Origin of the sequence: Ginsengibacter hankyongi, assembly GCF_008710285.1 — a bacterium.
Lineage (GTDB): Bacteria > Bacteroidota > Bacteroidia > Chitinophagales > Chitinophagaceae > Ginsengibacter > Ginsengibacter hankyongi.
In genome coordinates this window covers 1-230,686 of record NZ_VYQF01000003.1, presented here as the reverse complement: position 1 = coordinate 230,686, position 230,686 = coordinate 1, and the positions used below count along the sequence as shown (strand labels likewise).

Sequence of the window (230,686 nt, the reverse complement as noted above, 5' to 3'; positions counted from 1 at the left end):
TCTTATTCAGAAATCGCAAAATAAAGAATCGATGGCAGTGCAGCTAAAATTAAACGAGTTGGTTGCCGCCCACGAATTTGCCAGTAACCGCCTGGTAGATGTCGAAAATATGACGGAAGATGAGTTGAAAGTAATTCAGAAATATTATACAAAACTTAAACTGAAGACACAAAAAGAAGAGTCGCTGCAACGTTCTCATTCTATAGAAGAGGCTTCTCAAATGCACGATCTTAAAAAAGATATAGAAGATAGGGTTCGTAAAAAAGTAAAGAAGTAGCAATGGGCAATTATTATAAAATTATAGTTATCGTTTATGCGTTAACGTTATTGTTTGGATGCGGCGTAACTGGTACCTCAACAAAATACAATTTTTCAAGTGGCTATTATCACAGTAAATTAGAAGGTAAAGTAAATAAAAAGTATTACGTTGTTACTTCCGGGGAGGATTCGATAAAGGTTTATGCCGCCGGAGATATAAAGGCCAACAGGGATTCAGTAAAATCGATCGCTGTACTTTTCACTTCTCATGAAAAACCTGCAAATTTTAAACAATATAAATTCCGGGCTGAAGGTTTTGACCTGGATGTTTTATCTATTGTTTTTAAATACCGCCCGGCCGTCGCGCATTTTCCGGGCCAGCTCAATACAAACTTTAATGGCGCATTATATGCAGGCTATCGTATCGACAATTATTTTCTTACCTACAATAAAACACCGTTTCAATTCACCAACAGAAAAATCAGGCATCATGGCTATAGCATAGGAGGATTTGCCGGCGTGGGCGCCGCACACATTGACCAGTCTGTTACGCTAAACCGTATTAATTATGAATACGATGGTGCCGTCATTTCTACTGGTGTTGCCTCTGAATTTGGATTTAATAAAATAACTTTTGGTGTTGTATTTGGTGTTGATTTGTTAACCGATCAAAACAAGCGTTTATGGGTAAATGAAGAAAAGCCGTGGATCGGGTTAAGCATCGGGCTTAACTTGAATTAGCCCCTGAATGTTACCTGTAAAAAAAGATTTCGTTTTCTATTTCATGAAAATTATCACTAATAATTTTCTGGTTAAATTTTTGAGGCTCTATTATTCAATTTTATAAAATTAAAATAATAGCTATGCCCAAAAATACCCCCAAACAAAAAGCAACTATCGATAAAAAAATTGAAAACCTTGCGCCCCATACTGAAGATGGGACCGGGCAATTTATGACAACCGATCAGGGTTTAAAAATTAATGATGATCAAAACTCCCTGAAGGCGGGCGAGCGGGGAGGCACACTACTGGAAGATTTTATCCTTCGTGAAAAGATTACCCACTTTGATCATGAGCGTATACCGGAAAGAATTGTGCACGCACGTGGCTCTGCAGCTCACGGATATTTCCAGGTTTATGAATCTATGGCGAAATATACCAAAGCGGGTTTTTTGCAAGACCCTTCTGTAAAGACTCCCGTGTTTGTGAGGTTCTCAACTGTGGCAGGTTTCAGGGGCTCCGGCGATCTGGCAAGAGATGTCCGTGGGTTTGCTGTTAAGTTTTATACTGATGAAGGCAATTATGATTTGGTGGGTAATAACATTCCCGTTTTTTTTATACAGGATGCTATCAAATTCCCCGATCTTATTCATGCAGTAAAGCCGGAGCCGCATAATGAAATACCGCAGGCTGCTTCTGCCCACGATACGTTTTGGGATTTTGTTTCATTAATGCCAGAGTCGATGCACATGATTATGTGGGCCATGAGCGACCGGGCCATTCCCAGGAGTCTTCGTATGATGGAAGGTTTTGGTATTCACACTTTTCGTTTTATAAATGAGCAGGGAAAAGGCTGCTTTGTAAAATTTCACTGGAAGCCCTTGCTGGGCGTTCATTCGGTAACATGGGATGAAGCGTTAAAGATTAATGGGAAAGATCCTGACTTTCACCGCAGGGACTTGCACGATGCAATAGATAATGGTGATTACCCTGAATGGGAAATGGGTGTGCAGATTGTACAGGAAAAAGATGAACACAAATTTGCTTTCGATTTACTTGATCCCACCAAACTAATACCTGAAGAAGAAGTGCCGGTTATGCGTATTGGTAAGATGACGTTGAACAGGAACCCGGATAACTTTTTTGCAGAAACAGAACAGGTAGCTTTTCATCCCGGCCATTTGGTGCCTGGTATAGATTTTACCAATGATCCGTTATTGCAGGGAAGATTATTTTCTTATACAGATACACAATTATCGAGATTGGGAAGCCCTAACTTTCATGAGATTCCAATAAACCGTTCCATTAATACAGTACATAACAACCAGCGTGATGGCCATATGCGCCAGCAAATTAATAAAGGCAAAGTTGCGTATAACCCTAACTCGTTAGGCGGCGGCTGTCCCTTCCAGGCTAAGATGGCTGATGGAGGCTTTACTTCGTATGTAGAACGAATCGATGCAAAAAAAGTACGGGCTAGAAGTAAAAGTTTTTTCGACCATTTTAGCCAGGCAAGATTATTTTATATGAGCCAGAGTAAACCCGAACAAAATCACATAGTAGATGCCTTAAGTTTTGAACTGGGCCATTGCGACACAGAAGCGATAAGGGTGAGAGTGGTAGGAATGCTTACTCAAATTGACGGCGGTCTTGCTGCGAGGGTTGCCGATAATCTTGGAATAAAAGTTCCCGCAAAGCCAGAGCAACCCATGAACCTCAGCTTTGGTGCAGATGCAAAACCCAAAGATTTTCAACCCGTGTTTGTGCAGCAAGCAGTGGAAAAATCTGCAGCATTGAGTATGGCGAATACTGTGAAGAACACGATTAAGACAAGGCAGGTCGCCATTCTTGCAACTAACGGTACAGACGATTCTTTAATGAAAATGAAAACTGCATTGGAAGCTAAGGGCGCAATGGTAAAGGTTGTTTCATTGAAACTGGGCACATTTGCAACGACGGATAATAAACAAATAAAAGCTGACCAGGCATTTTTTGGATCGTCCTCTGTGTTGTTCGATGCAGTGTACGTTCCGGGTGGAGCTAAAAGTATTGATGCCTTAAAAAATGAGCCCAATGCAATACTTTTTATTAATGAGGCATACAGGCATTGTAAAGCAATTGCTGCAGTAGCTGAAGGGACGGATCTTTTATCAACCACTTATGCCGGCGAAAAAATTAATAGTTATCAGAATGATGGTAACGATCTCGCTACTCTCGGGATTATCACGGGTAAAAGTTATAAGCCTGAAATTGCTGCTGCATTTGTTGATGCAATTGCCCAACATCGCTTCTGGCAAAGAGAAGAGTTAAGTAAGATACCTGCGTAACATATATGCATTTAAATAAAAAAGTGATTGTTTGTGCAATCACTTTTTTTATTTATTAAAAATTGTTAATACGTAAAGGAAAGTTCAGCACCTTGATTAATATTTTTTCTCAAAAACCTGAGCTTTATTAAACGATATTTAAATATGTGTTTTACCTTCGGGGGCAACCTATTTATTAAAACTCAAAGTGAACACCTGTAATGGATAATTCATTCCAGTCATTAGATCATTCCTTTAAATATTTTGAAGCTTTATATAAAAATACTGTAGAAAATTGTGTGTTATTATTAAACGAAAGCGGCGTCGTCATTTCTATTAATGAAGCTTTTGAAAATTGCTTTGGCTATAACCATAATGAGGTTAGAGGGCAAAATCTTTCCATATTTTTTACAGATGAGGATATAAAAAAAGGCAAACCGGCAAATGAAATTAAAAATGTTTTAACCAAAGGCCAGTCATCTGATAATAATTACCTGGTAAAAAAAGATAAAAGTATTACCTGGGTTTCCGGAGAGTCGGTGTTGGTTAAAAATGAAAAAAACGAAAAGAGGATTTTAAAAGTTATCCAGGACATTAATGCCCAAAAAAAATCTGAAGAACAAGTTACACGGTTAGATGAGCTCAATGAAAAAATTCTTAAGTCTATTGAAGATGTTGTAATTGTTCTGGATGAGCATTTAAATATTTTAAATGCCAACGAATCTTTTAACTCGCTGTTTGAAGTAAACTTTAAAACCGGCGCCCTGTTCAGTTTTGCTGACGTTATCAAACTTCATAAGTTATCCGGAAACTTGATTGATAGTATCCGGGACACATGTATATGTAAAAAAGGCTTCTCCAATCTCACAGTCGAAATAGAATCCGCATCTAAGGAGAAGAGAATTTTTGATGTAAACTGCAATGTTATGGAGCATAACAGTAGCGGTACCAAATTGCTCATTATTATGCACGATATAACGGTTCATAAGGGCCTCGAAAGAGAAAGGGAAGATGTAATAGGTTTTGTGGCACACGAGTTAAGAAATCCTTTGGCAAATATTGTTTTATGCAATGAGTTGCTTGGAGATTTAATTAAGGAAAATAACCAGGAAGAGATTGATGATATGTTGCAGCGGAGCAAAAATAATGTGATGAGGCTTAATAAGCTCATAGGAGAATTATACGATGCGGCTAAAGTAAATTCAGGTAATTTAAAGCTTGAGCTTTCCATATTTAATTTTGAAGAGATGGTGTTTGAAGCTATTGATACCGTGAAAGTGTTGCACCCCGCATATAATATAATTGTTAGTGGCGATGGCAGAGTAGACGCCACCGGCGATCGCTACCGGCTGATACAGGTTGTAACCAATTATTTAAGTAACGGCATAAAATATTCAAATGGTAACACGGATGTTCAGTTACATATATCTTACAATAACGAATCTATAACCGTTTCGGTAAAAGACAACGGGCTGGGCATTTCGCCCAAACAACTGCCTTATATTTTTGATCGTTTTTTCAGGGCGGAAAAAACAAAGAACCTTGAAGGAATTGGGTTGGGTTTATTTTTATGCCGCCAGATAATCTATGCACACCGCGGAAAAGTTTGGGCAGAAAGTGAAGAAGGAGAGGGATCAACCTTCTATTTTTCTATACCCCGTATCTGATAATATTATGGCATAGCTGTTGACTGGTTTTTCATAAACGCCTTATGAAAAAGATACTGGTAATTAATAACGATTTTGATACAATGATTCTTTTAAAACGATGGCTCGAAAACAAAGGATACAAAGTGAAATTTACGGGTAATCGGCAGGCAGCTATTAATTTGATAAAAGAATTTGTGCCCTCTCTTATTCTTATAGATATAATGCAGGGGCCGCTGCTCCATAATATTAAATCGTACAAAAAGTTTGAGTCTATCCCCGTTTTGCTAATGACAGGATATACTTCAAAGCCGTTAGATATAAATTTAGCGATTGATGATTTAATTACAAAGCCATTTGACCTTGCGTTGCTGGAGGCGAAAATAAAAAGGCTCGTTAATAATAACGTTGAGGCTTAAACGAAGATGATTAATTACGTCTTTAGTGATTCATGCATTTCCACGGGGCCAAAAACTTTGTTGATTTTCTTCAAAACACTTTTTAAATTAATTCCCTTGCCTAATACACCTTTGAAAATATCGCCATGCTTGTGAATTCTTTCTACCGCATTAAAAATGGTAAAGTCTTTCATTTGTAACCCGGTATTCACTTCATCCCAAAGGAGCGGCATACTCACTGTGGCATCCTGCTTGGGGCGAAGAGAATAGGGGGCCGCAAGCGTAGCTTGTGGCCGGTTCTGTAAAAAGTCGAGGTATAATCTTTCTTTCCGGTTTTCAATAATACGCTCAATACTCGTAAAATCCGGAATCATGGAATGGACAATTTTTACCAGCACTCTACCGAATTCTTTGCTTTGTTCATAAGTATATTTTGCGCCAAGCGGTATATAAATATGTATGCCCGTTGCGCCTGAAGTTTTGCAATACGCCGTAACATCAATTGCATCGAGAACCTGCTTTATGGTTTGGGCTGCTGTAATCACCTGCTTAAAACTTGTTTTATCCGAAGGGTCAAGGTCAAGAATACACCAGTCAGGATGATCGGGTTTTTGAATGCGGCTGCTCCATGGATGCATCTCAAGGCCGCCCATAGACGCAATTAGGAGGAGGCTAGCCTCGTCGGTACATACTAGAAAATTGCGGTCGCCACCACGCTCGCTGCTGTAAGGAAACTGCCTAATCCATTCGGGAACTTTGCCCGTTACATCTTTTTGGTAAAATGATTTTCCATCTATACCGTTAGGATATCTTATTAATGTTTGCGGGCGGTCTTTCATGTAGGGCAACATGTAAGGTGCCACCAGGTAATAGTAATTAATAACATCCCGCTTGGTTACTTTCTTTTTTGGAAAATAAATTTTATTAAGATTATTGAAAGTAATGCTATGCCCGTTAATATTTTTTGTTTGTGATTTTTCCGTGGGATTCAACAGGGTTTTGCGTTCCGTTTTTTCTGAGGTTTTAATGAGCCTACCGGTAAGGCTCTTATCAACGGTTTTCTGGCTCTTTTTTTTCATAGTTAGCTTTTCAGTTCTCTTTTTATGTAATGATTGTTTGGGTAAATTAACCACATCCTCTGTATGTTTTTCTTTTTCCCTTACAACTTCGATAGCACTTTTATCTTCCCGCATGCCTTCGAACGATGGATGCCGCATCACACCATCAGTAGTCATTTCGGCATAGCTTACTTCGCAAATTAATTTTGGCTGAAGCCACGTTGCCGTTGCTTTCGACGGATTAGGCCTGAACCTTGAAGGCTTATTAACGTCGGGAATAAAAGTGAAAGGACTTTCTTTAATTATAAGAGGCTTAAACTGCTTCATCATTTCTTTTTGCAGTTTATCTGAAAAGCCCGTACCAATTTTGCCGGTATATTGGAGTTTTCCATTGTCGAATACGCCTACCAGTAAGGAACTAAAAAGCTTGCTGCTGTCTTCGTTATGTGTATAGCCGCCAATAATTACTTCCTGTCTTTTACTGGTTTTTATTTTGAGCCATTCTTTCGATCGCTGACCCGGGTAATATTTGCTGGCTGTTTTCTTTGCAATTATGCCTTCCAATTCCAATTTTTTTGCCACTTCAAAAAATTCCGTTGCACCGGCATTAAAGCTTTCGCTTATTCTTATATTTTCTACAGATGGTTCAATGCTTTTTAAAATCTCTCTTCTTTCAGTAAGCGGCAGTTGGGTAAGATCTTTACCATCGAGCCATAAAATATCAAACAAATAATAGATCAGTTCGCCATCTGCTTCGCTTCGCCAATTCTGGAGTTTGCTAAAGTTCGAAATGCCCTTATCATTCGAAACTATTATTTCACCATCTAATACGGCATTTATTTTCCATTGCGTAAGAGAATTGTATACGGGATAAAATTTATCGTTAAACGACTTATCGTTTCTGGATTGTAATTCTGCCCGGCCATTGTTCAAATATGCAATGGCCCGGTAGCCATCCCACTTAACTTCGTATAGCCATCCTTCTCCGTCAAATGGTTTGTCGACGAGTGTGGCCAGCATGGGCTTGATATTTTTTGGAAATGGTTTCTTGATAATCAGCGACATTTACTTTTTTAATTATATATAATCATGCCGATTCATTATCCCGGGTAATAATTTATTGAAATAAAAAAGGACCTGATACTAAAAGTATAAGATCCTTTATTTTGCCCACATACCAATAAGTTGCTAATCCCTTTCAGCAGAACTTATTACTTCGATGCTGCCTCCAGGTTTACAGAAGCTTCTGCTACTTCTGTTAACTTTTCATCAGCCTCTTTTTCTTCATCTAATGTTTGTTGCAATAAATTAGCTACTTCATCTTCACCCAGTGTTTTTGCAAACGCACACAAGGTCCCGTATGTTGCAATTTCATAATGCTCTACTTTTTGCCCGGCTGATATAATGCCTGCATCTCTTACAATCCCCTCAGGTGTGTCTTCCATAATTTCTTCGGCTTCTTTTATTAAACCATCCATAGCCTCACATTTCTTTCCTCTTGCTGCTTTACCAAGTATTTGAAAAACTTCCTCGAGGCGAGCCACTTGGCCTTTGGTTACTTCAAGATGATCTTCCAACGCCGTAGCCAATTCTTCTGTTGTTGTATTTTTAATCATTTTTGGAATAGCCTTCGTTAGCGCTTTTTCGGCCCAATAAATATCTTTTAATTCATCTTCAAATAAATCGCGAAATCCTTGTTCTGCATTTGAATTGTCGGGAGCGGCTTTGCTTCCCTGCTTTGTGTTATTTGCCTTTCCATTTTGTGTGGATTTTGTAGTTGATTTCATGTGTTCTTTTTTTTTAGGTTATACAATCAATTTTCTGTGAGTGTTACTATAGGTAATATAATTACGTGCCACATTATAAAAATTTCAGTGTTAAAATATGAACATTGAAACAAGTAAACTAGCTCCAGTTGAAAGCACCACATGGCGTTATTGCAGAAATTAAGTTGTAAAGAAATTTTTAACAGGATAATTAAAGACCGAATTCCGAAATTTCTACAAAGGCAATATGATATGAGTATTTTTTTACACGTAATATTCAAATAAAAACAGGAATAGCTAAGTAAAACATGATATCTGCGAGTGGCCTCGTTATTTGCGTAGTGGAAGCCAATAATACAAAGCCTGCGTGGCTGTTTAGAACATCCCCAAAGCCAAATATTAAAAAGGAAATAATGCTGTTCAGGGTTTCTTTTTTTATAAACTTCCAATAATACCTGCAAAAGTTCAAAATAAGTTTTAATTTAATAGAGGCAACCTTTAAGAATAAATCTCCGATCTCTTATATTAGAAATTAATGCAATTGATATCTGCAGAAGAATTAAATCTATTAATCAGGGGTTGCACTCTGAACAAGAGAGAGAGTCAAAAAAAATTATATAACTCTTTCTACAGCTATGGTATGGCCATTTGCGACCGGTACACAAAACGAAAGGAAGATTCCATAGAAATTTTTAATGATAGCTTTTTAAAGATTTTTAAAGAGATCCATCGTTATAAACCGTCTTATGTGGATGAAATGAATTCTTTCAAGGGCTGGATAAGGAAAATAATGATTTATACGGCTATCGATCATAATAGAAAATATCATAAACATGATTTTAATGGCGAGCTGGAGAAGTCAATTATCTATTTGCCGGCAGATGACGCGGATGCTTATGATATGATTTCGTACGATGAAATAATAAACGCCATCCGGGAACTTTCGCCCGCATACCGTACGGTAATAAACCTGTTTATTATTGATGGATTTAGCCACGAAGAAATTTCCGATCAGTTGGGTATAGCAGTAGGTACTTCTAAATCAAATCTTTCAAAGGCAAGGCAACAATTGCAAAAAATTTTAAAAAAAGATAATCAAATACTAAGATCGAAAAATGTGGGATGACGAAATAAATAAGAAGATTAAGGATGCAGCGGATCAATACCATCCGGCCTATGACGAAAATGCATGGGACAAGATGAAATTGTTGCTTGACGAGCATTTACCGGTAGAGAAAAAAAGAAAAAAAAGAAAATATTTTCCAATTCTTATGTTATCGCTGCTGCTTGGAGGTTCATTATTCACTGTCTATTATTATAATCAAAATAGACCGTTATCAAAAAATTCACAAAAAACCGGGTCTGCAAACAATACTACTTCAACGCAATCAGCGAAGACAAATTCGCGTATTAATGATGTAGATGCCAGTTCATCAAATATTACAGAGAAAGCAAAAAATACAACTAAGCCTTTATCTCCATTGAACCAGGAAAACATAGGTCAACATTCAAAAAATTCTATAATTGAAACAAACGGAAATGAACCTGCTAAACCGTATGTCAATACAACAAGAGCAACATCTTTGAATATCGGTGCAAAAACAAATGCAACAATCGTATCCGGCGCGGTTGGAGAAGAGACGGATGCAAAAAATAACCTAGATGAGAATCTTACGATAAACGAACAACAAAATTTGGGAAAGAAAAGTATTGTTACCGAACGACCGGTAGCGATTAATAATGATCCGGACATTAAAGAAGAAATTGCTAAAGTAAAGGAAGATTCGGTAAATGCTAAGGAAGTGGCAAAAGCGAAAAATAACAATAAATCAGCTGCCACGAAAAAGTTGACGCTTTCAAATAAAAGTTTCAAAAATAATTTTGCAATTAATATCTCAGCGGGGCCTGATGTAAGTAGTGTAGGTTTTAATAAGACCGGGAAAGTGGCTATAAATTTTGGAGCAGGTATAAGCTATGCATTATCACACCGGTTTACCTTGCGAACCGGTTTTTACAGGGCTGAAAAAATTTATTCCGCCAGTAAGGATCAATATCATGTTACATCGGGCGGTAACGTTGCATATTTGTATAATATTGACGCCAATTGCAAAGTTTATGAGATACCCGTTACCGTTAGCTATAATTTGGGTAAAGCTAAAAGTCATCAATGGTTCGCATCTGCGGGGCTTTCGTCGTACCTTATGAAAAAAGAATCTTACGATTATTATTATAAATACCCGAACGGTAATGCCTACACAAAATCGTGGTCAATATCCAATAAAAACCAACATTACTTTTCTGTGCTGGATGTATCAGCAGGTTATGAATATTCTTTCAGCAAAAGAGCTTCATTAATTGCGGAGCCCTATTTGAAAATGCCTTTAAGCGGCATTGGTGCCGGTAAAGTAAAGTTAAATAGTGCCGGTGTGCTTTTTACTTTTGCTCTAAAACCTTTTTATAAAAAATAAAGCTGCATGGATGCTGAATAAATAATTGCATTCGAGGGCTGCAAATCATTATCCCTTTGAAAATAAATAAAAGGCTTTCAATCAGAAGGCCTTTTTTATAATTTAAAAGTTGGTTTATAACTAAGTTACCCTTAGCCGCCAATTTATAAACTTATGGGCGCAGCTCATTATTATTTTCATCTTCAAAGCGTTCATTTATTTCCATGCACGGATTTTTGTAAACGGGAGTTTTAAAAACTTGCCAGTTGTTAATTTTTTTTCATCTGCATAAGAAGGAACTCCCGTTACAATTTCATTTTGTGGAATGTTTAAAGGAACTGTTTCATGTATAACGACGGATCAACACTTAATTTGAAAAAACATGATGAATTATTTTACCTGGTTAAATCTAAAGCATGATCAGGAGAAAGATCTTGTCCGTTCCACGCTTTTACTGCTGTCCACGGCATCTCAGGATCGGACCAAAAACTATCAGATGCAGTTAAGCCTAATGGTAAAAATATCTCTGAACAGAGATACAGGCTTCCTGTTGTAATATAAACGTCGGCAATGTCCGGCTGGTGTCCATTTAGTCCAATGTTCAGCCAACCCTTTTGATCGAAAGTTTCAGGGGCTCCCAATGTTTTTTTTATTACTGATGTTAAAGCACTCCTCACTTGTGCAGGATTGAGCGAAGCCGGCAGACCTTTCCTCAGGGCCATGTCGGCCAGGTGATGAAAAGCACCGCTGCGGTATACAATTGAGCGGCCCGTAACCGGAAAGCTTCCATCGGTATTGATCATTCTCTCCTGGATTTCTGCATACCTTTTTCTTATCTTATCAAACTTTAAAATAAAATAATTATAACTGTTTTTCTTTTTACTGATAGTTTCCAAAACTACCTGGAGATAGGGCTGTATTACGTAGCTATTGTAATAGTCCAAATGAAATTGCATTCCGTCAGAGAACATTCCGTCACCAACATACCAGTGCTCTGAAAATTCTCTGATTGCATAATCGATTCTCACGGCATCATAAGGAAGGTCATACGCACAAAAAAAAGTTTCGATCATTGCGGAAAACAGGAGCCAATTGGAATATGCCGGCACAGTATAACGGGTACTGATAAACGCTGTTACAACCCGCTTTTGTACTGAGGAATCAAGGTGGTGCCACACCCAGGGGCAACGGACAAGACCTAAGGCCAGGAATGAAGCATCAACCAGCGGCTGGCCGCCTTCCCAAGTCATGTAATCTTTTGATGATGGATTTACCGCGTTAGCTATGGCTTTTAAAGTCCATTCCCGGTATTGATTACGAAGCGAAATTTCCTGCTCTGATCCTCCCTCTAGATTAATCCATGGTGCTATTCCACTGAAGGTTCTTCCGAATGCCTCCAGGTAGGCCACTTTACTCCGAACCTTTGCATTATCAATATGTGGAGACATTACACCCGGCATATTCTGTTTTAAATTATCCTCTGCCAGGTTCATTATTACCGGCCTTGCAATTTTATCCATATACTGCAGCCATAGCTGGCGGTCACTGTTTTTATCCTGGCCTCTTGCAATAATCGTAATACCAAAGCATACAAAAATTGCAATGCTTTTTATAACGCTTGTATATTTTTTATTGTACATGTTGCTCATTTTATTCATAGTAATTAGTGGGTTTGCTTTTTATTCTGATTGCAGCATCACCGCTAAACGAATAGTGAATAGCTTCCGATAAATGATGATACGATGAAAATAAGATTTTTGACATAAACAATACTGATAGATAAGATTTAGTTTTTATCAAGATTATTTTTTTGATACACTCTTATATAATCCACTTCCAACTTTTTAGAGAATGTTGTTTGCGCCGGATCGCCGCCATAGTACCACCGATCGCTAATTCAGTAACATATATCCCGGTTAGTTGCACGAAAATTATTTTCGTTAGATAATACGGATTCGCCTAAAAATTATAAAAGCCCGTAAACACTGAGTTTTACGAGCTTTTGATATTGAATGAAACCAACTTGGTCGGGATGACAAGATTCGAACTTGCGACCCCACGCCCCCCAGACGTGTGCGCTACCGGGCTGCGCTACATCCCGAAAATTTTTGCAAATCTATAGCAAATTATAATGCAGATTGTTTTTGAAATTGATTCTATATTAAATCTCTTTTTTGTCTGGTTTAAATAAAAGGATTAAAAATAAATTCTTAAATGTTATGAAAATAATATCCGGAACATTAATTTAGAACCAGCTTCACTTTTTGGAACCCCACAATTTTCATTTACTTAAAACTTAAAACATGAAACGTTTATCAATTTCGGGGTACATCTTATTACTGGTGTTTTTCTCCAAAGCAAATTACGCTCAATCAGACATGTCTTATCCCTACACTGCGGGCTACTCATCCGATTTTAAAATAGGAAGTGCAGCCCAGGCGAAAATGATCTTGGAACTTTGGAAAGATTGGGATGACAATGCTTTTGATCGGCATGATTATTTTGCAGATACTGTTATAATGTTTTTTCCGGATGGGAGTGTCGTGAAAGGAAAAGATTCTTGCCTTGCAGGTGCAAAAAGATACAGGGGATCTATGTCTTCTGCAGTAAGTTCATTAGATGCATGGGTCCCTTTAAAAAGCGTTGACAGAAATGAAGACTGGGTTGCAATATGGGGAATAGAAACTGACACCTTTCCTGATGGTAAAACAAGTAAACGGGATCTTCATGAAATATGGCGAATTAACAAGGACGGCAAGATAGATTTCATGAAACAGTTTTCTTCAATGCCGGCCGCCGAACAATAAATTTAAATTCATTTTTTATAGCCGATCCCTGTTAAAACGTTGACAGGGATTTTTTATAAACACAGATAAGATTACGCTTTTTTAAAACATATAAATTACAGTTAATGTTTTACATAATTATCTTGAACCTTCTGCAACGTGATTAATTTTAAGAAGAATTTCTAATTTCTTTTGCGGTATCATTTTTGCCAGTTGTAGTTTCAATTTAAAATCAAAGTGTACTTGTATGAAATCTATCCTTTTATCCTTAACCTTTTGTGCATTTGGAGTAAACCTGCATGCGCAAAATCTGCATCTTAATTTATTCGCCGGCACATCAAATTATTCGGGAGATCTGCAAGATAAAAGATTTACGTTCTCTCAATCTCATTTAGCAGGAGGGGCGGGACTTTCATACGATATTACCAATCATTTTTCTGTACAAACAGCGGTTGCTTTTGGTACCCTATCAGCAAATGACAAATATGGACGGAATAAATTTCGAAACCTTAATTTTACCTCGGGCCTTACAGAGGTGAGCGCAGGTGTTCAATATTTTATAACTCCGCTTTCAGACCATGTGCTGACTCCCTATGTTTTCGCCGGACTGGCTCTATATCATTTCAATCCTTACACGAATGACACCTCTGGTGCGAAGAATTATTTAAAACCATTGAGCACGGAAGGTGAGGGGTTCATTGCCGGTAAGAATAGTTACAACCTCACCCAATTTGCAATTCCTTTTGGTGCAGGTGTAAAATTTTCTTTGAGTGATAATGTAAACGTTGGTTTGGAAATAGGATATCGAAAACTATTTACCGACTATATTGATGATGTAAGCAGTACTTATGTCGATCAAACTTTATTGCTTACTAACCGTGGACCAAAAGCGGTGGAACTTGCGTACCGGGGAAATCAAATCAAAAACGGCGATCCTTATCCAGCCGGAGGCACTATAAGAGGAAGTGCAACACATAAAGACTGGTATTATCTTACCGGTGTTACCGCTTCGTTTCGTTTATTCTCAGGAAACGGGCTAGGAAGCGGTCTTGGCAGACATTCAAAATACGGATGTCCCGCTAATGTTAATTAAGATCATTTATATATTTCCGAATAAAATTTCTGCCGGGCCGAGTGTATACAGATATTCATTTAAACTTTAATAAGCGGATTCTGTTTTATCTTTATGCTCACTATGGCTTTTAAAAATCTCCGCGAATTTATTAACCTGCTTGAGAAAGAAAATGAATTAGTAAGAATTAAATCTTATGTAAATCCACATCTCGAAATAGCTGAAATTACAGACAGGATCAGCAAAAATAATAATGGCGGTAAAGCTTTGTTGTTTGAAAATACAGGGTACGATTTTCCTGTTCTTATGAATGCTTACGGAAGCGAGAAAAGAATGTGCCTGGCACTTGGTGTCAACAATCTTAATGATGTGGCTCATGATATTGAAAACCTGTTCCAGCTTCTATCTTCTCCGAAAGAAAACATAATTGATAAACTTAAGTTGTTGCCAAAACTTGGGCAATTTGCAAGCTGGATGCCAAAAGTTATTAATGGAAGAGGGGAGTGTCAAGAGGTTATTATGGAAGATCCAGATATTACTAAGCTTCCGGTTATAACATGCTGGCCAAAAGACGGTGGTCCATTCGTTACGCTACCCGTTATACACACCAAAGATCCAAATAATAATGCGAGGAATGTTGGTATGTACCGTATGCAGGTATTCGGACCTAAGCTTACCGGTATGCACTGGCATAAACACAAAGTTTCTGCAAAACATTTTAATGAATATAAAAAATTAAATAGGCGTATGCCCGTAGCCGTTATACTTGGTGGCGACCCGGTTTATGCATACTCAGCAACTGCCCCGCTGCCGGAAAATGTGGATGAGTATATGCTTGCAGGCTTTTTAAGAAAGAAAAAAGTTGAACTGGTAAAATGTATTTCACAGCCGGATATAGAAGTGCCTGCTGATGCTGACTTTGTTATTGAAGGTTATGTTGATCCGAATGATGAATTAATTTGGGAAGGACCTTTTGGAGATCATACCGGTTATTATTCTTTGCCTGACTGGTATCCTAAATTTCACATAACTGCTATAACGCACAGGAAAAATCCTGTTTACCCTGCAACTATCGTAGGCATCCCGCCACAGGAAGATGCCTGGTTGGGTAAAGCAACGGAACGCATATTTTTAGCTCCCATGAAAATGACAATGGTTCCTGAAATTGTTGACATGGAAATGCCGGTAGAAGGAGTTTTTCACAACCTGGTTATTGCAAAAATTAAAAAAGAATATGCAGGACAGGGGCAAAAGGTGATGAATGCTATGTGGGGAGCCGGGCAAATGATGTTCAATAAAATATTAGTACTAACGGCGGATGTAAACGAAAAACATATTGATATTACTGATTATGAGAAATTAGCAAAAGACGTTTTTAAAAATTTAAACCCTTCTGCAGATATTTATTTTTCGCAAGGGCCGATGGATGTATTAGATCATAGCTGTAGCAAGTTAGGTTTTGGCGGCAAAATGTGCATTGACGGAACTTATAAATATGAAGAAGAACTGGACGAAAACTATTCGTCTATGCCCCCCCGTTTTACGCGGGAAAATTTGAATGACTTAACGCGGTTATTTCCTGAATTAAAAGCAATCAATTTTTCTTTAATTGATAAAGAGATTCCGGTCCTAATAATTTCTATTAAGAAGAATAAAAAAAATCATGTGGAGGAATTACATAAATCTATGATGGAATTGGATTTTATGGAAGGGATTAAAATGATTTTGTTTGTAGAGAATACCGTTGACGCAAATGATCTTACCGTTTCCCTGTGGCGCTTCTGCAATAACCTGGATCCGCGTCGTGATCACTTCATTATAAAGAAGCAATCAACTGTTGATGGAGGCAAATATTTTGCCTGCATTGGTTTTGATGGAACTATTAAAACAAAAGAGTTCGATGATTTTTACCGGGACTGGCCAAACATCATTATAGCCGATGATGAAACAATTAAATCAATTGATCAAAAATGGAACGACCTTGGACTGGGCCAATTTATCCCTTCACCTTCATTAAAATTCAAGAACCAAATGTATGGTCAGGAAGCAGTAGCTTCTGTCTAATAAAAAAAGGGAAGCGGAGCTCCCTTTTTTTATTTAAATGTACTATAATCAGTTATATTAAATATCCGTTGCTTCTCCGTAAGCCACTGCAGTAGCTTCTTTCACAGCTTCACTGATTGTTGGATGGGGATGAATTGCATTTAATATTTCGTGTGCTGTAGTCTCTAATTTGCGCGCAGCGACAACTTCAGCAATTACTTCGGTAACGTTATATCCTATCATATGGCAGCCTAGTAATTCGCCATATTTTGCATCGTAAATTATTTTTACAAACCCGCCGGTAGCGCCGGCTGCTGTAGCTTTTCCGCTTGCACTAAAAGGGAACTTGCCTACTTTCAGTTCATAACCTGCATCCTTAGCCGCTTTTTCTGTATAACCAACAGATGCTATTTCAGGAGTGCAATAAGTACATCCCGGAACATTATTATAATCTATCGGTTCGGGTTTTTTTCCTGCAAGATGTTCTGCCGCATTGATGCCTTCCTTTGTCGCTTTATGAGCCAGTGCCTGGTTGGGCGTGCAATCTCCAATTGCATAAACTCCCGGTACATTGGTTTGCTGATTGGCATCTACTACAATTCTTCCTTTATCTGTTTTAATTCCTACTTGCTCCAAACCAATATTCTCAATGTTTGCGGTTATACCCACAGCACTTAATAGCACATCAGCCTCAAGTGTTACTTCTCCATCCTGCGTTTTTACTTTTGCTTTAACCCCATTACCGCTAGTGTCAACACTGGTAACTTCGCTATTCACCATAATGGTAATTCCTTGTTTTTTAAAACTCTTTTCTAATTCTTTAGAAATGTCTTCATCTTCTACAGGTACTATCCTGGGTAAAAATTCAACTATGGTCACTTTTGTTCCAAGGCTGTTGTAGAAATATGCAAATTCGGTTCCGATAGCTCCTGAGCCAACTACTATCAATGATTTTGGTTGCTCCGGTAAACTCATAGCAGCACGGTATTCAATTATTTTTTTACCATCTAATTTTAATGCAGGTAATTCCCTGGCTCTTGCCCCTGTGGCAATTATAATATTTTTTGCCTCCAGTGTTTGTTTGCTACCATCAGCAGCTGTTACCTCAAGTTTATTAGGAGTTAATAATTTCCCGTTCCCCATTACAACGTCAATCTTATTCTTCTTCATTAAAAAGGTAACGCCTTTGGTCATTTTATCAGCCACGCCGCGGCTGCGCTTAATTACATTTCCAAAATTTTGTTTAAAATCATTTACTTCAATACCGTAGTCGGCAGCATGTTTCGCATATTCCATCACCTGCGCACTTTTCAATAATGCTTTCGTGGGAATACATCCCCAATTGAGGCAGATACCTCCCAGGCTTTCACGTTCAACTATTGCAACTTTTTTTCCCAGTTGCGAAGCTCTGATTGCTGCGGGATAACCACCGGGTCCACTTCCTAATACTATTACGTCGTATGCCATGTTCTGTTATGTTTTTAATTATAAAAAGGCTTATTTAGAGCGTTGCAAAATTACTTTAGAATATGCAAAGCGCAAAAAGGCTCGATTCTTTAGCTGGTTTCTTTTTTAATGTTATTTTTTAAGTTTGTTATAGTGGGCCTTTTGTTCCGAGATACTTTTAAGAGTATTAATGCTTAAATTAAATTCAAAGCCAATAAGCACTACAAGCGAATTAAGGAAGATCATTATCATTACGACCATTATACTTCCTATGGACCCATACAAAATATTATAGCGCCCGAAATTATTTACAAAAGCTGAAAAGCCGATTGTAGCAATAATACTCAACGTAGTAGCTATAACGGCGCCCGGAGAAACAAGTTTCCATCTTTTTTTTGTAGAAGGCGCATATTTGTAAATAAATGCGTAAGAGTAGAAAATGAGCGCTATTATAAAAGCCCATCTTCCATATAAAATAACATGTCGTATATGCCTATTCGTTATGCCAATAAGATCAAGAATATTACTTTGTACGAGCAGCAAAATAAAGCAAACCATTAATAGCCCAAATAACAAGATCGTCAATTGTATGGCGATCCATCTTTTTTTTAAACCTTTAACTTTTTTAAAACCAACGTAATCTTTATTGAACGATCGCATTAATCCCATAACGGCATTTGATGCAAAAAGTAAGGATAAGATGAAAGTAAAAGAAATCAGGCCAATCTTTGATCCGTCAATAAACCCATCCACAAATTGTATAATCCCTTTGTTATTCGCTTGTGCGGGAATTATATCGGTTATTAAAAAATGAAGCTGATGTTTTAAACTTTTTTTGGAGACAAAAGGTAAACTGGGAATTAATGTAAAAATAAAAAGACAAGTCGGCGGAATGGCCATAATAAAATTATATGAAATCGCAGCGGCTCTTTCTGTGAGATGTGGAACACTAAAATTTTTGCCATAGTATTTCAGTACTTCGTATAATGACATACCCTGGAACCCGGTTGGGGACCATTTCTTACTTTTCTCAATAAGAAAATTAACCGGGTGGAATTCTGTAAATATGCGAACAATTTTTATCAAAACTTACCGGGATGATTTTTTGTTGAAGTTAATGAGCTGCATTTATAAATCTAAAATAGGCATTAAAAAGCTATTGATTTTCCTGTTTTTCTTTCAATGAACTGTCCAGTGCATCGCGATAGGCTTTTGCGTAAGCCGAATGCTCCTGGAATGTACTTGAGAAATCCGATAAGCCGCCTGAGTTTGGACGTGCAACAAAAAATAAATAATCAGTTTCGGGAGCATCTAAAACTGCATCGATTGTTTTTATAGAAGGCGTGTTTATAGGACCTGGGGGAAGCCCTGTGTGTAAATAGGTGTTATACGGCGAAGGGTAGCTCAAATACTTAAAATAAATTCTTTTCAAACCGAAATCCTTCATCGCAAATTTTATAGTGGGATCGGCAGCAAGCCTCATTCCTTTTCGTAGCCTGTTGATATAAACACTTGCAATTTTGCCTTTATCTTCAGGTCGATTGGTTTCCTCTTCCACAATGGAAGCAATGGTATAAACTTCTTTAGGAGTCAGGTGTAATCGCTCCGCCTTTTGTAATCTATCTTCATTCCAGAACTTATGCTCTTCACTATATAATTTTTTAAACACATTGGTAACCGGTGTATTCCACGTGTACGTGTAGGTGTTAGGAATTATAATGGTCATCACGGTATTTGTATCTACATCAAATTGTAAAACGGAATCGTTGTTATTTAAAAAATTAATAACAGTGAGTGAATCAGTTTCAAAATTATCGGCAATTTTTTTTGCAAGATCCTCTTTGGTTCTAAGCTTAGTAATAATAAGATTCACGGGGCTTTGTCTTCCGTTACGCAACATTTTCACAAGGTTTACAACGCTCATGCCATCGGTTATTTTATATTTACCGGCTTTCACATTTTTATCATAATGAGAATAGGTTGCCACTTTATCAAACCAGAAGCCCGTTCCAATAATCCCATTTTTCTTAAGGCTGTCTTTTACTTGCTGGTAAGTTGCGCCGGAATGTATGTAAAAAAATTTCTTCGCAGGTGGTTGTATAGTTGGTCCAAAAAACTCCCATGCACCATAAATAAGAATAAGGAATATAGCTACGAAAAAAAATAAGATAATTCTACGGATTTTCATTTTACTTAAAATTCACAGGTGATTAAAGAGGGCAGACTTTTTTAATTGTTTGTCAAAGTAAATAAAAAAACCCTGCCTTTTTGAGACAGGGTTATTAAAAAGTGTTATAAATTATTTTGACGGATTCGCAGGCAGTGTGGATGGTTGCGTTAAAGGAACTGTGTTTTGTGGTTGAGCCGGATTTGTTGCAGGCGCATTATTAATCAGGTTGTCATTTTCGCTGCCGCCAGTTTTAGGGATAAACATTGCCGAAGTAAGACACAAAACGCCAATTATTGCAGCAAAAAGCCATGTGCCTTTTTCGAGCACGTCTGTAGTTTGTCTTACACCCATAAGCTGGTTTCCAAATCCTCCCAGGGATGAGGAAAGACCGCCGCCTTTTGGATTTTGAACTAAAATAATAAGCCCTAAAACTATAGATGCAATAATAATTAGAACTAAAAAAACGATTAACATATTAATTTGATTTTATACTTTCAATTCTGGCCGCAAAGTAAGCGCTTTTAGAGGGATTAATCAAACTTAATTTACTAAACATTTCAATTGCTTTTTCCTTTTTATCCTGTTTAATTAGCACTTCTGCCATAGCTTCAGTAAGTATTTCTGTATTAATGTTCGATTCATCCGCAGAGGTTTGAATTAATTTTTCAGTTGCTAAACTTTGTTCCTCTAATTTTCCCGGGTGTAATTTTTTCATGCTCTTAAGCCATGCGGTAAAACTTTTCATTTGGCTGCCAAGTTTATCGTTGGTGAGAAGTTCTTCAGTTATTTTAATTCCCTGCGACGCAAAATAATCAACCGTATGTAAAGGCTCAAATGCAATTATTTCTTCCTCTTTTTCTGCAATTTCATTTGAGACAGGCTCTTGTTGCTGAAAAGTATTGCTTGTTACAGTTTCATTAAAATTATCTTTTGTTTCATCGGTTTGCTGTGTACCTTCTTCTCTGGAATCCTGCGAAATTATTTTGGTTTCTGTCTCATTTGCTTCGCTGGCCATTTCCTCTATTTGCGAGACTTGCGAAAAATCAGTTTCTGCATTTTCATTTGCAATTGATTCTTGTTGACGTAAGGAATCTATTAAAGTTGGTTCCTCATAATTTTCTTTGATTTCATGCGGTTCGTTGATAAAATTTTCCAGGGGAGAAATTTTCATTTCGCCTTTACCCTCATTTGTTAATTCCTTCTCCAGCGAATTATGCCGGTCAATAATTTCATGGGTAATATTTTGTGAAACCTTATTACTTAATTGAAACTGCAACCAATGTTGATTATTGAAAAGCAACGCTGTTTTTTTTGCTAGCTTTTCAAAACCAGGATGAGCGATTTTTTTATAATGATATAAAAGAAGAAATACCGCTAACGAACTGGAAGGGTATTCTTTTGCATTTTTTTCAAGAACATCAGTTTCCTTTGATCCTTTTTGATAGAAATATTCAGAATAAGATATGCCCTCGTTCATAAAATAAATTGGTGTTAATTACCAGTTGGAAAAAATTTTATTGAAAATTGCGTCAGTTATATTCTTTACAATTTGATCGCCTAATTGTGATTCAGCCTGCGGTAGAGTTAACTGCGCCGAAAAATCATAATTGCTGGTTACGTCTGTTTCTTGATCTTTGGTATGATCAAGATTGTCTTTAAAAATCAAATGGAAGGTTACGTTCAGCCTGTTTGTATTTGCGTTCTGACCTGAGATACCGGTGGTTGTTACACTGTAATCAGATAAATAACCACTGATATCATAATGCGCATCGTCATTGTTGGTTTGCCTGAGCCTTGTTTGCCCGATAATTTTTTGTTTCAGTTTTTCTGTGATTTGCGGTGTTAACTGAGGATTTACATAGCGTGCTTTATTTTCCAGGTAATTTACCCGGAAAGTTTTCACCTCCGGTGGAATAGGAGCAGTATCTTTTGTAGAATATTTACAGGTTGCAAAGCTTAATGTAAAAAACAAGAAGCTAAGCAAGCCGACCAATTTTATATTTGAGTTGAGTTTCATTTTTTTATTACAGTAAATTTTCAGAATTACACAAAAGCCTCATCCAAATTCTCTTCGATAGATATGAGATGCTATTTATAAAAATTTATCTTGTTTCATCTTATCAACTTATTAACCAATCAACGTTTTCGATTACTCATTAATGTTATATTCTTTAAGTTTCCTGTAAAGCGTACGTTCACTGATGCCAAGGTCGCTTGATGCATCTCTTCTTTTGCCGCGATGTTTTTTCAATGCTTTAATGATCAGTTCCTTCTCGGCATCCATAATACTTAGGGATTCCTCCACTTCGTGATGCTCATCAATATTATTACTTTTGGGAGTAGTATTAAGAACCACTGGCTGACCAGTTGATAAAGCAGGACTTATTTGTTCGTTATGAAAATCGTCCAACATTTTTTCATTACGAAAATTATAATTGCCATTAATTGAAGAAGGGTTTTGCATGGCTTCAAAAAACATTCTTTTCAATTCTGTCACATCTTTCTTCACATCAAAAAACAACTTATATAATATTTCTCTTTCGTTGGCAAATTCCTTCTGGTTCACGCCGGTGCTGCCTGAAGCAAGCACGGGCAATCTCGTAAAATTGGTTTCCGGCAAAAATTTTCGCAATTCATCACCCGTAATATTTTTATCATGAGCAAGTACCGAAATCTGTTCCGCAGTATTTTTCAATTGTCTTACATTGCCGGGCCATGGAAAATTCATTAATACGTTTTGTGCGTCTTCATCCAATTGTACGGGCGGTGATTTATATCGTTCTGCAAAATCAGTTGCAAATTTTCTAAACAGTAAGTAAATATCTTCTTTACGATCTCGTAATGCCGGAACCCTTATTGGAACTGTATTTAAACGATAATAAAGATCTTCCCGAAACCTGCCGGTATGAGTATATTCCAATAAATCTTTATTGGTGGCGGCTATAACTCTCACATCAGTTTTTTGTACTTTGGAAGACCCCACGCGAATGTATTCGCCGGCTTCCAGAACACGAAGCAATCTTGCCTGAGTTCCCAGCGGCATTTCACCAATTTCATCTAAAAAAATAGTTCCTCCGTTTACCGTTTCAAAATATCCTTTGCGGCTGTCAACTGCTCCGGTGAAAGAACCTTTTTCATGTCCAAAAAGTTCGGAGTCAATAGTTCCTTCAGGAATGGCGCCGCAGTTAACTGCAATAAAAGGATTGTGCTTACGTGCAGAAAGCGAATGGATAATATGAGAAAAAACCTCTTTCCCAACGCCACTTTCGCCATTTATTAATACACTCAAATCTGTATTGGCTACCTGTGTTGCAACTTCAAGTGCATACATAAGTGCCGGAGAATTGCCTATTATTCCAAACCTGTTTTTTATTGCTTGCTGATCCATTTACTTTTATTCTATTAATTATTTTTTAATCTTCCTATTAATGTTCCTGCTGTACAACTTTCAATAACTACATCAGCATAGTCGCCTTTCTGCAAATTTTCATTTTTAGGAAACACAACCACTTTGTTATTGTCACTTCTTCCTGCCCAATGCTCATCACTTTTTTTTGAATTACCTTCTATTAAAACTTTTGCCGTTTTACCCACTTCTTTCTGCATGCTTTTTAATGAATGAATTCTATGCAAAGCAACTACTTCCTGCAACCTGCTTTTTTTTATTTCTTCAGGCACATCATCTGTAAAGCGTCTTGCAGCAAGGGTTCCGGGACGCTCTGAATAATAAAACATATAAGCCAGGTCGTATTCACAATATTCCATCAGGCTTAATGTTTCTTTGTGATCTTCGTCTGTTTCTGTACAAAAGCCGGTGATAACATCAGTTGAAATTCCACAACCGGGCAATAATTCACGTATCCTATTTACTTTTGATAAATACCATTCTCGTGTATAAGTCCGGTTCATCATTTGCAAAATCCTTGTGCTGCCACTTTGTACTGGCAAATGAATATACTTACAGATGTTTTCATATTTAGCCATTGTAAACAGTACTTCGTCTGTAATATCTTTTGGATGGGAAGTAGAAAATCTTACACGAAGTAAAGGCGATATTTGTGCAACTTTTTCAAGAAGTTTCGCAAAGGAAACCATTTCACTTTCGTCCGGATTTTGCCAGGAATAACTATCAACATTTTGACCAAGCAAAGTCACCTCACGATAACCTTCATCAAATAAACTGATACATTCGTCCAGTATGGATTGCGGATCACGGCTTCTCTCACGGCCACGGGTAAACGGAACCACACAAAAGGAACACATATTGTTGCAGCCACGCATGATGCTTACAAAAGCTGTAACCCCATTACTGTTTAGTCGTATTGGAGAGATGTCCCCGTAAGTTTCATCACGGCTTAATAAAACATTTACTCCTTTCTGGCCGCTTTCAGCTTCTTCAATTAATCCTGGCAAACTTCTATATGCATCCGGTCCTACAACAATATCAACTAATTTTTCTTCTTCAATAAATTTCGATTTAAGGCGTTCGGCCATGCAACCTAACACACCAATAAGAAGTCCCGGATTATATTTTTTTACTTTCCTGAATTCAGTGAGCCGTTTTCTTACAGTAAGTTCAGCTTTTTCCCGGATTGAACAGGTGTTCAAAAATATCATATCTGCCTCCTGGAAATGTTGTGTTGCTCCAAAACCATTTTCGTGCAGAATAGAAGCTACCACTTCACTGTCAGCAAAATTCATTTGACATCCATAGCTTTCAATATAAAATTTTCTTGCGGGTGAATTACTTAATGATGGAGCAGGAGCAAAAGCCTCTCCCTGCCTTGCTTCATCATGTTTCTTATTTATTTCTACATCCAGCATTTATTAGTTTTTAAACGGACTGCAAATATAAATAAATTAAACATGGCGACAAGATGGCAGAAAGTTAATAATATTGTTATTCATAAACCCATTACATACCAAAAGCCTGTCATGAAAATTTGTAATTCGATTTTTGTTGTTCCACTTCTATTTATCGTTTCTCCATTATTTTCTCAACAACTTTTTACGACAACAGAAGTGAAGAGTGCAATGCAAAAAGGTACTCGGACACCCAACGGAGAACCCGGAAAAAATTATTGGCAAAACAAGGGAGACTATACTATCCATGTAAATTTTGATCCTGCTTCGAATCTTCTTTCAGGAAACGAAGTAATCACTTATTATAATAACAGTCCTGATACCTTGAGGGAACTTATTATAAGACTGTACCCGGATTTGTATAAGAAAGGCGTGACAAGATTAAGTGAGATTGATGAGAAAGACTTGAATGAAGGAGTTTCGATTGATTCATTTCAAATAGGGAATGAAACCATTAACAATTTTTCTGATCCCGGTAAAGCATTTCATAAAAACACTAATCTTATTATTCATCCTGGCGAATATATTTTACCGCATTCAACGGTTAAGCTTTCCGTACGCTGGCATTATACTTTAAATACCGGTTCGCCAGTGCGTACAGGCATGGTCGATAGTGGTTCTTATTTTATTGCTTACTTTTTTCCAAGAGTTTCTGTTTACGATGATATTGACGACTGGGATACCTGGAGTTATAACGGCACGCAGGAATTTTATAATGATTTTGGAAATTTCAATGTAGATATTTCTGTTCCTAAAGATTATGTTGTTTGGGCTACGGGGGATCGTTTGAATGCTCCAGAAAATTTTAGCGATAAGATTATCAAAAAAATGAAAATCGCTGCTACGTCCACAAAAATTATCCACGTAATAGATGAGACAGATTATTCAAAGCATGATATATTTTCACCAACAGCCACGGGTACATGGAAGTTTTCAGCAAAAGATGTAACCGATTTTGCATTTGCAATAAGCAATCATTATTTATGGGATGTAAGTAGCGTTGTTGTTGATTCTTCTACAGGAAGAAGAACGTTAGCTGAAGCAGCCTATAATAAAATTCATTTGGATTATTTTGACGTGGCCAACCAGGCGCATCAATCTGTTTTTTATATGAGTCATTTTTATCCCAAATATCCCTTTCCTTTCAATCACGAAACAGTTTTTGACGGAACGGATCAAATGGAATACCCGATGATGGTGAATGACAATCCAACACAATCGCATAAAGATGCGGTACAACTTACATCACATGAAATATTTCATAGTTATTTTCCATTTTTTATGGGCATCAACGAAACTCAATATGCGTGGATGGATGAAGGATGGGCCACCATTGGCGAATCAGTAATTTCTCCATTAATGGGCGAACCGGAAGATGAAGGCATCTTCAGTAAAAAGAGGTACGAAGCAATCTCTGGAACTGATAAGGATGTACCATTAATTACAAATACAAAGTTGTACAGTGATGCCGCTTATTTGTCTAACTCTTATGGTAAAGGAGGATTATGCTATTATGTATTGCAGGATTTGTTGGGCGATAAACTATATTTTAAATCGTTGCATCAATATATGAACGACTGGAATGGAAAACATCCTGTTCCCTACGATTTCTTTTACAGTTTTAATAATGCTTCCGGCAGAAATTTAAATTGGTTTTGGCAAAAATGGTTTTTCGAATGGGCATATCCTGATCTCTCAATAAAAAATGTTGAAAAATCCGGAGCGGGTTCTAAAATTACAATTGAGAATAAAGGAGGATTGCCTTTGCCGGTGTACTTAACAATCACCTACTCCGGCAAAATAATTGTAATAAAATATACTGCTGTGGTATGGAAAGATGGAAAAACGGTGATGTCGCTGCAAACTAAATTACCTTTTTCCGTTATCGACAAGGTTAAGTTGGGCAATGAATTTATTCCGGATAAATTTGAAAAAAATAATACCTGGATTAAAAACAAATAGCTGAAATACTATTTGCTATTTAAGAATGGAACTCTTTTAGCGAGCCAGCTTTTCTTAACAGGGATAATCCATTCCTTTAATAATTCTTCTTTAGTAAGGATCGTATTATTAAAGTATAAAGTGTCTGCAGTTAAAATACCTTCTTCTAAAAAATTATTTACCTGCGACAAGGGAATAAGCTGAATTCTTTCATCGACTATAAAAGCAAGCATTTGCCTGTCGAACATGTCTACTTCAAAATCTTTCTCAATGTTTTTAATTAATCTAACCGAGCTATCGGTGCTGCATCCGCTTACACCTGAAGCAGTTTCATCTGCCATGAAAATTACAAACTGACCGAAAAATAAATTACCAAATGCTTTTACCGGTGTTCCATGGCTTTTCCAATTGCTGGCAAAGTCTTTCAAAAGCTCTTCAATTTGTATGGCTTCAGGAACGTTAAAAACTCTGTTACTTTGATAAATCCAAACATGCGAGTTGTCATTAAAGTCTTTGGGGACCGAGTCCTGAAAATCTAGATTCATTCTGTAAATTTAAACAGGATTTTTATCTTCTAAAAAAAAGGTAATAAATTTTTGTTTTTTTTAATTCGCTTGTCCCAGTTTTCTTAAGTAAGCAACATGCGAAAGAATTGCATGTCTCATCTTTGGATATTCGATGTATTTAATTCCGTAATCGTTGCAGGTGCGCTTAATAATTTTACTTATTGCAGGATAATGCACATGAGATATTCTTGGAAACAGGTGATGTTCAATTTGAAAATTTAACCCGCCTACCAGCCATGATATGAGTTTGTTTCCGGTAGAGAAATTAGCCGTGGTTGCCACCTGGTGTATGGCCCATTCGTTTTCAATTTTATTAGTAGATTCGTTGGGCATAGGAAATTCAGTATGCTCCACCGTATGCGCAAGTTGAAACACGATGCTTATTACAAAGCCGGTAACCATTGTAATAGTTAGAAAACCAACTAACCAGGTAGTAAAGCCCAAGAGCCAAATAGGCAATGCAACAAACATAAATGCATAACCCAACTTTGCAACCCAGAAAGATATATGTTCTCTAACTGTCATTTTTCTCAACGCAACGGGACCTATCTTGCCGGAAAAATATTTCTTGTAGTCTGACATAAATATCCAAACCAAATGAAGCAATGTATATAAAAACCAGAAATAATAATGCTGGAATTTATGCATCTTCATCTTTTTCTGTGTTGTGGCAAACCTAAGCCAGGGGCGTGCTTCAATGTCATCATCAATTCCATCAATATTGGTATATGTATGATGAATGATGTTATGCTTCATATTCCACATAATGGCGCTAGCTCCTAAAAAATTTAAAGAAAAACCGGCCATCTTATTCAACACTTTGTATTTACTAAAACTTCCGTGAGCCCCATCGTGCATAACGTTGAAACCGATCGCAGCGGTAAGGCCGCCAAATAAAACACATTCAGGTATCGCAGCCCAAACCATCGGCGTAAAGAAAACAAGGTGAACATAAATTAAAATATATCCAATGCAGAAAAGCACAGCCTTCATAAGTAATGCGCTGTTACCCGTCATTGGTTTTTTGCGGTCAATAAAATATTGGTTCACACGATTTTTTAATTCAATATGGAATTCGCCCTTTCCCTGTATGAATTTTGGATTTGCCATTTTGTTTAATTAATGAGTTATAGTTTGCGCTGCTAATTAACGCAGCATTCTTTTTTTAAGTACTTTTTTGAATCAATGCATCAAAGGTTTTTAATCCTATCATTTTTTTTGAAAGGAAACCTTCCGCATATTTTACTCCGATCATTTTACCAAACATTTTTGCACGGTTTATAATGCTTTCTAAAAATTCCGGAGATGAAATATAGGTTTGCGGTTCTTCGTTGCTTGCGTTTGCGTTATAAAATTGCGTGGCAAATGCTTCTATCGACTCAATTTTTTTATCAAAAACACTTGATACATCTATTACAAAATCAGGTTTAAAATATAAATCCTGTATGTAATTAAAAACATATTTCGGCCTCCATGCTTCCTGCTTTTGATTATTCTCATCAGTTGTTTCTATTTTCATCAATCCTGATAAAAATGCTGCATCATTTACCAATTGTGCTGAACGGCCATGATCCGGGTGCCTGTCGTCCGGCGCATTGCAAAGAATAATTTCCGGCCTGTATTTTCTAAGAACTGTTATAATTTTCCTTTGGTTTTCTTCATCATTTTTGAAAAAGCCATCTGCCATTTCAAGATTTTCTCTTACATCTATTCCTAAAATAGTAGCAGAGTTTTTTGCTTCTTCTTTTCTTGATTCTGATGTTCCTCTTGTGCCCAGTTCCCCTTGTGTAAGATCAACAATACCTACTTTTTTTCCATTATTTTTTTCGATAAGAAGGGTCCCAGCACAACTTAATTCTATATCATCGGGATGAACACCAAATGCTAAAAGTTCTAATTTCATTCTAATAAAATAACACTCTAAAAAGAAGGGACGAAGTAAAACGATATTTCAGGCCGTGAAGATAGGTAAAAAAGAGTAGTTTTTAGCTATACGCTTGTTATAAACAATTAACAATTTAAAAATAAATTAAAGCAGCGCTATTAAAATTAACCTGAATAGCCATACATTTTTTGAACCTCTCTTACAATAGATTCTATCTCTGCATCCTGGCCCCTAGCATCGTAAGGTTGTTTAAGATCACTGCCAAAAAAGAAGGCAACTGTTTGCCAGAATCGTGCTGTGAGGCCACCTTTTAACTCTTTCACAATATCGTAGCAATTGATGCCTTTCGTTTCCCTGTTTATCAGCTTCATCAATACCTTACCCTGGTAAACAGATAAATTGGTTAATGGTTCAGTAAATTCTTTCTTTAATTCTTTCTCGCGGCTATTTATATACTTACTTATAAATAACTTGTCATGGTTTCCTGCAATATGTTTTTCTATATCATTAAAAACTATACCTGCACGCTTTGCGTAAGGATAGGTAACGTACACAGCATTTCTTAGTCGCGTCCATCTTTGCCTTGCCGTTAAATTCCCCTTCCATAAATATACACCGGCTAAAACCTGGGCTGGTATTGTATCGCCTTCATAAACAACTGCACTAGTTATGATAGTATCATGCTGCCCATATTTTGATTGTGCCTTTATATTATTGAACGGGCTTAATATTATAATAATAAGTGAGAAGGTAACAGGGGCGCTATAGTTACGGATGATAGGCATTGCGTCTGTAAATTTATATTATTATAAGGTGGATTGCAAAAAATTCAATGGCAATAATTTGACCGTAATAATTAACTGTTGGCTACTAAAAACATATAAAACAAACCAGCCAGCACGAATAATACGGACAATGCAGTTATATAATTAGCTGCTTTAGCTCTTCGCCCGATTGAAACTACAAATCCACAAGCCATAATTAACAAGCCGGCCCACACAAGATTTATATATGGAAAAACGTAAGCTTTTAAGGTTATAAAATCGGTTGGGATATCAGATTCTTTCACACCAATTTTAAATTTCTTATCATTTGCAAGGCCAGCGAGATTTAAAAACAGGTTTTGCCTGATAAGTGTATCATCAATAAAATTAATTTGCTGATTACTGATTACGAGAGCAGGGTAGGCCTTGGTTTTTGTGCTATCCTGGCCGTAAACGGTGATGTCTGCAACCAAGGCAGTATCAGACGGAGTAAAATGAAATCTTTCGTTATTTGGATTTTTAAGAACATCATTTAAAACAAAATAACCTTTCGAATAGAACACGGTATCTTTTATGCCCACTTCATGAATTTTAAATTGAGCCGTATCCGCATCCTGGTTCTTTACAGAAATGGTAGATATATAGGTAAACACATCATGGGTTAGATAATGTCTTGTACCCGGATTAGAACTGAGGTTATTATCCTTCATGCGATAAGAATCCGGGGCTAACATAAAATCTTCTGTTGATTTACCGGTTGTACTATCAATTTTTTGAAAATGAAGTTTGTAAAAAGTCCGGTTTTTTTCAGAGGCTGCAGAATCCCTGAGATAAGTAACCGTATAGTTCCCCATTTGAGTGGGAACATTTTTTAAAAGAGTAAGATTTTCCATTGGATCTTCGGTCTGTCTGCCGGTAGGGTCTTTATCAAATGGAATAAATAAGCCCGTTTTGCGATTATCACTTATTACCTTTTTATTTCCAGATGAAATCAACATTCCTGTGATCATCAATGCAAAACCGAGGTGGGCTATTGCTGCGCCGCCAGCTTTTAAATTTCCTTTTAACACTGTTTTTAAATAAGCAGCGTTAGCAATTACTGAAAATATGGATGCGAACAAAGCGATGTAAATGGCGATTAAAAAGCCGGGCCCTTTTTTGGTGTATTCTATCGGGTAAAAAAATACGAGTAAAAATGTAAGTATAACGGCAATGCTTACAGGCAGCGCTATATTTTTTATAAGATACTTCTTTTCTGTATTTCTGTATTTTAAATATTGAGAGAATGCAGTAAGTACTCCTATTATAAAAGCAACCAAAACCAATACTTTGTTGTAGGTAAATTCCCTGTCCTGCGGGTCCGCATAATTTGTTCCGAAAACTTTATTATAAACAGGTAAAGAAGTTACGCCAATTATAAAAAGAGCAGCGAGAAAAAATATCAGTGAACCAATAAACATCCAGAATTCTCTTGATGAAATATTTTCTTCTTTTTGTATGGCAGGTATTTTCTTATAATTATAAACGAAAAGAAACAATACCGGGAGTGAAATGATAACAACATAAATCCCGATGAGCACATTCATTGCCAATCCTGCTTCGGTAAACGAGTGAACAGACGTATCGCCCAATATTCCTGTACGGGTTAAAAAGGTTGAATATAGAACGAAGAAATAAGCTAATATAATAAAGAGGTAAGAAGCTCTTAAGGCATTGCCTGTTGAATTATAAACGGCCATGCAATGCAACCCTGAAATGAGAATCATCCAGGGAACAAGCGCTGCATTTTCAACGGGATCCCAAGCCCAATAACCTCCGAACGATAATGATTCGTAAGCCCATTTTCCTCCCATCATAATACCCACACCTAATACGCAGCAACTAAACAAAGTCCAGGGGAGTGCAGGTTTTATCCAGTCTGTAAAATTTTTTGTACTAAGAGATGAATAAGCGAATCCTAACGGTACTATCGTACTCGCAAATCCTAAGAACAAAATTGGCGGATGTATAACCATCCAATAATTTCTTAATAAAACGTTTAAACCGATACCATCTTTTATAAATGATAAATAATTTGGTTGACTAAATATAGGGCCATTTATTTCGTTGCGTGTTAATACAAAAGGACTGCTGCCAATACGTGTATCGCCAATATAAATTCCAACAATCATTAACAACAAAACAAATTGAGCAAGCGTAACGATAGCAAGAATAGGAGCTTCCCTTTTTTTACTAGTGAAAATAAGTATGCTCCCCAAAACACAATGCCATAACGACCATAAAATAAAACTTCCTTCCTGGCCTTCCCAAATGCAGGCTAATAAGTATTTTGGTTCAAGCTCTTTTGACGCATGTTTGTAAGAATAGAGGTATTCAAAATAATGATGAGAGCAGATATAATAAATGGTAATGAAAACAGTAACCAAAGAAATAAACTGGATAAAGAAGGCGCCGCGGGCAAAAAATATCCATGAGCGTTTTTCCGAATCATTCTTAATTGCAGAAGCGTAAAAATAAGCGACGGATGAGACCAGAGACGCTACAAAGGCAAGTAACACAAAAAAATGCCCAACCTCTCCCGGTAATAAATGTTCACCTTCAAACTTCATGTGGCTGTTTAGTATTGAGAAACCGTTTTTTCCAATTGTTTTTTATCGTCTTTATATTTTGAAGGACACTTAAGCAAAATGTTATCGCATTCAAAAACATTTCCTTCCATTTTTCCTTTCAAAACTATGCGATCACTTTGTTCTAATTCGGATGGTTTTGTATTATGATAGATTACTTGTGTACTGCCGCCAAGGCTGTCGGTTGCATAAAATGAAAGGTAATTAGGATCTTTTATAGCATCATATTGTATTGGCTTTGATTTATCAAGCCTTGCAATAAGGTGTACATATTTGCCCGGTTTTTCTTTTGCAGAACTTATAGTATCATAGGTTGAAAAATCAACCGAGTACATTAATAATACGCCTATTGCAGCTGCAATTGCTACCAAAATAATAATGCTGGAAGTCTTCATATAATTTTAATAGCTGCAAATTTAGTTTAAAATAGGATTAGTATTTTATAAAAATTCATGATACTCGTCAGGTAGTTTTATAATCAAAATCAAATAATATGGCCAAACTACCTCCTCATTCTAAATTGCCAGTTTGTTTGCACTAAATTCCGGCAGTGATCACATTCTATAGCTCGAATGACTGATTCCTCATCCTGATTCACGACCTGGATTGATTTTCAATACTTAGAGGATTTGTATCTCAGTAAATTTACTATTATCCATAAGAGGACTTATACTCTTGTATGCCGGGTTTTTGTGAAATAATTTTACTCTTGAGAAATAATAATGATTCTAAATCGTTATTTGTTTTGGTGATGTATGAAATATCTATACCATGAAAAATTACAATGTCATTGCTGAGTATACTGCCTTTGTAATTCCGTCTCTTGGGGACAGGAAGTCGGAGATATCGACGTGTAACGATTCAGATTCATACTTTACAGATTTTCAACCCCGTTTTTTTAAAAGACTTGAATTGACTCAAAGGAGTTGTCAATGTTGTGCTTTAAACATTGCTCTTAAATTAAACCCTTTTTTATTGAGACTCGAGCCGCCTTGTTCATGCTTAACAAGGAATAATAGAAATAGCCAAATAAATCCATCTTTATGAAAAAAATTTTTTACCTAATTGCTTTTTTAACATGTTGGATTGGTGCAATTGCGCAAACAGTAACTCCGAGCCTTAAGGCTGGTTTTGGTATTGAAGGAGAGTTACGGGCTAACTTTTACAACAATTTCGCTCAGTCCGGCAATGACGACTGGTTTAATATGGGTACCCCTGGATCAGGAGCGTTTGTAATTGACACAACCGGGGCTGCCAGTATCGTGTCACGATATGCCAGCGATCCTTCATTCCGTCAATTACCGTTTTTCCGGACCATGAGGTATCCTGCCTATTCGATTGTAAATAATAAAATGTTATTGGATGCGATTTTTATACGCGATTATCATGGCACCGATTCCACAATATTTGCGTCCGGTGCCAGTAAAAATGGGGAGAGCCCGGCTGATTGGACATGCCCGGTAGCGCAATCAGTTCCGGATAAGAATGAGATTTTGGATATGATGGTACATGTGAGAAGAGCAGGGCCGAATTCCACAGATTCGCTTTGGATGTTTGGCGGTTTATCTATTGAAAATACAACAGGCGATCGTTATTTTGATTTCGAAATGTACCAGACAGATATCTATTATGATAGGGCTACCCAAAGATTTTACGGGTACGGGCCAGATGCTGGTCATACTTCTTGGAAATTTGATGCTGCCGGTAATATTACCCAGCCAGGAGATATTATTTTTTCAGCTGACTTTGGGAGTTCTACCTTATCGTCACTTGAGGCACGTATTTGGGTCAATAGCGCTTCCTTATCAACAACTCCGGTTGATTTCAACTGGAGTGGTTCCTTTGATGGCGCATCCTCAGGCTCGCAATATGGATATGCAGGTATTTTACCTAAAACCGCAGGAAATTTTTACTATGGAGTTGAAAGCCCTAATAATACATGGGCAGGGCCTTTTTCGTTAGTTCGGGGAGATAATAGTGTAGTTACCACTTATACTGCCGGCCAGTTCATGGAGATTGGTGTTAATCTTTCCAAAATAGGATTAGACCCTGTGACATTATTAGGATCAAATAGTTGCGGTATGCCCTTCAGACGTATCTTAGTAAAGTCAAGAGCGTCGACATCTTTTACATCTGCGCTTAAAGACTTTGTTGGTCCATTTGATTTCTTCCTTCCGGCCAGGGCAAATATTCAGTCCGATCAATCTGTTTTGTGTGGATTGATAGGTAACAGTACAATAAGGGTAACAAATCCTTTGTCGACTTCTACGTACACCTGGTCAACCACTGACGGACATATTTTAAGTACAAGTTCGACAGGAGATTCTATAGTAGTCGATTCTGCAGGGACCTATGTAGTAACTCAACAACTTCAGGCGGGATGTTCTACGTATGCAACAGATACCGTAGTAATTTTTTATAATAGTAATTGCTTTGTTTTAGAGAATAAGCTTTTGGGCTTTAGTGGAAATATGTCTAAGGGCGAGGCACATTTAAACTGGGCAATCTCGCAAAGCGATCAAACCGGGTATTTCAATGTTGAACGAAGTGTTGACGGAGTAAATTTCGTTTCAGTTAGTAAAGTATTTGCAAATCGAGATGAGATGTTAATTCATGAATACTCAGCTTCCGATACGCCGGATGAAACATCGTCGGGCCAAATATATTACAGGGTAAAAATAACAAATAAGGACGGTAGCGCATCTTATAGCAAAACTATCAGGTTGTTTCTTGGAGATAATGGCAAACCGGGAATAAGTATTGCGCCAAATCCGGTTAGGGGGAAATTAAACCTTAACATTTCTTCCTTAGGTGAAAATGAGATACAACTATTTATCTACGATGGATCCGGAAGGTTGATGAGAAAATTACATACGACCGTACCCAATGGAAATTCATCTTTGACTCTTACCGATTTTCAAGGATGGCCACGAGGTATTTATTCAGTGAAAGCACTTTTAGGTGAAAATTCGTACGTCGAAAAAATGGTGTTGGTGAAATAGAAATATTGCCGCTTTTTGCATTTGCCGCAATAATTGGGTTAATAACTGCGTTTTCAAGTTTTCCATATATCTATATGAAATTGGTAAATACATATTTTTTTACCCTGCTGCTATTATTAGCCTCGGTTTATGGACTGTCACAGATGCCCCAGGTCATTAATGCATCGGGTGGAACCTCGAAAACCCAGGGGTATACCTTGCAATGGAGTATTGGGGAATTATCACTCATAAACGAGATGGATGCACCCGATAGCGGTTACATACTCACCAACGGATTTATACAGCCCCCGGATACTCTCGTTTCGGCACCGAAACAGCCGGCACCCGTTTTTACCAATAGTATTCAACTTAATTCTTCAAGCATCCAACTTTTTCCAAATCCGACGCAGGATTTTGTGGTGATTCAATCTTTGCGGCGTATTGAAGGTAAGGTAAGCCTTTTATTGTATAATGACGCCGGTCGCGTCATATATCAACGTGAGATTTTACTTCATGGGTCAGCGTTATTTGAAAAAATTAACCTTAAACGGTTTCCCAATGGTATTTACATTCTTTATATAAAAACAATGAGCCCAAGTAACGACGGATACGACTTTCAATCCGGTACGTTTAAGATCATTAAAATGTAGTACAGATTATATCTTAAAATCCAATTTTATGAAAAAACTGATTCTGACTTTATTCACTATATTTTTAGCGATTTTCACCTTTGGGCAAGCACCTATGGTAATAAACTACCAGGGAATTGCACGTAACGCGAGCGGAAGTGTCCTAACAAACCAGAACATTGGATTAAGACTTTCAATACACGATGCCAGTTCAACCGGCATTGTCTTATACCAGGAAACGCGCAGCCTCAAAACTGATAGATTTGGAATGTTTGTAATTGGCATCGGGAGTGCCGGCGCAACAAGCGTTCTTAATTCTTTGGCGGGCATAAATTGGTCTATTGGCGGGGACAAATATTTACAAGTAGAATTGTCTCCAAATAATAATGGCAGTTTTATAGACATGGGAACTGCTCAACTATTAAGCGTGCCTTATGCGTTTTTAGCACAGAATGCTAATCCTATTGGGCAAGCCGGTGGAGATTTAACCGGAACTTATCCAAATCCAGTTATTGCTAATGGGGCTATTAATACAGCAAAGTTACTTGATGGGGCAGTTACTACAACCAAAATAGCTGATCACTCAATAACTGCATCTAAAATGAATATAATTCCCGCTGGTGGGGATTTAACCGGAACATACCCAAATCCAATTATTGATACCGGCGCTATCAATACTATTAAGTTGCTTGATGCAGCCGTAACCACGACTAAAATAGCAGATCATTCTATAACTGGTTCGAAGTTGGGTATAATACCTGCCGGTGGAGACCTTTACGGTATTTATCCTAATCCCATTATCGCGAATGGAGTAGTTACGACTTCGAAGCTTGCGGATTCTGCAATCACGACGGTAAAAATAAAAGACAGCTCTATCACTCTTTCTAAACTGGCGCCCGGCATAACAATCGGAGCATCTGGTTCGGCCGGCGGTGATTTAAGCGGGACATATCCAAACCCAACTATTAATACAGGTGCCATTAATACGGTCAAACTGCTTGATGCAGCCGTGACCACGCCAAAAATTGCAGATCATTCTGTGACGATGTCTAAATTCGGTATAATTCCCGCAAGTGGTGACCTGACGGGCATTTATCCATTTCCAACGATCGCAAATGGAGTGGTCTCTACTGTTAAAGTTGCTGACCTTGCGATAACTACTTCTAAACTTGCTGATTCTGCAGTAACTACAAGTAAGATAAAAGATAGCTCAATAACTCTTGCTAAATTGGCCTCTGGCATTGTGCTGGGTGGCTCAGGAGCTACAGGAGCAGCCGGCGGCGACTTAAGTGGAACTTACCCGAACCCCGTTGTAAGTAAGTTACAAGGAAATGGAATAAGTAATGCGATCCCGCTCGTGGGACAGGTGCTTAAGTTTGACGGTCTGAAATGGTCTCCATCGAAAGATAGTATCGGAGCCTTCTCCATTCCATATAGTGCTTCTCTTAATTCGCCCTCTGTTTTGTTTTCAATTACTAATCAAGGATCCGGAACAGCTATTCAAGGAATTAATTCATCTGTTAACGCTAATGCATTTGGCATATTAGGTAATATAAGTTCATTAACTCCAGGCGTTTCGTCGTCGGCAGTTAGAGGTATTAATTCAGGCACCGGGGCAGACGGCTATGGTGTCTGGGGATCTCATGATGGCAGCGGATCAGGCGTGTATGGAACTTCAGTGAATGGAAGCGGGTTAAATGGATTTTCCACGGGAGGGTTTGGAGTTTACGCAAACAGCCAGTCCGGAACAGGAGTTTTTGCAACTAGCGATAACGGTACTCCGGCTGAGTTTGACATTTCAAATGTCAATAGTTTCAGTGACGATGTATTTACATCAAATTCAGGTTACGGAAATGGGGTGACTTCGATAGCTACATTGGGAAATGGGGTTTTAGGTATTGGAAATGATGCTGCTGGAACCGGCGTGTTGGGCATCAATAATGCTGGTGGTGAAGCGGTATTGGGTTTTACAATTAGTGATTATGCCAGTGGGGTTGTTGGGCGAAATGACGGAACATATGCTGGTGTAAGAGGCTTTAATACTGCTAATAACGGTATAGGCATACTCGCAATTGCAAATTCTAACGGCGCTACCAACGGTACGGCGCTCGTAGCCGAACTTGAAGGGGCAGACGTAGGAAACACTGCCGTGTTTAAGGCAAACAGTAGCAATGTGGCACGCATAGACAATACGGGCAAAGGATTTTTTAACGGCGGAACACAAATGGGAGGCGCTGACGTAGCAGAATTTTTCGATGTAGAAGGGAGCCGCACTAAATATGAACCGGGAGATGTACTGATCATTTCTCAAGACTCGGATCGTAAAGTGGAGAAATCTTCATCAGCTTACTCGACGTTAGTTGCCGGTGTTTACGCAACAAAGCCCGGAGTATTGCTAACGGAAAAAAATGCCGAATTGGATTCCGTTGAACAAATGGTTCCTATGGGAGTGATAGGCGTTATACCAACAAAAGTTTGCCTGGAGGGAGGAGTTATTAAGAGGGGCGATCTGTTAGTGACTTCTTCAACCGCCGGTGTGGCAATGAAAGCTGATCCTAAAAAAGTTCAGATTGGGCAAGTGTTAGGAAAAGCATTACAGCCTTATAATAAAAATGAAGTTGGAAAAATTAATGTGCTTGTAAGCGTAAAATAAACTATCATGTTTTTTAGATTAAATCTGGCCGCTACATTTATTCTTTGCTGCTTATTCGGTTCGGTAGCTAAGGCCCAACTGGCAAGCAATAAATCACTTGATGAAATTTATAATAAAAAAATAATTGAAAAGTTGAATGAAAAAAATAATCCGAAAGACTTTTCTAAAGCAATGGACAACTCCAAAAATTTAGCGAGTTCAAACCCATCACTTAAAAATGTCGCGGATCAAAAAATAAAAAAACCTGAAATAATCGCTCATGCTAAGTTATCGCGATCTAATTCATCGCAATCGGATAGAGAACAAAAAAATAAATTACTTAGTAATTCTCCTAAGCTAAAACAAATGGGAAAGCCTGTTAAACCGAAAAATTATATTCAGCATAAATAAATAACAATTTCAACAATTATTTTAAATGAAAGCGTGTTCCTATATTCTAAACTATTTAAATATTTAATAACAAAAATCTCTAAAGCAAAAAACATCCGCCTATGAAAAAGATTGTAATTCTAACCATCATGTTGGCCGCCTGCAATAACATATTTGCCTTTCTTACTCAATCTAATTGGAGGTGGCGTAATGATGATGGAACAGAAACAAGTGCTACCTGGAAGGCAGCTCAAAACACACAGGCGGTAATGAATACCTCCGGCGAGGTATGGAGGTTAAGATTAGAAGTTTATAATAATTCGGGTACTACCCTTGGTCTTCTTGATACACTCCAATATGCTACATCAACTGGAGGGCCTTGGACAAATATTGATGCAACTTCAAGTTCCAATCCGTTCATTATTGAAGGTACAAGCGCATTTGTTGTTCAGGGGGAGCCAACTACGGCTCAGTTGGCAGGGGTTGCTTATACTTTTGCCCCCGGTAAGATAATGGTTGATTCCATGTTATTACAAAATGACAGCCTTGCAGACTCCAGGCGTACCGAATTTGAATGGGCCATTAAGAGTACTCCCAGTATAGTACCTAATATTATTTATTATTTTAGACAACGGGGTATAACTCAAGCCGTTGATCCTTCATACACTTACCCATCATTAATAACTGCAGGAGTGCTACGCGTAAAACTTAGCAAGTTCACTGTAAGTCGCGAAGACAAAAATGTTAGATTAGAATGGGTAACATCTTCAGAACAAAATAACACCCGCTTTGAAATACAACGCAGCGGTGATGGGAAAACATGGAAACCCATCGCCAGTATAAATGGTCAGGGTAGTACTGGGGCATCCAATACTTACAAAGTATATGATGATAGTCCTTTAAGTGGAATTAACTATTATGTAATTAAACAATATGATGTTGACGGTCACGCTTATCAATCTGATGTAAAAATTTTAAGAATGCCAGAGATAAGATCAATTGTATCTGTTTCTCCTAATCCATCACGTTCCGGAATAAATTTTAGTATTGCAAATCGTGGAGCTTCTAATGTTAATGTTACACTAGTTAGCATGAATGGTAATATCATTCATCATGAAGTTATTGGCAATGTACAGCCGAATTCAATTAATAAATTGAATATGAAACAGCAACCTGCACCAGGTTTATACATTTTAAAATTAAATGCCGAGTCTCTTTCCGAGAGTGCTAAAGTGATAATAGAATAGTATTTTCGATTTCTTTATAATTTTAAAGAAGGAAAGTCGTGTGAGCAATTGCAGACTTTCCTTTTTATTTTTAATTGTAAACTGTTATAACAAAAATCTTAAGCGATCCTCAGAATAATGCAAAAAATTATAACTAAATCCTGGACTCTTGCGGTAGTATCCGGAATACTAACGTACATGGCTATCTGCCATATAAATTTTATAGTTAGCTGGATTTGTTATATCCCTCTTTTTGTCGCTATTTATGATAAAAAGAAGAAGGAGGTTTTTAAGATTGCCATTGTTTTTGGATTTACCTTCTCCTGTCTCGCTTTTTTCTGGATGATACCAGGTGCTGAAAGATTTACTGGTTATAATATGTTGTATGGCGTTGGTGTATTCCTTGTATCCGCTGCTTTTTATAGTTTGTTTTGTGGTACCCTATCGTGGTGCTTTTCTGCATTAAAAAAAAAGGATAGTAATTTACCTTCAATTATTATTAACGGCATTTTAGCAGGTTCTCTTTTTTGTATTGCTGAAGCATTATTAATGCTGTTGTCAGTTGGACTTCCGTGGTTTGATGTTCACTCAGGAAATGGATTGGCAGAAGACCTTTATGCTGTTCAACCTGCCTCTATTTTTGGTATTCATGTTATGACTTTTATTGCAGTTGCTGTTAATTATTTAATTGCCATAATCGGAACAAAAAAATTATGGACAAAGCTTTATATACCCGCAGCACTTGTAATATTATATTTGTTTTTTGGGTTTATCTTATATCAAAACTTTAATAATAATTTGCCTGAAAATAAATCGTTTAATGTTGCCATTCTTGCTGAAAACATCACACCGGATATAACCTGGGATAATAATACCGGCAACTTTCTTGTTCAAAAATTATTAGATCTTAACCGCCTTGCAGTTACCATGAAACCTGATCTTGCTCTCTGGTCAGAATCAGCAATTCCATGGACTTACAAAAAAGATGACGACCTTGTGAAAGAGGTATTTAAGATTACGGATCGGGCCAGAATCACGCACATTATGGGCATCAATACTGCATATAAAGAAAATGAAGTTTTTAATTCAGCCTATTGCATTTTACCAGGGGGAAATGTTACAGGGCGTTATGATAAACAATATCTTTTATCATTTATTGAAAGGCCCTTAAATGGTTGGCTCATGCCTTTCTTTTCAAGCAAAGGCTATTCTGCATTAAATGATACAACGCATAGCAAGCCACTATTAACTTCATTTGGAAAGGCGGGGTTTCTTATTTGTAATGAAGCCGCGATTCCAGCCGCGGCGGCTAACCAGGTCCAAAACGGTGCACAATTCTTATTAAATATGAGTAATGACGGCTGGTTCAATGATACGTATATAGTTAAGCTGCATTTCTATTATGCCAGATTAAGAGCTGTTGAATCAAGAAAGGATTTGGCTGTAAATTGTAACAATGGATTTTCAGGTCTCATAAAAGCATCAGGTGACATCGATGTAAAAGAAAAAAGTGCTGAACCATTTGTAAAGATGGTTACTATATACCCTAACAACTATATTACCACGGCTTCATCTTATCCTGAAATATTCATTTATGCTTGCGCACTTTACATAGCAATAGTTTGTACTTCAACCCTTATTAAAAGTAAAATAATAAATAATGATAAATCGTTGCAGCGAAATATGGTCTGATTTATTTTTTACACGGGCAATAAATTTCATTTCCTGGGACCTAAAATAGAACGCTTATTTTTTTAACCTTCCTTACTGTGCAGTTTCATTCGCCCTTGCCTACAAAAATGAAACCTAATAAAAATCTAAAGAAGATCAATTCAAGCTCGATGATTCGGTATAATCCATCAATTCAACTATCTTTGCCGTCCTAAAAAATTATCGAAAAGAATGACTGACCTGTCGAAGTTTGATCCCAATTCCGTAGGAAATCCCAACAATAATATTTTTGGCCTTCCATTTACTGAAGAGGACGCTGCACTTGTTTTACTGCCTGTTCCCTGGGAGGTTACAGTAAGTTACACTGCAGGTACTGCGAGGGCTGCCGAGCATATTTGTAAAGCGAGTTTGCAGGTAGATCTAATTGATACCGATATAAAAGATGGTTGGAGGGAAGGGTTTTATATGCGTGATATTGATAAGAAAATTCTAATGAAAAGTGACTATCTCCGCAAAGAAGCTGAGCTTTTTATTAACTATATTTCGCAGGGCGAAGAAGTGATAGACAGTAAGTTCATGTGCAAAATCCTTAAAGAAGTAAATGAAGGAAGCGAGTTTTTAAACAACTGGGTGTATGAACAGACAAAGGAATTACTTGATAATAATAAACTGGTAGGCGTAATTGGGGGCGATCATAGCACACCACTAGGATTTTTTAAAGCCGTTGCCGAAAAGCATGGAGATTTTGGGATTTTGCAAATTGATGCACATTGCGACCTTCGAAAGGCCTATGAAAATTTCAAATATTCCCATGCATCTATTATGTATAATGCATTGGAAGAAATTCCGGAAATAAAAAAGCTGGTGCAGGTAGGCATTAGGGATTATTCTCCGGTCGAGGTCGACTATATAAAAAGCAGTAGTGAAAGAGTCGTCACTTATTTTGATAAAAATATTAAAGAACAAATTTTTGAAGGTGCTTCGTGGAAGCAAATCGTGGACGAAATTGTAGGTAAACTTCCACAAAAAGTGTATATTAGTTTTGATATAGATGGCCTGGATCCTAAATTATGCCCACATACCGGAACTCCTGTCCAGGGCGGCTTTGAGGCTGAACAAATTTTTTATCTCTTTAAGAAAGTCGCGGAAAGCGGAAGACAGTTTATAGGATTTGATCTTAATGAAGTTGGTATTAGCACCAATGAATGGGATGAAAATGTAGGCGCAAGAGTACTTTTCAAATTGTGTAACTTAATGGTTGGTGCAAAAATCAATAATCATGTTACAGTTTGAGATCACTCTTAAAAATTCAAAAGTAAAATCCTATCGATTCATAGCGTTGCTCATTGTTTTTTTAAATTTCGCTGTATTTATTTACCTGCTTTTTTTCGATAAATATTTTTATGATGCAGCGGCATCGCTTTTTTTGGTAGCGGTTTATTGCCTTTACAGGTTTTATATTTCAAAAAAAAATAAGACCGGTTTTTTTATGGATGAATTTTCCTTTTTCATTCTTGCAGGAAGCTGGGTCGCGTTGCAAAATTATCCCGTTGTTGCTGCATACATTTTAACAGGTATTTTATATTATGTAGCATTGCAAAAAATACAGTTTGGGTTTGATGATAATTCCATTCGAAAAATTAATTTCCCCACCGCAGAATATCAATGGAACCAGTTAAGTAATGTAGTGCTGCGCGATGATATTCTTACTTTGGACTTTAATAACAATAAATTAATTCAAAGTGAAATTGAGAATGGAAAGAATGTCAATGAAATTGAATTTAATGAATTTGCACAGCAACAGTTGGTAAAGTATTCTCAACCTGAAGAGAATTTGTTTTTAAATTAAATCTCTTTGAAACATAGCCCTTACATATTATTTTCTGACGGCAAAGGAAACATTTTTGAAGACACTTCATTACATGCCTGCGGCAGAAGTGGATGGGATGCTTTGCCCGTAGAAAAAAGTGAATGGATTGAATTACCGTCCGGTGGACAATTGTATGAATTGCCCGGCAGGCGTGGAATAGGCATTGATGTGATTACCGGTGATATGCGCCTTTGCGAAAAAGGATGGGCTGTTGCGGCTTTTATTCCACCAGCCTATACGGGAACTTATCTCGCTGCTTATGAAACATTGCCGGATGCTGAAACACTCCCGTTATTTTGTTATACGGCGGCAGGATGGTACAACGAAACATTTTATGTGCCTGCAGTACGCATCGAAAAGGACATTCGGCAGGAGAGTGCGGGTTTTGATGAAGAGAAGATAAAAGCAGGAGTAAAAGAATATTTGTCTGCGTATAAGCATAACCGTTTGGTCCAGCATTTGGCTAATAATTGTTGCCTCACCTATCATTGCCCTGCCGCACGCAATTATTTTATGGGGCGATGGGAATGCCCTGTTCCGAGTTCGCCGGCGTGCAATGCAAATTGTATCGGATGCATTTCTTTTCAGCCACAGGAAGAAACAATAATTTCCACACAGGACAGGTTAACTTTTAAACCTACCGCAGAAGAAATAATTGAATACACTGTTCCTCATTTGGAAATGGCGCCATTCCCAATTGTAAGTTTTGGCCAGGGCTGTGAGGGCGAACCCTTACTGATGTGGCAAACTATCAAAGAGGCGATTACAGAAATAAGAAAACATACTCAGAAAGGGAGTATTAATATCAATACTAACGGCAGCGACCCTAAAGCCATAAAAGCTTTGTGTGAAGCTGGTTTAAATAGTATCAGGGTAAGTACCAACTCTGCAAGGGAAAAAATTTATACGCCTTATTATCGTCCTAATAATTACGAGTTTAACGATATTATAGAAAGCCTTAAGGTAGCTACTAGCTATAACGGGTGGACGAGCATCAATTACTTTGTTTTCCCCGGAATGACCGACAGTGTTGAAGAATACGAAGCGTTACGAAAGTTGATAAAAACAACCGGATTAAAAATGATTCAATGGCGAAATTTCAATATCGATCCTGATTGGTATTTAGGCAAAATTGGTGTAACAGATACGGGAGAATGTATCGGCATCAAACAAATGATGGAATTAATACACGAAGAATTTCCTGATTTAAAATTTGGGTATTTCAACCCATCTATTGAAAGGATAAAAGGGGATTTTGAAATGGATTATGCAAAATAGTTTGATTGAACGAACAAGAATTTTTACTAGTTTCTTTAAATAGCATTTCCGGGATCGCCTGCAACTTCTTTCTCTATGTATTTATAATTTTTAACTGACACAAAATTAGTTTTTTACCAATAGCTTTTTGATCCCGGTATTATCAGGACGGCGAAGTGCGTCTTAATTTCTTTAACATCTTTATACTAAGCTTTCTTTATACTAAGCGTTTTTGTTGCTAGGATGGGAAATTGAATAAAAATTTAAATGAAGATTTGATTTTGATCCTGGTTTGTAATTTATAATTTTATAAGCTAAAATTTAAAATTATGAAACATATATTTTTAATGGCGACGGCGCTTTTTCTAACCGCTGTTTCCGCATTTTCCCAAAAGGTTCCTTACAACGTTGTATTTGATATCACGAATAATGAACCAGCCATCCAACAAAGAATGATCGTCTTGATAAAAGAAATAATCAGTGCCGATCCGGATGCTAAAGTAGAAGTAGTTTTTTATGGGAATTCTATTGCTGTTGTGGACAAAAATAAATCCGCTGTGATGGATGATATTTCAAAGCTTTCTGAAAACAAGCAGGTGCAATTCAGAGCCTGCGCAGTTGCAATGAAGAAGCATAATGTTGATCAAAGCCAGTTAGTGAGCGGGGTTCAAACAGTTCCGGACGGTATTTATGAAATTGTAAAAAAACAGGCCGCAGGGTATGGGTATATTAAGATTGTTCAATAAGAGTCAAGATTCAGAGAATAGACCAAAGGTTGCAATCATAGATGAAAGAACTCCAGCGGCGCTTATTTTTTCATGTATTTCCAATTTCGTGGTTTGCCTTCTGTTACCCATTCAATGGTTGTTGCAATTCTTTTGTTTTTTGTTTCTTCAGTTTTTGCTTCGTTGATCCATTCAACATATTCTTTTTTATGCGATGAACTGAAATTGGTGAATGCGGTGGCGACAATTTTATTTTTGTTTAATGCTTTTTGCAACCCATCCGGAATTTCAATTGTTTTTGGAGCCGCAGATTTTTTTCTTTCAGGAAGCTTCACATCATTATCATTTAATTTCATAGCTTCTTTAATCCATGCGGTAATTTGTTTATCTGAAGGTAAATCCGCCAGGCTCCTGATTTTACCCAAATGCCCCATTGCATGTTCATTTTGCCCCATCATTTGTTTTGCATCTTTCATAAGAGCACTTTTCCATAAATTGAATGCACAATGTTGTTTAAATGCTGACATACTGCACATCATTCCTTTGTAATCAAAATGGGGGAAGCCCCATTTAATGGTTTCCTCAACCTTTGGACATGACTGGTGAACCAGGCCTCTTAAATGATTTAAAATGGGCTTTGCGAAATCCGCAGATTTTAAAATATATTCATCAACTCTTTTATCTTTTTGTCTCATTCAATTAGCCTTTAAAAAATGTTAACAAAATAAATTTTCGTATAAAGAAAAGAAATTGTTTCGCTAAAGTAAAATAAGCGTCGTTTTATTTTTAGATAAAATTTGCATCGAATTCTTACGTGTAGAGTTCTAAATTTGCATTCATCTAATGGTATTAATGAAACTTCCTCCTGCATTAAGGGCTTTCCGGTACTACAATTTTCGCTTATACTTTTCAGGACAGGCCATATCGCTCATTGGTACATGGATGCAACGGATTGCGGTAAGCTGGCTGGTATACAATCTTACGCATTCTGCGTTTATGCTTGGTTTGGTAGCTTTTGCAGGACAAATTCCTATCTTACTTTTTTCTGCATATGCCGGCGCCTATGTTGACAGGCACAGCCGATATAAAACTTTACTCTTTACGCAGGTTGCTTCTATGATACAGGCAGGGTTGCTCGCAATTGTAGTATGGAATGGAAGTTATAATGTTACTATTATTATTTTGTTAAGCGTTTTGTTGGGTATTATTAACGCGTTTGATACGCCATCCCGTCAATCCTTTATGATACTGCTTGTGGAGGATAAAAAACATTTGCCCAATGCTATTGCACTTAATTCAACTATGGTTACGCTGGCCCGGCTGCTGGGGCCTGCCGTTGCGGGAATACTATTGAGTAGCTATGGTGAAGACATTTGCTTTCTTATTAATTTTTTAAGCTTTATTGCGGTAATTGTTTCCCTGCTTTTTATGAAGCTAAACATGCCGGCACGCCCCAAGAACACTGAGCCAATATGGATTGGATTGCGGGCAGGTTATACTTATATAAAAGGCGATGTTGGACTGCGCTCGGTAGTTTTTTTAACGGCGGCTATGAGCCTGCTGGTAATGCCGTACACTACGTTGCTTCCTGTATATGCCGCGTCTGTTTTTAAGGGAGATGTTACCACGTTTAGCTGGCTGAACAGTATTTCAGGACTTGGTGCTTTGTTAGGTGCGATATACATGGCTACACGCAAGGCTGGCAGTAAATACCTTAGGATAATAGCTTATTCGGTTTTAATTTTCAGCGTTGGGCTAATTGTATTTTCCTATACAAAAAATTTCACCCTTGCTTTGGTATTTTTAATGATTGCCGAAGCGGGACTGCTTACAGAAATTTCAGCAAGCAATACTTATATACAAACCCATGTAGATGAACACATGCGAGGCAGAGTGATAAGTTATTACGTTATGGCTTTTATGGGCATGCAGCCTATTGGCGGACTTCTTATTGGATCATTGGCACACTTTACGAGTACGCCATTTACTGTATTGGTCGAAGGTGTGTGCGGCGTTGCAGCGGGCTTGTTATTTATTCCTGTTCTAAAAAAAGTAAGAAAATCGCGGATTAATAAAAAAGCAGCCGTTGCTTAAAAGTATAATTTACTGTGTTTATATTAACCGTTAGCTTATAAGAATATTTTTAAATTTGTCCTAAGTATTTAACAACACGCATCTTCACAAATTTCTTTTGTAGGAAAGGGGATAGCTGAAGCCTGCACCCAACGACCTTCCTGTAGGCGGAAGTTATAAAATTTTCCTTTTGGTTTTTTTTGCATGCATATACAATCAACGTTATCAGGAAATTCCTGCGGTATAATAATTTTGGGTGCAGCTTTTTTAAGTTTAGCTTTTGCTTTTCTTTTAGCAGATTTTTTTGCTGCGGCCTTTCCCGGCACTGCTTTCTTTACCAGCGATTTTTTGGGAGCAGATTTTTTTGTTGCCATAATTATTGAGTTAAATGAATTGTATCAACGTAATGAAACTGCAGGGCATTTGCATCCTTTAATATTTTATTGATGTTAAAAACGAGTGGCTTGTAGCCACCAACTTTATTAGCATCGAGTTTCACAATTTTTTCAATCGTAAACGTGTCATCCGGTGTTGCAGGGTTTGAGGGAAAATTGGCTGGCATAAATAACAATCCCTTTACATTCTTTTTCTTTTTAATAGCTTTCAAATAAAAAGTACCATCCTTTTTGGCCAGTGTTAGCTCTGTGTCAAACGTTATTAAATTTTCATCTTCATCAACAGTGCCAAAATAGCAGGGGGCTATACCGGTTACTTTATTTTGGCCATTTCTTTTTAATGAAAAAAATACTGCTCCGATAACGGGTATGTCAATCGGTTCACCTTTTTTATTTTTTACTGAATAAGAGAATTCATACTTTACCAGGTAAAGATTTTGCGAGTAGCCGTTTACGTTCCAATAATCAACAGAAGATGTTTTACTTACATCATTCAATTCGGAATATTCCAACAGGTCATCATTTTCTATAAACTTTTCACGAAAGGAGGAAACATACACTCTCGCAGTTGTTGCTTTTTTTGTAACAGGATACTTTATATAAAGTGCATCACCAATTCCGGGAACTTCTTTAAAAAAGTTTTGATTAACATCTTTATTAAAATCAAAAAGTATTTTTTGCTCCAGGCAACCTGCAAAAGAAATTCCACCAATTGTAAGAAATAATATTTTTCTACAACTTAACATGGTTCATATTATTATAAGTGCCACCGATATAAAACCGGTTAATATCATTATTAGGATGTAACGGGTAACGCAACATGGTATGGATGATTTCCTGCAGTCCAAAAACTCTACCGGATTTGGCGCTGCGTAAAGAGCCCATCACGCCTGCATCTACAGCATACCCTCGCCCCAAAAATATTTTTAGATTATAAGCCGAGGTATTAAATGCGGGAGGCACATTTCGCTTGCTTCTTATAACATCAGAGTCATCTGCATTGTAGTTAGGCATATTAATCCCTATAAGATTTGATAATTCATACAACAAAGGCGAGTAACCGGTGAACTGATCAAAACTCAATTCAGCAATGTTATAATTTTTATGATTATGGATATAAATCCCGAAGCCTCCCGTCCACCATCGATCAAAATTATCTGCCAATGGAAGAAATGTAAAAGGCACCGCTCCATCATTATAATAATTAATACTAAAATCCGGTGCCGAAAATGAAACAGAACCCACTACCTGGTTTCGCCTGCGATTGTTTAAAATGAAGTTGGTGCTTAAATACGCAGCATATTTTTTATTGGTAGCTATATTATAGAATGAACCTGTATTTAATGTTTTAAAAAATTTTGTATAACTCAGTTCTTTTCCCCAGGTACTTCCAATGCTGAATGTATTGGTGAAATCTATTTGTATATCTCCTGTTAATGGATTTAAATTAGCGCCGAGCGTTTTTGTGTAAACCGATACAGATGGACCGTAATTAACAGAAAAATTATTTTTATAAATTCCGTTAGCAATAAATGCTGCGAATAATCGCAATCCGGGAAACGTCTGTGCCTTACCGTAAGTAAAGTTGATATTGCAACCAAAATTAAAATAGCCGTGGTAATTCCAGTTGGGTTGTGCTAATGAAGGTTTGCTAACAATAAAAGATAACAAGAGAAAAAAATATTTATAGAAACCTTTCATCTTTGGGTTATAACTCTATAAATATAATTCTTAGGGTTGAATTATAAAAACAATCAAAAAACAGTTACTGACTAGTTCCCACAAGGAAACAGGAGTACAAATTGTCTTTATGGACACTTTTTGGCCTTAGTGGCTTTGTTGAGGAATAATTCAATACCGTTTACTTGCCTGAAAACTTTTTTCTATTTCTTATTGAAGAGGAGTAAATCTCGCGGCCCAGCCTCCGCCAGGAGCCAGGTGAATTTTTATTTTATCGCCTGATGTAACTTTTATTATTTCTTTTTTATAATCCGTTGCATCTCTGTCTGCGTTTACGCCATCTTTAAAAATTTCTGCTTCATAATTTCCGTTTTCTAAAAATGATAAATTTATTTCGGCATCTCTTTCATTCCAGTTGGTCATTGCACCCACATACCAAACATTCTTTTTTCTTTTTGCTATTGCTACATACTCACCAACGTTCGCTAATAACGGTACTGTCTCATCAAAAACGGTTGGAACCTTCGCAATGAAATCAGTGCATTCCTGTTCTTTCATATAAGCAGTTGGATTATCAGACAACATTTGCAAAGGAGCTTCAAACACAACATACATCGCCATTTGATGACAACGGGTCCCCTGGCTCATAGGCATTGAATTGATTGGCCTGAAAATTTCTTTAGTAGCATTGCGCATAGCACCCGGTGTATAATCCATTGGCCCTGCAATCATGCGAATGAAGGGTATTGTAACATCATAACGGGGAACGTCATCATTAGGAGTCCATTTCACATTTTCCATTCCTTTTACTCCTTCAAAGTTTATAACGTTAGGATAAGTTCTTTGCAAACCAGTTGGCTTATACATGCCATGATAATCTATAATCATTTTATTTTCTGCTGCTTTTTTTGCAATAGCGTATAATGATGAAACCATCTTTTGATCATCACGATCCATAAAATCTATTTTAAATCCTTTTACTCCCATACTTCCATATTTTTTAAATACCGAATCCATTTTTGAATTAACTGCATACCACCCGGCCCATAAAATAACACACACATTTTTTCGTTTTCCATAATCAATTATTTCCTGCAAATTAATTTTAGGAGACACTTCCATTAAATCCAAATCATTACTCCAGCCTTCATCTAGTATTATATATTCTAATTTATTTGCAGCCGCAAAATCAATATAATATTTATAGGTTTCGGTATTGATGCCTGCTTTAAAATCAACATGGCTAATGTTCCAATCGTTCCACCAATCCCATGCAACTTTGCCGGGTTTTATCCAGGATGGATCTGCAATGCGTGAGGGAGACGCTAATTTTTGAACCATATCATTATTAAGTAACGCGGTGTCATTATTAGTTATAATTACAACACGCCATGGAAAATTCCTGGTGCCATTTACTGTAGCAATGTAGTTAGCTCTTTTAGATACCATTGTGTTTAACATTTTATAACCGCCCTGGTTTTCTTCCAGCGGATAAGGCGCATAAACTCCCATCAAACTTTTATCAGTGTTATCATTAACCTTGACAAACATGCCCGGATAATCTTCCAGGTCTGCTTCCGTTAGTACCGCTTTTTTTTGATTGCCTAAATCTATCATCATCGGTAAAAATCCAAGTGTATCTTTTGGAAATTGTGAAATATTTTTTTCGGTATATAATGCCTCGAAAGATTGGATATATTGTTCTGTGCCACGAAAATCTCTTACAAAAGGAACGAAGCATTTATAATCTTTATCAAAGTTAAAATTAGCCGCTTCGTTTACAACGATGATCTTTCCTTTCTTTTTCGTAAAAAACCTGTACGCAACTCCATCATTATATGCCCTGAATATGACGCCATAATTGCCTCTGCAATTTAATGTGAGCTGGTTGTAAATATCCGGTACGGCATCTTTAATGTAATCAATTGCTTTAAATGACCTATTTACTTTTTCGGTTTTTGCAGAAATAATTTTTACATCGCTTCCCAATACCTCCGTTTGTAATTGCATAGAAATTGCAGAAGGTTCAATTACTTCTGTTGAATTATTCATTACAGACCATTGCAGGGTTTTGCCGGCGTTAATTTTTATAATGTTTTTGCCATCCGGAGATGCCAGCTGGTAGGTTGTATTTTTTTGTGCAAATGCTCCTAATGTTATAAACACTAAACATATTGCCAGTTTAAAATGTAGAAATTTCATGATGTAGGTTTTAGATAGAATTGTATGAGTTAGCTAACCAGGACCTGTCTCGAAATAATAAAATTAATTATATCATCTAAAGAAATGCCGGCCCGGTTACAGGCATCGTTAATTTCTTCCCTTGAAACATTTGCTGCAAATGATTTTTCTTTTAATCTTTTCTTTACACCTTTCAATTCCATGCCATCATAACCTCCGGGGCGCATTAAAGAATACGCATGTATCAATCCGGATAGTTCATCAAAAGCATATAACATCTTATCCATCTTAGTTTCAGGTTCCACACCAAAATGATTGGGTCCGTGAGAAGCAATGGCATGGATTATTCCAGGATCGACATTTCTTTTTTCTAGTTCTTCAATAATTTTTTTACAATGTTGATCAGGCCATTGGTCCCAATCCGCATCATGCAGAAGGCCCGCCATTTCCCATTGCCATTGATTTTCTTCATCAAGGTTTTCTTTTTCCTTTGCCCAGCATGTCATTAAATACGCCACCTGTTTCATATGCAATTGCAAACGTGGATTGATAACCCATTCATTAAATAACGATTCTGCTTCCGCTCGTAATAAAGTATTGCCTTTATTGGCTGCGTCGCCAAAGCTTGTCCTGTTTAATTGTAATGACATGAAACTGTTTTTATATAAATTTTGATTGAATTACCAGACCGGAATTTGATTCCTATTTATTTGTACGTATCGACAAAATAAATGCTTTTTTTATATAACATAGTTTTGCATTAAATCTATTTCTTCCTTTAAGATTATTATAAAAATAATTATGCACATTGTTGCATTTATAAAAAATAATTATAAATTTTATGTTCCTGTTTTAAAGATAACCCCACAGATCTCCTCTGTAATACAAAGAAAACCTCCCGCTGTTTGGCGGAACAGGAAATTTATTAATGACCTTACTCCTTAATTTTTTCCGGTTACATTCTGATTGCTTAATCACTTTTTAAGATTAGTTGATATAAACTATTGTTTATACTTCTTAAACTTTAAAATTAACTATTATGGATTTTGCTTTTGCACCGGGTGCCACGGGATACGACAATATAATGCGAACAATGTTTACCAACAGAGCATCTACAACATTGGTAAATACCACAGGAGTTAATTCTATAAAAGATTTTTTTAATCATTTGTCAACTCATGTTAGTCCTCCACTTACCAATATTTTAATCGGCACACATGGCAACGAATCTGGCTGGATGAATGTGCAACTGGACCCGGCTTTTGATGCACATACCACTTATGAGGCGCTGGAAAAGGCATTTGCTCCTCCAACACGGTCGTGCCAGTTGGCAGATAATATTATTAATCCAAGACCAGTGGATAGTAATAATCAGCCAATTGATCCATCGGTATTTATTCGTGGCTGTCGCATTGGTGTAATGACTCCGTTTATTCAAAAGCTTAAGGACGTTATTAATGGCTTAAGTACAACTGATGTGGGTGTCGCAGCGCCTTTATTTTATCACGTTGTTTATTCTTTGGCACAGGGTGTTTTTGAAGCGTTCAATTACGACTTTCATATTTTTAAAAGCACAAGTGTTGCTAACAAAACTGACCTGGTTGCGTTGCTGGACGCGGTAGGGTATACGGATATGTATGGAACCGATATTACCACGGCTCAATGGAATATATGGGTTCCCAGCCGTATTACAAAAGCCGTTGATCCGTTGGTAAGAGTAAAATTAAATCCTTCACCTGTTACACGATTAACGACGTTAAAGGCCGGCCGTTATAAATTTCAACGATCAAATGTTGTAACGCTTAGAATGGATCCTTCTGTAGGTACTTTACCAACGACGCAGGGCACCATTGTTCCTTTTCTCAAAACACTAATGAATAACCAGGCAGCCAATGCCGGAACTGATGCTTTCTGGCTCATGTTTCAGAATACACATCCATTGCCATTTTACAAAAGGTATGAATACGATTCATTAGATGATATGGTTGATGGGCTTGAGTGGATTTTAAACTCAAAGTCGAGAGTTTATACAGGACGCAGATACGAATATTATGTGAGCCCTCCTGTGATAAATAACAATGCTAATAACGAATTGGTTTTTAATTTTTATGCATCGCCTGCCGGCGGAGCAACATCGAGTAATATGTTCGCGGATGACGAGAGTGATTATTTTAATAAGATATAATTATAGGTATGGCAGATACAGATACATTATCGATAATAGCTGAAGAAATTGCAAGCGCATTTACACCATTGAAAGACATGGTAGGAACGCCCGATGCTTTCATTTCTTCAATGAAAGAATTAGGATGGGATGCCAACCACGTAGTACAACCCGTCCAGGATCTGGTTAATCTGGTTGATCCAATTATTACAATTTTGGAAACAGGCGAAATTAATTTGGGAAACGTTACTCAATTGCTGTCTCTTATTAAAAATCTTATTACAGGTATTGAAGGACTTACTTCCAAATCAGATTCTTTATTCAGTGGAATTACCGCGACAGCTACAGAATTTAAAAATGATTTTCCTTCCGAAATAGGCCCGTATGTGTTGGTTGAGTATTTTTTAAAACAGCGTCCGAAAGTAGGGAGCCTTCTGCAGTTGCTGGGCATTATTACCACTACTTCAGTTAATGCCACAGCTACAAGGCCGGCCTATTTCCGGGAGGAAATTCATTTTGATAAGATCGGATTAATATTCAGCAATCCATTAAAATTGCTGCAAGACTTGTATGGATGGGCTACACCGGCATTTAGCCGTGAAAAGCTTTTTCAAAATCTCACGGATGTTTTGGAAGGATTTAATATTACTTCCAAGTTAAAACAAATAGAGTCACAGTTTTTACAAGTTCTTAATAATGGATTACCCGCTGGTACATTTGATAAAGATGCCCTTACATTGGTATTGGTTGATGAACAAACTTCTAACCTTGGAGCCGGAGCAGGTATTAAGTTTTATTTACTCCCGCAAAATGGTTCATTACTTCCGGGTATTGCAATCATTCCTTATGCAAGTGCAGAAATAACAGAAGAAATAAATCTTGCAGAAAACCTTACATTTAAATTTGATACAAGCCTTGATCTAAATAACGGAGTTGCCATTATAATAAGACCCGGTCAGCCTCCACAAATGATAAGTAATCTTGCTGGCGGAGGAACTAACGGTGGCGCAAACGCAAAAGTGTCTTTAGGACTCGAATACAAAAAGGCTGACGGCACACCCTTTATTGTATTTGGGTCAGCAGATGCAAGTCATTATGAATTTGAATCGTCCTCTATTGCCGCCTCAGCTAATATAACCACGGCAGGTTCCAAGGATGTAAAAATTGAGTTTGATTTAAAAGGGAGTAAAATAGTTATAAAGCCTGCACCAGGTGATACTGACGGCTTTCTTTCAAAAATTTTACCGGGCGAGGGTATCACATTAGCTTTCGAATTAGCTTTCGGCTTCGGTCTTGAAAGTGGTTTTTATTTTAAGGGAAGCAGTGGTTTAGAAATAGACCTTCCCGCTCATTTGCAATTGGGGCCAATAGAAATTGAAACAGCTAAAATTGGTATTAAGCCCGCGGGTAGCGATATACCCATTAACATAGCACTTGATATAAAAGGTGAATTGGGGCCTATAGAAGCAGTAGTGCAGGGCATGGGATTAACAGGCACTTTTAGTTTTCCTGCTGATAGAAAAGGAAATCTTGGGCCGGTCAATTTTGGCTTGAGTTTTTTACCGCCCACAGGTGTTGGATTATCTATAGATGCAGGCATTGTTAAAGGCGGCGGATTTTTATTGATCGACAGGCCAAAAGGAGAGTATGCGGGAGCGTTACAATTATCAATTGAAGATACTATACAGGTTTCGGCCATTGCAATTATTAATACCATCATGCCGGATGGTTCCAGTGGATTCTCGCTGCTCATCATTATAAGTGTTCAGTTTGAACCGGGTATTTCACTCAGCATGGGATTTTTCCTTAGCGGTCTTGGTGGTATGCTCGGTATCAACCGAACAATAAATGTGGATGCATTAAGAGATGGAGTTAAGAATGATGCCATTGAACAGATCATGTTCCCGCAAGACATCATTGCTAACATCAACACTTTATTGCCACAGATCAAAGGGATTTTTCCTGTAAAGGAAAATCAGTTTATGATTGGACTGATGGCAAAAATTACCTGGGGCGTTCCTCCATTAGTGACTATTGAATTTGGCTTATGTATTGAATTTACTAATCCTGTAAGGCTTGCCATATTAGGCGTGTTAAAAATTGTGTTGCCCACTGAAGACGCGGCAATTTTGCAATTGCAAGTAAATTTTGTTGGCATTATCGATTTTGATAATGGTTATTTATCTTTTGATGCGAGCATTTATAATTCGCACATACTTACGTTTACACTTGAGGGTGATATGGCGCTTCGGCTCAACTGGGGAAGCGAGAAAGCTTTCCTGTTATCAGTTGGCGGTTTTCATCCATCTTTCAAACCACCGGCTGCATTAAATGTTCCAAAGCTTAAAAGGCTAACGCTTACTATATTAAGTCCCAATCCAAATTTGGTATTAACTGCTTATTTCGCTGTAACATCCAATACTGTTCAGTTTGGTGCCAGGATAGATTTTAAATTTGAAGTTGCCGGCTTTAGTGTTGTTGGTTATTTAGGTTTTGATGTATTGTTCCAATTCTCGCCATTTAAATTTATTGCGAATATAACTGCAGGACTCGAAGTAAAAATGGGCAGTAGTACTTTATTCTCTATCAATCTTGATTTTGAATTATCAGGACCTACACCCTGGAATGCAAATGGAACCGCTTCTTTCTCGATATTGTTCATCAGCATTAAAGTTCATTTCAATGTTACGTGGGGTGATGCGCAACAGGTTATTTTACCAAGTATTGCCGTATTACCAAAAATCCTGGAAGCATTCAATTTGGATGCGAACTGGAGTGCAGAGCTTCCTGCCAATCGTTATAATCTTGTAACACTTGCCAGCATTGTGCCTCAGCCCGGCCAGATTATTTTGCAGGCTTTTGGAGCCGTGAAAGTGAGCCAGATAATAATGCCGTTAAAACTGGTGATAGATAAGTTTGGTAATAATACTCCTTCCGATATCAATATGGTTGATATTTCCGCATTTCGTTTAGGCGGCCTCGTTACCGGACTGAATGATGAACCAGAATCATTTGCACCCGCTGCTTTTAAAAATATGTCGGACGATGATAAACTAAAATCGCCTTCTTATACAAAAGAAAAAGGCGGCGTAAAAGTTTCAGATACCGATACTTTATTTGTCGATTATGCCTGGGATAGGGATGTGGTGTATGATGTAATAGTATCCGACTTTGATCCATTCCCGCGACCGGGAACATTCAATTTTGAATTCAAATGGTTTAAGTTGATGACGCGGGGAGGGGCTGTCGGCAGAAGCGCTCTATCTGTTCAAAATTCACAGAAAAGTTTCAGGCTGGATAATGCTGCAGTAAATATTGGCGAAGAACAATTTGTATTGATAGATAATTCAACGTTAGCACAACACAGCGTTGATGTATTCGCTGGTGGAACTCATGCACAGGCTAATGATGCGTTTGAAACAATACTTAAACAAAACCCTTCATTAAAAGGAAAAGTAAGTATAGCATCAGCGTATCAATTGAATAACTGATTCAGATAATATTTTAATATGGCAAACACATTACCATCTTACGGATTCTTACCCTGGGCAAGGCAGGGTGTTGCTTCTAAAATAAGCGAAACAGATACACTCGGCAGCAGCGATGGTACTGCTATTGCGAGGGCAGATCTTTCAGCAGAGCTTGATGTACAATATACTAACCTGGATGGAAGTGTGCAGGTGAATACTATTACCAAACAAATACAGGTGGTTGGCCCCGGAGATGTGAAAAGCATCGACACCAGGGCCATTGTGCGTACTGAACCGAGGAGAGGTGTTATGAATTATGAAGATAACGGCCTGCCATACATTGAATTTTATGAAGAAGATTTTTTATGGAGATATTCTCCTGCGACCGCGGCTAACCCTAACGGTAACCATACACGCTTACGTCCATGGCTGGCCCTTGTTGCATTACAGGATGATGAGTATATACTAAAACAAAATCCCGGCGGACTCCCTTTTATTTCTGTTGATCAGGCATCATTTGATAAAGCTTTTCATCACCAGGATGATACATGGGCCTTTGCTCATGTTCACTTTAATAATAAACTGGCCAACTTGAGCGGAGCTGCCATGCAGCCGGAAGTAAATGCAGACCTAAGCAATGATCCGGATGTCGCAGTATCACGTTTGCTTTGTCCACGAAAGCTTGCTAAAAATACTGCGTTTACGGCGTTCGTTATACCAGCATTCGAAACAGGAAGACTCGCTGGCTTAGGAATTGATAACAGCGGAATTCCTGCACAAAGAACGTCTTGGAAAAAAGGTGCCATGCCGGGCACCGGCACCAGGCCATATGATTTCCCCGTTTATTATCAATGGAATTTCAGGACAGCTAATTATGGTGATTTTGAAAGCCTTGTTTCAATGCTAAAGCCTATTATCATGGATCCTGAATCTGGCAAAATGCCTATGGATATCCAGGATCCCGGTTTTAATATGGCTGCGCAAAATGATGGAACCAAAGTAATTGGAATGGAGGCCGCATTAAAGCCACCGAATTTTGAGCCCGATCCATGGCCAACTAACGGGGGCACAAACGCAGACGATAAAAATACAGTTGATAAGTTGCGGGCATTACTTAACCTTTCTGCCGATCTTGTAGACAAGAACGCTGTAATTGCAAGCAAAAATCCATTTTTCAATACCAATATAGGAGAGGATCCCTTATTGGTGCCGCCTGTTTATGGCGTATGGCATGCCTTGGTTTCAAAACTGGGAGATGGAACGAATCCCCCATGGATAGAGGAACTAAATCTTGATTTCAGAAACAGGGGCGCTGCGGGTTTAGGAGTTAAGGTTATACAAAAACACCAGGATGATTTTATAAACCGTGCGTGGCAACAGGTTAATAAAGTGAATGACGCGAATAAGAAGATCCAGGAATCATTATTAGCACAGGCGATTACTAAATGTATTTTTAAAAAACATATCATTAATGCAGGAAACGACAAAGCAGTTATGCTTACTCATTCTGTTCAGCACTTAATAAAAAATGCCGCAAATACAAAAACTGTACAACAGGACTTTGTTGAAAGCCGCATTCCCTTCGCTTCCAAAACAGCTGCCTTCCGTAAAGTGTCCCGGCCCAACAGTAAAGTCGCTAGAGTGAGTTTTACAGCTTCAACTGGGATAGCATTATTGGTAAAATTAAATACGGTAATTAAGGATTTTAATATTACGGACGAATCCCAGGCGAATGCTGTAACTGCGGCAAAATTAAAGAGGGCTCCCATTGCGGCACTTGATACAACAAGTATTAATACAGCTATCACTAATGCAATATCAAACTATGATACCAGTAAAAATGATCTTGCTAAAGATGCATTTGTAACTATGATTGAAACGGATGTTATAACTGCGAATGCCACACTCACATTGGCGCAACTGTTAAACGCGGTTAATGCACAGAATATTTCAGATAATGCCGTTAAAACTATAGTCGTAAATATGGTGAATGGAATTGCAGCAACTAGTCTACCTGTAAAGAAAGATGTTAATGGCCAGGTAACTATTGAATTAGCTGATGCTATAATGAAGGACTTATTCGGCCCTGACATTCATGCAAAAAATTATAACGATGTTATTTTAAAAGATAGCCAGCCATTAAATCCCGCAGCCATTAAAACAATGACAACGAAAAATGATGTGCTTGCCTTGAAAAGCTCATTCACTGATTTTACTAATATTTTAGACACTTTGCCACAGGTTACTCCTGTGCCTGCTTTTGCAAATGTTGCAAATGTTTCTTCACATATCTTTTTAAAGTTAGATCCTACTGTTACGTTTGTTAATAAATTAATGGCCAACATCAGGATATTGAAAAATGGCGTATATGTTCCGTTGCCCGAATTGAAACCGGTGATGGCTTATCCGGAATTTGCCGAAGCTGTATATACTTATCTCCTGGAGCTTTCTAAAAATTTCATATTACCCAACATAGATAAGCTTCCTGATAATTCTATTACACTGCTCGAAAATAATCAATCGTTCATTGAAGCATTTATGGTTGGCATGAACCATGAAATGGCAAGAGAGCTTTTATGGAATGAATATCCTACAGACCAGCGTGGATCTTATTTCCGCCAGTTCTGGAATATTGATGACAGAATTCTTCCATTGGATGCGGATCCTGAAAAAGATAAGGAGCTTAAATTAGATATCAGGAAGATAAATACATGGAGCCATAAGTTGGGAGAAAATAATCCAAGAGGTACGGACGCTTCCAATTTAGTTCTGGTTATACGCGGACAGGTGTTTAAGAAATATCCCAATACAATGGTATTTGCACAAAAAGCAGAATATGATAATACAGATGCATCTAAACCGAGACATTTAAAAGACGGTATTGATCCAACATCCACCGATACCAAGTTTCCTTTATTTAAAGCGGAGATTGATCCGGACATAACCTTATTTGGTTTCTCACTCACAGAAGACCAGGCAAGAGGTGACCGAATCGAACAACCTCACGGTTCAACCGCTGGCAAAGATCCCGGATGGTTTTTTGTTTTGAAAGAAAGGCCCGGTCATGTTCGTTTTGGTCTTGATGACTTTACCGATGAACACGGCAATACAAATGTAATGCCTGTGGGCAATCCTAAAACATGGGATGATCTTGCATGGGAATATTTGGTGAATAGCAAAGCTGATTTGGATAGTTATCATATCACTTTTAATAAAAATATTGTAATTCAAAACCCCGCAAACCAGCCATTGTGGAATAGTAATTCTGCAGACCTAGCCGCAATTTTATTCCAGGATCCAGTATTGTTTGCCAGGCATGCTGCAGAAATGTTACCTGAAACCTAAAGTATATAACTGAACAATTATGTCAACGATTCATGCACAAGTAGAAGATCCCCGTTTAAACGATATAAGAAATAGTGTCGCTCAACATACTGATGCGATTCCTTTTTTGTTATTACCTGTGCGCACTGAGACAAGGTTCATGCAGGTATCAAAACAATCCCTGCAGGTAACCGCCACAGTTGAGTCGGTTTTGGAAGGAATGGCATTCGTACAAATTGAAGCAATCAACACCCAAGCCAATATAACGGGCGACAATATACGCACTTTAACTACCGACGCTACGGGATTAATAACTCCAGTTCAATCATTGGGTGTTATTTCAATAAAAGAAAAAGGGTGGCTGAAACAATTGTTTGGTGACATGCAGAAAGACATGTTACTCGTTGTTACTGCTTCGCAAAATACATTTGCCCCCGATAGCCAGAAACTGAATGCAGCTATAATCCAATTAGCTAATGCAATTAACGGAACAAAAATTATAGATATTAGTGCCATTGAGCCTGCCCGGGTATTGATAGATTCTTTCATCTCTATTGATACGACTCATCAAATATTAAATGGAGTTAATAAAAAAAGAACTCCTTATACTGATGTTAAAAACAAAAAGCCTTTATACAATTATATTACTAACACACTAAACGGTATAAAAAGTTTTTATCAAAGCCTTGATGAGAAAGTTAAAGCATTAAAGTATATAGAAAAAGTACAAAGAGCCCGCATACAGGAACTCCAAACAGATATACAAAACCAATTAAATACTGTAACTGCTTCCATTGATAAATTGCACGCAGATGCCGCATGGAAGAAATTTGTGCAGGATACCGTTCAACCCCTGGTAACGGAAATTATTAGTTTAAGTAATGCGTTTGCTACAACAACACTTCCTTTACTAAATAATCTTCCGGGGCCGCCAGCCATGCAAACAGGGGATGTGTATTTTAGCGGCATCAAAGCATTGGTAAAAATCAAACGATTTAATCAACAGCAAAGTCAGAAATACAATGTAATAAAAAGATATAAAACCTATCTTGAGCCACGTATAGCTTCCCTCGCAAAAGCAATACAGGCGCCTATACCGGAATCACAGCCGGGGCAAATACAAACCCTGCAAAATTTATTTGCATCTATCAATACAGAAGTACAAAAATCAGTCGACCGGATAAATAGCTATGCTGCTGCGAATAAATCCCAGTCTTCAGGCAAAACACTCATAAGTAGTTATTTTAATCAAAGTGTAATTAGCGTTATTGGTGGCTTTGCAAGTGTTGGAGATAATTTTCCGAAACCTGTTTATCTGCCCGCTCCGCCGCAGTTAATTAACCAGTTGTGGGTACGTATTTATCCTGATGATATTTTTGTGATGACTCATGAAGAAGCATTAACTGCAAATGAACAAGATGCCGGAAAGCAATTCTGGAAATTATGGTGGGCAGCAGGTGGAGATAAAGATTTGCAAATGGGTGCATGGCAAACACTGTGTGCTGCTTTAGGTACTCACCGGGCTTCATGGGTGGCAAGGGTATTAAACCCTGCAACTATTCCGCAAAATATAAACGCTCTACAAACAAATCCTTCCGCAAAAATTATTGATGCTATTAATATTCTTGATTCTATAAATAATATTTTAAAAAAACTACCCCTGAACAGTAATGGCCTGGGGATTATGAAAGTAGCCGTCGCACAGAAAACTATACCTCTAATAAATTCGAATCTTCAAAAAATTCTTACCGAACTTTCATCATTAAGCATAGAACAGGATTTTCTGATAAATAAGTTCAAGAGCTTTTTTATTAATACAGCTGGTCTTTTCAACGAGCTTATCACCAAGAGTAAAGACCTTGCCAAACTTAAACAGACGACCTATGTTGTATTTCTAAACAGCCTCCATATAGTGGCATCGCAAATGGCTAATGTTCAAAATGCTTTTAATAAGATAAAATCTGTAAGCCATAAAGATTTCGTAAATAATATACCGAATCCTTTCGTGTATCCCGCCGTTAGTTCAAAAGATGGGGACTGGACGAGTGCTCCTCATGCTAACTGTCTGCCAGAGCGCTTTGCTGTGATTACCATGAAAGGCGATCAGTTTACACGTATAGCAATAGGCAATCCGATAGATGATAAATTGCAGTTAGGATTGGATCCGCAAAAGTTTAATGATCTTTCTTTATTTACCATTGATGCCAATGGTAACATGAATATTGATGAAGGCTTAAAGTGGATGACCGATTATGATATTGCTGTTTTAAAAGGAATGGGTGTTACACTTGATATTACCGATGATGAATACAACAATGGTATCGACAGGCTGATAGTACTCGGTATAAAAAATACGGATGCAGCCAATTCAAAGCAATTGGTTGAGCAATTATTTACCAATCATATTTACGGAGTAGATGGAATGAACTTTTTAAAAGTGGGAACACCTACCAACAATACCCATGAGGCGAAATCCGGTTGGCAAAGCGATGATGATGTGCAACAGCGTTATGATATTGAGATAAATAATCTTAAGTATGATCCTTCTCAAACAAATTTATTCAACATAGCAGATGGAAAATATTTTTGTGATGCCCTTGGTATCGATAATACCGTAATGCAATTTGCAAACGATGCATCCAATCTTGAAATTGCTAATGCTTATGCCGCTAACCGGGCTTTGTGGGGTGTTTCATTAGGCCACTATATGGAAGAAATGTGGGATGATATGTTTACCTATGATAACATACGCCGCACCGAAGATTTCTTTACTAATTATTGTTTTGGAAGAGGAGTGGTTCCGTCCGTTCGGGTCGGGATGCAGCCCTATGGGATTTTAACCACTACGGCTTTTTCTCAATTACGATTGTACAGCACGTCTATACCGGCGCTTACTATCGGTGAGGCGCAAACGATTTTGCCCTGGGCTGTTAGTTCATCAGCGCTTGAAAGTAAACTGCAGCAGCGTTATGATATGCGTTTGTACCGGCTGCTGAATATGTTTAAGGACACCTGGACCGATCTTCGCAATCAGCATGTTATTTATTCAGGCAATTTAGACGAAGCCGGAAAAGATCCTCAACAGCGTTTTGTGCAAATGCTTGGCTTGAATGCGACATCGCTTGATTATTTTTATAGATATGCCATCAACATTGCGAAAGGGCCTAATGCTTCAAGCGAAGGCTTCAGCACTAATTTTAAAGCCACTGATAATTTTGGACCAAATGGCTTAACAGAAATTTTTAAGAACCAGATAATAGATGGTGTCTTTACTCCATCCTTTGATTTTATTGATGAAAAACTACAAGGCTTATTTCCGTGGCTTCTGAGGAACACGCAATATTCACGCATATTACAACAGTTTGATGCATCCAGGTTATTTGTAGCACGTCTCGTGGAGAATAATTTATCGGTAACCGGCAATTTGATAGATACAATTCCTGAATCCGACAGTCTTTTAAAAACTGATTATTTAAGCTGGCTTCTATCCGCCAATGCAAATGATATGCTGGGCGGCAATAAAGTCGGCGACCCGACCCGCATACCTTTCAACACCATGTTGTTTGTGATGCTCCGTCAATCATTATTGCAAGGTTACCAGGAAGCTGCTTTAAATATTTTGCAGTCCGAAAATGTAATTCAGGAATTAAGCAGGCGCTCAACCGGGGATACTAATCATTATCATTATAAAATTTTCCAGGATGGTGCCTACAAAAGTAAATATCTCACTAAATGGCATTTCCTGTTTAAGAATTTATCAGACCTGGTAACGGATCTTGCATTACCATCAACCACAACAGCTAATCCCTTTTATAATTTTATAAATACAAATACTCATTCAGTAGCCAATTATCTTGACAGGGTAAAAACTCAGACCCCCGCTTTATTCAATAATAATCATAAAAAATTCTTTGATAAACTTAGCAATATTCGTGATGCAGTAACGGCATTGAAACGTGTGCCCACAGAGAGCCTTGATATATTAATGGCAGAGCATATTGATTTGTGTACTTATCGCCTGGATTCATGGTTGCTTGGCTTTGTGGTAAAGCGTTTGCAGCAACAAAGAGGCAAGCATGCTAATGGTCTTTTTTTAGGCGCGTATGGATACATGGAGAATTTAAGAAGAGATAAAGGAAAAGAAGTATTTAATGATCAGCAAACACTCGGAAGCTTTAAACTGGATGCAACTAAGCCTGTTTATCATGATACAACCAATCAGGGCTTTATTCATGGCCCTTCAATCGGCCAGGCAATTGCTGCTGCGGTTTTGCGCAATGCATATATGACGAACAATACTTCTGCCGAGGATATCGCTAACAGGCTTGCTGTAAATATTTCGTCTGCCCGTGTACGTATGGCAATGCAATTAATAGAAGGTATTCGCAATGGACAGGAACTCGGTGCTATACTTGGGTTTCAGTTTGAAAGAGGACTTCATGATAAATACCAGTCGATGGAACTTGATAAATATATTCAACCGTTGCGGCAGGCATTTCCTTTACAACAAAAGGTTGATGAAACTGCTAACGGTGAGCCTACTTATGTAAGCCTGGTTGTGAATGGCTCAGCAATACTGGATACAGTACATGCCGCGGTAGATTGGCCGGGAAATCCTGCAATTAAAGATGAAACGATAGCAGACCTTTTGAAGGCAAATAATTATGCAAATTTTCCTTCCGAAATAAAAAACGTAATTAATGCAAATCTCAGTGGCGATCCGCAAAATGAAACTTATGATTTAATTATTGAAGAGATCGATCGTATGGCAGATGCCTTTGATGCATTAGGCGATCTGGCAATGTCTGAAAGCGTTTACCAGATGGTGTTAGGGAACCATGTACGTGCAAGTGCCATGTTAACTGCGCTGGCGGAAGGTCAAAATATTCCTGAGGCACAAATTATAGACACTGCAAGAAATGGTATTGTTGTAACACAACGGGTGGTGCTTAACTTTGAGGCAACTTCCGATTCAACAAAAATCCCGGCAGGGTGGGGAAGTAACAGTACCATACGTTCATTAACCGAACCCACTTTTAATAACTGGCTAGGAATTACATTAGGGCCTGCAAGTGCTATTAAATATGTTCTTACAAAAACTGATATTAATAAAGTAGTAACAAAAACAAGTTTCTCCATTAGTTCATTAAATCTCCAGCCGCTTGACTTTTTTTTAATCCCCGGTGCGGAAAATGAATTTGCGGAAATCATTATTAATTTATACAGGAAAACAAATAATGATTATCAATCCGGCCTTTCAGTAAATATAAAAGAGAAAGACGGTTCATGGAGCCTGGATGATAAATCTTTATCAGAAATATATATATTGATGAATCATATCCGTAACATGATCAGTAATGCGAAATATGCAGGGGACAGCGATTTACGTTTACCCAACGACGTTATTAACCCCGGTAATACCGGCAACTGGGATGCCGATGAATTGAACAAAAGAGTTTCCGGGGCATACAAGTCTTTACAGATATTTATTCAAAGTGTTGCTGCAGAGCCATTTCTTACCGATGTTTTAAGTGGCAAAACACATATAAGCGATGTAGTTCTTACATCATCGCAAACGGATGATGTATTCACGCATCTCAACAATGCGGTTTTCCTTGGGCTACCCAATGCACTTTCTATACCGTTCGATGTGAATGCAACAGACGCGCAGCGCGGCACAACTTTATTACAGCAACTGGTAAATATTTATAACCAGGCTGTATCACGTGAAAGTGAGGCGGCTACAGCCTTCACGGCATTGGCAACAATTGCAACTGCCAAGTTGAAGGTGCAAAAACTCACAGAGCTTGTAAAAATAATATTGGGCAAAAATGCAATCATTAATCCATTATACACACCGTTGGAAGTAACCAGTATTCAAACCGAGTTAGCGCTGATTCCTTCTCAAAAAATAGCAAGAAACGGCGGGGCGCTTGCAGTTGAAGACTGGCTGCAAAATGTGGCAAAAGTGCGGGAACGTGTTTATGATGTTTCGATGGTTATTGAAACAACTGATATTTATAATTTAGATGTTGCAACGGTTGAGCCGGTTCAGTTGCCATACACGGCAGGTGATTATTGGCTGGGAATTGAATTTCCTACCACCTTTACTCCCGCAGGCGATTCGCTCTCTTTGGTTGTGATGAATCCTCAACAGTTACAAATTGCAGGCGTCCAATCAGGATTTATTATTGATGAATGGATTGAAATTATTCCATCCAAAGAACAAACCACTGGCATTACATTTAACTATAATAATCCAAATGCGTCGCCGCCACAATCTTTGTTACTTGCTGTAACACCTCAGGTAACTAATCAGTGGGCATGGGATGATTTAGTATATACCATTATAGATACCGTTGAGCTTGCAAAGAATAGGGCGGTTGAGCCGGATCATTTTGATAATACGTACCTGAGCCAGATTCTACCCGGAGTATTTTCCGAAGTAGTGCCACCGCAGTTCAGAAATGAGGATACCAATCCTTTAGGCGTACAGGTAGTAATGGATTTTTCTGATGTTAAACTTCCTAAACAAAATTAACTATGCCAAGAATAGATACATTTTCCTGTGAGCCATTCAGAGCCTGGAACCGGTTAGAATCGAGGCCCAGGCATGCAGAGTTTGATAAAGTATTAGAGGCCGGTGTATATGATGCATTGTGGATGCTCACACGGCAATGGCAGTTTGGAGAATTGCATGGAGAAGATACCGGCTCGGCTATCTTTTCTAAAATCTATATGAAAACAACTGCCATCACCCAGGTAAAGACGGCTAACGGTAACGCACAACCGTTTGACGACAGTATTCCTTTGGAAGAGCGAATTGAGAATATGCCTTACCGTCTTGATTTTAAAAGTAAGTTAGACACTGCCTATGTTTTTCTAAGAAGTATTGATCATGCTGCAGATACGCACAGTATGTCGGCAACAAATAGCAGTAAATTTTACAGGAGTAAGTTAGTTCAATTATTCCCTTTCAGTAAAATTGATGAAGTGCGTGTGGGCGACAGCAATCAAACCATTATAAATAAAGTAAAATCATTGAGCAATGAAAAATATGTGAGCATGGTGAATGCTAGTGTGGGCAGATATTTCGACGGATTCGCACTATACCAGGCTATTCTTAATAACCAAACCAATGTTATCAATAGTCTTATATTAGGCAATGGCGATAATTCTCTAGTGTTAGATGCTATACAGGCTTATGTTAGCTGGTTTATGAGCACCTATGATTTTAATGATGTAACAAGTTCCGCATGGCTTCCTTCTAAATTAGAGTACCAGTTCGATTGTGCTTTACCGGGAGAAGATGCAAAGAACATTATACTTTCTGCAGACCAATATTATTCCGGTGATCTCGATTGGTTTTCTTTTGATTTGTATAATAAGCCTGCAGAGCCCATAGATGGTTTATCAGGAGATGCTTCTGCAAATGATATGCTTAATGTAAAAGATCAGTTGTTATCTGTAATACCTGTTGAAGCGAAGTTTGCAGGCGCACCTAATTCGCGTTGGTGGCAATTTGAAAATGGAAAAGTTGATTTGGGAAACATCAATGCGCAAACAACTGATCTGCCGAAATTAATTTTTACCGAATATGCATTGATGTATAACACTGACTGGTTGTTGGTTCCATACCGGGTACCCGTTGGTACTTTATGTGAAATAAAAGGTGTTGTAGTTACCGACGTGTTCGGCCAGCAGTTCTTTATAAAATCAGCAACCCAGGGACTCACTGATAACTGGGCGGGTTGGGGTATGTACAACTTAAGTACATTGAATCCTGATGGAATAAGAAACACGCCTACAGATACGAGGCTGTTGGTTTTGCCAAACGTGGTTAAGAATCTCGAGCGCGAACCAAATGAAGAAGTATATTTTGTGAGAGATGAAATGACCAATAGTGTCTGGGCTATTGAATCTTTCTTGCCTGATGAATTAGGAAGCTCGCTTGACGGCAATAATAATGCAAGAGCATTTAGTGATGAATTGCAACAGCTTGACACAACCCCTGTTGCTAACGACACCGACGTAAACGCAATGTTCCGCTATACATTAGCCAATACCGTTCCTGAAAACTGGATTCCGTTTATTCCTGTTCATACGGATGATAAAAACAGGCAAATTAAACTACAGCGTGCGTCAATGCCCCGGTTATTTAATAACGAATTTACACACATAAGGCCCCTAACACAGTTATTACGGGAAGGCATAGACGATGATGATATAAAAGCCAAAGCTTATTTTATTAATGAAGAAGAGGTACCCAGGGCCGGCGTGCAGCTTTCAGCCACCTTCCAGCGAACCCGCTGGTACAATGGTTCTGTGGTAAACTGGTATGGCTACAGAAAGCAGGTCGGGAGAGGAGAAGGCTCAAGCGGCTTGGCGTATGATAAAGTTGATGCGGTTAAGAAATAATAAACGCACGATTGAGTTACTCTTCGTTTGAATGAATGGCAGAACCATAATAATTCGTGTCTATAGGTGTAATGCGTGTAATAACTGTTTTTTCATAACGGCGACATCTTCTCCCTGGCCATTTAAAACCATATCAGCCTTTTTTGGTAACTGGTATTTTGCAGTATTGTCATAATAATCGAGCATTTTTTCTATAAATACTTCAAAATTCTCCGCACGCAGTAGTGCTTCCATTTCTTTTATAACTGCCACTGTTAAACGCCTTTCTAATTTATGCAAGGCAATTATAAAACTCTCCTTTCCGGCAGCCTTATATTCCTTAAGTATATTATTAATTCTTGCTTGCTTGTCAATATTCAGGTGCACGATAATTCCTTCATTTATTTTTGCATACAACCAGGCAGGGATTTTTCTTTTGCCTAAAGAAGACGGTTTTTGTTCAATAAATATGTATTTGGCAGAAGCATGGTTAAGAAAGGCCTTTTCAATTTCGTTTTCAAATTCCTTTTGTGAGGGTTGGTGTGGAAGCAATAACCCGCCAAATGCGGAACCGCGGTGTGAAGCAATCTTTTCTAAATTAATTACCGGGTAACCCGAGGCTTCGAGCTGATGGATTAGCAGGCTTTTGCCTGAGCCGGTTTTGCCGCACAAAACGATGAAGGTTGGTGAAGCAGGAAAGTGCATAAAATAAAAAACACCTTTTAAGAAGAAATATGTTCCATAACTCACGTTCGGTTTTGAAGCTCCTTCTGAGAACACAAGACAGGTAATTAACCGCAAATGAAGACAGTCAGATCAACAATTCCTACAGGCTAACATACGAAGAGACTCATTATTCAACTTTATTAAGGTGGTAATATTCTCTTTTCGGACCAAACCCGATACCGCACATGCGATCGAATATAAACAGTAACAAGATAGAAATATTTTTTATAAAATACAAGATTGAAATAACATTTTTTTGCACTAAAAACGACTGAGTAACCATTAATCTTTTAATTATACATAAACCAGAAAAAATTCTATTTACTTACCTTTGCCACACAAAACTCAAGGGGTGCCTTGTGATAATTCGTTAAAAAAAGTCATAATTATCACTGAAAGAAAGGCTGAGATTATACCCATTGAAAGAAAGCTGATTCAGATTGTCTTTTTTTTCAAATACCTGATCCGGATAATACCGGCGTAGGAATGAGAATAATACATAAGTATAAGCAGTGAGTATTATTGAAATTTAATGTAATGATGGCGATACATGAATGGTGGTATTTGATGCTTAAACAGGTAGCAGAAACTGATTGGCTACAATGGCTGGCTGTAGCATTAGGCGTGGCAGAAGTACTGCTGGCCAAAGTTAACAATATATGGTTGTATCCGGCAGGCATTGCAGCTACAGTGCTCTCTGTTTATATATTATTGTTAGCCGGCCTTTATGCTGAATCACTGCTGAACGGGTATTATATCGTTATGAGTATATATGGCTGGTGGTATTGGATTAAAAAGAAAAATTTACCACCGGTCAAGATTTCTACGTGTAGCCGAAGAGACTGGATAACGGTAGCAGGGATTATTGCGGGCAGCTTTGTAATACTTGCTTTGCTACTTAAAAATTTTACTCCATCAACAGTTCCGCTGTGGGATGCATGGGTAAGCGCTACTGCATGGGCCGGCATGTGGCTGTTGGCGAAACGCAAGATAGAAAACTGGATATTGTTGAATGTGTCTAATGCTTTTGGGGTACCATTGTTATTTTATAAGCAGTTACCATTGTTTGCTGCCCTCACAGTTATTCTTTTTGTTATAGGCGTGCAGGGTTATATTCAATGGAGAAAGATCATCAATGCGGAAAAAGCCGCTTTAATTAAAATATAATTGTGTAATGAATATAAAAGCAATACCTCATCCATCCCAATTTGTTGATGCCAAACTAACGGCGGCTATACGCAGTTTAGCGGCAGAAGCAGAAAAAACCGGGAGCCTGCACCCGGAGCAACTGGCAATTATCTATAAGCAAAAATGGTTTAATTTATTTGTTCCCGAAAAATATAATGGTTTGCAATTGACCCTTCCTGAGGCGCTTAATATTGAGGAAAGTCTTGCATGGGTTGATGGAAGTGTTGGCTGGACAGTAACACTTTGCAGCGGGGCCAATTGGTTTATTGGATTTTTACAACCAAACTTAGCAAAAATTATTTTTAATAAAGATAAGGTGTGTCTTGCCGGAAGTGGGCGTCCATCAGGCACAGCAAGAATTATTGAAGGTGGATACGAAATAACCGGATTTTGGAAATATGCAACCGGCTCTGCACATGCCACTGCTTTTACTGCTAATTGTTTTATTGAAGATAAGGGAACTATTATTCGGGATAAAGATGGCAGCGCTGTCATAAAATCGTTTTTGTTTTTAAGAGAAGAAGTAATACTGCACAATGATTGGGATTGTATGGGTATGCTGGCAACATCAAGCAATAGTTTTGAAGTTCAACGGTTAAGGATACCCGAAAACAGGTGTTTTGTGATTGACGCAGCTTTTACTTTCATTGATGAACCGCTTTATCAATACCCTTTTTTGCAATTTGCAGAAGCAACGCTTGCTGTAAACATTTGCGGTATGGCAATACATTTTATGGACGTATGCCAGCCACTATTTAACGGAAGATCTGAGAATAGAAATTACATTGATACTTCGCGCAGTTGCCTTAACAACGCAAGAGAGGAACTGAAGCACAAGAGAGAATCCTTTTACTTAGTTATTAAAAATTCATGGAATGAATGTGCAAAGAACAATGTCGTACCAGCGGAATTATTACCTGGAGTTAGTAAGCAAAGTAAAGAATTAGCCGCCACCTCCCGAAGACTTGTTGATGAATTGTATCCCTATTGCGGGCTTATTGCTGCCAACAATCATTCTGAAATAAACAGGGTATGGCGCGATTTACATACTGCAAGCCAGCATTCTTTGCTTATTTAATTGTTTTAAGGCCGGCGGCAATCTAAGGTCACTTTTGAGTACATCAGGTTAAAGTAATGTGATTCCGCTTCTATTTTCGTTTACGCTTTTATGTTAGGTGAGCTGGATTTCGTTTATTCCGCAATTCATTTATAATTCCCAATTGTTTCTCATCTAATTGCGGTTAGATGCCACGGCATTTGTTCTATACTAATTTGTTAATTATTTATTGGCGTTTTTATCGGGTAAAATGTCATAAATTTGTCTCAAGTAAATTTTGAATCTTCCGAATTTAATTGCCGATGATGGGCGTTCTAAATTATTATTCCAGTGAAAAACCACCTTAATTTTGGTTTCCGAAACCCTTGTTAACAACAATGACCTGAAGAATAAAATTAATTGCTAAATGCCCGCATCTCGTATTGCGGGTTTTTTTTGGTTAACAGGCAAACTCGGTATATTCAACAGGCTAGGGGCACATTATAAAGGGATTATTGAATTATGCTTAGTACGAGCAGGTAGATTTCTACTGGTAATATTCATAAATAGCTCCATCGTCAAATTGTTTGACAAGTTTCATTTTTTTTACTTTAGTTATAAAATTCATTCCCACAAGATCCGGGTTTTCTCCGTCGTCAAACCATATCACATAACAATGCGAATCGTTTAGAAATTCCTGCACCTTGCTTTTGTTTTCTTTATTTGGTAGAAATTTACCGGGTCTCCCTGTAAAAAAATAAACAGCATCATAAGCATTTGAATAAATCGTATATCCTTTTTTAAATGGTAATGAATCTTTTTGAATATAAAGCACTGTTGGTGAATATTTCCATTGATTTTCAGTATAACCTGGTATGCCGGCATCTTTAACACCGTCCCATGTTTCATAATCCGCAGCAAGTTGTCCATACTGGAAACATAAGAAAATAGCAGCCGCACCTATTACCATCAATTTCTTATTTACCCGCTTAATTTTTTGAGATGAAGAAATCATCCAATTGCTGCAACTCCATATTAGCGGTATAAAAGCAGGGCTTAGAAACCTGCTGTCTAAAGTTTCGAATCTTGAGATGCTGGCAATAATTATCATAAAAGATAAATAAAACAGTGCAAAACTTACAGCAATATTTTCATAAGTAACCATTTGCAGTTTGCGAAAATATTGTTTCAAAAAAATGAATGCGAGAAAACAAACTATGAATAACGTCAACCATACGGCACCGTTATAATGTCCATTAAAAAAAGGAAGCCAGTCGCAAAATACAGCGCCTGCATCGTGCATATTTTTGCTTAATGGTGTAAATGATTTTTCACGAATTCCAGTCATAGTTCCTCCAACCATATAATTTCGTAGAAGATTAATTATTAACAGGAGAGGACTTATCAATCCAAATAAAACGATATCTTTTAATTTTCGTGGGAACGCCAGTTTTGTATCGAGTAATAATAATATAATTCCTGTGCCGATGATTGTAATTCCGGCATAACGCGTAACGCATGCAAGCGATGTTATTACGGCTGCTGCAATCAAAGCCTTTCTTGAATACATTTGAAAATAGCGATGCATCATTATTATAAACAGCAACAGAAATAATATAAAAATAGTTTCTGACCACAGCATTGAGTAGACTTCCAAAAGGCCTGGGCTTAAAACAATGCAACTTAATATCGCGGCTTTATACCATTTTGATTTATGTGAGAATTGTTCTGTTATAGATCCGGATATATAAATTACAATAGAGAAAAGAAGTGCATTTAAAATAGCACCAAACACCAGCGGCTGCAGCCCGGTTACCAGCATGATCGCACTAAGAAAAAGTGGATAGAAAGCCGGGAATTCAACAAGAGCATAATGCCTGAAATCAATCAATTGGCAACGTGATAAAATGTTTTTTGCTGTGGTCGTATAGACAACACCATCGGGGCATAGCCCAATACCTCCATGCCTCGTGTATAAAAAAATGATAGAAAAACCTGCTAATGCAGCTATTAAACTGTCAATATTTTTTTTTAATGATAATAATTGAAACATGTTATTAACGCGGATTGAAAAATCAATGTAATTTCAAATAAACTAAGATTCTGCAAACCATTTGCCTTAGTTGTATAAAAAAATGATAAAAATAATGATGTGAAGTTGATTCAAATTTCAGTAACTGGCGTTTATTTGTTATAACAAGAGTGATATCAATTACGGACTTCAATTATTTTGAGGATTTTAAAAATATTTTTAAATATGTCCAATTTGAGAAATCCTGTTTGTTATTGATGTATATTTTATAACAATTAAAACTTAAGAAAATGGATGAGTATGTATTAATCATGCGACATGAAGACGGTAGCAAAATAGCTTCGCCGGAACAAATGCAAATTTGGATGAAACAGACTATGGACTGGATTGGCGGTATTTCAGCACAAAACAAATTCGTAAACGGAACAGGTTTGCCGTTTAATGATGCCAGGGTGGTGAGAAAAACCAGTTCTGGCAAAGTTGTTACCAACGGACCTTTTGGTGACATCAAAGAAACCATTGGTGGTTTCATTACTGTAAGAGCAGATTCTGTGCAAGAAGCTGTTGAATTCGCAAAAGGCTGCCCTGTTTTACAGGGAGAGGGCAATACGGTAGAAGTAAGGAAAATTGCAAAACGGGATAGTGTTCACTAAAAAATCTAAAAGCCTTTGTAAGTATTTTTACAAAAGCTTTTTATTTTATGAATCAAGAAGAATTAATACCACATTTATTCAGGACTGAATTCAGAAAAATAACGGCTGTATTATGTAAGCTATTTGGTATTGATCATATTGAAATTGCTGAAGATATTGCCAGCGCAACTTTTTTATCAGCACTTGAAACATGGACTTACAAAGGCATTCCTGAAAATCCAACCGCATGGCTTTATGCGGTTGCAAAAAATAAAGCGATAAATTATCTTAACCGCAATCATCTTTTTAATAATAAAATTATCAAAGAAGTAAAACAGGCTGCTTCAGAGGTTCAGGAAATTGATATTGACTTATCAGATGAAAATATTAAAGACAGCCAGTTGCAAATGTTATTTGCTATTTGTCATCCATCAATTTCTACAGAAGCGCAAATAGGTTTATCCCTTCGTATTCTTTGTGGTTTTGGGATTGAAGAGATCGCCAACGCTTTATTGAGCAATAAAGAAACTATTAATAAACGATTGTTCCGGGCAAAAGAAAAATTAAGACAAGAAAAAATAAAAATTGAATTTCCAAATGAAACGGAAATTAATAAACGATTGGAAACAGTATTGACCACTTTGTATTTACTTTTCAACGAAGGATATTATTCTGAAAGCAAAGACGCTGTATTACGTGAAGACCTTTGTTTGGAAGCAATGCGGTTAACAAAACTTCTTATTGAAAACGAGCAGACAAATCAGCCGGCAGTAAACGCAATGCTTTCTTTAATGTGTTTTCAGTCTTCAAGATTCGAGGCCAGGAAAAATAAAAATGGCGAAATGATTTTATATGAAGACCAGGATGAAAAACTTTGGAATGCTGAATTGATTTCTAAAGGCGTATATTTTCTTCACAAGGCTGCGCACGGAAACAGACTTTCAAAATATCATATAGAAGCAAGTATTGCGTACTGGTACACGATTAAAAATGACACGAAAGAAAAGTGGGAAAATATATTACAATTGTTTAATCAATTGCTGCAAATAGAATACTCGCCCATTGCGGCACTCAACAGAACATATGCACTTTCAAAAGCAAATGGAAAGCAGGAAGCAATTGCAGAAGCTGAAAAATTAAAACTAACAAACAATCATTTCTATTTCACTTTACTTGGTGAATTGTATCGCGATATCGACAATAACACAGCAAAAGAAAATTTTCAAAAAGCGCTGATACTTGCGAAAACCCAGACAGACAAGCAAACAATTCAAAAGAAAATAGATAATCTTTAGAACTTATTCATAACGCAATGCTTCAATAGGATCCAGCCTGGATGCATTTCTTGCCGGATAGTAACCAAAGAATACACCGGTAATTGCACAAACCATGAATGATAAAACAATAGACGATTGTGAAACAAGTGTAGGCCATGACAGAAAATAACTTACAAGGCTAGACGCAGTAATTCCAAATGCTACGCCGATAACGCCTCCTGTCAAGCTAATAAGAATTGCTTCAACAAGAAACTGTAACAATATATCAATACCTCTTGCTCCAACTGACATACGCAAACCAATTTCTTTGGTACGTTCTTTTACAGATACATACATAATGTTCATGATGCCAATACCACCAACAACCAATGATATGCCGGCAATAGCGGCTAATAATACGGTAAGCAACTGGCTTGTAGAACTGATGGTGCTTATTAATTCGGCCTGTGTCCGTACAGTGAAGTCGTCATCATCTGTTGGTTTGAGTTTATGATCTTTTCGAAGTATAGTACTGATCTCACTGGTAGCAGTATCCGAACTGTTTTCATCAACAGCGGATGCATAAATTGTTTGCACATAGGTGATAGCTAAAATTCGTTTCTGTACTGTTGTAAACGGCGCAAGAATGATGTCATCCTGGTCTTGCCCAAATGTATTTTCTCCTTTTTGAGACAATACCCCAATCACTTTAAGCGGTATTTTATTAAAGCGAATAATTTTTCCAACCGGATCTTCACCTGGCGAAAAAATATTGCTTTTCACCGTTTGACCTATTAGGCAAACTTTTGCAGATATCTTAACATCATTATCAGTAAATACAACGCCTGATTGCAGCTGCCAATCGCGAATGCTGAGGAATTCCGGATGAACACCCTGAATAGTTGTGGGCCAGTTAAGAGGCCCATTTATGACCTGGCCGTTGGCTTGCACTGCAGGGGAAACCGCAGTAACAAAATGTGCATGGTCGCGGATGGCGTTTACATCTTCGATCTTTAAAGTTTGTAATCCTGAAGCGCCAATCCTTGCGCCGCCGCCAACTGCCTGGTTGCTGCTTGGCCTTATGTTGATCATGTTGGAACCCATACCCGATAACTGGCTTCTTATACTTGCTTTAGAACCTTCGCCAATGGCCACCATTGTTATTACAGAAGCAACTCCAATGATGATGCCCAACATAGTAAGAAAGGCCCGTAGTTTATTACGGAGCAATGCTCTCCAGGCTATTCGTAAAAGGTTTAATGCATTCATTTTATGAGTTATAATCACTTACCGGCAACGCCGCCAATTCTTCTTTTGCTGATCTCACATTTTCATTCTTTGTATCCTTAATTACTTTACCATCTTTTAATGTGATGGTGCGACTGCTAAATGATGCTATATCCGGTTCATGCGTTACAAATACAATTGTTTTTTTTTGTTGTTGGTTTAGTTCCTGCAGCAGAGACATGATCTCGTAGGATGTTTTTGTATCAAGGTTGCCGGTTGCTTCATCTGCAAGGATCATTACCGGCTCATTTACCAATGCACGTGCAATGGCTAACCGTTGCTGTTGGCCGCCTGATAATTGACTGGGCAAATGATCTATCCTGTCATCAAGCCTGACTGCATGTAAAGCCTGCTTTGCTTTTTCTTCTCTCACCTTTGAAGATATTTTTGAATTGTACATCAGTGGTAATTCAACGTTTTCCAATGCAGAAGTTCTTGCTAATAAATTATACGATTGAAAAACAAATCCAATTTTATTGTTACGTAATCCTGCCAGTTCATTGCGTGATAGTAATTTTACATTCACTCCATCTAATAAATAATCACCATCTGTTGGCTTATCGAGGCAACCAATAATATTTAATAAAGTTGTTTTGCCGGATCCGCTGCTACCCATAATGGTAACAAATTCGCCTTCTTCCACTATGAACGAAATACCTTTTAATGCATGTACTATTTCGCTTCCCATTTTAAATACACGCTTCAAATTTTTTATATCTAAAATTTTATTTCCCATCCTGGTTTGTATTGTAAGATATCGTCGTTAGCATCCGAAGATTTAATTCGTTTTATCCTAACCGTTATGATATGCTTTATATTTTTTATTAGTTGCCGAAATGCTTTTATTATAAATTTTTTGATTTAATTACCGTGGTGGCGGACTTGCGCTATTTCTTCTGTTACTTCTTCCCGGCCGCTGAGGCATAAAAGGGCTTTTTTGGGTGTTGTTTTTCAGATCTGCTTTTTTCTCCTGTATATATCCCGTTACCACTTCATCATTTATATCCAGGCCTGAAATAATTTGCACTTGTGTCTCATCATCCATCCCGGTTTTTATCCGGTGCAAGACAAGACTACTGTCTTTTTTTAACCATACAAAAGCTGTTTTTGCTGAATCAGCATTTATATTGCTTCCTCCAGATGGTTCAATTTTACTGACTTGTTTCATTCTTGTTCTTTTGGCATTATTTTCTTGTAACTTCCCTTGAATTGAATAGACTTTTTGCAGTACTGAATCCGGTTGAAAATTAAGTGCTCTTGCAGAAATCAATAATACATTGTTTAATTCCTTTGTATAAATGGTGATATTAGCCGTCATTCCCGGCTTGAGTTTCATTTGGTCATTCGGCGCATCAATTATTGTCGCGTAGGTCACTACGTTAGAAGACACACTTGAACGCAATCTTATTTCTTTCACTATGCCGCCAAATGTATCTGAAGGGAAAGCATCAACTGAAAATATTGCACGCTGGCCTTTGGCTACATTACCAATATCTGCTTCGTCAACAGAAGCCTGTACCTGCATTTTGGTAAGATCTTTCGCAATGCTAAAAAGGGTAGGAGTATTAAAACTTGCGGCAACAGTTTGCCCTTCGCTGATATTACGCGATAAAACAGTTCCATCAATAGGCGAATATATTTTTGTAAACGAAAGGTTTTTTTTTGCTGACGTTAACTGGGCAGTTATTCCATTTACATTACTCACTGCACTATTGTAGCCATATAAAGCTGTTTCGAGATCTGCCTTACTGATAGCACCTACTCCATATAATTTACTTTGTCTTTCATAATTACTTTTTTGATAAACTTCATTTGCTCGTGCAGATTGCAGGTTAGCAGTAATTTGTTGCACCTGGGCTTCAAATAAAGATGGGTCAATTTGTGCAAGAAGCTGGCCTTTTTTTACGGTAGAATTAAAATCAGCGTACACACCTTTAATAGTGCCTGAAACCTGGGAGCCGACAGTAACCGTATCTACAGGCTGTATCGTACCCGTTGCAGTTACTGAATTTGAAATATTTCCATACTGTGGCTTTTCAACCTGGAGTTCTATCACAGATTCTTCTGACCTGAATTTCCAAAACCAGATCGCAAAGCCAACTGCCGCAATAATCAACAACCACCATAACCATTTAAACTTTTTCATTGTCAAACTTTATTATAGATTTCATACTTCATAATGTTACAGGAACTCCTGTATAAAACGAATAGATTTTATTATATAAAACTGCCGTGTATTTTGCCTGTGTATAAGATTGTAAAGCCTGTATATAGAGGTTCTTTTGCAATTGCAACTCCAAAATGTTAACCGCACCAAACTGAAGTTCGGCATTAGTTATGTTGTAACTTTCTTCATTTGCTCTTAATTGTTCTTTCGCTGCGGCATACTGCGCCAACACATTTTGCAGATTAATGTAAGCCTGTTCCACCTGCTGATCCAAAAAGGTTTTTGTATTAAGCAATGAAAGAGTTGCCTGTTTAATTTGAATTTTTGACCTGGCAATATTTGTTCTATTAATACGCCTGCTGTAAATAGGTATTCCTAATGTGAGCCCCAATGATTGATAAAAATTATTATTCAACTGTGGAAAATATTTGTAACTCTCATTACCGGAATAACCTGTGGCCAATCCCGCACCCACACTAACGGTTGGCTTTACGGATGCTTTTATTTTGTCAAGTTCGGTTTCAGCCAGCTGAATTCCCAACTCACCATTTTTAATTTCTGGTCTTACACTTTGTGCTGTTCTTTGCGCTTCATCCAAAGGCTCGAAGGCCTGCTGCACAATAATTGTATCAGGTACACTTATTTTAAAAGTATAAGAAGAAGGTAGTTGTAAAAGTTGTTTTAATGTTACAATATTCAGGCGGTAGTTGTTATTAGCATTTACCAGGTTAAACTGGTCAGTTGCTGCCTGGGCTTCCAGTTGCACAAGGTCTTTTCGTGAAATGCTTCCTGCATCAAAACGTTGTTGTCCTTGTTTTAATTGGGACTGCGAAGTGGCAAGCACTTCCTTTAAATAGGTAATATTTTCTCCTGCGAGAAGTATATTCAGGTAAGCCTGGGTTATGCTTAAAGTAATATCGTTTTCAGTTTCCTGCACGCTTAGATTTGAGGATTGAAGCGCGAGCTGTTTGGATTTAATATCATTTTTAAGATAGCCACCGTTATACACCGGTATAGAAGAGTTTAAACCATAGCTGCTTGAAACATTTGCATTTGTTTGAAAGCCGCCCACAACTAAATTTGAGTTTTTTCTGTTCACCAGGCTTTGAGATATGGTGCCTGAAAGATTAGGAAGTACAGCAGCTTTTGAGGCTTTCAAGTCTTCCTCTGCTGCACTTGCATTAAGGCGCAGTTTGCTTATTTGAATATTATTTTTTTTGGCATAAGCTATGCATTGCTCTAACGTCCATGTTCCTGGCATATGTTGCATTGAGCTATCCTGTGCAAATAATAATGCAGGAAAAAAAGCTGACAATAAAATGAGTATAAATTTGATTGTTTTCATGTGCAATAGGTTCTCCGTAAATAATTTATCGTAGAAAGTTCACATAACAATTAGATGCCAAAAATTAAAAATTCCTTCGCCCAAATGGGTATGCGGCTATCAGGGGAGGTTAGTGTTTGCAGATTATTTTTTCACAGGAAGAAGAGTAGAAAAGCAGGATATTTATGCCTTTTTACAGCACATTAATTACAATAAAGTTACGTCGCAAATTGAAGCACAGCAATCATTTTTGTCCATACAGTTTATTGCATGGTTAACGTGTCTTAAATCGTTTGTAATTTAATTATATTTGAGAGGCGCATGAGTTCATTAAAGGCAATTATGTTAACCTAATAATCGTTTTACCGGGAAGAATTTGACTTTTGCGAATGAAATAGATATTAAGTGGAATTAATTTTTTTTAAATTGTATATTAATTAGACTAATCTTTTGGGCACAATTTTGTGAATCTTAACCTATAAAACAATATAAAATGAAAAAAATAATTGATCTTAAAGACCTGCTGAAACACGAAATACTCGATCTGTATTCTGCAGAAGAACAAATTATCGAAGGCTTACCTGTTATGATTGCGCAAGCGAATAATCCGAAGTTGAAAGAAGCGCTTAGCAATCACCTTGAAGTGACCAAAACACATAAGGACAGGTTGGATAAAATAAAAGAATCAATAATGGCAAAAAGTGAGGAAGAAAGCAATGGCTTTTTTTCAAGCCTGTTTGGCGGCAGTCATACTGTTACATCCATTGGAGTTGAAGGTTTATTAAAAGAAGCAAAAAAACTAATGGCTGAAGAGATGACCCAGGAAGCCATGGACGCAGCCATAATTGGCGCTGCACAAAAGATAGAGCATTACGAAATTGCTGCCTATGGAACAGCTCGTGCATATGCCTCAGAATTAAATATGGATTTAGTGAGAATCGAGCTTGATAAAACACTTGGCGAAGAATACGAAGCAGACGACTCGCTCACCAAATTAGCAGTGGGCCAGGTTAATCCTGTGGCTGAGAATGCGGTTAATGCAGAAGACCAGGAAGATTCAAACGATGAAGTTTACGACAGGTTAACAAATTCCGTTTCTATAATGAGTTCCTCCGATAACGTCGATGACGAAGAATAGATCAACTGCATAATCCACTGGTTTTCTATTATATAAGTCGATAACAGATAACCTTAATGCAAAAAAAAAGTAAGTATATTCGCACACTTAATTTTTTAAAGTTTGAAGAAAGGATTTGCGTGTTACTGTTTTCTTCTATTGTTTTTATATTGCGTGCCCAAACGAAAAAGGAATACAATTCACATAATTATATTACGGGTAAGGTTGTTGATTCAACTTCAGCGCAGCCGCTTGATTATGCAACTATTTCATTATATGCGCCCGGAAGCAAAACTCCTGTAAATGGAAGCACCACAAATGCAACCGGCTTTTTTTCAGTAAAAGATGTTCATGCCGGCAATTACAAAGTAGTAATTGAATTTATCGGGTATGTACCTTATACAATTAATAACGTCATAATAGATAAGAGACATTTATCTTTCAATTTAAAAACAATTTACCTGCAAAAAAGTAGTACATTATTAAAAACAGTTACAGTTGCCAGGGATGGAAATATTATTGAAAATAAAATTGATAAGATCGTATTTAATCCTGAGAACGATCTTACTTCACAAGGCGGTGTTGCTACAGATATTTTAAAGAAAGTTCCCCAGGTTTCTGTTGATGCAGATAGTAACGTAGAACTCGCAGGTAACTCAAGCATTCGGTTTCTGATAGATGGCAAACCTTCGGCAGCATTCGGAATTAATATAGCCAATGTTTTACAAACTATTCCTGCAAGCCAGGTAAAAAGTATTGAAGTGGTTACAAATCCAGGAGCAAAATATGATGCAGAAGGGTTAGGCGGAATCATCAACATTATTCTCAAAAAAAATAACGCCCAGGGTGTTAATGGCAATCTTTCATTAACCGGAAGCACCAGGCAACAAAACGGATCCTTCAATTTTAACACAAGAAAAAATAATTTTGGATTAAATGCTTTTGTAAGTGGTGGAGTAAGGTTAAATGCAACCACTCCGGTAACGTACACCCGTATTTCAAAAAACTCCACTAACCATTCAACAGATATTTTGCAACAGGATGGGAACTCGCGTTTTAACCGCCACGGTATCGAAACCGGCATCGGACTCGACTGGAGCTATAAGACGAAAAATAATTTTTCGGGTTCTTTTATTTACAATGGTTTGGGACGTAATAACAGCGGCATAATAAACCAATCGCAACTTACCACCGATGATGTAACAGGAAATATTATAGAAAATATTGCGGCTCTCAATAAAACAAGTAGCTCGTTCCGGTTTCATGACATTGATGCCGGTGTCAATTATAAAAGAACTTTTAATAATCCAGATCGCGACCTTGAGTTTGCTATAAATACTAGTTTTGGAAACGACCATACCAATGCCAGTAACATGCAGTTTGTTTTGCCGCAAACTTCGATTGTGCATGCAAGCAATGGTAATAATCCTGGTAGTGAAAATGAGACGGAAATCAAGGTCGATTACACAGAGCCAGTTTCAAAAAATATTAATTTGGGGACAGGCGGAAAAATAAGCTTTGATGATATAAAAACCGTTTCCGATATATTGGGTTTTCATCCCAATGAAAATAAATATTTCTATGACAGCTCTTTGTCAAACAATTTTAATTATCATCAAAAAGTATATGCATTATATGCAGAACTAAGTTTTCCCGTGGGCAAATTGTTTGATGCAAAAATTGGCGGCAGGTATGAACATACAAATGTCAATTCAACCTATTCTAAGCCAGTTCGTCAAATGAACCCCATGGTGACTTCTAATAGCTCTAATGATTATAACACTTTTGTTCCTTCAATTTTTATTTTAAAAAAATTAAATGATAATGAAACCATTAAATTTAATTATTCAAAAAGAATTGAAAGGCCTGACTACAGGGATCTGAATCCTTTTATAAATACAAGTGATCCTAAAAACATGAGCAATGGAAACTTATTTCTCATCCCGGAAATTGGAAACAATTATGAATTGAGCTATGATAAAGACTTTGCGAAAAAAGGGTCATTTATGATTACTGCTTTTTACCGGGCTAATAAAAATGATGTACAAAACTATATTGTTTATTATCCTGAATTAATGATAGGGGATTCGACTTATACAAACGTTGCCGTGAGTACACCAGAAAATATTGGAATTGAAAAAAATATCGGGCTAAGTTTTTTTGGTGATATAAACATAGCTAATAAACTTAATGTAAGAACAAATGTGTTTGGTTTTTACCGGCGCACGATCAACGTAATTAATGCAGGCTATAACTCTAACAGTTTTAATTATCGTTTAAATCTCAATGCAGCTTACTAGTTTTCAAAAAGTTTTGCGGGCGAGTTTTTTGGAAATTTTAATTCGGCCAATCATGATGTACAGGGTCGCATTCCATCGTATATCCTGTACAGTCTTGCGCTACGAAAACAAATCTGGAACAAACAGGGAAGCATTGCTTTAACTACAATAAATCCTTTCAACAAATACATCAACAGGTCAACATCCATATTTGGCCCGGGTTTCAATGTGAATGAACTTCAAAGAATTCCTTACCGCTCCATAGGAATAAATTTTACCTGGAAGTTTGGAAATTTAGAATTTAAGAAATCGAATAATGAAGGCGGTATTAACTTAAGCCCGCCTGCTGCAGATTAATTAAATTTAATAATCTTAAATATTCACTGAAATATTCTAAGCTATTTATCGTACGCTTACTCTGTTTACGGTAGTAGTTTTACTAACAGCACAGTAATTTCATAAGTAGCATAATTAAGCAGTAGCACTCTTGTGCGATGCTTCAGGTAGGTATATCTTTGTACCAGAAGTTGATTGATGTTCAACAAACATTAATCAAAATATCCAAATCCATTGAAAAGAGCCGTTTACCAATCCTTGAAAACCAAAAAAATCCGATATCAGTCAACTTCTAATTTTTATCCAATACCTGTAACAACCAAATATCCAAAAGAAAACTGACCTTAAGGTCGTATCCAAAGAATCCTTTTAAAACAATTTCCCCTGGAATTAAAATTATTCCTTAAAGGCCTGCAGTAACTTGCAGGCTTTTTTAATTTAATATCATTTAGTCTATCATTTATCTTTAACGTCGCATTATTCATGTTCCTTCACCACAAAATGATATTTCCCTGAACCAATATTTACAACAATATAACCATCGGCTGGTTCTGCAACTTTTAAGTCTTTTGCCGAGTTAAGAGCAACCCCATTTTCTGTAACTGAATTTATATTTTTGGCCGGAATGAATACCGTAGCCGTAGTGTTTACAGGTATTTCAACATCCATTATTAAAGAATTGTTTTCAATATTCCAGCTATTAGCAACTATTCCATAATAAGTTTCAAGACTTGCAGATACATTTGTAAAATTGCCACCTATATGTGGTTTTATTTTTATGTGTTTATAACCTGGTCCATCTTCATAAGTGTCTATACCAGCCATTGAACGATACATCCAATCGCCAATTGCTCCATAAGAATAATGGTTGAAAGAATTCATTCCCGGAGTTTCGAAAGTGCTGTCAGGTTTAATGCCATCCCATCTTTCCCAAATAGTTGTTGCGCCCATTTTTACAGGATATAACCAGGATGGATAGGTTTGTTGCAATAATAATTTATAAGCGATGCTATCATATCCAAAACGGGTAAGCACATGGCATAAATACGGCGTACCAAGGAAACCAGTGGTTAAATGATTATCATAACTTTTTACATTATCTGCCAGGCGTGCTGCCGCCTGGGTTCTTAATGATTCAGGTAACATATCAAAATTCAGGGCGAGTACATAAGCAGTTTGCGTGCCTGAAACAAGCCGCCCGCTTGGTGTCATATATTCTTTTATAAATGCATCTTTTATTTTTTGCAACAATGAAGAATAGGTTGCAACATCATCTTCCTTACCCAGCACTTTAGCTGCATTAATCAATAGCTGGGTTGAATGAGCATAAAAGCATTGTGCAATTAAATATTTGTCAGTAACTGCGGCTCTTCCATCATTATCATCTCCCGGCCTGTAAAACAGCCAGTCACCAAAATGGAATCCTGTATTCCATAAATTATTTTTGCTTTTCGCATGTATGTATTCAACCCAGCCTTTCATACTGCTATATTGATCTTCAAGAATTTTTCTATCGCCATACGCTAAATACATATTCCATGGAATAATGGTTGCCACATCAGCCCAACCGGCAGAAGCAACAGCATTAGGACCTAATACGTTAGGCACCACAAATGGCACGGCTCCATTTAGTTGGTCAGCAGCTACATCTTTTAGCCATTTGGCAAAGAAATTATTTACATTCATATTAAATGTTGCCGTGCGTGAAAAAACCTGGGCATCTCCTGTCCAGCCAAGTCTTTCGTCCCGCTGTGGGCAGTCCGTTGGAACATCTAAAAAATTTCCTTTTTGCCCCCATTGAATATTATGTTGCAATTGATTAATAAGTGCATTGGAAGTACTAAAGTTACCAGTCGGTTGCATATCCGAATAAAGTGCAACGGCAGTAAAATTTTCGGGCTTTAATTGCCCGGCATAACCTTGCACTTTTATAAAACGGAAGCCATGCCATGTAAAATGAGGTTCAAAAGTTTCTTCTTCTTTCCCTTTTAAAATATACGTGTCCTGGGCTTTTGCGTGGCGAAGATTGGCAGTATAAAAATTTCCTTCTTTATCTAACACTTCTGCATGCGAAATAGTTATGGTATCCCCTTCATTGCCTTTTACTTTTACCTGTACCCAGCCCACCAGGTTTTGACCAAAATCAATGACAGATTCTCCTGCAGGTGTTTTAAAAATGCGAACAGGTTTAAATGTTTCATGTTTTTTTACAGGCTCGTTTTGTGTTGCCAATAATACATCTTTAGAATAATCGGCGACAGTAACGTCGCTCCAGTTTCTATCATCATAACCGGGTATTGTCCATCCGGCTTTTTCATGGCGTGCATCATCTGTTTCGCCGTTATAAATTTCATCATAACGGATTTCGCCAGTTGATGATTTCCAGCTACCATCAGATATAACATTGCCTGTTGAACCATCGCTATAGGTTATATTTATCTGTAGCAATAAAGCAATATCCTTTCCATACACATTTATATTGTTACTAAAACCTATAATTCCCCTGTACCATCCGTTTCCTAATATGGCGCCAACCGTATTGGTTCCATTCTTTATAAGATTGGTTACATTATACACCTGGTATTGCAATCGGTTTTTATAGCTCGTCCATCCCGGAGTTAAATAAGCTCGCCAATTCGTTGGCCATTTATTGTTGCTTCATATAAACCATGTGAGGTTATATAAGCTGTTGCTGAAACAATTTTTTTATTAATTGAAAATTCCTTTCTGAAAACAGGAGAGGGGCGCATAATGGAATCTTCAATAAAACCAGGACCTATCCACTTTGCTTTCCAGTCGGTTGTATTAAGTAAAGCCATTTGCCAGGATGCGGGCTGGCTCCACAAAGCGGATTTACTTTTATTATTCCATGTGCGAACCTGCCAGTAATATTTTGTGTTTGATTGTAATTCTTTCCCTTTATACAATACATAAACTGACGAATCAGATAAAACTTTGCCTGAGTTCCAAACAAGTTTTTTATTTTTTAAAAGATCCTGCAGGTTATCACTTACACGAATTTCGTATGATGTTTGTACCACGTTCCGTTTATCGGAAATAAGCTGACAACTGAATCTCGGGCTTTTTACATCAATGCCTATAGGATTTACCTTGTTTTCTACGAGAAGATTTTGCGCCGAAAGCCTTATTGATGCTCCCATACACGCGAAAACAGTAATAATAAGTAACAGTTTTGTTTTAATCATTGTATGTTTTTTAAAAAGAGATTCTTCAAAATTTATGAAATATGAGTTGGTTTCAGCAATCTGTGGAAATACGATTTGTTTAATAAAGCTAAACTGATTTATAAAGCTTTCATCGAAAGTTTCAAATCATTTTATACTTGCCGGTTTAAATTGTTAACAATTTAAATTTTAATGTTGATAATTTTTGAAGGCAAGCATGATTTTTGCATGATAGTTCCACGTAAATTTAGAACATGGAAGAGGAATACCTAACACTTCAAACTATTTTCGACATTGTAAAAAATGATGCGAATCCCCAAACTTATTTATGTAGTGCCAGGGAAATTATCTTGCGCCAGTTTAATGGCTGGGATGTTATTCAACAACACCTGCAGCTTTTGGCTGAGAAAGAATTTGTTGTTGTAAAGCAACTTGATAAAATTGCAATATCTATTACGCAAAGCGGCATCGACAGGGTTAAAGCTGCTTCCTCTCACCATGGGCCGTTATACGGGGTGGCCAATAAAATTAATTAAGCATAAGAGTTAATGAATCAACTTTTTGATTCATCACACTAACAGGATTGAAGATTAAATTACCTGTTGATGTATAAAAAGAAGAGTATTGCAAGCCCTTCTAGTAAAGTTACCAGCAGAATTCCTTTGAAAGCATCTTTTTCTTCGTTTGTCTTTTCCATTAATGTGATTTTAAAATAAGCGATGTATATTTTTGTGGTTGCGGAGCAAAGTTAATTACAGGAGTCTATATTCCCAAAAAGCAAAATGATTTCTATTTATTAATTATAGTATGGCGCTGCGGTGAAAATAAAGAAATTTATTTCTGTTGGTAAAATTGTTTTACCCATGCCACCATCTGATTTTGTGTCATCTTACTATCGGCCGTTTCAACGCGTTTAATTATGGGGAGCTGTATTGATTCGTTAAGCATATATTTTTCAAGCTCTGTTTTTATTTTCGCTGGCCCAAAAAATACTACTTCATCTGTATCCTTAATTTCATTTACCACCTTTTTGAAATAATCCTGCAGATCATGAGTTTTCCTGGTGGCTTTTTTCTTCTGAACACCTGAAAATTGAATTCCAAATCTTGAAAACAATCTTTTTCCTCCGGCATCTCTTGCTCTCCCTTCTATGGAAGAGTTCACAATTTTAATATCTGCACTGTTTTTTTTAAGAAAAATAATAACGGCTTGTTTTGTGTCTATCCAAATGCCTGCTTGCTTTTTCATATTTCATCTTTTAATAAAAATATTATAATGATCTTGCCTGGAAAATGACTTCCCTCATTTTAAGTGATGATTCTACTTGTTAGATGGCTTCTGTTATGAACAGAATCATCCATTTCATTGATGCATATCATTCATCTTTCAAATAATTGTTACAAACTTTATTTAATGAATGAACCCACCAGTAATAATCCTGGCTCACAAAAACCGCCTTCTTCCGGAACAGGATTTAAGTTGTGGTGGATTTATATTCCGGCACTCTTATTATTGTGGCTTTATCCTTTGCTTAATAATTATTCGAGTAAAGAAATTACCTGGCAGCAATTTGAAAAAGATATGCTAAGCCGGAAAGCCGTTGAAAAAATAGTAATTGTTAATAATGAAAGGGCTGATATTTATATCAAGAAGGAAATGGTAAATGATTCTATGTTTAGCAAAATCCTTAAACCTTCAGGCGGAAAGAGTATTATGCCAGGGCCTCATTATTTCATGAATATTGGTTCTGTAGAAACATTTGAAAGGAAACTCGATGAGGCTGAAAAAAATTTTCCAATCAGTGAGCAAATTCCCGTGAATTATGAGAAAAAAACAAGTTGGTTTTGGAATATCATTGCATGGGTATTGCCCTTTATCTTAATTTTTTCGCTATGGAATATTTTGCTCCGGGGCCGCGGCGGTATGGGCATGGGAGGGGGCGGCTCATCTATTTTTAACTTTGGAAAATCTACGGCAACGTTAATTGAAAAGCAAAAAAGCAATATAACTTTTAATGATGTGGCTGGCATGGAAGAAGCTGAGATGGAAGTGAAAGAAATAGTTGACTTTCTTAAAAACCCGGAAACATTTACAAGATTAGGAGCAAAAATTCCTAAAGGAATTATATTAGTTGGATTACCAGGTACAGGTAAAACGCTGCTTGCTAAGGCGGTTGCAGGTGAGGCACAGGTTCCGTTCTTTTCTATTTCGGGTTCAGAATTTGTTGAAATGTTTGTGGGAGTAGGTGCATCCAGGGTACGTGATTTATTTAAGCGGGCTAAAGAAAAAGCACCATGTATAATTTTCATCGATGAAATAGATGCTATTGGAAGGTCAAGAGGAAAAGGTGCATTCATGAGCAGTTCTAACGATGAAAGAGAAAGTACACTCAATCAATTACTCACAGAAATGGATGGCTTCGGTACTAATAATGGTGTAATTGTTTTAGCAGCAACTAACCGCGCCGATATGCTTGATCCCGCTTTGCTAAGGCCAGGTAGGTTTGACAGGCATATTTATCTGGAACTTCCTAACATGAAAGAAAGGGAAGAAATATTTAAAGTCCATCTGCGCCCGATTGTATATGACACTACAATTGATGTACAATTTTTAGCTGCCCAAACACCCGGTTTTTCAGGAGCTGATATAGCTAACATTTGTAACGAGTCTGCATTGATTGCTGCCCGTAAGAAAAAAGATAAAGTAGGGCGTTCAGATTTTCTGGAAGCCATTGACAGGATTATAGCCGGTCTTGAAAGAAAAGGGAAAATCATTTCGCCTGCAGAAAAAAAGATAATCGCTTATCATGAAGCAGGGCACGCAGTAGTAAGCTGGTTGCTAAAAAGCGTTGATCCATTGATAAAAGTTTCTATTATTCCACGCGGAAAATCTTTAGGAGCTGCCATGTATTTACCCGAAGAGAAACAATTGCATAGTGAATCTTATTTTAAAGAACACTTATGTGCTACTTTGGGTGGAAGAGCTGCCGAAGAAATTATATTTGGAGAAATATCTTCAGGAGCTTTAGATGACCTTGAAAAAGTAACAAAGGAAGCATACATGATGGTTGTCTATTTTGGATTTGATAAAAAAATAGGTAATGTAAGTTTTTATGATTCAACCGGGCAAAGAGATATGGGTATTCAAAAACCGTATAGTGAAGAAACTGGTAAACTGATAGACGAACAGGTACGCGAGTTAATAAACGATGCTTACCGGCGAGCAAAAGATATACTGGAACAAAATAAAAAATCTTTGCAAAACGTTGCTGAACTGCTACTTCAAAAAGAAATAATTTTTAAAGAAGATTTGCAAATGATTTTGGGTGAACGCACTGACAAACAGGCAAGCCTACCCGAAATGGAAGAAAAGATAATACCATCTTCCATTGCCATTAGTAGTAATTTATAAATTTATTAAAATAACACTTCTTATAATACAGATATAAAATGGATTTACATTTTCAGAAATTCCAGTAACTTATAAATTAAAATTGCAGGCCAGACAATTGCTTTAAAAAAACCAAGTACACCCATGCCGAAAGATGTTGCATGTTGTATAAAATAAATTAACGCACCAATAAAAGCCAGGCCATATATGCTTCCTGAAACACCATTCGCATTTGTATTTCTTCTTTTTTGATAATTATTTCCGGAGTCTTTATCGTAGTAGCTCATGTTATTTATTTTTTATTAATGCCCAAAACCTGGACTGGCAAACTATTTTATTTATTATGCGCAATAAACAATGGTGTTTTTAATTCTTTTATTAATACATCTGCCATGCTTTCTCTAAACCATCTTGAAACCAAACCTCTCCTGTAGGCGCCCAGCACAATGAGTATATCGCCATGATTGCCCTTGAGATAATCAGGAATTTCTATTTCGGCAAGCCCTTGCAGTACTGTAAAATTTGCTTTAGGATAATGACGTTTCATAAATTCTTTCATGAGTTTGTTATCAGGAACATGCCGATCTTTTTTCATTCCTTTTACCGTAATCACTTCGGCAGGCAAATGTTTTAGTGGCTCAAGAATATAGCTGAACATTTTAATAGCATGTACAGATGAAGGCTCGCCATCGAAAAGCAAAACAATCTTTTTGATAGGCTCATACTTTTGTGGAACCAATAATACCGGGCATTGTACCTCCGTTAGTAAGTCGCGGATAAACCTGGTAGGAATCTCTTCTTCATAATGTGTTAGGGTTTCTTTGCTATCGATTATTAACAAGTCCGCATAAATGCTTTCATGCAATAATTCCTGTAGTGAAATGGAGCGGTCGTGATGTAAAGAATAATTGGTACCTGCTTCCTGGCATGCTGTCTCAAATTTTTTTGCCGAGATGTCTCTTGTCTTTTTATCTTTTTCTTCCAATCGTTCTACCCTCGATTCCAACACTCCGTTGTCCGCAATCAGTTCATACATCTTGTAACTATGGTAAGTAACATCATCCAAAAAAATTCCAACCGGAAACGTGTTGCTTTGCTTTGCAATATCGATTGCATAGTCCTTTGTACTATTTGAAAATTTAAGACCATCAAATGCAGCAATAAACTTTTTCATGTTATAGTTATTATTAATGATGAAACATAGAACCACACAAAGAGTTCGCAACGTTTACTTGTGTGTAATAAACACCGGTAGCTTATGATCTTTAATTACATCAATCACAAAACTTTTTTTAAGCATCCGCGAAAATGATGAACGCCCGAAAGATCCACTCACGAGGATTGCAGACTCTTTTTCACTTAACCATTTATCAAAAAATTTCTTTGGATTAATATTCAGCTTTAATATTGTTAAATCAGGAAAATGTCTTTCAGTCAACTCTTCTATATTTTTCTTTTCAGGAATTTCCTCACGCCTTTTTTCATTAGTATAAACCAACAACGTTTTGTTGATTGCCAAATCAGGAAACAAGTAAGCAAATTGTTTAATAGCATAAACAGACGATGCGCTGCCATCATACGCAAGGATATTGCTTTTTGGATAGTCGTATTTTTCTGGGATTACTACCACAGGACACTCCGTAGCATGAAGTACGTCCATTAAATATTCATTTGATGAAGTGGTGGCAATATTTTCAAAAAAGCTTTCACTTCCAATAAGCACGAGGTCGGCATAGCGGGTTTCTTTTTTAAGTTCCGGTAATGCCAAATCGAAGAAGTCTTTATGAACAGAATACCGGACGTTGTTATCTACACACATCTTTTCAAACCTTTCTATATTTTTTTTAATTTGCTTTTCTTCAAACTCTTCCACGAGGGGAATATAAAAAGGCTTCTCAATTTCAACACTTGCATAACTCCATAAATTATCATAAACGACCTGCGGAATAAAAATACCTGACAGAAGAATAGGGCTGACCTTATTCATCTTACGGGCAAATTCAAATGCACCTTCGGAAAAATTAGTTCCGTCAAATGCGATCAAAATTTTTTTCATACGCTTTTATGCAAACGTATTTCTTAAACAACGCCTTAACTATGACTATCGTCAAAATAATTACTAATCTCCGTCATAAAAAATGATAACAGAAAAGATAAAATTTGTTGAATCGTTATTTAAACCAAACTAGATAATAATGGCAAAAGCAACTCCATTAAATTCTTTTTTAGACCAGGCTGGCAGCTTATCAAAGTTCTCATTTCGCTTCTTGTGGCAATGGTTTAAACCACGCTATGAAGGGTCGGAGTTTTTGAGACAGTGTTACGTTATAGGATACAATTCATTACCATTGATAGGTCTAACAGGTTTTATAATGGGTCTTGTACTCACCATGCAATTGAGGCCCTCGATGATCGAATACGGTGTGGAATCGCAGTTACCTGCCATTGTAGGAATTTCCGTTGTGAGAGAGATTGGTCCAGTAATAACCGCGTTAATTTTTGCCGGAAAAATTGGTTCAAGTATTGGCGCGGAGTTGGGCTCCATGAAGGTAACGGAGCAGATAGACGCAATGCAGGTAAGCGGCACTAATCCTTTTAAATATCTCGTGGTATCAAGAGTATTGGCTGCAACACTTATGCTTCCTATACTGGTTATATTAAGTGATGCAATTTCATTATATGGTTCTTACATTGGCGTGAACATTCGTGGAAATACAAGCTTTAATTTGTTCTGGACACAAGTGTTCGATAATCTTGCTTTTTATGATGTGCTTCCGGCATTTATAAAAACATTTTTCTTTGGATTTGCCGTTGGTATTATTGGTTGTTTCAAAGGCTATAACAGTAATAAGGGAACAGAGGGCGTCGGCAGAAGCGCCAACTCTGCGGTAGTCGTTTCTTCTATTATGATTTTTATATTGGATTTACTTGCCGTACAAATAACCGATGTATTGGGCTTTAATTAAGTTCCTTTCGTGGAATGTATAGTTTTATTTATTTCCGCTAACATGTTAATCCAAAGAAAAATAATATGCAAATTTAGTTATCACTGATTGATGATGATTACGGAAAATAAAACGATACTAAAAGATGCGGTAGTAAAAGGTGATGAACCTGTAATGATTATTCGTAACGTGTATAAGTCTTTTGAGAATAACCACGTCTTGGTTGACTTTAATTTGGATTTGTATAAAGGTGAAAATGTAGTGGTGCTTGGTAAATCCGGATCGGGTAAATCGGTATTGATAAAATGCATAGTAGGATTATTGAAGCCGGATAAAGGAACTATTGAAGTGTTTGGTAAGAATATTCCGGAACTAAATGAGGCCGAACTTGACCAGGTAATTGCGAGGGTTGGATTTTTATTTCAGAGTAATGCGCTGTACGATTCAATGACGGTAAGAGAAAACCTTGAATTTCCTTTACGGAGGCACTGGATAAAAGTAACACAGGAGGAAGTAAATACAATGGTAATGAATGCGCTTGAAGATGTGGGTCTTGAGCATACGGTTGATATGATGCCCATAGAATTATCAGGTGGTATGCGCAAGAGAATTGCATTGGCCCGAACGCTGATTTTAAAGCCCGACATAATATTATATGATGAACCGACAACGGGGTTAGATCCTATTACAGGAAAAGAAATTATAAAGTTGATGGTGGACATTCAAAAGAAATACAATACATCATCACTTATCATTTCTCACGACATGAATTGCGTTCGCATGGCAAGTGATAGAATAGTTATACTGTTAGATGGTAAATGCTATGCAAATGGAACCTATGCTGAGCTGAAAAAAAATGAGGACCCTAAAGTGAAACAATTTTTTGAGTAATATTCAAACAGGTGCTATTATGGCAAAAAGAGCGATGAATAATGTAAAACTGGGAGCTTTTGTGCTGGCAGGTTTATTTTGCCTGATATTGCTATTGTATATGATTGGTAAAAACCGTAACATGTTTGGCTCTAATTTTATTTTAAAATCAAGGTTTGAAAATGTACAGGGATTAAAACAGGGTAATAATGTCCGTTATGCTGGTATTGATGTAGGCACTGTAAAAAAAGTAACCATTATCAATGATACATTAATGGAAGTGATAATGATAATTGATAATAAAATGAAAACCGTTATTCATAAAAATGCTTTGGTTTCCATTGCCACTGACGGTTTGGTGGGAAATAAAGTGGTGAATATTTCCGCAGTAAAACAGTTGGCTCCTTTAGCGCAGAACGGCGATATACTTGCGTCTAAGAGACCGTTAGATACAGACGAAATGCTGAAAAAACTTAATAACACAAATAATGATATTGGCAGCGTTGCTGAAGAATTGAAATATACTATACAACGCATTAATAACAGCAATGCATTATGGAGTGTTTTAAATGAAAAGGGGCTGCCGCAAAACCTGAAGTTATCAGCGATCAATATTCGCCAGGCAACTGCCAGGGCCAAAGACATGGCAAATGATTTATACGCCATTGTGAATGATGTAAAAATGGGAAAAGGCTCGATTGGATCAATTCTCACCGATACTTCTTTTGCTTACAATCTAAATGAAGCTGTAGTTAAAATAAAATCTGTTGGGGATGAAGCTGATTCGCTGTCCCGTCAGATAAGTGATGCAGTCTCGGGAATTCAACGTGATGTAGATAGCGGCAAAGGAACTATACATTCATTATTGAAGGATAGTTTACTGGTTATTAAATTAAATAAAAGCCTTGATAATATTCAGCAAGGCACCGATGGTTTTAACCAGAACATGGAAGCCTTAAAACACAATTTTTTATTTCGCGGTTATTTCAGGCGACTTGAAAAACAAAAAATAGGAATTAAAAAGGATCAATAAGCACTAAGAATAAAAAACCTTATATAATAAAAATTATAAGGTTTTTTTTGTCATAGAAAACACGACGGGGAATAAATCTTATACAAGTATTGATAAAAATAAAGTCACATATACTTTGCAAAGTGTAAAGAATGCGGCAAATATGGAACCCACCGTTAGTTGCCATTAGACGAGTGAACATTTTAAAACTATTATTCCATCATAATAAAATTTTGTATAAAATAAAAGTGCAAATACTAAAAGGTTTGGCCATTGGTCGGAGACCAGACCTTCGGCTCGCACGACTGTAGATGTGGGCTTGCGAAAGAAAGGGAACACCCACACGGGCTGGAATGGACGAACTTTGGGGAAGCCTACACCTGTAAGCGCTATTATCTAGTATGGACGGTAACAGAAAAGGCTAATCGAAATTATTTCTTATCTGTATGCTGAAACAATTCTGATGGATTTTGCCTTTACCTATTTTTTTAAGTGGCAGTTGTGCATCGGTCACCCAATGTTGGGTGCAGTTTTACCATGCGTTTGTTTTCTTATTTCTTTGGAACACCACATCAATTTTAGATAAAAGTTCGTCTGACATGTTTAATAGTTCATCCTTCACATCTTCTTTTATACTTACCTCCCTTGGATTACCACCTCCTGTAAATTCAGAAACCTCTGTAACATTTTTCATCTCAAATCTCCGCAAAGCGTTATCATAATTTGTCGACAATGATCCGTTTAACTCTTGAACTTCTTCCCAAATTTTGATATTCTCAACTTCTTGACTCGATCTCCATCCAGTACCTAATTTGAATCGTCCAGTTTCTATGATGTAATGAATTAAAAGCACATCTTCATCCTTTAATTTATTATTTTCTAAGTCTGTCAATAATCTTGAGTTCCCGGAATTTGATTGTGAACTGCTTGTTACTGGTTTTACTTGTATTTTTAACTGCTGTGCTTCTGGTTCTGATTCTTTGAATGAAACAGTCTTGCTTACTAACGGCGTTAATTCTGGCGAAGAGGCAATTATTGGATTAATGTCTCTTATATTCTCAAGAAATAACCTGATCTTTTGACTTATTAAGACATGATTCGAAGAAATGCTAAAATCCGATCTTAGAGATTCTATAAATGCAATCAACTTATCGTGATTGTCAATATAAAATCCAATTTCCCTTGGATCTTTAGCCCCATTAAGAAACTCAGGGCTGGACAAGTTGAATTCGGGAGTGAAAATCATGGTATGCTTGTTTTCCACAACCCAAGCTGCTCCCATTTCATTTAAACAGGCAACACTTTGATAGTATTCAGGAGATAATAGATACAAAACATGAGGTTTTTCAGATATCCTGCTTTTTAACCAATTAAAAATACTTTGTCCTATTGGAATGCCATAAGCATCGTTACTTGTAAAAATAATTTCGTCGTCTTTAACCCCAACCCCTGTTAGTAGACTAACTAAAGCGTTACCAAGATTTTTATTTTTTGAGGAATGTGAGATAAAAATCTTCATTGTTTGGTTTTATAAATTTTGATTTAGAGTTATAAGTTTAATAGAAATTGCTATCAACATTCATAAATATACACACTCTTTTGCACCGAAAAGTATTAGTTTACAATAAAAAATGTTGCAAACAATAAAACTAAAACTGGTTAGCGAAAAACTTCATATCGGCGTGGTAAGCTGGAGGGAGATGTATATTTTTTATCCCAAAATAATTCAATTAAAGCCTGAAGTGGACACGGGCCGTTTAGTTTGCAGGTGTAAAGGTTCCAATAAATGGTTTAGCTATCGCCAAATAAAAAAAGGATTGATTAAAAAAAATTATCCGATACAGATAGATTTTCCTGAATGGTATTTTAAATAGAAATGAATTTAAACCTCCCCAGAGTCGTCCCCTAAAAATTAAAAAAGCCCTGGAAGTTGATACTAACAAGGCTTTTTAATTTATCCAGTGCCCGGAACAGGAGTAAAAAATATCTTCTCACCTTTTTCTTTATTTTGCTTACAATCCTTTGTAGTGCTGTATTCAAAGGGTTTTACGTCGTTAAGACGAATTAAAATAAATTAACTGAAATTAACATAAAACGTCCCCTGACGCGTCCCCTGATTAAATTTTAAATATATATTTACAAAAATTCTAATCATGCCCGATGCAACTTTTGTACTTAAAGAACCCACATGTAAAGAGCCTACTTTAATTTATTTATTCTTCCGCTTCAACAATCAAAGATTAAAATATTCTACGGGTGAAAAGATACATCCTAAATTTTGGAATAAGGAAAAACAAAGGGCAAAAGAAACAAAATCCTTTCCCACTTATGCAAGTCTTAATGTGACGTTGGATAATCTTACAACTAACGTAAAAGAAACCTATAGAGAGCTTGTAAATGCAAATAAAACCCCTACACCTTATAAATTAAAAGATGCTCTTGATATGTCTCTATTTAAAGAAGACTATGCGCAGAAAACCACCTTTCTAAAATTTATTAGTGAACTTATTAAGCAGCCTAATTTAAACGAGAATACTTTGAAGCAATGGAAACAGACTTTTAGAAAGCTTCAGGAATATAAAAGCTATACAAAAAAGGAAGTAGATTTTGATACTATTGACATGAACTTTTATAATGGATTTATAAACTTTCTTACAAAAGAAAATTATACAAAAAATTCTATTGGTGGTTTTATTAAGAACGTAAAAATATTTATGAACAAAGCGGTTGAAAGAAACCTTACTAAAAATCTTGAATATAGAAATAAGAGATTTAAAATGTTAGAGGAGCAGGTAGATAAAATTTATCTTTCTCAAAAGGAACTTTTAAACATTTATGAAATGAAGCTGACCGGAATTTATCAGCGATTAGATAAGGTCAGAGATTTATTTATTGTGGCATGCTATACCGGATTACGATTTTCAGATTTAATTCAGGTAAGAGCGGAAAATATTATTAATGATGGTACACAAATAAAAATCCGGACTGAAAAAACATCTGAACTTGTAATTATTCCGCTTCACAAATTTGTAAAGAATATAATCAAGAAGTATAAAGGCCATTTGCCTTCTGTTATCACGAATCAAAAGATGAATCAATATTTAAAAGAGATTGGAGAGTTAGCAGAGATTAATGAGACTATAAAGATTGCCATAACAAGAGGTGGTAAAACTGAAAATGATCTCTTTAAAAAATGGGAACTTATTACAACGCATACGGCAAGAAGGTCATTTGCTACGAATGCTTTTTTAATGGACGTTCCCACGATCTCAATAATGAAAATTACCGGTCATAGAACAGAAAAAAGTTTTATGAAATATATTCGCATCAGTCAGGAGGAAAACGCAAATAAATTATTAACCCATCCTTTTTTCAATTAGAACGTTATGCCAAATCATGAAGAATTACCAGAGCACATAAAAAAACTTGTAAAATCAAAATATAAATCTGCTGGTTTTGGTAATTACAACAAGAATCAATTTAATGAAATTTTTGCCGATATAGATGAAAGGCTCAGTGATATCGAACACAAGGTAAACCCAACCGCAAAAAAAATACTTTCGACCCGTGCGCAACAAATGCTTTTACTTCATCACCTCGGTTTTCTTGATAAACTTGGTGAGTTTGGCATCTCGAATAAAAAGAAAGCCAAAATATTATCAATACTGCTAAACGCAAGCCCGGACAATATTGGAAAGGATTTGTCTATGATCTATGATCCGGTTTCAAGAATTAAAACCTCCGGTAATTATAAGGTAATTAATGCCGCATTCAAACAAGCTGGAATTAAGACGCTCATTGATGATACAGAGATAATATTGGAAAAATTAGAGAAGCAAGAAAATAAATAGGGGATACCTCAATACCCTACCTACAGTCCATTTTGCCATCTATTTGCACTATCGTATAAAAAAAGCGATATGTAAATAAAGATGAATGAAATTTTATTAAATGGCATTAACGTCAATGAACTGTTAGATAAGATTGGTCAGTTAATTGAAAGTAAGATTGGGCAAAATAACAATCAGCCTCAGCGGCAAAATCAATCAAAATTTATTTCAAGAAAGGAAGCAGCTAAGCTTCTACAAATTTCACTTCCTACTTTAAACGAATGGACTAAAGAAGGCTTATTAAATTCTTACCAAATTGGGACAAGGGTTTTATACAAACCGCACGAAGTAGAACAATCACTCACACAAAGAAACTTCACAAAGTTCAAAAAAGGAGGTAATCATGGAGCATAAAAATGATTACTCGGTTATAGTATATTTTGAAAATACTACTCCTAAAAAATGGAAATACGTTCACACGTTGAATAGTTTTTCAAAGTTTTTGGACACCAAACATCCAACGTGGAAATATTTTAATGTCTATGAACGACGGACTGCAAAATATGTGAAGCGATTTTACAGAGGGAACATAGTCCCTGCATTTCTTTAATTTTTTTTTTAACCTTCAGTATTACCATTAATAACCTTTAATAATGGTTTTAATAATACTGCAACAATTTCGAAATTATGTTAGTAAAAAATTCCTTTGGTTGTTCCGTAATTCCTAACCCAAAAATGATAAATCCTGAATGGATTAATGAGTTTAGAGGTTCATCACTTGACAGAATAAAAGATGAAAAAATCCCGACTTCAGAAGAAGTAATAGTTGAAAAAGAAGTAAAACCAAAAAAAGAAAAGAAAGAAAAACAGCTCCGGTCATTATCGAGCCGGACTAAAAGCAAAATTAGAAGAAAGCTTTTTGCCTTCTTCGGTATTCATACACAGCTTTCCTTTCTAACGCTGACTTTCGTTAATCAGGTAAATGATGAAATGTCATTAAAAATACTTAGTGGTTTTCTTGACAACATTAAAAAGCAGGATAAGGATTTTCAATATCTATGGGTGGCAGAAAGGCAAACTAAAAATCTGACTTTTAAAGACAATATTCATTTTCATTTGATCACAAATAAAATGTGGAACATCAAAAAGCATTGGAAATATTGGCTTGATGTACAAACTAAAAATGGGGTAATCCCGAGGGATAAAAACTTCAAACCTTCCTCGGCGTTTGATGTAAAGAAAGTTAATTCAGGTAATGCAAAAGGAGTTTCTAATTACCTGACTAAATACATCACAAAAAATAATGGAAAATTTCGCTTTATGCCTTGGAACTGTTCTAAAAAAATTTCCATGTTGTATACCTCTTTTTATTCCGATCATAACATTATAAAACAGTTAGAGGAAATGGAGGCACAAAAGAAAATTTTAATAAAGAGAGTAAAAGAAGATTACTGCAATGTTCTTCTTTACCCTTATAATGAAATAACTAAGCCACTAACGAATGATATACACTTAAAAAATCATTCAATCTGGTTTGAAAAAATAAAACAAGAGGAGGCGAAATCATGAGGACAGGTAAATTTAAAAATGTGATGGAATTTCATGATAACATGCCTCGTGAATTATTCAACAAAGAACTTCTTCAATTAAAAGATGCATCGCATTTGGTTGTTATTTATAGAATGGATTACGGCGAAACTTGTGGACTCGTTAGGACATTAAATGACGAAGAATTATTAATGACCGCAACAATGTTTGCAAGGTCTACTTTATTAAATGACTTCTATACCAAAGCAATATTGACAGCAACGGAACTGAGAGAAAATTCATACTAAAAACCAAATTACGAATGAAAATTAAAAAAGATTGTTTAGTGAAATCATGTAATTGCAAAAAGACCTCTATGGAAGTTGTTAACGTTCCATCTGAATGGTTATCGAATGATTTTAAACAACTATTGATTAAAATTAATAAGACATATTACTTTGCAAAGTGTAAAGGATGCCGTAAATATGGAATTATTTTGATGCATTAGCATTACAGCGTTAATTTATTTTAAAGCAAAAAAGGGGCGCTTGCCTCTTTTTTTATTTAAACTCATATCTTCATGCTATGAGTTTATTTGCTATAAATACATACCAAAACGAAGTTGAAAAAATAATTCACTTTGGCGGGACAAAGAAAGAGACAGCTATAAGAAATGCTTTCTATCATTTACTTAATGAATATGCAAAGCAAAAAGGCTTAATGCTTGTACCCGAAGTAACCATCAAAACTCCAAAAGGAAAAAACGTAACTCCGGACGGAACTTTAAAAGATTCACTTCGCCAGGACTGGGGCTATTGGGAGAGTAAGGATGAATCGGATATAATAGACGAAGAAATAAAAAAGAAGTTTGCTAAAGACTATCCATCCGATAACATACTCTTTGAAGATAGTCAAACTGCCGTCCTATTTCAAAACGGCTTTGAGGTGCAACGCATAAAAATGAAGGATGCCGAGGCATTAGACCGGATTTTACATGACTTTATAAATTTTGAACGTCCCGAAGTAAAAAACTTTCGAAAGGCTATTGAGTTGTTTAAACAGGATATTCCAAAAGTTACCGATACTATACGTGATCTGTTGGAGGTACAGGAAAAATCTAATCCTGCGTTTGTAACAGAGAGAGACAAATTTTTGAAACTCTGTCATGATAGCATTAATCCCGAAGTAACAAAAGCGGATGTTCGGGAAATGATTATACAGCATATTCTTACCGAAGATATTTTTAATACCATTTTTGACGAAACACAATTTCACAGAGAAAATAATATAGCCCATCAATTAGAAGGTGTTATTAATACGTTCTTTACGGGCACTACTAAACGAACCGCTCTACGTTACAACATTATTCCCAAGCGATAAATGCGGCAGCTGCAGGAATAGCTGATCACCATGAGAAACAAAAATTCCTAAAAGTAGTATACGAAACATTTTATAAAAGTTACAATCCTAAAGCCGCCGACCGTTTAGGGGTAGTTTATACTCCTAATGAGATTGTAAAATTTATGATTGAAAGCACTGATTACCTCTTAAATAAACACTTCGGTAAATTTTTAGAAGATAAAGGAGTTGAAATATTGGACCCAGCTACAGGAACGGGAACGTTCATTTGTGATATTATTGATTATCTGCGCAAGGATAAACTGGAATACAAATATAAAAATGAAATGAACGCTAATGAAGTGGCAATTTTGCCTTATTATATTTCAAACTTAAATATTGAATTTACCTATACTCAAAAAATGGGAAAATATTCAGAGTTTGAAAACCTGTGCTTTGTCGATACGTTGGATAATATGGGCTTTAAATACAAAGGCAAACAATTCTCAATGTTTGAACCATTTACAGAGGAAAACTCAAAACGTATTTATAAACAGAACACAAAAAATATATCAGTTATAATTGGCAATCCTCCATATAATGCTAATCAAGCAAATGAAAACGATAATAACAAAAACCGTCAATACCCCGAAATAGATAAACGGATAAAAGACACATTCATAAAATACAGTAATGCACACAAAACAAAAGTGTATGATATGTACGCCCGCTTTTATCGTTGGGCTTTTGATAGGTTAGATAATAACGGAATTATATCATTTGTAACTAACCGGTCATTTATCGATAGCCGCACATTTGACGGGTTTAGAAAATGCATACAAGAGGAATTTGATTATGCATATATAATCGATACCAAAAGCGATGTAAGAACTAATCCAAAAATTGCCGGTACTACCCACAATATATTTGGCATACAAACTGGTGTTGCTATTATGTTTTTAGTAAAAAAATTTAAACTAAAAAAGACATTAAAAAGAGAGAACAATATTTGTCAAATACAATATTACACCTTAGACGACTTTTGGAAAAAAGAAGAAAAATTACAATGGTTCACAGAAAATTCATTACAAAAAATCGGCTTTGAACATATACAACCTGACAAAAATAATAACTGGATTAATCTTACTGATAATGATTGGCGGGAATTATTGCCCATAGTTTTGCCTAAATTAAGCGGTAAAGTAAAATCAGATAATAAATCCATTTTTGATTTAGCTTCATTTGGAACTGTTTCAAATAGGGATGAATGGGTTTATGATTTTGAAGTAAAAAACCTTACAACTAAAGTAAATTTTTATATAGATAATTATAATTCGTATAGGAAAATTGCTAAGCGGCCGCTTAATGACGATTGGTATAATAATTTTGATAAAACAATTAAATGGACACAAGATATAAGACAATACTTTGAAAAAGACATAGAACTGTTTTTTGATGTGGAATCTATAATTACATCCTTACACAGACCCTTTGTAAAAAAGAAATATTATTACTCTAAGTGGTTAAATTGGTCTTTATATAAAATGCCAAACATTTTCAAAAAAGGAAATGATAAGGAAAATGTCGTCATAGCTTTTTTAAGTATCGTATCAAATAACCCTTTAGCATGTTTGGCTTCAAATCACGTAATTGATTTATGCTTATTAAAACAAGGTAACGGCGGAACTCAAAGTTTACCACTATATAAATATGATGAAGACGGTAACCGTCTAGATAATATTACCGAATGGGGACTTAACCAATTTATAAAACGATACGGGAAAAAAGATACTACTAGAGAAACAATATTTTATTATGTATACGCTGTATTGCACAATCCGGATTATCGTAAAAAATATGAACTAAATTTAAAAAGAGAGTTCCCACGGATACCGTTTTATAAAGATTTTAAAAAGTGGAGCGATTGGGGAAAGGCTCTATTAAAATTACATCTCGACTACGAAACGATTAAACCCTTTGGTTTGACAATATCTGACGCGGTAGAAATTAAAAATCCGAAATGTAAACTTAAAACCGACAAAGAAAATAATTTAATTATTTTGGATGAGCGAACAACGCTTTCTGGTATTCCGGCAGAGGCATGGAATTATAAACTGGGTAATCGTTCAGCTTTGGAGTGGGTACTTGACCAATATAAAGAAAAAAAATATTCTGACCCTACGATAGCCGAAAAATTCAATACTTACAAATTTTCGGACTATAAAGAGCATGTAATTGATTTACTAACACGAGTTTGTACAGTGAGTGTTGAGACAATGAAAATTATAAACGAAATGAAGGCTTTAAATGAATCGTAACGTCCCCTGTCACATCCCCTATAAAATAAAAAAGCCCTGAAAGCTAATGCTGACAAGGCTTTTATTTTTAAATCCGTGCCCGGAACAGGAATCGAACCTGCACATCCTTGCGAACGGCAGATTTTGAGTCTGCTGCGTCTACCAATTCCGCCATCCGGGCTTTAAAATCGGGAGGCAATATTACGCAATCCATCTTATCCTTCCAAAATACGTTTCAATATTTCTTTAATGATATAAAATGTAAATTGCTACAATAGAAAAATATAAGAATGCTGACAATCGGATTAATAAGAGAGGGAAAAATTCCACCGGATAACCGTGTTGCGCTTACTCCTGCACAATGCAAATGGATTCAGCAAAATTTATCTGTTACCATAAAAGTGCAACAATGTGAAATAAGATGTTTTAAAGACAGAGAATATATTGAAGCAGGAATTGAAGTGAAAGAAGACATTGGTGATTGCGATGTTTTACTGGGCATTAAAGAAGTACCGGTTGGGATGTTGATACCCGGAAAAACTTATTTGTTTTTTTCCCATACAAAAAAAATGCAACCGTATAATCAAAAACTGTTGCAGAACATCATCAGTAAAAAAATTACTTTAATAGATTATGAATGCCTGGAGCATGATGACGGAACACGCATAATTGGCTTTGGCTTTTTTGCCGGAGTTGTGGGTGCGCATAATGGAATGATGGCATACGGAAACCGGACCGGCGCTTTTAAATTGGGAAGGGTTTATAAACAAAAGTCATTTCAGCAGCTGATTCATACTTATTTTGGATTACAACTTCCTCTCCTTAAAATTGCAGTAACCGGCAGTGGGAGAGTAGCCCATGGAATATTGGAAGTTATGAACCTGATGGAAATTCACGAAGCAGAGCCTGATGAATACCTTGAAAAAAAATTCGATTACCCTGTTTATGTTCATTTAAAAGGAGCAGATCTCTATGAAGATAAACTAACGTGTAAGTATAGCCGAATTGGTTTTCACGAACACCCTGAAAATTATAATTGCCTTTTCAAAAAATATATCAGCGAGACGGACATCTTGTTAAATGGCGTGTATTGGGAAGAAAAGATACCACGCCTTTTTGAAATGGTTGATATTAAGAAACCTGATTTTACAATTACAACAATAGCTGATATTTCAGATGACAGGAACGGATCGGTGCCCTGTAATATCGGTGACGCAACAATGGAAGATCCTATTTACGGAGTTGATAAATTGACAGGGAAGAAAACAATTCCTTACCTGGAAAACTCCATAGATATAATGGCTGTGGGCAATTTGCCCAATGAATTGCCACGGGATGCCTCGAGGTATTTCGGTGAGCAATTGATAAAATTTATATTGAATGATTTGATCAAAGGCGGTTCAAAAATTATAACCAATGCCACCATTGTTAAAGAAGGAAATTTAACTAATGAGTTTGGCTATCTTAAGGAATATGCAGGCTTGTAAAAATTCTTACAGGTATAAATAGTAATCCTTTAAGAGCGACTTAAATTCATCGGAATAGTTGTTCTCACTATTCTTAATGGTTAATTCAGTTTCTATTGTTTCTGATTTTGTTTTCGTTAAAATAAGCATTGTACGAAAATAATTATGTGATGTTGTTTGCTTTACTTGCATTTTTCCCTTGATAAAGAACGAATATTTTGATGCTACATCCTCAAACAACTTTGTTCTGTGCCATGGTAGCAATACTGCAAGCGTTCCATCTTTACTTAATAAATTTTTTGAAATAATGATTAATTCTTCCAAACTTAAAGCGATACTGTGTTTTGAAATATTTCTACCTTCATCTTGTGCTGTTAAATCATTTTCATAAAATGGCGGATTGGAAATAACCAGGTCATATTTAAGACCAGGATCGAAGTTTTTAATATTACTGTGAAATAATTTAATTCGTTCGTGCCAAGGAGATGCACCAACATTGTCTTTGGCTTGTTCAAATGCGTTTATATCTATTTCAACTGCGTCTATGCATGCATCTGATTTTTGCCCAAGCATCATGCTTAACAAACCTGTTCCCGTTCCAATATCTAAAATAGTTTCAGCACTAATATTCTTTTGTTCAAGTGCAGCGGCAATCCACGCTCCAAAAAGGCACGAATCAGTACAAACTTTCATGCTGCTCTTATCCTGCTGAACTTTAAATTTTTTAAATTGAAAATATTGATTAGACAAATGGCTCTTTTAAAAAAGGACAAAATTAAAAAACGGCTCTTGCAGATGGAACTACAGATAAATCTTCAAAAATTCCAGCCTTATATTTATAATAACCGGTTATAGCAATCATTGCCGCATTATCAGTGCAATATTCAAATGCTGGTATAAAAGTTTTCCATCCTTCTTCAATTCCCATTTTTTCAAATTCTCTGCGTAACCCTTTATTGGCACTTACTCCACCGGCAATACAGATATCTGTGATGCCGGTTTCCCGGGAAGCTTTTTTTAGTTTATGTAATAAAATTGAAACAATCCGGGATTGAACAGATGCACAGATATCGGCCATATTTTCTTCAACAAAATTTTCATTTTTTAATTTTTCATCTCTTATAAAATAAAGTATCGATGTTTTTAATCCACTAAAACTAAAATTTAATTCATCAATTTTTGGTTCAGGAAATTTATATTTTTCAGGATTTCCATTTTTTGCAAATTTGTCAATTAACGGGCCACCTGGGTAGGGGAGCCCCAATATTTTTGCCGACTTATCAAACGCTTCGCCTGCTGCATCATCCAGTGTTTCGCCTATCACTTTCATTTGTAAAAAATCTTCACATAATACAATCTGCGTGTGGCCACCACTAACGGTTAGGCATAAAAAAGGAAATGAAGGAGTTTCATTTTTTTTGCCGGGTGATTGAATAAGATTTGCCAATACATGCGCCTGCATGTGGTGTACGGCTATTAAAGGTTTATTGCATCCAAGTGAAAGTGATTTTGCAAATTCGGTTCCAACAAGCAGTGCGCCAATTAAACCAGGAGATTGTGTAAAAGCGAAAGCATCTATTTCGTCTAAACTTACATTTGCCTTTTTTAGCGCAGTGTCCACCACGGGGACTATCGCTTGCAAATGTGCCCTGGAAGCAAGTTCCGGAACAACGCCGCCGTATTCTTCATGAATTTTCTGGCTCGCTATAATATTACTCAGTATAAGGCCATCATTGCACACCGCCGCTGCAGTTTCATCGCATGAAGATTCAATTGCCAGGATATAAGACATAAGATTAGAATAAAAATTATTTAGAACGAATGGCTACAACCGCATCTAAACGGGAAGCCGAATAAGCAGGAATCATACCTGCAAGTATTCCTATGATAACGCATATTGAAATGGCAAGCGTAAGAATGCCTGCTGAAATAAAAACAGGGAAATTAAACACATTGGTAAGCACTAACGTAAGAATATAGACGAGAAGTAAACCCATTAGTCCTCCCATAACACAAATAGTGGCTGACTCTAATAAAAACTCCGAGAGTATGCTTCTCTTTTTTGCACCAATTGCCTTTTTTAGCCCGATGATTGGTGTTCTTTCTTTTACTGTTACAAACATAATATTTGCAATACCAAATGCGCCTACAATCAGGCTTAAGATTCCTATTGCCCAGCCGCCAAGATTTATACTCCCAAAAAGAGAACTTACATTATCACTAAAGGAGCTTATTTGATTTAAAGAAAAATTATCTTCCTGCTTAGGGCTGAGTTTTCTTATCGACCGCATTACTCCTTCAAGTTCATCTGCCAGCGCCGATGAGCTTACATTGCCTTTTCCTTTCACCATAATTTTTGGCCTGCTGTTTTCTTCATTGAATATTTCTTTTGCAAACCTGTATGAGGTGATAAAGCATTGATCATAATCCCATCCAATCATGGGTGTACCCATTTTTTTTATCACTCCTATAATAGTCGCTTTTATTCCTTTTATTTTAATTTCTTTGCCAATAGCCAGTTCGGGGCTAAAAAATAAATTTTCTGCATTGGTATATCCAATAATTGCCACCGGACTTCCGGATGCAAATTCAGCGCCGGAAATAAAACGCCCATAGGCCATTTTTACTGGCTGGATATCATCTTCTTCTTCACTAACGCCAAATACGGTAACGCCTTCCAGCGCATTATTTTCATATTCAACGGTTAGCCTTGTATCAATTTCAAAAGCAACATTACTTGTAAGCCGGCTTCTTTGCTTTATTAAATTTACTTCCTCAAATTTGGGTACCGGCCTGTTAACATACTTCCACCATGGGTAATCGGGACCGCCTTTATAATCCCACTTATCTATATAAATAGTATTGGTGCCAAGGCTTTTAATTTGATTCTGGATATTCGCTTCAAGGCTGTTAACTGTTGCCAGCACGCCAATTATGCAAAATATTCCAAATGAAATTCCAATAAGAGAAAGAGCCGTACGCAATTTGTTTACCATTAGCTCCTGCATAGTGAGGCGGAAGGAACTTGCCAATATGTTAAGCGTTTTGCGCATAGAGCAAATTTAATGTTTTTTAAGATGTGAGATAATTAAGTACTGGTAACGGAAAAGTATTAATTATCAAGTGTAATTTGCACGTCCAAAATTATTTAGTTTGCTAGGTTCAAAAGAGAATATACGACTCCAGAAGTTCATTATTATTATTATTGCAATTATATTATTCTCCATCAAGCTTGCCGCATGGTATTTAACCGGTTCCCTTGCTATTCTTACAGATGCGTTGGAAAGTATAGTAAATATTGCTTCTGGTTTCTTGGGATTGTACAGTTTATAACTTTCGGCAAAACCTAAAGATGCGGATCATCCATACGGGCATGGAAAAGTTGAATTTATTTCTGCAGCCGTTGAGGCAACCTGATAATCGTGGCGGGGATTATTATTATTTATAAATCGGTAGTAAGTTTTTTCATCCGCACGTAATTACCAAACTCGATTATGGAATTATTTTGTTAGCTACAACAGCTCTTGTAAATTATTTTGCGGGAGTAATATGTGTTGCAACGGGAGAGAAAAACAAATCTTTACTTTTAATTGCCAGCGGCAAACATTTAAAAACTGATACTTACAGCACTTAGGAATTTTTATTGGGTTGGTATTATTGTATTTTACAAAACAGGTTTGGCTTGATAGCCTGGAAGCTTCTGTTTTTGCATTGATTATTATTTTTACGGGCTATAAAATTGTTCGTACATCCGTTGCCGGTATAATGGATGAGGCTGATACAAAATTATTACATAACCTTGTTGATTTACTAAATAAAAACAGGAGAGAAAATTGGATTGATCTGCATAATCTTCGTTTTATTAAATATGGCAGTACACTGCATTGCGATTGCCATCTGACAGTGCCCTGGTACCTGAATGTATATGAAGCGCACGCTGAAATAGAGGCTTTGGCAAAATTAATCCGGGATGAATTTGGAGAAGCTGTTGAACTATTTGCGCACTCAGACGGATGCGAGCAATTTTCCTGCCGTATTTGTACAAAACAGAATTGCCTGGTTCGAAAATATGATTTTGAAAAGAAGGTTATGTGGACCATAAAAAATATTTCCAAAGATTCCAGGCATGAAGTTTTTAGCTGACGCCCTGCTTACGATAAATAGATTCTATTTAATCTAAAAAAATTATCCCCTCATAGAAATGAGGGGATTTTTCCAAAATTCAAAAACTGATTATCCATTAAGCTCTTCTATACTATAATTAATTATCCTTTTTATTATTTCTTAATCGTTTTATGGCTTATAATAAAAAATCATTAGGCCGAGAATCAATACTTTGCCTGGCTATAAAATATGCAAAGCATACATGCAAAGTGACTTTTTTGTAAGGTGATCAGGTGTAGTGAAAGTGATGTAAAATAGGGTTAGCAACGCCTTCAGGTTTATAAAACGTTGATACTCTTTAGATATTTTAGTAACGTGCAAAATTGCGTACAGTTACTTTTTTTGCAGTAGAAGCCACAAGAATTTTTACTAATGTAAAATCGTTGATTACCCGGCTTAATGAAAGTACCAAAGGATTTTTACACCGTATAGCTGCTCCGTAGAAGTCCTAATATAGGCGATAAGTAAACTATTGTATTAGCAAATCGAGAATTACAATGCTTTCCCGGCCATTAAAAGAATAGTTGACTATTTCAAAAATGGTTATCTCAAAAATCAATTCATTTTTAGTGTATGCTTAGGAGTTAGTTGCTACAATTCAGAACGCTTTTTTCGCAATTCAGTCGTCTTACGCTTGTGCCGGCCTGTTAATGAAAATAATTTTGTGCCACCTGGAGAAATCTAAACCAATTTTAAAACCCAAAGGCTGGCTTGGTTATAAGAATTATGTCTTTTCTTTTGTTGAAAAAAAACCAAACAAATATTTATTTAAATAATAGTGCAACGCCATACGCTGCACCCGCCGCAAGGGCCCCGATGAGCATAACTTTTAAGGCTCCTGATAATACAGGCACGCCGGTTATTTTACTTTTAAAATATCCAAAAACGAACAAGCAAATTAAGGTAGCAACCACTGAAAACTTTAAAGCTTCTTTAGAGTTTTCAATAAAAAAATAAGGGCTTAATGGAATAATGCCTCCAACAATGTACGAAACGCCGATATTGAGTGCGCTGTTCCTGGCTCTTTTGGGATCAGGCATATCAAGACCCAGCTCAAATTTCATCATAAAATCAACCCATTGTTTTTTATCTTTCGCAATTTCTTCGGTCGCTTTATTTTGCAGCTCTTCGCTGAGGCCTATGCTTTCAAAAAAATCTTTTACTTCCTGTTTTTCTTTTTCGGGTATGCGCTCCACTTCTTCATATTCTCTTTTCAACTCACTGTCGTAATGATCCTGTTCTGTTTTGCCAGCAAGGTATCCGCCAAGACCCATAGCTATACCGCCGGCCGCAATTTCGGCTATGCCTGCAATAACTATTATGCCACTGGTAGACACGGCACCGCTAAGCCCGGCAGCCAAAGCAAATGGAACCGTTAGTCCATCACTCATTCCTATAACTACATCTCTTAAAAGATCGGAACTTTGTAAATGTTCTTCAGTATGATGGTGACCATGATGATCGGACATTGGTTTAATTTAATGGGTAAAAAGTGTAACAATTGTTTCTCGTTTGGGCTTTATGGGTTCTTATGAGTTATCCTGTAAACAACACCTTTATAATCATCACTAACAAGCAGTGAGCCATCCTGCAAAACCTGCACGTCCACAGGGCGACCGTTAACGCTGGTTACTTTTTGCAACCAGCCTTCGGCAAAAGGAACAGGATCTCCAAGATTTCCGCTACTATCTCTTTTGGCAACTACCACCCGGTAACCTACCGGTGTAGTTCTGTTCCAACTGCCATGCTCAGCAATGAATATTGCATTTTTATAATCTTCCGGGAACATACTCCCCGTGTAAAAACGCATCCCTAATGATGCTACATGAGCACCCAGCTTTTTTACGGGTGGTGTATAGTCACCGCAATTTTTTCCTTTGCCAAATTCAGGATCTAAAATATCGCCTTCATGGCAAAAGGGGTACCCGAAATTCATTCCAGCTTCTTTGGCATTATTCAATTCGTCACTTGGTATATCGTCACCCAGTTCATCGCGACCGTTGTCGGTAAACCAAAGTTGTTTAGTTACGGGATCCCAGGCAAACCCCACACAGTCTCTAATGCCCGTTGCAAAAATTTCAAAACCGGTTCCATCCGGGTTGATGCGTGTTATTGATGCGAAAGGTTTTGGCGAATCACAAATGTTGCAGGGGGCGCCTATTGGGGCATATAATTTTCCATCGGGGCCGAAGGCTATAAATTTATTTCCATGATGGGTAAGCGTTGGATATTTATCGTATACTACAACCGGCTCTGGAGGATTACTGAGTTTTGATTCAATACTATCCATGCGGTAAATAATTGAAATGGTACCGATATAAAGGCTGCCATCTTTAAAAGCAACACCGTTAGGTGCATTTAATCCACTTGCAATTTCATACACCTTATCTGCATTGCCATCATGGTTCTCATCGGTTATCGCATACACCTTCTTTTTCTTGGTTCCAACGAACACAGTTCCGTTAGGTGAAATGCACATGCTTCTGGCATCAGGCACTTCAGCATAAACACCTATTTTAAAACCAGCGGGTAATTTTATATTATCAAGATCATATTTCTTAAAAAGCGAATCTGTGTTTTGCGAAACCGTCGTACCACCCGCATTAGTATGCTCGGTTTTATTATTATTACAGTTTGACAGCGATAGAATAAGAACTAATGTAAATGAAATGATAACAAATCTTCTTAAAAATAAAAATGAAAAATGCATACTGTTGTTTTTATCAGGTTTAAAAAAGCTATTAAGATTTTCGGTAAATATTGTTAAAAAGTGCGTTTGTTTATATGAAAATATTTACCTGTTAAATATTGGGTATCGTTGCAATTTATTTAAAATAAGAGAGAAACGCCGTGTGCATATTTATTTTCGTGGTCCAGTAACCATTTTTTTCTTGGCAACCCGCCGCCATAACCCACAAGAGTTCCGTTGCTTCCGATTACCCTATGACATGGAACAATAATGTTGAGCTTGTTGCGTCCGTTGGCTGAAGCGGCCGCCCTTATTGATTTTGCGTCGCCTAATTGTCGCGCAAGTTGCAAGTAGCTTATGGTTTTCCCGAAAGGGATTTTAATTAATTCGTTCCATACTTTTTGCTGAAAGATTGTGCCGTCCTGTTTTACAGGTAGGCTAAATATTTTTCTTTTTCCTGAAAAATATTCATCAAACTGGGTGATGCATTTTTTTAAAGCCCTGTTGTCCTCTCCAGATAATTTGGCCGTTTCAGGCAATGATTCTGCTTCTTCGTCTATATAAATAAGTTCGTTTATGTAACCGCCGGAAATTTTTATTTTAATAATACAGAGAGGGGAATGATAAAACATTGTACGGCTTTGTTTTAATCGTCTAACAATTTAGCCAAATAAAGTAGGTCATTTTTTTTATACAGGTTCGCAACGTCCGTGAAGCACTTACTATATTCTTCTAATAAATGTTGAATGATACGCTTGTTGCTCAATTGCCTGAAATAAGAAGCGGTAGGAGGAACAGAAATTCTTTTGAAATAATTTTCCACGTCTTTATGTGAATAAATCTGCCCGTTAAGCGGATCGATATAAAAATTTATTTTCTCGCTTTTTTGTCTCTCAGGATTGGGGAAATTATAATCAATATCAAAATATCCAAGAATAAATTGCTTGGGAATATTAATTGCTTTAATAGGAATATCAAGCAGCTCGCAAACAATCAGGTACAGTATACCGTTAGTAATGGCATTGCCTTTTTTTTGTTCTATAACTTTATTTATCAAAAAATCTTCGGGAAAATCATAAGCAACTTCGTTGCCTTTTAATTTATAATAACTGTAAAGGATACCCGTAATTACGTTTACCTGTTCGAGAGGAGTGAGGTAACTGTTTAACTCCAGCCAGATGTTCCTTCTAATTTTTTCCATTTCCTGCAACGTAGTGGTGGTGTTCATCTCGGGATATCGATAGCGAGCAGCGAGCAGTGCGCCCTGCAATAATTCGCATGAACCGTTTTTCCAGTTTGTAAACTCTTCAACTAAATCTCTAAAGTGGAGTTTGTGGATTATCATTTCAATTCTTTCCTGTACATTCTGATCGGGAGTTGTTTCCCATAAATTTTCCAGGTTTGGAATAATGGCCCGTCCTATCGATACTATGCGCTCGCTGACCGAGCTGAAAACTTCTTCATCGGGATCGTCTATTAAGTGAAAGAGTGCTGATATTTCCTTGTTTTCCTGCATTTAAAATAGGCGCTTAAAAAATGTTTGGTTTCTTTTGTAAAGATAGAAAAGTAATAGAAACAAGGTAAATATATACTCAATATTTACCAACATATAATTATAACATTAGTTACAAATATATTTTGACAAGAAAATTAATTATTGTAAATGAAATAATTACCGAAAAGGTGTGGTAACTATTTATAGAACTTGCATAAAAAGCTTACTTCTTCTTCACTTTTTTCTTTGCGGCTTTTTTATCAAAAGCTTTTGGATCCTGCGCAACAATCATTTTCTTTACGGCATCTAATTCTATTGCAGCTAATTCTTCGGGAGTGAATTTTCCTTTAGTACCATTTGCAGGAAGCTTCATCATTTTTTTATTAAAACGTATGAATGGTCCCCAGCGCCCGTTTTCAATGGCGATCTTTTCTTCAGGCCATTGACGTATATAACGGTTGGCTTCTTTTTCTAATTTTTTTTCAATAAGCGCATTACAATCCTGTTGCGTAAGATTATCAAAATTATATGCCCGCGGAACATTTATAAACAAATCGTTCCATTTTATAAATGGGCCAAATCTTCCTTTGCCTTTTGTTATAGGTTTTTGATCGAAAAAGCCAATAGGCGCGTCTTCAACTTTTTTTGCATGAATAATTTCAATTGCTCTTTTTAAGTCCACATCGCCCGGCTCTTCTCCTTTTGGGATAGAAATAAATTGCTCGCCCCATTTTACATACGGCCCGAAACGCCCGATGTTTACCGAAACTTCAAGGCCTTCATGTTCGCCTAACGTTAATGGTAGCTTAAATAATTCAAGCGCTTCTTCCAAAGTAATCGTTTCAATACTCTGGCTTGATTTTAATTTGGCAAACCTTGGTTTATCCTCATCATCGGGTGCGCCAATTTGCACCATCGGGCCATATTTGCCCATTCTTGCAATTATCGGTTTTCCTGTTGCTTCGTCTATGCCTAACGGTCGTTCGCCAACGGCCCGAACTGCAGTTTCCAATGTATGTTCCACGCCTGAATGAAACGGCCCGTAAAATTCACTGACCATGGTATTCCATTTCATTTTTCCTTCGGCAATTTCATCAAACTCTTCCTCAATATCTGCCGTGAAAGAATAATCCATCACTTTCGTAAAGTGCAGGTTTAAAAAATCGGTAACCACTAATCCAAGATCGGTTGGGAACAGTTTTGATTTTTCAGCTCCTGTATTTTCCTGTTCGGTCACTTTTTGAATAACATCATTCTTTAATTTTAAAATCCGGTAATCTCTTTTTATGCCTTCTTTATCTTTTTTCTCAACGTAATTTCTTTTGATAATGGTAGAAATAGTAGGGGCGTACGTACTTGGCCTGCCAATACCCAACTCTTCCAGTTTCTTTACCAAAGACGCTTCGGTATAACGGGCAGCATGTTTGGTGAATTTTTCTGTTGCGGTCATCTGGTAAAAATCCAATGCCTGCCCAACCGTTAGATTCGGTAATCGGCTTTCATCATTCTCACTTTCATCATCATCGTCAGTGCTTTCGAAATATACTTTTAAAAAGCCATCAAATTTTATTACTTCTCCGCTTGCTGTAAGTTCAGCGTTGTTCGTACTGATATTTATTTTTGCAATGGTTTTTTCTAATTCGGCATCGGCCATTTGGCTGGCAATGGTACGCTTCCAGATTAAGTCGTACAACCGGTTTAATTCAGGATCGTCTACTGAACTATTTTGCATATAAGTTGGGCGAATAGCCTCATGCGCTTCCTGTGCACTCTCATTTTTATTTTTGTATTTACGTACCTGCAAATATTTCCCTCCGTAATTTTTATTAATCTGAGCTGTAATATCATTCATGGCTGTTTCACCGAGGTTCACACTATCGGTACGCATATAGGTTATCTTACCGCTTTCGTATAATCTTTGCGCCAGCAACATTGTCTTACTTACACCATAACCTAATTTTCTGCTTGCTTCCTGTTGTAAGGTTGATGTTGTGAAAGGTGCTGCCGGTGTACGTTTGCCGGGTTTAACCTGTATATCTTTAACGGTATATTTTGCACCGATGCAGCTTTTTAAAAACTGCTCCGCATCTTCAGCTTCATTATATTTATTGCCTTCCGCCTTAAATGTTACGGTCTTATTATTAATATCGGTTGCGGATAATAAGGCTTCAATTTTAAAACTACTGACTGCTTTAAAATTATTGATTTCACGTTCTTTTTCTACGATTAATTTTACTGCAACGCTTTGAACCCTGCCTGCACTTAAGCCACCTTGCTGGCCGATTTTTCGCCAAAGCACGGGACTTAATTCAAAGCCAACAATCCTGTCGAGAACCCTGCGGGCCTGTTGTGCATCGACCAGATTCATATCAATAACTCTTGGGTTTTGCACTGCTTTTTCAATGGCAGGTTTTGTTATTTCATGAAAAACAATTCGCTTGGTTGTCTTTGGATCAAGTTTTAATACTTCGGCCAAATGCCAGCTAATACTTTCACCTTCACGGTCTTCATCCGATGCAAGCCATACTTCATCTGCTTTTTTTGCCAGGCTTTTAAGTTCGTTCACCACCTTCGTTTTTTCCGGAGGAACAACATAAGTGGGATTAAAATTGTTAGCAATATCAATTCCCATATCGTTCTTTTCCAGGTCCCGTATATGTCCATAACAACTTTTTACCTCGAAATTTTTTCCAAGAATTGCTTCTATTGTTTTTGCTTTCGCAGGAGACTCTACAATCAATAAATTTTTCGCCATAATTTTTTATTTAATCCATTTCTGCTCTATTCATATTATAAAACATAATAAGAATAAAAATATTTCGGGTTGCTGCAATATTAGTTTAAAAATTAAAAATGTAATCTTAAAAACTAAATAGGAATTTTAATCATGCATTATTATCTTCGCAATACCCCCAATGAGAATTAATCTCTATATTTCGAAAAACCGCTGTTAATTATTTTAATAACAACGTATTTTTTTAATTAAACTCGCAGGCCAAAACTATATTCAAAGCACAATTGTATTATTTAATACATCTGTGAACAAAAAATTAATATTAAATGAAGGTTGTAATCGTAGGATCAGGTAATGTCGCGACAGTTTTAAGCTCATTAATTGAAAAAGCAGGCCATGAAATTGTGCAGGTCGTAAGCCGTAATAAAGATCATGCTGTACATGTGGCTTCACGGTATAACGCTGATGCTGCTTTACTTAATGCCGTTGAGTTTGCCCGTGCAGATATTTATATTATAGTATTAAATGACGCAGCACTGGAATCGATCGAAAAAATAACTGCATTAAAAGATAAGTTTGTTGTTCACACAGCCGGCTCTGTGTCAAAAGATGTTTTTAAAAATATCTCTTCTACTTACGGCGTACTTTACCCGCTACAAACTTTATCTAAGTTAACAGAGCAAATCCCGGAAATTCCTTTTTTAGTAGAAGGCAATAATAAAGAAACTCTTCACCAGGTAATTGGATTTGCAAGAACACTTTCTGACAAAGTGATACCGGTTAGCGAAGCCGAAAGGCTCCATTATCATATTGCTGCGGTCTTTGCCGGCAATTTTACCAATCACATGTATGCCCTTGCGGAAAATTTTTGCGAAAAGGAAAAGATAGATTTTAAAAATTTACTTCCGCTTATAAATGAAGTTACTTTAAAGGTTAACAATAATTCACCACATGATGTACAGACCGGGCCGGCTATGAGAGAAGATATTTTTACCATTAACCGGCATTTGCAGGCACTTTCCTCTCATCCTGATATTAAATACCTGTATCTCAAACTTTCAGAAAGTATTTTAAAATTTCATGAAAAGCATTAATATGGTGCGTATTTTTAACGCATGAATATTCTTTCACGCCTTAGGCTAATTAAAACGTTTGTGTTCGATATTGATGGAGTGCTTACTGACGGTGGGCTTCTTATAGATGATAACGGGCAATGGTTGCGCCGTATGAATATAAAAGACGGCTATGCGTTGCAGTTAGCCATTAAATACGGGTACAATATTCTTGTGATTTCAGGAAGTGAATCGATTCCTGTTGCCGAACGCCTGGGTAAATTAGGAGTTACGGATGTATTTATGAAAGTGCTAAACAAGGAATCTCTTTTAAAAGAATATATCCTGAAAAACAATTGCGGGCCCGGCGGAGTTCTATTTATGGGAGATGATATTCCCGATTATAACTGTATGCAAATGGCTGATTTTGCTTGCTGTCCGGCTGATGCCGCAGTTGAAATTAAACAAATATCTTCTTATATTTCGCCCTTTGACGGTGGTTATGGATGCGTAAGAGATGTTATTGAAAAAGTGTTGAAGCTTAATAATAACTGGCCGCTGCAAACGTCTATTGCTGCTACCTGACATCAAATTTCCTTTAAAAAAAACCGGATGAACATTGTTTCAGCATTTTTTAAACTAACCAGGTGGCCCAACCTGGTTTTTATTGCACTTACTCAAATGCTGTTCAGGTTTTTTGTGCTCCGCTTTGTTTACCACGACGGTACGGGGGATGCAGAATACATAAAACTTCCATTGTCTTTATTTTACTGGCTTGTATTTGCATCTGTTTGTATTGCTGCTGCGGGCTATATCATCAATGACTATTTTGATGTAAATATTGATCTTATAAATAAGCCGTCAAAACTTATCATTGACCGTTATATTAAACGACGCTGGGCAATTGTGTGGCATATCGTTTTATCGTTTACAGGCTTAGTTATAAGTTGCTATATCGGTTATAAGTTGCGTAATTTTTATATACCCGTATTTAATTTTGCCGCCATTATTTTGCTTTGGTTTTACTCTACCACTTTCAAAAAAAAACTGCTGATAGGAAATATTTTAATATCGCTACTTACTGCGTGGGTTATTCTGGTGCTTACTTTTTCAGAACATCCAGTCCATGTTATTTCTTCAGATGCTTATTGGAAAAGACTTATTAAACTATCGTTTATTTATGCAGGGTTTGCCTTTATTATTTCTCTTATAAGAGAAGTTATAAAAGATATGGAAGACATGCGGGGCGATGCGAAATATGGGGGAACGACTATGCCGATTGTGTGGGGATTGCAGGTGTCAAAAGTTTTTGTTGCCGTTTGGCTGGTGGTTATTATAGCCGGGGTTGCAGGTGTTCAAATTTATGTACTTCAATTAGGCTGGTGGCTTTCGGCGGTCTATTCTTTATTCGCTATAATTATTCCACTGGCGTGGATACTACGAAAATTGTATAACGCTCAGTCTCCCAAAGATTTTCACCAGTTAAGTACGGCCGTTAAAGTAGTAATGTTTACAGGAATTTTATCAATGGTTTTCTTTTAAATAATATAAGTTGAACATCAAAAAAATAATATTAGCATCACAATCTCCCAGGAGAAGTCAATTGCTGCAATGGGCTGAGATTCCGTTTGAGGTAAGCGTGGCAAACACAGATGAAAGTTATCCTGCGCTGTTAAGCCCGGCTGAAGTGGCAACTCATATCGCGTACAATAAAGCTATTGCGGTTAAAGAAAAGGTGGCCGGTTCACTAACCAACGAGGAAGCGCAAACGATTCTTGCTGCTGATACTATTGTTGTGTTGAACGATACCATAATTGGTAAACCGTCCGGAAGGGAAGATGCCATCAAAATTCTTTCTGAGCTCTCGGGCAAGAAGCATTCTGTAATTACCGGTGTGTGTATTTTATCGGCAAAAAAGCAAATAATTTTTTCTGACGAAACACAGGTGGAATTCTATAATCTTTCGCGTTCGCAAATTGAATTTTACGTTGACAAATACAAACCTTATGATAAGGCAGGGGCTTACGCAATCCAGGAATGGATAGGCGTTACGGGTATTCGTTCCATTAACGGCGACTTTTATAACGTTATGGGATTACCGGTAAGCAGGGTGGTAAAAGAACTTGAAGCATTAGGATAAATAAAGTATTTGTTTTATTTTTTCGATAACTAACTTCCTGCGCATGAAAGAAGACTTGCTGCAATATATCTGGCAATTTCAATACTTCAATAATTCAGAACTGGTTACTTCTTCGGGCGAACCCATCCAGGTAATTAAGACGGGAAACTATAATACCAACCAGGGCGCTGATTTTATTGATGCAAAAATTAAAATTGGAAAAACAACATGGGCCGGAAATGTAGAACTTCATCTTAATTCATCCGATTGGAACGTGCACAACCATTCCGCTGATTCAAATTTTAATAACGTTATCCTTCATGTGGTTTGGAACAATAATGTCCTAATAAAAGATAAGCATGGTAATAATCTTGCTACAGTTGAATTGAAGAACCGGGTTCCGAAATTATTGCTTGAAAAATACAGAATGCTAATGGATTCTTCGCATTTTATTCCCTGCGAGAACCAGTTGCCGGAGGTTAATGAGCTTACGCTTTCCAATTGGAAACAAAGACTTGTTGCTGAAAGGCTAATTGAAAAATCAAAGAACACACTGGCCATTCTAAAAGAAACAAATTTTCATTGGGAAGAAACTTTTTGGTGGTTAATTGCTGCCAATTTTGGAATAAAGGTTAACAGCGACCTCTTTCAAAAAGTTGCAAGGTCAATACCTGTGTCAATTTTGGCAAAACATAAAAACAGCATTCCGCAGGTTGAAGCTTTATTGTTTGGAACAGCCGGTTTACTTGTGTCTGAATTTATAGAAAAATATCCTTTGATGTTGAAGAAAGAATTTTCTTTTTATCAAAAAAAATATAATTTAAAAGCTGTTGATGGTGAATTGTCTTTTTTAAGAATGCGCCCGGCAAATTTTCCGACGATAAGACTTGCCCAACTCGCCATGCTCATTCATGAGAGTGAGCATTTGTTTTCGAAAATAAAAGATGCAACTTCTTTGAAGGAAATTAAAAAAATGCTGGATGTAAGTGCCAACGATTACTGGCATTATCATTATATTTTCGATGAAACATCAGGCTACAAAGTAAAGACAATCGGCAAACAGATGATTGATAATATTATCATCAATACGATTATTCCGACATTATTCGCTTATGGGTTGAACCACAACGAAGAGGTATATAAAGACAAAGCAATAAAATGGCTTGAAGAAATTGCAGCAGAAAAAAATAATATAACCAAAGCTTTTGAAAAGTTGAATTTTTTAAATAAGAACGCTTTGGATTCCCAGGCTCTTATCCAGCTTAAAAATGAATACTGTAATAAAAAACTTTGCCCGCATTGCGCTATTGGTAATACATTACTTAAGAGAAACAAGTGATGATGGAATCAGGTTAAATTGATAAAGTTTCCTTAAATCTTAGCCAAGTAAAAAGCATCAACAATTGAATTTTATCCCCATTTATAATTTATAACAAGTTCAATATCCGGGTGAATACTTTTTATGACGGGGCAATTGTCACCAGTTTTTTCAAGCACTTTCCTGTCGCGTTCGTTTCCGTTAGGAGGTAAGGTTACCATCACTTCAATTTTACCAACCCTGCGTGGGTTGCTGAACATATGCTTTGTCACATCTGCTTTTGCATCAGTGATGTCTACCTGTAAGTCTCCAGCTTTTATTGCCATAGTTGTAAGCATACAGGTAGCTACAGAAACACATAAAAGATCGGTTGGAGAAAATTTTTCGCCTTTACCCCTATTGTCTGTGGGAGCATCAGTTTCTGTAATTGTTTTACTTTGAACGTGTTCAGCTTCACATCGCAAATTTCCTGTATATACTATTGAGGCAGTCATTATGTATTTTTGTATAAATTTACACCAGTAACCATAACCATCAATCAATTACATGCGAAAAATATTTTTTCTGATTTTTATACTGTCATTTTCTCTCGGAGCGTTTGCACAACAATCTAAAAAACAACGTCAGGCCGAGAAAAGAGCACGAATCAACAGCATGGTAAAAGAAGAGGAAGAAGGCGTAATTGCTTATAAAAAAAGTTTTCTTTTTGGGGCTAAACTAACCAGTGATGGATATGGAGTATTTTTTGAATTGGGCCGTGCAAGTTCAGTTAAAAAAGCAACCTTATACCAGCTTGAGATCACTGAACGGAAAGCTATTAAGGAAGATAAGCAAAGCAACCCTTTTATAAATTCTGTTCCTTTTGTGTATGGTAAAGAAAATTTCGTGTACCCTGTAAAGTTAGGAGTGCAGCAACAAATTTTATTGGGAAATAAATCAAACAAAAATGGGGTAAGCGTTACCGCAAATTATGGTGGCGGAATATCATTGTCCTTATTAAGACCATATTATGTACAGGTTCAAAAAGGTAACGATTACGCATACGTGAAATATAATTCGCCCGATAGTTCTTTATTTTTAAACGGACCCATTATTGGAGGGCCTTCTTTAAGTAAGGGCTGGAGCGACATGACTGTAACACCCGGCTTGTATGCCAAAACAGCTTTGCGTTTTGATTATGGGAGTTATAATGAAATAATCTCAGCAATTGAAGTGGGCGTAACGGGCGAATATTATACAAAGAAAATTCCCATCCTACTTCAGAACCAGCAACGGTCATTTTTCTTTAGTGGGTATGTTTCCATTTTGTTTGGCAAAAGAAAATAGTGGCAAGACGATGTGTTTTTAAATTTTTTAAACCACAAGGCAATATAATATTAATGAGCGAAGAAATAATTACGACTCCGGAAGTACAATCTAAAAAGCCATCGTGGCTCCGGGTAAAATTACCAATAGGCGAAGAATATAAACATGTACGCGGATTGGTAGATACCCATAAACTGCATACCATTTGCGAAAGTGGCAATTGCCCAAACATGGGCGAATGCTGGGGCGAAGGCACAGCAACATTTATGATATTAGGAAATATTTGTACAAGAAGTTGTGGTTTTTGTGCAGTGGCCACCGGGCGCCCCCTGGCAGTAGACTGGGATGAACCGCAGCGGGTAGCCGAAGCAATTCAATTAATGAAAGTGAAGCATGCCGTCATAACTTCAGTTGACAGGGATGAAATTAAAGATGGCGGTTCAATTATCTGGTACAATACCATAAAAGCAGTGTACGCGTTAAATCCAACCACCACGTTGGAAACATTAATTCCTGATTTTAAAGCAGAGCGGGAAAATATCCAAAGAATTATAGACGCAGCGCCAAACGTAGTGAGCCATAACATAGAAACTGTTGAGCGTTTAACCCGTACTGTTAGAATACAGGCAAAATACTGGCGCAGCATGGAAACCCTGCGTATTTTGAAGCAGGGCGGTATGCGTACCAAAAGTGGAATTATGCTGGGCCTTGGCGAGACCAAAGAAGAAGTGATACAAACCATGCAGGATCTTAAGGAAAGTAACGTAGATGTTATTACCATCGGGCAATATCTTCAGCCTTCTAAAAAGCATTTACCGGTGCAACGTTTTGTACATCCTGATGAATTTGCTGAATTAAGGGAAATTGGTTACCAGATTGGATTTGATTATGTTGAAAGCGGACCGCTGGTTCGTTCTTCCTACCATTCGGATAAACATGTAATAGCTGGTTATGGAAGAAATAAATGGAGAGAAGAAAAAGCATTACAGAATGCTGATAAATAAATTTTTTAATTTTGAACTATGGGCATTTCAGATAAAATGCTTCCCCATTATACTTATGATGACTGGGTTCATTGCGAAGGTAAATGGGAATTAATTGAAAGCCATCCAATTGCCATGTGTCCTACACCTGTTCCCACATCCGGATATGAGTGCGATATTTGATTAGCTTACGCATCATTTATAACATAAAAATATCGGGTATTCTATTTTCTCTTTCTCTTAATTTATAAAAGTAAAACCAGCCGTTTTGTCTAAAACACTACGGCTCTTGTGTAACCCTAAATATTTAAAATGAAAAAATTTTTGTTCTTTATTTATTTTGTCGTGATATGCCTGGTTTCAAACGCGCAGTTATCCTGGAAGAATTTAGATTCATTATATCAGCCGCTGCCGGCATCTATGCATATTTATAAATCTACTGATTTAATTGATGGCAAGCCTGAGGTGGTCTATTATGTAATAGCAGATATGAAAGATAAAAGTTTGAATTTTACAACTGATACAACCTATAAACGAAGATTTACTCCTTCCCAATTTTTTGAAAAAGATAATCATCCGCTGTTAGTAGTTAACTCCTGTTTCTTTTCTTTTGCCACCAATCAAAATCTAAATATTGTCGAGAAGAATGGAAAGCTTGTTGGGTATAATGTGCATTCAATTGCCGGAAAAAAGAAAGATACTTTGACTTATTATCATTCCTTTGATGGTGCCTTTGGAGTTACAAAAAACCGTACTGCAGATATTGCATGGATATATACTGATTCCTCAAAAAAATATCCATATGCAAGTGAATTTGCTATTCCATTCATGCACGATTCTGTGGCCAACCATTCTTTTAATGATATAGAAATAAACACTTCGCTCGTTTTAGGACACAGAGGAAAATCAGTTCCATCATTTAAAAAATGGAGAATGAAAACTGCCATTGGTGGTGGCCCTGTGTTAGTTCAAAATAGCAAAGTACAAATCTCCAATAATGAAGAGAGAAAATTTTACGGTATGGCTATTAACGACAGGCATCCAAGAACGGCAATAGGATATACAAACGGTCATGAAATAATTATCCTCGTTGCTGAGGGAAGAAGTGAAACTGCGTCGGGAATTACTTTAATACAGGAGGCGCAAATTCTTAAAGATCTTGGATGTAAAGAAGCACTGAATTTGGACGGAGGCGGAAGCAGTTGTATGCTTGTGAATGGCCGTCAAACTAATTCGCCGTCAGATAAGAAAGGCCAGCGTTCCGTGCCTTCCGTTTTTTTAATTGAGAAGAAATAAAACGCCGCGTAAGTTCGCCCGTATCATAAATACTTTTTAATGCTGGTTTAAAAATGCTGTGGCATAAAACAAAATCGTTTACGCCACAGCGTTATAATTAATTCTTAAAAATTATATTTCAAATTTAATTCACCATAATAATTTGCATTGAGTGCGGCTGGCAAATATGCATCAGGTAACTGGTTTACAAATACAAAAATGGGATATTGTGTTTGGGTAATGTTATCTATACCAAAATATACATTCAAATCAAAGTGATTGGAAAGACTATGTTGGAAACCGACTTTCGCATTTAGCAAACTATAAGATGACGTGATGTTCAACCCATCAGAGGTAATGGGAAATGCATCTTTGTAAGAATAAGTAACATTCGCATACAAGCCATATTTTAATGAAAGGTCTAAACCAACATTTGCATTGAAAGGCCCCACGCCTGCAACTTTCTTTCCGTCATAATTAATTGCTGAATCCAGGCCGGCCTTGCTTTTGGTATGAAATACATAATCAACATATTTGAAATCAGAATAAGTACAATTTGCAAACGGGCGGACAGATTGAAAGAAGTCATCTGCCGATTCATAAGCTGTACATTTTACCAGGAGTTCAATTCCTTTATCATCCTGTTTTCCGCCATTAACAACGTACGTGTACAATGTTGCAGTGCCTGCCTGGTTTAATACATTCATTGCGGTAAACTTATTTGAATAGATTGCATCGAATAATGCGAGTTGATAAGATAGCTTATTATTAAGCACTGCTCCCTTCGTTCCAACTTCAAACTGGTTGCCGGTTTCAGGTTTCAGATCTGTATTAACGGCCCCGGTACTTGGAATATAGAAATATGAACTGGTTGGAGCTTTGTAGGCTTTACTATACGAGCCATATACTGAAAATTCTTTGCTAATTACTTTGTTTATTGCAAAGTGCGGAGAATACAATCCATTGTAATTTTTTGAATACTGTGTTGGCTTTGTGCTGTTGGCAACGTACATCCTGTCGTTCAATTGAATATTCATGTTGCTTAAGCCCACCCCGGCAGTAAAAGATATATCGTGAGGCAGGGTTAAAGACCATTCAGTAAAAAGAGAAGTTGTGCCGGTTAATGTATATTGATTACTTCTCTGCGCACCAATGATATAATACCCTGAAGTGTCAGCCGCATTTTTTACCATGCCATAGCCGATAGTTTGTGCATTTTGATGTTGTGTTTCAATACCGGTAATTCCACTCAGGCTCACGCCTTTTTTTAATGAAAATTTAGTATCGAAGGTTGAACGCAGTCCAAAGTTAATTGGGTCTTTGTCTGTCCAGCCTGCAGCGGAGCTTGCATTGGTGGTGGCGCCGGAACCATAGACAGTGGTCGTATTTGAAATACGATCGTTAAAATTATACATATGGCTCAAGCCTGCACGGAAACTGGTAACTTCGGAATGGCCGTTTCTTATAATATAATCGGGGTTGCCGGAATAATCTTTATTCGCATACTGGGTTAACGTTAGCTCGCCTGCCCGTTGATCATAACTTTTGCTGTAACCGAAATAAGTATTTACAGATTCCTTTTCATTGATTTTAAAATCGGCGGCCAGGTTCACGAAATCTTTATGAGAAGCATTATGAATTAAATAACCATCTGTTTCCTGTTGGCCATAATTAATCAGCAGCGATGAATTGGAAGTTCCCATTTCAAAATGAGTTGTATAACGTTGCAATCCATAGCTCCCAATTAAAACGTCTTGTCCAATAGAAACTTTTCCTATTGCCGGTTTAATAGTTTTGATATTTACTACACCTGCAATTGCAAGCCCATACAAAGTTCCCGAAGGGCCTTTCGTAACTTCCAAGTCGCCCACAGAACCAAAATCTATATCATCCAGCACGGTAATTCCTTCAGCGTCGGTAATGGGAATTCCATTTAAATAAACTTTATATCCCTGCCCGTCGAAGTTGCTGCTGATGCGGCCTGTGCCTCCGCTTCCGCCTCCATAGCCACGGATATTAAATTGTTGTCCGCCGGAAACGGATCTTCTTTGTAAAGTTACCCCGGGCACGTTGGCGTTAATGGCATCATCAAGGTATAATCCCAATCCCCTCTTTAACTCCGGGGTACCCAGTTTAGTTATGGATGAAGGTTGATACAATAACGACTTGTTTAAATTCGACGTGGCAGTTATATCCACTTCATCCAGGTTTTTATTAACAGGAATAAGTGCAATGTTCAAAAAAGCATCACAATTTTTTATAACGTGGGTAAACGTTTTATAACCTACAAATGAAACCGTTAAGGTTGATGACTTAGAGCACCCAATCGAAAAAGCACCGTTGTTATCAGTGGCGGTTGATAAGCCTCCTAAAGAAATACTGGCGCCATAGAGTGGCTCATGGTTATAAGAATCGAAAACTTTTCCTTTTAATGTTTGGGAAAATAAAGGTGTGCTGCACATCCATGCACACAACAAAAGCAAATGCTTCATTTCATTAAATTTATTGGTTAGGATTAAATATTTTATGAGCAACGGTGCTATTAATGCGCTCAAATAACAGTTACTAAAAAATATTCATGAAAATATGCCTGCATTTCTGTGGCAGGTAAACGTAAACTGCGGTTCACTTAAATTGTTATTGAAACCTAAACCAAAGGCCACGGTGGCGGGGAAGAGATATTAAGATAGGGTGCAATTAGTTTTCCAACTGTATAATCATGGTGAGAACATGCTACAACGTTCATTGAAAATACAGTAAAGGCACTTTTAAAATTATGGGTGAAATGATCCAAACGGAATTTAAATATTGGCAACTCTTTGCCGGTGGTATTATTGCCATTATTCATAATTTGCGACATGGCAAAATCTCTTAAGTTGTCTTCCTCTGTATCCGAAATACAAGTTATATAAATATGATCGCCAACTTCCTTTCGGCTTATTACATCATACATTTGTTTATTGTATTCAAATTCGTTCGAATCGTCTTCATCAAAAATGACATCGCTGTTATTTTTTAAATCGTCCTTTGTAAAAACAAATTTTACCACCATATTTTTACTAAATGATGAATGGGAGAGTATAGCTTTCTGGGAATTTCGAATGGATTGTAAGCTCATATACCATGCAACGTAGAACCCGCTGCCACAAAGTATCATCACAAGAAATAATAATATAACGCTTATTTTTTTCAACAGGAAATTTTGGGCAAGCGCAAGATAAATAAGAATATTAATATAAGTTTTTCAAACTATAACTCAACGTGTATCTATTTCGGCTCCGGTTTAATTTCCCAAACCAGGGCACTGGCGCCCAATATAGCAGCATCCGATTCCTTTAATTCACTAAATAATAATTTTACCTTATTCTGAAAAATAGGAAGGAGATTTTTTTCCATGTGTTTTTTAACTGGATCCATCAACAGCTTTCCCGCCTTGCAAACTCCGCCAAATAAAATGATGGCTTCGGGTGAAGAAAACATAACAAAATTGGCCAGCGCTTCTCCTAATATCTGGCCGGTAAATTTAAAAACATCTTTGGCAATTTTGTCTCCTTTCATTGCAGCCTCATACACCACTTTGGAATCCATTTTTTTGTGAGGGGTCTTTCTTAAAAGACTTTTTTCTTTACTTCGTTGGTCCAATAATTCATTTGCCGTTATGGCAATTCCTGTTGCAGATGCATACGTTTCGAGTGTGCCTCTCATACCAGTGCCTGAATGGAGACGGCCTTTTGGCCTTATAACGGTATGCCCTAATTCTCCGGCAAATCCATCATGTCTTAATATTAATTGCCCGTTGGCAATAATGCCGCTGCCAACCCCCGTTCCCAATGTTATCATTATAAAGTCACGCATTCCGCGGGCTGCACCATACATCATTTCACCTACGGCTGCTGCATTGGCATCATTAGTTAACGTGCAGGGTTTATTGAATTTATCGGTAATTAGTTTTGCAAGAGGAATAACTCCCCGCCAAAGAAGGTTAGGCGCGTACTCAATCGTACCATTGTAATAATTTCCGTTGGGTGCGCCTACGCCGATGCCTTTTATTAAATCGGGGCCACCAATTTCTTTTATGGCCGGTTGAATCTCATCATACAATTCATTAATGAACCTGTTTACATCATCATGTTCATTGGTTGGCAAGTTCCCCCTGTTTGATATTTCGCCGCGGTGATTTACAATTCCAAATTTAGCGGTTGTTCCTCCAACATCTATTCCTATCGCATATTCCAATGGTGACTCCATGTTTTTATTTTATTCTTTTTAAATTTTAGTCAAAAATGTGTCAGGCTTGCAGGCCTTCAAGTGCTCCTTCGGGAGAAGTAATTTCATCTGTACCCGTTGAAGTAATTTCAAAATCTATTCCCTGTCTTTTTAAAATGCCTTTAACTACAAATGCAAATAATGCAATGTAGGCAAAACAAATAACAGGTACCCAGTAGGATTGATGGATGCCATAACCAACTATGGTGCTCTTCGATTGGAGGAAATCTGCCAACTTTCCCTGGATGGGAGGAATAATTCCGCCACCTAGGATCATCATAATTAAAAATGCGGCTCCCTGTGTAGTATATTTCCCAAGCCCGGCAATGGATAATGCAAAAATGCATGGCCACATAATAGAACAAAACAGGCCGCCACTCAGGAATGCATAGATGGCAACTGTTCCGGTGGAAAATAAACCGATGAGCATCGATATCATACCAAGGAGGCCAAATATTAATAAAGTGCGTGCAGGTTTATTATTGCCTACATAAAAGGCACCAATTTGAATTAATACGCAAATAATATAATAGTATAAAATTGTTATATCATATTTTGAAAGTGCGTTCACTGCCAGTACAATGACAAAAGCGATTAAAGGAACAACAAAGGTGAGTATTTGTTTCGTTGCAGGCTTAAGATCAAAAGCAGCAATAGAACCTACCCATCTTCCAATCATTAAACTTCCCCAGTACATTGAAACAAAAAGCGCCGCCTGGGAAGACTGAAATCCGCCAAAGTCAGGTTGTTTTAATAATTCACTCAGGTTACTCACAATCGTTACTTCTGTTCCTACATAAACGAACAAGGCGAGCATACCTAACACAAGCTGCGGGTATTTCATTGCACCCCATCCATCAGGATTTTTCCTGGCCCGCATATTCGAAAACAATAAACTTACAACAACCACAGCTAAAGCTCCAAACAGCCATTTCATGCGGTAAGTTTCCAGGTTATGTTTTTCAATATCTGATAAAACGGTTGGATTTGTTTTATAACTATTAAAAACCGGAACAAACATTATAATAAGTAGCCCTGTCATTATTAATAACGAATACAAAACTTTGTTTGCCTTTTCAGTTTTTTCGGTTGATACTCCTAACGGCACTTTTTTTGAAAAATAAAATAAAGCAGCAGCAGCTATAAAAAGTATACCTACGCAGGTATATAGTATAATCACTTTACTTAAGCCCAACGCAGCAATCTTTTCATCGGGTACAAATGCGGTGGTGCCAAATAATGCAAAGGCAACAATAAGAGGGCCTATCATAGTACCGAACGAGTTAACGCCACCGCCAAGATTTACACGGCTTGTTCCTGTTGAAGGATCGCCCAGCGAGATGGCAAATGGTTGTGCTGCTGTTTGCTGCAACGAAAATCCAAGCGCAACAATGAAAAGCCCCACCAGCATCCCGGTAAAAGTATTTGCGTTTACGGCAATGATCATAGCCACTGCACCTAACGCAGAAAACAGCAAGCCATACACGATACTTTTTTTATAACCCCACTTTGCAACGAGATCGTTACCGCCAAATGCGCCATAAGCAAACAGCCCGAGTGCACCAAGATAATAAGCAAGATAAAAAGCAAAGTCTACGAGCTGGCTTTGAAATTGATCCAGCTGAAAGTAATGTTTACAAAAGGGAATAAATACACTATTGCCCGCGGCAATAAAGCCCCAGAAGAAGAATACAACAATCAGGGTGCTCAACGCTCCGTAATTAGTTGGTACAAATTTTCCGCCGGTACTTTTTGGAGTAACAATATTCATTGTGGGTGTGGCCATCGTAATAAAAATTTAAAAATGAAAGTAGGGCAATTTTTTCAAGGTAAGAATTTTCATTAATTATTTTTTAATAAGAAAATCATTGTTACTTTGAAGAATATATTTTTAAGGTATGGAAATTATTCATGTTAGCGCCGAATGTTATCCTGTTGCTAAAGCAGGTGGTCTTGGTGATGTAGTAGGGGCGTTGCCAAAATATCAGAACAATCTCGGGCATATCGCAAAGGTAGTAATGCCGATGTACAGGACAAGATTTTTATTCGAAAATAATTTTGAGGTAGTACACAAAGGCGCATTTGGTCTTGCCAATTATTGGTTTGATTATACCATAATTAAGGAAGCAAATAATGTAACAGGATTCGATCTTTACCTTGTTGATATTTATGGAATACTCGATCGTGAAAAAATTTATGGATATGATGACGATTCCCTTCGGTTCACGGCTTTCCAGGTAGCCGTTGTAGATTGGCTTAGCAAATGGAACCACCATCCCGATATTGTTCATGTGCACGATCACCAGGCTGCGCTCATTCCTTTTATGATGCAGCATTGTTATGCTTACAGGCATTTATCACATATTAAAACAATACTTACCATTCACAATGCCGAGTACCAGGGCTGGCTGGGATGGGATAAGTCTAATTACATTCCGCATTGGGATCCATGGAAGTCGGGATTACTGGAATGGGAAAATACCATTAACCCGCTGGCCTCCGGAATTAAATGCGCTGCAAAAGTTTCTACCGTTAGTCCGGGTTATTTAGAAGAATTAAGACACAGTGCAAACGGCCTTGAGAAATTGTTCGAGTATGAAAGAGGAAAATGTTATGGCATCTTAAACGGAATAGATACCGATGTGTGGAATCCTGGAACTGATGTTTACATTGCGGAGAATTTTAATGCAGAAAATTTTAAGAAGAAAAAATTTGCCAACAAGAAAGTATTGTGCGACCAGTTTAACCTGGATGAAGACAAACCTTTAATTGTTTTTATAGGAAGGCTGGTGGGCGAAAAAGCTGCAGACCTTTTGCCTTCTGCAATAAGTGATTCAATTTACCATATGGAAGGCAAAATGAATTTTTTAATTTTGGGAAGCGGCGAGCATTGGATAGAACTTCAACTTCAGAATTTAAGAGGACATTTCCTGGGATATTATAATTCGCAGATCGGGTATAATGAAAAGCTGAGCCACCAGATGTATGCAGGCGCCGACTTTTTGTTAATGCCCAGCCGGGTAGAACCATGCGGGCTTAATCAAATGTACGCCATGCGCTATGGCACTATACCAATTGTAAGAAATACAGGTGGATTAAAAGATACGGTAAAAGACTTTGGAGGCGAAGGTGGTTATGGAATTTGTTTTGATAATGCTACTGTTTGGGATATAAGTTATTCTGTTCACCGTGCCATACAATTGTATGAACAACAGGAAAGGATAGACGAAATCAGGAAGCAAATAATGGAGATTGATAACAGTTGGGAGCGGAGCGCACAAATTTATATTAATCTTTATAATTCATAAGCTTGCTTTATGTCAATTTAATTTAATAAATTGTTGAACAGAAATACAATTTCAATTGTATTTATCTTTTTTATTATTTTAAAATACCAATTCAAAATTTCTAAAAATTAACTCTTAACTTCTAAAACTTAAACCATGTGGATCAGTAAATCGTTAGTTGCAGTAATACTCGGTGGTGGAGCAGGCACCAGGCTTTACCCGCTTACAGCCAGCAGGAGCAAACCTGCCGTACCCATCGCAGGAAAATACAGGTTAGTAGATATTCCAATTTCCAATTGTATTAATTCCAACATCAACCGGATGTTTGTGCTTACGCAATACAATTCTGCTTCACTCAACAAACATATAAAGAATACTTACCAGTTCAGTGCTTTCAGCTCGGGCTTTGTAGATATTATGGCAGCAGAACAAACGCCGGATAATCCTAAATGGTTCCAGGGAACTGCCGATGCCGTGCGTCAATCACTACGCCATATTCAAAATAATGAATTTGATCACGTGCTTATCCTTTCGGGCGACCAATTATACCAAATGGATTTTGGAAATATGTTTCGCAACCATGAAAAAAATGGCGCTGATATTACCATCGCAACTATTCCTGTTACTGAAAAAGAAGCTACCGAATTTGGTATTTTAAAATCTGATGAAGATCATAAAATAACTTCTTTTATTGAGAAGCCGGGATATGATAAACTTCCTGAATGGTTAAGCGACACCGGACAAACCATGCAAGGCCTTGGTAGAAATTATCTTGCGTCTATGGGTATCTATTTATTTAAAAGAGAAGTGTTGTTTGCGTTATTACAGGACGAGGTAAAAGAAGCGACCGATTTTGGTAAAGAAGTTATTCCACATTGCATAAAAGACCATAAAGTGTACAGCTATCAATACGATGGCTACTGGACAGATATCGGGAATATCTCTTCTTTCTTTGAGGCCAACCTGGCATTAACAAAGGATATTCCGCCTTTCAATTTCTTCGACAATGAAAAGAAAGTATACAGCCGTGCCAGGATGCTTCCACCCGCAAAGATCAGTGGCTCCACTTTAAAAAATACATTGGCTGCCGATGGATGTATCATTTTTGCGGAGCGTGTTGAAAACTGTATAATTGGTATAAGGATGAGGATCGGTTTTGGTTCTGTAATTGAAGATTGCTATCTGATGGGGAGCGATTATTATGAGACGCTTGAAGAAATGGCTTATGAAGCAGAAAGAGGAATACCAAAAATCGGCATCGGCGATAATTGCTTTATAAAGAATGCCATCGTAGATAAAAATTGTCGCATAGGCAATAACGTTAGGATAAACGGGGGAAGTCATTTAACCGATACCGACCATGCATTATATGTTGTAAAAGATGGTATTGTAGTAATAAAGAAAGGAGCCGTTGTTCCTGATGGATTCACGCTCGGATAAATAAATTTTACCGCTTCCTTAATTGTTGTAATTTTATCAATGTGTAAATATTACACAACTCTATTACTAAACGATTGCTATGTCATCTCAACTAACATTGCCTCAGCCCAGGCTCACTTTCAAGCAGATTCTAAACATGAGTTTTGGCTTTTTTGGAATACAGTTTGGATTTGCTTTACAAAATGCCAACGTATCCAGGATATTTCAAACGCTCGGGGCAAATATTGATAAAATCGGTTTTTTATGGATTGCTGCACCACTCACCGGATTGTTAGTTCAACCCATAATCGGTTATTTAAGTGACCGTACCTGGCATCCAAGATGGGGCAGAAGAAGGCCTTTCTTTTTTATAGGAGCGGTGCTTGCTTCCTTTGCACTTTTTTTGATGCCCCAGGCCACCATGCTTTGGATGGCGGCTTTATTACTATGGATATTGGATGCATCTATCAATATTTCTATGGAACCCTTCAGAGCATTTGTTGGCGATAAATTGCCTTCATCGCAAAGAACTACAGGTTTTGCAACTCAAACCTTTTTTATTGGCCTGGGCGCGGTGATTGCATCGTTGCTTCCTTACATTTTTACTAACGTTTTTCACATGAGTAATACTGCCCCTGCCGGACAAATCGGGGATTCAGTAAAATATTCCTTTTATATTGGCGCTATTGTTTTCATTGCTTCCGTATTATGGACCGTTTTAACAACAAATGAATTTCCACCTGATAATATTGAAACATGGGAGGAAGAAAAGCTCAGAACAAAAGGGTTAATGAAGGGGCTTGCGGAAATCACGAAAGGAATTTTTACAATGCCGGCAACAATGTTTCAGTTAGCAATTGTACAATTTTTCACATGGTTTGCTTTCTTTTCGATGTGGATATATACAACTCCGGCGATTGCTCAAAATGCCTGGGGAACAGTTGATACAACTTCAAAAGCATATCAGGATGCAGGTGATTGGGTAGGCGTTATGTTTTTTGTTTATAGTGCAGTGTCCGCAATTACTGCATTTTTGTTACCAGTGCTGGCCAAACGGATCGGAAGAAAATATACCCACATGCTATGCCTGGTAATTGGAGGTATTGGTTTTTTATCACTGATCTTAATAAAATCGCATAACCTTCTTTTAATTCCGATGATCGCAATAGGGCTTGCGTGGTCATCTACCTTAACGATACCTTACGCGATTTTAGCAGGGGCTTTACCTGCAAATAAAATGGGATTCTATATGGGTGTGTTTAATTTTTTTATTGTTATTCCTCAATTAGTGGCATCAGCAATCCTTGGCATTGTAATAAAAAATATTTTTCATGAACAGGGAATTTATGCCTTAGTAATAGGTGGTATATCTATGATAGTTGCAGGCTTTATGAATTTTATTGTAAAGGATAAAGATGTTCCTGTTCAGGAAATGACGCCATTGCAGATTGTTGAATAATCCGGTTAAAAAAATATTGAATTCTTACTCGTCCAAATTCTTTCCCAAATGAAAAAGCTTTCATTTTTTTTGGTTTTTTATTTAGCTTTCGTTTCTGTTCTATTTTCACAAACCGGAAATGTCAAAGTTTATCCCACCAACTGGTGGGTTGGTATGAAGTGGAATAAGATACAAATAATGGTGCATGGAGATAAAATTGCAGACCATTTTCCAATGATAAAGATGAGCGCACAGGGAGTGAAACTGGCAACAGGAGTGTATCTCACACAAATAAACCGCGTTGAAAATCCCAATTATGTTTTTCTCGATATTACAATAGATCCAAACGCAAAGCCTTGCAGGTTCTCTTTTCCATTTCTAAAAGATATACATCTTGAATATGAGTTAAAGGCACGCCGCAAGGGTAACGGTAAAGACTATTCGCAGGGAATTACTTCAAAAGATTTTATTTATTTAATAATGCCTGATCGCTTTAGTAATGGCGACCCAACAAACGATCGCATTGCAGGAATGAGAGACCAGAGCCTTGGCAGGGATTCTGTTTTTTACAGGCATGGTGGTGATTTAAAAGGTATACAGAACCACCTGGATTATTTACAGTCATTAGGAGTAACGACATTGTGGCTGAATCCGGTTATTGTAAATGATATGCCGAACCGTACGGAACATGGTTACGCATTTACTGATCACTACACTATTGACCCGAGGATTGGTGGGGAAAAAGGTTACAAAGACTTAATAACGGCCGCTCATGCGAAAAATATGAAGATCATACAGGATGCCGTGTATAACCATGTGGGATTATATCATTTTACGGTGCAGGATATGCCCATGAAAGACTGGCTGCACCAGTGGCCTTCTTATACAAATACTAACTATAAAGACCAGGTGCTTTTTGATCCTTATGCCAGTAATATCGATAAAATAAAAATGACGGATGGATGGTTTACCAGCCAGATGCCTGATCTTAACCAAAGCAATCCATACGTTGCCAGCTTTTTAATTCAACATGTCTTATGGACGGTGCAAGAATTTGGAATTGACGGATGGCGAATAGATACCTATGCCTATAACGATCTAACGTTTATGAATAGGTGCAATAAAGCATTGATGGATGAATACCCGCATATCACCATGTTTGGAGAAACGTGGGTGCACGGCGTTCCTAATCAAAGTTATTTTGTTCAAAACAATTATGATATTCCTTTTAAAAGCAACCTGCAGGCATCTACAGATTTTCAAACGTTATGGGGAATAACAGATGCAATGACTAAAGATTTTGGATGGACGGATGGCGTTAATAATTTATATACTACCCTTGCGCAGGATTTTGTGTACAAAGATCCTACACGCGAAGTGATCTTTTTGGATAATCACGATATGGCCCGTTTCTTTTCGGTGGTTGGAGAAGATGTGGTAAAATATAAATCCGCCCTTACCTGGCTACTAACGTGCAGGGGTATCCCGGAAATTTATTATGGCGACGAGTTAGGACTTACCGGTTTTACCAGCCCCAATGATGGTCATGTACGGCAGGACTTTCCCGGTGGGTGGCCTTCCGATTCATTGAATAAATTTACAGCAGCGGGCCGCAATGCACAGGAAGAAGATTTGTGGAGTTACATTGCCAGGCTGGCCAGGTTCCGTAAAACATCTGCCGCACTTACCACCGGTAAAATGATGCAGTATGTTCCTTTTGATGATGGAGTGTATGTATATTTCAGGTATAGTTCTAACCAAACCGTGATGGTAGTTATGAATACTGCCAAAGAACAAAAGAATATTTCTCCCTCCGCATTTGCTGAGAGAACCACGGGCTTCTCCAAAATGAAAAATATTATCACCGGTGAAGTAACTGCCTTAAAAGATTTTGCTGTTGCTGCAAAAGCCGCAGATGTGTGGGAATTAATGCATTAGTGATCATCTGAACCATGATAGGGGGATTATAAGATCAGCATGATTACCTGAAATTTCATCGTTTCATCTGTCACCCGTGCTCATCAAGGTTCAGACAATTGAAGAGATTAATTTCGATCCACTGCGGGCAATGTAAAATAAAATGTACTTCCACCATCATCGTTAACAGTGGCCCATATTTTTCCGCCGTGTTGTTTTACGATTTCTGAAGACACAAATAATCCAATTCCAAGGCCGCTGAATTTATTGGATTCTTCATCTACCCTGTAAAAGCGGTCAAATATTTTTTCCAGTTTCTCTTCGGGGATGCCTATTCCAAAATCCCTGAAAGACATAACGATTTCATCACAGTTTCTTACGGAGTTTACGATAATCTTTTCCTGGCCCGGCGAATACTTTGCCGCATTACCTATTATGTTGGTAATTACCTGTTCGAGCCGAAGAGGGTCCATGTGAACTTTTGCAGGGTGATTCTGCTCTAAAACTATCCGGTGCGTTTGTGTAATTTGTTGCATTGAATTAAGGACATCCGGGAGAAACTGGTCCGTATCCACTTCGGTGTGGTTGAGTATTAATCGTCCGGCGTGAATTTTTGATACGTCGAGCAATTCATTAATCAGGAAAGTTAGCTTATTACAGTACTGATCTATTTTAAAAAGATAATCCCGCATCATGTCCGGGCCCTGATGTTCACTGAAGGCAAGGGCCATACTTGCGTAAGCTTTCAATGTGGTTAATGGCGTTTTTAATTCATGACTGGCGATGGAAAGAAATTCATTTTTCTTTTCTTCCAGCAAGCGTGCCTGTAACAATTCCGCTTCTTTATGTATCAATGCGTCTTCGGTTCTTTTTCTTTCAGTAATGTCCGAAAGAAAAGCAATGAACAGCCAGTCACTCTGGATCTTCACATTAGAGATGCTCATACTCACATAAAATTCATGGCCGTTTTTATGTAGTGCCGTTACCTCGATCGTTTTATTAAGAAAGGGCCCCACACCGGTTCCCAAAAAACGGGTCATTCCTTTTTTATGTGCCTGGCGATATTGCAGGGGTATGATAGTTTCCGATAACAATTTGCCATGAACTTCCGCCTCCGTGAATCCAAAAATAACTTCTGCCTGCGGGTTCCATTCTAATATTTCTTCATCCTCATTTATAACAATTATAGCATTAGGTCCATTCCGGAAAAAAGTTTTCAACCGCTTCTCACTTTCCCTTATCGTTTTTAAGTAGGCAGCGCGGTCGAGTGAGTATCGCATGCAACGCTCCAGTTTTTCCGCATTTAATTCCGATTTAATGAGATAATCGGTGGCGCCACTTTTCATGGCTTCTATGTCAATTACTTTATTACCTTTTCCGGTTAGTAGAATAATCGGGTCTTCACATTCCAGGTTAACGGCTTCCTTCAGCAGTTCTAGGCCGGTTTCGTTTCCAAGCCGGTAGTCAACAAAATAAATATCGTATGCCTTTGCTTTGAATTTTTCAACAGCGGATTGATAACTATTACACCAATCAATAACAAATTTATTTTTATCAATTTCATTTATGTAATCTGAAATTATAAAATAATCATCTTCGTCATCGTCAACCACTAGTATCTTTATTCTCTTGGATGTTAGCATATATTAATTATGTGTCTCTGGAAAAAATAGTATGAAACTACTGCCCGAATTTTTATTGGATTTTGCATAAATGAAGCCGTGGTGTTTTTCAATAATTTTTTTACATAAAGCGAGGCCGAATCCGTTACCCTCAAAATCTGACTTACCGTGCAAACGTATGAATGGATCAAATATTTTGTCGGAGTATTGGTCGTCAAATCCAACGCCATTGTCTGTAACTACAATTTTATGGTAGCTGCTGGCTGCGTCAAAGCTAAATTTGTTCCGTTCTGCATCGCTTACCGGCATAGTGGTAATCTGTATTTTTGAACCAACGTCTTTGTGCTGAAATTTAACGGCGTTGAGTATAATATTTTCAAATAAACTTTTTAGCTCCACAGCGTTCCCGTCAATCACCGGCAATGCAGTGCACTCAATGGTTGTGTTAGCCTCTGCGAATAAAGATGCAAAGTCTGTTAAGACCTGTTGCAATATTTCGTCCAGGCTGCATTTCGCGAAACCCGGGCTTGCTTCTGAAGTGTAAGTAAGAACAGAAAGGCCGTCTATCATTTTGCGCATGCCGGCAAGCGTTGACTGAATACGCTCTACATAGTTATTAACTTCATCGCCCTTTACTTCCTGGAACTTATAAACCAATCGCTCCACAAATGTTGACAGTTTTCTCAGTGGCGCCTGCAGGTCGTGTGAAGCTATCATAATAAAATCCTCATGCGCTTTTTTGTAATAATTGATTAGGCTGCGGGCATGTACCAATTCGGTTTCTACCTGGTTAATCCTTTCCTGGTATAACATTTCCGGCGGTTTCATCTATTTTATTTTTACAGTGTTATCAATGTTATAATAAAAATATTATCAGGTTAGCATAGATTAGTAAGCCGTGTTCAGCAAAGCGACAGCATGTATTTTACCATATCTTCCAGTGCACTGATCTTCGAAGGCTTTACCAGGTAATCGGTTGCACCGTATCCGAAACACAGGCTCCGGTAAACCGGTGCATCAGAAGTGCTCCAGATTATTTTCGGGATGGCTTCAAGGCGCTTATCAAATGATAATATTTTCAAAATGTCGGCCCCGTTCAACTCGGGCATGTTGTAATCCAGTACGATAAGGCAGGGAAGATGATCACCGGGGGTTTCCAGGTGCGAGATTACCTTTCTGCCATTATTAAAAAACTGCAACTGAAGCGACGCATCTGCTTTAAGAAAAACTTCTTCGAGTATTTCCTGGTCGTCTATGTCGTCTTCACCAAGGAGTATGAATTTTGAGGGACTTGTTACCGGCGAAATCCCGGCATGTTGTTCTTTCATTAAGTTATTTTGCCCTACTAAGATATGAATTTAGTTAAGACAATTTCAAAATACCCGTTGCTTTAATTTAAACTAAAAATAAAAGTTCAGCTTTTAAAAGTCTTTTTTTGTAGGTTTGGTATACTAATAATTTACCTAAGAAATTTCTATGAAGAAGAACACTAACGGTTCAGTAAAACCTGTTGCTGCTCACCTGATATCACCCGGTAATACCCCTGGTACGACAGTTGCGTTGAAAAAAACTAACGGTAAGGCTAAACAGAGATCCGGTACTTTTCTGTTGGAAGACCACTTAGACAACCATTTGTTGCTGGAGGTTTTAAACCAGGTGAAGAATGGGGATTTTACCGTGCGCATGCCCATAGATGGCGTGGGCTTAAATGGAAAAATCTGTGATACGCTCAACGAAATAATTTCACTCAATGAAATATTATTCAGGGAACTTACCCTGGCCCGTAATACCATTGGCAAGGAGGGAAAACTCAATCATAGGGTAGAACTGCCCCGGGTTGCAAGAGGCTCATGGAGCACGGGCGTAGATTCTATTAATAACCTGATATCAGACCTTGTGCATCCTACTATTGAAATTGCACATGTAATTAGTTCCGTTGCCAAAGGAAATCTTTCGCAGGAAATGCCGCTGCAAATCGGCGACCATCTCTTACAAGGTGAGTTTGGAAGAATTGCCAAAGAAGTAAATGATATGGTGAAGCAGCTCAATTTGTTTTCTATGGAGGTAACGCGTGTGGCCAGAGAAGTAGGATCAGAAGGTATCCTTGGCGGACAGGCGAAAGTAAAAGGTGTTGCCGGTGTGTGGAAAGATCTTACGGATTCCGTAAACCAAATGGCAGGGAACCTTACCGGCCAGGTGCGTAACATTGCTGAAGTAACAACAGCGGTTGCAAAGGGTGATCTATCCAAGAAAATTACGGTAGACGTGCAGGGGGAAATTCTTGAATTAAAAGATACGATCAACACCATGGTGGATCAGTTGAATTCATTTTCATCTGAGGTAACCCGCGTGGCAAGAGAAGTGGGTACTGACGGAAAACTCGGTGGCCAGGCAGAAGTAAAAGGTGTTGCAGGAACCTGGAAAGATCTTACAGATTCTGTAAACCAGATGGCATCTAACCTTACCGGCCAGGTGCGCAACATTGCGGAAGTAACCACGGCTGTTGCAAGGGGAGACTTGTCCCGTAAAATAACCGTGGATGTAAAGGGAGAAATTCTCGAACTAAAAAATACCATCAATACCATGGTGGACCAGCTAAATTCATTTTCTGCTGAAGTTACCCGTGTGGCAAGGGAAGTGGGATCTGAAGGAAAACTTGGCGGTCAGGCAACAGTGAAAGGCGTAGGGGGTGTTTGGAAAGACTTAACGGAGTCGGTGAATCAAATGGGATCAAATCTGACGGCGCAGGTTCGTAACATTGCTGATGTAACTACTGCAGTTGCTAAAGGTGACCTGTCCAGGAAAATTACCGTGGATGTGCAGGGTGAAATTCTTGAATTAAAAAATACCATCAATACCATGGTGGATCAGTTGAACTCTTTTGCATCTGAGGTTACAAGGGTTGCTTTGGAGGTGGGTACCGAAGGTAAACTCGGCGGCCAGGCAAAAGTGCAGGGTGTCGGTGGCACGTGGAAAGACCTTACTGATTCCGTAAACCAGATGGGATCCAATCTCACGGCACAGGTAAGAAATATTGCTGAAGTAACAACGGCTGTTGCCAACGGCGACTTATCTAAAAAGATCACCGTGGATGTGGCGGGAGAAATATTGGAATTGAAGAAAACGATCAATACGATGGTGGATCAGTTAAACTCTTTTGCATCTGAGGTAACCCGTGTGGCGCTTGAAGTTGGTACGGAAGGAAAACTGGGTGGGCAGGCAAAAGTAAAAGGGGTGGGGGGCACTTGGAAAGACCTGACTGAATCAGTAAACCAGATGGGGTCCAACCTTACGGCCCAGGTAAGAAATATTGCAGAGGTTACCACCGCTGTTGCCAAGGGCGACTTATCTAGGAAAATTACTGTGGATGTAAAAGGGGAAATTCTTGAATTAAAGAATACCATCAATACCATGGTGGACCAGCTCAACTCATTCGGTTCTGAGGTGTTTCGTGTGGCAAGGGAAGTAGGCAGTGAAGGGAAGCTGGGCGGCCAGGCCGATGTGCCCGGTGTGGAAGGTCTTTGGAAAGATTTAACGGATTCGGTAAATAAGATGGCATCTAACCTTACCTCGCAGGTAAGAAATATTGCAGAAGTTACCACTGCAGTGGCCAACGGTGACCTTTCCCGTAAAATTGAAGTGGATGTAAAAGGAGAGATCCTTGAATTAAAAAATACGATCAACACCATGGTGGAACAGCTTCGCGCATTTGCTTCTGAAGTTACCCGTGTGGCAAGAGAAGTGGGCACCGAAGGTAAACTGGGCGGACAGGCAAACGTACCGGGTGTTGCAGGAACATGGAAGGATCTTACTGACTCCGTAAACCAAATGGCTGGTAACTTAACGGCACAGGTAAGGAATATCGCCGACGTTGCTATTGCAGTTGCTAATGGTGATATGTCGAGAAAAATTACGGTGGATGTTCGTGGAGAAATCTTGCAATTGAAAGAAACATTGAATACCATGGTGGATCAGTTGCGTGCATTTGCATCTGAAGTAACCCGTGTGGCGAGAGAGGTGGGTACTGATGGAAAGCTGGGCGGACAGGCATTTGTACCGGGTGTTGCGGGAACATGGAAAGACCTTACCGACTCGGTAAACCAAATGACGGGTAACCTTACATCACAGGTGCGCAATATTGCCGAAGTAACCAAGGCCGTTGCCTCCGGCGATCTTTCCAAAAAGGTAACCATCGACGTACAGGGAGAAATTTTCGATTTGAAAAATACCATCAACACCATGGTGGATCAGCTCAATTCATTTGCCTACGAGGTAACCCGCGTGGCAAGGGAAGTTGGCACGGAAGGAAAGCTGGGCGGCCAGTCAGAAGTCCAGGGGGTTGCTGGTACGTGGAAAGACCTTACAGACTCAGTGAACATGATGGCTTCCAATCTTACCAACCAGGTTCGGGGAATTGCCAAAGTGGTGACAGCCGTTGCTACCGGGAACCTGAAACAAAAATTATCTATTGTTTCACAGGGCGAGGTAGCTCAACTAACGGATACCATAAACGAAATGATTGACACGCTGGCGGTATTTGCAGACCAGGTAACCACGGTTGCCCGCGAGGTGGGAGTGGAGGGCCGTTTAGGTGGACAGGCAAGCGTGCCTGGCGCATCAGGTATCTGGAAAAATCTTACAGAAAACGTAAACCAGTTGGCGGAAAATCTGACTACACAGGTGCGTGCCATTTCGGAAGTGGCATCATCAGTAACAAAAGGAGACCTAACGCAGATGATTAGGGTGGAGGCAAAGGGAGAGGTAGAAGAGTTGAAAGATACCATCAACCAGATGATCATTAACCTGAAAAAAACCACGCTAAGAAACCAGGAACAGGACTGGCTTAAATCGAACCTTGCGAAGTTTACCCAAATGCTGCAAGGCCAGAAAGATTTGAACACGGTAACCCGCCGCATTCTTTCTGAGCTAGCCCAGGTAGTGAATGCCCAGAAAGGGATGTTTTATATACTGGAGCAAAATGAGATTACTGAACATCAAAAGCTGAAATTATTTGCTGCCTATGCTTTTGGCGATGAAGTAAAAACGGCCAAAGAATTTAAATTGGGCGAAGGCCTGGTAGGGCAGTGCGCCGTGGAAAAAGAAAGAATATTGTTAACCAATGTTCCTAAAAATTATGTGAAGATCAGCTCCGGCCTGGGTAAAGCTTCCCCGGTGAATTTAATCGTACTTCCCGTTTTATTTGAAACACAAATTAAAGCCGTTATTGAGCTGGCTTCCTTCGATACATTCAGTGAAACGCACCTGGATTTCTTAAGCCAGCTAACGGAAAGTATCGGGATTGTGCTTAATACGATTGAAGCCAACTCCCGTACTGAGGGGCTTTTGGAGCAGTCGCAATCTTTGGCTGAAGAATTGAGAAGAACCAATGAGGAACTGGAAGACAGGGCGCAATTAATGATCAAGCAAAAAGAAGAAGTGGAAGCCAAGAACAAGGAAGTGGAAGAAGCAAGAAGATCACTGGAAGATAAGGCCGAGCAGTTGCAGCTAACCTCCAAGTATAAATCCGAATTTTTGGCAAACATGTCGCATGAACTGCGCACTCCCTTAAACTCCTTATTGATACTGGCGCAGCAATTATATGAAAATCATGAAGGTAACCTAAATGAAAAGCAGGTTCGTTATGCCAAAACCATTCATAGTTGCGGCGACGACCTCATCCAGCTTATCAACGACATCCTGGATCTTTCCAAGATCGAATCCGGTTATATCTCCACTGATTTTGTAAGCCTCAGGTTCAGCGCCATTACAGCATTTGTAGAAACAACCTTCAAACATATATCTGAAAGCAAAAACCTGCGCTTTACTATTGAAATGGATGAAAGATTGCCTGCCAGCATGGAAACCGATGCCCAAAGGCTTAACCAGATCCTCAAAAACCTGCTTTCCAATTCTTTTAAATTCACCGAAAAAGGCGAGGTAAGATTAAGGATCTATGAAGCCAGCCACAACTGGAAACAAAGCAATGAAAGCCTGGACAATGCCCGTAAGGTGGTCGCATTCGAGATCAAAGATACCGGTATCGGAATCTCAAGAGACAAGCAGAATATTATTTTCGAAGCTTTCCAGCAGGCAGAAGGATCTACCAGCCGTAAGTATGGAGGAACCGGTCTCGGCTTATCCATCAGCCGCGGGCTTGCCGAACTCCTGGGCGGAACAATAGAACTGGAGAGCCAGACCGGTATAGGAAGCACCTTTACTCTCTTTTTACCTATTGAATATGACGCCGCAGTAACCCGTAAAGAAAAGCACACAAGCCTCACCGTTAGTGAATACCAGTTGGAAGAAGCTGCCGGTGAAGTAGCCATTCAATCGGTGCCCACCATTAAGGTAGCGGAGACTAAAGACCTGAATGTGCTCAATGAAATAATCAATGAAATCGGCGACGACAGAAATAATATCCTCAGCACAGACAAAGTAGTGTTGGTGGTGGAAGATGATGTGAGGTTTGCCAGGATCACCATAGAAAAGGCGCACGAGATGGACTTAAAAGTAGTGGTGGCTGCCAGTTTTGGCGATGTGTTTGAGCTGGCTAATAAGTTTACGCCAATAGCAGTTACACTCGATGTGAAATTACCGGATGCCAGCGGGTGGCGTATTCTTGATCTCTTTAAGAATGATATTAATTTCAGGCATATTCCTGTTCACCTGATCTCGGGCGAGGAAAACCGCCTGCTCGCGATGCAGCGTGGCGCAAGAAGCTTTCACCTGAAGCCATTAAAAACCGAAGAGCTTACCGTGCTCTTTGCAGATATCGTGGAGTTTAACAGCCGCAAGCCTAAGAGGCTATTATTAATTGAAGATAACGAACTGGATTCTTCGCAGGCTGCCAAAATTTTAGATAATGGCGACCTGCTGGAAATTGAAATTGTCAATTCAGGAAAAAAAGCGCTGGAGCTTATAAAAAGTAATCTATACGATTGCCTGATTGTTGATTTTATGTTGCCTGATATTTCGGGACTGGAATTAGTTACAGAAATCAGTGCGCTTAAAAAGATGGAAATGACGCCGGTAATAATTTATTCCGCTAAAGATTTTTCTGCCAAAGAACGAACAAAGCTGAAACAATATGCCAACAGGATTTTATTGAAAGATGTAAATTCTCTCGATCTTTTATTGGAAGAAACGATCATGCTGTTACACATCGATCACAAAGACCTCCTTCCCGAAAAAAGAAAAATGATTGAAGACCTGCGTTCCAAGAAAGATGTGTTAACCAATAAAAATGTATTAGTGGTAGATGATGATGTACGTAACCTGTTTGCACTTACCACCGCTTTTGAACGTTTCAACATAAATACTATTACAGCCGAAAGCGGTAAGGAAGCCATGGACATCCTTGGTGAAAATAAAGAGATAGATATTGTACTGATGGATATTATGATGCCCGAAATGGATGGTTACGAAACGACCCAAAAAATAAGAAGAGAACATAAAAACAGCTCTCTTCCCATTATTGCCGTAACGGCAAAAGCCATGAAGGGCGACCGAGAAAAATGCCTGGAAGCCGGGGCCTCTGATTATATAACTAAGCCTTTAAAAATTGATCAGCTCATGTCGCTTATGAGAGTGTGGTTATATAAAAAATAAGCAGGAATGATACCAGAAAAAGACACCTTAAAAAAAAGTGATATAAAGATCTTAGTAGTTGATGACCGGGAAGACAACCTGTTTTCTATTGAAACCGTATTGGAAAAGGACAACTATACTATAGTAAAGGCTAACTCCGGCAGGGCTGCTCTCAAAATTTTATTAAAAGAGTATGACTTTTCGCTGATTTTGATGGACGTTCAAATGCCAGACCTCAATGGCTTTGAAACCGCTACCATCATTTACGAGCGGGATAAACTGAAAGGGATACCCATCATTTTTATAACGGCTCATAACCACGAAGAAGAATATATTTTCAAGGGCTACCGCATGGGCGCGGTGGATTATATTTATAAGCCGGTAAACCAGGAGCTCCTGAGAGCGAAAGTCGGCGTATTTGTAGAACTGTATCGAAAGAACCGGCAGCTGGTGGTACACGAAAAAAAATTACTTACCGCCAACAGGTCACTGCAAAAAGAAATTGAAGAACGTAAAATATCCGAGGAAAAAATAAAGGTGCTAAACAAGCAGCTTATCGCCAATAATGCCCATTTGCTGGCCATCAATGAAGAGCTGGATCGGTTTGCTTATGTAGCCTCCCACGATTTGCAGGAACCTCTCCGGAAAATTATGGTTTTCAGCGATAAGATATTATCGAAGCAGGACAACCAGTCCGAGGTGGAGAAATACCTCAAAAAAATTGTGGGCTCCTCCCAGAGGATGCAATCACTCATCAACGACCTGCTGGAGTTTTCAAGGCATACAGTACAAACAGATGATTTTGTGAACATTAACCTGAATGAACTCGTTAAAGAAGCCATGCTGGAACTGGAAATAGAAATAGAAAAAAACAATGCACAGATAACCATTGATGACCTGCCGGTGATCTGGGCCATACCTCCCTTGATACGGCAGTTGTTTTATAACTTAATCAGTAACGCCATTAAGTTCAGGAAAAAAGATACTGTTCTTGCCATTAACATTTCAGCGGAAAAAATAAAAAACCATCTCAACGCAAATTACTACCGCCTGTCGGTTTCAGACAATGGTATCGGCTTCGACCCTGCTTATGCCGATGACATCTTTGTCATTTTCAAGCGGCTGCACAGCTATCATGAGTACCAGGGTTCGGGGGTTGGGTTATCTATTTGTAAAAAAATTGTTGATAAGCACAATGGCTTTATCAGGGCTATTGGCAAACCGGGCGAAGGTGCTACATTCATTGTCGAATTGCCCGAAGTGCAGCCATTGCCCGAAACAAGTTAGTTTAAATAGCTACTACAGCATGAACCACCACCCGTTACCATTACTCTCAAAAAGATTCTTCATTTTCCCTCGCTTTGTAATCACCTGTTACCCTGACCAAGGTCATTTATTCCCCGCTTATTAAAGCAGACATTCGCTGCAAATATTCCTAACAATTAAAACTTATAATCATGGAAACATTGGTGCGGCCGGCGGCCATTAAAAACCCTCCCGAGGCTAATCTTACCCCTAAGACAAATATCATGATGGCATTGGTGTACCATGGTCCCGGTAAAAAATCATGGGAACAAAAACCCCTGCCTGTAATTCAAAAACCAACAGATGCAGTGGTGAAAATTTTGAAAACCACTATATGCGGTACTGACCTTCATATTATGAAAGGAGATGTGCCGGAAGTAACGGACGGCAGAATCATTGGCCATGAAGGCGTAGGTATTATAGAAGAAGTGGGAACCGGAGTGAGCAATTTCAAAAAAGGGGATCATGTTTTGATATCCTGTATCACCTCCTGTGGCAAATGTGAATATTGCAAGAAAGGAATGTACTCTCATTGCGAAGATGGCGGATGGATATTGGGACACCTGATAGACGGCACCCAGGCAGAATATGTAAGAATACCCCATGCCGATAACAGCCTTTATCCCATTCCTGCTGGCTCCGATGAAGAAGCCCTTGTGATGCTAAGCGATATTTTACCCACCGGTTTTGAATGCGGCGTGTTAAACGGCCAGGTGCAACCCGGGGACACCATAGCCATAGTAGGTTCAGGCCCCATTGGCTTAGCCGCTTTGCTCACAGCGCAATTTTATTCCCCGGCTGAAATTATAATGGTAGATATGGATGACAACCGGCTGGAGGTTGCCAAAACTTTCGGCGCTACGCAAACCATCAATAGCCGTAATGTGGATGTAATTGAAAAAATTAAGAGCCTTACTAATGGTAAGGGAGTGGATACAGCTATTGAAGCAGTAGGAACACCGGATACATTTGAGTTATGCGCCGAAATAATTGCTCCCGGCGGCCGTGTAGCCAACATTGGCGTACATGGAAAAAGCGCCACCCTCCATCTCGAAACCTTGTGGGCAAAGAACATTACCATTACAACGAGACTGGTGGATACGGTTACCACGCCTATGTTGTTAAAGACGGTTCAATCTAAAAAACTGGACCCTAATAACCTCATCACACACCACTTTAAGCTGGACCAGATAATTGAAGCCTATGATACCTTTGGAAATGCCGCAAAAGAAAAAGCCCTAAAAGTTATACTCACCAACTAAGTAGTAAAGTGTGGTTTTTCAGATCAGGGTGCTGTTGGCTTAACCGCCAACAGCTTTTTTTATAATTAGCTGAACCATGATTAATAGCCTTCAATCCTTCAATCCTTTAATCATGCAAATCAAGGTTCAGGCACTTAATCCTTCAATCATACAAATTAAGATTCAGAGAATTACCCATCATTGCCTGGAGGCCGGGCAGCCCACTCTTTTGTCTTTCTTTCCATGAAGAAGGCCGGCTATCTCTTTGTACTTATCGAAAAAATAACGGACCGTGTAGGTGACCGCTACATAATAATAACCATCCTTAATATTGGGGTTGCCACGCCTGGCGCCCGCTGCGGGGTAAGGCCCGGTCTGTACTTCATTGCCCCGGTAGGCCAGCTCAACAGCCTTGGCTCCTCTTGCATTAAACAGGCTGCCTTCATCTACATAATTATTGCTAACATCGTCGAGGTAATCCGTAAATATTTTCCGGTAACCAAATTCAATTCCCAGCCGCATGTCTTCGTTGAGTGAATACTCTCCCCCAAACCCAACGGGGACGCTAAATTGCGTAAGTTTATAATTTTTCGCGCCGTTTATAAAACCTTCGCCTTCTGTGCTCAGTGGTTGCAGAAAATATTTTTTGCCGCTAGTGTCCTTCGTGTAGGGATTAAAGTGATAAACACCCACGCCGGCAAATACATAAGGCGTCCACCAACGGTCGTTAAGATTAAAAAAGCTATACTGTGCTGTCAGTTCCCAGTCGGCAATTTTTGACCGGAAATTGAGGTTCCGTTGTTGCATCGCAACTGTTCCTTTTTTATTATCAGCCTGCAGCGAGGTGAGCGTTAAATAACTCCTCGCAGTGATGTGTTCAGAGAGGTCGTATTGCGCACCCAGTGAACCCATTAATTTGGCCTGCGACAGTGAAATAGCTTTTGCTTTCAAATCGCCCTGGTAATTTGCAACGCCAAGCCGCCCGGAGAAATGAAAGTTTTGCGCTACCGTTAGCATCGGCAATAAACAAAAAGCAATAAATAATTTTTTCATTGAAAATAAAATAAGAGAATATTATAATTAAAATTAACTAACGTTTTCTTATCCTGTTTATTTCAGATCTTCGGGTACAGGGGTAGTTCGGCTGCGTTAATTAATTGTTGAAAGCAAACCTTATGTAAGAAAAATGCGTTTAACTTCCAATGCACTTTCCCTTACAAAAATGAGTTAAGTTTGTTAAGGGAAGTTTTCCCCGTTTAGCAGTAGTATTTATGAAGCGTATAAAGCAATACCATTTATTAGCACTCGCTTTCGTCTTGCCGGTACTCATGCTTCAAAACACCGGTTGCTACAAAGAATATAGTTATGAAGGCGGAGATACTGCAAGAATTGTAAGAGATACGACTGCCAATCCGGGTCCGGTTGTTGTTAAAGAATTTCCGGCGTGTCCACTGTGTAATTCCTCAACAGAGCTTTCCACCGGGCAATGGAGTTTCAAAACAGGTAATTCTTTTTTATGCGGAGGAGTTACCAATTCCGGCTTTATCGGTGGCTATTCAAAAAAGGATTTTACTTTATTCGGGCCTTCGGCCTGTTCTGTTGATACCGGCCTTGTCATATCTGCCTACCTTTCGGTACCACTGGATCAGGACAGGTTCAACCTCACCACCGCCCGCGCAGCTTTCTATTATTATGACAATCATGCTGCAAAAGATATACTTATAAGCCTACCGCCGGCTCCGTTTTCTGTAACGGTACAAAGTTTTATTTATGCTACCGGTATTGCCACGGGCACTTTCAGCGGCACGGTTTATAAAGCAAATGGCGATACAGCAGTAATTACCGCCGGCAAATTTAAAGTCAGGCTTAAGTAGAACCACGGATGTAAGCCAACACACTCTCGCCTCTGGCCGGAGTTAGAAAGTTGTGACCAACGGTTTTTGGTTATAATTCCCAATAAAAAAGCTGGCTTGCCGGGCCAGCCCCTTTTATTCCGCATGGTATTAGCTATTTACTAATTATCAACTTGCGGGATTGAATACTTTCCGTTGTTTGCAATTTCAGCATATATACGCCGGATACAAGTTTGCTGAGGTTGATGTTATTCGTGTTATTACCGCTGGTGATGTCTACCTGCCGGCGATATACCTCTTGTCCCAATTGATTGATGATCGTCACTATTGCTTTTCCTGCGGCAGCTGCATCAAAGGAAATCGTGATGTCTGACGAAGCAGGAACAGGATAGAGCCTCAGGCCTGCATTGGAAATAGTTGTGTTATCGATAATTCCTGCAACAGTAGCTGTAAAAGCGGTGTTGCCGGTTAATACCTGCAGCGAATAGCATTGTGTGGAACTGTAATCACTTGAAGTGGCGCCATATACTTTCACGTAATAGGTACCCGCTTTATTATTATTGTAGACCAGTGTTTCACCCGAGGTGCCTCCATTGGTGGAAGTTGCCAACTGATTTCCTTTACTATTGTATAATGCCAGGTTATAATTTGCCGGAAGATTGGTTAGGTTTACCTTGACATTTTTCTGACTTCCGCTTGTGGTGAAAACGTAATAATCTACATCGGTAGACGAAGCAATCTCTGCGTTTACATTTGCTCCAATAGAAATCGATTGTGCAGTGGCCAAGGTATTATTGGGCTCCAACGCGTCCGTACAGCCCGCAGCACTTGTAGTGAATTGCAAAGCATTTGTATAGGCGCTGCTTCCGGAAGAACAATTGGTTCTCACCTGCCAGTAATAAATGGCAGAGGCACTTAAGCCCGTAATATTCACTGATGTTGAAGTGGTATTCACGGTTGTCCATGGGCCAGAGCCGGAAGTGCCATATTGCATGTCATAACTTAATGCACCACTAACTGCCCCCCAGCTTACTGTTGCACCACTGCTTGTAATGGAAGTAGTATTTAAGCTTGCTGGTGCATTGCAGGTAGCCGAAGCCAAAGTTGTGAATGAAGCTGTAGTATACCCGCTGCTAGACGTGCTGCTACAGTTGGATCTAACTCTCCAATCATAAGTGGTTGAAGAATTTAAACCCGCAATGGTTACTGACGTTAAAGTGGTGGCAGATGCACCAGACGTCCATGAATTTTGACCCGACAAAGAATAATCTACATTATAACTTAATGCGCCACTAACTGCCCCCCAGCTTACTGTTGCACTGCTGCCAGTAATGGAAGACGAACTTAAATTTGAGGGGGCATTGCAGGTGCTTTGCGGCAAGGTCGTGAATTGCGCCGCAATATAATTACCGGTACCACCGGAGCAGGTTGCTTCCACGCGCCAGTCATACAGGCTGCCGGCCTGCAGACTGCTTAAGGTAACGGAAGTGGCAATAGTGGCACTGGCAGCGTTTATCCAGGTATTGGAAGAATCTAATTTAAAATCCACACTATAGCTGGTTGCATTAGAAACCGCAGTCCAGCTAACAACAGCACTGGTTGTAGTTATGCTGCCCGATTGTAACCCTGCCGGGTCCCCACAGGCAATTGTTGTATCTGCAGGATATAACTGAATAGCCGGAATCACCTGCTTCGCAATGCCTGGCCCGCTCCATTTCAGAATGCAAACGGCATCATACTGGTTTTCATAATACTCAAGCTTTATAACATTCTTGGTGCACCCGGGCAGGGGAATGCTTACACTGTCTTCAGAGGCGGATTTGTCTATCCATTTATCTATTACTAACTGGTTGTTTATCCATAATCTAAAGCCGTCATCTGAAGTAACATAGAAGGTGTAAGTACCGGTGGTAATCGTTTGTACAGTACCGGTAAATCTTGCCTTGAAAAAATCGATACTGATGCCCGGGGGCCCGCCCGTGCCCCAGTTAAAATTAATGGTCGGTTCTGTTTTTGTAACCGTAGCAGTCGCAGGGAAAGGATCTGTGGGTGCCGTGTTTGAATAATATTGGGCCAGCAGGCCGGTTCCGTTGCTGGTGCATTTTGTGGAATCCACCGGGTATAATTGAATAGCCGGGATCACCTGTTTTAATATGCCCGGCCCGCTCCATTTTAGTATACACGTGGCGTCATATAGGTTTTCATAATACTCCAGCTTTATGGAGTTTTTCGTGCACCCGGCTAAGGGAACGTTTACGCTGTCTTCCGACGGCGATTTGTCGAACCACCGGTCAAGTACCAACTGGTTATTTACCCAAAGCCTGTAACCATCGTCTGAGGTTACATAAAAGGTGTAGGTGCCTGCGTCGAGACTTTGTACAGCACCGGAAAACCTCGCTTTAAAGGAGTCAACGCTTATTCCCGGCGGGCCGCCGGTTCCCCAGCTGAAATTGATGGTGGGTTCTGTTTTTGTAACCGTAGGGGTAGCGGGAAAAGGCGCTGTAGATGCTGTGTTGGAAAAATATTCAGCTAACAGGCCTGTGCCGTTACTTATGCATTGTACCGTCGTGTCCGGTGGATATAATAGTACAGCTGGGATCACCTGCTTTATTATACCCGGCCCCTTCCATTTCAGGATACAAACGGCATCATACTGATTTTCGTAATACTCAAGCTTTATAAAATTTTTTGTGCATTTGGATAAAGTAATGGTTGCACTGTCTTCTGACGCTGATTTGTCAATCCATTTATCTATCACTAACTGGTTGTTTATCCATAATCTAAAGCCGTCATCTGAAGTAACATAGAAGGTATAGGTTCCTGCATCAATACTTTGTACAGTACCGGTAAACCTTGCTTTGAAAAAATCGGTACTGATTCCGGGCGGGCCACCGGTTCCCCAGTTAAAATTGATGGTGGGAGTTGTTGTTGTAATTGTAGCAGTAGCCGGAAAAGGATCTGTAGGAGCTGTGTTTGAAAAATATTCGGCTTTGAGGCCTGTTCCGTTATTAACGCACCTTGATGTATCCGGCGGAAGTATGCCATATACTTTTATCGCTTTGGAGAAAGTAGGCACATATACCTTCCCGTTAGCAACTGTAGGCGGGTTAAATTTTGCAAAGTACCCTATAACATCATTAGGGTTTTGATCGCTATTCCATAATTCACCTGCCGAAACATCATTCGCTTTGTATGCTGCAAAACTTCCAGGCCTCACCTGGTGGTTAGCATCTCCTGACGTAGGGAAACAAGCCCAGACAATTCCCGAAGAAGTATCCGCTCCGTTAGATGATAAAGACAACATAGCACCCGGCATCCCGTTATCAAGCGTCCTGTTTCCCTGTTTGTAAGCATTCAGGAATGTTCCAGTGTTTCTGTCATAACTAAACTGATGAAGATTAGAGCTTTCTGCCCACCCATATACAAATTCTTTCCCGTTTAACTGTGCATACACCGGTGAACCATGGACATGAATATCCCCAAATGTGTTTGGGTTCCAGATGAGTGTATCTTTTACCTGCCTGTTCAGGGAATCGAAACGACCCATGTTGTTATAGTCAATCACATAAGAAATACCTTCTTTTGATCCTGAAACCGTAGTGCTGGAATTGGGAATTATTAATACCCCGTCACTTCCATAATCCCCGTCTGTGGAGTCCAGGTAAGCATAATTCGCCGGCGTAAACCAATCAAGCTGTGTTAGTTGAGGCGAAAGTTTTATCATGCTGGAACTTCTGCTTCCTGTTATCGTATTATCAGGTGTGGTAACACCATTCCCGGTGGTTACATAAAGATTTCCATCCGGCCCAACCGTTATACCTTGTCCAGACATCCAGATGCCCCCCAATCTTGCATCAGGGGTTGTATTGTAGGCATACTTGAAATTCAGTGTGCCTGCGTCAAAGCCTAAAACCCACCCGTGATAGGGACCCCAATCGCAATGTGAGGCGAAGGCTACATATACCACGTTATTATACAAAAGCAGGCCCGGCCGTTGATTTTGAAATTTAGCCTGGAAGGCTACCTTACCATTTACGCTTCCGGCGCCGGTGCCATTCACTTGGGCTGAAATTAAATGAGGGCTGCCTGTTTTTTGCTGACCCGTTTTTAAATCCAAAGCATTCAGGTATGCATAAAAATTTCCATTAGCGTCAATAGTTTTGGCGGCAACATATAATGTATTGGTGACGGTATCAATTACCGGCGTTCCAACAATACCAATCCTTCCTGAGAAATCGAGGTAATTACCCGCACAAGGTGTTCCCCATTGCGCATCTTTTAGGTCAGCAGTATTGGGCGCCCGCTGGCCGGATGGATTTAAACTTACCTTCCATAAATACGCCGTGTCAGTTACATCGTCTGCGTCAAAAGCATACACGGTGTTATTTACAGTGGCCGTATATAACACGCTGCCGGTATGATTGCCTACCGTAATGTTATTAACGACCAGCGGTTGGGCATATACCTCGTCATCCACGTTAAATGTGCCGATGCGGCCAAAATTACCGGAACTAACGTTGGCAGGATTTAAGATAGTTTCTTTATTGTTCCAGCCGGTGCGATTAATATCATTGTGCTGGGTAAGTACGGAAACTCCTGTTTGGGCGGTAGCGAATAAGCTGCTCATAACAAGAGCGGAGATGAATATAAATAACCTCATAAACGTTTAAATTAATTTTGGCGTCTCGAGGTAATATTCACTACAAAGATGATAATTTTTTTTTATATAGATTAAAAATTTTCCAGCTGTTTGCTCATGAGATCCTTAACATAACGGATACGTTTATGCGCAGTACGCATGCACGGCTGGCGCTTAATTTACAAGATTACCTGAGCCGTGATTAAAAATCTGAACCATGATTAAAAAGATCAAAAGATTACCATGATTAAAGCCGCGTGACTTGCAAATAATCCTTTAATCCTTTAATCAGGCAAATCGTGGTTCAGACAAATATTCTGAAACAAGATTAAAAGGATTTTAACCCTCGTAGATAATTAGACTATGACGACCCTTATTCAATGCTATGACCGATGTCATTGTATCCTGGCGGCCTGGTGCATAACTTACAAAAAAAACAGTATGAAAAAGAGAAATATTTTCCAGGAAATAAAATGGATAATTACGCTGTTAGCCATTGTTATTTCCTTTAAGGCAGTGAGTCAACATAGTAAAACCGACCAGCGCATAATAGCAGACACTAAAACTGCTAGGGCCGAATTCATTAAGGTAGATGGCCTGATGAAAAGTTTATTTAATAATGCCTATGGGTACGTTATCTTTCCCAACGTGGGCAAGGGAGGCCTTGGCATTGGCGGAGCCTCCGGTAATGGAATAGTGTATGAAAAAGGAAAAATGATTGGTAAGGCAAGATTAACCCAGGTTAATATCGGTTTCCAGGCGGGCGGTCAGGCATATAGGGAGGTTATATTTTTTGAAGCGAAAAAAGATATGGACAAGTTTAAAGAAAATAAATTACAGTTTTCTGCCCAGGCTTCTGCTGTTGCGGTTACTGAAGGAGCTTCCGGCAACGCGAAGTATGCTGATGGTGTAATGATATTTACCCAACAGAAAGGAGGGCTGATGTATGAGGCTTCGATAGGAGGGCAAAAGTTCAGGTTCAGAAAATTTTAAGTAGGAAGTTGATTTGGCAGAACTTCTGCTCACTTTCAATTTATTACCTGTCACGAGCGCAACCTCACAGCAGCGTCCGCCTATGCCTAGAGAACAACGGGGCTGCCGGATGAGAATAATGAGTCACAAAAACAAAACAAAGAACTAGCCATCGTTATTGAAAAAATGCAGCAGTAGGTAAATTAATTGGCAAAAGCAAGTTCAGTAAAAATGAACCATGATTAGGTTCAGACAACCAAGCCTTCAATCCTGCAAATTACAGTTCAACACCCACGCTCCCGGTATACACACTATCCGCGGCATCTTTTTCATCATTGCTTATAAAACCCATCCATGTTTCGGCGACTGCACCCCTCATAGGGCTTACCTGTAGTACTGCTGTTCCGGCCGCTCTCGTGCCGGCATCCAGGCTAAAGACCACCTGTTGTAGCCCGGGAAAATAAGCCACCAACACTGCCTTGTCATTGGCTTTCGCGGTGCCGGTTCCCGTATTATCGGTCCATGAAAACACTATATTGCCTTCGTTATTCAGCGCTGCCGATGCATTTACCGGCGAGGGTAGTGGCCCCTGTGATACCAGTACCAGCGGGTACGACACCGCAGTTTCCGGGTAACTGCCAACTATCGCCTGGTTCATAAGCGCACTGGTTGCCCTGTTAAACCCCGAGCCCTTGCTGCCATAAGCCGGGAAGGTTTTAGTAAAGAAGCCGCGGCCGGCAAATGGCCTGGTAAAGTCGTTGCACACTTTAATTTTTTGTTGCTGCGCCAGCCGCTTAGGCGTCATGGCGTTGGTTGATTTTCTTCGCCTGCTGCGGAGGAAGTTGGTACCAAATCTCATATAACCCGAAACGTTACCGGCAGTTCCGATAAATTCTCCTGTAATACCATTGGGAATTCTAGCCATAAAACTATTTTTAATAATAAACAAACAGAATAAAACGCTCCTGCTATCGTTTTATTGTTTGGTAAAACGAAAAGAAATTGGTCTTATGGCGGAGCTTATTCGGTCATTGACGACCGAATAACAACCGGTTTACGACCGAATAACAAACGATTTACTACCCTTTTAGAGAAAAAGAAACCATGATTAAAAGGATTAAAAGAATTACCATGATTAATAATTTGAACCATGATTAATAGGATTACAGGATTACCATGATTAAAGCACCAGGCGTCGTAATTAATCCTTTAATCCTTAAATCAGGAAATCATGGTTCAGACAAAAAGATTAAAAGATTACCATGATTAAAGCAACAGCCCTCTTCAATAATCCTTTAATCCTTTAATCAAATAAATTATGGTCAGACAAAAAAAAAGCTTCCCAAAATTGACCTGGGAAGCTTCGGTGTTTAAGAGGTCGCCTACACAAGGCACGCCCTTTTAAAACGTTTTATAAAACATTTTATTATACAATGCCCCAGGATTTATTTACTAGATGAATAGCTACAGCCCGGGTCACAAAAGGGTAAAAAAATGCAGCTACTATAATTTAAAAACAGCAGGTAGGGCCGGGATGGTCGCACCGGTTGGCAGTGCTGTTTTTTGTATGCCAGGCAATGTGGCTTATTGAAATTGAATTTTTGTTATAGATTTAATATTCGTAGTTTTTGTTTGCAAAAAAGGCCAAAGAAATTAAGGAACCGATTGGCAACTTACAAGGCTTCTCGCAATTGCGAGGCGTATAACAGATGTTGAAGTGAAGAAGGAATTTTGTTGCGCCGTGGCAATCTTCTAATGCTCGTAAGTCCTTATTTGAAACCTAAAATAACGCAACTAACGGCTACGAACACACCAAGTGTAGCAGCGGCAATAGATTTGGAATGTTGACGCTTTCCCGGCAAACTAAATTTCGATTTATAATGTCGTTGCGTGGATACATTGCCTTGCTAAAGAGATATTGTCTGGAAGAAAAAAATAAAGGTGCAATTGCCCCTGTTGAATGTCGCATTCAGCAGCCTTTGTTTTCAAAAGGAGCGCTTAGTTTTGACAAATAAATTAATGAACTATGCGTAAACTGATTATGAAGATGTCAATAACTGTTGATGGTTTTGTAGCCGGCATTGACGGAAAGGCTGACTGGATTTTCACAAGCTCGGATAAAACTTCGAGAGCCTGGAGCCTGGAGCGGAGCTATGATGCCAGCATGGTCATCATGGGCAGAAAATCGTTTGAAGCTATGGCGCCGTACTGGCCAACTGCGCCCCGGCCTTTTGCTACACCCATGAACGAAATTCCAAAAGCAGTATTTACCAAAAGCGGTTATAAAGGAATTCATGTGGAGCCCGATACCATACTGTCTCCGGCCGCAGCTTCCTGGGCAGAGGCACAGATTTTTGATGGCGACCTTGCCGATGAGATAAAGGAACTTAAGTCACAGGAGGGCAAACCTATTTTGGCACTCGGAGGCGCCGGATTTATGCGGAGCCTGGTTGCGACAGGACTTATTGATGAATATCATTTAAATATGCATCCTGTGGTTTTAGGTGCAGGGATGCCAATTTTTAGTAGTGTTGAACAGCCAATGGATCTGAAATTGATTGAGGCAAAGTCTTTTCCGGGCGGCATTGTAGCACATGTTTACAGCAGTTGATTATCGCATTTCCCACTGATGCCAAACGCACCTGTCATTAGCGCAAACTTATTACCTGGACATAGAATCCGGATTTTATAATTTTCAGTAAATCTGACTAATTGCCTATATTTAGTTTGCTGCTTTAGGAATCCACTACATTTTTTTTAAATCAAATTAAAATCAACTGCAATGGAAAGACTACAAACTATTCCCTATCGCCGCATCAGCCTGTTCTTTGTATTCATCCTGGCACTCGTAACATGGGGCTTTTATAAAACCTATATTATTTTTTTCCCGGGATTTACAGGGTTTAGTAATATTCAGCATTTTCATGGAGCCATGATGCTGACATGGATGATAATTCTTATCACTCAACCCTTGCTTATCAGGTCAGGTAAATTGGGTATTCACAGGGCTATTGGAAAATTGTCGTATGTGGTAGCACCATTACTTGTCGTTTCAATTTTCCTGGTAAGCCGGATGGTTTATCAAAGAGCGGCACCCCTCGTGTTGCACAAGGAAAGGATCGCTATGATTGCCTTAAGCATACCTTATCTTGTTGCTTTTGCGATATTTTATTCCTTAGCTATTATCAACAGGAAAAAAACGTATAGGCATATGCGTTATATGATCGGCACCTCGTTTCTTATGGTTGCTCCGGGCCTTGGCAGGGGATTAATAATTTATTTTCATAATTCTTTACAGGATGCGGTGAACTACAGCAACTATTTTGTTATGGCAATTGCCGCTGGTCTTTTGATCAATGACATCGTTAAAAAAAGATCTTTTATACCTTTTGCGTTTGTTCTGTTTATTTTTTTGTTATTGCATCTTGCCTGGAATTTCCGGGATTCAGCATTATGGCAAAATATAGGTGAAGGTTTTGCAAAAATGTTCTTTTGATGTTGCGGGAGAAGCAGTAGCTGTTATATGTCAATGCATTTTGAGGAAAAGTAACTGTTGGTTTATAAAACCGTTGGTTATGGTTATTTGCACTTAATTCATGAACGAGAGCGGCAAATAATATCCGGCAGGGTAAGCTTTGCTTCCTTTTACCTTTTTCAATTTCAAATAATCAACAATAGAAAGTTTAAAAATATCAATAAGTCAACTTCAAATAAAATGCGCCGCTTTCTGTCTTCTATTAAAAAAATCTTCTTGCAGGGATCCACGCAGCGAACGGTAATGGAAGCTTTGAAGCGGCCCGACCGGATAAGGGTTTAAACCAATTTCCATTCCTGTTTTACTTATCCAGGCCGCATTGTACCATAAAATTGTTGGTAAATACTTTTTTTACATCATCGGATAGCAAAGAATTCCGGCAGGTTTTCCACTTTGCCAGCCTATCGCCATACATGGTTTGAATGAGACCAGGATTTAAACCGAAATTGAATTTTCCCCAATGCATGGTAAAAGGGATATTAAGTTCCTGCAATTTTGCCCATACTTTTTCAATGAAAGTTCTTGATAATTGGGAGTCTACGCCATCCAGTTCCATAACGCAGGTTTTATCAAAATGAGTAAAGCCGAGCAAAGCTTCTGTACCTTTCACATACCGCAATGCAAGCGCACCTGCAAAAGGAAAATCTTTATTGATTGCCACAATTTCTTCCAGTACTGAACTGGCATCATTGATATGAACGCCTATAGCTGCACTGGCAGCTTTTCCCCTGAATTTGGTATTACTAAAGGTTTCTCCTACTGTACCGGTCATGCTTACATTAGCGGTAAAAGCCAGCGGGAATAATTTATTTACTAACCCGGGAATAAGCATTGAAGAAATACCAGGACCCAGGGTATCCAGGATGGTTTCTATTACGCCGAGCAAATCATCCCCATACGTAAAACCTTTATCATCCGCGGCGATTTTTGTATAATCCTCGCGGTACGGTTCCTTATACATTGTTTTAAGGTAAACCCCCTTTTGAGGGTTATTGGGCTCAAACCTCTGGAGGTTCACCAGTATTTCAAAATGATACATTTCCTTTCCCGGGGACACCGGCGGTGCAGGTAACTGATTTAAAATAGCAGAAAAATCCAAATGGTTCATGGCCAGTTTTAAATCATCATTGTAAATAATGTTACCGGTGCGATATTGTTCCAGCAAAAAGATGGGTTCGGTTTCAATCAATATCCCGTGAATAAATCCAAAGCTCCCAAAGCTTACCAGGGCTGCATTGAACATATCATCATCTTTGATGGGTTCTGCTCCAAGCCATTGTATAAAGTCATCTGAGGCAACAGGGTTTGATTTTTTTTCGAGCCAGACGTGCCTGTCGGGGCCTACCACCAAATGCATTCCAACGATAGAATCGTGCACGGCGCCTACATTAAATGCAGAACCATGAGTACCGGTGGAGCAGCATCCTGCAATTGTTTGCCCGTTGCTGGCCCCGGAAGCTTTCAAAGATCTTTTAGGATTGGAATCCTGCTCCAGTTTTTCATCCAGGTCAAGAATGCTCATGCCACATTGAGTAAAAAACAGGTTGCCGGCAGTTTTGCCGCTTGCCAGGTATTCCGGTGCTATGAAAGAATTTTTAAGATTATAAGAAAGCCGCAGGGCCTTGGTATCTACCAGCCCACCTTCACAAACGGCTACTTCGGAGAAAGACCATCCATTGCCCATTGCCCGCAACTGGACGTTATTGTCTATTGCATATTGAATAAGCCATTGAAAGTTTTTGGTAGTATCCTGGTAAGGGTTGTGAGAGGCTGATGAAGGGATGCTCAGTTTAAAAGAGGCATTTTCTTTGAAGGTATGTACAAAGTTTTCATGACCGTTTTCCCATGTGGTAATGGGTAACGTGGAAATGCCATCGGGTAATGTAGTTACTGTTGCCATCAATATATTTTTTAATTGTGACCTAAAGAATCTGTTGCGGGACTGTAAGGTGCGCAGCACCATTCCACTCTTTGTGGCATAACAATACCAAGGGTTACAACAGATATTAATGCAAAGCCAAGGTTATTTTTTACAGTTACCTGGTTAAGATGGTTGAAGCGTTTATCGCAGTTTGGAATTATGTCCTTAGGCTGCACCAGCCCCCATGCAAAGGACCAGGTTGTCATTTTATTTAAGGGATTGTTTGCAAAGGTATCGCAATCGTATTTGGAGACGATGCGTGTAGTGGTGCAGGAATCCATGCTGATGGAACCTATACAGGTAACCATAATGATGAGCGCATTGCGGAAATAAGTATTTGCAATCATTTTTCTGATATTAATAAATTGAAAAAAGGGGGTGGACGGAGGGCTAAGCGATGTAAAAATTACAGCACAGAATTTAACGATGCAAGAGAATTCCTGATTTTATTTTTATACCTGTTGCGGGAGTCTCAATGCTTTAACTTTCGCAGCGGCGTTACGTTGGCCCATTGTTGGCCCGGGCAAAGGGACAGCGGAAGCTTCCCGCTTGTGCAGCTACCAAAATAAGTCTGCGTGTAACTGTGCCCGTTATATAAGTGAAAAAAAATAACAATATTGCGTAAAGAGTTAACAAAGTTTAACTTCATGACAGTACCTTGCGCCCGCATTAAAAAAGAGGCTTGAGTTTACTTAATGCAGAAGATAGCTTTATATTATTTGTCATTTGCCAATAAGAATTAGTTGAGCAGGTTATAGTTTATTATTATAACACGACTTGTACCGTTTACAGGGATGCGATTTTGACAATAACCGTTACCGTTATGCGCAATAAGCGCATCCAACATGGTGTGCTGAGCATGTTTAAACAAATAAGCCTTCTTCTTAGTTTTATTCTACAAAGTTTAAATAATTGGCGCAGCTTTACGGTTGGATGCAAACCAGGAAGTCAGGGGATTTCAGCTTGCTAATTATTCCATCACTAAATTCTATACATAAATTTGTATATAACTGTTAGCAATTCAGTTACATCAAATTGAAACGTATATAATTATACCTTGGTTCTTCCAAAATCTTTTCGCTGTCGGATTGACTGATTTAAATATAGCCCATCTTTCACAAGTTCCACGGTTCTTGTGTACTTTTAAGTATTGTTCACAAGGATTTCCTATGAAAAAGTTACTTCTTTTTATTTTTATTCTGGTTTTGTATGGAACGCTTGCAGCGCAGGATACATTAAAACTTACCGGCAAATCTTTCGATTCTTCGGCATTTGCAAACGATGATACCCTAACTCGCAGCGATTATTTGCTGGGGATTGGTAAAGTTTTTCAGACCTTAAACAAAGCGCCGTACGTGGCCCAATTTGTTGCACCTATTAAGGTGATCATTCAGCATATGGATGAAGATGATTCTGCATTAAACATCATTAAAGAAAGACTTTCGGGGAAAGAGCGCAGCCTGAATATCCGCAACCTGCAAATGTTTAATATACTTCTTGATCATCTAAGGATTGATAACAAAGACTATAATAAAAAGCTCACTCAATATGACAGTATTTTAGATGCCACAAAAAAGGCGATATTCTTAATTAGAAAAGATAGCGTAATACAACATATTTTCCGCGATCGTAACTTATGGGAAACTTTTAAACCGCAACTCATTCTTGTACACGACAAGTGGAAAAATGCGGACGGCATCATTAAGAATGTCAACGTTCTTATTGATCAGACATTGGCGCGCATCTCCAATAACGTCATTACAATAGACGAACTATCCCGGCAGGCTGACGCACTACTACAAACCACCGGCCCGAGAGCTTTTAGTAAAGAAAGAAGATATTTATGGGAATCTGGTGCAGGTGTTTCGTCTTCGGCTATGAAGGGATTCTCAAAAGTGCTTTCAGACGAAAAAAAAATCACCCTGTTTTATTTTCAGCATAGCCGGAACCGGTTGTACCTTTTACTTTTAACAGCATTGATCTTTTTTTATTGGATATTTTACAACTTCAGAAGTCTTAAACGCCTTAACAAAATACCAGCACTGGATGCATTACACTTCAGGTTTATTAACCCGTTTCCTGTTCTGGTTTCATTGGTTTTCGTTCTTAATCTTGCGCCATTTTTCGATCTCAATGCGCCAGCCATTTATATTGAATCAATTGATTTTTTATTGATGCTTGCACTTACAGCTCTTTTCTGGAAACAAATGACCAGCCAATTGCGGTATATGTGGATCGCTTTTGTTTTGCTTTTTATCTTATTATCCATAACAAGATTTTTAGGCGCTCCATTTTATATTCAGCGCTGGTGGATCTTTTCTGTTAACGTTACATCCTGTGTGCTTGGCATATATGCTTTGTTGCAATTAAAGATGTTGTTAAAAAGCTATAAGGTTATTTTTTTTGTTATACTACTTTATCTTCTTTTTAATGTACTGGCTGTTATTTGTAACCTGTTTGGACGGGTAACATTAACACAGATATTGAGCACCTCAGCTAATACTGCGATTGCGCAGGCTATTGGCCTGGTAGTGTTTGTGCAACTCGTTACGGAAACATTCCTGTTGCAGATTCAAAGCAGCAGAATTCGCAAAAAATATTCGCAGCATTTTGAATATACCGGAATTGCAAAAGGCATTTCCCTGCTCGTGTCCATCCTGTCGATCGTCATTTGGCTGATCGTATTTACGACCAACCTCAATTTATATGATGCATTAAACGACTTGCTCATTAACTTTTTAACCACACCAAGACAGCTGGGCAGTATTTCATTTACTTTTAACGGGGTTATTTTATTTTTAGCAATTATATGGACAGCTAATTTTTTACAAAAATATATTGCTTATTTCTTTGGAGATATTGGTGATGACCCGGCATTCGACAACAAAGGGCCGCGTTCAAGATTATTGATTACACGCCTTGTTTTATTGATTGCCGGATTCTTATTAGCCGTTGCAGCATCAGGGCTTCCCCTGGATAAAATAACAGTGATACTGGGTGCCCTGGGCATAGGTATCGGTTTAGGTTTACAAAATATAGTAAGCAACTTTGTATCCGGAATTATTTTAATTTTTGACCGCCCGCTGCGTATAGGTGATATCGTTGAGATAGGTAATAATAAAGGAAGAGTAAAAGAAATAAGTGTTCGTTCCAGCACTTTATTGACACCTGAAGGTGCAGAAGTTATTATACCTAACGGTGATATATTATCTCATAATATTGTTAACTGGACGCTTAGTAACAACAACATCCGGGCTGAGGTGTCTTTCATGATCGAAGAATTGATAATAGATGATGACAGAAAGCGGGCTATTAAAGAAATAATCCAAGCGATACCGGATGTACTCGTACAAAAGGACCCCGAAATATTCATCAATACGATTACTTCAAAATCAATGGAGATGAAGGTATATTTCTGGTGTAAGGATGTTAATAAAACTGAACTGGTACGTGGTGAAGTGTACAGGGCCATTTATAAATATTTAAAAGACAGTGATATAAAACTTGCATGATATTCAATCCGTACCGACAGCTATGTGTAATGTTATTAGCAGTGTTGTAATATAGATGCAAAAAATAATTTCGATTAGGCTTTTCGGTTATCTTATATAAATATTATTATCGTGTAATTGTGGCCGTTATAAACGATATGTAAGTTTAAACCGAATGAAAGGGATTTGGATTAATCATAGCAATCCCCATGCGCTGTTCCTGAATTTCTATTATCTTAGAAATATTCATGTCAACCTCTTTTAAATATGCCGGAGAGCGAAAGAGTCATTAATCATTAAATGCAGTTTATTTCTTCAATAAATACGGATTGGAGACACTTCTTCAGAGATGACGGGATGAAAATAATTAATAGTAGAATGTTTTCACTGCCTTGTAAAACATAAACTGGTTTATATGTATTCCTTAAATTTGCCTTAAAGATGTTTATGAAGTGGATCATGTGTTTATCAGGGCTCTGGCTTATAACTTTTTGCAGTTGTAATTTACGCGAGCGTGAATTGGAACTTAAAAATAAAATGCAGGAAGTGAATAAAAAGGAACAGGAACTTTCACTTAAGGAAAAAGAGATACAGCTAAAAGAAGAGCAATTAAATAAAAGAGAACACGTATCCGACAGCCTGTTAAAAATTCCACCTGATACTTTATCAATGCTTCATCCGGATCTTACCGGTACATGGGCAGTGGATATGTTATGTACAGCGACAACCTGCGCCGGTTCGGCCGTTGGCGATTCCAAGGTGGAACAATGGGAAATCAGTTTGCAGCACAACACAGTAATAGCAAACGCGATTAACAAAGATAAAGTGATACGCACTTACTCGGGTACTTATACAGGAAACAAATTGGAGTTGTCATCGCAAGCCATTGATACTTCCACATCAAAAGGTGTACAGATAATAATTCGCCTTAAAAAAACAAAAGAAAATGAAATGGAAGGTGAGCGGGAAATAATAAGGCCGGACGACTGCCATATTATTTATGATTTACAATTGAAAAAAAAATAGAACTATTCATCTTTCATCCTTTCAAAGATCCTTATGGTATTGTTAGCTGACCTTGATTTTTCTTTGCCCTTAAAAAACCCTGTGATTATTTTTTCGCTGGTTCTTTTCATCATACTTTTTGCACCTATCTTATTAAATAAGATAAAGGTTCCCCATCTTATAGGGCTGATTGTTGCCGGGGTAATTGTAGGGCCCTATGGCTTCAACTTATTGCTACGCGACAGCAGCATCGTATTATTTGGAACAGTAGGCCTTTTATACATTATGTTTATGGCAGGTCTGGAAATTGACCTGGCAGAATTTAATAAAAATAAATACAAGAGCCTCGTCTTCGGTTTGTTCACGTTCGCTATTCCAATGCTACTGGGCGTACTTGCCTCTTACTACTTATTACAGTTTTCAATAGAGACTTCCGTTTTGCTCTCAAGTATGTTTGCCTCCCACACGTTGCTTGCCTATCCTATAGCGAGCCGCTATGGTATATCGGGCAATAAGGCTATCACGATTACGATAGGAGGTACCATGATAACGGACACACTTGCATTACTGGTGTTAGCCGTTATTGTTGGGATGGCGCAGGGAGATATTACTCCGTCCTTTTGGATAACCCTTTCCGTATCTGTGGTGGTATTTGCATGCATTGTATTATTTATATTTCCTGTTATCGCCCGCTGGTTCTTTAAGAAATATGAGGATAGCATTTCGCAATACATCTTTGTATTGGCCATGGTTTTTATGGGCGGGGTGCTTGCGGAAGCCGCTGGCATAGAACCCATCATAGGTGCCTTTCTTTCAGGGCTTGCACTCAATAAATTCATACCGCATAATTCCGCCTTAATGAACAGGATCGGGTTTGTGGGCAATGCTATTTTCATTCCTTTTTTTTTGGTGGGTGTGGGAATGCTTGTGGATGTGCGGATATTCTTCCATGGAATTGAAACATTGAAAGTTGCTGGCGTTATGATAGTGATGGCGTTAGCCGGTAAATTTATTGCTGCCTGGATTACTCAGAAAACGTTTAGGCTTTCCCGTGATGAAAAAAATATGATTTTCGGACTCAGCAGTGCACAGGCTGCTGCCACACTTGCCGCGGTGCTTGTGGGGTACAATATCATCCTGGGTGAAGCTCCCAACGGGACGCCTATAAGGCTATTAAATGAAGATATATTGAACGGCACTATTATTATGATATTAGTTACTTGTACTGTGAGCTCCTTTATTGTGGAGAAAGCATCCCGCAAGATAGCCTTGACGGAAAATGAAAATGCAGCTGATGAAGAAGGTGAAGAGAAGGATAATATTCTTATTTCAATCGCATATCCTGATTCCGTTGATGAGCTTGTGAACTTAGCGCTTTCATTAAGGGAACAAAAAAGTAAGGCATCTGTACACGCTTTACATGTGGTGGATGAACAGGATACTACAGGAAAGGTGCATGCTGAAGGAAAAAAGATGATGGATGCCGTAATGAAATATGGCGCTTCAATGGATAAAAAGATCATTCCGCTTACCAGGTTTGATCAAAGCGTGAGCAATGGCATTGTATATACCATAAAAGAAAAAAACATTAAGGACCTGGTTATCGGTTTGCATAAAGATGCAAAGCAAGAAGATTTTATAGGGCATGGCACAGAGCAAGTATTGACAAGAATTTTTGAAACCGTCTATATATATAAGGCGGTACAGCCGTTTAATACCTTAAAGCGAATAGTGGTAACCGTTACCCCTAAAGCAGAATCAGAAGCAGGTTTTTGCCATTGGTTTACTACGCTTTCTAATCTTGCAAAGCAAAATAGTTTGCCTATACTATTTTACGCAAGTCCGCAAACGATTGCCGGACTGGAGAAATTGAATAAGCTAAAGACACAACCAATAGAAGCGGATTATAAAGAATTTACTGACTGGAATGATTTTTTGATTCTTAGCCGCGAAGTAGAGGAAAATGACCTTTTTATAATTGTATCTTCCCGGAATGGACATGTATCTTTTAACAGGCAATTGAATAAACTTCCTTATTACCTTAGTAAATATTTCATCAAAAATAGTTTCATTATACTCTATCCGGCTCAATTGGACAATGGTGTGAAAATGAACGCTCCTGCGGTTGGTGCCGTAACCGAAGCCGGGAATTTCATCTCCAAAGTATTCAAAAGAAATAAAAGAATTCAATAACTTTTGGTTTTGGTGATTAGCTTTATAGACGTAAACGGGAAAATCAACAATTGATGGGAACAGTAACTCTACTAAGGTGATGGTGATTCATGGCGGGGCGGCGCGACTAAGCAATCCCACAACAAAGAAAACCATAATTCAGTTTCGTGAATACTAACTTTGGCACATGCGCATCCTATCATCAGCAAAACTTAACGCAAATTTCCTTTTGCCAGGAATCAGCAAGATATAGTGTCGTTCCAGGACTATAATTAATAAGTTATTTAATTCTTAATTATGATTTTAGACAGGAGGAAGCCGGTTTATTTAGTTGAACTTTAGACAATACTTCACATTATCCTTTATCCGCCTACTATGAAAAAAATTCCTGCAACTTTAATATTTTCTATGTTGATGTTTGTTTCGCTGGCTCAGAAAGCCCCTGATGCAATACTCGGCACATGGGTAACTAGCGAAGGAAATTGTAAGATTGAAGTTTATAAACAAAGCGACGAATTTAAGGCTAAAATTGTATGGCTTAAACAAGATAAGAATGGAGTGAGTGATTATATGGATGTTAAAAACCCTGACCCCGCCTTACGTTCCAGGAAACTTTTAGGAATGGATGTGGTGCAAGGTCTTCATTATGACCAGGATGAAAATGAATATGTAGATGGGGTGATTTACGATGCAAGAAATGGAAAAAAATGGAATTCAGTTGCATGGCTTACAGATGACAGTTTGCTAAAAGTAAAAGGATACTGGGTATTTAAATTTCTGAGCCAAACCAGTACTTTTAAAAGAGGTTAATAAGATATATTTCTCCTATAATGTCTTTTCCTGATTTTTATTTTTAATCATTTTATAGTTGATGATAACCTGTTTCTAAACGGATTATGTTTCCCAGTGCTCCTGCAGAAATTTCGGCATCCGCCATATGAAAGATCAGGTATTGATATTACATTTGTTTAGTAAACATGTAATTCTACAAAATATACAATACGAAAATAGAACGCGTTGTACAGGTTTTATTTTATATCCTATTGACTATAATAACTTTAGGACTTTGCAGCTATAATGGCTTGCCAATTATTGCACCTGATATTAGAAACGTTGTCATATGTGTTGTATTGGGTTTGATTATCGCTTTTCTTATTTATTATTTTTTACCCAAAAAGAAGAAGGTTTAATATTTACACATTAGCCGCAGTTATTGTTTCTCCAACCCCTTGTCCTGTCGCACGAATCACAATGAAATGTTGTTCAGGAGAGGAGCTATTTCCGGTACGGGCAAATCTGCTGATCAGTATAAATTTGTTGCAAGAGCTGCAGTAGCATAACCAGGCCAACGAAGGTCTGTGCCCAAGCCAACATTGCAGTTCACTGATCGTACTTATTTATCGTCCATCTTTATGTATGTTCTGTATTCTGCATCTCTGAATTGAATGGACAACGCAGGCTTTCCGGAAGCAGCATCTGTAACTTTCTTCAAAGCATATTCTGATTTTACGTTCATGCCCGAGTAGTAAATTTCCAGCTTGCTGCCATTTAATCTCCAGAAGTTTTTACCGTCTTTATACATCTCCTCACCCGTAGTAGTGTTGCTGCCGACATAATAATTAAAAGTGCCGTCACTGTTGAATTTATAGATGGTACTAATATCATTGGGAGGAGCCCATTTCCAAACCCCTGTAAGTCCCGGATCAATTTGCCCGGGTAAACTTTGCGCAGTGGCTTCGACCTTTAGATTACCCTGGTAAACCTGCATCGGGTCTTTTGTGTAATCAATTTGCTCTGATGAAATAGGACCGGCGCCTCTTGCATAATAATAATTGACGGAGGAACCGGTATTTGAAAAACGATTGTACTGCCGTATGTTCACTATTATTACATCATTATATTGTTTATTTTTTACGTTCACTGAAAGGTTCTTTGCAATCAGTGTATAACCGGAATAGGTGTTGCCATCAGGAGATTGCGTTACTCCCCATGCAGTACCGGCCGGTACGTTGCTCATAATAAGCGTATCCGTGGTAGTGCGGGTGACAACGCCGGCGGCGTTTACTGTAATTATTTTTCGGGTTACCACTCCATTATCACAGTTGTAATAATATGTTCCCTGGTCCCAGTTAATCCCTTTGTACAGCACCCCCTGGAAGGATTTTGTTTCATCATACTTGCAAAGGTTGTAGTAGCAGGTTTTGCAATCATCGTCGTTAGCTGTTGACGTATTGCTGGCTGTGGTAACGGAAGCAGGTGAACTGCTTCCCTTACTGCTCAGGATGACATGCTGGTCATCAATGGAAGTTACCTTAAAGAGCTGTTTTACTGAAGAGGGCATTTGATCCCATAAGTTTATGGCCGTATTGGTATAGGTGAATGTAATCGCCTCGGATCCGTTGTTATAACTTTCTTTGAAGTTTGTTACATTCCTGGTGCTTTTCAGCTTTTCACGCAATGAAGTAACGCCTGCATCATCATAGTCAATCCCGGTTACTGAAACTGAAACCTGTTGCGGCTTCCCGGCAGGTTGGGAATTGCAACGAATATGTACCAGGCAAACTAGTATTGCCATGAATAAAAACCTGGAAGTGATCAATTTATTTTCCATTGTAATAATTTACAGGTGGCCTGAATTTATTTGAGATTCTTTCCTGTGTTAATTGAAGCAAGGTTTTACAACCGGTGTGTTATTACAGGATAACGGATGGGGATGATGGAATAACTCCATAAGGGCTGAATGAAGTTATAACTCTAAGTTATTAAGTTTCCCCCGGATTTCCGTAGAATGTTTTAATGGCCGGGAATCGCTGCCCCGTGCTGCCCTGCGAGTCAAGCGGACGTATATGCCAGCCTGCTTTTTTATTAATTAAGGTATAATATAACGGTATAGCTTATTCGCGGATACGGAAAGAGGTAATGAGCTTCATTCTTACCAAGCCGGGATGATTAATGATCTCCTGTATTTTCTTGTAAACAAATGGATACAAGTGTTCGGCTGCAATGGCAAGTTCATCGTTTGTTTTTAATTCTCTTACTTTTGCCTGACATGACGTACAGGACCAGGTATTTGCCTTCCGCGAATATTGGGCATTTTTTTTTAACATTCTCACGACAGTATGAGTGGATAACAATTCTGTAGATGCAAAGCCCTGTCACCAACATTACGTTGTTATCTTTTTCACAGTACTTTTTGTAAATTATCAGACAGCGTTTCGACCGGTAAGAAGTTTATATACGATAGCTATGATAGCTATAACTAAAAGTATATGAATTAATCCACCGGTATAATAGCCTCCCAAAAAGCTAATTGCCCAAATTATTATCAGTACTACTGCAATAACGTATAATATGTTTCCCATGTTTAAAAAATTTTAAGGTTATAAATAAATTCATTAATCCACTGTATAAAAGTCTGTCAACAAATAAACAGACAAATAGCATCAATTGAATCTCTTCTTGTTAGTTACCCGTACAACAAATATTGCTCACACAAATACGCTCACTTGTTCATTCAGTGTTCCTGTTATTCTTTCATTCCTTTTTCAACCGGGGAATTTATTCTAGCCCCTGTTGAATGTTGCTTTAATTGATTTGTTCAATTTCTTTCGGCACCGGCAATTCTTTTTCCTGTTTCACTGCCTTTGTCGGGTGACAACAAAAGACCCACGACCGCCTCAACAAGTACACCTGCAGCCAATGCGATTAATACTTTAGTATTATTTTTCATGACCAAAAAGTTTATAGTGCACAATATATTTATATCGGCTATCCAAGATAGTTAGAGTAATTTTAAGCATTTATGACGCGGGACTATAATTTGTATGATTATAATCAGCATATTGGTTCCCGATCCAACATTAGCATGTTGAAATAATAAGATGTGGATGGGAGTAGGGGCCCTGGCTTGCAAAATGGCTTCCTCAATTTTGCAGACAACGAATTCCTCAGATGTCACCCTTGAATATTTATCTGCCTATCTTCATTTAATTAATGGGTGATAAAACATTTAATAAAAATATCGTTGATGTATAGAAGAGTCATAATTGGCCTCCTTGTATCAGGCACCGCGTTTCATGCGGGTGCACAAAACAATAAAAATTTAGAACGGTTAAGGGCTTTTACGGATAGCATTTTACAGAACGAGGTAAGCAGGCCAATAGGCCCATTGGGAGCAGATGAGATGTTTCACGTTTTAAAATATATTAAATTTGAAACGGGAAAATTAAAGACCAAAATGAAAATTCTACTAGCTAATTTATTTTCTCTTACTCTTTGTTTACTTAGTAAATTGAACCAGGCCCAGAGTAGTCTTGTTAGACTTGACACTTTACTGCCAGGCACCTGGAAAGGTACATCTATATGCCAGGTGAAAAATTCGCCATGCCATGACGAGACCGTCGTATATCACATTTCAAAAAATACAGCGGCCGACACTTTTTATATCAATGCCGGTAAAATTGTAAATGGCGTGGAAGAAGGAATGGGTATTATACCCTGCGTTTATAATACCAAAACAAATCAACTCAACTCAACGGCTTATAAAGGAACCTGGACTTTTAATATAGAAGGAGATAAACTTGAAGGGACCCTGCTATTTCATGGCGATTTGTATAGGAAAATTACAGTTTATAAGCACTACTAATGCTAAACCCATGCGTGAGCCCGGAAACAATCATGCCACTTCTTTTTTGATATCATTTAATTCTTCCTCTTTAATATTCGCTTCCATTTTTTCTCTCTTCAGCCCAACTCTTACCAATCCAAATATGCTCATATAAATATTGGCTATCCACACTAAAGCAAAGCCCCCGATCAAATAACCACGCCAGTCTGCAAACAGCAGGTGGTAACCGGTAATGAATAAAAAAAATACTGTAACATAATGACTGAAACAATATTCACAGGTAAAAAGGTAAAAGAACTTTCGTTTCAGTAATTTATCGCATGACTTGGATTTTCTTACACAAAACTCCCTGGGCTCTTTAAATACTTCTTCATGCGTTATTGTCCAGGCAATACATGCAATGGGCAAAGCCAATAAAAAAAGATTGCTTACCTGTGCAGATAATTCCATAAATATTTATTTATAATATTCAGAAAGGTTCTTGTGTGTAATAAGGTTTAAAATTAAAGGATATCATCCGGTAATTCACTATTAGTTCCGGCAATTGGAGGCCAAAATTTATGACTTATACAGGCATGCAAAAATAGAAAGTAGATCCCTTACCAATTTCACTTTCCACCCAAATTTTTCCATTTTGGGCTATTATAAATTCTTTTGAAATGGCTAAACCAAGACCCGTTCCTTTTTCTTTTGAACCAGGCACCTGGAAATATCTTTCAAACAATCTTGGGAGATAGGCTGCGTCCATGCCCGGACCGTGATCCTTAACCGAAAAGACAATCATATCATCTTGTTGTGTGGCATTAACTTCTACTGTGCTACTATTAAAAGAATATTTTATGGCGTTGGTTAAAAGGTTATTCAGAACCCATGTGGTTTTGTCTGCATCTGCTTTGATATCCGGCAATTTTGAATTGGTTGTATTTCTAATAGTAATTTCTTTTTCCCTGGCATTGCCTGCAACAGCCTGAATTGCGTTTTCTATAATAGTTTCAGGATTTATATTTTTTACCATTAATTGTATTTTGCCGGCTTCCACCTGCGACATGTTTAGCAGCTCACTTAATATTTTAAGCATTCGCTCATTATCGTGTTTCAGATTTTGGATTAATATTTTCTGTTCTTTGGTAAGTTTACTTACACGCTCGTCTTCCAGTAATTTTAAGCTAAAATCTGATGAAGCCAGGGGTGTCTTTAATTCATGTGATATAGTAGCAATAAAATTGGTTTTAGCAACATCCAGCTCTTTAAATGAAGTAATATTTTTTAATACTATCACCCTGTTTTTAGTTTCACCTTGTGCAATTTCAATAACTTCTTTGGTATAAAAGTTTTCCCTGTCATCCACAACTACTTTAAAGGGCGCAGAATTTCCGGCTTCAATGAGAAACCGAAATAAATCATTTCTTGCACTAATTTCATTTACTGATTTCCCGACAATCTCCTCAGTTTTTAACCCTAACAATTGCAGTGCCTGGTGATTGGCAAAAAGTACCATATCATTTTTATCAATTCCTATGCTTGCATCTTTTAAACTATTAATTACAGCCTCTGCCCGTTTTTTTTCAAACATCAATTTATTCAGATTGCTATTTTCAAAATACTGAAGTTTTTCTGCCATGTCATTAAAGGCGTCCGCTAGTTTTCCAAATTCATCCTTATTATCAAGATGAATGCGGTGCGTATAATTCTTATTCGCAATCTCCTTGATCGCTTCTGCAAAACGATTGATAGGATTTGTAACTACCGAAGGAAAATTTATCAGGAATGTAAAAGAAATCAAAAAAACAAGACTGCCAAGTGATATGATGATGGTGAATGCATTGGCGGCGGTTTTTTGGGCGAACTTACTTTTTCTTTGAATCGCTTCCATATTTAAAGTAAGAATAGATTGTATTCTGTCTTTTATGGCCTGGATATTTTGTTTGCTTGTATCGCCGGCTATAAGTTTATTGAAATAGGTTCTTAAATCGCCTGTAACTTTATTTTCACCTGGTTCGGTAATGTTGCTTTCCTGGAGCTTTAAAGCATCTTCAAATTTGGGCAGGGAAGGAATATAACCTCCTTCAATGCTATCTAACTGGTGCTGCATCAGGTGGCAGTACGACAAGCTTTCATAATTAGCTTTTAAAACATTTTGCCCTTCGGTTTTCAATTTTGCAATGTAATAAATTCCGAGAGCTCCCGTTAGTAACAACAGGAGAAACAGGAATAAAGTTCCCAGCCATATTTTATTTTTCACGCTTAGTGCCATCAGGAAAATATTACAATATCAATATTGTTTTTTGAAAGTGTTTTCAATAGCTGGTTAAATACACTTGTTTTTAAGATAATTTGAAAAAGATTTAAATGTGGCTTTCCGATACAAATAGTGGTAATCTGTTTTTCGTTAACCATTTCCATTATTGCAGCAGCGATATTATCATCTTTTTTCTGAATCACTTCAGCTCCTAACTCTGTTGCGTTTTTAAAGTTATTAATTAAATGCCTTTGTGTTGCTAAGGGAATTTTCTCTGCCGATTCTTTTGAAGATTGAACATACAGAACATACCATTGGCTGTTGTAATAGGATGCCAGTCTTGCAGTTTTTCGAATAATGCGTTGTGCTATTTGGTAATTTGAAGAAACACAAGCCAGGAACCGTTCATGACGATATGGATTTTTTTTAGCTGTGACCTGGTAATCGACTTTTCTTTCTACCTGGCCGGCAACTTCTTTTAAAGCGAGTTCCCGAAGCTGCAGTATTTGATCTGGTTGAAAAAAATTCTGTAATGCCTGCTGAACTTTTGTGTGATCATAGATCTTTCCTTCTTTTAATCTTGTTATTAATTCATCGGCGGTAAGATCTATGTTTACCACTTCATCAGCTATTTGCAACATTTTATCGGGTATTCTTTCTTTTACTTCAACCCCGGTAATTTGTTTTACATCTTCATTGATGCTTTCAATATGCTGAATGTTTACAGCTGATATTACATCAATTCCTGCATCCAGTATATCTAAAACATCCTGCCATCTCTTTTCATTTTTACTCCCGGGAATATTCGTGTGGGCAAGCTCATCTACAATCACAACATCCGGATGAAGCAATAATACGGCCTGTACATCCAGTTCTTCTAAGCGCTTGCCTTTGTAAAAAACTTCCCTTCGGGGAACAACAGGAAGACCATCCATTAATGCCTGTGTTTCCTGTCTTCCATGCGTTTCAACATATCCCACTTTTATATTTACTCCGTTCTCTAAAAGTTTATGCGCTTCCTGCAACATGCGATAAGTTTTACCCACACCAGCGCTCATGCCGATGTAAATTTTAAACTTCCCTCTCGCACTTTTACGATTCAGGTCTAAAAACTGTTGTACTTTTTTATCGTTATCGTCTTGCTCAGTCAATTGAAACTTTTTAAATGTTACAACTTCGTTTATTATTATTTTAATTTATCTAATTCGATATTCAACTGTAAAAGATTCACTTTACCTGGTCCGAATAAACCCAATAAAGGTTTTTGAATTTGTTGTGCAACAAGTGCTTTTATTTTTTCTTCAGAAATATTTCTTGTTTTTGCGATTCTCGGAACCTGCACATAAGCGCCTTGAGGAGAAAGATCCGGATCTAAGCCACTACCGGACGCTGTCACTAACTCAGAAGGTATATCTTCTTTTTTTACAAAAGGGTTATGCACCATAAAGGTATCTATCCGGTTTTGAACTTCTTTTAAATAATCAGGGTTGGATGGGCCTTTATTGCTGGCTCCGCTACCCGCTGCGTTAAAACCACATGCAGAAGGCCGGCTGTTAAAATATTTATCGTCTGTAAAACTTTGACCTTCTAATTTGTAACCGACAACTTTGTTGTTTACTGATACAGTTTCGCCCTTACCACCGCCAGATGCTGCCTGTGCAACGACCCAAATAAGCAATGTGTATAATCCCATGAACACTACTATGCAGATGAGAGTGAGCCTTAAAGCGGGAAAAAAATGTTGTTTCATATTTTAATTTTTTGAAGAAATAATGACTGTGTTAAAACCAAATGCTAACAATCATGTCTAATAATTTTATACCGATAAAAGGAACTATCACACCGCCTAATCCATAGACTAATAAGTTTCTCCTTAGTAATGCACTTGCGCCAATCGGCTTGTAGGCAACTCCTTTTAATGCAAGCGGTATCAGCAAAGGAATAATGATCGCATTAAAAATTACTGCTGATAAAATGGCACTTTCAGGACTGTGCAAATGCATAATATTTAAACCTTGCAATGCAGGAATAGATATGATAAATAATGCAGGAACAATAGCAAAATACTTTGCTACGTCATTTGCAATAGAGAAGGTGGTCAGGGTTCCTCTTGTCATTAAAAGCTGTTTGCCAATCTCCACTACTTCAATCAATTTTGTAGGATCATTATCAAGGTCAACCATGTTACCCGCTTCTTTTGCTGCGGCTGTGCCGCTGTTCATTGCAACACCTACATCAGCCTGGGCCAATGCTGGCGCATCATTGGTTCCATCGCCCATCATGGCAACTAATTTTCCCTGTTGTTGTTCTTTTTTTATATAAACCATTTTATCTTCCGGCTTTGCCTCGGCAATAAAATCGTCTACGCCGGCTTTTTCAGCAATAAATTTTGCTGTTAATGGATTATCGCCGGTAACCATAACGGTTTTAATTCCCATCCTTCTTAGTCTTTCAAAACGCTCATTAATACCGGGTTTAATAATGTCCTGCAATTCTATTACGCCCAGCACTTTTCCATTTTCACTTACTACTAACGGAGTGCCGCCATTCGAAGAAATTATTTTTACTCTGTCTGCGGTTTCAACCGGAAAATCATTGCCAGCCTTTGTTATTATATTCCTTATAGAATCAAAAGCTCCCTTAAGGATTTTTAAACCATTCGGTAAATCAATTCCACTACTTCTTGTTTCCGCAGTAAACTCAATAAATTTTGCGCCGGTAGTATTGAAAGAATTTTTATCAAGATTTGATAATTCTATTATCGACTTTCCTTCCGGTGTTTCATCTGCTAAAGAAGATAAAGCACATGCCTGGATAAACGCGTCTATCGCTACACCGTTAGCCGGATAAAAGTTGGTCGCTTTGCGGTTACCGATTGTGATAGTTCCGGTTTTATCTAATAACAAGGTATCAACGTCACCGGCGGTTTCAACTGCCTTGCCGCTTTTCGTAATAACGTTTGCTCTTAAAGCCCTGTCCATTCCGGCGATACCGATGGCGCTCAGCAGACCTCCGATCGTTGTAGGTATAAGACATACAAACAATGAAATAAAAGCCGCAATTGTTATAGGCGTGTTGGCATATTTACCAAAAGGTTCGAGCGTTACACATACAATTATAAAAATGAGTGTGAAGCCAGCCAATAAAATTGTCAATGCAATTTCGTTTGGTGTTTTTTGTCTTGATGCACCTTCTACCAATGCTATCATTTTATCTAAAAAACTTTCGCCTGGTTCGGTTGTAACACGAACTTTTATATGATCGCTGAGTACCTTGGTACCACCCGTTACTGAAGATTTATCGCCCCCTGCTTCCCGTATCACGGGAGCAGATTCGCCGGTAATTGCACTCTCATCAATCGTTGCAATGCCATGGATTATTTCTCCGTCCATTGGTATTATGTCACCCGCTTCACAAAGAAAGAGATCCCCTTTACTTAATTGAGAAGAAGGAACGATTTTAACTTCATTGGTAAGTATTTCACCAACAGGAAATATTTTTTTTGCAGGGGTGTCTTCTCTTGTTTTTCTAAGACTATCTGCCTGTGCCTTACCTCTTGCTTCTGCAATTGCCTCTGCAAAGTTGGCGAACAATAATGTTAAGAATAATACGGCGAACACGATTATGTTATATACCAGGCCGCCTTGTGTTTTTTCACCCGTTAAAATCCATATACAAACCGCCAGCATTATTGCCGTGCAGATCTCTACTGTAAACATTACCGGGTTGCGAAACATGATACGCGGATTGAGTTTGATGAATGATTGCCCAAGAGCTTCTTTCACCAATGAAGATTCAAATAATCTTTGTGTTCTTCTATGAATTGACATGGTTTAAAGTTTATTGAACTAATAAGAGACAAAGTTTTCTAAGGTCAGAAGGATTTGCTTTGTGTTACTTTCTGTCTTTGTATCTGTGTGATTCATATTGTTCATTATTTGTTACAATCGATGTGTACGAGGTTTAACTATGTTGGACGACTTTATAAGAATTTATCTCATTCCAAAGAACTCTGAAATGGGCCCCAGTGCCAATGCCGGGAAAAAACTCAATGCAGCAACGATAAATATTACGGCGAATACCATAATCCCGAATGTGGATGTATCTGTTTTGAGTGTTCCGGCGCTTTCGGGTACATACTTCTTCTTTGCAAGAATACCTGCAATGGCAACGGGGCCGATAATAGGTAAAAATCTTGCAAGCAGCATCACTGTTCCGCAGGCTATATTCCAGAAAGGTGTGTTATCCCCGAGGCCTTCGAAGCCGCTGCCGTTATTGGCCGATGAAGAAGTGAATTCATATAGCATTTCGCTGAAGCCATGATTACCTGGATTATTGAGCCAGCCTGCATAAGCAGTTGGATCGTGAGCATACAGGCGTGATGCAATGGCTGTTCCAACAAGGATCAAAAACGGGTGAAGTAACGCGATAATGGAAGCGATCTTTATTTCTTTTGCTTCAATTTTTTTACCCATAAATTCCGGAGTTCTGCCAACCATTAAGCCACTAATAAAAACTGCGATGATGATGAAGATGTAGAAATTTAAAAACCCTACCCCAACGCCTCCGTAAAATGAATTGATCATCATACCCAACATGGCAAACATTCCGGTTAAAGGTGTAAAGCTATCATGCATTGCGTTTACGCTACCGTTAGATGTTACCGTTGTACTAATACCCCAATACGCGGATGCGGCTGCTCCAAACCGAACTTCTTTACCCTCCGTGCTTCCGTGGCTTTGCAATATGCCCATTTTCCCAACTGCCGTACTCCCATGCTTTTCATTATAGATCGATGGAATCACAAGCAGTAAAAAACCCAACGTCATTATACCAAACACAATCCAGGTAAATCTTTTTCTTTTAAGCATATAGCCCAAAGCAAAGATCAAAGCGGCTGGAATTAATATGATGCAAATATTCTCGACCATATTGGTAAAGTAGTTGGGATTTTCGAAAGGATGCGCACTGTTTACGCCGAAGTAGCCGCCACCGTTAGTGCCTAATTGCTTAATAGCTATCATCGCTGCAGCCGGACCTCTTGATACATTGACTGTATCTCCCTGCATGCTTATAAATTGATCCTTACCCTTGAAAGTCATGGGTGTGCCATTGAACATTAAAATAATAGCAACTACTATTGAAAGTGGCAACAAAATCCTCGTACATGACTTTATAAAGTAGTTGTAGAAGTTACCCGGGTTTTGAGTGCTTTTTTCTTTTATTGCTTTAAACACAACTGCACATGCTGCCATGCCCGTACCAGCACTTACAAACTGAAAAAACATCAGTAATAATTGTCCCAAATAAGACACACCTGTTTCACCGGAATAGTGCTGAAGATTAGTATTTGCTACAAAACTAACGGTGGTGTTAAACGCTAAATCCGGAGTCATAGATGGATTGCCATCCGGATTTAACGGGAGCCAACTCATGCTCATTAACACCAACATTGATAAGAGGAACCATACTAAATTAATAACCAGCAACGCAACCATGCTTTGTTGCCACGTCATTTCTTTTTCAGGCTTTATCCCACCGGCTTTAAAAAATAAGTTGTCAACGGGATTGAAGATGAAATCCAGCCAGGTTTTATCACCATTATACACTTTGCCAATATAGCGCCCAAGTGGTATTGCGAGCAGCACCGTAATAACAAACATGGCTATAACGCCAAAAATTTCAGTGTTCATAATTTAAAATTTTTCCGGTTTAATGAGTACATAACAGAGGTAACAAAATACCAGTAACGAGATAATAAATAGAGCTATCATGGTTTTAGATTTTATCAAAGAAATCAATAGATTTAAAAAATATTGCAAAGCCTAAGAAGCCTGTAAACAGTAATATTAATGTAAGCATTTGTTTGTTTTTGGCTCTATATTCCAAAACCAATACCGGGATAATTTTGGTGTGCGAAGTGAGACGCAAGATGCAGCGCTGATTGGGTTTTCGGTTGATCTGCTTTATTTTGCGATGCCCGGAAGGAAATAAAAAACCCTTTCATTTTGGAAAGGGTTGTATCAAAATGAACAGGCTTGATTATTATGACAACCCATATTCTTCAATCTTCCTGTACAGAGTGGTTAAGCCAATATTAAGCAATTTTGCAGCTTCCGTTTTATTGCCTTTTGTATAAAGCAATACTTTTTGGATGTGTGATTTTTCTACAGTTGCAAGATCAAATGATGATGCCGTTTTTGAAGAACTAACCTGTAGATCTAAAGGAAGATTTTCTAATGTGAGTTCAGGGCTGCCGGTTAAAATAACAGCTCTCTCTATTATGTTTTTTAGTTCCCGGATATTTCCTTTCCAGTCGTGTTGCTGCAGGTGTTCTACAAATTCTTTACTCATACCTGAAGCAACATTATTAGTTTTTGCTGAAAAAATTTTAAGAAAAAACTGTGACAGAGCAGGAATATCTTTTCTTCTTTCACGCAGCGGAGGCAGTACTATTGTAAATACGTTTAACCGGTAAAAAAGATCTTCCCTGAATTTTAAATTTTCTACATCTTCCTGCAGGTTGCGGTTAGTTGCTGCAATAACCCTTACATCCACTTTGGTGGTGTGAGTATCACCCACCTTTATAAACTCGCCCGTTTCTAATACACGCAATAGTTTTGACTGTAATTCCAAAGGCATTTCACCAATTTCATCTAAAAACAATGTTCCGGAATCGGCTTCTTCTATTAGCCCTTTCTTATCTTTTATTGCTCCTGTAAATGCACCTGCTTTGTGGCCGAATATTTCACTCTCCAAAAGTTCCTTGGTAAATGAACTGCAGTTTAAAGCCATGAAAGGCTTGTCCACTCTGCTGCTTGCATTATGAATCGCCTGTGCAAATACTTCTTTCCCGGTTCCTGTTTCACCCAATAATAAAACTGTGGCATCTGTGGGCGCAACTTTCTTTGCTAAGTTAACGGCATCAATTATTAGTGAAGAAGTTCCTATTATACTTTCGAAAGTATATTTTTTACCGACCTGTTTTTCCAACGATGCTATCTTCTTTTTTAATTCAACTTTTTCGATAGCCTTATTTAATAACGGAATCACTTTATCGTTATCATTACCTTTTACTAGGTAATCAAAAGCACCGTTTTTCATAGCCTGTATGCCATCGGGTATGTTTCCGTAAGCGGTTAGTAAAATAACTTCTACGACAAAATATCTTGCTTTTATTTCTTTAATGAAATCAATGCCATTGCCATCAGGTAATTTTACATCACAAAGAATTACATCGGGCTCTTCTTTTTCAATTGCCCTGTATGCCTGTTTTAGATTGCCGCTTTCGGTAACTGCAAAACCTTCTAACTTAATAAGCCTTCCTAATAAATTTCTTAGCTTCTCCTCGTCGTCTATAATCAAAACCTTGTTCATTATACGCAGCATTTAACGTCAACAGTAAGTCATAAATTTAAGCATTCTATTTATATTGGCGGGAGAAAAAGTCTCGTGTATCCGTTTACGATAGTTGGTAAAAATATGCTGATTTAAACGCTGATAAAAGGATTGATCTTTCCTTTTTTATTGAATTATAAATTTATAAGATAGATAGGGTTTAAATTGATACTTAATTTTTCTTGAGATGATAGCTTCTCACGGTTACTATAACGTGAATCGCAATGCTGATGAAGGTCAGGTATATTTCTAACCGGGATCATTTGCAAATGCACGGAGATAAAGTAGTTTTATATTTACAAATGAAAAGAGTATTAGCAATATTATTTCTTGTTATATACACCAGTGCTGTATTTGGAACGGTTGTCTCTATTCGCTATTGCAGCAAACAGGTTAGCAAGGTCGCTATGCCGGGATGTAAAGAATGCAACGGCTATAAGTGCAATCATGCTAATAAGTTAACGGATTGCTGTAAAAGTCATTTGCTCTATCACAAAGTTGACAATCATTCAATAGTTCCATCAATTTATGTAAGCTTACCTCATTTTAATACAGGTTCATCCATCTATGATCCTGATATTATATTACGTAGAAAAATTCCTGGTAATACAATCACAAACAATTTCGACCTGCGAAGTTGTACCTGGCCATTATACCTGCGCATCCGGGTCTTCAGAATTTAGACTGCATATAAAAGGAAGTTCTTATAAAAGAAATAAATTCTTCCTGCAATTTATTACGCACCAGTTTGATGCGAATTCAATAAGAAACAATTTATGATCTGTTTACTCACATTTAAAATTATTACAATGAAAAAGTTATTTTTTCTGATTGCATTAAGTGCCGGGCTGCTTGTAATCAGTTCTCAAAATGCAGCGGCACAAAAGGGGATACTTACATCCAAAACAGCAACAAAATCTAACGGGTATACTATTTTGAACCCCGGGGAAACCATTATGATTTACAAATACATACATGCGGCTCATTCTCCAAAAGAGGCGGAAAAACATGGTCCGAAGTATTTTTTTACTACGCCTTCTTCTGATACTTTGAAGGAGCTTACTAAAATGAACCTGAAATATGCTTTTCCTCAAAATCATGCTTTTCATGATGCTTTGGATGCAAATTTCAACACCGATGCAGAGCTTACCAGTTATGATGCTTTTCATAAAATATATAAAATAAACCGCCTGTATTCAAACTCAGTAAAAATGTAAATACACTCTGAAAAGGCATTGCATATTGCAGTGCCTTTTTGCATTGAATATGCAATACAGGTGCTCACCCATTTTATCTCTGCTTAACTTATTTTAACTTTAAGGAACTAAGTACGGTTTTATATGACATTAAGAGTGATTTCCTTCCAGGTGGCAGATAATATTGATGTAAGACAATTTAAAAATGTATTTACAGCCGATATACATTATGCTGATATGGAAGAGTTGTTCTATGATATCGGGAATCAAAAATACCTGTATGTGTTTAAGCATGGCATTGTAAGTTTCATTGGATATAGTGAAACGGAGATGTCTGCCTTTTTGCAATTAATAAAACCCTATTGCCGGAACTATATTGAGCAGCGGCTCAGTGACGAGTTTGATATAGAAACCGAAGCACCATCAGTGATTTATGGTTTTAGCAAAGTGGAAATTCCGAAGGCAGACATCGAAACGCTCAGGCTTATTATGCTGAATGTGTCTCAAAGTGTGGCGTTGGATTATTATGACCAGCAGACCAACCTGCTGCTGGCAGAAACAAACTATCATACACAGATACTCGAAAAAAAGGGTAAGATAGAACTGGGCGGAATTAATTTAAAAAAATATATCGGCCGTACGTTAAATCTCAAAAATAAGATTGCGGCCAACCTGTATATTTTTGATTCGCCCGAAGAAACGTGGGAGAATGAGGCTTTGAATCAATTGGATGTAGGATTAAAAAAAACCTTCGAATTGCAATCCCGTTTCCGCAACGTGCAGGAAGGTCTGGGGATCGTAAAGGAAAATCTTGAATTGCTGAGAGAACTGCTTCAAAACCGGAACAGTGCCAGGCTTGAGTGGATCATTATTATTCTGATATTGGTAGAAGTAATTAATCTTCTGGTGGAAAAATTACGATTGCACTAAAGGATACCTTATCATAAATTTTATCTTTTGCCGGTATTTTTCCGTAGGTAAATAGGAATGAGGTATGACATGGATTATTGATATAATGCCTCAGATGTTGGTATAACAAATACGATCCAGTCTGGAAATCGAATAATCGATACCGTTATATCCGCAGGCGGACCGGGACCATTAGGCGGTATGTACGGGAATGCGTATTTCGATGTAACGGCAGCATATGCTATCTGCCGAAGAAACTTTTTCGTTTAAGTAAGGTACACTGACCAGTATCACGCTTTTAGCTGATTGTAATTATTCATTATCCGTAATTAGGGTAGTAAATTTCACTATAAAATTCACCTGTCAAAAAAATATTAATATGAAAGGATTTACAGCCAACATTGAAAAGGATACTTTAGAAAATAAAGATTTTCGGAAAGTATTATATACCGGTAAACATCTTCAACTTGTGCTAATGAGCCTTAAACCCGGAGAAGATATCGGGGAGGAAACCCATCGAAACGTAGACCAATTCTTCAGTTTTGAATCCGGCTCAGGGAAATGCATTATTGATGGAAATGAATATAAATTGAAAGCAGGGACTGTAATCGTAGTACCGGCCGGAGCCAAACACAATATTATTAATAACGGTGATACAAAGGATTTAAAGCTCTACACTTTGTATGGCCCACCCAATCACCAGGATGGTATTGTAAGGGTTACAAAACAAGATGCTCAAAAGAATGCGGAAAAATTTGATGGAAAAATAACCGAAAAAGCGGTTCTTCAATAATATTTTTCCCGCCGGTCCTTGAAGCATAGCCCCTTCCGGTGGCCTTCCGCCGGGCTCTTCAGGGAATATACTTACTGAACTAGGAAGGCTTGCCTTGGTTTCCGGTCCCTGCTGTTACGATCGTTAACCGGGATACGGAATTGCAAGATGATTGTCATAAAAGGGCTACGCATTTTAAATCGCGGTATTTTTTTATTAGATTTAATACTGTGCGAATAATGCTTATATGAGCGTCTCAAGGAGAACTTTTATTAAGATCAGCACTGGTACGCTGGCAGCATATGTAGTTCGGCTGGATAGCTGTAACCCTGTTAAAGTCTGCGTAACCGGGCATGTATATGATCTTTTTGGTTTTCCCGTTGCCAATGCGTCAGTGAACTTCGTTACCGGGTATTCGCTACAGGCGGATGACGGCCTGCACATTACATCAACACTTACAGGGCCTGTGATTACAGATGCTCTTGGCACTTTTCAGCTTTGTGTAACCAATCCCCACGCCGACGTTGGCATCCGCGTTAGTTTTCAAAATGAAGTACAGCAGATAACCGTTGCCCAAATTACGGGAACTAATATTCCTTTTTACAATGCAGAAGTTTGGTCGCCCGACAGCACCAAATGGATCAATGACCTCAATAATGAAGGCCTGCTTACTAACATCAACATCTACCTGGACGCATCAAGACAAAACTTATTACAATATTTTACCCGGAAATATAACCCGCTGTTATTTGCGCTGCAACATAATCAATCGGCCAGCCAGGATGGGGAAACCGCGTGGGAAGGTGATCATATGAACCCCAATCATCCCGGTGATTGCCTGAACGGTGATTGCGATAACCATTACGGCTACCCGCAGGTGTTGGTAAGGTCCAGAAAAATAAATCCGCCGTGGGGAAGCCAGCGGGGTGTGATCCCGTTTGTGTGTGCCGAAGGAGTGGTGTTCAACGCAACTCCATCGGGCGAAGACGGCGACATTGACTGGGAAGCGATAACAGAACCTCACTATGGATATCTCACGAATCCTGATAATGCCGCGAGGTTCCCAGCGACTCAACCGAAAAGGGATTTTATATTGCATTGTGAAATGTGTGAATGGTTCAGGGGGAAAACTAATATCGGATTTAGCGCCGATGCGGAACCTTTTGCCAATAAGCGTGTGTGGATGACTGGAACGTGGACAGTGGATAATGGACATGATCACTGGAACGAGTTGCACCCCGTATACTGGATCGCCGGCTTCATTGGCGGATGGCGCCGTTTTGTTGCAGCAGAAACGATCCGCATCAGCGGACCTAACACCGGCGCACAAACGCTGATCAACGACGAGATGTCAACCAATCCTGAATCGCTGCTGAATGTGCTTGGTTCAACTTTTGGGCTGGCGCTGATGTCAAAAAACCTGGAAGATCATTCCCTTGGGCAGACATTTTATATTGACACCGTTGTACACCTAAATAAATTCGGTTTGAACTGTGCGTTTCCCAATGTGGCTCGCAGTTTAGCCAACAGCATTAACCCAGCCGATTTTCAGCAACAGGCAGCGACATTTACCCCAGATCAAATGACACAGGATGTAAAAAACCGGTACCAGGTATTCTTTAAACATCTTACCTCTTTAGGCTCCGCGGTATTTGTATTTCCATCCATCTTATTTATACGTGAAGGCACTGAAATGATACAAAAAGCAGATGCACTTGCATTGACGAGGCCCAGTGCGCTGGTAACGGTCTTTGATCCGTCGATCGCGGTATCTTTAGGGAATGAGGCGTTACGGTTTGCCGACAGCATCGTTGAAAACGGCCCGGCATTGCTGAAGTTATCTTACCAGGATATCTTTACACAAATGAAGAATGCGCAAAGGATCGTCGCTGCCCAAATCGCTGATTATTATGCCACTACTTCCGTCAGGCTAATTAGCTATGGCTTGTATGCTGACAGCAATACCCAGCATTCAAGATTTTATAATGACCATTATAACTGGGCCTTGCCCAGGGCGAAAGTTGATACCGTTGAACTCGTCAATTCTATTAATGTACGGATCGATGACCTGTTCAGGGACGCGTTTCCGTTTGCCCGAATTAACTAATATTTCCAAAGGTATCAGGTAAAAGCAAATCAATTCCCGCACCTGTTGCAAGCATTTCGATTGCCTGGCATTAAAAACAGGATTAAATACCGGAATGTAAAAATGCGATTTATATCACCCTTCTATGAATAGATGGGAACTGGTTTAACACAAAAGACCCGCCCGGGATATATTTCCTGGCTTTTTACGTGCGGGCACTTAGGCTGAGAACGCAAAAAAATCTTTTTCCCTGTTCATTTAAGTTGCACCTTTGTTTATCAATCTAAAATTCACTTTCATGAATTTTAACCTTAGCAAAATTCCGGTCCGTGAGCCTCAGCCGCGTACTAGCGGTCTTACAATTATCAGTGACAAGGGACTCAGTCTTGCAGAAACAAGAAATCTTTTATCGGTTGCCGCTCCCTACATTGATATGGTAAAGCTTGCTTTTGGTACTGCTATGGTGACCTCCCTGTTAGGAGAAAAGATTGAACTGTACCAGTCTTATAACATCCCTGTATATTTCGGGGGGCTTTTGTTTGAAGCGTTTGTAATCCGCGACCAGGTGCCGGAGTTTATCAGGCTAACTGAAGCATATAAGATAGATTGGCTCGAGGTTTCTGACGGCACTATTGATATCACCCACAGCCGGAAATGTGACTACATCCGGCAATTTTCTAAGACCACGACAGTTATCAGTGAGGTAGGCTCCGGCGATAAAGACAGGGTGCATGTGACCCCGCCATACAGGTGGATAGAACTTATGCAGGCCGAGCTGGACGCCGGTTCAAAATACGTTGTCGCTGAAGCTAAAGAATCCGGCACTGCAGGTATCTACCGCGACTCAGGCGAAGTGCGGGAAGGCCTGGTAGCAGAAATACTCCACAAAATTGCTCCGGAGCGCATTATTTGGGAAGCGCCGAACAAAGACCAGCAACTGTATTTTATCAGGCTTTTGGGGTCTAATGCTAACCTGGCCAACATATCACCTGCAGAAGTAATAGCGCTGGAAGCGATGCGTTTAGGCCTTAGAGCCGATAGTTTTGATTTTTTCCTTTCAGAAGATTAATGTAGGCTCATTATGAAAAATGCAACAATAATTTTCAGGATACTGCTTGGTTTTATTTACCTCGTATTCGGACTGGACTATTTTTTTAATTTTATTCCTTATCAGCCTTTACATACCGGCAATGCGGGAGCATTTAAAGCGGGCCTGAAGGCCGCGGGTTACTTTTATCCGATGATGAAGACTATCCAGATATTGGGCGGCATATCACTACTGATTAACCGGTATGCGCCTTTTTTCGCAGTAGTACTTTTCCCAATTAGTTTGAACGTTTTACTTTTTCATACTATTCTAGCTCCGTCCGGTTGGTTAATGGGCGTTTTTCTGATGGTGCCTAATCTTTTCTTAGGATATGCTTACCGCAGTTATTATAACGGCTTGTTTATAAGAAAACCTGTTTTATAACGTAAAGGCATGGTGGTAACAATTGCTGGTGTGCATATAGCCTGCGAAGTAGCCCGCAGCAAGTTGCCGTAGGTTTTCGTTTTCATTTCTTCGGCACTGATCCGCTACATTTTTGGAAAGGAAAACCCGGAAACCGCCAGTCTAAAGGCGAATAAAAAGTCCAACTTTTAGACAGGTTTTTCTGGCTGCATTCACATACGCTCTTACAAGATCGCGATGGGCAGCGCTATGCATGCTGTTGAACTGGTCTGTGCTGGCCTCACTGTTGCAAAGCGCAAAGCTGTGTTAATTGGTCAGACTAAGGGGTGTAATTGACCAAAAAGATCTGGCGTGCCTTTGCCTGACATTTATTGGATAAATTGTTTTTACTTTGATCAATTTCTACCATTTCAAAATTCATCAATGAAATTTAAAAAAAGTAGTTTTCTCCAAATTTTATTCACCTGCCTTTGGCTGTTTTTTTATAGCGACATTTTTGCGCAATACAAGCCTTCCTGGGAATCTCTCGATACAAGGCCGGTGCCGCAATGGTACACCAATGCCAAGTTTGGAATATTTATTCATTGGGGGGTGTATTCTGTTCCGGGATATTCTTCAAAAGGCCAATATGCCGAATGGTATCAAAATGGTTTGAAAAGCGGCGATTCGGCAAGAATAAAATACCAGCACGAAAATTTTGGAGACCGTTCTTATTATGACCTGGTTAAAAATTTTCATGCTGAATTATTTAACCCTGATGCCTGGGCGCAATTAATTGAAAAGTCGGGCGCAAAATATGTCGTGCTTACATCAAAGCATCATGATGGATTCTGTTTGTGGCCCAGTAAAGAGGCCGACAGGGATTGGGGTTTTCCATGGAACGCAGTATCAGCCGGACCACACAGGGATCTGTTAGGCGATCTTTTTAAAGCCCTTCGTAAAACTTCCGTCCATGCAGGTATGTATTATTCCCTGTATGAATGGTACGATCCTTTATGGGTAAGTGACAAGGGCAAGTATGTAAGTGAACACATGTGGCCGCAAATGAAAGAGCTCATCAATACTTATAAGCCCGATGTTTTCTGGACAGACGGAGATTGGGATGCACCTCCTACGACGTGGAAATCACAGGAGTTTCTTGCATGGTTATATAATGACAGCCCGGTTAAAGATAAGATAGTAACGTATGACAGGTGGGGTAGTGGTGTTCGCTTTCATCACGGTGGCGTGTACACGCCGGAATACCAGCCCGACCTTGATTTTGAAGATCATCCATGGGAAGAAAGCCGTGGCATGGGAGCCAGTTACGGATACAATCGTGCAGAAGATGCGTGGGATTATAACTCTGCTCAATCATTGGTTTTACAGTTAATAGATAAAGTAAGCCGGGGCGGGAATTTCCTGTTGGATATCGGTCCTGATGCACATGGAAAAATTCCCCCTGTGATGCAGGAGCGTTTATTGCAGATTGGTAGCTGGATGGACATTAATTCGGAAGCCATCTACAATACAGAAAGATGGAAAATATCTTCACAATGGAGCGGGGGTAACAGGAAGTACAAGCCCAAAAAAGGTGACAATGATTTGTTGTTGAAGATCACTGTTGACCCGGATCCTGACTATGCGGTAAAAGAAATCTTTTATACTTATAACCCAACAACCAATTCATTGTATGCTATTTTCCCTAAATACCCGGATGATAAAAAAATAGTATTAAAAGGTCTAACCTTACCCGAAAGGACGACTATAAATTTTTTATCAACAAAAGAAAATCTTTCATGGCAACAGCAAGGGAAAGACGTAGTGGTTTCGTTGCCCGGTTATGATCCTAATAAAATCAAGGCGCCTTATGCTTATGTAGTGAAAATATCGAACTACGGAAAATTCGCACATAAGCCGGTAATGGAAGTTTCTTATGCAAATAATTCCCTTAAGCCTGTGGTAGCTTTTTCGAAAAATGATGGTGCTGAGATACGTTATACATTAGATGGCAGCGAACCTGACGGCAATTCGTCATTATATCTGAAGCCGTTTTTAATAAATAAAACGTCTGTTATAAAAGCGATTGCGATGTTGCCAAACGCTTTATCCAGTGATGTTACTTCTACTGACGTAAAATGCTTTCCATGGCTAAAAGCAACTAAAGTAAAAAATCTCAAGAACGGCATTTCGTGGAAATATTATGAACCTGAAGGGACTATCAATTTGGAGTCCATTCAAACTTCGCCTGTAAAAAAAGAAGGAGTTACCCGTAGTATTTCGGAAAAAGTAAAACAGCGTGAAGACAGGTATGCACTGCAATTTGATGGATATATTAATATAAAAAAAGGGGGGATATATAAGTTCTTTACCTTGTCGGACGATGGCAGTAAACTGTTCATTGATAATGAAGAAATAGTCAATAATGACGGGGAACACGGTGCTGCAGAAGTTAGTGGCACAGCAGCTTTGAAGAAAGGATACCATAAAATAAAGGTTGTTTATTTTGATGCCGGTGGTGGTAATGAGTTGAAAGTTTCCTGGCAAAATAGTAATGGAAATAGAGAAGCGATTCCGGCTGACGTTTTGTTTCATGTTGCCGGCTAAATGTCTTTAGACACGTCGATACCCAACAAAATTGTTATATTGTTTGTTTCTCCGGTGCAAATCAGCAATGTTGAGTCGGGTTGGGATAGGCATCCTCGTTGTCAACGTCGGAACCATCGAGGCATTTAAAATCCTTTTCTACCAATATCGTTATCATTTGTCCGTTACCGGTAGATATATCTTTTTCAAAGCCTACTAAATCCGTATTTGTCCATTCGGCCCAAACGCCAGCCGGCACTTGCAGCGTTACGGCATTCGATTCCCATAGAATTTCAAAGCTATCTGAATTGCTTGCCTTCAGAATAAATGAAAGCTTATCTGCCGGTAGAATCCCAAATAATATTTCCTCCTTTATTTCACCTTCTTCGCCGAAACGTTTTACTTCCGCTTGTTTTAACCGGAATCTTATGCTGTTTCCTGAAATCCTGATTTTCATACTTAATTGCTTTAGGTAATACCAGGAACTAAGAAAAAGAGATGCCAGATATTTGATAAGCACAGTATTTGTAGTTGTATGTAATGCAGCTTCCTGGAAATCAAGAAAAAATTATCTATGTGGGAAGATATTATTGAATTTTCAACATAATAATTATCACGGGAGCCGCATGATAATTTTAATTAAACCAGCTAAACATCAACATCATGAACGAATCAAGGGACAGCATAAAAGATATCTGGGGCGAACGAACCCCTTACAGGGAAGAATGGCCTGTGAGACAGGACCAACGTACTGGCGAAGAGCCCGACAAATGGGTGCAGTCGGCATGTGTACTCTGCTCTAACGGGTGTGGAATGGATATTGGGGTAAAAAATGGACGTATTGTTGGGGTGCGAGGACGGGAGGGCGACCGGGTAAACCATGGCAGGCTTGGGCCAAAAGGTTTACATGCATGGGTAGCAAATAATAGCACAGACAGGCTAACGAAGCCGCTTATACGAAGAAATGGAAAACTCAGGGAGGCGACCTGGGATGAAGCCATGGATCTTATTGTACAAAAATCCAAAGATATCATTGAACAGGATACAAGCCTTGGGCTCGGCTTTTATACCTCAGGACAACTTTTCCTGGAAGAATATTATACTCTGGGTGTTCTTGGGAAAGCGGGGCTGGGCACTCCTCATATGGACGGCAACACGCGTCTCTGCACGGCCACGTCGGCAGCGGCGCTAAAGGTTTCTTTCGGATCGGATGGACAGCCGGGTTCCTATACAGATCTTGATACTACAGATGCCATTTTGCATTTCGGGCATAACATCGCCTCGCAACAAACAGTTCTCTGGATGAGAATATTAGACAGGCTTGCCGGACCTAATCCCCCTAAGATTGTTGTAATAGACCCAAGGGAAACTTATACGGCAGAAAAAGCTACCGTTCACCTTGCTCTGAAGCCCGGGACTAACGTGCCCGTCATGAACGGGATTTTGAATTTAATCATACAATCGGGTAATATTGATAAGGGATATATAGAGGCACACACAACCGGCTTTGAAGAGCTGAAAAAAATTGTTTCCGCCTGGCCACCTGAGCGTGTTGAGGAAGTGAGTGGTGTGCCCGCATTGAAATTGCGGGAAGCCGCGGAAATATTAGGTACCGCCAAATCAGTGGTATCAACGGTATTGCAAGGCGTGTATCAATCTATGCAGGGAACGGCGGCCGCCGTGCAGGTAAATAACCTGCATCTGATACGTGGTTTGATCGGCAGGGACGGATGCGCAATCTACCAAATGAACGGGCAACCTACTGCGCAAAATACCCGTGAATGTGGGGCAGATGGCGACCTGCCCGGCTTTAGGAACTGGGGTAATAAAGAGCACGTACAACAACTGGCCACGTTATGGAATGTGCCACTTGATAAAATACCACATTGGTCACCGCCTACACATGCCATGCAGATATGGAGATTTGCTGAAAGTGGCACGATCAAAATGTTGTGGATCAGCGGCACAAACCCGGCAGTGTCCATGCCGGAACTCTCGCGGATAAGAAAGATATTGAAGAAGAGAAAGTTATTTGTAGTGGTGCAGGATGCCTTTAATACAGAAACAACGAAATACGCAGATGTGGTGCTGCCGGCAGCAATATGGGGAGAAAAGACGGGCTGTTTTACCAATGTTGACCGTACTGTTCATATTTCGCATAAAGCAGTGGAGCCTCCGGGAGAAGCAAGATCAGATTTGGATATATTTCTCGATTATAGCCGAAGGATGGATTTCCGCGATAAGGATGGCAACCCGCTGATACAATGGACTACGCCGGAAGAAGCTTTTGAAGCCTGGAAAAAATGTACCAGAGGAAGACCCTGCGATTACACAGGGATGAGCTATGCAAAGCTTTCGGAAGGTTCCGGAATTCAATGGCCATGCAATGAAAAATATCCTTATGGCGCCCGTCATCTTTACACGGATGGAGTTTTTAATACTGACATTAACCAGTGTGAAACTTATGGTCACGACCTTGACACCGGTGCAGCAGTTACAGAGCAGGAATACAAAGTAAAGAATCCTGCAGGCAAGGCTTTTTTGAAAGGCAGTGACTATCTTCCTCCACATGAAGTACCGGATGAAGACTATCCCTTATGGCTTACTACCGGCAGAATTGTGTATCATTTTCATACGCGTACCAAAACAGGCAGGTCTCAGCAGTTGCATGATGCTGCCCCGGATGGTTATGTACAGATTTCAGACGAGGACGCTGCAAAGTATGGTATCCGGGAAGGTGATATGATAACGGTCACTTCCCGCCGTGGCAAAGTAACAGAACCTGCGAAGATCGGTGGCATAGAGCCTGGACTTGTTTTTATTCCATTTCATTATGGTTACTGGGATAATGATAAAAGGTCACGTGCTGCCAACGAACTCACTCTTACGGAATGGGATCCTGTGAGTAAGCAGCCATATTTCAAGTATGCGGCCGTTAGTATTAGCAAAGAAGAAGATGGTATGCTTAAAAAGATAGGTAAATCAATTGAAACGCTTACTGAAAAACTTAAACTACAGGAGGTATAATATGCACATAGGAAAATACATTGATTTGGTTCACCGGACCGAGAAGGACCTGGTGGATGCTTTTAAAGTAGTTGCAAAAGCGCACAGGGATGAAGTTGATATTGAGCAAACTTGTTTATTGCTCTCATCGTGGTCACAACAACTAGCTCAAATAATGGAGCCGGTGGCAAACCGGTACAATAAAGAAAATGATAAGGAACCAGACAGGCTTACAAAAACATTATTAAAAAAAGCACGTAAAGGTAGCATGGCAATGCTGCGTGATTTGCACGATCTATATTTAATTGTGAACGAAGTGTTGGTATGCTGTACAATTTTAAAGCAGGGTGGCACTGCCCTGGCTGATGAAGAGCTCGTTGCCGTATGCGAAGAAATCGAGCAACAAACCACGCGGCAATCATCCTGGCTGATGACCCGGATGAAATCAGCAGCGCCTCAAACATTAATTGTTGCAAAACCTTAAATACTGGGTCATCCGGCTTAGAAAGATCGGGCTGAAAAAAAGGGCTCTTCCGAAGAATCGGAACAGCCTGAACATTAACACTTCGCTTGATCAGAGTAATTTTAATTTGCTTTTTGAAAACTTTCTATTTCCTGTATAGTTCCATCTTCAACCGCAACAGCAGCATAACTTTTATTACTGGCAAGCTTTACAATCCAGATTTTGTAGCCGGCTTCTGAAATTTTGGCCACGCTGGTAATCCTATAATTTTTATAATTATCTGTAACTATATTTTTTACAGAATTGGGCAATATTTCGCCGGTGGCATAAAGAATAGTATATAATACTTTTCCGTTTTTGTTAAATAAAATCTGGGTTGAAATCCCGTCTTTTAAAAATCTTGCCAGGTAGTTATTGTCAACGAGTTCCCATCTTGCCTTGTTCACATTTTTAAACTTTTTACCAAAGTGGTATAACACCTTTTCGCTAACCGCTGTATTATCTCTCGAATAATTATGGGTTGAAAGATTACCGGCATTGAATTGATCGGTAACATACCGGTAAGCGGAAAGATTGCTAAAATCTTTTTGAGCAAATAAATTCGCGGCGAAAAGTGTTGATAAGACCAAGGAGCTTACGCGGCTAATTAATATTGTTTTCATAACTGTAACTTTTTAAGTGATTTGGTGACTCAAAAGTATATTGGCATTTCCCCCGTTTTTTTATTATTCGGCAGCATCAGCTTTCCAAACAATATTTAACTCGTTTAATACAGCATTATTCATTCATTGTCGATAAATGGCATTTATCTACAAAACCCTGCGGGCGGTAGAATATATGTGCAAAAGCTTTTAGAAAAGGCCCGGGATGTATAATTTTAGAGAAGAAATGGCTTGGGGAATGTGGTCATATCTTATTATTCAACCCTTTCATTTTGTTTATTTTGGATGTAAGTTCATTTATATTAAAAGACAACAAGAGCGCTCATATGAAGCGACATGTCATTTTTTGGATCGCGTATATCGTTTTTTTTTATCTTCAAAGTGTTACACCCGAAGTCATCACTGAAACGTATCATTCAAATGCTTTTCATTTTGGCTGGGTTAGTGTTTGTTGTTACTTGCCGGTTTGTATCGCATCGGTTTACACGTTCCTTCATTTTTTATTTCCACGGTATTTACAGGAAAAAAAATATGTCCATTTTTTTATTGCTGTTGTGTTTCTATACGTCGCATTCAATGTAATAAATTATTTTATGACAATCTTGTTTTTCAAAATTACCTGCAATTGTAATGTAAGCCTGATGAGCCCCTTCAGAATACTGGGGTTTGCTAACAATAATGCATTTCTTGCTACTGCTATAGGTCTTGTAGCCGTAGGCATCAGGTTCTCTATTGAATGGTATAAACAACAAAAGCAAAATCTTGCATTAGCAACCCTGAAATCAAAATCAGACCTCCAGGTTTTGAAATCACGGATACAGCCGGATTTTCTTTTTCATTCGCTTATGAGTTTGTATCAGAAAATACAATCAGGATATTCAGGCTCATCAAAATTGGTTTTAAAATTTTCTGAAATATTGAGCTATACTCTCTATGACTGTGAGCCGGAATTTATACCATTGGAAAAAGAGTTGGTAATTATCCAGGAATATGTCGGGCTGGAGTCTATGACCAACAATGGAGATTGTGTTTTTAATTTAAACCATTCGGGTGATGCCGCAGGAAAATGGATAGTACCTTCTCTTCTGTTATCAATACTCCAGGATTATTTTAATTTATTTTATATAAATAAAGTTGAGGCGATTAAAACGGATATAAAAATAAATATAGGAGAAGATCACCTTGCGTTCCTGTTATCAGTTCAACCATTAAAAGAGAATCTTCCCCTTGTTGACCTGGATAATGTTTTTGCCGGCATAAGGGAGCGCCTCGACCTTTTGTTGAAAAGCAATTACCGGTTTAAGTTGCAACATGAAAACGTCAGGGATACAATTGAAATAGATATCGGGCTGTCACATCCCGTATCTTCTTTTTCATAATTCTGATCTTTTAAAAACATGATATTTCTATGAAGCTATATGATTTTCTTTTTGGCAGGAAATACCCGGTAAAATATTACAGGCACATTTTATTTTGGGCTACATGGTTTGTTTATATAATCTCCAATGAATTTTATACTAAAATTGTTAATCCTCCCGGCACAGCGGTTCTATTTGGAGTGGGAGATCCATTCGTCAAAGAAGTTATTGAGTTATTATCAGAAATTGGGCTTGTTTACGGTATTGTTTACTTTTTAGTTCCCCGGTTCTATATGAACAATAAAAAAGCTTCTTTTTTTATTTATACCTTCTTTGGCATTGTCACTGTATTTTACATTTATTACCTCATACAGGACAAAACTTCCTATAAGCTGTTATATAACGTTTGGTTCAGCATTGGAAATTTTATAGGGGTAGGCCCGGTATTTATAACTGTTCTTTTTATTTCCGTGAAAATGATGAAGCACTATTATGTAAAATTGGAAGAAAAAGAAACGCTTGAAAGGGAGAAAGCGAACGCGGAAATACAATTTTTAAAAGCACAGGTCCATCCGCATTTTTTATTCAACACTTTAAATAATATTTATTCGTTCACATTAAGTAAATCACCACTTGCCGGAACGCTCGTTTTAAAACTTTACGATACCCTTACTTATATGATCAATGATTGTAATGCAGATTTCGTTCCGGTTGAAAAGGAATTGAAGATGATCGAAGATTATATTAGCCTGGAAAAAGTAAGGTACGGAAACCGCTTGCAAATGTTAGTTGAAATCAAAGGCGAATGTCAAAATAAGCTTATAGCTCCATTGCTTTTAATTCCTTTTGTTGAAAACTGCTTTAAGCATGGCAGCGGTAAAGTCCTCAAAAATCCTTGGATAAGGCTAAGTATTGTGATTGGCGAAACCATGCTTTATATGGATCTTCGAAACAGCAAGCCTTCAAAACCTGGCTCCCGAAAAGGAAAGCAAGGTATTGGATTGGAAAATGCACAAAAGAGGCTGGAATTGTTATTCCCTGAAAAATATGAGCTCTTCATACAATCGACGGATGACGAATTTAGTGTCGTCCTTCAAATCCCAATATTGCCCATACCTGTGGAAGCGGCTGGAAAAGCGGTGGCTTCTGTTTCGCAAAACTTTATGTATGCATAACAATAAAAAAATTAACTGTCTCCTGGTAGACGACGAGCCACCGGCCCTGGAGGTTCTAAAAAAATATATTGGAGCTGTTGCATCACTGGAATTGGCAGGTACCAGTAACAATGCTGTTGAGGCTTTGAATTTTCTTAGTGCAAAAACTATTGATCTTTTATTCCTGGACATAGAAATGCCCGATCTGCTGGGCACCGACCTGATAAGAACCTTCAAAAATCCGCCAAAAGTAATTTTTACAACTGCTTATAGAAAGTACGCAATAGAAGGTTTTGAACTGGACGCAGTTGATTACTTACTGAAACCCATTTCATTTGAAAGGTTTTTAAAAGCAGTAAATAAAGTAATGGAAACCAACTTTAAAGAAAGTGACAGTGCGGAAATGAACGCCGAAAATCCGGTGCCTCATAATTTTATAACGGTACGGGCAGATCGGAAAAACTTAAAGATTGCTCTGGACGATATTTTATATATCGAAAGTCTGAAAGATTACATTAAGATTGTGACTCTTTCAAAAAATATCATAACTAAACAATCTATTTCCTCACTGGAAGAAACGCTTCCAAACGATAAATTTTTACGGATTCATCGTTCGTTCATTGTTGCCATTAATAAAGTTGAATCCTTTACTAATGATACTATAGAAATTGCAAGACACGAACTACCTATAAGCAGGATGTATCGTCATGAGGTGGAGAAATTATTAAATGTTTAAATACATTTTCTAAAACGCTTTTATCACAGGCTTTCTTAAATTCAATCCTTTCCATAGTTAAATTGAAAAATACGTTGTTTTTCGAAGGCTTCATAATTGCGGGGACTTCCTTTCAAAATTATTTCAGCCACCTTTTAAATATTTTTAAAGCCGCTTAGAATCGTTCGCAAATTGAATTATATCTGAAGAGAAATACCGTTGACCGGACTAACCGAAGTTGGTTGCAATCTCTGGGCACACCTTGTCAATTAACCAAACTTCTTTTCTTATGGTAAAAGTATTAGATAAACTTAATAATGGGGGGAGCTTACCTGGACACTTATTATATTAATGCCGTTAACATTGTGAATGGCGTTGAATAAGAAATTGGTATTGTACCCTGCGCTTTAATAAGAAAACAAACAAACCCATCTCAACTGCGTATAAAGGAATTTGGACCTTAAATATAGAAGGGGATAAACTTGAAGGAACGCTAATATTCTATGGCAATTTGTATCGGAGAATTATAGTTTGTAAACACTTTTGATTCCAAACCCATGCCAGCGCCTTCCCTTATAGAATAAGAAGAGCTATGTGCTCATTACTGCTTCGGTGGCCTTTTGACTTCAAAATGGTTATATAAAATAAAAATGCTAAATTTATTTTACAAGCATTATGTCAACCATCTGTTTGAATTGCGGACACCATTTCAAGGGAAATTATTGTCCTAATTGCGGACAAAAAGCTACTGTTGAGAGGATAACAGCTACTTCATTAATGGCAGACGTTCTGCACGTTTTTACACATCTTGAAAAAGGGTTTCTTTTTACAACATGGAGTTTTTTAATAAAGCCGGGCATATCTTCCATAAATTATATTTCCGGTAAAAGGAAACAATTTCAAACACCGGTAAGCTATTTCTTAATATGGACAGGATTATATATTGTCCTGCATGATAAAATTGTAAATCATTTCAATTATCTGTTATCAGGAGAAGTAATTACTCAATTAGATAAAAGTGGGGAAGCCAACAGGCTATTGCAGAAGCACTTTACCCTATTTATCATTCCTGCAGTGTTTGCTTGCGCACTTTCTATATATTATGTTTTAGCTAGGCCGAAATATAATTTTACTGAACTGCTTGTCCTATCCTTGTATGGAGGAGGCACCTATTTTATGATGCTATTTCTAAGTGATATTGTACTTGGAATCATATGTAAGGTTAATGTTCTAAACGCTCCTGTTTTTCTGTGGCAGACTGCGCTTTCGTTCTTATATAATTTTTGGTTCTCTTTCGATATATTCAAACGGGCGCGGCTTAGACTATTTTGGCTGAGGTTAATTTGTGCGGCAATATTGGTGGCTATTACTGGCTGGATAATACTATTCTATTTGCCAATAGCATGGCTTTATCTAACGAAACAATAGTAGGATACTGTTATTTATAAACCCTTTTCAATACAGGGATGGTCATCATGGATGTTGCATCCCTGTAATCAATTGACTGAACATCCCCGGGATAATTAAAACGATAATTTTTGCCGGTAATATTTCCCTTCGTAGTAAGAGCCGTTTTACCCATGTATGCAAAAGATACGTCAGGCCACATTTTTTTCTGTAATAATTCAGTTCTAACGGTATCGTTTGTTTTAAATGTTTGCTGAGATGAAAATTGATTTCTTTTATTTCCGCAGTTGCACATAGTTTAAATTTTTTAATCTTCTTTATAATGGGGAATATCATCAGTATTATTTTTTCCTCCGGCAGTAGCCTGTTCCAGCAAACACGCTGCTGCTGAAAATGCCAGCCAATATAATAATTTTTGCCACCATATACTTCCCTGCCAAATGCCAAAAGGCAGGGCAACCCATATACTTGTACAATAAAAGCAATCGAGCAGTTTTCCTAAAAAGCCTGTCCCTGCTTTTTTTCTTATTAAAAATACAATGTCAAAAGGTCCATCTTCCGTTGAAAGCAAATGAGTAAGTCTCCAAACGGCAAGCGAAATAATGATAAACCAGAAATACATTATAATTGATCTTCTTAAAAAATAAAAAGGCTATGATATGTTAGTATACCATAGCCTTCCAAAATAAAAACTAAGGTTCTAGTGCAAATGCAGCTACCTTACCCGCATCATTCCTTACACGGAAAGTACCATCAGTTGCCATTGCAATTACTGATAAAGTTTCTGCAAATGCCGCTTTACCGGTTCCATCACCATAACAGGTTCCTAACAAATCAGCCGGGGTAAAATGTTTGTCATAAATACCACCGCTTAATGTATAGCCTGATGCACTGTCAATCACCATTCCGGATGCGTCAGCAATGGGAACATCGCCGCAGGTTCCCTTTACCACGCCGAAGCTAAATACTGCAAAATTATTGGGTTGCGTTGCCAGGAAGCTTAGCTCGAGGTCTGCATCTACACCTCCAGGTTTGTAATTTACAAATCCACAACAGTCGATTGAAGCGGGGCTACCGTTCACTTTTACAGTGAAAATATCGGCATTACATTGTCCGTTGTCAATACGCATGAGCATGTTATAGGCATTAGCTGTGGATATAGTCGGGTTTTCCAATAATTCATCTGGAGCATTTACGCTAAAGTCTGCATCGTTATAATCAGGTATTTTGAAAGTTGCTTTTGGTATATTACTCAAAAGATTTCCAGCTTGGTCAAACAATTGTAATTCGAATTCATACAAGCCATCTCCACCGGCCAATAACCAGTTTTTTAGTTGATTTGAATCGAAACTTATTGTGTTCATATTATAAGTTTGCTCATGCCATAAAGGACTTGTTTCGGGCACATTAAAAGGAGCCATGTAGGGCTGAACAGGCGGAATGATATAGAGGTTGTCATTGCTGCCTACTGTAAAAGGCCCAAGCTTTACGCTATTTGCGCCGAATTGAGTGTCGCCGTGTGAATCAATGTAAGTATATTCATAACCTTTATTTACAACACCTCCTATTGGTTCCAATGCTTTATAAGAATCGCTTACAGGATTTAATTGCGCATTTGCAACTTGTTTGTACCTCCAGCGATAATAATAAATTCCTGAATTTGGAAGGTCGCTGCCAAAGCCCATATAGACGGTGGGACTTCCTCCAAACGGACGCTTAAAGTCGCCAACAGTAGTAACAAGGAAATCGTCATAAATGGCCGCAGCATCTGTAAGACCTATACGGTCATAACTTACCAATTGCCCGGGAGGCGATTGCAAATAACTTGCCTGGTTAATATGTGCTACACTCGTAGAACCTATCGACCGGATCCATACCAATTCACCTGGAATAGGACAATCACAACAACAATTTCCAGGAACTCTTGGATCTGTTATGTGAATATTAATGTTAGTACCGCATGCATAATCCCAAAATGTATTGCAAGGTACAGGCGGGTTATATACAGTTGTCCAAACACCATTGATTAGGTATTCAACCCATATATAAATATCTGGCTTGTCCCCAAAACACCAATACGAAACATTGGTATCAAATCGACCGTTGGCATCAGTATACACAATGGCTAATTCTTTGCAGCGATAAAAATAAGGCCACCACCAGGGCCAAATGCAAAACCATGGATGAAGAATAGCATAGTTTTTGGCGATGGTGTCCCTAATGAGATTTAAATTGCCAGATACCAGGTTTTGCCTTATTTCCATACTTAATTCAGGCAAAGAAGCAACAGCAGCCGTTTGTGTTTCTTCAACAGAACGGGTCTTGAAAATATTTTGCATTTGTTGCCGGGTAAGCACGTTTGTCTCATTAAGAAGAAACGGAGGCGGATCGGGAATTGGAATCGGAAATTTAATAATTTCCTTTGGGTTTAAAATGGCTTCCGGAATTTTTGCAATGATGTAATCGGGTATCCGGTAAATCCACCACCAAATAGAATCGATCTCGCAAATGTGTACTCTTGCCCGGCATACAGAACGATCAACCCATTTATTGCCAACGTGAAACCATTTGGACACTTTGCCGGTTACCCGGCAATTGCAAAATGGCCAGAATTGTGAAACGGCCGCTGGCACAGGTAATATCGAAACATTACCATCGGCATTTGTTTGCAAAATAGGCTCATAGGGTTTAAAACCTTCCAGTTCTTCAATGGTTGATACTTTTTCAATGGTTTTGTCACTTGCCGGCGCAATAACAAGCCTGAGTTGTTTAATATCAATGTTTGATTGCCCCGCGACGCCTGGCGTATCGCCCAGGTTAAATTCCAAAATATTGTTTTTTACATATTGCTGTTGCAATAAAAGCCCATTGCACAGAAACAGAAAGCCGATAAACGGGGTTTCTTTTTCAGGGGGTTGTTCAAAACTAACCTGGACGGCCAGACGCTGAATTTTATCTTTCATAATTGTATTTTTTAAATTTTATTAATTGATTTTGATTTGCAATTATAGATTTGTATTTTTTACTTTTTACAATGCAAAAATTTCAGCATGGATAAGCTTGCTTTTAGACAACCAAAGGTTTCTTCCAAGTCAGTTTGCAAGCTTAAAAAGCCACAACCTGGTTGATTTTGTTTTTAATAAATACAGCTTTTGTTGCGATAACACAACAGGCTGCTATTGTTGAATTTATTAATAACCAGAATGTATAACGCCACTCTATAAATAATAAATAGCTTTTCTTGTTGCGGCAGAAATAATAAATTGTGTAGAGGTAATAATTGATTAGGAGCTAAAAATTAGATCTTAACCTTTTATCGTCTTAAGGGTGAGTATTTGTTTATTGCCGATATTCTTCGGGGTTATGTTTTTAAGCAACAAACTTCAATCGTTTTATCAGTACAAAGATTGAAACTTTTTTTTATAAATCAAAGCACCATCTCCCATTTATTGATGAGAAAATTGCTGAAGCGTTGCTGGAAGGCTTTGTAACAAAAGAAGAACATTCGAAATATAGCAGCGAATATCATTTTTGCGTGATGAAAAAATTGGTTTCATTAAGTTATTGCGAGTAGTGATGGCACAAGCAAGCCAGCAAGGGCTAAGCCTCATACTCGCGTCATAGGTGAGAGAAGTTTGGGTGAGACTTATAAGAGGAATCAGTAAACTGTTAATCAAAGTTCAAGCTTAGGCAGGTGTTAAACCAATGGCCAAAATATAAGGGCAATATTTTATAGACGGCAAAAGATCTGCCCATTAATTTTATAGATTTACCTGTACGCTGTGCTTTCTCTTTATAAATATTTATTCCATGAATAATCAAGATATTCATTCAAGTAATTTCTATCCCGTCATATCTCCTGTGATGTGCTTTTTTCTTAGTGTGTGCATTTTCCTGGGTTCCTGTAGCCAGGCACCACCGGCTGAACACTATGGCTTCATTACGCAGCTTGGCCGTGATACTATTTCCGTAGAGAGTGTGGCCCGGAAGGGCAACACGGTAACCAGTGATGAGGTTGACCGGTTTCCGCGTGTGCGGGTACGGCACACCGTTATTAAGCTTAACCCTGACGGCAGTATCCGGCATCTGGTGATGGACATTCATACGCCCAGCGAACCGGCAAATGAGCGGGAACGCAAAGTGACAGCCGATGTTGACAATAATGAAGTGCACCTTTCCAAAACAGATGGTACGGGTACCGTTAATCGTGTATTTGCAACCGGTGGGGCTATAGTGGTGTCCCACGTGCCACAAATGTATAGCCTTTATGAGCTTTACTTTGCTGCTGCAATGAAGAAAGCAGAGACGTCAACGCCCGGGCCCGGTGCCGCCGTGGAGATGCGACAGTTTTATATTGATCGCGAGTTTGACAAGTTCCCACTGGGCAATGCAAGTGTTACATTGGAGGGTGGTGGCAAGATGGATATAACCCATGACTGGCTGTCTGGAACCGGAGAAGCGATAATGGACTCCAGCCAACACATGCTTAGCTATTCCGGGGCGCGGACAACCTATAAAGTTGAAGTGAGGCGCCTCGCCACGCCGCCTGATGTAAAAAGTTTTGCTGCCCGGTTTGAGACAGAAGAGCAGAAAGCCGGCGGTGTAAAACAGTTAAGCGTGCGGGATACCGTGCGGGCACAAATTGGCAATGCGATGTTTACTGTCGACTATGGCAGGCCGCTGCTGCGTGGACGCACGCTGTTGGGTGATGTAATACCTTATGACCGTGTGTGGCGGACGGGGGCCAATGCTGCCACACAATTTACAACTTCGGCACCGATAAAGCTTGCTGGCATGCTGGTACCTACTGGAGCATACACGCTATGGACCATCCCACATACGGGTGGGGTAGACCTTGTGGTGAACAAGCAAACTGGGCAATGGGGCACTGAATACAATGCCTCACGCAACCTGGGCGTAGCAAGGTTTACAACGCAATCTGCCGCCACGCCGGTGGAGAAGTTTACCATTTCAATCGTTTCCGGTACCGACCCGCGGCATGGAATGCTCGTGATGGAATGGGGTTCGTTTAGGTGGACGGCACCGATTGAAGTGCAGTGAAACGGAGCAGATTAGCCGAAAGATTTTTCGCAGCATCAGCACTGAAACTGGTAATAACTAACGGAGAAGCGCAAACGCATAAAATAATTTCTACATCTTTAAAAATCGAACTTCATAACTTATATTTTCATCAACGATAATGAGAGCCCTGCATAAATAGGTTAGTATACAATTCCAACATCACAAGGTAGCGTGCTACCCGTTCTCTATTCACTTTTACCGAACTTATCATCCTGCTGTACACCGTTAGTATATTAAAAAATTATTTTTAAATTTGAAATAGCATAGCATCTTTCTTAATTCCCGTTCCCTTTGTAATCTTCCGTGCCTTGTAACATTTAAATAAATAGTTATGAAGCGCAGTTCATTTTTTAAGTTGTTTCTTGCCGCAGGCTCTGTTGTATCTTCTCCTTTTTCCTCATTTGCCAAAAAAGACATTAAGAGGGTAGGCAAAGGCTTTAAAGTAGATGCCGGTAAAGACAGGTTTGATAAAAGCATTTCGCTTTTTGAAGGCGATACCTTTTATACAAAAGTAGCTACAGAAGACACGGACGGTGATATATTCGTTTTTGAATCGAGCCGGTTAAAAGAAGGCGGTCCGGGCCTGCACTTTCATTTTGATCAGGATGAATGGTGGTATGTTCTCCAGGGAGAATTCCTGATTAAGGTAGGAGAGACCACTTACCGGGCTAAGGCGGGTGACAGCGTTTTCGGGCCTAGAAAAATAGCGCATGCTTTTGCAAAGGTCGGAGAAGGAGAAGGGAAATTGCTGATGTTCTTTCAGCCCGCCGGTAAAATGGAAGACTTCTTTAAGAAAATCAGTGAGGGGGTAACAAAGAGCATGTCCGAAGAAGAAAAAGATAAATTTTGGGGCGACCATGGAATTAAGCGGGTGGGGCCGCCACTCAAAAATTTAAAGATGTAACCTTCCTTTGTGATTTCTTTATAACCTAAATAGCCCAAGTGTTATTTTATTATCCGTTTTTTAAAATGCATTTCTTTTTTGTATAAAAGTTTTAGTTTTAATATCTGTTCCTTCCCTTGAAAATTATACTGCTTTCCACTTAGCTACAGTTTACAACAAATCTTAACTTTTTAAATTATCATCAAATGAAAAAGATTTATTTCAGTTCGTTAGCTATTCTGTTTTTCCTGGTTGCCTGTAAAGACAATTCAACAACAGCTACAGGAAACGACAATTCCCAAAACGAGAAAAACATCGAAAACAATCTTAAAGTATACAAAGCTATCGAAACCGGCAACATGGCTTCTGTGGATTCACTGTTTGCAACAGACGTTCTGGACCATGACGGCCCGCATGGGACCGATGTTAAGGGCAAGGACAGTGTATTACACATGCTGGCGGATCTTCATAATCACATAAAGGATTTCAAGCTTGATGTAATTAGCAGCGCAGCCAATGGCGATTATATTTTTAGCCTCGTGCATGTTACAGGCACCCTCGCTGATTCTGCTATGGGTAAGGCCGGCGAAGCAATAGATCAAAAAGGTGTAGATGTTATAAAGCTGAAAGATAATAAAATGGCTGAGCATTGGGGATTTACTGACGATGCCGAGGTGGCAAAAGAAATGATGAGCATGCAAGGTAAAATGAACGCCGGTGAAAGCAGCAAAATGAAGAAGTAATATCATTAAACGTAGCTGCAGGCCGCACACTGCAAATAGAAAAGGATATCGATCTCTGCCATTCTCCGGATTGGAATGAATAGTTAGAAGCTTACAATTGATAGCGCAATTACTTTAAGATAACGCATAAGGACACACGAAATAAAATGGATGAGGTTCGTGAGTGATTCACAGCGGCCGGCAGTTTATGTTGTTGCTAATAAAAATACTTCGCCGCTTGCAGGTAAAAGATTATCCGTTCTGCCAGTAAAATAAAGCTGTTCTATTTCTTTTGTTGAAACGGTCCTGGCCTCTTTAAGACCTGTTTCCTGAGCTAAAGCCAATATTTCATTTGGTGCAAAAAAACTTACAAACGGTGTTCCTGCTTCCCGGGCACTCTTCTCGCCAATTTCCTGCATCGGTTTGTCTTCATCATCCAGGAGCTCCATAGGCAGGTAAAATGTCATCGCAAGCTTCGAGCCCGGTGCAAGGGTGGCAATTTGAGTGAGGGTGGCCCTTATCGCTTCTTTTGTAAGGTATAAAGTAACACCGGTGCATGCAACAACTGCAGGCTTGCTCTTGTCAAATCCGGCTTTTATTAACTCTGCGCTCCAGGAAGAAGTTTCAAAATTAGCAGGAACAAAGTGCAACGTGCGGGGAACAGGAAACCCCAGCTCCGCCAACCGTTGTTGCTTCCACTCCAATGTACCCGGCTGGTCCACTTCGTATACCTGTAGGTTAGCCGCCGCCGCCGGCCTTCGCAGGGCAAAGGTGTCGAGCCCTGCACCCAGAATAACATACTGACTAATTCCCTTTTTGCTTTGTTCAATAATTAAATCTTCAATAAAACGTGCACGGGCTACAATAGCAGCCCTGAGCCGTCTTGTATATTTCATATCGGGCCGCTCCTGCCAGCTGGCAGGTGGTGCTATCAATTTCAACCCGATTTCGTCTTCAAGTATATAAGGTTTTGCATCTATTTGAACGTGCAAAGCTCTCCATAAGGCTGTCCTTACTGCAGTGTTATCGGGTTCTGATATTATATTGGGTTCTTCCATATTATCTTCTTGTCAAACATTTATCACTAACGTTCACGCATGTTTGATCATCGCAAAATTAGCATTTTGTTTCAGCAGTAAAATGCAAACAAAAATGCAAAAGTTCATAAGTAATAGTTGTGCAGGTATGGTGGATTATAACATATACTTTTTAAAATATGGAGTAACTAACGGAGAAGCTAAAACGCACAAATAAACTTTTAACAAGTGACGGTCTTTAATTATTAAGTAAAAAAGAATTACTTAAATAAATATTACCAAATATAACAATGAAAGCTTATTGCCTGTTCCTTTATTCCATACTCTTATGCACGCCGTTATTAACCCGCTTTGCTACTAAATTTTTGATGAAGCTGTTTCCCTTCCCGGGCTATTATTTCAATAATTTCCACGATATCTTTTGCTGAAGTTCTGAAATTTACAATACAGGCTCTTAAACAATATTTATCTGCTACCACTGCGTTTGATAGAAATAATTCCCCTCCGCGTTGTAATTCATTCAGTAATTTTTCATTTAAGCCGTTCAAATAAGTTTCATTTATTTTTTCGTCTTGCAAATAATCTGCAGGAACGTAGCGGAATGTGGTAATGCTTAAGTTATTTGATATTGCTTCAATCTCGGGATGCTTTTTTGCCTCTTCAAACAGTAGCTGTGATAGTTCAATATTTTTGTTTATCATTTCTATGTAACCATTCTTTCCTGCCTGTTGTAAAGCCATCCAAACTTTTAATGCCCTGAATCCTCTTGAATTCTGCAGGCCATATTCATAAAAATTAAGAGATGGTTCGTCTTCGCTGTTATCGAAGTTGTAATAAACAGGATGAGCACTATAGGTGTCAACGAGGTGCTGTGGATTTTTTACCAGAGTGCAGCCAGCTTCGAGCGGCGCATACAACCATTTGTGTGGATCTAGTGCAATGGAATCCGCTTCTTCAATTCCCTTGAACATGTTTTTGTATCGTGGAATTACTGCGGCAGGAATTCCATAAGCGCCATCAACATGAAACCATAAATCGTGCGCTTTGCAAATAGCTGCTATTTCGGAAAGATTATCAACTGCACCGGTGCTAACATCTCCTGCGTTGGCAATTACCAGGAAAGGTTTTTTACCCTTATTTAAATCATCCTTAATTGTTTGTGAGAGAATTTCCGTTTTCATTTTGTTGTCTGCATCTGCCGGTATCCACCTGATAGCTTTTGTACCATGCCCGAATAGAACTGCAGCTTTTTCAACCCATGTGTGCGTTGCTTTCGAACAATACAAAATCATTTCATCATGCATGTTCATTAACCCGGTTTCCTTTATACTCTTCGGAGCTTTGGCAGTTCTTGCAGCTAAGAAAGCGGTAAAGTTTGCCATGTTGCCGCCGCTGACCAATATTCCACCGCAGGAAGGAGCAATACCAATAAATTCTGCGAGCCATTTTATTGTCTGCTTTTCAATTTCTGTTGCTATAGGGCTTAAAATGTTTGCACCCACATTGGGGTTTACAGCGGCTGCTAACAAATCTGCCAACGCACCAATGGGTGTAGGCGACGAAGTGATGTAACCAAAAAATTTTGGATGCCCGTTAAGCAATGAATGGTTAAGTAACAGATCAGCCGTTTTAGAAACCAATGCTGAAACAGGTACACCATCTTCGGGCAATGAAGAGTTTCCCAATACATTTTGTATTTGTGCCGGAGTTTCTCCCGTAGTAACAGGTCTTTCATCAATAGTGTTCATGAAATCAGAAATGGTATCGATTAATTGATAGCCAACTTTTTTAAATTCAGCTTTACTGATTTCAATGGGGGAGTTGCGATTGTTTGTCATTACAAGGGTTTTGTTTTTGTTGAAGTCGATTTGTTGGTTATAGTTTTTCAACACAATGGCTACCGGGTTCCTTTTCCGGTGAATGGTACAATCATGGGTACCTTTTTCTGATATTCTTCATATTCTTGTCCATGAATTTTACGCAGGTCTTTTTCTTCTAAAAATTTTATAGCAATAAGAATATACAGGGTTGTGGTTATCGCAAATATTAGATGCCCCATGGTCATAACCGGAGTTGCCCAGAATGCAATGATAAAACCCAGCATAATAGGGTGCCTTACTATCTGATAGAAAAAGATCATTTTCAAAACCGGGTGTTGAACCTGCTTTTGCCTGCTTAACAAATTTTCAAAAATTTGCTTCAACCCAAACAATTCAAAGTGATTAATCATAAAAGTAGAAAGAAATACAATTAGCCATCCGAAAAAATAAACGGCGTTTAAAATTGTAACAGCCGTTTTGTTTTCAGTCTTCCAAACTACCGACGTTATTGGTTGCCATTGCCAATACAACAACACCAGGATAAGGCTTGACAAAAGAACATAAGTGCTGCGCTCGATCGCCGATGGAATAATATTTGTCCACCATTTTTTAAATGCAGGCCTGGCCATTACACTATGCTGTATTGCAAACAGGCCTAATAAAAGAGAATCGAATAAAAGGGCTTGCGTAACACTTATACCAACGCCGGAATCAATTGTTTTCGGTACAATAAAGTTTCCAACAAATCCTATTGCATAAAGAAAGGCTACAAGGAAAACGACATAAGCGATAATGCCATAAAGAAAGACGATTAATTTTTTCATAATACTTATTTTTTAAGATGATATTAATTACCGTGTAAAACTAATTACCCCCTCACGGTAAGGCATTACTGTAAAGTCCAGATATCATTCTTAAAAGTTCAGGCTGCAGGCAATTTCTTTATTGCTGTCGGATGTTTACCAAACCGGGCTTTAAATGCACGGCTGAAATGAGATGGGTTTTCAAAGCCACTGGCAAATGCGGCTTCACTCACTGTCTTATTTAAATTGGTTAAAAGGTGCATGGCATGATTCAGTCTCTTTTCGTGCAGCCACTTGCCGGGTGTAGTATGATAGAGTTTTTTGAAATCTCTTTTAAAGGCAGACAGGCTGCGATTGCAAAGTACGGCATACTGTTCCAGCGTAAGGTTGAAACAATAATTATCATTCATAACCCGCTGCATGCACAGTGACTGCGGTTCGTTCATTAAGGAACAGAAATACGAAAGTAATTCTGCATTAAGCGGGTTATCCGCAAGAGTTAAAATCAACTCTCTGAATTTTAATTCCAGCAAAAGCGGATCAGGTTCTTTGGTATTGGCAAAATAAGAAGACATCGAAACAAAAAAAGCAGCTAATGTTTCGCTGCTGTTGAGCATTATAACAGGATCATATTTTCTGACGCCCTTACTGGCAGGTATTGTTTTAGATTTTAAAGTTTCGCAAATAAAACCGTCGGGTATAAAAAAAAGTATCAGGCAAAAACCAATATCAAAGAATTGTTCAATAATGCTTGCACCTTTTTGTATAAAAACACAACTTCCTTTTTGCAAATCGTATGAGCCATTTGCGGTATGCCACACTTTTCTGCCGTCAATTACATAAAAAACATAATTATTCTGGCTCCATAAATCCGTAAAACGATTCTTCATCAGGCGTGCCTCAAGCGGGCAATTGAAAACCGTAATAAGGCTATCGCCGCAGTTGAACTGGCGGGAATATTCGGGATGCGTTAATACTCTTTCTATAAAATTGACCATGGCTTCCTGTGGTAAAATTAAGGACTAAAGTAAATTTAAAATACTACGGGTAATTTACCAAAATGTACAAGACTATTATGTCCTTACCGAAATATATATTCGATTACTGAAAGCTTATGTAGCCGCGACGGGAATTCCAAACATAAACTAAAAAATTTAAGAACTAACGTCTAAGCACAAACGTTCGACAGAATCGTTTTTATTAAGTTGTGAAATGTGCCCGGCGTGGGAAGTTCATGCCGCCAGCTTTATATTGCAAATAAGAAGTATCTACTCCCTCGCGTAAAAGAAAAAGCCCGAAAAATCATAACCCGGAAAACGGCAGAAGTTAACTAACAGCGAACCACACACGAATATAAATACCGGCACTTCGTGATTCCAGCAACTTCTTCGTCTTTCACATCGTAAACTGATATATACTGTTTCACTTCTCGGAAGTTTTTGAAGCATGTTTTACGGCGGCACCTTGTTAGAAGGACATTGGAAAAATGCAGTTCACAAATACCTCCCTTACCAGGTGGTTGAAAATGGTAACTGTTACAATGGCTGGATGGAGTTAAGCATAGATGTACCTGGTGAAAAAGTCGTACTTCGTAACACTGCTATAAGTAAGGAGGCGAACAAAATTATTAAAGCAGGGGTATGATTGAAGCCTTTGTTTTTTCCCGGCGTTCTCTCTAAACTGGCCTCTGTGCAGCAGTACACGGTGCCTGTTCTTCAATGCCCGATTAAATAATTATCCGACCTCGCTATCAACCGCCCTTATCCGGCTAGTCCTTTTCACTCATTGATGAATTTCACTAACGTGTCGATATGACCATTCCATCCTTTCTCACAAACCTCGTAACATTCCACTTCAGGCACAAGGCCAATATGGGTAAAATCAATTTTAGTTGTATCATTCTCTTCTGAAAGCTGGAAAACAACTTCAGTATTATTCCATTCTTTTTTATCCTGGAACCAGGGCAAATAACAATCGGTAACTTTCCAAACCACTTTTTTACCGGGCACAAATTCGCTTATGATAAAATCGACAAAAGAAGGTTCTCCAAACGGAACGGTAAATTTATCATTCAATTTCTCAGCATTGCCTAAAAAGTCTTTTCTCCACCAAAGATTTATTTGGCTGATTTTTTTCATTGCTTCTTCAGTTGAAGCATTTACCGTAATTGCTCTATGAAAATCTTTCTTTTCCATTTTAGTTTTATTTTCAAGAAGCTGGTTTCTTACCTCTGCTGCTTTAGCCATTTCTTTTGAAGGTGTACCCACTGTTATAAAGTGAAATAACCAATCTTTAATAATAATGCTCCAGCCTTTCTCACACATCGCATAACATTCTTTTTCAGGAGTAAGTCCTTCGTGTGTAAAATCAAGAACAGTTTTATCGCCACTCGCGCTTATCTCAAAAATCATCTTTGTGTTTGTCCATTCTTCCGTATTGTTTTTAAGCCAATCCAGTTTGCTTTCTGTAACAAGCCAAACGACTTTTTTACCAGGAATAACTTCAACCAGTTTTTGTTTTGAATAATGCTGCTTAGGATGGTTAATGATAAATTCATCATTCAGTTTTGTACTATTGCCTTCAAAATCTTTGCTCCACCATTTTGTAACATCATTGATACAATTAAAAACATCTTGCGGTGTTTTTGCTACTTCTATAGTTGCGGTGAAACTTTCTATCAAGTTGTATAGCTTCTCCTTAATCACAAAATCGCATATCTCCACTAATCTGTCAGATTCATCTTCAAGAACAACACCGTCATAAGTAAATTTGAGCAAAGTGTTACTGCCATTAGGAGTTAGTTCAAAAATCATTTTTGTTCCTGTCCGATCAAAATTGTCTGTTTTACGTATGCTTTCAATTGTAAGCCATACAATTTTTTTATTTGGCACAAATTCAACCACTTTATTTTTTGAATAATGCCCATCTCCTGTTTTAAATATAAACTCAGTATTAAGTTTGATGCTTTCTCCTTCAAATTCTTCAGGCCACCATTTTGAAAGATTAATGACATGATTAAAAACATCATTCGGAGATTCTGCAAATTCAATTGCTACTGAATAATTTGCTTTTTTATAATCTTTATTTTTCATCTTGCTTTATTTTTAATTTTAAAACAAAAAAAGATAAAACAATCAACGTGATATTGTAAAAATCGGAAGTGTTACTCTTTGTAATAACTTTTACCGAAGTTGTTTAGTTGCTTTTCATACTTTGTAGGCGGTAACCCGGTAAAGCGTTTGAAGTCTTTTATAAAATGAGATTGGTCGTAATACAACTCGTAAAAATCATTCCTGAAAAATGATCTTTCATTGCCCTTAATAAATGCCTGATAATATTGTTTGAAACGAATAATTGAAGATAAATTTTTGGGACTTACACCTAATTTATCATTGAACTTCATATTAAGCCAGCGGCTGCTATAACCTGTTTTCTTTTCTAATTCTTTAACGGTTATTCTTCCTTTTGAAGCGATTATTTTTTCTATGCAAAACTCAAAAATCAAATCTTCATTGTGCAACGAAAGTTGTTTGAGTAAGAATTGTTGCAATGCCACTATTTTTTCTTGCGTAGATGTTGTGTTATTAATTTGTTCTGTTAATTGTTTTCCCAGGTTTCCCAACACGTCACTCAAAGGATAAATCTGATTTTGAATATCATTCAGTGTGAAATGGAAAAAGCGATAGGCTCCCTGGGGATTAAATTCAATGCCGATGGTTCCCGTGGCAACGTCTTCATCAACGTCTAAAATAACAGGCACATCAACCAAACCCGTTAAAGTAATATCATGTTCTTTTGAAGCAAATGTTTTTCCATTCACTGCCGCAACAATTCCATTTTGATAAGAAACCGTTAGTTTAATATTTCCGTTCGGCACCACCAGTTTCATATCATCAACAGGCATTTTCCCGCTGCTTTCAAAAAACCACATTTTTTCAATGTAATTTTTCAACAAAAAATGAGGTTCAATATGACGAAATTGTATTTGCATCTTACGCAAGCTTCCTATTTCTATGATTGTATCAAACTAAATTTATAATTTTTTCTCGTACGAAGGATGTTATAAAGCAAAGACCACTATTGTGTAGAATAGTTTGCTGAATCGCCATTTTCAAAAATAAAACAAACCGTTATGTATGCAATGTCGCCTAAAGGGAGAGGTTGCTGAGAAGGGAGTTTTATCCATATTACTTTTATCTTTTAGCTACCAGGTTGTGTCTTCGCTAAAGTTCTTTTGATGCCGACATTAAGTATCCGCCAGTAAATTAAAATATTCATCATCTTCATTTTTACCACCCTGCCCTTTACCCAACGTTTTATAAGTTTCTACAAATTCAATTGAGCTGATCCACTTAACCATTTTATATCCCAACTGGTTTTCTACCCGAAGCCTTAATGGGGCGCCGTGTACCAGCGAAAGCGGATCGTAATTCATCTCCCATGCAAGTATAGATTGTGGCTTCAGGCAATTATCAAGTGTATTGGTATCGTAATACAATCCTCCGTAAAGCCCTTCACCAAAGGAATAAAAAGCGACCGTCGTTACAGAGGGATATGGCTTGACCAGTTCCACAATCTTGCTGATAGGTATGCCGCCCCATTCTGCTATGCCCGACCATCCCTGGATACAATGATGCATAGTAATGTTTTGTTCTTTTCCTAAATTCTTAAGTTCTGTTAATGATAATTCCATCGGGTTTTCAACCAATCCGCCAATTCTAAGTTTGTAATCTTTAAAATTATTTATTGCCAGCTTTTGCCATTCTTCTGAAGAAGGCGCTTTTCCGTTAGGCCAGAAGTAGGGCGATATATCTGCTCTTTTATAATAAGGCTTGGGCTTAAAACGGTTCAATGTAATACGCCATAAATTTCCATTAATGGCAGCATCAGCATGTTGTAAAGCACGTTGTTTATTCCACGAAAGCCAGTGCGCCAGTAGGCAAAACAATATAGTGAATGCAATAATACCTGCGCCAATATATATACCTGCAACGCTGGTTGTGTTATCGGTCCCCAGTACAATGTGGTTCATATTTCTTGTAAGCCCTGTAGCCGCTACCAATGCAACATGTATAATGATGAAAATGACATAAGAAAACATAACCATAAAATGGATAGAACGGGCGCTCTGGCGATTACCAAATAAGGTTGGATACCAGTGAAAACGGTTTTCAATGGCAGGAGACATAGCCAGGCCGGTAAGCATGGCGAGCGGTGCCAATATAAATACGACGGCAAAATAGGAGAGTTGCTGCAGTGCATTAAAATGATAAAATCCATTGGGTTCTACAGGAAAATGGAACGTTGCGTAATGCACAAAAACATTCCATGAATCAGGAATAATTTTCCAGGATACAGGAACGAGGCGCTGCCACTGATGGGTATAAAATAAAAGAAAAATGAAAACAACGCCATTTAAAACAAAAAAGGGAACCGTAAGAAAGTGCCATGTTCTTGCTATGCCAATGGTATGTTTGTAACCTGGCAACCCTGCAATGGGACTGATGTAGCGGGCATCTTCTTTAGCAGTCCAGGTTTTATCTTTTGGCACTTTTATGGGCGTAAAGCGTATCCATTCTGTTTCGGGCGCACAGCCATTATTCCAATAAAGCCGGGGATGATCTGCAAGAATAGAAAGTCCGCTTCTTATTATCAGTACAAGAAAAAAGAAATTAACCCAGTGGCTCAGGTTAAGCCACATGGGAAAGTCTTTTGCGTCTGTAGCTGTAGCCGCCGGAAAAGATAAAGAAGGATCTTCCGGTAAACCCATCAACAAATATTGAAGCCACGCTGCAGCAATGGCTCCAAAAATAATGACTCCGAAAAACAATAACATGTAAGGTTTTAAAGCCATGAAAGCACGACGGTCAGGTGGGTAATGTACCGCTCTTTCTTCTTTGGTAAAATGAGTAAACATTGCTAATAAAGATAATCGATTAAAGCGGGATGATGATTACAATTGCAAACGACAACTTGCAGCTGTGAGCATGCGCAACCATTCGTCTTCCTTCCTTTCATAAGTCTTACCCTGCAAACAAAAATTCACGAGTACGGATGCATCTTTGCATTCCCCATTCCCCATTGACGCTTCACCATTCACCATTGACGCCTCACCATTCACGACTCTTGTCCAATTCTAAAAACTCAGTCGTTATTAGTTTTTAATCACAAAAACAATTAGAATGGAAACAAGAATTAATTTTTTAGAAAATGGAAAAGATGCCTTGAAAACATTGTATCCTGTCGGAGGTTACTTAGCGAAATCGCAACTCGGCAAATCGCTTTTAGATCTGGTTTATTTCAGAGTGTCTCAAATAAATGGTTGTGCTTTTTGCTTAGATATGCACTCAAAAGATTTGCGGGCCGCGGGCGAAACCGAACAGCGCCTTCATACTTTGAATGCCTGGCGCGAAGCGCCTTTTTATAGCGATCATGAACTTGCGGCGCTTGACTGGGCAGAGGCTGTAACAAAAATTACCAATGGCAATATTCCCGATGAAGTGTTTGCAACAGCAAGAAAACAATTTTCTGAACAGGAATTAATTGATCTTACGCTTGCGGTTACGACCATCAATACTTACAACCGCATCAATATTGCTTTTCGGCCGCCGGTGGGAACGTACGTGGTTGGTCAATTTAATTAATTGTTTTGGTTATCTAGAAACAATTGTCCAATTCACAAAACAAAATCGTTATTATTTTTAACCATTAAAACATAAACAAAATGAAAGATTTCTTATTCGTATTCAGGGCCAACGGCATACCAGATGCTTCACCCGATGAAATGCAGGCGATGACCAAACGCTGGATGGACTGGATAGGCGGCATTGCAGCTCAAAACAAATTAGGAGACCGTGGAAACCGCCTTTTTCCTTCAGGTAAAGTTGTAAAGCCCGGCAACATTATTACCGACGGCCCATATTCAGACATTAAAGAATCCATTGGAGGCTACAGCATCGTAAAAGCAAATTCTCTTGAAGAAGCCGCAGAGTTGGCAAAAGGATGTCCCGGGCTTACAACCGGTGGAAGTGTAGAAGTGAGAGAGATTCTCGCAATGTAATTATGTACCCTGAAAAGCTAAATGCCTTTGTACTTTTGCAAGGGCATTTATTTTTATGAAACAAACAGAACTGATACCTCATTTATTCAGAACAGAGTACAGGAAAATCGTTTCTGTGCTTTATAAATTATTTGGCATTGAGCACATTGAAATTGCAGAAGATATTGTAAGCGATACTTTTCTTTCAGCTTCTGAATTGTGGGGACTGAAAGGGTTGCCTGAAAACCCAACAGCATGGCTTTATACCGTTGCAAAAAATAAGACGAAAGATTATTTGAAACATCATTCAATTTTTACTCAAAAGATTTCCAAAGAAATAAAATATGCTGCACCAACATTTCATGAAATAGAAATTGATCTATCAACTAAAAATATTAACGACAGCCAGCTGGCAATGATATTTGCAGTTTGTAATCCTTGTAATCCCGCAGAAGTGCAGATTGGATTGGCCTTAAACCTACTTTGTGGCTTTGGTGCAGTGGAAATTGCCAACGCTTTTTTAACCAACAAAGAGGTAATTTATAAAAGGCTGCAACGCGGCAAAGAAAAACTAAGAAGTGCAAAAATTAAAATAGAACAACCGGGTTTACATGAAATAGACGAACGGCTGCCGGCCGTGTTACTAACGTTGTACCTGCTTTTTAATGAAGGGTATTACTCCTCAAACCAGGATGTGAGTCTGCGAAAAGACCTGTGCCTTGAGGCGATGAGACTAACTTATTTACTTATTGAAAATGACCATACCAACAAGCCTGCTGTAAATGCGCTCTTCTCATTAATGTGTTTTCATTCATCCCGCTTTGAGGCAAGGATAAACGAAGATGGCGACAATATTTTATATGAAGACCAGGACACCAACCTGTGGAATAAAGAACTGGTTGAAAGAGGCGAATATTATTTAAACCTCTCATCAAAAGGTGATGAATTATCAAAGTATCACCTGGAAGCGGCCATTGCTTATTGGCATACGCACAAAGAAGATACCGGGCAAAAGTGGGAAAACATTTTGCAACTCTATAATCAATTACTCCTAATAGAATATTCTCCCATCGCTGCCTTAAACCGCACATTTGCCCTTGCAAAAGCTAACGGCAAAATGGAGGCAATAGCAGAAGCTGAAAAATTAAATCTTACCGGCAATCATTTGTATTATACTTTACTGGGAAATCTCTACACTGATGTTGATAATGAAAAAGCGCTGCAGCATTATCAAAAAGCATCAACCCTTACAAGTTCCCATGCTGATAAGACCACCATTGAAAAAAACATGAAAAGGGTGAGAGCGATGGCAGCGCTTTAAATGACTGCTTTTATAAACACCATAGGATATTCAATCTATCTATTTTCTTTAAAAAATATTTGTCCCTTTAATTAAAAGCTATATTTTTACGGTGTACTACTTAACTAATACACTAATGATAGAGATTCAAAACCTGTCTTTTGGTTATAAAAAAAGAAACCTGCTTTATAAAAATCTAAACCTGAAACTTGAAGTAGGAAGCATCTATGGACTGCTCGGTAAAAATGGAGCCGGCAAATCGACGCTGCTTAAAAATTTCATTGGCTTATTGTTTCCCACAAGTGGCAATATCGCAGTAAACGGATTTATTCCAAAGAAAAGATGGCCTGCTTTTTTAGAAACTATTTACTTTATTCCGGAAGAGGTATATGTGCCTGCTTTGACTATTGACGGTTATAAAAATTTATTCGCACCCTTCTATCCTAAATTTAATGACGAGCAATTTTATAGCTATCTTGATCAGCTGGATGTAAAAGATAAAGGCAAGCTCAATTCCCTATCCTTCGGGCAGCAAAAGAAATTTATAATTGCGTTTGCGCTTGCCTGTAATACGAGGGTGTTGTTGCTGGATGAACCTACTAACGGCCTGGATATTCCTTCTAAAATAAAATTTCGAAAATTAATTGCGTCTGTATTTACTGATGACAAGCTAATTTTTATTTCTACCCACCAGATCCGCGATCTTGATAATTTAATTGACCGGGTAATTATAGTTGACAATGGTGAGTTGCTACTAAATGCCTCAGTTGGTGATATAGCTGAAAGGCTTTGTTTTAAGACGGTGAGCGAATTAGAAAGGCCGGATGAAATTCTCTATAGTGAAGAGTCTTTAAAAGGTTTTTCTGTCGTTACAAAAAACATTAATGCTGAAGACAGCAAGGTAAACCTGGAGCATCTCTTCAACGCGATTACGGAGAAACCCGTAATTGCAAAAGCAATTTTTAAAAATTAAAAAAGACCTGATGAGCAACACATTCAACTTAAAACGGTTTGGACTTCTGTTTAAAAAAACGCTGCTGGAAAAACCAATGCAAATGTTCGGTTTCACCGGTCTTATTTTTCTTTTTATATTGATAGTGTACTACATTATAAAAACTTTTGTGAATTTCCAGGTTGCACAGAATGTTTCGTTTCTTTGGGGGTTGGTAGGAGGAGATTTTATATTGGCCTCGTTTGTGTTTAACTATTTTAGCTCCACTGCAGGCGGTTCATCTTATCTAACGCTACCTGTTTCAAATTTGGAAAAATGGCTTTGTGCCGTTTTAATAGCCGCGATTTTATACCCGTTAATTTTTATGATATTTTACCGGGTAATGGACGCAGGTTTTGTAGCTGCTTATCATAATAGTCTTGATCCTAACGGTCCCTTTTATAAGATAAGATATGATTCAGTTTATCTATTCTCGTTTACCGGCCGCCTGCCGCGAATAGTTTACCCGATGTTCCTCATTTTTTCAGGATTGATGCTAATAGGATCACTTTATTTTAATAAGGTTGCGTTGGTAAAAACAGCCCTGGCTGTATGCATACTTTTTTTCGGCCTTTACGGACTGAATTATCTATTTGCGGAGTTTATGTTTAGCAATATTGACGATGCATTTCCCTTTCAGCACGTTGCTATCCTTGTTGGGAAAGAAGTAGGTTCTGTGGAACTTCCTAAAAATGTGCATGATCCCGTTTGGTATTTTATAAATTATGGCCTTCCGGTAATATTGTGGGGAGTTTCGTTCATACGGTTGCGGGAAAAAGAATTTTAAAATAAATAAATGGAGTTTAAAGAAACACCGGCGATTTACATACAGATAGCAGAATATGTTTGCGAACAGATTTTATTAAAAAAATGGAAGCTGGGCGACAAGATTATCAGTATAAGAGACCTTGCCATAACTATGGAAGTTAATCCCAACACGGTGCAACGAGCTTATGATTTTCTGCAGCAAAGGAATATTATTACTAATAAGAGAGGTATTGGATATTTTATTGAAGAGGATGCAATGGAAAGAATTCTCAGTTTCAGAAGAGAACAGTTTATAGAAAATGAATTACCTGTTTTTATGCGAAACATCTATCTCTTAAAAATAGATTTTAAAGAAATAAAATCTTCGTTTGACCAATTTGTAAAAGACAATTTTAAAACCAAATAATATGAAATTGAGTTCCCGGATATTACTAAGCATGCTGATTATACTCATAGCGGGCTTACTATTATCAAATATGGTATTGAAAAAAGAATACAATAAAATTGATAAAAGCGATCTGCACTGGAACTATACAAGCGTTCTCACGCAGCCTTTTAAATACCTAAAAATAGAAGGAGGCAACATTACCAAAATAGCGTTTGAACAAAATAAAAACTGTTCAGTGCGTGTGTTAAATGATTGGCAGCGGTACCATCCCGAGCTCATACACTCGTTTGTAAAGAATGACACGCTTTTTATAAAGTTTGTACACAGCGGCAGCAATCAAAATGAAAAAGACTGGATGAAATGGACCACGTTGGTGCGCATCTTTTCACCGGAACTTCTTTCGGTTGAAGGTTTTAATACTGACTTTGAAATGTTTAAACTGAAACAAAAAAGCATATCAGTAAATATGTCCGGCAAATCTAAATTTGAAGTGGAAAGCATGATTCCTGATATGGACTCAATCAATGTAATTCAGAAAGATTCTGCTTCTGTTGAATTTGAAATGTCGCCTGATTATAATTCAAAAAGAAGAGAGGATTCAGTTATAAACAAAGGCTTAGCAATTCATTTTGGCGATAACACAGCTCCTCCTGCCAATGGCTTGGATAACATAAAGAGTGATGAAGCGATGTACATTAACTCGGTTAACGCAAATCTGCAGGGATATTCTATACTCGATGTTGGCCATGCACAGATTCAGTCTCTACAACTTAATATAGCAGACAGTTCTGCAATCATTATGTCCGGTGGAGCCTTGAAGAAATTTAAATGAGTAGCTGAATATTCATGTATGTTGTGCTTTCTCACTTCTCGGGCGAAAATGTTGAAGGCGAGGGCTTATTGCGGCATGGCTGGCAATTTTCACCCCACAGTCGTGCGACAACATTAATCGAAGCAAAATTGCACTTACATGGAATGAGATTTAGCAACCTCATCCGGGTGGCCTCGCCCATTTGCATTTACCGTACCGGTCCGCCGTCACTAGCGGGATTATTTAATTAATACCGGCACAGGAATTGCTTTCGTGTAGTAATCTCTTTCGTTACCATTTATATATTTGAAAAGTTCTGTTAAACGCAAAACTTTTGGTGCTGGTGTTCCTATTGTGCGTCAATTATTATAATGGCGCAAATAGTAAAACACTAATGCCCCGGATAATAAATTACGAAAGTGATGTTTTTAAACCTCTCACTATGGTGAAAGTTTTGGTTGCAGACGATGATTCTGAGTTATTAGAAGTTGTTGAACTTGTTTTAGTAATCCATGGATTTAATGTAAAAGCGGTAATTACCGCAAAAGATTTTATGGAGCAGGCAAAATTCTTTATGCCAGATGTAATATTGCTCGATGTAAATATTGCAAACTATGACGGCAGAGAGTTATGTAAAGAATTAAAAGCTGCCGGAAGCCCCTGTAAACATGTTCCGGTTATTTTGTTTTCGGCTATGCACAACTTAATAGAAACGTATTCCGAAAGCGGGGCAGACGGTTTTTTAGCCAAGCCTTTCGATACTGACCAGCTGGTAAATAAAATCAGGGAGCACGCAATAGAGAACTAGGCAATGCCGGCCAAACTGCGTTAATAGCATCTATTAAAACTCTTTTTAAGATAATGATACAAAAAGGCCCCGGATAGATATCCAGGGCCGTTTTAAATCCAATATCCTATGAAAAACCACTTTTAAATTAGGCTTTTATTTTCACATATGAAAATATTTATTCATATTTAATTCACTTTCCTTTAATAGGTAACGCAAAAAATGTGCGTGGAATTAAGTAAACGAAAAAAAGTTGGGCCATAGAAAAAGGACAGAGTGAGATCGTAACTGATTGATCTGGTGCGTGGCTCTGTGCGGGGAGTTCAATAAATTCCATCTAATATCTTACGGTGGTTACTTAAATTGAAGGTTTATTTATACAGGAACCCGCTCTAATAATGATTGTGTCATTTCATGCAATGTGCTTAAATCAAAAGGTTTTTCTAAATAATTATCGGCTAAGTAAGATTTATACTTAACCAAAATGCAGGCACGGTAGAAGTTAACAGGATGGGGAAGTTATTAGTTTCAGGGTGCTGTCGCAGATTCTTGCATATCTCTCGCCCGTCAAGCCCTGCTAAATATATATCCAGTATTAAAAGATCAGGTTTAAACTCACCAATTTCTTTATGAATAAAGCATGCGGTGGTTGATGCCTTGGCAACCTCCCCGGAAGAATATAAATGGTCATCAGCAAGATTTTATGAAACAGGGCTAAAGAATTTTTACTGGCTACCTTTTCAACTATGGTTGAATTTTGGCGGGGACGCCAAACGGATAAACGAAGTGGGCAAAAGCGCCCATAACGGTCATGTGTTTACTTTATAAGTTTTTGAAAAATAGGAACATCGGTTTTTTCTGAAGGGACATATCAATAAAAAAATATTTAAAAAATGTAATAATAAATTGCAGCGCCGGCTAAAAAATTGGCACTCGCGGGCCTTTGATCGCCCGTTTTTTTCAGAAAAGAGCGGCCTCCTTTCAGAAAGGTGGGGCCTCCTTTCAGAAAGGTGGGGCTTCCTTTCAGAAAGGTGGGGCTTCCTTTCAGAAAGGTGAGGCTTCCGTTCAGAAAGGTGGGGCTTCCGTTCAGAAAGGTGGGGCTTCCGTTCAGAAAGGTGGGGCTTCCTCCCGGTTGATTATTGCCTTACCGTATTTTTTACGCTCGCTACCGGCGCTAACCGTTAGGAAGCAAGCGACCTGCCGGTGGCAATGGAATTAAGTGAGGGAAAACGGTTTTGTTCCAGGGGAACAATTGATGGGTAGAAGGCCAGGTAAATGATAGACTTAACGTTCCGGCGGAACGCCGGGTGCTGTTTTCCCGCTATAGCACGATGCGCTCCTACGGAACGCTTTGCGAATTTGAACTTTTGTTCTACCTGCGAAATGTTCCGCCGGAACATAAACGCTTAACTTAATGACATTGCCCGCTAAGGCAAATTTATTTTTATAAAAAAATATTATCTTGTAAGCTCTAATTGAAATTTTCTAATTGAACGCCACCCTTTTTTTTAAAAAAAAGAAAATTTGAAGGCGTTAGTCTCGCTGCACCGCGTTTGTTTTTAATCATCCAATAATATTTATATTTGATAAATATCATAACTACTAATGTATTCTAAAGAAGAGGCTTACCCGAAGATTGCTGAACTCGTTGAAAGATTTTCTGATCAATTTAATAATTACAAGAGAGGCGACTACAACGAAACACAAACCCGTAAAGATTTTATTGATCCTTTTTTTGAAGCGCTGGGGTGGTATATGAATAACAAGCATGGAGCATGGGAAACCTACCGGGAAGTGATACACGAAGATGATAAAAATAAATAAGTTTAAATATATTGTTTGGGTTGAATGATGAAGTAGTGGCGATCGTGGAAGGGAGACAAAAATTAATTAGTTGGCGTTATGGAAAAAAGAGACATCGCGTTAAGACAGTTGAAAGCTGCGGCTCGACATTATAATTCTGGAGATTATATTTGTTCGATCACTTTGTCAGGCGCTGCTGAAGAAATTTTAGGCAGGATAGCTTTAAAAAGAACAAAGTCTAATCAATTAAAAGGTGAGATTGCATATTTGAGAAGCGTTTATGAATATTTTTCTGGAAAGATTCCTGAGGATAGATTTTTAATTGCGAAAATTAATAAAATTAAAAACGAATTGAAGCACAATGACAGTGGCGAAAATGAATGGGTAGATGCAGACTTTGAAGATGAGGCGGCTACATTATTTGTACGTGGTGTAAAAAATTATTTTGATTGCTATAATCAGCTTCCAAAAGATGTTATTATTAACCGATTATTTGATCATTTAACCCTGTAAAATATCCCTTAACTAGTCGCCTTTTCAAACAAAGGCTAGAATTGGGTTTAAAAAAGAAATAGTTAAGGAGGTGGGGATTGTGGAGGGGAGATGAAAGATAAATAAAAAGGGCTTGGATAGAAATCCATGCCCGTTTTAAAAATCCAATATCCTATGAAAAACCAATAAGCAATAATAGCACCGATATTTTTATTGCACACTGACGACTGTTATTCGTTAATATGATTAAGATCACCCAGGTAAGTTATTTTTTTGCATATTTAATATATAGTTCCCAAAAATCCTCCTTCCTCAGTATCCCCTCAGCGCTCTTATAAAAAATGTTTATTAATGAAATAGTAGTCTTGAAACGTTAAGGTTAATAACCCATGTGGGAACGCCAACACAAAAATAATTTGATCACTTTTAAGCACATACAATTTTAAAAATGCCCGAGTTAAGAAAATGGGAGGAATTGGTAACTGCGCATTGCGGTTATTTTACCTGCTTTTTATTATTTTTCGATCTTTTTTTGCAGGTAGCATCGAATGTGAAAAATCAGCTTAAGATAGTTTTGTTTGTCATAGAAATTATCAGCTAAAATCAGATCATTTCAAACTTCCCGGTTTTCTCACTTATATGAATACAAAAAATTATCCCTTCCGTATAATCCGAATCATTTAAGGAAAAAGGCCAGTGATATGATACCAGTAAATTCTTGTCGCCCATTGGTGCTGTTACACGATTTTGCAAAACTTTAATTCCCTTCTCACGTTTATCCTTGTCCGTTAGTTCTTCAAATTCTCCCCAACATATTACACTTTGCCACTTACCCATACTTTCCAAATGCTCTAACTGAAAACATACTTTAGGGTTTTCGCGCATTATTCTCAATTTCATGCCTTCGAAAGTACGGCCATAAATGCAGTTGCCATCATAAGCATAACATATTGGAACAATGTATGTCTTATCGTTAGCATGGCATCCAATGTGTCCTAAAAGTTGGTATTTCAATAAATGCTCAATTGCGTGGTTGTTTAAATTTCCAAACATGTTTTTGATTTTAATAAGGTATTAAATTGGTTATGCGTGCTGAGAATATTTAAAAAAAATCCTCTTCCTGGCCGGTGTCCACCACCGGACATTCCTGAATCGATAGTAGCAACAATAAACTTTTAATTATAAATTTCGCAACGGTTCGGCAGAAAGTAATTCTGCGCCGGGGTTCGTGCCTCACGAACCTCTTTATTCTGAGACACGAACCGGGGTGTTGTGATAATCTGATTAATACCCATCAGAAAGCGTTTTCAAGAATGCTACTATCTCATTTTCTTCTTTATCTGTAAGACCCAGGTTGCCCACCACAGCATTCACATTTTGTGGCACTTCAGGTGCCGGCCAGTTGAACTTAGAGATATCCCTTGTGTTATAAAAATGTACCACCTCCTTCAAGGATTTAAAAACGCCATTATGCATATATGGACCGTTTCTCTTATCAACATTTCTTAAAGTGGGGACTTTTTGTTTACCCAAATTTGCATCAGCCAGATAACTCCAATCCGGGCGGGTTATAAGGAAGCCTCCGAGGCCGGGATCGATCCATGCATTTCCCGCAGGATTAATAGCCTGGCCATCGGGAAGATAAACCTTATCTTCTTTGTAAAACGGATTATCCGGATTTTTGGGCGTACCGATATTTTCAAAGGTGAAATCGGTAAATAAAGGTTGATTCCCATCACTCAAATGGCATGACGAACATTGAGCCTTGTTGCCGTTGAATAGAATTCTTCCGGCTTCTTCATCTTTACTGAGTTGCACTTTGCCTTTAAGATAATAGTCGAACTTTGATGAAAATTGACTTACCTGGCTGGACGCTTCATAAGCTGCTATCGCCAAACCCACCCTGTCATAATTTTTTTCAATATCTGGTTCTGAGTAACTGATGGGTTCACCCCAAACGCTTTTCCACATTTTCGCATAGCTTGATTTGGCAATTTGCTTCAAAACATATTTCTTGGAGGGGTTATTCATCTCAAGCGGATTAAGGAAAGGCCCCAAAGCCTGCTCTGCCGCAGGATTTTTCAAACGCTCACCTGTGGCTCTGCCATCCCAGAAATTACCGCCTATAAAACTCAAGCCATCATAGTGAAGAATCGGACTAAAAGCTGCATAGGCAGCACTTGGAGGCTTACGGTTTCCATAACGTCCCGGAAAAGCTCCTTCATAGATTCCCGAGATGTTAGATTCTGCAGATCCCGTAAAGCCATAATCCGGAGCGTGGCAAGAGGCGCAGGACATGTTGTCCGGAACAGAAATTTTATCAAAGAATATGTTTTTACCTAATGTTTCTATGTTATTTATGGCAAACGGGCCGGGAGGCGTTTTTTCTTTCATACAGCCTTGCATTAAGATGATAGTCAATAAAATACCACCCAGGATGATGTATAAAATATTTTTTTTCATACAATTTTTTTTAGGAGTTTTTGAATTAGATGCCCTTTAAAAATATGTTAATTATTAGGTTATGAAAATGACCATCATTATCATATTCAATGATTATTGTCATAGAAGTATTTGATAAAGCTGTTTAACTATGTACTTCCAATTCAAAGGAAAATCGATCAAAATATTTATCAAATCGAAAAGTATAACTATGAAAGGGAACACATAAATCCAGGAATATTAATTAATAAATAAACAATAAACATCATGAAAGGATTTACAACTAACATCGCAAAAGAGACTTTGCAAAACAATAGTTTCCGAAAAGTTTTATATACGGCAAAGTATAGCCAGCTTGTTTTAATGAGCCTTCAGCCTAACGAAGAAATTGGCATGGAAACCCATGAAAAAAATGATCAGTTTTTTCGTTTTGAAAGTGGGAAGGGCAAATGTATTATTGATAGTAATGAATATGAGGTTAAAGATGGGGATGCCGTTACTGTACCTGCCGGCGCAAAACATAATGTCATTAATACATCAGATACAGAAGCATTAAAGCTTTATACCATCTATTCACCACCTAACCATAAAGATGGAGTAATACGCCAAACGAAAACAGAAGCAGAAGCAAAAGCAAATAAAGAGGAATTTGATGGTATAACAACTGAAAAGTAGTTTTTGATTTGCAAAACTATCTATATATCACTTCCAGTCGGCGCAGGTGTTGCCCACTCTTCGAAGTTTTTATCTTCATGTATCAGCCTAAAGCTTAAACATGAAGTGCATAAGGGATTTCATGCTTCCCCGTTTTGCTGCGCTATGAAAACCCGACAGGCCAACAAAATGGTTAAAACGATTGGTATCAATTATTTCAACCTATAAAATCAGCCATAAGGAATTCAATAAAATACTTAACAAAACAGATAAGCCCATGCCCTATAAGTAACGTACCTTTAAGCGAAGGAAAACCAATTTAGTTCAATACGGGCGCTTTATTAACATACTCCTTTCAATCGTGGCTTCAAGACGTATCTTAATAGTTTGAAATAAGACAAGCGGAATCTTAATTAAAAAAATTACAGATATGCAAAATAATAATGACAATAGTACTATTTATACATTCCAGGAAAGTGGTACTGGAAATTTACTTTTAGAAACCAAAGATATGTCGGTTTTGTCTGGCGTTGTTCCCACGCAAACCATTGCAAGAACTGAGAAAGTAATTATTAAAGGTGTTACTTATGTAGTGGTGGGAGTTGAAATTGATATTTCAACAGTTTCATCCCAGGTTGCCAACCCCGGTCCAAATCCAATTGAACAGCACAATCAATGCGGCGTTCACACTACTGTTTATTTGAAAAAGAGTTTTCATCCACTTAGGAATTTTTTAAAGGGATGAGGGTATTTTTTATTATCGGCCCGGCCCCAGCCAGCAGTAGAAGTATAAATTATAACAGTACACCACCCCCGGATTTCTTAGAATGTTTAAATTATAAAAGTACTGCTATCCTAAGTTTCCCTCGCTCCGGGGCGGTGTCCATCCGGACATTCCTGAATTGTTATTGTCTTGTCCTAAAATAGGTTTACACAAATTAAGTGTAAAATGTATAATTCAAATGAGTTTGTAAGACGGACTTTTT

The 230,686-nt window shown here is 38.3% G+C and carries 186 protein-coding genes, 2 tRNA genes and 1 pseudogene (1 of these 189 cut by a window edge); 104 read left to right on the top strand and 85 right to left on the bottom strand.

The window, feature by feature from the left end:
* From FW778_RS13250 to FW778_RS13230, 5 genes are all read left to right on the top strand, one after another.
* A protein-coding gene (locus FW778_RS13250; RefSeq protein ID WP_150415240.1) for a low affinity iron permease family protein crosses the window boundary here: on the top strand, nt 1–277 show its 3' portion. The gene continues 206 nt to the left of window position 1, outside the view; the window shows 277 of its 483 coding nt (coding positions 207–483); the start codon falls outside the window, past its left edge; its stop codon occupies nt 275–277.
* Between the two features lie 2 nt (nt 278–279).
* Nucleotides 280–999, top strand: coding sequence for a hypothetical protein (locus FW778_RS13245; protein WP_150415239.1), 720 nt, complete (start codon nt 280–282; stop codon nt 997–999).
* A gap of 122 nt (nt 1,000–1,121) precedes the next feature.
* On the top strand, nt 1,122–3,305 hold the full coding sequence (locus tag FW778_RS13240; protein WP_150415238.1) for a catalase: 2,184 nt from the start codon (nt 1,122–1,124) through the stop codon (nt 3,303–3,305).
* Nucleotides 3,306–3,505: 200 nt separating this feature from the next.
* Nucleotides 3,506–4,951: an ATP-binding protein gene (locus FW778_RS13235; RefSeq protein WP_150415237.1), complete on the top strand. Its 1,446-nt coding sequence runs from the start codon at nt 3,506–3,508 to the stop codon at nt 4,949–4,951.
* A gap of 44 nt (nt 4,952–4,995) precedes the next feature.
* Nucleotides 4,996–5,349 carry a response regulator gene (locus tag FW778_RS13230; protein ID WP_150415236.1) on the top strand — a complete coding sequence of 118 codons (354 nt, stop codon included), beginning with the start codon at nt 4,996–4,998 and terminating at the stop codon, nt 5,347–5,349.
* A 14-nt stretch (nt 5,350–5,363) separates the two neighbouring features.
* Here the strand turns inward: FW778_RS13230 and ligD are convergent, their stop codons facing one another.
* Nucleotides 5,364–7,451 carry a DNA ligase D gene (ligD, locus tag FW778_RS13225; RefSeq protein WP_235906251.1) on the bottom strand — a complete coding sequence of 696 codons (2,088 nt, stop codon included), beginning with the start codon at nt 7,449–7,451 and terminating at the stop codon, nt 5,364–5,366.
* Nucleotides 7,452–7,597: 146 nt separating this feature from the next.
* On the bottom strand, nt 7,598–8,173 hold the full coding sequence (locus FW778_RS13220) for a YciE/YciF ferroxidase family protein (RefSeq protein WP_150415235.1): 576 nt from the start codon (nt 8,171–8,173) through the stop codon (nt 7,598–7,600).
* Nucleotides 8,174–8,687: 514 nt separating this feature from the next.
* Here FW778_RS13220 and FW778_RS13210 point away from each other — a divergent pair.
* Both FW778_RS13210 and FW778_RS13205 read left to right on the top strand, forming a co-directional pair.
* On the top strand, nt 8,688–9,278 hold the full coding sequence (locus FW778_RS13210; protein ID WP_150415233.1) for an RNA polymerase sigma factor: 591 nt from the start codon (nt 8,688–8,690) through the stop codon (nt 9,276–9,278).
* The gene (locus FW778_RS13205; protein ID WP_150415232.1) at nt 9,268–10,620 is read left to right on the top strand and encodes a PorT family protein; all 1,353 of its coding nucleotides are present in this window, start codon (nt 9,268–9,270) and stop codon (nt 10,618–10,620) included. The genes FW778_RS13210 and FW778_RS13205 overlap by 11 nt, the downstream gene beginning before the upstream one ends.
* Before the next feature lie 374 nt (nt 10,621–10,994).
* Here FW778_RS13205 and FW778_RS13200 read toward each other — a convergent pair whose 3' ends face one another.
* A complete protein-coding gene (locus tag FW778_RS13200) occupies nt 10,995–12,239 on the bottom strand; it encodes a DUF2264 domain-containing protein (protein ID WP_150415231.1) in 1,245 nt (414 codons plus the stop codon).
* 384 nt (nt 12,240–12,623) lie between these two features.
* Nucleotides 12,624–12,700 (bottom strand) — tRNA-Pro (locus FW778_RS13195).
* A gap of 202 nt (nt 12,701–12,902) precedes the next feature.
* Between FW778_RS13195 and FW778_RS13190 the strand changes: the two genes are divergently transcribed.
* From FW778_RS13190 to FW778_RS13180, 3 genes are all read left to right on the top strand, one after another.
* Nucleotides 12,903–13,406, top strand: coding sequence for a Cif family virulence factor (locus FW778_RS13190; RefSeq protein ID WP_150415230.1), 504 nt, complete (start codon nt 12,903–12,905; stop codon nt 13,404–13,406).
* A 226-nt stretch (nt 13,407–13,632) separates the two neighbouring features.
* A complete protein-coding gene (locus FW778_RS13185; RefSeq protein ID WP_150415229.1) occupies nt 13,633–14,478 on the top strand; it encodes a DUF6089 family protein in 846 nt (281 codons plus the stop codon).
* A 102-nt stretch (nt 14,479–14,580) separates the two neighbouring features.
* Nucleotides 14,581–16,521 carry a menaquinone biosynthesis decarboxylase gene (locus FW778_RS13180; RefSeq protein WP_150415228.1) on the top strand — a complete coding sequence of 647 codons (1,941 nt, stop codon included), beginning with the start codon at nt 14,581–14,583 and terminating at the stop codon, nt 16,519–16,521.
* Nucleotides 16,522–16,578: 57 nt separating this feature from the next.
* On the opposite strand, the gene lpdA is transcribed toward FW778_RS13180, so the two are convergent.
* The 8 genes from lpdA to miaB all read right to left on the bottom strand — a co-directional run bounded on the left by lpdA (nt 16,579) and on the right by miaB (nt 24,940).
* On the bottom strand, nt 16,579–17,967 hold the full coding sequence (gene lpdA / locus FW778_RS13175) for a dihydrolipoyl dehydrogenase (RefSeq protein WP_150415227.1): 1,389 nt from the start codon (nt 17,965–17,967) through the stop codon (nt 16,579–16,581).
* A gap of 111 nt (nt 17,968–18,078) precedes the next feature.
* Nucleotides 18,079–19,032, bottom strand: a complete 954-nt coding sequence (locus tag FW778_RS13170) for a YihY/virulence factor BrkB family protein (RefSeq protein WP_150415226.1) — start codon at nt 19,030–19,032, stop codon at nt 18,079–18,081.
* A 70-nt stretch (nt 19,033–19,102) separates the two neighbouring features.
* Nucleotides 19,103–20,134: an endolytic transglycosylase MltG gene (gene mltG, locus FW778_RS13165; protein WP_150415225.1), complete on the bottom strand. Its 1,032-nt coding sequence runs from the start codon at nt 20,132–20,134 to the stop codon at nt 19,103–19,105.
* Between the two features lie 111 nt (nt 20,135–20,245).
* Nucleotides 20,246–20,590, bottom strand: coding sequence for a preprotein translocase subunit SecG (gene secG / locus FW778_RS13160; RefSeq protein ID WP_150415224.1), 345 nt, complete (start codon nt 20,588–20,590; stop codon nt 20,246–20,248).
* A 1-nt stretch (nt 20,591) separates the two neighbouring features.
* Complete coding sequence (locus FW778_RS13155; RefSeq protein ID WP_150415223.1) at nt 20,592–21,593, bottom strand: hypothetical protein; 1,002 nt, start codon at nt 21,591–21,593, stop codon at nt 20,592–20,594.
* 18 nt (nt 21,594–21,611) lie between these two features.
* Nucleotides 21,612–22,133 carry an LPS assembly lipoprotein LptE gene (gene lptE / locus FW778_RS13150; RefSeq protein ID WP_150415222.1) on the bottom strand — a complete coding sequence of 174 codons (522 nt, stop codon included), beginning with the start codon at nt 22,131–22,133 and terminating at the stop codon, nt 21,612–21,614.
* Nucleotides 22,134–22,265: 132 nt separating this feature from the next.
* On the bottom strand, nt 22,266–23,504 hold the full coding sequence (locus tag FW778_RS13145) for a sigma-54 interaction domain-containing protein (RefSeq protein WP_150415221.1): 1,239 nt from the start codon (nt 23,502–23,504) through the stop codon (nt 22,266–22,268).
* A 14-nt stretch (nt 23,505–23,518) separates the two neighbouring features.
* Nucleotides 23,519–24,940 carry a tRNA (N6-isopentenyl adenosine(37)-C2)-methylthiotransferase MiaB gene (gene miaB / locus FW778_RS13140; protein ID WP_150415220.1) on the bottom strand — a complete coding sequence of 474 codons (1,422 nt, stop codon included), beginning with the start codon at nt 24,938–24,940 and terminating at the stop codon, nt 23,519–23,521.
* 111 nt (nt 24,941–25,051) lie between these two features.
* Between miaB and FW778_RS13135 the strand changes: the two genes are divergently transcribed.
* Nucleotides 25,052–26,941 carry a M1 family metallopeptidase gene (locus FW778_RS13135; protein WP_150415219.1) on the top strand — a complete coding sequence of 630 codons (1,890 nt, stop codon included), beginning with the start codon at nt 25,052–25,054 and terminating at the stop codon, nt 26,939–26,941.
* A gap of 8 nt (nt 26,942–26,949) precedes the next feature.
* Here the strand turns inward: FW778_RS13135 and FW778_RS13130 are convergent, their stop codons facing one another.
* The 6 genes from FW778_RS13130 to FW778_RS13105 form a co-directional block, all read right to left on the bottom strand.
* Nucleotides 26,950–27,465 (bottom strand): hypothetical protein, encoded by a 516-nt coding sequence (locus FW778_RS13130; protein WP_150415218.1) that lies wholly within the window; start codon nt 27,463–27,465, stop codon nt 26,950–26,952.
* Nucleotides 27,466–27,525: 60 nt separating this feature from the next.
* Nucleotides 27,526–28,596 (bottom strand): fatty acid desaturase family protein, encoded by a 1,071-nt coding sequence (locus FW778_RS13125; RefSeq protein WP_150415217.1) that lies wholly within the window; start codon nt 28,594–28,596, stop codon nt 27,526–27,528.
* A gap of 55 nt (nt 28,597–28,651) precedes the next feature.
* On the bottom strand, nt 28,652–29,389 hold the full coding sequence (bshB1, locus tag FW778_RS13120) for a bacillithiol biosynthesis deacetylase BshB1 (RefSeq protein ID WP_150415216.1): 738 nt from the start codon (nt 29,387–29,389) through the stop codon (nt 28,652–28,654).
* Nucleotides 29,390–29,535: 146 nt separating this feature from the next.
* Nucleotides 29,536–30,156, bottom strand: coding sequence for a DUF4294 domain-containing protein (locus FW778_RS13115; RefSeq protein WP_150415215.1), 621 nt, complete (start codon nt 30,154–30,156; stop codon nt 29,536–29,538).
* A 71-nt stretch (nt 30,157–30,227) separates the two neighbouring features.
* Nucleotides 30,228–32,744 carry a cytochrome c biogenesis protein CcsA gene (gene ccsA, locus FW778_RS13110; RefSeq protein WP_150415214.1) on the bottom strand — a complete coding sequence of 839 codons (2,517 nt, stop codon included), beginning with the start codon at nt 32,742–32,744 and terminating at the stop codon, nt 30,228–30,230.
* An 8-nt stretch (nt 32,745–32,752) separates the two neighbouring features.
* Complete coding sequence (locus FW778_RS13105; protein WP_150415213.1) at nt 32,753–33,157, bottom strand: cytochrome c maturation protein CcmE domain-containing protein; 405 nt, start codon at nt 33,155–33,157, stop codon at nt 32,753–32,755.
* Between the two features lie 648 nt (nt 33,158–33,805).
* Here FW778_RS13105 and FW778_RS13100 point away from each other — a divergent pair.
* The 10 genes from FW778_RS13100 (at nt 33,806) to FW778_RS13055 (ending at nt 46,164) form a co-directional block, all read left to right on the top strand.
* Nucleotides 33,806–35,764 (top strand): T9SS type A sorting domain-containing protein, encoded by a 1,959-nt coding sequence (locus tag FW778_RS13100; protein ID WP_150415212.1) that lies wholly within the window; start codon nt 33,806–33,808, stop codon nt 35,762–35,764.
* Between the two features lie 74 nt (nt 35,765–35,838).
* Nucleotides 35,839–36,393, top strand: a complete 555-nt coding sequence (locus FW778_RS13095) for a T9SS type A sorting domain-containing protein (protein ID WP_150415211.1) — start codon at nt 35,839–35,841, stop codon at nt 36,391–36,393.
* Between the two features lie 28 nt (nt 36,394–36,421).
* The gene (locus FW778_RS13090) at nt 36,422–39,025 is read left to right on the top strand and encodes a hypothetical protein (RefSeq protein WP_150415210.1); all 2,604 of its coding nucleotides are present in this window, start codon (nt 36,422–36,424) and stop codon (nt 39,023–39,025) included.
* A 6-nt stretch (nt 39,026–39,031) separates the two neighbouring features.
* On the top strand, nt 39,032–39,415 hold the full coding sequence (locus tag FW778_RS13085) for a hypothetical protein (RefSeq protein ID WP_150415209.1): 384 nt from the start codon (nt 39,032–39,034) through the stop codon (nt 39,413–39,415).
* Nucleotides 39,416–39,516: 101 nt separating this feature from the next.
* On the top strand, nt 39,517–40,641 hold the full coding sequence (locus FW778_RS13080; RefSeq protein WP_150415208.1) for a T9SS type A sorting domain-containing protein: 1,125 nt from the start codon (nt 39,517–39,519) through the stop codon (nt 40,639–40,641).
* Nucleotides 40,642–40,758: 117 nt separating this feature from the next.
* Nucleotides 40,759–42,312 (top strand): apolipoprotein N-acyltransferase, encoded by a 1,554-nt coding sequence (gene lnt, locus FW778_RS13075; protein WP_150415206.1) that lies wholly within the window; start codon nt 40,759–40,761, stop codon nt 42,310–42,312.
* Nucleotides 42,313–42,522: 210 nt separating this feature from the next.
* On the top strand, nt 42,523–43,584 hold the full coding sequence (locus FW778_RS13070) for an agmatinase family protein (RefSeq protein WP_150415189.1): 1,062 nt from the start codon (nt 42,523–42,525) through the stop codon (nt 43,582–43,584).
* On the top strand, nt 43,571–44,140 hold the full coding sequence (locus tag FW778_RS13065) for a hypothetical protein (RefSeq protein ID WP_150415184.1): 570 nt from the start codon (nt 43,571–43,573) through the stop codon (nt 44,138–44,140). The genes FW778_RS13070 and FW778_RS13065 overlap by 14 nt, the downstream gene beginning before the upstream one ends.
* A 6-nt stretch (nt 44,141–44,146) precedes the next feature.
* Entirely contained in the window at nt 44,147–45,439 is a 1,293-nt protein-coding gene (locus FW778_RS13060) for a radical SAM protein (protein WP_202552230.1), read from the top strand.
* Between the two features lie 308 nt (nt 45,440–45,747).
* Entirely contained in the window at nt 45,748–46,164 is a 417-nt protein-coding gene (locus FW778_RS13055) for a DsrE family protein (protein ID WP_150415174.1), read from the top strand.
* Between the two features lie 62 nt (nt 46,165–46,226).
* Here FW778_RS13055 and FW778_RS13050 read toward each other — a convergent pair whose 3' ends face one another.
* Nucleotides 46,227–46,838, bottom strand: a complete 612-nt coding sequence (locus FW778_RS13050) for a YdeI/OmpD-associated family protein (protein WP_150415168.1) — start codon at nt 46,836–46,838, stop codon at nt 46,227–46,229.
* A 157-nt stretch (nt 46,839–46,995) separates the two neighbouring features.
* Between FW778_RS13050 and FW778_RS13045 the strand changes: the two genes are divergently transcribed.
* On the top strand, nt 46,996–48,237 hold the full coding sequence (locus FW778_RS13045) for an MFS transporter (protein ID WP_150415156.1): 1,242 nt from the start codon (nt 46,996–46,998) through the stop codon (nt 48,235–48,237).
* Nucleotides 48,238–48,305: 68 nt separating this feature from the next.
* On the opposite strand, the gene FW778_RS13040 is transcribed toward FW778_RS13045, so the two are convergent.
* The 5 genes from FW778_RS13040 to FW778_RS13020 form a co-directional block, all read right to left on the bottom strand.
* Nucleotides 48,306–48,590, bottom strand: coding sequence for a hypothetical protein (locus FW778_RS13040; protein WP_150415155.1), 285 nt, complete (start codon nt 48,588–48,590; stop codon nt 48,306–48,308).
* A 2-nt stretch (nt 48,591–48,592) separates the two neighbouring features.
* Nucleotides 48,593–49,357, bottom strand: a complete 765-nt coding sequence (locus FW778_RS13035; protein WP_150415154.1) for a hypothetical protein — start codon at nt 49,355–49,357, stop codon at nt 48,593–48,595.
* Nucleotides 49,344–50,312, bottom strand: coding sequence for a polymorphic toxin type 23 domain-containing protein (locus FW778_RS13030; RefSeq protein ID WP_150415153.1), 969 nt, complete (start codon nt 50,310–50,312; stop codon nt 49,344–49,346). The genes FW778_RS13035 and FW778_RS13030 overlap by 14 nt, the downstream gene beginning before the upstream one ends.
* Nucleotides 50,313–50,501: 189 nt before the next feature.
* Complete coding sequence (locus FW778_RS13025; RefSeq protein ID WP_150415152.1) at nt 50,502–52,493, bottom strand: glycoside hydrolase family 97 protein; 1,992 nt, start codon at nt 52,491–52,493, stop codon at nt 50,502–50,504.
* Nucleotides 52,494–52,522: 29 nt separating this feature from the next.
* Complete coding sequence (locus FW778_RS13020) at nt 52,523–53,122, bottom strand: HD domain-containing protein (RefSeq protein WP_150415151.1); 600 nt, start codon at nt 53,120–53,122, stop codon at nt 52,523–52,525.
* Nucleotides 53,123–53,511: 389 nt separating this feature from the next.
* Between FW778_RS13020 and FW778_RS13015 the strand changes: the two genes are divergently transcribed.
* The 5 genes from FW778_RS13015 to FW778_RS12995 are packed head-to-tail and all read left to right on the top strand — an operon-like array spanning nt 53,512 to nt 69,848.
* A complete protein-coding gene (locus tag FW778_RS13015) occupies nt 53,512–54,657 on the top strand; it encodes a hypothetical protein (RefSeq protein ID WP_150415150.1) in 1,146 nt (381 codons plus the stop codon).
* 8 nt (nt 54,658–54,665) lie between these two features.
* Nucleotides 54,666–58,127 carry a DUF6603 domain-containing protein gene (locus FW778_RS13010; protein ID WP_150415149.1) on the top strand — a complete coding sequence of 1,154 codons (3,462 nt, stop codon included), beginning with the start codon at nt 54,666–54,668 and terminating at the stop codon, nt 58,125–58,127.
* 18 nt (nt 58,128–58,145) lie between these two features.
* Nucleotides 58,146–61,451 carry a hypothetical protein gene (locus FW778_RS13005; protein ID WP_150415148.1) on the top strand — a complete coding sequence of 1,102 codons (3,306 nt, stop codon included), beginning with the start codon at nt 58,146–58,148 and terminating at the stop codon, nt 61,449–61,451.
* Between the two features lie 19 nt (nt 61,452–61,470).
* Complete coding sequence (locus tag FW778_RS13000) at nt 61,471–67,971, top strand: hypothetical protein (RefSeq protein ID WP_150415147.1); 6,501 nt, start codon at nt 61,471–61,473, stop codon at nt 67,969–67,971.
* Between the two features lie 2 nt (nt 67,972–67,973).
* Nucleotides 67,974–69,848, top strand: coding sequence for a hypothetical protein (locus FW778_RS12995; RefSeq protein ID WP_150415146.1), 1,875 nt, complete (start codon nt 67,974–67,976; stop codon nt 69,846–69,848).
* Nucleotides 69,849–69,908: 60 nt separating this feature from the next.
* Here the strand turns inward: FW778_RS12995 and FW778_RS12990 are convergent, their stop codons facing one another.
* Nucleotides 69,909–70,607, bottom strand: coding sequence for a hypothetical protein (locus tag FW778_RS12990; protein WP_235906250.1), 699 nt, complete (start codon nt 70,605–70,607; stop codon nt 69,909–69,911).
* Between the two features lie 483 nt (nt 70,608–71,090).
* Here FW778_RS12990 and pnuC point away from each other — a divergent pair, with 483 nt between their 5' ends.
* Both pnuC and FW778_RS12980 read left to right on the top strand, forming a co-directional pair.
* Nucleotides 71,091–71,720 (top strand): nicotinamide riboside transporter PnuC, encoded by a 630-nt coding sequence (pnuC, locus tag FW778_RS12985; RefSeq protein ID WP_235906249.1) that lies wholly within the window; start codon nt 71,091–71,093, stop codon nt 71,718–71,720.
* A gap of 7 nt (nt 71,721–71,727) precedes the next feature.
* On the top strand, nt 71,728–72,819 hold the full coding sequence (locus FW778_RS12980) for an acyl-CoA dehydrogenase family protein (RefSeq protein WP_150415144.1): 1,092 nt from the start codon (nt 71,728–71,730) through the stop codon (nt 72,817–72,819).
* 505 nt (nt 72,820–73,324) lie between these two features.
* Here the strand turns inward: FW778_RS12980 and FW778_RS12975 are convergent.
* On the bottom strand, nt 73,325–74,830 hold the full coding sequence (locus tag FW778_RS12975) for a hypothetical protein (RefSeq protein WP_150415143.1): 1,506 nt from the start codon (nt 74,828–74,830) through the stop codon (nt 73,325–73,327).
* A gap of 269 nt (nt 74,831–75,099) precedes the next feature.
* Here FW778_RS12975 and FW778_RS12970 point away from each other — a divergent pair, with 269 nt between their 5' ends.
* A complete protein-coding gene (locus FW778_RS12970; protein WP_150415142.1) occupies nt 75,100–75,462 on the top strand; it encodes a YciI family protein in 363 nt (120 codons plus the stop codon).
* 47 nt (nt 75,463–75,509) lie between these two features.
* Nucleotides 75,510–76,736: an RNA polymerase sigma factor gene (locus FW778_RS12965; RefSeq protein WP_150415141.1), complete on the top strand. Its 1,227-nt coding sequence runs from the start codon at nt 75,510–75,512 to the stop codon at nt 76,734–76,736.
* 3 nt (nt 76,737–76,739) lie between these two features.
* Here FW778_RS12965 and FW778_RS12960 read toward each other — a convergent pair whose 3' ends face one another.
* The 4 genes from FW778_RS12960 to FW778_RS12945 form a co-directional block, all read right to left on the bottom strand.
* Nucleotides 76,740–77,966 (bottom strand): ABC transporter permease, encoded by a 1,227-nt coding sequence (locus tag FW778_RS12960; protein WP_150415140.1) that lies wholly within the window; start codon nt 77,964–77,966, stop codon nt 76,740–76,742.
* 1 nt (nt 77,967) lies between these two features.
* A complete protein-coding gene (locus FW778_RS12955) occupies nt 77,968–78,690 on the bottom strand; it encodes an ABC transporter ATP-binding protein (RefSeq protein WP_449404188.1) in 723 nt (240 codons plus the stop codon).
* A gap of 159 nt (nt 78,691–78,849) precedes the next feature.
* The gene (locus tag FW778_RS12950; RefSeq protein WP_150415138.1) at nt 78,850–80,130 is read right to left on the bottom strand and encodes an efflux RND transporter periplasmic adaptor subunit; all 1,281 of its coding nucleotides are present in this window, start codon (nt 80,128–80,130) and stop codon (nt 78,850–78,852) included.
* 28 nt (nt 80,131–80,158) lie between these two features.
* Nucleotides 80,159–81,496: a TolC family protein gene (locus FW778_RS12945; protein ID WP_150415137.1), complete on the bottom strand. Its 1,338-nt coding sequence runs from the start codon at nt 81,494–81,496 to the stop codon at nt 80,159–80,161.
* Between the two features lie 472 nt (nt 81,497–81,968).
* Between FW778_RS12945 and FW778_RS12940 the strand changes: the two genes are divergently transcribed.
* A complete protein-coding gene (locus FW778_RS12940) occupies nt 81,969–82,613 on the top strand; it encodes a DUF892 family protein (RefSeq protein WP_150415136.1) in 645 nt (214 codons plus the stop codon).
* A 56-nt stretch (nt 82,614–82,669) separates the two neighbouring features.
* Nucleotides 82,670–85,228: pseudogene (locus FW778_RS12935) on the top strand (TonB-dependent receptor domain-containing protein).
* A gap of 456 nt (nt 85,229–85,684) precedes the next feature.
* Here the strand turns inward: FW778_RS12935 and FW778_RS12930 are convergent.
* Together FW778_RS12930 and FW778_RS23495 are read right to left on the bottom strand one after the other, a co-directional pair.
* The gene (locus FW778_RS12930; protein WP_235906248.1) at nt 85,685–87,796 is read right to left on the bottom strand and encodes an alpha-L-rhamnosidase; all 2,112 of its coding nucleotides are present in this window, start codon (nt 87,794–87,796) and stop codon (nt 85,685–85,687) included.
* Nucleotides 87,797–87,825: 29 nt separating this feature from the next.
* Nucleotides 87,826–88,413, bottom strand: a complete 588-nt coding sequence (locus FW778_RS23495) for a glycoside hydrolase family 78 protein (RefSeq protein WP_235906247.1) — start codon at nt 88,411–88,413, stop codon at nt 87,826–87,828.
* Nucleotides 88,414–88,646: 233 nt separating this feature from the next.
* On the opposite strand from FW778_RS23495, the gene FW778_RS12925 reads away from it, so the two are divergent.
* Nucleotides 88,647–88,928 carry a hypothetical protein gene (locus FW778_RS12925; protein WP_150415135.1) on the top strand — a complete coding sequence of 94 codons (282 nt, stop codon included), beginning with the start codon at nt 88,647–88,649 and terminating at the stop codon, nt 88,926–88,928.
* A gap of 298 nt (nt 88,929–89,226) precedes the next feature.
* Here FW778_RS12925 and FW778_RS12920 read toward each other — a convergent pair whose 3' ends face one another.
* Entirely contained in the window at nt 89,227–89,640 is a 414-nt protein-coding gene (locus tag FW778_RS12920; protein ID WP_150415134.1) for a hypothetical protein, read from the bottom strand.
* A 165-nt stretch (nt 89,641–89,805) separates the two neighbouring features.
* Between FW778_RS12920 and ftsH the strand changes: the two genes are divergently transcribed.
* The gene (ftsH, locus tag FW778_RS12915) at nt 89,806–91,803 is read left to right on the top strand and encodes an ATP-dependent zinc metalloprotease FtsH (protein ID WP_150415133.1); all 1,998 of its coding nucleotides are present in this window, start codon (nt 89,806–89,808) and stop codon (nt 91,801–91,803) included.
* 44 nt (nt 91,804–91,847) lie between these two features.
* Here ftsH and FW778_RS12910 read toward each other — a convergent pair whose 3' ends face one another.
* Genes FW778_RS12910 through FW778_RS12900 form a run of 3 tightly spaced genes read right to left on the bottom strand, consistent with a single transcriptional unit; the run spans nt 91,848 to nt 93,838 of the window.
* Entirely contained in the window at nt 91,848–92,069 is a 222-nt protein-coding gene (locus FW778_RS12910; protein ID WP_150415132.1) for a hypothetical protein, read from the bottom strand.
* A 47-nt stretch (nt 92,070–92,116) separates the two neighbouring features.
* Nucleotides 92,117–92,956 carry a universal stress protein gene (locus tag FW778_RS12905; protein ID WP_150415131.1) on the bottom strand — a complete coding sequence of 280 codons (840 nt, stop codon included), beginning with the start codon at nt 92,954–92,956 and terminating at the stop codon, nt 92,117–92,119.
* A gap of 54 nt (nt 92,957–93,010) precedes the next feature.
* Nucleotides 93,011–93,838, bottom strand: a complete 828-nt coding sequence (locus tag FW778_RS12900) for a universal stress protein (protein ID WP_150415130.1) — start codon at nt 93,836–93,838, stop codon at nt 93,011–93,013.
* A gap of 139 nt (nt 93,839–93,977) precedes the next feature.
* Between FW778_RS12900 and FW778_RS12895 the strand changes: the two genes are divergently transcribed.
* From FW778_RS12895 to FW778_RS12885, 3 genes are all read left to right on the top strand, one after another.
* Entirely contained in the window at nt 93,978–94,748 is a 771-nt protein-coding gene (locus FW778_RS12895) for an MlaE family ABC transporter permease (protein ID WP_150415129.1), read from the top strand.
* 90 nt (nt 94,749–94,838) lie between these two features.
* Nucleotides 94,839–95,618: an ABC transporter ATP-binding protein gene (locus FW778_RS12890; RefSeq protein ID WP_317132379.1), complete on the top strand. Its 780-nt coding sequence runs from the start codon at nt 94,839–94,841 to the stop codon at nt 95,616–95,618.
* 19 nt (nt 95,619–95,637) lie between these two features.
* The gene (locus FW778_RS12885) at nt 95,638–96,630 is read left to right on the top strand and encodes an MlaD family protein (RefSeq protein WP_150415482.1); all 993 of its coding nucleotides are present in this window, start codon (nt 95,638–95,640) and stop codon (nt 96,628–96,630) included.
* Between the two features lie 511 nt (nt 96,631–97,141).
* On the opposite strand, the gene FW778_RS12880 is transcribed toward FW778_RS12885, so the two are convergent.
* Nucleotides 97,142–98,128: a toll/interleukin-1 receptor domain-containing protein gene (locus tag FW778_RS12880; protein ID WP_150415128.1), complete on the bottom strand. Its 987-nt coding sequence runs from the start codon at nt 98,126–98,128 to the stop codon at nt 97,142–97,144.
* Between the two features lie 112 nt (nt 98,129–98,240).
* On the opposite strand from FW778_RS12880, the gene FW778_RS12875 reads away from it, so the two are divergent.
* From FW778_RS12875 to FW778_RS12840, 8 genes are all read left to right on the top strand, one after another.
* On the top strand, nt 98,241–98,483 hold the full coding sequence (locus FW778_RS12875) for a hypothetical protein (protein WP_150415127.1): 243 nt from the start codon (nt 98,241–98,243) through the stop codon (nt 98,481–98,483).
* Between the two features lie 279 nt (nt 98,484–98,762).
* Nucleotides 98,763–99,989: a site-specific integrase gene (locus FW778_RS12870; protein WP_150415126.1), complete on the top strand. Its 1,227-nt coding sequence runs from the start codon at nt 98,763–98,765 to the stop codon at nt 99,987–99,989.
* 6 nt (nt 99,990–99,995) lie between these two features.
* Nucleotides 99,996–100,460, top strand: a complete 465-nt coding sequence (locus FW778_RS12865) for a hypothetical protein (RefSeq protein WP_150415125.1) — start codon at nt 99,996–99,998, stop codon at nt 100,458–100,460.
* A gap of 81 nt (nt 100,461–100,541) precedes the next feature.
* On the top strand, nt 100,542–100,853 hold the full coding sequence (locus tag FW778_RS12860) for a helix-turn-helix domain-containing protein (protein WP_150415124.1): 312 nt from the start codon (nt 100,542–100,544) through the stop codon (nt 100,851–100,853).
* Between the two features lie 273 nt (nt 100,854–101,126).
* Nucleotides 101,127–102,008 carry a rolling circle replication-associated protein gene (locus FW778_RS12850; protein WP_150415122.1) on the top strand — a complete coding sequence of 294 codons (882 nt, stop codon included), beginning with the start codon at nt 101,127–101,129 and terminating at the stop codon, nt 102,006–102,008.
* Nucleotides 102,005–102,274, top strand: a complete 270-nt coding sequence (locus tag FW778_RS12845) for a hypothetical protein (RefSeq protein WP_150415121.1) — start codon at nt 102,005–102,007, stop codon at nt 102,272–102,274. The genes FW778_RS12850 and FW778_RS12845 overlap by 4 nt, the downstream gene beginning before the upstream one ends.
* A 277-nt stretch (nt 102,275–102,551) precedes the next feature.
* Nucleotides 102,552–103,346 (top strand): hypothetical protein, encoded by a 795-nt coding sequence (locus FW778_RS23135; protein ID WP_202552228.1) that lies wholly within the window; start codon nt 102,552–102,554, stop codon nt 103,344–103,346.
* The gene (locus tag FW778_RS12840) at nt 103,343–105,622 is read left to right on the top strand and encodes a type ISP restriction/modification enzyme (RefSeq protein ID WP_317132380.1); all 2,280 of its coding nucleotides are present in this window, start codon (nt 103,343–103,345) and stop codon (nt 105,620–105,622) included. Before FW778_RS23135 ends, FW778_RS12840 begins: the two co-directional genes overlap by 4 nt.
* Before the next feature lie 76 nt (nt 105,623–105,698).
* On the opposite strand, the gene FW778_RS12835 is transcribed toward FW778_RS12840, so the two are convergent.
* Nucleotides 105,699–105,782: transfer RNA gene (locus tag FW778_RS12835), tRNA-Leu, on the bottom strand.
* 109 nt (nt 105,783–105,891) lie between these two features.
* On the opposite strand from FW778_RS12835, the gene FW778_RS12830 reads away from it, so the two are divergent.
* A complete protein-coding gene (locus FW778_RS12830; protein ID WP_150415120.1) occupies nt 105,892–107,088 on the top strand; it encodes an NAD(P)-dependent oxidoreductase in 1,197 nt (398 codons plus the stop codon).
* 6 nt (nt 107,089–107,094) lie between these two features.
* On the opposite strand, the gene FW778_RS12825 is transcribed toward FW778_RS12830, so the two are convergent.
* From FW778_RS12825 to FW778_RS12815, 3 genes are read right to left on the bottom strand one after another with little or no spacing between them, the layout of a single operon-like run.
* A complete protein-coding gene (locus FW778_RS12825) occupies nt 107,095–107,817 on the bottom strand; it encodes a tRNA1(Val) (adenine(37)-N6)-methyltransferase (protein ID WP_150415119.1) in 723 nt (240 codons plus the stop codon).
* 25 nt (nt 107,818–107,842) lie between these two features.
* Nucleotides 107,843–108,859: a tRNA (adenosine(37)-N6)-threonylcarbamoyltransferase complex transferase subunit TsaD gene (tsaD, locus tag FW778_RS12820; RefSeq protein ID WP_150415118.1), complete on the bottom strand. Its 1,017-nt coding sequence runs from the start codon at nt 108,857–108,859 to the stop codon at nt 107,843–107,845.
* Between the two features lie 16 nt (nt 108,860–108,875).
* Nucleotides 108,876–110,120, bottom strand: a complete 1,245-nt coding sequence (locus FW778_RS12815; RefSeq protein ID WP_150415117.1) for an ABC transporter permease — start codon at nt 110,118–110,120, stop codon at nt 108,876–108,878.
* Between the two features lie 100 nt (nt 110,121–110,220).
* On the opposite strand from FW778_RS12815, the gene FW778_RS23490 reads away from it, so the two are divergent.
* Both FW778_RS23490 and FW778_RS23485 read left to right on the top strand, forming a co-directional pair.
* Entirely contained in the window at nt 110,221–110,400 is a 180-nt protein-coding gene (locus tag FW778_RS23490) for a cation transporter (protein WP_235906246.1), read from the top strand.
* A 324-nt stretch (nt 110,401–110,724) separates the two neighbouring features.
* Nucleotides 110,725–111,210: a cation diffusion facilitator family transporter gene (locus tag FW778_RS23485; RefSeq protein ID WP_235906245.1), complete on the top strand. Its 486-nt coding sequence runs from the start codon at nt 110,725–110,727 to the stop codon at nt 111,208–111,210.
* A gap of 785 nt (nt 111,211–111,995) precedes the next feature.
* Here FW778_RS23485 and FW778_RS12805 read toward each other — a convergent pair.
* The 5 genes from FW778_RS12805 to topA all read right to left on the bottom strand — a co-directional run bounded on the left by FW778_RS12805 (nt 111,996) and on the right by topA (nt 118,170).
* Complete coding sequence (locus tag FW778_RS12805) at nt 111,996–112,700, bottom strand: VIT1/CCC1 transporter family protein (protein ID WP_150415116.1); 705 nt, start codon at nt 112,698–112,700, stop codon at nt 111,996–111,998.
* A gap of 50 nt (nt 112,701–112,750) precedes the next feature.
* Nucleotides 112,751–113,941 (bottom strand): PQQ-dependent sugar dehydrogenase, encoded by a 1,191-nt coding sequence (locus tag FW778_RS12800; protein WP_150415115.1) that lies wholly within the window; start codon nt 113,939–113,941, stop codon nt 112,751–112,753.
* Between the two features lie 119 nt (nt 113,942–114,060).
* Complete coding sequence (locus tag FW778_RS12795) at nt 114,061–114,552, bottom strand: methylated-DNA--[protein]-cysteine S-methyltransferase (RefSeq protein WP_150415114.1); 492 nt, start codon at nt 114,550–114,552, stop codon at nt 114,061–114,063.
* 14 nt (nt 114,553–114,566) lie between these two features.
* Entirely contained in the window at nt 114,567–115,436 is an 870-nt protein-coding gene (locus FW778_RS12790) for a transglutaminase-like domain-containing protein (protein ID WP_150415113.1), read from the bottom strand.
* A 202-nt stretch (nt 115,437–115,638) separates the two neighbouring features.
* The gene (gene topA, locus FW778_RS12785; RefSeq protein ID WP_150415112.1) at nt 115,639–118,170 is read right to left on the bottom strand and encodes a type I DNA topoisomerase; all 2,532 of its coding nucleotides are present in this window, start codon (nt 118,168–118,170) and stop codon (nt 115,639–115,641) included.
* A 305-nt stretch (nt 118,171–118,475) separates the two neighbouring features.
* Between topA and FW778_RS12780 the strand changes: the two genes are divergently transcribed.
* From FW778_RS12780 to FW778_RS12760, 5 genes are read left to right on the top strand one after another with little or no spacing between them, the layout of a single operon-like run.
* The gene (locus FW778_RS12780; protein WP_150415111.1) at nt 118,476–119,243 is read left to right on the top strand and encodes a Rossmann-like and DUF2520 domain-containing protein; all 768 of its coding nucleotides are present in this window, start codon (nt 118,476–118,478) and stop codon (nt 119,241–119,243) included.
* Between the two features lie 21 nt (nt 119,244–119,264).
* The gene (locus tag FW778_RS12775) at nt 119,265–119,786 is read left to right on the top strand and encodes a KdsC family phosphatase (RefSeq protein WP_150415110.1); all 522 of its coding nucleotides are present in this window, start codon (nt 119,265–119,267) and stop codon (nt 119,784–119,786) included.
* A 27-nt stretch (nt 119,787–119,813) separates the two neighbouring features.
* Nucleotides 119,814–120,743 carry a geranylgeranylglycerol-phosphate geranylgeranyltransferase gene (locus FW778_RS12770; protein WP_150415109.1) on the top strand — a complete coding sequence of 310 codons (930 nt, stop codon included), beginning with the start codon at nt 119,814–119,816 and terminating at the stop codon, nt 120,741–120,743.
* 10 nt (nt 120,744–120,753) lie between these two features.
* Nucleotides 120,754–121,341 carry a Maf family protein gene (locus tag FW778_RS12765; protein ID WP_150415108.1) on the top strand — a complete coding sequence of 196 codons (588 nt, stop codon included), beginning with the start codon at nt 120,754–120,756 and terminating at the stop codon, nt 121,339–121,341.
* Between the two features lie 43 nt (nt 121,342–121,384).
* Nucleotides 121,385–122,659, top strand: coding sequence for a DUF2851 family protein (locus FW778_RS12760; protein WP_150415107.1), 1,275 nt, complete (start codon nt 121,385–121,387; stop codon nt 122,657–122,659).
* Nucleotides 122,660–122,730: 71 nt separating this feature from the next.
* On the opposite strand, the gene FW778_RS12755 is transcribed toward FW778_RS12760, so the two are convergent.
* Nucleotides 122,731–123,132, bottom strand: coding sequence for an OsmC family protein (locus FW778_RS12755; RefSeq protein WP_150415106.1), 402 nt, complete (start codon nt 123,130–123,132; stop codon nt 122,731–122,733).
* Nucleotides 123,133–123,184: 52 nt separating this feature from the next.
* Between FW778_RS12755 and FW778_RS12750 the strand changes: the two genes are divergently transcribed.
* The 4 genes from FW778_RS12750 to FW778_RS12740 all read left to right on the top strand — a co-directional run bounded on the left by FW778_RS12750 (nt 123,185) and on the right by FW778_RS12740 (nt 126,222).
* Nucleotides 123,185–123,964: a hypothetical protein gene (locus tag FW778_RS12750; RefSeq protein WP_150415105.1), complete on the top strand. Its 780-nt coding sequence runs from the start codon at nt 123,185–123,187 to the stop codon at nt 123,962–123,964.
* 53 nt (nt 123,965–124,017) lie between these two features.
* On the top strand, nt 124,018–124,947 hold the full coding sequence (gene lipA, locus FW778_RS12745) for a lipoyl synthase (protein ID WP_150415104.1): 930 nt from the start codon (nt 124,018–124,020) through the stop codon (nt 124,945–124,947).
* Nucleotides 124,948–124,965: 18 nt separating this feature from the next.
* Nucleotides 124,966–125,109: a hypothetical protein gene (locus tag FW778_RS23130; RefSeq protein ID WP_202552226.1), complete on the top strand. Its 144-nt coding sequence runs from the start codon at nt 124,966–124,968 to the stop codon at nt 125,107–125,109.
* Nucleotides 125,110–125,238: 129 nt separating this feature from the next.
* On the top strand, nt 125,239–126,222 hold the full coding sequence (locus FW778_RS12740; RefSeq protein ID WP_150415103.1) for a phosphodiester glycosidase family protein: 984 nt from the start codon (nt 125,239–125,241) through the stop codon (nt 126,220–126,222).
* 104 nt (nt 126,223–126,326) lie between these two features.
* Here FW778_RS12740 and FW778_RS12735 read toward each other — a convergent pair whose 3' ends face one another.
* The 4 genes from FW778_RS12735 to FW778_RS12720 form a co-directional block, all read right to left on the bottom strand.
* Nucleotides 126,327–128,693, bottom strand: a complete 2,367-nt coding sequence (locus FW778_RS12735) for a TonB-dependent receptor (protein WP_150415102.1) — start codon at nt 128,691–128,693, stop codon at nt 126,327–126,329.
* Between the two features lie 155 nt (nt 128,694–128,848).
* Nucleotides 128,849–129,394 carry a hypothetical protein gene (locus tag FW778_RS12730; RefSeq protein ID WP_150415101.1) on the bottom strand — a complete coding sequence of 182 codons (546 nt, stop codon included), beginning with the start codon at nt 129,392–129,394 and terminating at the stop codon, nt 128,849–128,851.
* Nucleotides 129,395–129,468: 74 nt separating this feature from the next.
* Nucleotides 129,469–130,449: an ROK family protein gene (locus tag FW778_RS12725; protein ID WP_150415100.1), complete on the bottom strand. Its 981-nt coding sequence runs from the start codon at nt 130,447–130,449 to the stop codon at nt 129,469–129,471.
* A gap of 40 nt (nt 130,450–130,489) precedes the next feature.
* Entirely contained in the window at nt 130,490–132,253 is a 1,764-nt protein-coding gene (locus FW778_RS12720; protein WP_235906244.1) for an MFS transporter, read from the bottom strand.
* A gap of 112 nt (nt 132,254–132,365) precedes the next feature.
* Between FW778_RS12720 and FW778_RS12715 the strand changes: the two genes are divergently transcribed.
* The 4 genes from FW778_RS12715 (at nt 132,366) to FW778_RS12700 (ending at nt 138,549) form a co-directional block, all read left to right on the top strand.
* Nucleotides 132,366–133,775 carry a glycogen synthase gene (locus tag FW778_RS12715; protein ID WP_150415099.1) on the top strand — a complete coding sequence of 470 codons (1,410 nt, stop codon included), beginning with the start codon at nt 132,366–132,368 and terminating at the stop codon, nt 133,773–133,775.
* Nucleotides 133,776–133,910: 135 nt separating this feature from the next.
* A complete protein-coding gene (locus FW778_RS12710; protein WP_150415098.1) occupies nt 133,911–135,194 on the top strand; it encodes a glucose-1-phosphate adenylyltransferase in 1,284 nt (427 codons plus the stop codon).
* A 79-nt stretch (nt 135,195–135,273) separates the two neighbouring features.
* On the top strand, nt 135,274–136,632 hold the full coding sequence (locus tag FW778_RS12705) for an MFS transporter (RefSeq protein WP_202552225.1): 1,359 nt from the start codon (nt 135,274–135,276) through the stop codon (nt 136,630–136,632).
* A gap of 48 nt (nt 136,633–136,680) precedes the next feature.
* Nucleotides 136,681–138,549: an alpha-amylase family glycosyl hydrolase gene (locus FW778_RS12700; protein WP_150415097.1), complete on the top strand. Its 1,869-nt coding sequence runs from the start codon at nt 136,681–136,683 to the stop codon at nt 138,547–138,549.
* Nucleotides 138,550–138,656: 107 nt separating this feature from the next.
* On the opposite strand, the gene FW778_RS12695 is transcribed toward FW778_RS12700, so the two are convergent.
* From FW778_RS12695 to FW778_RS12685, 3 genes are all read right to left on the bottom strand, one after another.
* On the bottom strand, nt 138,657–140,171 hold the full coding sequence (locus FW778_RS12695; RefSeq protein ID WP_150415096.1) for a sensor histidine kinase: 1,515 nt from the start codon (nt 140,169–140,171) through the stop codon (nt 138,657–138,659).
* A 3-nt stretch (nt 140,172–140,174) separates the two neighbouring features.
* Entirely contained in the window at nt 140,175–140,978 is an 804-nt protein-coding gene (locus FW778_RS12690; RefSeq protein ID WP_150415095.1) for a sensor histidine kinase, read from the bottom strand.
* A 74-nt stretch (nt 140,979–141,052) separates the two neighbouring features.
* Nucleotides 141,053–141,478: a response regulator gene (locus FW778_RS12685; RefSeq protein ID WP_150415094.1), complete on the bottom strand. Its 426-nt coding sequence runs from the start codon at nt 141,476–141,478 to the stop codon at nt 141,053–141,055.
* 148 nt (nt 141,479–141,626) lie between these two features.
* Here FW778_RS12685 and FW778_RS12680 point away from each other — a divergent pair, with 148 nt between their 5' ends.
* The 3 genes from FW778_RS12680 (at nt 141,627) to FW778_RS12670 (ending at nt 150,304) form a co-directional block, all read left to right on the top strand.
* On the top strand, nt 141,627–147,758 hold the full coding sequence (locus tag FW778_RS12680) for a HAMP domain-containing protein (protein ID WP_150415093.1): 6,132 nt from the start codon (nt 141,627–141,629) through the stop codon (nt 147,756–147,758).
* A gap of 6 nt (nt 147,759–147,764) precedes the next feature.
* Nucleotides 147,765–149,024, top strand: coding sequence for a response regulator (locus FW778_RS12675; RefSeq protein WP_150415092.1), 1,260 nt, complete (start codon nt 147,765–147,767; stop codon nt 149,022–149,024).
* A gap of 170 nt (nt 149,025–149,194) precedes the next feature.
* Complete coding sequence (locus FW778_RS12670; protein WP_235906243.1) at nt 149,195–150,304, top strand: zinc-dependent alcohol dehydrogenase family protein; 1,110 nt, start codon at nt 149,195–149,197, stop codon at nt 150,302–150,304.
* A 177-nt stretch (nt 150,305–150,481) separates the two neighbouring features.
* Here the strand turns inward: FW778_RS12670 and FW778_RS12665 are convergent, their stop codons facing one another.
* Nucleotides 150,482–151,336, bottom strand: a complete 855-nt coding sequence (locus tag FW778_RS12665; protein WP_150415091.1) for a DUF6089 family protein — start codon at nt 151,334–151,336, stop codon at nt 150,482–150,484.
* A 218-nt stretch (nt 151,337–151,554) separates the two neighbouring features.
* On the opposite strand from FW778_RS12665, the gene FW778_RS12660 reads away from it, so the two are divergent.
* Nucleotides 151,555–152,157 (top strand): hypothetical protein, encoded by a 603-nt coding sequence (locus FW778_RS12660; RefSeq protein WP_150415090.1) that lies wholly within the window; start codon nt 151,555–151,557, stop codon nt 152,155–152,157.
* 133 nt (nt 152,158–152,290) lie between these two features.
* Here FW778_RS12660 and FW778_RS12655 read toward each other — a convergent pair whose 3' ends face one another.
* A complete protein-coding gene (locus FW778_RS12655; protein ID WP_150415089.1) occupies nt 152,291–156,796 on the bottom strand; it encodes a PA14 domain-containing protein in 4,506 nt (1,501 codons plus the stop codon).
* A gap of 420 nt (nt 156,797–157,216) precedes the next feature.
* Here FW778_RS12655 and FW778_RS12650 point away from each other — a divergent pair, with 420 nt between their 5' ends.
* Nucleotides 157,217–157,768: a lipid-binding SYLF domain-containing protein gene (locus tag FW778_RS12650; protein WP_150415088.1), complete on the top strand. Its 552-nt coding sequence runs from the start codon at nt 157,217–157,219 to the stop codon at nt 157,766–157,768.
* Between the two features lie 256 nt (nt 157,769–158,024).
* Here FW778_RS12650 and FW778_RS12645 read toward each other — a convergent pair whose 3' ends face one another.
* Nucleotides 158,025–158,672 (bottom strand): DUF6266 family protein, encoded by a 648-nt coding sequence (locus FW778_RS12645; protein ID WP_150415087.1) that lies wholly within the window; start codon nt 158,670–158,672, stop codon nt 158,025–158,027.
* A gap of 1,101 nt (nt 158,673–159,773) precedes the next feature.
* Between FW778_RS12645 and FW778_RS12640 the strand changes: the two genes are divergently transcribed.
* Nucleotides 159,774–160,358 (top strand): dihydrofolate reductase family protein, encoded by a 585-nt coding sequence (locus FW778_RS12640; protein ID WP_150415086.1) that lies wholly within the window; start codon nt 159,774–159,776, stop codon nt 160,356–160,358.
* Between the two features lie 171 nt (nt 160,359–160,529).
* On the top strand, nt 160,530–161,243 hold the full coding sequence (locus FW778_RS12635) for a hypothetical protein (protein WP_150415085.1): 714 nt from the start codon (nt 160,530–160,532) through the stop codon (nt 161,241–161,243).
* A gap of 340 nt (nt 161,244–161,583) precedes the next feature.
* Here FW778_RS12635 and FW778_RS12630 read toward each other — a convergent pair whose 3' ends face one another.
* Together FW778_RS12630 and FW778_RS12625 are read right to left on the bottom strand one after the other, a co-directional pair.
* The gene (locus tag FW778_RS12630) at nt 161,584–163,182 is read right to left on the bottom strand and encodes an FAD-linked oxidase (RefSeq protein WP_150415084.1); all 1,599 of its coding nucleotides are present in this window, start codon (nt 163,180–163,182) and stop codon (nt 161,584–161,586) included.
* Nucleotides 163,183–163,193: 11 nt separating this feature from the next.
* Complete coding sequence (locus tag FW778_RS12625; protein ID WP_150415083.1) at nt 163,194–163,550, bottom strand: hypothetical protein; 357 nt, start codon at nt 163,548–163,550, stop codon at nt 163,194–163,196.
* 822 nt (nt 163,551–164,372) lie between these two features.
* On the opposite strand from FW778_RS12625, the gene FW778_RS12620 reads away from it, so the two are divergent.
* The 4 genes from FW778_RS12620 to FW778_RS12605 all read left to right on the top strand — a co-directional run bounded on the left by FW778_RS12620 (nt 164,373) and on the right by FW778_RS12605 (nt 170,681).
* On the top strand, nt 164,373–166,715 hold the full coding sequence (locus tag FW778_RS12620) for a mechanosensitive ion channel family protein (protein WP_150415082.1): 2,343 nt from the start codon (nt 164,373–164,375) through the stop codon (nt 166,713–166,715).
* A 426-nt stretch (nt 166,716–167,141) separates the two neighbouring features.
* Complete coding sequence (locus FW778_RS12615) at nt 167,142–167,720, top strand: hypothetical protein (protein WP_150415081.1); 579 nt, start codon at nt 167,142–167,144, stop codon at nt 167,718–167,720.
* 33 nt (nt 167,721–167,753) lie between these two features.
* A complete protein-coding gene (locus tag FW778_RS12610; protein WP_150415080.1) occupies nt 167,754–169,892 on the top strand; it encodes a cation:proton antiporter in 2,139 nt (712 codons plus the stop codon).
* 354 nt (nt 169,893–170,246) lie between these two features.
* Nucleotides 170,247–170,681: a DUF2147 domain-containing protein gene (locus FW778_RS12605; RefSeq protein ID WP_150415079.1), complete on the top strand. Its 435-nt coding sequence runs from the start codon at nt 170,247–170,249 to the stop codon at nt 170,679–170,681.
* 583 nt (nt 170,682–171,264) lie between these two features.
* Here FW778_RS12605 and FW778_RS12600 read toward each other — a convergent pair.
* The 4 genes from FW778_RS12600 to FW778_RS12585 all read right to left on the bottom strand — a co-directional run bounded on the left by FW778_RS12600 (nt 171,265) and on the right by FW778_RS12585 (nt 173,601).
* Nucleotides 171,265–172,482 carry a hypothetical protein gene (locus FW778_RS12600; protein WP_150415078.1) on the bottom strand — a complete coding sequence of 406 codons (1,218 nt, stop codon included), beginning with the start codon at nt 172,480–172,482 and terminating at the stop codon, nt 171,265–171,267.
* A 283-nt stretch (nt 172,483–172,765) separates the two neighbouring features.
* Nucleotides 172,766–172,978 carry a hypothetical protein gene (locus FW778_RS12595; protein ID WP_150415077.1) on the bottom strand — a complete coding sequence of 71 codons (213 nt, stop codon included), beginning with the start codon at nt 172,976–172,978 and terminating at the stop codon, nt 172,766–172,768.
* Between the two features lie 96 nt (nt 172,979–173,074).
* Entirely contained in the window at nt 173,075–173,233 is a 159-nt protein-coding gene (locus tag FW778_RS12590; protein ID WP_150415076.1) for a lmo0937 family membrane protein, read from the bottom strand.
* Between the two features lie 236 nt (nt 173,234–173,469).
* Nucleotides 173,470–173,601 (bottom strand): YtxH domain-containing protein, encoded by a 132-nt coding sequence (locus FW778_RS12585; protein ID WP_150415075.1) that lies wholly within the window; start codon nt 173,599–173,601, stop codon nt 173,470–173,472.
* A 297-nt stretch (nt 173,602–173,898) separates the two neighbouring features.
* Here FW778_RS12585 and FW778_RS12580 point away from each other — a divergent pair, with 297 nt between their 5' ends.
* Complete coding sequence (locus FW778_RS12580) at nt 173,899–174,516, top strand: hypothetical protein (protein ID WP_150415074.1); 618 nt, start codon at nt 173,899–173,901, stop codon at nt 174,514–174,516.
* Nucleotides 174,517–174,546: 30 nt separating this feature from the next.
* Here FW778_RS12580 and FW778_RS12575 read toward each other — a convergent pair whose 3' ends face one another.
* The 8 genes from FW778_RS12575 to FW778_RS12540 form a co-directional block, all read right to left on the bottom strand.
* Complete coding sequence (locus tag FW778_RS12575; protein WP_150415073.1) at nt 174,547–174,948, bottom strand: hypothetical protein; 402 nt, start codon at nt 174,946–174,948, stop codon at nt 174,547–174,549.
* Between the two features lie 115 nt (nt 174,949–175,063).
* Nucleotides 175,064–176,752, bottom strand: a complete 1,689-nt coding sequence (locus FW778_RS12570; protein ID WP_150415072.1) for a HAMP domain-containing sensor histidine kinase — start codon at nt 176,750–176,752, stop codon at nt 175,064–175,066.
* The gene (locus FW778_RS12565; protein WP_150415071.1) at nt 176,752–177,888 is read right to left on the bottom strand and encodes a sensor protein KdpD; all 1,137 of its coding nucleotides are present in this window, start codon (nt 177,886–177,888) and stop codon (nt 176,752–176,754) included. The genes FW778_RS12570 and FW778_RS12565 overlap by 1 nt, the downstream gene beginning before the upstream one ends.
* 35 nt (nt 177,889–177,923) lie before the next feature.
* On the bottom strand, nt 177,924–178,487 hold the full coding sequence (locus tag FW778_RS12560; RefSeq protein ID WP_150415070.1) for a K(+)-transporting ATPase subunit C: 564 nt from the start codon (nt 178,485–178,487) through the stop codon (nt 177,924–177,926).
* 31 nt (nt 178,488–178,518) lie between these two features.
* Complete coding sequence (gene kdpB / locus FW778_RS12555) at nt 178,519–180,567, bottom strand: potassium-transporting ATPase subunit KdpB (protein ID WP_150415069.1); 2,049 nt, start codon at nt 180,565–180,567, stop codon at nt 178,519–178,521.
* Between the two features lie 162 nt (nt 180,568–180,729).
* Nucleotides 180,730–182,430 carry a potassium-transporting ATPase subunit KdpA gene (gene kdpA / locus FW778_RS12550; protein ID WP_150415068.1) on the bottom strand — a complete coding sequence of 567 codons (1,701 nt, stop codon included), beginning with the start codon at nt 182,428–182,430 and terminating at the stop codon, nt 180,730–180,732.
* A gap of 3 nt (nt 182,431–182,433) precedes the next feature.
* Complete coding sequence (gene kdpF, locus FW778_RS12545; protein ID WP_150415478.1) at nt 182,434–182,511, bottom strand: K(+)-transporting ATPase subunit F; 78 nt, start codon at nt 182,509–182,511, stop codon at nt 182,434–182,436.
* A 271-nt stretch (nt 182,512–182,782) separates the two neighbouring features.
* Complete coding sequence (locus FW778_RS12540) at nt 182,783–184,114, bottom strand: sigma-54-dependent transcriptional regulator (protein WP_449404187.1); 1,332 nt, start codon at nt 184,112–184,114, stop codon at nt 182,783–182,785.
* Between the two features lie 323 nt (nt 184,115–184,437).
* Here FW778_RS12540 and FW778_RS12535 point away from each other — a divergent pair, with 323 nt between their 5' ends.
* The 8 genes from FW778_RS12535 to FW778_RS12500 all read left to right on the top strand — a co-directional run bounded on the left by FW778_RS12535 (nt 184,438) and on the right by FW778_RS12500 (nt 193,134).
* On the top strand, nt 184,438–184,818 hold the full coding sequence (locus FW778_RS12535; protein WP_150415067.1) for a hypothetical protein: 381 nt from the start codon (nt 184,438–184,440) through the stop codon (nt 184,816–184,818).
* Between the two features lie 126 nt (nt 184,819–184,944).
* On the top strand, nt 184,945–185,352 hold the full coding sequence (locus FW778_RS12530; protein WP_150415066.1) for a hypothetical protein: 408 nt from the start codon (nt 184,945–184,947) through the stop codon (nt 185,350–185,352).
* A gap of 123 nt (nt 185,353–185,475) precedes the next feature.
* Complete coding sequence (locus FW778_RS12525; RefSeq protein ID WP_150415065.1) at nt 185,476–186,261, top strand: RMD1 family protein; 786 nt, start codon at nt 185,476–185,478, stop codon at nt 186,259–186,261.
* Nucleotides 186,262–186,619: 358 nt separating this feature from the next.
* Entirely contained in the window at nt 186,620–187,033 is a 414-nt protein-coding gene (locus FW778_RS12520) for a cupin domain-containing protein (protein ID WP_150415064.1), read from the top strand.
* 226 nt (nt 187,034–187,259) lie between these two features.
* Nucleotides 187,260–189,119: an Ig-like domain-containing protein gene (locus FW778_RS12515; protein WP_150415063.1), complete on the top strand. Its 1,860-nt coding sequence runs from the start codon at nt 187,260–187,262 to the stop codon at nt 189,117–189,119.
* Nucleotides 189,120–189,396: 277 nt separating this feature from the next.
* Complete coding sequence (locus tag FW778_RS12510; protein ID WP_150415062.1) at nt 189,397–190,167, top strand: phosphosulfolactate synthase; 771 nt, start codon at nt 189,397–189,399, stop codon at nt 190,165–190,167.
* 12 nt (nt 190,168–190,179) lie between these two features.
* Nucleotides 190,180–190,569, top strand: a complete 390-nt coding sequence (locus FW778_RS12505) for a DoxX family membrane protein (RefSeq protein WP_150415061.1) — start codon at nt 190,180–190,182, stop codon at nt 190,567–190,569.
* A gap of 402 nt (nt 190,570–190,971) precedes the next feature.
* Complete coding sequence (locus tag FW778_RS12500) at nt 190,972–193,134, top strand: alpha-L-fucosidase (protein WP_150415060.1); 2,163 nt, start codon at nt 190,972–190,974, stop codon at nt 193,132–193,134.
* Nucleotides 193,135–193,195: 61 nt separating this feature from the next.
* Here FW778_RS12500 and FW778_RS12495 read toward each other — a convergent pair whose 3' ends face one another.
* A complete protein-coding gene (locus tag FW778_RS12495) occupies nt 193,196–193,570 on the bottom strand; it encodes a DUF7009 family protein (protein WP_150415059.1) in 375 nt (124 codons plus the stop codon).
* Between the two features lie 206 nt (nt 193,571–193,776).
* On the opposite strand from FW778_RS12495, the gene FW778_RS12490 reads away from it, so the two are divergent.
* Both FW778_RS12490 and FW778_RS12485 read left to right on the top strand, forming a co-directional pair.
* Entirely contained in the window at nt 193,777–196,140 is a 2,364-nt protein-coding gene (locus FW778_RS12490) for a molybdopterin oxidoreductase family protein (RefSeq protein ID WP_150415058.1), read from the top strand.
* 1 nt (nt 196,141) lies between these two features.
* Complete coding sequence (locus FW778_RS12485; protein ID WP_150415476.1) at nt 196,142–196,603, top strand: molybdopterin oxidoreductase; 462 nt, start codon at nt 196,142–196,144, stop codon at nt 196,601–196,603.
* A 101-nt stretch (nt 196,604–196,704) separates the two neighbouring features.
* Here the strand turns inward: FW778_RS12485 and FW778_RS12480 are convergent, their stop codons facing one another.
* Complete coding sequence (locus FW778_RS12480) at nt 196,705–197,244, bottom strand: hypothetical protein (protein WP_150415057.1); 540 nt, start codon at nt 197,242–197,244, stop codon at nt 196,705–196,707.
* Nucleotides 197,245–197,837: 593 nt separating this feature from the next.
* Here FW778_RS12480 and FW778_RS12475 point away from each other — a divergent pair.
* The 4 genes from FW778_RS12475 (at nt 197,838) to FW778_RS12460 (ending at nt 201,899) form a co-directional block, all read left to right on the top strand.
* Nucleotides 197,838–198,623, top strand: a complete 786-nt coding sequence (locus FW778_RS12475) for a histidine kinase (RefSeq protein ID WP_202552223.1) — start codon at nt 197,838–197,840, stop codon at nt 198,621–198,623.
* 29 nt (nt 198,624–198,652) lie between these two features.
* Nucleotides 198,653–199,777: a sensor histidine kinase gene (locus FW778_RS12470; protein ID WP_150415055.1), complete on the top strand. Its 1,125-nt coding sequence runs from the start codon at nt 198,653–198,655 to the stop codon at nt 199,775–199,777.
* On the top strand, nt 199,770–200,492 hold the full coding sequence (locus FW778_RS12465) for a LytR/AlgR family response regulator transcription factor (protein ID WP_150415054.1): 723 nt from the start codon (nt 199,770–199,772) through the stop codon (nt 200,490–200,492). The genes FW778_RS12470 and FW778_RS12465 overlap by 8 nt, the downstream gene beginning before the upstream one ends.
* A 756-nt stretch (nt 200,493–201,248) precedes the next feature.
* A complete protein-coding gene (locus tag FW778_RS12460) occupies nt 201,249–201,899 on the top strand; it encodes a DUF3667 domain-containing protein (RefSeq protein WP_235906242.1) in 651 nt (216 codons plus the stop codon).
* Between the two features lie 10 nt (nt 201,900–201,909).
* On the opposite strand, the gene FW778_RS12455 is transcribed toward FW778_RS12460, so the two are convergent.
* The 3 genes from FW778_RS12455 to FW778_RS12445 form a co-directional block, all read right to left on the bottom strand.
* Nucleotides 201,910–202,173, bottom strand: a complete 264-nt coding sequence (locus tag FW778_RS12455; protein ID WP_150415052.1) for a hypothetical protein — start codon at nt 202,171–202,173, stop codon at nt 201,910–201,912.
* Nucleotides 202,174–202,185: 12 nt separating this feature from the next.
* Nucleotides 202,186–202,500, bottom strand: a complete 315-nt coding sequence (locus tag FW778_RS12450) for a DUF1360 domain-containing protein (protein WP_150415051.1) — start codon at nt 202,498–202,500, stop codon at nt 202,186–202,188.
* Between the two features lie 70 nt (nt 202,501–202,570).
* On the bottom strand, nt 202,571–204,841 hold the full coding sequence (locus tag FW778_RS12445; protein WP_150415050.1) for a hypothetical protein: 2,271 nt from the start codon (nt 204,839–204,841) through the stop codon (nt 202,571–202,573).
* A 901-nt stretch (nt 204,842–205,742) separates the two neighbouring features.
* On the opposite strand from FW778_RS12445, the gene FW778_RS12440 reads away from it, so the two are divergent.
* The 3 genes from FW778_RS12440 (at nt 205,743) to FW778_RS12430 (ending at nt 208,586) form a co-directional block, all read left to right on the top strand.
* Entirely contained in the window at nt 205,743–206,939 is a 1,197-nt protein-coding gene (locus FW778_RS12440) for a DUF2911 domain-containing protein (protein ID WP_202552222.1), read from the top strand.
* 352 nt (nt 206,940–207,291) lie between these two features.
* Complete coding sequence (locus tag FW778_RS12435) at nt 207,292–207,864, top strand: cupin domain-containing protein (protein WP_150415048.1); 573 nt, start codon at nt 207,292–207,294, stop codon at nt 207,862–207,864.
* A gap of 185 nt (nt 207,865–208,049) precedes the next feature.
* Nucleotides 208,050–208,586, top strand: coding sequence for a nuclear transport factor 2 family protein (locus FW778_RS12430; protein ID WP_150415047.1), 537 nt, complete (start codon nt 208,050–208,052; stop codon nt 208,584–208,586).
* A 185-nt stretch (nt 208,587–208,771) separates the two neighbouring features.
* On the opposite strand, the gene FW778_RS12425 is transcribed toward FW778_RS12430, so the two are convergent.
* The 4 genes from FW778_RS12425 to FW778_RS12410 all read right to left on the bottom strand — a co-directional run bounded on the left by FW778_RS12425 (nt 208,772) and on the right by FW778_RS12410 (nt 213,223).
* Nucleotides 208,772–209,623: a class I SAM-dependent methyltransferase gene (locus tag FW778_RS12425; protein ID WP_150415046.1), complete on the bottom strand. Its 852-nt coding sequence runs from the start codon at nt 209,621–209,623 to the stop codon at nt 208,772–208,774.
* 320 nt (nt 209,624–209,943) lie between these two features.
* Nucleotides 209,944–211,440, bottom strand: coding sequence for a pyridoxal phosphate-dependent decarboxylase family protein (locus FW778_RS12420; RefSeq protein ID WP_150415045.1), 1,497 nt, complete (start codon nt 211,438–211,440; stop codon nt 209,944–209,946).
* Between the two features lie 59 nt (nt 211,441–211,499).
* Complete coding sequence (mddA, locus tag FW778_RS12415) at nt 211,500–212,246, bottom strand: methanethiol S-methyltransferase (RefSeq protein WP_150415044.1); 747 nt, start codon at nt 212,244–212,246, stop codon at nt 211,500–211,502.
* Between the two features lie 98 nt (nt 212,247–212,344).
* A complete protein-coding gene (locus FW778_RS12410; protein WP_150415043.1) occupies nt 212,345–213,223 on the bottom strand; it encodes a helix-turn-helix domain-containing protein in 879 nt (292 codons plus the stop codon).
* A 448-nt stretch (nt 213,224–213,671) separates the two neighbouring features.
* On the opposite strand from FW778_RS12410, the gene FW778_RS12405 reads away from it, so the two are divergent.
* The gene (locus FW778_RS12405) at nt 213,672–213,869 is read left to right on the top strand and encodes a hypothetical protein (protein WP_150415042.1); all 198 of its coding nucleotides are present in this window, start codon (nt 213,672–213,674) and stop codon (nt 213,867–213,869) included.
* A 134-nt stretch (nt 213,870–214,003) separates the two neighbouring features.
* Here the strand turns inward: FW778_RS12405 and FW778_RS12400 are convergent, their stop codons facing one another.
* The 3 genes from FW778_RS12400 to FW778_RS12390 form a co-directional block, all read right to left on the bottom strand.
* Nucleotides 214,004–215,317 carry an SRPBCC family protein gene (locus tag FW778_RS12400; RefSeq protein ID WP_150415041.1) on the bottom strand — a complete coding sequence of 438 codons (1,314 nt, stop codon included), beginning with the start codon at nt 215,315–215,317 and terminating at the stop codon, nt 214,004–214,006.
* 71 nt (nt 215,318–215,388) lie between these two features.
* On the bottom strand, nt 215,389–216,216 hold the full coding sequence (locus tag FW778_RS12395) for a helix-turn-helix domain-containing protein (protein ID WP_150415040.1): 828 nt from the start codon (nt 216,214–216,216) through the stop codon (nt 215,389–215,391).
* 255 nt (nt 216,217–216,471) lie between these two features.
* On the bottom strand, nt 216,472–218,142 hold the full coding sequence (locus tag FW778_RS12390; protein ID WP_150415039.1) for a molybdopterin-dependent oxidoreductase: 1,671 nt from the start codon (nt 218,140–218,142) through the stop codon (nt 216,472–216,474).
* A gap of 265 nt (nt 218,143–218,407) precedes the next feature.
* Between FW778_RS12390 and FW778_RS12385 the strand changes: the two genes are divergently transcribed.
* The 10 genes from FW778_RS12385 (at nt 218,408) to FW778_RS12335 (ending at nt 226,625) form a co-directional block, all read left to right on the top strand.
* Entirely contained in the window at nt 218,408–218,869 is a 462-nt protein-coding gene (locus FW778_RS12385; protein WP_150415038.1) for a carboxymuconolactone decarboxylase family protein, read from the top strand.
* 80 nt (nt 218,870–218,949) lie between these two features.
* On the top strand, nt 218,950–219,285 hold the full coding sequence (locus FW778_RS12380) for a YciI family protein (protein ID WP_150415037.1): 336 nt from the start codon (nt 218,950–218,952) through the stop codon (nt 219,283–219,285).
* Between the two features lie 55 nt (nt 219,286–219,340).
* Nucleotides 219,341–220,585: an RNA polymerase sigma factor gene (locus FW778_RS12375; protein WP_150415036.1), complete on the top strand. Its 1,245-nt coding sequence runs from the start codon at nt 219,341–219,343 to the stop codon at nt 220,583–220,585.
* Nucleotides 220,586–220,700: 115 nt separating this feature from the next.
* Nucleotides 220,701–221,537, top strand: a complete 837-nt coding sequence (locus tag FW778_RS12370) for an ABC transporter ATP-binding protein (RefSeq protein WP_150415035.1) — start codon at nt 220,701–220,703, stop codon at nt 221,535–221,537.
* A 10-nt stretch (nt 221,538–221,547) separates the two neighbouring features.
* Nucleotides 221,548–222,342: a hypothetical protein gene (locus FW778_RS12365; RefSeq protein ID WP_150415034.1), complete on the top strand. Its 795-nt coding sequence runs from the start codon at nt 221,548–221,550 to the stop codon at nt 222,340–222,342.
* A 9-nt stretch (nt 222,343–222,351) separates the two neighbouring features.
* The gene (locus tag FW778_RS12360; RefSeq protein ID WP_150415033.1) at nt 222,352–222,729 is read left to right on the top strand and encodes a GntR family transcriptional regulator; all 378 of its coding nucleotides are present in this window, start codon (nt 222,352–222,354) and stop codon (nt 222,727–222,729) included.
* A gap of 1 nt (nt 222,730) precedes the next feature.
* Nucleotides 222,731–223,543: a hypothetical protein gene (locus tag FW778_RS12355; RefSeq protein WP_150415032.1), complete on the top strand. Its 813-nt coding sequence runs from the start codon at nt 222,731–222,733 to the stop codon at nt 223,541–223,543.
* A gap of 373 nt (nt 223,544–223,916) precedes the next feature.
* Nucleotides 223,917–224,330: a response regulator transcription factor gene (locus tag FW778_RS12350; RefSeq protein ID WP_150415031.1), complete on the top strand. Its 414-nt coding sequence runs from the start codon at nt 223,917–223,919 to the stop codon at nt 224,328–224,330.
* A gap of 1,584 nt (nt 224,331–225,914) precedes the next feature.
* Nucleotides 225,915–226,133, top strand: a complete 219-nt coding sequence (locus FW778_RS12340) for a hypothetical protein (protein ID WP_150415030.1) — start codon at nt 225,915–225,917, stop codon at nt 226,131–226,133.
* Between the two features lie 78 nt (nt 226,134–226,211).
* Nucleotides 226,212–226,625, top strand: coding sequence for a hypothetical protein (locus tag FW778_RS12335; RefSeq protein ID WP_150415029.1), 414 nt, complete (start codon nt 226,212–226,214; stop codon nt 226,623–226,625).
* 582 nt (nt 226,626–227,207) lie between these two features.
* Here FW778_RS12335 and FW778_RS12330 read toward each other — a convergent pair.
* Nucleotides 227,208–227,657: a pyridoxamine 5'-phosphate oxidase family protein gene (locus FW778_RS12330; protein ID WP_150415028.1), complete on the bottom strand. Its 450-nt coding sequence runs from the start codon at nt 227,655–227,657 to the stop codon at nt 227,208–227,210.
* A gap of 231 nt (nt 227,658–227,888) precedes the next feature.
* A complete protein-coding gene (locus FW778_RS12325) occupies nt 227,889–229,067 on the bottom strand; it encodes a cytochrome-c peroxidase (RefSeq protein ID WP_150415027.1) in 1,179 nt (392 codons plus the stop codon).
* Between the two features lie 246 nt (nt 229,068–229,313).
* On the opposite strand from FW778_RS12325, the gene FW778_RS12320 reads away from it, so the two are divergent.
* Nucleotides 229,314–229,721, top strand: coding sequence for a cupin domain-containing protein (locus tag FW778_RS12320; protein ID WP_150415026.1), 408 nt, complete (start codon nt 229,314–229,316; stop codon nt 229,719–229,721).
* Between the two features lie 409 nt (nt 229,722–230,130).
* Nucleotides 230,131–230,445: a hypothetical protein gene (locus FW778_RS12315; protein WP_150415025.1), complete on the top strand. Its 315-nt coding sequence runs from the start codon at nt 230,131–230,133 to the stop codon at nt 230,443–230,445.
* Nucleotides 230,446–230,686 lie beyond the last annotated feature (241 nt).

Coding starts and splice junctions, on each gene's coding strand:
- FW778_RS13245 (WP_150415239.1), top strand. CDS start 280: ATGGGCAATTATTATAAAATTATAGTTATCGTTTATGCGTTAACGTTA.
- FW778_RS13240 (WP_150415238.1), top strand. CDS start 1,122: ATGCCCAAAAATACCCCCAAACAAAAAGCAACTATCGATAAAAAAATT.
- FW778_RS13235 (WP_150415237.1), top strand. CDS start 3,506: ATGGATAATTCATTCCAGTCATTAGATCATTCCTTTAAATATTTTGAA.
- FW778_RS13230 (WP_150415236.1), top strand. CDS start 4,996: ATGAAAAAGATACTGGTAATTAATAACGATTTTGATACAATGATTCTT.
- ligD (WP_235906251.1), bottom strand. CDS start 7,451: ATGTCGCTGATTATCAAGAAACCATTTCCAAAAAATATCAAGCCCATG.
- FW778_RS13220 (WP_150415235.1), bottom strand. CDS start 8,173: ATGAAATCAACTACAAAATCCACACAAAATGGAAAGGCAAATAACACA.
- FW778_RS13210 (WP_150415233.1), top strand. CDS start 8,688: ATGCAATTGATATCTGCAGAAGAATTAAATCTATTAATCAGGGGTTGC.
- FW778_RS13205 (WP_150415232.1), top strand. CDS start 9,268: ATGTGGGATGACGAAATAAATAAGAAGATTAAGGATGCAGCGGATCAA.
- FW778_RS13200 (WP_150415231.1), bottom strand. CDS start 12,239: ATGTACAATAAAAAATATACAAGCGTTATAAAAAGCATTGCAATTTTT.
- FW778_RS13190 (WP_150415230.1), top strand. CDS start 12,903: ATGAAACGTTTATCAATTTCGGGGTACATCTTATTACTGGTGTTTTTC.
- FW778_RS13185 (WP_150415229.1), top strand. CDS start 13,633: ATGAAATCTATCCTTTTATCCTTAACCTTTTGTGCATTTGGAGTAAAC.
- FW778_RS13180 (WP_150415228.1), top strand. CDS start 14,581: ATGGCTTTTAAAAATCTCCGCGAATTTATTAACCTGCTTGAGAAAGAA.
- lpdA (WP_150415227.1), bottom strand. CDS start 17,967: ATGGCATACGACGTAATAGTATTAGGAAGTGGACCCGGTGGTTATCCC.
- mltG (WP_150415225.1), bottom strand. CDS start 20,134: ATGAAAATCCGTAGAATTATCTTATTTTTTTTCGTAGCTATATTCCTT.
- secG (WP_150415224.1), bottom strand. CDS start 20,590: ATGTTAATCGTTTTTTTAGTTCTAATTATTATTGCATCTATAGTTTTA.
- FW778_RS13155 (WP_150415223.1), bottom strand. CDS start 21,593: ATGAACGAGGGCATATCTTATTCTGAATATTTCTATCAAAAAGGATCA.
- lptE (WP_150415222.1), bottom strand. CDS start 22,133: ATGAAACTCAACTCAAATATAAAATTGGTCGGCTTGCTTAGCTTCTTG.
- FW778_RS13145 (WP_150415221.1), bottom strand. CDS start 23,504: ATGGATCAGCAAGCAATAAAAAACAGGTTTGGAATAATAGGCAATTCT.
- miaB (WP_150415220.1), bottom strand. CDS start 24,940: ATGCTGGATGTAGAAATAAATAAGAAACATGATGAAGCAAGGCAGGGA.
- FW778_RS13135 (WP_150415219.1), top strand. CDS start 25,052: ATGAAAATTTGTAATTCGATTTTTGTTGTTCCACTTCTATTTATCGTT.
- FW778_RS13130 (WP_150415218.1), bottom strand. CDS start 27,465: ATGAATCTAGATTTTCAGGACTCGGTCCCCAAAGACTTTAATGACAAC.
- FW778_RS13125 (WP_150415217.1), bottom strand. CDS start 28,596: ATGGCAAATCCAAAATTCATACAGGGAAAGGGCGAATTCCATATTGAA.
- bshB1 (WP_150415216.1), bottom strand. CDS start 29,389: ATGAAATTAGAACTTTTAGCATTTGGTGTTCATCCCGATGATATAGAA.
- FW778_RS13115 (WP_150415215.1), bottom strand. CDS start 30,156: ATGCCTATCATCCGTAACTATAGCGCCCCTGTTACCTTCTCACTTATT.
- ccsA (WP_150415214.1), bottom strand. CDS start 32,744: ATGAAGTTTGAAGGTGAACATTTATTACCGGGAGAGGTTGGGCATTTT.
- FW778_RS13105 (WP_150415213.1), bottom strand. CDS start 33,157: ATGAAGACTTCCAGCATTATTATTTTGGTAGCAATTGCAGCTGCAATA.
- FW778_RS13100 (WP_150415212.1), top strand. CDS start 33,806: ATGAAAAAAATTTTTTACCTAATTGCTTTTTTAACATGTTGGATTGGT.
- FW778_RS13095 (WP_150415211.1), top strand. CDS start 35,839: ATGAAATTGGTAAATACATATTTTTTTACCCTGCTGCTATTATTAGCC.
- FW778_RS13090 (WP_150415210.1), top strand. CDS start 36,422: ATGAAAAAACTGATTCTGACTTTATTCACTATATTTTTAGCGATTTTC.
- FW778_RS13085 (WP_150415209.1), top strand. CDS start 39,032: ATGTTTTTTAGATTAAATCTGGCCGCTACATTTATTCTTTGCTGCTTA.
- FW778_RS13080 (WP_150415208.1), top strand. CDS start 39,517: ATGAAAAAGATTGTAATTCTAACCATCATGTTGGCCGCCTGCAATAAC.
- lnt (WP_150415206.1), top strand. CDS start 40,759: ATGCAAAAAATTATAACTAAATCCTGGACTCTTGCGGTAGTATCCGGA.
- FW778_RS13070 (WP_150415189.1), top strand. CDS start 42,523: ATGACTGACCTGTCGAAGTTTGATCCCAATTCCGTAGGAAATCCCAAC.
- FW778_RS13065 (WP_150415184.1), top strand. CDS start 43,571: ATGTTACAGTTTGAGATCACTCTTAAAAATTCAAAAGTAAAATCCTAT.
- FW778_RS13055 (WP_150415174.1), top strand. CDS start 45,748: ATGAAACATATATTTTTAATGGCGACGGCGCTTTTTCTAACCGCTGTT.
- FW778_RS13050 (WP_150415168.1), bottom strand. CDS start 46,838: ATGAGACAAAAAGATAAAAGAGTTGATGAATATATTTTAAAATCTGCG.
- FW778_RS13045 (WP_150415156.1), top strand. CDS start 46,996: ATGAAACTTCCTCCTGCATTAAGGGCTTTCCGGTACTACAATTTTCGC.
- FW778_RS13040 (WP_150415155.1), bottom strand. CDS start 48,590: ATGGCAACAAAAAAATCTGCTCCCAAAAAATCGCTGGTAAAGAAAGCA.
- FW778_RS13035 (WP_150415154.1), bottom strand. CDS start 49,357: ATGTTAAGTTGTAGAAAAATATTATTTCTTACAATTGGTGGAATTTCT.
- FW778_RS13030 (WP_150415153.1), bottom strand. CDS start 50,312: ATGAAAGGTTTCTATAAATATTTTTTTCTCTTGTTATCTTTTATTGTT.
- FW778_RS13025 (WP_150415152.1), bottom strand. CDS start 52,493: ATGAAATTTCTACATTTTAAACTGGCAATATGTTTAGTGTTTATAACA.
- FW778_RS13020 (WP_150415151.1), bottom strand. CDS start 53,122: ATGTCATTACAATTAAACAGGACAAGCTTTGGCGACGCAGCCAATAAA.
- FW778_RS13015 (WP_150415150.1), top strand. CDS start 53,512: ATGGATTTTGCTTTTGCACCGGGTGCCACGGGATACGACAATATAATG.
- FW778_RS13010 (WP_150415149.1), top strand. CDS start 54,666: ATGGCAGATACAGATACATTATCGATAATAGCTGAAGAAATTGCAAGC.
- FW778_RS13005 (WP_150415148.1), top strand. CDS start 58,146: ATGGCAAACACATTACCATCTTACGGATTCTTACCCTGGGCAAGGCAG.
- FW778_RS13000 (WP_150415147.1), top strand. CDS start 61,471: ATGTCAACGATTCATGCACAAGTAGAAGATCCCCGTTTAAACGATATA.
- FW778_RS12995 (WP_150415146.1), top strand. CDS start 67,974: ATGCCAAGAATAGATACATTTTCCTGTGAGCCATTCAGAGCCTGGAAC.
- pnuC (WP_235906249.1), top strand. CDS start 71,091: ATGATGGCGATACATGAATGGTGGTATTTGATGCTTAAACAGGTAGCA.
- FW778_RS12980 (WP_150415144.1), top strand. CDS start 71,728: ATGAATATAAAAGCAATACCTCATCCATCCCAATTTGTTGATGCCAAA.
- FW778_RS12975 (WP_150415143.1), bottom strand. CDS start 74,830: ATGTTTCAATTATTATCATTAAAAAAAAATATTGACAGTTTAATAGCT.
- FW778_RS12970 (WP_150415142.1), top strand. CDS start 75,100: ATGGATGAGTATGTATTAATCATGCGACATGAAGACGGTAGCAAAATA.
- FW778_RS12965 (WP_150415141.1), top strand. CDS start 75,510: ATGAATCAAGAAGAATTAATACCACATTTATTCAGGACTGAATTCAGA.
- FW778_RS12960 (WP_150415140.1), bottom strand. CDS start 77,966: ATGAATGCATTAAACCTTTTACGAATAGCCTGGAGAGCATTGCTCCGT.
- FW778_RS12950 (WP_150415138.1), bottom strand. CDS start 80,130: ATGAAAAAGTTTAAATGGTTATGGTGGTTGTTGATTATTGCGGCAGTT.
- FW778_RS12945 (WP_150415137.1), bottom strand. CDS start 81,496: ATGAAAACAATCAAATTTATACTCATTTTATTGTCAGCTTTTTTTCCT.
- FW778_RS12940 (WP_150415136.1), top strand. CDS start 81,969: ATGAAAAAAATAATTGATCTTAAAGACCTGCTGAAACACGAAATACTC.
- FW778_RS23495 (WP_235906247.1), bottom strand. CDS start 88,413: ATGATTAAAACAAAACTGTTACTTATTATTACTGTTTTCGCGTGTATG.
- FW778_RS12925 (WP_150415135.1), top strand. CDS start 88,647: ATGGAAGAGGAATACCTAACACTTCAAACTATTTTCGACATTGTAAAA.
- FW778_RS12920 (WP_150415134.1), bottom strand. CDS start 89,640: ATGAAAAAGCAAGCAGGCATTTGGATAGACACAAAACAAGCCGTTATT.
- ftsH (WP_150415133.1), top strand. CDS start 89,806: ATGAATGAACCCACCAGTAATAATCCTGGCTCACAAAAACCGCCTTCT.
- FW778_RS12910 (WP_150415132.1), bottom strand. CDS start 92,069: ATGAGCTACTACGATAAAGACTCCGGAAATAATTATCAAAAAAGAAGA.
- FW778_RS12905 (WP_150415131.1), bottom strand. CDS start 92,956: ATGAAAAAGTTTATTGCTGCATTTGATGGTCTTAAATTTTCAAATAGT.
- FW778_RS12900 (WP_150415130.1), bottom strand. CDS start 93,838: ATGAAAAAAATTTTGATCGCATTTGACGGAACTAATTTTTCCGAAGGT.
- FW778_RS12895 (WP_150415129.1), top strand. CDS start 93,978: ATGGCAAAAGCAACTCCATTAAATTCTTTTTTAGACCAGGCTGGCAGC.
- FW778_RS12890 (WP_317132379.1), top strand. CDS start 94,839: ATGATGATTACGGAAAATAAAACGATACTAAAAGATGCGGTAGTAAAA.
- FW778_RS12885 (WP_150415482.1), top strand. CDS start 95,638: ATGGCAAAAAGAGCGATGAATAATGTAAAACTGGGAGCTTTTGTGCTG.
- FW778_RS12880 (WP_150415128.1), bottom strand. CDS start 98,128: ATGAAGATTTTTATCTCACATTCCTCAAAAAATAAAAATCTTGGTAAC.
- FW778_RS12875 (WP_150415127.1), top strand. CDS start 98,241: ATGTTGCAAACAATAAAACTAAAACTGGTTAGCGAAAAACTTCATATC.
- FW778_RS12870 (WP_150415126.1), top strand. CDS start 98,763: ATGCCCGATGCAACTTTTGTACTTAAAGAACCCACATGTAAAGAGCCT.
- FW778_RS12865 (WP_150415125.1), top strand. CDS start 99,996: ATGCCAAATCATGAAGAATTACCAGAGCACATAAAAAAACTTGTAAAA.
- FW778_RS12860 (WP_150415124.1), top strand. CDS start 100,542: ATGAATGAAATTTTATTAAATGGCATTAACGTCAATGAACTGTTAGAT.
- FW778_RS12850 (WP_150415122.1), top strand. CDS start 101,127: ATGTTAGTAAAAAATTCCTTTGGTTGTTCCGTAATTCCTAACCCAAAA.
- FW778_RS12845 (WP_150415121.1), top strand. CDS start 102,005: ATGAGGACAGGTAAATTTAAAAATGTGATGGAATTTCATGATAACATG.
- FW778_RS23135 (WP_202552228.1), top strand. CDS start 102,552: ATGAGTTTATTTGCTATAAATACATACCAAAACGAAGTTGAAAAAATA.
- FW778_RS12830 (WP_150415120.1), top strand. CDS start 105,892: ATGCTGACAATCGGATTAATAAGAGAGGGAAAAATTCCACCGGATAAC.
- tsaD (WP_150415118.1), bottom strand. CDS start 108,859: ATGTCTTATATCCTGGCAATTGAATCTTCATGCGATGAAACTGCAGCG.
- FW778_RS12815 (WP_150415117.1), bottom strand. CDS start 110,120: ATGCGCAAAACGCTTAACATATTGGCAAGTTCCTTCCGCCTCACTATG.
- FW778_RS12805 (WP_150415116.1), bottom strand. CDS start 112,700: ATGTCCGATCATCATGGTCACCATCATACTGAAGAACATTTACAAAGT.
- FW778_RS12800 (WP_150415115.1), bottom strand. CDS start 113,941: ATGCATTTTTCATTTTTATTTTTAAGAAGATTTGTTATCATTTCATTT.
- FW778_RS12795 (WP_150415114.1), bottom strand. CDS start 114,552: ATGTTTTATCATTCCCCTCTCTGTATTATTAAAATAAAAATTTCCGGC.
- FW778_RS12790 (WP_150415113.1), bottom strand. CDS start 115,436: ATGCAGGAAAACAAGGAAATATCAGCACTCTTTCACTTAATAGACGAT.
- topA (WP_150415112.1), bottom strand. CDS start 118,170: ATGGCGAAAAATTTATTGATTGTAGAGTCTCCTGCGAAAGCAAAAACA.
- FW778_RS12780 (WP_150415111.1), top strand. CDS start 118,476: ATGAAGGTTGTAATCGTAGGATCAGGTAATGTCGCGACAGTTTTAAGC.
- FW778_RS12775 (WP_150415110.1), top strand. CDS start 119,265: ATGAATATTCTTTCACGCCTTAGGCTAATTAAAACGTTTGTGTTCGAT.
- FW778_RS12770 (WP_150415109.1), top strand. CDS start 119,814: ATGAACATTGTTTCAGCATTTTTTAAACTAACCAGGTGGCCCAACCTG.
- FW778_RS12760 (WP_150415107.1), top strand. CDS start 121,385: ATGAAAGAAGACTTGCTGCAATATATCTGGCAATTTCAATACTTCAAT.
- FW778_RS12755 (WP_150415106.1), bottom strand. CDS start 123,132: ATGACTGCCTCAATAGTATATACAGGAAATTTGCGATGTGAAGCTGAA.
- FW778_RS12750 (WP_150415105.1), top strand. CDS start 123,185: ATGCGAAAAATATTTTTTCTGATTTTTATACTGTCATTTTCTCTCGGA.
- lipA (WP_150415104.1), top strand. CDS start 124,018: ATGAGCGAAGAAATAATTACGACTCCGGAAGTACAATCTAAAAAGCCA.
- FW778_RS23130 (WP_202552226.1), top strand. CDS start 124,966: ATGGGCATTTCAGATAAAATGCTTCCCCATTATACTTATGATGACTGG.
- FW778_RS12740 (WP_150415103.1), top strand. CDS start 125,239: ATGAAAAAATTTTTGTTCTTTATTTATTTTGTCGTGATATGCCTGGTT.
- FW778_RS12735 (WP_150415102.1), bottom strand. CDS start 128,693: ATGAAGCATTTGCTTTTGTTGTGTGCATGGATGTGCAGCACACCTTTA.
- FW778_RS12725 (WP_150415100.1), bottom strand. CDS start 130,449: ATGGAGTCACCATTGGAATATGCGATAGGAATAGATGTTGGAGGAACA.
- FW778_RS12720 (WP_235906244.1), bottom strand. CDS start 132,253: ATGGCCACACCCACAATGAATATTGTTACTCCAAAAAGTACCGGCGGA.
- FW778_RS12715 (WP_150415099.1), top strand. CDS start 132,366: ATGGAAATTATTCATGTTAGCGCCGAATGTTATCCTGTTGCTAAAGCA.
- FW778_RS12710 (WP_150415098.1), top strand. CDS start 133,911: ATGTGGATCAGTAAATCGTTAGTTGCAGTAATACTCGGTGGTGGAGCA.
- FW778_RS12705 (WP_202552225.1), top strand. CDS start 135,274: ATGTCATCTCAACTAACATTGCCTCAGCCCAGGCTCACTTTCAAGCAG.
- FW778_RS12700 (WP_150415097.1), top strand. CDS start 136,681: ATGAAAAAGCTTTCATTTTTTTTGGTTTTTTATTTAGCTTTCGTTTCT.
- FW778_RS12695 (WP_150415096.1), bottom strand. CDS start 140,171: ATGCTAACATCCAAGAGAATAAAGATACTAGTGGTTGACGATGACGAA.
- FW778_RS12690 (WP_150415095.1), bottom strand. CDS start 140,978: ATGAAACCGCCGGAAATGTTATACCAGGAAAGGATTAACCAGGTAGAA.
- FW778_RS12685 (WP_150415094.1), bottom strand. CDS start 141,478: ATGAAAGAACAACATGCCGGGATTTCGCCGGTAACAAGTCCCTCAAAA.
- FW778_RS12680 (WP_150415093.1), top strand. CDS start 141,627: ATGAAGAAGAACACTAACGGTTCAGTAAAACCTGTTGCTGCTCACCTG.
- FW778_RS12675 (WP_150415092.1), top strand. CDS start 147,765: ATGATACCAGAAAAAGACACCTTAAAAAAAAGTGATATAAAGATCTTA.
- FW778_RS12670 (WP_235906243.1), top strand. CDS start 149,195: ATGGAAACATTGGTGCGGCCGGCGGCCATTAAAAACCCTCCCGAGGCT.
- FW778_RS12665 (WP_150415091.1), bottom strand. CDS start 151,336: ATGAAAAAATTATTTATTGCTTTTTGTTTATTGCCGATGCTAACGGTA.
- FW778_RS12660 (WP_150415090.1), top strand. CDS start 151,555: ATGAAGCGTATAAAGCAATACCATTTATTAGCACTCGCTTTCGTCTTG.
- FW778_RS12655 (WP_150415089.1), bottom strand. CDS start 156,796: ATGAGGTTATTTATATTCATCTCCGCTCTTGTTATGAGCAGCTTATTC.
- FW778_RS12650 (WP_150415088.1), top strand. CDS start 157,217: ATGAAAAAGAGAAATATTTTCCAGGAAATAAAATGGATAATTACGCTG.
- FW778_RS12645 (WP_150415087.1), bottom strand. CDS start 158,672: ATGGCTAGAATTCCCAATGGTATTACAGGAGAATTTATCGGAACTGCC.
- FW778_RS12640 (WP_150415086.1), top strand. CDS start 159,774: ATGCGTAAACTGATTATGAAGATGTCAATAACTGTTGATGGTTTTGTA.
- FW778_RS12635 (WP_150415085.1), top strand. CDS start 160,530: ATGGAAAGACTACAAACTATTCCCTATCGCCGCATCAGCCTGTTCTTT.
- FW778_RS12630 (WP_150415084.1), bottom strand. CDS start 163,182: ATGGCAACAGTAACTACATTACCCGATGGCATTTCCACGTTACCCATT.
- FW778_RS12625 (WP_150415083.1), bottom strand. CDS start 163,550: ATGATTGCAAATACTTATTTCCGCAATGCGCTCATCATTATGGTTACC.
- FW778_RS12620 (WP_150415082.1), top strand. CDS start 164,373: ATGAAAAAGTTACTTCTTTTTATTTTTATTCTGGTTTTGTATGGAACG.
- FW778_RS12615 (WP_150415081.1), top strand. CDS start 167,142: ATGAAGTGGATCATGTGTTTATCAGGGCTCTGGCTTATAACTTTTTGC.
- FW778_RS12610 (WP_150415080.1), top strand. CDS start 167,754: ATGGTATTGTTAGCTGACCTTGATTTTTCTTTGCCCTTAAAAAACCCT.
- FW778_RS12605 (WP_150415079.1), top strand. CDS start 170,247: ATGAAAAAAATTCCTGCAACTTTAATATTTTCTATGTTGATGTTTGTT.
- FW778_RS12600 (WP_150415078.1), bottom strand. CDS start 172,482: ATGGAAAATAAATTGATCACTTCCAGGTTTTTATTCATGGCAATACTA.
- FW778_RS12595 (WP_150415077.1), bottom strand. CDS start 172,978: ATGTTAAAAAAAAATGCCCAATATTCGCGGAAGGCAAATACCTGGTCC.
- FW778_RS12590 (WP_150415076.1), bottom strand. CDS start 173,233: ATGGGAAACATATTATACGTTATTGCAGTAGTACTGATAATAATTTGG.
- FW778_RS12585 (WP_150415075.1), bottom strand. CDS start 173,601: ATGAAAAATAATACTAAAGTATTAATCGCATTGGCTGCAGGTGTACTT.
- FW778_RS12580 (WP_150415074.1), top strand. CDS start 173,899: ATGTATAGAAGAGTCATAATTGGCCTCCTTGTATCAGGCACCGCGTTT.
- FW778_RS12575 (WP_150415073.1), bottom strand. CDS start 174,948: ATGGAATTATCTGCACAGGTAAGCAATCTTTTTTTATTGGCTTTGCCC.
- FW778_RS12570 (WP_150415072.1), bottom strand. CDS start 176,752: ATGGCACTAAGCGTGAAAAATAAAATATGGCTGGGAACTTTATTCCTG.
- FW778_RS12560 (WP_150415070.1), bottom strand. CDS start 178,487: ATGAAACAACATTTTTTTCCCGCTTTAAGGCTCACTCTCATCTGCATA.
- kdpB (WP_150415069.1), bottom strand. CDS start 180,567: ATGTCAATTCATAGAAGAACACAAAGATTATTTGAATCTTCATTGGTG.
- kdpA (WP_150415068.1), bottom strand. CDS start 182,430: ATGAACACTGAAATTTTTGGCGTTATAGCCATGTTTGTTATTACGGTG.
- kdpF (WP_150415478.1), bottom strand. CDS start 182,511: ATGATAGCTCTATTTATTATCTCGTTACTGGTATTTTGTTACCTCTGT.
- FW778_RS12540 (WP_449404187.1), bottom strand. CDS start 184,114: ATGAACAAGGTTTTGATTATAGACGACGAGGAGAAGCTAAGAAATTTA.
- FW778_RS12535 (WP_150415067.1), top strand. CDS start 184,438: ATGAAAAGAGTATTAGCAATATTATTTCTTGTTATATACACCAGTGCT.
- FW778_RS12530 (WP_150415066.1), top strand. CDS start 184,945: ATGAAAAAGTTATTTTTTCTGATTGCATTAAGTGCCGGGCTGCTTGTA.
- FW778_RS12525 (WP_150415065.1), top strand. CDS start 185,476: ATGACATTAAGAGTGATTTCCTTCCAGGTGGCAGATAATATTGATGTA.
- FW778_RS12520 (WP_150415064.1), top strand. CDS start 186,620: ATGAAAGGATTTACAGCCAACATTGAAAAGGATACTTTAGAAAATAAA.
- FW778_RS12515 (WP_150415063.1), top strand. CDS start 187,260: ATGAGCGTCTCAAGGAGAACTTTTATTAAGATCAGCACTGGTACGCTG.
- FW778_RS12510 (WP_150415062.1), top strand. CDS start 189,397: ATGAATTTTAACCTTAGCAAAATTCCGGTCCGTGAGCCTCAGCCGCGT.
- FW778_RS12505 (WP_150415061.1), top strand. CDS start 190,180: ATGAAAAATGCAACAATAATTTTCAGGATACTGCTTGGTTTTATTTAC.
- FW778_RS12500 (WP_150415060.1), top strand. CDS start 190,972: ATGAAATTTAAAAAAAGTAGTTTTCTCCAAATTTTATTCACCTGCCTT.
- FW778_RS12495 (WP_150415059.1), bottom strand. CDS start 193,570: ATGAAAATCAGGATTTCAGGAAACAGCATAAGATTCCGGTTAAAACAA.
- FW778_RS12490 (WP_150415058.1), top strand. CDS start 193,777: ATGAACGAATCAAGGGACAGCATAAAAGATATCTGGGGCGAACGAACC.
- FW778_RS12485 (WP_150415476.1), top strand. CDS start 196,142: ATGCACATAGGAAAATACATTGATTTGGTTCACCGGACCGAGAAGGAC.
- FW778_RS12480 (WP_150415057.1), bottom strand. CDS start 197,244: ATGAAAACAATATTAATTAGCCGCGTAAGCTCCTTGGTCTTATCAACA.
- FW778_RS12475 (WP_202552223.1), top strand. CDS start 197,838: ATGACAATCTTGTTTTTCAAAATTACCTGCAATTGTAATGTAAGCCTG.
- FW778_RS12470 (WP_150415055.1), top strand. CDS start 198,653: ATGAAGCTATATGATTTTCTTTTTGGCAGGAAATACCCGGTAAAATAT.
- FW778_RS12465 (WP_150415054.1), top strand. CDS start 199,770: ATGCATAACAATAAAAAAATTAACTGTCTCCTGGTAGACGACGAGCCA.
- FW778_RS12460 (WP_235906242.1), top strand. CDS start 201,249: ATGGCAGACGTTCTGCACGTTTTTACACATCTTGAAAAAGGGTTTCTT.
- FW778_RS12455 (WP_150415052.1), bottom strand. CDS start 202,173: ATGTGCAACTGCGGAAATAAAAGAAATCAATTTTCATCTCAGCAAACA.
- FW778_RS12450 (WP_150415051.1), bottom strand. CDS start 202,500: ATGTATTTCTGGTTTATCATTATTTCGCTTGCCGTTTGGAGACTTACT.
- FW778_RS12445 (WP_150415050.1), bottom strand. CDS start 204,841: ATGAAAGATAAAATTCAGCGTCTGGCCGTCCAGGTTAGTTTTGAACAA.
- FW778_RS12440 (WP_202552222.1), top strand. CDS start 205,743: ATGTGCTTTTTTCTTAGTGTGTGCATTTTCCTGGGTTCCTGTAGCCAG.
- FW778_RS12435 (WP_150415048.1), top strand. CDS start 207,292: ATGAAGCGCAGTTCATTTTTTAAGTTGTTTCTTGCCGCAGGCTCTGTT.
- FW778_RS12430 (WP_150415047.1), top strand. CDS start 208,050: ATGAAAAAGATTTATTTCAGTTCGTTAGCTATTCTGTTTTTCCTGGTT.
- FW778_RS12425 (WP_150415046.1), bottom strand. CDS start 209,623: ATGGAAGAACCCAATATAATATCAGAACCCGATAACACTGCAGTAAGG.
- FW778_RS12420 (WP_150415045.1), bottom strand. CDS start 211,440: ATGACAAACAATCGCAACTCCCCCATTGAAATCAGTAAAGCTGAATTT.
- mddA (WP_150415044.1), bottom strand. CDS start 212,246: ATGAAAAAATTAATCGTCTTTCTTTATGGCATTATCGCTTATGTCGTT.
- FW778_RS12410 (WP_150415043.1), bottom strand. CDS start 213,223: ATGGTCAATTTTATAGAAAGAGTATTAACGCATCCCGAATATTCCCGC.
- FW778_RS12405 (WP_150415042.1), top strand. CDS start 213,672: ATGTTTTACGGCGGCACCTTGTTAGAAGGACATTGGAAAAATGCAGTT.
- FW778_RS12400 (WP_150415041.1), bottom strand. CDS start 215,317: ATGAAAAATAAAGATTATAAAAAAGCAAATTATTCAGTAGCAATTGAA.
- FW778_RS12395 (WP_150415040.1), bottom strand. CDS start 216,216: ATGCAAATACAATTTCGTCATATTGAACCTCATTTTTTGTTGAAAAAT.
- FW778_RS12390 (WP_150415039.1), bottom strand. CDS start 218,142: ATGTTTACTCATTTTACCAAAGAAGAAAGAGCGGTACATTACCCACCT.
- FW778_RS12385 (WP_150415038.1), top strand. CDS start 218,408: ATGGAAACAAGAATTAATTTTTTAGAAAATGGAAAAGATGCCTTGAAA.
- FW778_RS12380 (WP_150415037.1), top strand. CDS start 218,950: ATGAAAGATTTCTTATTCGTATTCAGGGCCAACGGCATACCAGATGCT.
- FW778_RS12375 (WP_150415036.1), top strand. CDS start 219,341: ATGAAACAAACAGAACTGATACCTCATTTATTCAGAACAGAGTACAGG.
- FW778_RS12370 (WP_150415035.1), top strand. CDS start 220,701: ATGATAGAGATTCAAAACCTGTCTTTTGGTTATAAAAAAAGAAACCTG.
- FW778_RS12365 (WP_150415034.1), top strand. CDS start 221,548: ATGAGCAACACATTCAACTTAAAACGGTTTGGACTTCTGTTTAAAAAA.
- FW778_RS12360 (WP_150415033.1), top strand. CDS start 222,352: ATGGAGTTTAAAGAAACACCGGCGATTTACATACAGATAGCAGAATAT.
- FW778_RS12355 (WP_150415032.1), top strand. CDS start 222,731: ATGAAATTGAGTTCCCGGATATTACTAAGCATGCTGATTATACTCATA.
- FW778_RS12350 (WP_150415031.1), top strand. CDS start 223,917: ATGCCCCGGATAATAAATTACGAAAGTGATGTTTTTAAACCTCTCACT.
- FW778_RS12340 (WP_150415030.1), top strand. CDS start 225,915: ATGTATTCTAAAGAAGAGGCTTACCCGAAGATTGCTGAACTCGTTGAA.
- FW778_RS12335 (WP_150415029.1), top strand. CDS start 226,212: ATGGAAAAAAGAGACATCGCGTTAAGACAGTTGAAAGCTGCGGCTCGA.
- FW778_RS12330 (WP_150415028.1), bottom strand. CDS start 227,657: ATGTTTGGAAATTTAAACAACCACGCAATTGAGCATTTATTGAAATAC.
- FW778_RS12325 (WP_150415027.1), bottom strand. CDS start 229,067: ATGAAAAAAAATATTTTATACATCATCCTGGGTGGTATTTTATTGACT.
- FW778_RS12320 (WP_150415026.1), top strand. CDS start 229,314: ATGAAAGGATTTACAACTAACATCGCAAAAGAGACTTTGCAAAACAAT.
- FW778_RS12315 (WP_150415025.1), top strand. CDS start 230,131: ATGCAAAATAATAATGACAATAGTACTATTTATACATTCCAGGAAAGT.